The 192,818-nt window shown below is 71.5% G+C and carries 166 protein-coding genes, 3 tRNA genes and 2 pseudogenes (1 of these 171 only partly in view); 76 read left to right on the top strand and 95 right to left on the bottom strand.

Going from position 1 to position 192,818, the window contains the following annotated elements:
• On the top strand, nucleotides 1–171 hold a 171-nt coding region (locus AC068Z_RS29420), incomplete at its 5' end, for a KH domain-containing protein (protein WP_478562099.1).
• A gap of 50 nt (nucleotides 172–221) precedes the next feature.
• Here the strand turns inward: AC068Z_RS29420 and AC068Z_RS29415 are convergent.
• From AC068Z_RS29415 to AC068Z_RS29400, 4 genes are all read right to left on the bottom strand, one after another.
• Nucleotides 222–1,463, bottom strand: coding sequence for an MFS transporter (locus AC068Z_RS29415; protein ID WP_478562063.1), 1,242 nt, complete (start codon nucleotides 1,461–1,463; stop codon nucleotides 222–224).
• Nucleotides 1,460–2,776: a GH1 family beta-glucosidase gene (locus tag AC068Z_RS29410; RefSeq protein WP_478562060.1), complete on the bottom strand. Its 1,317-nt coding sequence runs from the start codon at nucleotides 2,774–2,776 to the stop codon at nucleotides 1,460–1,462. The genes AC068Z_RS29415 and AC068Z_RS29410 overlap by 4 nt, the downstream gene beginning before the upstream one ends.
• Nucleotides 2,777–2,843: 67 nt before the next feature.
• Nucleotides 2,844–3,110, bottom strand: a complete 267-nt coding sequence (locus AC068Z_RS29405; protein ID WP_478562057.1) for a protealysin inhibitor emfourin — start codon at nucleotides 3,108–3,110, stop codon at nucleotides 2,844–2,846.
• Nucleotides 3,111–3,131: 21 nt separating this feature from the next.
• Entirely contained in the window at nucleotides 3,132–4,205 is a 1,074-nt protein-coding gene (locus AC068Z_RS29400) for a M4 family metallopeptidase (RefSeq protein ID WP_478562054.1), read from the bottom strand.
• Between the two features lie 329 nt (nucleotides 4,206–4,534).
• Between AC068Z_RS29400 and leuA the strand changes: the two genes are divergently transcribed.
• From leuA to AC068Z_RS29370, 6 genes are all read left to right on the top strand, one after another.
• Nucleotides 4,535–6,256, top strand: coding sequence for a 2-isopropylmalate synthase (gene leuA, locus AC068Z_RS29395; protein WP_478562051.1), 1,722 nt, complete (start codon nucleotides 4,535–4,537; stop codon nucleotides 6,254–6,256).
• 230 nt (nucleotides 6,257–6,486) lie between these two features.
• On the top strand, nucleotides 6,487–7,182 hold the full coding sequence (locus tag AC068Z_RS29390) for a TerB family tellurite resistance protein (RefSeq protein WP_478562048.1): 696 nt from the start codon (nucleotides 6,487–6,489) through the stop codon (nucleotides 7,180–7,182).
• Between the two features lie 140 nt (nucleotides 7,183–7,322).
• Nucleotides 7,323–9,410, top strand: a complete 2,088-nt coding sequence (locus AC068Z_RS29385) for an MMPL family transporter (RefSeq protein WP_478562045.1) — start codon at nucleotides 7,323–7,325, stop codon at nucleotides 9,408–9,410.
• Between the two features lie 171 nt (nucleotides 9,411–9,581).
• A complete protein-coding gene (locus tag AC068Z_RS29380; protein ID WP_478562042.1) occupies nucleotides 9,582–10,808 on the top strand; it encodes a sensor histidine kinase in 1,227 nt (408 codons plus the stop codon).
• Nucleotides 10,805–11,467, top strand: coding sequence for a response regulator (locus AC068Z_RS29375; RefSeq protein WP_478562039.1), 663 nt, complete (start codon nucleotides 10,805–10,807; stop codon nucleotides 11,465–11,467). Before AC068Z_RS29380 ends, AC068Z_RS29375 begins: the two co-directional genes overlap by 4 nt.
• Nucleotides 11,468–11,506: 39 nt before the next feature.
• Nucleotides 11,507–12,691 (top strand): sialidase family protein, encoded by a 1,185-nt coding sequence (locus tag AC068Z_RS29370; RefSeq protein ID WP_478562036.1) that lies wholly within the window; start codon nucleotides 11,507–11,509, stop codon nucleotides 12,689–12,691.
• 10 nt (nucleotides 12,692–12,701) lie between these two features.
• Here AC068Z_RS29370 and AC068Z_RS29365 read toward each other — a convergent pair whose 3' ends face one another.
• Genes AC068Z_RS29365 through AC068Z_RS29345 form a run of 5 tightly spaced genes read right to left on the bottom strand, consistent with a single transcriptional unit; the run spans nucleotide 12,702 to nucleotide 19,230 of the window.
• Complete coding sequence (locus AC068Z_RS29365; RefSeq protein WP_478562033.1) at nucleotides 12,702–13,628, bottom strand: dihydrodipicolinate synthase family protein; 927 nt, start codon at nucleotides 13,626–13,628, stop codon at nucleotides 12,702–12,704.
• Nucleotides 13,625–14,638, bottom strand: coding sequence for an oligopeptide/dipeptide ABC transporter ATP-binding protein (locus tag AC068Z_RS29360; RefSeq protein ID WP_478562096.1), 1,014 nt, complete (start codon nucleotides 14,636–14,638; stop codon nucleotides 13,625–13,627). The genes AC068Z_RS29365 and AC068Z_RS29360 overlap by 4 nt, the downstream gene beginning before the upstream one ends.
• Nucleotides 14,639–14,661: 23 nt before the next feature.
• Nucleotides 14,662–16,635 carry a dipeptide/oligopeptide/nickel ABC transporter permease/ATP-binding protein gene (locus tag AC068Z_RS29355; RefSeq protein ID WP_478562030.1) on the bottom strand — a complete coding sequence of 658 codons (1,974 nt, stop codon included), beginning with the start codon at nucleotides 16,633–16,635 and terminating at the stop codon, nucleotides 14,662–14,664.
• A complete protein-coding gene (locus AC068Z_RS29350) occupies nucleotides 16,632–17,594 on the bottom strand; it encodes an ABC transporter permease (protein ID WP_478562027.1) in 963 nt (320 codons plus the stop codon). Before AC068Z_RS29350 ends, AC068Z_RS29355 begins: the two co-directional genes overlap by 4 nt.
• Nucleotides 17,595–17,598: 4 nt before the next feature.
• Entirely contained in the window at nucleotides 17,599–19,230 is a 1,632-nt protein-coding gene (locus tag AC068Z_RS29345; RefSeq protein ID WP_478562024.1) for an ABC transporter substrate-binding protein, read from the bottom strand.
• Nucleotides 19,231–19,473: 243 nt separating this feature from the next.
• Here AC068Z_RS29345 and AC068Z_RS29340 point away from each other — a divergent pair, with 243 nt between their 5' ends.
• Nucleotides 19,474–20,187, top strand: coding sequence for a FadR/GntR family transcriptional regulator (locus AC068Z_RS29340; RefSeq protein WP_478562093.1), 714 nt, complete (start codon nucleotides 19,474–19,476; stop codon nucleotides 20,185–20,187).
• A 112-nt stretch (nucleotides 20,188–20,299) separates the two neighbouring features.
• Here the strand turns inward: AC068Z_RS29340 and AC068Z_RS29335 are convergent, their stop codons facing one another.
• Both AC068Z_RS29335 and AC068Z_RS29330 read right to left on the bottom strand, forming a co-directional pair.
• Nucleotides 20,300–21,202, bottom strand: a complete 903-nt coding sequence (locus AC068Z_RS29335; RefSeq protein ID WP_478562021.1) for a hypothetical protein — start codon at nucleotides 21,200–21,202, stop codon at nucleotides 20,300–20,302.
• Nucleotides 21,195–21,722 (bottom strand): SigE family RNA polymerase sigma factor, encoded by a 528-nt coding sequence (locus AC068Z_RS29330; protein ID WP_478562018.1) that lies wholly within the window; start codon nucleotides 21,720–21,722, stop codon nucleotides 21,195–21,197. The genes AC068Z_RS29335 and AC068Z_RS29330 overlap by 8 nt, the downstream gene beginning before the upstream one ends.
• Before the next feature lie 81 nt (nucleotides 21,723–21,803).
• On the opposite strand from AC068Z_RS29330, the gene AC068Z_RS29325 reads away from it, so the two are divergent.
• Entirely contained in the window at nucleotides 21,804–22,277 is a 474-nt protein-coding gene (locus tag AC068Z_RS29325) for a phosphatase domain-containing protein (RefSeq protein ID WP_478562015.1), read from the top strand.
• A 3-nt stretch (nucleotides 22,278–22,280) separates the two neighbouring features.
• On the opposite strand, the gene bla is transcribed toward AC068Z_RS29325, so the two are convergent.
• From bla to AC068Z_RS29310, 3 genes are all read right to left on the bottom strand, one after another.
• Nucleotides 22,281–23,222 carry a class A beta-lactamase gene (bla, locus tag AC068Z_RS29320; protein WP_478562012.1) on the bottom strand — a complete coding sequence of 314 codons (942 nt, stop codon included), beginning with the start codon at nucleotides 23,220–23,222 and terminating at the stop codon, nucleotides 22,281–22,283.
• A gap of 101 nt (nucleotides 23,223–23,323) precedes the next feature.
• Complete coding sequence (locus AC068Z_RS29315) at nucleotides 23,324–24,844, bottom strand: alpha/beta hydrolase (protein ID WP_478562009.1); 1,521 nt, start codon at nucleotides 24,842–24,844, stop codon at nucleotides 23,324–23,326.
• A 120-nt stretch (nucleotides 24,845–24,964) separates the two neighbouring features.
• Nucleotides 24,965–25,498, bottom strand: coding sequence for a GNAT family N-acetyltransferase (locus AC068Z_RS29310; RefSeq protein WP_478562006.1), 534 nt, complete (start codon nucleotides 25,496–25,498; stop codon nucleotides 24,965–24,967).
• 260 nt (nucleotides 25,499–25,758) lie between these two features.
• Between AC068Z_RS29310 and AC068Z_RS29305 the strand changes: the two genes are divergently transcribed.
• The 11 genes from AC068Z_RS29305 (at nucleotide 25,759) to AC068Z_RS29255 (ending at nucleotide 35,564) form a co-directional block, all read left to right on the top strand.
• On the top strand, nucleotides 25,759–26,553 hold the full coding sequence (locus AC068Z_RS29305) for an SCO2525 family SAM-dependent methyltransferase (protein ID WP_478562003.1): 795 nt from the start codon (nucleotides 25,759–25,761) through the stop codon (nucleotides 26,551–26,553).
• Nucleotides 26,554–26,645: 92 nt separating this feature from the next.
• Nucleotides 26,646–28,496, top strand: a complete 1,851-nt coding sequence (locus AC068Z_RS29300; protein WP_478562001.1) for an SCO2524 family protein — start codon at nucleotides 26,646–26,648, stop codon at nucleotides 28,494–28,496.
• A gap of 4 nt (nucleotides 28,497–28,500) precedes the next feature.
• Nucleotides 28,501–29,412, top strand: a complete 912-nt coding sequence (locus AC068Z_RS29295; protein ID WP_478561998.1) for an SCO2523 family variant P-loop protein — start codon at nucleotides 28,501–28,503, stop codon at nucleotides 29,410–29,412.
• Entirely contained in the window at nucleotides 29,409–30,407 is a 999-nt protein-coding gene (locus tag AC068Z_RS29290; RefSeq protein ID WP_478561995.1) for an SCO2522 family protein, read from the top strand. The genes AC068Z_RS29295 and AC068Z_RS29290 overlap by 4 nt, the downstream gene beginning before the upstream one ends.
• A gap of 1 nt (nucleotide 30,408) precedes the next feature.
• Nucleotides 30,409–31,377: an SCO2521 family protein gene (locus AC068Z_RS29285; RefSeq protein WP_478561992.1), complete on the top strand. Its 969-nt coding sequence runs from the start codon at nucleotides 30,409–30,411 to the stop codon at nucleotides 31,375–31,377.
• A 35-nt stretch (nucleotides 31,378–31,412) separates the two neighbouring features.
• Entirely contained in the window at nucleotides 31,413–32,396 is a 984-nt protein-coding gene (locus AC068Z_RS29280; protein ID WP_478561989.1) for a DUF6879 family protein, read from the top strand.
• A 116-nt stretch (nucleotides 32,397–32,512) separates the two neighbouring features.
• The gene (locus tag AC068Z_RS29275) at nucleotides 32,513–32,728 is read left to right on the top strand and encodes a hypothetical protein (RefSeq protein ID WP_478561986.1); all 216 of its coding nucleotides are present in this window, start codon (nucleotides 32,513–32,515) and stop codon (nucleotides 32,726–32,728) included.
• Between the two features lie 24 nt (nucleotides 32,729–32,752).
• Nucleotides 32,753–33,403 carry a DUF1266 domain-containing protein gene (locus AC068Z_RS29270; protein WP_478561983.1) on the top strand — a complete coding sequence of 217 codons (651 nt, stop codon included), beginning with the start codon at nucleotides 32,753–32,755 and terminating at the stop codon, nucleotides 33,401–33,403.
• A gap of 205 nt (nucleotides 33,404–33,608) precedes the next feature.
• Nucleotides 33,609–34,355 (top strand): DNA repair protein RecO, encoded by a 747-nt coding sequence (gene recO, locus AC068Z_RS29265; protein WP_478561980.1) that lies wholly within the window; start codon nucleotides 33,609–33,611, stop codon nucleotides 34,353–34,355.
• A 25-nt stretch (nucleotides 34,356–34,380) separates the two neighbouring features.
• Entirely contained in the window at nucleotides 34,381–35,214 is an 834-nt protein-coding gene (locus tag AC068Z_RS29260; RefSeq protein WP_478561977.1) for an isoprenyl transferase, read from the top strand.
• The gene (locus AC068Z_RS29255; RefSeq protein WP_478561974.1) at nucleotides 35,211–35,564 is read left to right on the top strand and encodes a hypothetical protein; all 354 of its coding nucleotides are present in this window, start codon (nucleotides 35,211–35,213) and stop codon (nucleotides 35,562–35,564) included. Before AC068Z_RS29260 ends, AC068Z_RS29255 begins: the two co-directional genes overlap by 4 nt.
• A 7-nt stretch (nucleotides 35,565–35,571) precedes the next feature.
• On the opposite strand, the gene AC068Z_RS29250 is transcribed toward AC068Z_RS29255, so the two are convergent.
• Genes AC068Z_RS29250 through AC068Z_RS29235 form a run of 4 tightly spaced genes read right to left on the bottom strand, consistent with a single transcriptional unit; the run spans nucleotide 35,572 to nucleotide 38,694 of the window.
• Complete coding sequence (locus AC068Z_RS29250) at nucleotides 35,572–35,982, bottom strand: Fur family transcriptional regulator (protein WP_478561971.1); 411 nt, start codon at nucleotides 35,980–35,982, stop codon at nucleotides 35,572–35,574.
• 59 nt (nucleotides 35,983–36,041) lie between these two features.
• A complete protein-coding gene (locus AC068Z_RS29245; RefSeq protein ID WP_478561968.1) occupies nucleotides 36,042–36,944 on the bottom strand; it encodes a metal ABC transporter permease in 903 nt (300 codons plus the stop codon).
• Nucleotides 36,944–37,711 (bottom strand): metal ABC transporter ATP-binding protein, encoded by a 768-nt coding sequence (locus tag AC068Z_RS29240; RefSeq protein ID WP_478561965.1) that lies wholly within the window; start codon nucleotides 37,709–37,711, stop codon nucleotides 36,944–36,946. Before AC068Z_RS29240 ends, AC068Z_RS29245 begins: the two co-directional genes overlap by 1 nt.
• A 17-nt stretch (nucleotides 37,712–37,728) precedes the next feature.
• Complete coding sequence (locus tag AC068Z_RS29235; RefSeq protein WP_478561962.1) at nucleotides 37,729–38,694, bottom strand: metal ABC transporter substrate-binding protein; 966 nt, start codon at nucleotides 38,692–38,694, stop codon at nucleotides 37,729–37,731.
• A 143-nt stretch (nucleotides 38,695–38,837) separates the two neighbouring features.
• Here AC068Z_RS29235 and AC068Z_RS29230 point away from each other — a divergent pair, with 143 nt between their 5' ends.
• From AC068Z_RS29230 to AC068Z_RS29220, 3 genes are all read left to right on the top strand, one after another.
• Nucleotides 38,838–40,220, top strand: coding sequence for a glycine--tRNA ligase (locus AC068Z_RS29230; RefSeq protein ID WP_478561959.1), 1,383 nt, complete (start codon nucleotides 38,838–38,840; stop codon nucleotides 40,218–40,220).
• Between the two features lie 138 nt (nucleotides 40,221–40,358).
• Nucleotides 40,359–41,273 carry a DUF4394 domain-containing protein gene (locus AC068Z_RS29225; protein ID WP_478561956.1) on the top strand — a complete coding sequence of 305 codons (915 nt, stop codon included), beginning with the start codon at nucleotides 40,359–40,361 and terminating at the stop codon, nucleotides 41,271–41,273.
• 66 nt (nucleotides 41,274–41,339) lie between these two features.
• Nucleotides 41,340–41,951: a LysE family translocator gene (locus AC068Z_RS29220; RefSeq protein WP_478561953.1), complete on the top strand. Its 612-nt coding sequence runs from the start codon at nucleotides 41,340–41,342 to the stop codon at nucleotides 41,949–41,951.
• 91 nt (nucleotides 41,952–42,042) lie between these two features.
• Here AC068Z_RS29220 and AC068Z_RS29215 read toward each other — a convergent pair.
• Nucleotides 42,043–42,612: pseudogene (locus AC068Z_RS29215) on the bottom strand (NAD(P)-dependent oxidoreductase); the annotation flags it as partial.
• A gap of 105 nt (nucleotides 42,613–42,717) precedes the next feature.
• Nucleotides 42,718–43,584, bottom strand: a pseudogene (locus AC068Z_RS29210) (EamA family transporter); the annotation flags it as partial.
• 79 nt (nucleotides 43,585–43,663) lie between these two features.
• Here AC068Z_RS29210 and AC068Z_RS29205 point away from each other — a divergent pair.
• Entirely contained in the window at nucleotides 43,664–44,578 is a 915-nt protein-coding gene (locus AC068Z_RS29205) for a LysR family transcriptional regulator (RefSeq protein WP_478561950.1), read from the top strand.
• Here AC068Z_RS29205 and AC068Z_RS29200 read toward each other — a convergent pair.
• Nucleotides 44,556–45,602: a chitinase gene (locus tag AC068Z_RS29200; protein ID WP_478561947.1), complete on the bottom strand. Its 1,047-nt coding sequence runs from the start codon at nucleotides 45,600–45,602 to the stop codon at nucleotides 44,556–44,558. The genes AC068Z_RS29205 and AC068Z_RS29200 overlap by 23 nt on opposite strands.
• A 193-nt stretch (nucleotides 45,603–45,795) precedes the next feature.
• Here AC068Z_RS29200 and AC068Z_RS29195 point away from each other — a divergent pair, with 193 nt between their 5' ends.
• Together AC068Z_RS29195 and AC068Z_RS29190 are read left to right on the top strand one after the other, a co-directional pair.
• Complete coding sequence (locus tag AC068Z_RS29195) at nucleotides 45,796–46,803, top strand: aldo/keto reductase (RefSeq protein ID WP_478561944.1); 1,008 nt, start codon at nucleotides 45,796–45,798, stop codon at nucleotides 46,801–46,803.
• A gap of 22 nt (nucleotides 46,804–46,825) precedes the next feature.
• Complete coding sequence (locus AC068Z_RS29190; protein WP_478561941.1) at nucleotides 46,826–47,419, top strand: TetR/AcrR family transcriptional regulator; 594 nt, start codon at nucleotides 46,826–46,828, stop codon at nucleotides 47,417–47,419.
• 4 nt (nucleotides 47,420–47,423) lie between these two features.
• Here AC068Z_RS29190 and AC068Z_RS29185 read toward each other — a convergent pair whose 3' ends face one another.
• The 3 genes from AC068Z_RS29185 to AC068Z_RS29175 all read right to left on the bottom strand — a co-directional run bounded on the left by AC068Z_RS29185 (nucleotide 47,424) and on the right by AC068Z_RS29175 (nucleotide 49,828).
• Nucleotides 47,424–48,041: a GNAT family N-acetyltransferase gene (locus tag AC068Z_RS29185; RefSeq protein WP_478561938.1), complete on the bottom strand. Its 618-nt coding sequence runs from the start codon at nucleotides 48,039–48,041 to the stop codon at nucleotides 47,424–47,426.
• Between the two features lie 71 nt (nucleotides 48,042–48,112).
• Nucleotides 48,113–48,319 (bottom strand): hypothetical protein, encoded by a 207-nt coding sequence (locus tag AC068Z_RS29180; protein ID WP_451723761.1) that lies wholly within the window; start codon nucleotides 48,317–48,319, stop codon nucleotides 48,113–48,115.
• Between the two features lie 69 nt (nucleotides 48,320–48,388).
• Nucleotides 48,389–49,828 (bottom strand): MFS transporter, encoded by a 1,440-nt coding sequence (locus AC068Z_RS29175; RefSeq protein ID WP_478561934.1) that lies wholly within the window; start codon nucleotides 49,826–49,828, stop codon nucleotides 48,389–48,391.
• A 101-nt stretch (nucleotides 49,829–49,929) separates the two neighbouring features.
• Here AC068Z_RS29175 and AC068Z_RS29170 point away from each other — a divergent pair, with 101 nt between their 5' ends.
• A complete protein-coding gene (locus tag AC068Z_RS29170; protein ID WP_478561931.1) occupies nucleotides 49,930–50,808 on the top strand; it encodes an MmyB family transcriptional regulator in 879 nt (292 codons plus the stop codon).
• Here AC068Z_RS29170 and AC068Z_RS29165 read toward each other — a convergent pair.
• The gene (locus AC068Z_RS29165; protein WP_478561928.1) at nucleotides 50,798–52,240 is read right to left on the bottom strand and encodes an MFS transporter; all 1,443 of its coding nucleotides are present in this window, start codon (nucleotides 52,238–52,240) and stop codon (nucleotides 50,798–50,800) included. The two genes, AC068Z_RS29170 and AC068Z_RS29165, sit on opposite strands and share 11 nt — an antisense overlap.
• A 78-nt stretch (nucleotides 52,241–52,318) precedes the next feature.
• Here AC068Z_RS29165 and dusB point away from each other — a divergent pair, with 78 nt between their 5' ends.
• Both dusB and AC068Z_RS29155 read left to right on the top strand, forming a co-directional pair.
• Nucleotides 52,319–53,461, top strand: coding sequence for a tRNA dihydrouridine synthase DusB (gene dusB / locus AC068Z_RS29160; RefSeq protein WP_478561925.1), 1,143 nt, complete (start codon nucleotides 52,319–52,321; stop codon nucleotides 53,459–53,461).
• Nucleotides 53,461–53,988, top strand: coding sequence for a hypothetical protein (locus tag AC068Z_RS29155; protein ID WP_478561922.1), 528 nt, complete (start codon nucleotides 53,461–53,463; stop codon nucleotides 53,986–53,988). The genes dusB and AC068Z_RS29155 overlap by 1 nt, the downstream gene beginning before the upstream one ends.
• Before the next feature lie 5 nt (nucleotides 53,989–53,993).
• Here AC068Z_RS29155 and AC068Z_RS29150 read toward each other — a convergent pair whose 3' ends face one another.
• The 3 genes from AC068Z_RS29150 to AC068Z_RS29140 form a co-directional block, all read right to left on the bottom strand.
• A complete protein-coding gene (locus AC068Z_RS29150; RefSeq protein ID WP_478561919.1) occupies nucleotides 53,994–55,598 on the bottom strand; it encodes an alkaline phosphatase family protein in 1,605 nt (534 codons plus the stop codon).
• 619 nt (nucleotides 55,599–56,217) lie between these two features.
• Nucleotides 56,218–58,155: an amylo-alpha-1,6-glucosidase gene (locus AC068Z_RS29145; protein WP_478561916.1), complete on the bottom strand. Its 1,938-nt coding sequence runs from the start codon at nucleotides 58,153–58,155 to the stop codon at nucleotides 56,218–56,220.
• A gap of 49 nt (nucleotides 58,156–58,204) precedes the next feature.
• Nucleotides 58,205–59,683, bottom strand: a complete 1,479-nt coding sequence (locus AC068Z_RS29140) for an MGH1-like glycoside hydrolase domain-containing protein (RefSeq protein ID WP_478561913.1) — start codon at nucleotides 59,681–59,683, stop codon at nucleotides 58,205–58,207.
• Nucleotides 59,684–59,803: 120 nt separating this feature from the next.
• On the opposite strand from AC068Z_RS29140, the gene AC068Z_RS29135 reads away from it, so the two are divergent.
• The gene (locus AC068Z_RS29135; protein WP_478561910.1) at nucleotides 59,804–61,000 is read left to right on the top strand and encodes an ROK family protein; all 1,197 of its coding nucleotides are present in this window, start codon (nucleotides 59,804–59,806) and stop codon (nucleotides 60,998–61,000) included.
• A 397-nt stretch (nucleotides 61,001–61,397) separates the two neighbouring features.
• Nucleotides 61,398–64,112: a pyruvate, phosphate dikinase gene (ppdK, locus tag AC068Z_RS29130; RefSeq protein ID WP_478561907.1), complete on the top strand. Its 2,715-nt coding sequence runs from the start codon at nucleotides 61,398–61,400 to the stop codon at nucleotides 64,110–64,112.
• A 116-nt stretch (nucleotides 64,113–64,228) separates the two neighbouring features.
• Here the strand turns inward: ppdK and AC068Z_RS29125 are convergent, their stop codons facing one another.
• On the bottom strand, nucleotides 64,229–64,633 hold the full coding sequence (locus tag AC068Z_RS29125) for an LAETG motif-containing sortase-dependent surface protein (protein WP_478561904.1): 405 nt from the start codon (nucleotides 64,631–64,633) through the stop codon (nucleotides 64,229–64,231).
• A 143-nt stretch (nucleotides 64,634–64,776) separates the two neighbouring features.
• On the bottom strand, nucleotides 64,777–65,937 hold the full coding sequence (locus AC068Z_RS29120) for an alkaline phosphatase PhoX (RefSeq protein WP_478561901.1): 1,161 nt from the start codon (nucleotides 65,935–65,937) through the stop codon (nucleotides 64,777–64,779).
• Between the two features lie 277 nt (nucleotides 65,938–66,214).
• Between AC068Z_RS29120 and AC068Z_RS29115 the strand changes: the two genes are divergently transcribed.
• Nucleotides 66,215–67,141, top strand: a complete 927-nt coding sequence (locus AC068Z_RS29115) for an oxidoreductase (RefSeq protein ID WP_478561898.1) — start codon at nucleotides 66,215–66,217, stop codon at nucleotides 67,139–67,141.
• 3 nt (nucleotides 67,142–67,144) lie between these two features.
• Here the strand turns inward: AC068Z_RS29115 and AC068Z_RS29110 are convergent, their stop codons facing one another.
• The 6 genes from AC068Z_RS29110 to AC068Z_RS29085 form a co-directional block, all read right to left on the bottom strand.
• A complete protein-coding gene (locus AC068Z_RS29110) occupies nucleotides 67,145–67,792 on the bottom strand; it encodes a LysE family translocator (protein ID WP_478561895.1) in 648 nt (215 codons plus the stop codon).
• A gap of 87 nt (nucleotides 67,793–67,879) precedes the next feature.
• Complete coding sequence (locus AC068Z_RS29105) at nucleotides 67,880–68,647, bottom strand: SDR family NAD(P)-dependent oxidoreductase (RefSeq protein ID WP_478561892.1); 768 nt, start codon at nucleotides 68,645–68,647, stop codon at nucleotides 67,880–67,882.
• A gap of 139 nt (nucleotides 68,648–68,786) precedes the next feature.
• A complete protein-coding gene (locus tag AC068Z_RS29100) occupies nucleotides 68,787–69,371 on the bottom strand; it encodes a TetR/AcrR family transcriptional regulator (protein ID WP_478561889.1) in 585 nt (194 codons plus the stop codon).
• A 155-nt stretch (nucleotides 69,372–69,526) separates the two neighbouring features.
• Complete coding sequence (nirD, locus tag AC068Z_RS29095; protein WP_478561886.1) at nucleotides 69,527–69,877, bottom strand: nitrite reductase small subunit NirD; 351 nt, start codon at nucleotides 69,875–69,877, stop codon at nucleotides 69,527–69,529.
• Nucleotides 69,874–72,468 carry a nitrite reductase large subunit NirB gene (nirB, locus tag AC068Z_RS29090; RefSeq protein ID WP_478561883.1) on the bottom strand — a complete coding sequence of 865 codons (2,595 nt, stop codon included), beginning with the start codon at nucleotides 72,466–72,468 and terminating at the stop codon, nucleotides 69,874–69,876. The genes nirD and nirB overlap by 4 nt, the downstream gene beginning before the upstream one ends.
• Nucleotides 72,468–73,682, bottom strand: coding sequence for an NAD(P)/FAD-dependent oxidoreductase (locus AC068Z_RS29085; RefSeq protein WP_478561880.1), 1,215 nt, complete (start codon nucleotides 73,680–73,682; stop codon nucleotides 72,468–72,470). The genes nirB and AC068Z_RS29085 overlap by 1 nt, the downstream gene beginning before the upstream one ends.
• 221 nt (nucleotides 73,683–73,903) lie before the next feature.
• On the opposite strand from AC068Z_RS29085, the gene AC068Z_RS29080 reads away from it, so the two are divergent.
• A complete protein-coding gene (locus AC068Z_RS29080; RefSeq protein WP_478561877.1) occupies nucleotides 73,904–74,686 on the top strand; it encodes a sulfite exporter TauE/SafE family protein in 783 nt (260 codons plus the stop codon).
• A gap of 34 nt (nucleotides 74,687–74,720) precedes the next feature.
• Here AC068Z_RS29080 and AC068Z_RS29075 read toward each other — a convergent pair whose 3' ends face one another.
• Nucleotides 74,721–75,620 (bottom strand): NAD(P)-dependent oxidoreductase, encoded by a 900-nt coding sequence (locus AC068Z_RS29075; RefSeq protein ID WP_478561874.1) that lies wholly within the window; start codon nucleotides 75,618–75,620, stop codon nucleotides 74,721–74,723.
• A 96-nt stretch (nucleotides 75,621–75,716) separates the two neighbouring features.
• Here AC068Z_RS29075 and AC068Z_RS29070 point away from each other — a divergent pair, with 96 nt between their 5' ends.
• Nucleotides 75,717–76,103 (top strand): winged helix-turn-helix transcriptional regulator, encoded by a 387-nt coding sequence (locus AC068Z_RS29070; RefSeq protein ID WP_478561871.1) that lies wholly within the window; start codon nucleotides 75,717–75,719, stop codon nucleotides 76,101–76,103.
• Here the strand turns inward: AC068Z_RS29070 and AC068Z_RS29065 are convergent.
• Nucleotides 76,041–76,664, bottom strand: coding sequence for a class F sortase (locus tag AC068Z_RS29065; protein WP_478561868.1), 624 nt, complete (start codon nucleotides 76,662–76,664; stop codon nucleotides 76,041–76,043). The two genes, AC068Z_RS29070 and AC068Z_RS29065, sit on opposite strands and share 63 nt — an antisense overlap.
• Before the next feature lie 240 nt (nucleotides 76,665–76,904).
• Nucleotides 76,905–77,414, bottom strand: a complete 510-nt coding sequence (locus tag AC068Z_RS29060) for a hypothetical protein (protein ID WP_478561865.1) — start codon at nucleotides 77,412–77,414, stop codon at nucleotides 76,905–76,907.
• A gap of 282 nt (nucleotides 77,415–77,696) precedes the next feature.
• On the opposite strand from AC068Z_RS29060, the gene AC068Z_RS29055 reads away from it, so the two are divergent.
• Nucleotides 77,697–78,287, top strand: coding sequence for an NADPH-dependent FMN reductase (locus tag AC068Z_RS29055; RefSeq protein ID WP_478561862.1), 591 nt, complete (start codon nucleotides 77,697–77,699; stop codon nucleotides 78,285–78,287).
• A 55-nt stretch (nucleotides 78,288–78,342) separates the two neighbouring features.
• Here the strand turns inward: AC068Z_RS29055 and AC068Z_RS29050 are convergent, their stop codons facing one another.
• Nucleotides 78,343–78,750 (bottom strand): winged helix-turn-helix transcriptional regulator, encoded by a 408-nt coding sequence (locus tag AC068Z_RS29050; RefSeq protein ID WP_478561859.1) that lies wholly within the window; start codon nucleotides 78,748–78,750, stop codon nucleotides 78,343–78,345.
• 82 nt (nucleotides 78,751–78,832) lie between these two features.
• Between AC068Z_RS29050 and AC068Z_RS29045 the strand changes: the two genes are divergently transcribed.
• Entirely contained in the window at nucleotides 78,833–79,705 is an 873-nt protein-coding gene (locus AC068Z_RS29045; RefSeq protein ID WP_478561856.1) for an NmrA family NAD(P)-binding protein, read from the top strand.
• Nucleotides 79,706–79,707: 2 nt separating this feature from the next.
• On the opposite strand, the gene AC068Z_RS29040 is transcribed toward AC068Z_RS29045, so the two are convergent.
• Nucleotides 79,708–80,625, bottom strand: a complete 918-nt coding sequence (locus tag AC068Z_RS29040; RefSeq protein WP_478561853.1) for an aminoglycoside phosphotransferase family protein — start codon at nucleotides 80,623–80,625, stop codon at nucleotides 79,708–79,710.
• A gap of 103 nt (nucleotides 80,626–80,728) precedes the next feature.
• On the bottom strand, nucleotides 80,729–82,381 hold the full coding sequence (locus AC068Z_RS29035; protein WP_478561850.1) for a M4 family metallopeptidase: 1,653 nt from the start codon (nucleotides 82,379–82,381) through the stop codon (nucleotides 80,729–80,731).
• A gap of 110 nt (nucleotides 82,382–82,491) precedes the next feature.
• Here AC068Z_RS29035 and AC068Z_RS29030 point away from each other — a divergent pair, with 110 nt between their 5' ends.
• Nucleotides 82,492–82,923 carry a gamma-glutamylcyclotransferase family protein gene (locus tag AC068Z_RS29030; protein WP_478561847.1) on the top strand — a complete coding sequence of 144 codons (432 nt, stop codon included), beginning with the start codon at nucleotides 82,492–82,494 and terminating at the stop codon, nucleotides 82,921–82,923.
• A gap of 80 nt (nucleotides 82,924–83,003) precedes the next feature.
• Here the strand turns inward: AC068Z_RS29030 and AC068Z_RS29025 are convergent, their stop codons facing one another.
• Complete coding sequence (locus AC068Z_RS29025; protein WP_478561844.1) at nucleotides 83,004–85,094, bottom strand: molybdopterin oxidoreductase family protein; 2,091 nt, start codon at nucleotides 85,092–85,094, stop codon at nucleotides 83,004–83,006.
• 119 nt (nucleotides 85,095–85,213) lie between these two features.
• A complete protein-coding gene (locus tag AC068Z_RS29020; RefSeq protein WP_478561841.1) occupies nucleotides 85,214–85,891 on the bottom strand; it encodes a SanA/YdcF family protein in 678 nt (225 codons plus the stop codon).
• 174 nt (nucleotides 85,892–86,065) lie between these two features.
• Between AC068Z_RS29020 and AC068Z_RS29015 the strand changes: the two genes are divergently transcribed.
• The 5 genes from AC068Z_RS29015 (at nucleotide 86,066) to AC068Z_RS28995 (ending at nucleotide 92,933) form a co-directional block, all read left to right on the top strand.
• A complete protein-coding gene (locus AC068Z_RS29015) occupies nucleotides 86,066–86,914 on the top strand; it encodes a sirohydrochlorin chelatase (RefSeq protein WP_478561838.1) in 849 nt (282 codons plus the stop codon).
• Nucleotides 86,915–86,942: 28 nt separating this feature from the next.
• A complete protein-coding gene (locus AC068Z_RS29010) occupies nucleotides 86,943–88,223 on the top strand; it encodes a deoxyguanosinetriphosphate triphosphohydrolase (protein WP_478561835.1) in 1,281 nt (426 codons plus the stop codon).
• 135 nt (nucleotides 88,224–88,358) lie between these two features.
• Nucleotides 88,359–89,624, top strand: a complete 1,266-nt coding sequence (locus tag AC068Z_RS29005; protein ID WP_478561832.1) for an NAD(P)/FAD-dependent oxidoreductase — start codon at nucleotides 88,359–88,361, stop codon at nucleotides 89,622–89,624.
• A 38-nt stretch (nucleotides 89,625–89,662) separates the two neighbouring features.
• On the top strand, nucleotides 89,663–91,564 hold the full coding sequence (gene dnaG, locus AC068Z_RS29000; RefSeq protein ID WP_478561829.1) for a DNA primase: 1,902 nt from the start codon (nucleotides 89,663–89,665) through the stop codon (nucleotides 91,562–91,564).
• 103 nt (nucleotides 91,565–91,667) lie between these two features.
• On the top strand, nucleotides 91,668–92,933 hold the full coding sequence (locus tag AC068Z_RS28995) for an RNA polymerase sigma factor (protein ID WP_478561826.1): 1,266 nt from the start codon (nucleotides 91,668–91,670) through the stop codon (nucleotides 92,931–92,933).
• A 31-nt stretch (nucleotides 92,934–92,964) separates the two neighbouring features.
• Here AC068Z_RS28995 and AC068Z_RS28990 read toward each other — a convergent pair whose 3' ends face one another.
• From AC068Z_RS28990 to AC068Z_RS28975, 4 genes are all read right to left on the bottom strand, one after another.
• Nucleotides 92,965–94,893, bottom strand: coding sequence for an ABC transporter ATP-binding protein (locus tag AC068Z_RS28990; protein WP_478561823.1), 1,929 nt, complete (start codon nucleotides 94,891–94,893; stop codon nucleotides 92,965–92,967).
• Complete coding sequence (locus tag AC068Z_RS28985) at nucleotides 94,893–96,626, bottom strand: ABC transporter ATP-binding protein (RefSeq protein ID WP_478561820.1); 1,734 nt, start codon at nucleotides 96,624–96,626, stop codon at nucleotides 94,893–94,895. Before AC068Z_RS28985 ends, AC068Z_RS28990 begins: the two co-directional genes overlap by 1 nt.
• Before the next feature lie 104 nt (nucleotides 96,627–96,730).
• Nucleotides 96,731–98,170, bottom strand: coding sequence for an FGGY family carbohydrate kinase (locus tag AC068Z_RS28980; RefSeq protein WP_478561818.1), 1,440 nt, complete (start codon nucleotides 98,168–98,170; stop codon nucleotides 96,731–96,733).
• 36 nt (nucleotides 98,171–98,206) lie between these two features.
• A complete protein-coding gene (locus AC068Z_RS28975; protein WP_478561815.1) occupies nucleotides 98,207–98,512 on the bottom strand; it encodes a YtxH domain-containing protein in 306 nt (101 codons plus the stop codon).
• Between the two features lie 143 nt (nucleotides 98,513–98,655).
• Here AC068Z_RS28975 and AC068Z_RS28970 point away from each other — a divergent pair.
• The 3 genes from AC068Z_RS28970 (at nucleotide 98,656) to AC068Z_RS28960 (ending at nucleotide 99,062) form a co-directional block, all read left to right on the top strand.
• Nucleotides 98,656–98,728: transfer RNA gene (locus tag AC068Z_RS28970), tRNA-Asn, on the top strand.
• A gap of 5 nt (nucleotides 98,729–98,733) precedes the next feature.
• Nucleotides 98,734–98,806: transfer RNA gene (locus tag AC068Z_RS28965), tRNA-Asn, on the top strand.
• 179 nt (nucleotides 98,807–98,985) lie between these two features.
• Nucleotides 98,986–99,062, top strand: a tRNA-Ile gene (locus AC068Z_RS28960).
• Nucleotides 99,063–99,196: 134 nt separating this feature from the next.
• Here the strand turns inward: AC068Z_RS28960 and AC068Z_RS28955 are convergent.
• A complete protein-coding gene (locus AC068Z_RS28955) occupies nucleotides 99,197–99,700 on the bottom strand; it encodes a hypothetical protein (RefSeq protein ID WP_478561812.1) in 504 nt (167 codons plus the stop codon).
• Here AC068Z_RS28955 and AC068Z_RS28950 point away from each other — a divergent pair.
• From AC068Z_RS28950 to AC068Z_RS28935, 4 genes are all read left to right on the top strand, one after another.
• Nucleotides 99,693–99,833, top strand: a complete 141-nt coding sequence (locus AC068Z_RS28950; protein WP_478561809.1) for a hypothetical protein — start codon at nucleotides 99,693–99,695, stop codon at nucleotides 99,831–99,833. The two genes, AC068Z_RS28955 and AC068Z_RS28950, sit on opposite strands and share 8 nt — an antisense overlap.
• A gap of 676 nt (nucleotides 99,834–100,509) precedes the next feature.
• On the top strand, nucleotides 100,510–101,196 hold the full coding sequence (locus AC068Z_RS28945) for a response regulator transcription factor (RefSeq protein ID WP_478561806.1): 687 nt from the start codon (nucleotides 100,510–100,512) through the stop codon (nucleotides 101,194–101,196).
• The gene (locus tag AC068Z_RS28940) at nucleotides 101,177–102,505 is read left to right on the top strand and encodes a sensor histidine kinase (RefSeq protein ID WP_478561803.1); all 1,329 of its coding nucleotides are present in this window, start codon (nucleotides 101,177–101,179) and stop codon (nucleotides 102,503–102,505) included. Before AC068Z_RS28945 ends, AC068Z_RS28940 begins: the two co-directional genes overlap by 20 nt.
• A gap of 171 nt (nucleotides 102,506–102,676) precedes the next feature.
• The gene (locus AC068Z_RS28935) at nucleotides 102,677–104,014 is read left to right on the top strand and encodes a hypothetical protein (RefSeq protein WP_478561800.1); all 1,338 of its coding nucleotides are present in this window, start codon (nucleotides 102,677–102,679) and stop codon (nucleotides 104,012–104,014) included.
• 30 nt (nucleotides 104,015–104,044) lie between these two features.
• Here the strand turns inward: AC068Z_RS28935 and AC068Z_RS28930 are convergent, their stop codons facing one another.
• The 8 genes from AC068Z_RS28930 to AC068Z_RS28895 all read right to left on the bottom strand — a co-directional run bounded on the left by AC068Z_RS28930 (nucleotide 104,045) and on the right by AC068Z_RS28895 (nucleotide 117,152).
• Nucleotides 104,045–105,082 (bottom strand): rod shape-determining protein, encoded by a 1,038-nt coding sequence (locus tag AC068Z_RS28930; protein WP_478561797.1) that lies wholly within the window; start codon nucleotides 105,080–105,082, stop codon nucleotides 104,045–104,047.
• Nucleotides 105,083–105,240: 158 nt separating this feature from the next.
• Entirely contained in the window at nucleotides 105,241–109,839 is a 4,599-nt protein-coding gene (locus AC068Z_RS28925; RefSeq protein WP_478561794.1) for an SAV_2336 N-terminal domain-related protein, read from the bottom strand.
• A complete protein-coding gene (locus tag AC068Z_RS28920) occupies nucleotides 109,829–110,845 on the bottom strand; it encodes an AAA family ATPase (RefSeq protein WP_478561791.1) in 1,017 nt (338 codons plus the stop codon). The genes AC068Z_RS28925 and AC068Z_RS28920 overlap by 11 nt, the downstream gene beginning before the upstream one ends.
• Before the next feature lie 20 nt (nucleotides 110,846–110,865).
• Complete coding sequence (locus tag AC068Z_RS28915) at nucleotides 110,866–112,527, bottom strand: VMAP-C domain-containing protein (RefSeq protein ID WP_478561788.1); 1,662 nt, start codon at nucleotides 112,525–112,527, stop codon at nucleotides 110,866–110,868.
• Nucleotides 112,524–112,874, bottom strand: a complete 351-nt coding sequence (locus tag AC068Z_RS28910; protein ID WP_478561785.1) for a CU044_2847 family protein — start codon at nucleotides 112,872–112,874, stop codon at nucleotides 112,524–112,526. Before AC068Z_RS28910 ends, AC068Z_RS28915 begins: the two co-directional genes overlap by 4 nt.
• Nucleotides 112,875–112,969: 95 nt before the next feature.
• Complete coding sequence (locus AC068Z_RS28905) at nucleotides 112,970–114,598, bottom strand: carboxyl transferase domain-containing protein (RefSeq protein WP_478561782.1); 1,629 nt, start codon at nucleotides 114,596–114,598, stop codon at nucleotides 112,970–112,972.
• Entirely contained in the window at nucleotides 114,591–116,039 is a 1,449-nt protein-coding gene (locus tag AC068Z_RS28900; protein WP_478561779.1) for an acyl-CoA synthetase, read from the bottom strand. The genes AC068Z_RS28905 and AC068Z_RS28900 overlap by 8 nt, the downstream gene beginning before the upstream one ends.
• Nucleotides 116,040–116,087: 48 nt before the next feature.
• A complete protein-coding gene (locus tag AC068Z_RS28895) occupies nucleotides 116,088–117,152 on the bottom strand; it encodes a MerR family transcriptional regulator (RefSeq protein ID WP_478561776.1) in 1,065 nt (354 codons plus the stop codon).
• 128 nt (nucleotides 117,153–117,280) lie between these two features.
• Here AC068Z_RS28895 and AC068Z_RS28890 point away from each other — a divergent pair, with 128 nt between their 5' ends.
• Both AC068Z_RS28890 and AC068Z_RS28885 read left to right on the top strand, forming a co-directional pair.
• On the top strand, nucleotides 117,281–118,162 hold the full coding sequence (locus AC068Z_RS28890; protein WP_478561773.1) for an ATP-grasp domain-containing protein: 882 nt from the start codon (nucleotides 117,281–117,283) through the stop codon (nucleotides 118,160–118,162).
• A gap of 101 nt (nucleotides 118,163–118,263) precedes the next feature.
• Nucleotides 118,264–120,513, top strand: coding sequence for an ATP-binding protein (locus tag AC068Z_RS28885; RefSeq protein WP_478561770.1), 2,250 nt, complete (start codon nucleotides 118,264–118,266; stop codon nucleotides 120,511–120,513).
• Between the two features lie 302 nt (nucleotides 120,514–120,815).
• Here the strand turns inward: AC068Z_RS28885 and AC068Z_RS28880 are convergent, their stop codons facing one another.
• From AC068Z_RS28880 to pgfA, 11 genes are all read right to left on the bottom strand, one after another.
• Nucleotides 120,816–121,640 carry an MEDS domain-containing protein gene (locus tag AC068Z_RS28880; protein ID WP_478561767.1) on the bottom strand — a complete coding sequence of 275 codons (825 nt, stop codon included), beginning with the start codon at nucleotides 121,638–121,640 and terminating at the stop codon, nucleotides 120,816–120,818.
• 131 nt (nucleotides 121,641–121,771) lie between these two features.
• The gene (locus tag AC068Z_RS28875; protein WP_478561764.1) at nucleotides 121,772–122,377 is read right to left on the bottom strand and encodes a hypothetical protein; all 606 of its coding nucleotides are present in this window, start codon (nucleotides 122,375–122,377) and stop codon (nucleotides 121,772–121,774) included.
• Nucleotides 122,277–123,170: an FkbM family methyltransferase gene (locus tag AC068Z_RS28870; RefSeq protein WP_478561761.1), complete on the bottom strand. Its 894-nt coding sequence runs from the start codon at nucleotides 123,168–123,170 to the stop codon at nucleotides 122,277–122,279. The genes AC068Z_RS28875 and AC068Z_RS28870 overlap by 101 nt, the downstream gene beginning before the upstream one ends.
• Nucleotides 123,167–123,421, bottom strand: a complete 255-nt coding sequence (locus AC068Z_RS28865) for a Trm112 family protein (RefSeq protein WP_478561758.1) — start codon at nucleotides 123,419–123,421, stop codon at nucleotides 123,167–123,169. Before AC068Z_RS28865 ends, AC068Z_RS28870 begins: the two co-directional genes overlap by 4 nt.
• On the bottom strand, nucleotides 123,418–124,329 hold the full coding sequence (locus AC068Z_RS28860) for a hypothetical protein (RefSeq protein WP_478562090.1): 912 nt from the start codon (nucleotides 124,327–124,329) through the stop codon (nucleotides 123,418–123,420). Before AC068Z_RS28860 ends, AC068Z_RS28865 begins: the two co-directional genes overlap by 4 nt.
• Before the next feature lie 29 nt (nucleotides 124,330–124,358).
• Nucleotides 124,359–125,084, bottom strand: coding sequence for a class I SAM-dependent methyltransferase (locus tag AC068Z_RS28855; RefSeq protein ID WP_478561756.1), 726 nt, complete (start codon nucleotides 125,082–125,084; stop codon nucleotides 124,359–124,361).
• The gene (locus AC068Z_RS28850) at nucleotides 125,081–126,520 is read right to left on the bottom strand and encodes a condensation protein (RefSeq protein ID WP_478561753.1); all 1,440 of its coding nucleotides are present in this window, start codon (nucleotides 126,518–126,520) and stop codon (nucleotides 125,081–125,083) included. Before AC068Z_RS28850 ends, AC068Z_RS28855 begins: the two co-directional genes overlap by 4 nt.
• Nucleotides 126,495–130,646, bottom strand: coding sequence for an alpha-(1->3)-arabinofuranosyltransferase domain-containing protein (locus AC068Z_RS28845; protein ID WP_478561750.1), 4,152 nt, complete (start codon nucleotides 130,644–130,646; stop codon nucleotides 126,495–126,497). The genes AC068Z_RS28850 and AC068Z_RS28845 overlap by 26 nt, the downstream gene beginning before the upstream one ends.
• The gene (locus tag AC068Z_RS28840) at nucleotides 130,643–131,377 is read right to left on the bottom strand and encodes a class I SAM-dependent methyltransferase (RefSeq protein WP_478561747.1); all 735 of its coding nucleotides are present in this window, start codon (nucleotides 131,375–131,377) and stop codon (nucleotides 130,643–130,645) included. Before AC068Z_RS28840 ends, AC068Z_RS28845 begins: the two co-directional genes overlap by 4 nt.
• Entirely contained in the window at nucleotides 131,374–132,525 is a 1,152-nt protein-coding gene (locus AC068Z_RS28835; protein WP_478561744.1) for a glycosyltransferase family 4 protein, read from the bottom strand. The genes AC068Z_RS28840 and AC068Z_RS28835 overlap by 4 nt, the downstream gene beginning before the upstream one ends.
• 237 nt (nucleotides 132,526–132,762) lie before the next feature.
• A complete protein-coding gene (gene pgfA / locus AC068Z_RS28830) occupies nucleotides 132,763–133,740 on the bottom strand; it encodes a cell envelope lipid trafficking protein PgfA (protein WP_478561741.1) in 978 nt (325 codons plus the stop codon).
• 246 nt (nucleotides 133,741–133,986) lie between these two features.
• On the opposite strand from pgfA, the gene AC068Z_RS28825 reads away from it, so the two are divergent.
• A complete protein-coding gene (locus AC068Z_RS28825) occupies nucleotides 133,987–134,139 on the top strand; it encodes a hypothetical protein (protein WP_015660618.1) in 153 nt (50 codons plus the stop codon).
• Nucleotides 134,140–134,184: 45 nt separating this feature from the next.
• Entirely contained in the window at nucleotides 134,185–135,426 is a 1,242-nt protein-coding gene (locus tag AC068Z_RS28820) for a PucR-like N-terminal domain-containing protein (protein WP_478562087.1), read from the top strand.
• Between the two features lie 7 nt (nucleotides 135,427–135,433).
• Here AC068Z_RS28820 and AC068Z_RS28815 read toward each other — a convergent pair whose 3' ends face one another.
• Nucleotides 135,434–136,792 (bottom strand): esterase/lipase family protein, encoded by a 1,359-nt coding sequence (locus tag AC068Z_RS28815; protein WP_478561737.1) that lies wholly within the window; start codon nucleotides 136,790–136,792, stop codon nucleotides 135,434–135,436.
• Nucleotides 136,782–141,698, bottom strand: a complete 4,917-nt coding sequence (locus tag AC068Z_RS28810; RefSeq protein WP_478561734.1) for a tetratricopeptide repeat protein — start codon at nucleotides 141,696–141,698, stop codon at nucleotides 136,782–136,784. Before AC068Z_RS28810 ends, AC068Z_RS28815 begins: the two co-directional genes overlap by 11 nt.
• A 217-nt stretch (nucleotides 141,699–141,915) precedes the next feature.
• On the opposite strand from AC068Z_RS28810, the gene AC068Z_RS28805 reads away from it, so the two are divergent.
• Both AC068Z_RS28805 and AC068Z_RS28800 read left to right on the top strand, forming a co-directional pair.
• On the top strand, nucleotides 141,916–142,689 hold the full coding sequence (locus AC068Z_RS28805; RefSeq protein WP_478561731.1) for an IclR family transcriptional regulator: 774 nt from the start codon (nucleotides 141,916–141,918) through the stop codon (nucleotides 142,687–142,689).
• Nucleotides 142,686–143,528, top strand: coding sequence for an SMP-30/gluconolactonase/LRE family protein (locus tag AC068Z_RS28800; protein WP_478561728.1), 843 nt, complete (start codon nucleotides 142,686–142,688; stop codon nucleotides 143,526–143,528). Before AC068Z_RS28805 ends, AC068Z_RS28800 begins: the two co-directional genes overlap by 4 nt.
• Nucleotides 143,529–143,532: 4 nt before the next feature.
• Here the strand turns inward: AC068Z_RS28800 and AC068Z_RS28795 are convergent, their stop codons facing one another.
• Genes AC068Z_RS28795 through AC068Z_RS28785 form a run of 3 tightly spaced genes read right to left on the bottom strand, consistent with a single transcriptional unit; the run spans nucleotide 143,533 to nucleotide 146,766 of the window.
• On the bottom strand, nucleotides 143,533–144,945 hold the full coding sequence (locus AC068Z_RS28795; RefSeq protein WP_478561725.1) for an NAD(P)/FAD-dependent oxidoreductase: 1,413 nt from the start codon (nucleotides 144,943–144,945) through the stop codon (nucleotides 143,533–143,535).
• Complete coding sequence (locus tag AC068Z_RS28790) at nucleotides 144,938–146,161, bottom strand: MAB_1171c family putative transporter (RefSeq protein ID WP_478561722.1); 1,224 nt, start codon at nucleotides 146,159–146,161, stop codon at nucleotides 144,938–144,940. Before AC068Z_RS28790 ends, AC068Z_RS28795 begins: the two co-directional genes overlap by 8 nt.
• Entirely contained in the window at nucleotides 146,158–146,766 is a 609-nt protein-coding gene (locus AC068Z_RS28785) for a toxin-antitoxin system, toxin component family protein (protein WP_478561719.1), read from the bottom strand. Before AC068Z_RS28785 ends, AC068Z_RS28790 begins: the two co-directional genes overlap by 4 nt.
• Before the next feature lie 212 nt (nucleotides 146,767–146,978).
• Between AC068Z_RS28785 and AC068Z_RS28780 the strand changes: the two genes are divergently transcribed.
• The 7 genes from AC068Z_RS28780 to AC068Z_RS28750 all read left to right on the top strand — a co-directional run bounded on the left by AC068Z_RS28780 (nucleotide 146,979) and on the right by AC068Z_RS28750 (nucleotide 154,189).
• Nucleotides 146,979–148,328, top strand: coding sequence for an extracellular solute-binding protein (locus tag AC068Z_RS28780; RefSeq protein ID WP_478561716.1), 1,350 nt, complete (start codon nucleotides 146,979–146,981; stop codon nucleotides 148,326–148,328).
• On the top strand, nucleotides 148,325–149,263 hold the full coding sequence (locus AC068Z_RS28775) for a carbohydrate ABC transporter permease (protein WP_478561713.1): 939 nt from the start codon (nucleotides 148,325–148,327) through the stop codon (nucleotides 149,261–149,263). Before AC068Z_RS28780 ends, AC068Z_RS28775 begins: the two co-directional genes overlap by 4 nt.
• Entirely contained in the window at nucleotides 149,260–150,117 is an 858-nt protein-coding gene (locus tag AC068Z_RS28770) for a carbohydrate ABC transporter permease (RefSeq protein ID WP_478561711.1), read from the top strand. The genes AC068Z_RS28775 and AC068Z_RS28770 overlap by 4 nt, the downstream gene beginning before the upstream one ends.
• A gap of 41 nt (nucleotides 150,118–150,158) precedes the next feature.
• On the top strand, nucleotides 150,159–151,085 hold the full coding sequence (locus tag AC068Z_RS28765; RefSeq protein ID WP_478562084.1) for an arabinan endo-1,5-alpha-L-arabinosidase: 927 nt from the start codon (nucleotides 150,159–150,161) through the stop codon (nucleotides 151,083–151,085).
• An 80-nt stretch (nucleotides 151,086–151,165) separates the two neighbouring features.
• Entirely contained in the window at nucleotides 151,166–152,680 is a 1,515-nt protein-coding gene (gene arfA / locus AC068Z_RS28760; RefSeq protein WP_478561708.1) for an arabinosylfuranosidase ArfA, read from the top strand.
• Nucleotides 152,681–152,716: 36 nt separating this feature from the next.
• Nucleotides 152,717–153,175, top strand: coding sequence for an RrF2 family transcriptional regulator (locus AC068Z_RS28755; protein ID WP_478561706.1), 459 nt, complete (start codon nucleotides 152,717–152,719; stop codon nucleotides 153,173–153,175).
• Between the two features lie 105 nt (nucleotides 153,176–153,280).
• Complete coding sequence (locus tag AC068Z_RS28750; RefSeq protein WP_478561703.1) at nucleotides 153,281–154,189, top strand: sulfite exporter TauE/SafE family protein; 909 nt, start codon at nucleotides 153,281–153,283, stop codon at nucleotides 154,187–154,189.
• On the opposite strand, the gene AC068Z_RS28745 is transcribed toward AC068Z_RS28750, so the two are convergent.
• Entirely contained in the window at nucleotides 154,150–156,060 is a 1,911-nt protein-coding gene (locus AC068Z_RS28745; protein ID WP_478561700.1) for a caspase, EACC1-associated type, read from the bottom strand. The two genes, AC068Z_RS28750 and AC068Z_RS28745, sit on opposite strands and share 40 nt — an antisense overlap.
• Nucleotides 156,057–156,428 (bottom strand): effector-associated constant component EACC1, encoded by a 372-nt coding sequence (locus tag AC068Z_RS28740; protein ID WP_478561698.1) that lies wholly within the window; start codon nucleotides 156,426–156,428, stop codon nucleotides 156,057–156,059. The genes AC068Z_RS28745 and AC068Z_RS28740 overlap by 4 nt, the downstream gene beginning before the upstream one ends.
• Before the next feature lie 156 nt (nucleotides 156,429–156,584).
• Here AC068Z_RS28740 and AC068Z_RS28735 point away from each other — a divergent pair, with 156 nt between their 5' ends.
• Nucleotides 156,585–157,775 carry a sialidase family protein gene (locus AC068Z_RS28735; protein ID WP_478561695.1) on the top strand — a complete coding sequence of 397 codons (1,191 nt, stop codon included), beginning with the start codon at nucleotides 156,585–156,587 and terminating at the stop codon, nucleotides 157,773–157,775.
• A 141-nt stretch (nucleotides 157,776–157,916) separates the two neighbouring features.
• Nucleotides 157,917–158,570 (top strand): DUF4360 domain-containing protein, encoded by a 654-nt coding sequence (locus AC068Z_RS28730; protein ID WP_478561692.1) that lies wholly within the window; start codon nucleotides 157,917–157,919, stop codon nucleotides 158,568–158,570.
• Here the strand turns inward: AC068Z_RS28730 and AC068Z_RS28725 are convergent.
• On the bottom strand, nucleotides 158,534–158,743 hold the full coding sequence (locus tag AC068Z_RS28725) for a DUF397 domain-containing protein (RefSeq protein ID WP_478561689.1): 210 nt from the start codon (nucleotides 158,741–158,743) through the stop codon (nucleotides 158,534–158,536). The genes AC068Z_RS28730 and AC068Z_RS28725 overlap by 37 nt on opposite strands.
• Nucleotides 158,740–159,576 carry a helix-turn-helix domain-containing protein gene (locus AC068Z_RS28720; protein WP_478561686.1) on the bottom strand — a complete coding sequence of 279 codons (837 nt, stop codon included), beginning with the start codon at nucleotides 159,574–159,576 and terminating at the stop codon, nucleotides 158,740–158,742. The genes AC068Z_RS28725 and AC068Z_RS28720 overlap by 4 nt, the downstream gene beginning before the upstream one ends.
• Nucleotides 159,577–159,706: 130 nt before the next feature.
• Here AC068Z_RS28720 and AC068Z_RS28715 point away from each other — a divergent pair, with 130 nt between their 5' ends.
• The gene (locus AC068Z_RS28715) at nucleotides 159,707–160,174 is read left to right on the top strand and encodes an ATP-binding protein (protein ID WP_478561683.1); all 468 of its coding nucleotides are present in this window, start codon (nucleotides 159,707–159,709) and stop codon (nucleotides 160,172–160,174) included.
• Between the two features lie 50 nt (nucleotides 160,175–160,224).
• On the opposite strand, the gene AC068Z_RS28710 is transcribed toward AC068Z_RS28715, so the two are convergent.
• A complete protein-coding gene (locus AC068Z_RS28710) occupies nucleotides 160,225–161,190 on the bottom strand; it encodes a substrate-binding domain-containing protein (RefSeq protein WP_478561680.1) in 966 nt (321 codons plus the stop codon).
• A 219-nt stretch (nucleotides 161,191–161,409) separates the two neighbouring features.
• On the opposite strand from AC068Z_RS28710, the gene AC068Z_RS28705 reads away from it, so the two are divergent.
• Both AC068Z_RS28705 and AC068Z_RS28700 read left to right on the top strand, forming a co-directional pair.
• A complete protein-coding gene (locus tag AC068Z_RS28705) occupies nucleotides 161,410–162,378 on the top strand; it encodes an arabinan endo-1,5-alpha-L-arabinosidase (RefSeq protein ID WP_478561677.1) in 969 nt (322 codons plus the stop codon).
• Nucleotides 162,360–163,793: a family 43 glycosylhydrolase gene (locus AC068Z_RS28700; RefSeq protein ID WP_478561674.1), complete on the top strand. Its 1,434-nt coding sequence runs from the start codon at nucleotides 162,360–162,362 to the stop codon at nucleotides 163,791–163,793. Before AC068Z_RS28705 ends, AC068Z_RS28700 begins: the two co-directional genes overlap by 19 nt.
• A 90-nt stretch (nucleotides 163,794–163,883) precedes the next feature.
• Here the strand turns inward: AC068Z_RS28700 and AC068Z_RS28695 are convergent, their stop codons facing one another.
• The 8 genes from AC068Z_RS28695 to AC068Z_RS28660 form a co-directional block, all read right to left on the bottom strand.
• The gene (locus tag AC068Z_RS28695; protein WP_478561671.1) at nucleotides 163,884–165,371 is read right to left on the bottom strand and encodes a pyridoxal phosphate-dependent aminotransferase; all 1,488 of its coding nucleotides are present in this window, start codon (nucleotides 165,369–165,371) and stop codon (nucleotides 163,884–163,886) included.
• A gap of 126 nt (nucleotides 165,372–165,497) precedes the next feature.
• The gene (locus AC068Z_RS28690; RefSeq protein ID WP_478561668.1) at nucleotides 165,498–166,643 is read right to left on the bottom strand and encodes an aldose epimerase family protein; all 1,146 of its coding nucleotides are present in this window, start codon (nucleotides 166,641–166,643) and stop codon (nucleotides 165,498–165,500) included.
• Nucleotides 166,644–166,699: 56 nt separating this feature from the next.
• Nucleotides 166,700–167,944, bottom strand: coding sequence for a multiple monosaccharide ABC transporter permease (gene mmsB / locus AC068Z_RS28685; RefSeq protein WP_478561665.1), 1,245 nt, complete (start codon nucleotides 167,942–167,944; stop codon nucleotides 166,700–166,702).
• Nucleotides 167,941–169,491, bottom strand: a complete 1,551-nt coding sequence (gene mmsA, locus AC068Z_RS28680) for a multiple monosaccharide ABC transporter ATP-binding protein (RefSeq protein WP_478561662.1) — start codon at nucleotides 169,489–169,491, stop codon at nucleotides 167,941–167,943. The genes mmsB and mmsA overlap by 4 nt, the downstream gene beginning before the upstream one ends.
• Nucleotides 169,492–169,523: 32 nt before the next feature.
• The gene (chvE, locus tag AC068Z_RS28675) at nucleotides 169,524–170,636 is read right to left on the bottom strand and encodes a multiple monosaccharide ABC transporter substrate-binding protein (RefSeq protein WP_478561659.1); all 1,113 of its coding nucleotides are present in this window, start codon (nucleotides 170,634–170,636) and stop codon (nucleotides 169,524–169,526) included.
• Between the two features lie 89 nt (nucleotides 170,637–170,725).
• A complete protein-coding gene (locus AC068Z_RS28670) occupies nucleotides 170,726–171,694 on the bottom strand; it encodes a glycosyltransferase family protein (RefSeq protein WP_478561656.1) in 969 nt (322 codons plus the stop codon).
• Between the two features lie 118 nt (nucleotides 171,695–171,812).
• A complete protein-coding gene (locus AC068Z_RS28665; RefSeq protein ID WP_478561653.1) occupies nucleotides 171,813–172,817 on the bottom strand; it encodes a zinc-dependent alcohol dehydrogenase in 1,005 nt (334 codons plus the stop codon).
• The gene (locus AC068Z_RS28660; protein WP_478561650.1) at nucleotides 172,814–173,971 is read right to left on the bottom strand and encodes a mandelate racemase/muconate lactonizing enzyme family protein; all 1,158 of its coding nucleotides are present in this window, start codon (nucleotides 173,969–173,971) and stop codon (nucleotides 172,814–172,816) included. The genes AC068Z_RS28665 and AC068Z_RS28660 overlap by 4 nt, the downstream gene beginning before the upstream one ends.
• 232 nt (nucleotides 173,972–174,203) lie before the next feature.
• On the opposite strand from AC068Z_RS28660, the gene AC068Z_RS28655 reads away from it, so the two are divergent.
• Nucleotides 174,204–174,887: an SCO2400 family protein gene (locus tag AC068Z_RS28655; protein ID WP_478561647.1), complete on the top strand. Its 684-nt coding sequence runs from the start codon at nucleotides 174,204–174,206 to the stop codon at nucleotides 174,885–174,887.
• Nucleotides 174,888–174,892: 5 nt separating this feature from the next.
• On the opposite strand, the gene AC068Z_RS28650 is transcribed toward AC068Z_RS28655, so the two are convergent.
• A complete protein-coding gene (locus tag AC068Z_RS28650; RefSeq protein ID WP_478561644.1) occupies nucleotides 174,893–175,306 on the bottom strand; it encodes a MarR family winged helix-turn-helix transcriptional regulator in 414 nt (137 codons plus the stop codon).
• A gap of 89 nt (nucleotides 175,307–175,395) precedes the next feature.
• On the opposite strand from AC068Z_RS28650, the gene AC068Z_RS28645 reads away from it, so the two are divergent.
• On the top strand, nucleotides 175,396–176,418 hold the full coding sequence (locus AC068Z_RS28645; protein ID WP_478561641.1) for an NADP-dependent oxidoreductase: 1,023 nt from the start codon (nucleotides 175,396–175,398) through the stop codon (nucleotides 176,416–176,418).
• 107 nt (nucleotides 176,419–176,525) lie between these two features.
• Complete coding sequence (locus AC068Z_RS28640) at nucleotides 176,526–176,945, top strand: organic hydroperoxide resistance protein (RefSeq protein ID WP_478561638.1); 420 nt, start codon at nucleotides 176,526–176,528, stop codon at nucleotides 176,943–176,945.
• A 157-nt stretch (nucleotides 176,946–177,102) separates the two neighbouring features.
• On the opposite strand, the gene AC068Z_RS28635 is transcribed toward AC068Z_RS28640, so the two are convergent.
• Together AC068Z_RS28635 and AC068Z_RS28630 are read right to left on the bottom strand one after the other, a co-directional pair.
• Nucleotides 177,103–178,260 (bottom strand): serine hydrolase domain-containing protein, encoded by a 1,158-nt coding sequence (locus tag AC068Z_RS28635; RefSeq protein WP_478561635.1) that lies wholly within the window; start codon nucleotides 178,258–178,260, stop codon nucleotides 177,103–177,105.
• A gap of 20 nt (nucleotides 178,261–178,280) precedes the next feature.
• A complete protein-coding gene (locus AC068Z_RS28630; protein WP_478561632.1) occupies nucleotides 178,281–180,782 on the bottom strand; it encodes a M14 family zinc carboxypeptidase in 2,502 nt (833 codons plus the stop codon).
• A gap of 162 nt (nucleotides 180,783–180,944) precedes the next feature.
• Here AC068Z_RS28630 and AC068Z_RS28625 point away from each other — a divergent pair, with 162 nt between their 5' ends.
• The gene (locus AC068Z_RS28625) at nucleotides 180,945–181,808 is read left to right on the top strand and encodes a serine/threonine-protein kinase (RefSeq protein WP_478561629.1); all 864 of its coding nucleotides are present in this window, start codon (nucleotides 180,945–180,947) and stop codon (nucleotides 181,806–181,808) included.
• Between the two features lie 38 nt (nucleotides 181,809–181,846).
• Nucleotides 181,847–182,632, top strand: a complete 786-nt coding sequence (locus AC068Z_RS28620; RefSeq protein WP_478561627.1) for an EI24 domain-containing protein — start codon at nucleotides 181,847–181,849, stop codon at nucleotides 182,630–182,632.
• Here the strand turns inward: AC068Z_RS28620 and AC068Z_RS28615 are convergent.
• Together AC068Z_RS28615 and AC068Z_RS28610 are read right to left on the bottom strand one after the other, a co-directional pair.
• Nucleotides 182,622–183,842 (bottom strand): pyroglutamyl-peptidase I, encoded by a 1,221-nt coding sequence (locus tag AC068Z_RS28615; protein ID WP_478561625.1) that lies wholly within the window; start codon nucleotides 183,840–183,842, stop codon nucleotides 182,622–182,624. The genes AC068Z_RS28620 and AC068Z_RS28615 overlap by 11 nt on opposite strands.
• A gap of 92 nt (nucleotides 183,843–183,934) precedes the next feature.
• Nucleotides 183,935–184,876, bottom strand: a complete 942-nt coding sequence (locus AC068Z_RS28610; RefSeq protein WP_478561623.1) for a LysR family transcriptional regulator — start codon at nucleotides 184,874–184,876, stop codon at nucleotides 183,935–183,937.
• Between the two features lie 49 nt (nucleotides 184,877–184,925).
• On the opposite strand from AC068Z_RS28610, the gene AC068Z_RS28605 reads away from it, so the two are divergent.
• Both AC068Z_RS28605 and AC068Z_RS28600 read left to right on the top strand, forming a co-directional pair.
• Nucleotides 184,926–185,732 carry an NAD(P)-dependent oxidoreductase gene (locus tag AC068Z_RS28605; protein ID WP_478561620.1) on the top strand — a complete coding sequence of 269 codons (807 nt, stop codon included), beginning with the start codon at nucleotides 184,926–184,928 and terminating at the stop codon, nucleotides 185,730–185,732.
• Entirely contained in the window at nucleotides 185,729–186,124 is a 396-nt protein-coding gene (locus AC068Z_RS28600; protein ID WP_478561617.1) for a RidA family protein, read from the top strand. Before AC068Z_RS28605 ends, AC068Z_RS28600 begins: the two co-directional genes overlap by 4 nt.
• Here AC068Z_RS28600 and AC068Z_RS28595 read toward each other — a convergent pair.
• Entirely contained in the window at nucleotides 186,102–186,677 is a 576-nt protein-coding gene (locus AC068Z_RS28595) for a TetR/AcrR family transcriptional regulator (RefSeq protein ID WP_478561614.1), read from the bottom strand. The genes AC068Z_RS28600 and AC068Z_RS28595 overlap by 23 nt on opposite strands.
• Before the next feature lie 102 nt (nucleotides 186,678–186,779).
• On the opposite strand from AC068Z_RS28595, the gene AC068Z_RS28590 reads away from it, so the two are divergent.
• Nucleotides 186,780–189,206 (top strand): beta-glucosidase, encoded by a 2,427-nt coding sequence (locus AC068Z_RS28590; protein ID WP_478561611.1) that lies wholly within the window; start codon nucleotides 186,780–186,782, stop codon nucleotides 189,204–189,206.
• Nucleotides 189,207–189,274: 68 nt separating this feature from the next.
• Here the strand turns inward: AC068Z_RS28590 and AC068Z_RS28585 are convergent, their stop codons facing one another.
• Both AC068Z_RS28585 and AC068Z_RS28580 read right to left on the bottom strand, forming a co-directional pair.
• A complete protein-coding gene (locus tag AC068Z_RS28585; protein WP_478561608.1) occupies nucleotides 189,275–190,249 on the bottom strand; it encodes an aldose epimerase family protein in 975 nt (324 codons plus the stop codon).
• A gap of 27 nt (nucleotides 190,250–190,276) precedes the next feature.
• Nucleotides 190,277–191,170, bottom strand: coding sequence for an SGNH/GDSL hydrolase family protein (locus AC068Z_RS28580; protein ID WP_478561605.1), 894 nt, complete (start codon nucleotides 191,168–191,170; stop codon nucleotides 190,277–190,279).
• A 256-nt stretch (nucleotides 191,171–191,426) separates the two neighbouring features.
• Between AC068Z_RS28580 and AC068Z_RS28575 the strand changes: the two genes are divergently transcribed.
• Nucleotides 191,427–191,921, top strand: coding sequence for a DUF3145 domain-containing protein (locus AC068Z_RS28575; RefSeq protein WP_478561602.1), 495 nt, complete (start codon nucleotides 191,427–191,429; stop codon nucleotides 191,919–191,921).
• Between the two features lie 78 nt (nucleotides 191,922–191,999).
• Here AC068Z_RS28575 and fabF read toward each other — a convergent pair whose 3' ends face one another.
• Nucleotides 192,000–192,818: the 3' portion of a beta-ketoacyl-ACP synthase II gene (gene fabF, locus AC068Z_RS28570; RefSeq protein WP_478561599.1), read on the bottom strand. It continues 453 nt past the right edge of the window; the window shows 819 of its 1,272 coding nt (coding positions 454–1,272); the start codon falls outside the window, past its right edge; the stop codon is at nucleotides 192,000–192,002.

Below are 192,818 nucleotides of genomic sequence, written 5' to 3'. Positions count from 1 at the left end.
CAGAAGGGCATCATCATCGGCCCCAAGGGCAAGCGCCTGAAGGAAGTCGGCATCAAGAGCCGCAAGCAGATCGAGGCGCTGCTGGGCACGCCGGTCTTCCTGGACCTGCATGTGAAGGTGGCGAAGGACTGGCAGCGGGATCCGAAGCAGTTGCGGCGGCTGGGGTTCTGAGGGCTGGGGCCCTGGCGGCTCGGGTTCTGAGCAGTTCGGGGTAGGGGTGGCTAGTCGACGGACTTGATGCGGCCCACCAGCACCGCCCCGGCCACCCCGATCGCCGCCGCCAGTGCGTACAGGACGCGGTAGCCGCCCAGGTGGGTCACTATGGGGGCCGCCAGGGCGGGGGCCGCCACCTGGGGGAGGGCGTTGGCCACGTTGATCACGCCCAGGTCCTTGCCCCGGTCCAGGGCCTTCGGCAGGACGTCCGTCATCAGGGCGAAGTCGACCGACATGAAGACGCCCAGGCCCACCCCCAGCAGCGCCGCCACCACGATCGCACCCGGCCACGTCTGCCACGCCGCCAGCAGGGCCGTCGCCGCCGCGATCAGCGCGCCGGACCAGCGGACGAACGGCTTGCGCCGGCCCACCCGGTCCGACCAGACCCCGCCCACCACGACCGTGGCCAGCAGCGTCACGCTGTTCACCGCGGTCAGGATCAGCACGCCCTCGTCGGGGTCGTCGTACTTCAGGCGGTCGCGCAGGTAGTACAGCAGGTACAGGATCACCAGCGCGTTGCTCAGGTTGATCAGGAAGCGGGTCAGCCAGGCCCAGCCGAAGTCGGGATAGCGGCGCGGGCTCAGCCAGAAGCCCCGGAGGAAGGCCCAGGAGGACCAGGTCGGGCGGTCCGTCGGCGCCAGGCTCAGGTCCTTGTGGCGCAGTACGTACGGCAGCACCCCCGCCACCACGAACACCGCGCACGCCGCGTACCCCGCCCCGACCCCGCCCACCGCCGTCGCGAGCCCCGTCCCCGCGACCGCCCCGAAGATCTGCGCCGCCCCCAACCAGCCGCCCACCGAGCCGCGTTGCAGCCGCGGCACCCGGTCCGGCACCGCCGCCGTCACCGCCGCGAAGGCCGCGTTCAGGGTCAGCTGCACCAGGCACCAGCCCAGCATCATCCCCCAGAACCCGTCCGCGCCCCCGAGCAGCAGCAACGACAGCGCGCCCGCGCCCGTCCCCGCCACGATCCACGGCGTGCGGCGCCCCCAGCGGGCCGTCGTCCGGTCCGACAACGCGCCGAACAGCGGGTTCGCCAGCAACGAGACCGCCGCGCCCAACCCGGCCACCCAGGCCAGCAGCGTCTCCTTCGACATCCCCGTGCCGGGCGCGAAGTCCTCGGCCTGCTCGGGCAACAGGATCTGCAGCGGTCCGTACCAGCCCACCCAGATCGCCCAGTTGGCGAGCGAGAGTGCCGTGGTCCAGCCGGGGCCGACCCGGTCGACCGGGTCGCTGAGCGCCCCGACCGTCATCCCTGCGCCCGCAGCACGTCCCGGAACCAGCCGTACGACGCCTTCGGGGTCCGCTCCAGGGTGTCGTAGTCCACGTGGACGAGCCCGAACCGGCGCGCGTACCCCTCCGCCCACTCGAAGTTGTCCAGCAGCGACCAGACGAAGTACCCGCGCACGTCCACCCCGGCCTCCGTCGCCCGGCGCAGCGCACGGATGTGGCCGTCCAGGTAGGCGATCCGCTCCTGGTCGTCGACACCCTCGTAGGAGCAGCCGTTCTCGGTGATGACGACGGGCGGGAGCCGGTCGCCGTAGCGCTCGTGGAAGCCGGTGAGCAGTTCGGTGAGCGCCTCGGGGATCACCGGCCAGCCGAAGTCGGTGACCGGGACGTCCTCGATCTCCCGCACGGAGAAGGGGAGTTCGGCCGGCATCGCCACCCCGCCGAACTCGATCTCCGCGCCCTGCGGCGCGCCCACCTTCGTCGGGGCGTAGTAGTTGACGCCGTAGAAGTCCAGCGGCTCCCCGATCACCTTCAGGTCGGCCGCCACATCGCCCGGCATCAACTCGCCGATCCCCGCCGGGTATTCGCCCAGCAGCACCGGGTCCGCGAACAGCCGGTTGAGCAGTACGTCGTAGAAGTCCGCCGCCTCCACGTCCGCGGGCTCCTTCGACGCCGCCCACGTCGGCCCGTGCGAGTTGGCGATCCCGATGTCCGTGACCCCGGCCGCGCGCAGCGCCCGTACGGCCAGACCGTGGGCGAGAAGCTGGTGGTGGGCGGCGGGCAGCGCGTCGAACAGGAGCCGTCGGCCGGGCGCGTGGACGCCCAGCGCATGGCCCAGCAGGGTGTGCTCGGCGGGCTCGTTGAGGGTGATCCACTTGTGCACGCGGTCCCCGAGCCGCTCGGCGACCACCGACACGTGCTCGGCGAACCGTGCCGCCGTGTCCCGCTCCAGCCAGTCGAGACCGGCCGGCAGGTCCCAGTGGAAGAGGGTGGGGACCGGCCGTACGCCCGCCGCGCTCAGTTCGTCGACGAGACGGTCGTAGAAGTCCAGGCCGCCGGGGGAGTTGACCCGCGGCCACGAGATCGAGAAGCGGTACGCGCCGACCCCGAGCCCGGCCAGCAGGGCCACGTCCTCGCGGTAGCGGTGGTAGTGGTCGCACGCCACCGCCGCCGTCGAGCCGTCCTTCACCCGTCCCGGCAGTGCCGTGAAGGCGTCCCACACGGACGGCTCGCGCAGCTCGGCCGCGCCCTCGATCTGATGGGCCGAGGTCGACACGCCCCACAGGAAGTCCGCCGGGAACTGAGGTATCGCTTGCGTCGCCATGCGCCGGATCATCGGTACCCGGGGTAACGGAAGTCAACGGCCAGGCGGAAACAAGCCGTTACCCCTCTCCTTCGAGCCGTCAGGCCCCTTCCTTGAGCACCCGAGTGATCAGTTTCCGCTGTTCTTCGGTCAACCGTGGGTCCGCGCAGTACACGGTCCTGCCGTCCACGGTGATCTGGTAGCTGAAGCCGTCGGGCACCCCGACCGGGGGCGTGCCCCTGCCTTCCGCGAGCGCCCGCTCGGCCAGGGACCGCCACTCCTGGGCATCGGGCCGTCCCGAGATGTCCACCTCGGCGAACCGCTCGATGCCCGCGAAACCTCCGGTGCGCCTCACCTGAATCCGCATGGGGTCCTGTCTAGTACGGAACTACAGCGTGCGCACGCCGACCTGCTCCCAGGCCTTCATGACCGCCTGGAGCTCCTCGCTGCCGTCGCCGTACCGCGCCTTCGCGGCGGCGCCCGTCAGCGTCGCGAAGTCGACGAAGAGGGCCTGCGGCTTCAGCTCGCCGCCGGTCAGGACGTCGTACCAGATCTGCCCGGCGCGCTCCCAGGCGTGTCCGCCGAGGGCGGTCGCGGCCAGGTAGAAGGCGTGGTTGGGGATGCCGGAGTTGATGTGGACGCCGCCGTTGTCGCGGCCGGTGCGGACGTAGTCGTCCATCGTCGCGGGCTGCGGGTCCTTGCCGAGCACGTCGTCGTCGTACGCCGTACCGGGCTCCTTCATCGAGCGCAGCGCCTTGCCCGTCACCCGCGGGGCGAGCAGCCCGGCGCCGATCAGCCAGTCGGCCTCGGCGGCGGTCTGGCCGAGCGTGTACTGCTTGATGAGCGCGCCGAAGACGTCCGACATCGACTCGTTCAGGGCGCCGGGCTGGCCGAAGTAGGTGAGGTTGGCGGTGTACTGCGTGACGCCGTGGGCGAGTTCGTGCCCGATGACGTCGATGGGGATGGTGAAGTCGAGGAAGATCTCCCCGTCCCCGTCGCCGAACACCATCTGCTCGCCGTTCCAGAAGGCGTTGTTGTAGTCCTTCTCGTAGTGCACGGTCGCGTCCAGCGGCAGGCCGCCGCCGTCGATGGAGTCGCGCGCGTAGGCCTTCAGGAACAGCTCGAAGGTGGCGCCGAGGCCCGCGTAGGCGCGGTTGACGGTGGCGTCCTTGCCGGGCTCCTCGCCCTCAGCGCGGACCTTCCGGCCGGGCAGGCCCGTGCCGTGCCGGGCGTCGTAGATCGTGCGGGAGGGCTTGCCGGGCTCGGCGTCGGCGGGCGGGGCGACGGCGGGCGCGCCGAGCACGGTGGTCAGCCGGCGGTGGGTGCGCTCGTAGGCGTCGCGCTGCAGGGTCCGGCGGGCCGGTCCGGACAGCGCGGGGTCCTCGGCCTGGGCCAGTTTGTCGAGGACATGCGGCGGTACGACGGTGCAGAAGACGGGCTCGTGGCCCCCGTGGTTCGTCATGCCCGGCACCATTGCACTGCGTTATGCCGCTGTCACTAGCCGCCACCATGATTGGTGAAATGTGCCGACAAGACCCCCGCCCGCCGGTCACGGAGTGGTATGGCGCACTTTTTGTCCTATTCATCCCCATCGCCCGAGGGGATCCCGCATACTGATACGCACCGCCGCATCGCGGGCGGCTCGGCTAGCATGCTGCGCATCATGCTTTTCGGGCTGCTTCTTCTTAGCTGCCGCGGCGAGGGCCTGTAGTCCAGGTCGACTCCCTCCCCGCGGAGCTTCGCGTTGCGTCGTCGGCCGTCCTTCCGGACATCCTGAGGAGCCCCGCAATCATGGCGAACCGCCAGCAGCCCACTTCCCTGCCGATCCACAAGTACGGTCGCTACGACCAGGTCGACATCCCGGACCGCACCTGGCCGAACCAGCGCGTCACTCAGGCCCCCCGCTGGCTCTCCACCGACCTGCGCGACGGCAACCAGGCCCTGATCGACCCGATGTCGCCCGAGCGCAAGCGCCGGATGTTCGACCAGCTGGTCAAGATGGGCTACAAGGAGATCGAGGTCGGCTTCCCCGCCTCCGGCCAGACCGACTTCGACTTCGTACGGTCGATCATCGAAGAGCCCGGCGCGATCCCCGACGACGTCACGATCTCGGTGCTGACCCAGGCCCGCGAGGACCTGATCGAGCGCACGGTGGAGTCCCTGAAGGGCGCCAAGCGGGCCACCGTCCACCTGTACAACGCCACCGCGCCGGTCTTCCGCCGAGTCGTCTTCCGCGGCTCCAAGGACGACATCAAGCAGATCGCCGTGGACGGCACGCGCCTGGTCATGGAGTACGCGGAGAAGCTGCTGGACCCCGAGACGGAGTTCGGCTACCAGTACAGCCCCGAGATCTTCACCGACACCGAGCTGGACTTCGCGCTGGAGGTCTGCGAGGCGGTGATGGACGTCTACCAGCCGGGGCCGGGCCGCGAGATCATCCTCAACCTGCCCGCCACCGTGGAGCGTTCGACGCCGTCCACGCACGCGGACCGCTTCGAGTGGATGCACCGCAACCTGTCCCGCCGCGAGTACGTCGTCCTGTCGGTCCACCCGCACAACGACCGCGGTACGGCGGTGGCAGCGGCCGAGCTGGCGCTGATGGCCGGCGCCGACCGCGTCGAGGGCTGCCTGTTCGGACAGGGCGAGCGCACCGGCAACGTCGACCTGGTCACCCTGGGCATGAACCTGTTCTCGCAGGGCGTCGACCCGCAGATCGACTTCTCCGACATCGACGAGATCCGTCGTACGTGGGAGTACTGCAACCAGATGGAGGTCCACCCGCGCCACCCGTACGTGGGCGACCTGGTCTACACGTCCTTCTCCGGCTCCCACCAGGACGCCATCAAGAAGGGCTTCGACGCCATGGAGGCCGACGCGGCGGCGCGTGGGGTCACCGTGGACGACATCGAGTGGGCGGTGCCGTACCTGCCGATCGACCCGAAGGACGTCGGCCGCTCCTACGAGGCGGTCATCCGGGTCAACTCGCAGTCCGGCAAGGGCGGTATCGCGTACGTCCTGAAGAACGACCACAAGCTGGACCTGCCGCGCCGGATGCAGATCGAGTTCTCCAAGCTCATCCAGGCCAAGACGGACGCGGAGGGCGGCGAGGTCACCGGCTCCGACATCTGGTCGGTGTTCCAGGACGAGTACCTGCCGAACCCGCAGAACCCGTGGGGCCGTATCCAGGTCCGCAACGGCCAGTCGACGACGGACACGGACGGCGTGGACACGCTGAAGGTGGAGGCGACGGTCGACGGCACGGACACCGTGCTGACGGGTACCGGCAACGGTCCCATCTCGGCCTTCTTCGACGCGCTGCAGTCGATCGGGATCGACGTACGGCTGCTGGACTACCAGGAGCACACGATGAGCGAGGGCGCCTCCGCGCAGGCCGCCTCGTACATCGAGTGCGCGATCGACGGCAAGGTTCTGTGGGGCATCGGTATCGACGCGAACACGACGCGTGCCTCGCTGAAGGCGGTCGTCTCCGCCGTGAACCGGGCCGCGCGGTAGTTCTTTCGACCACTGGGTGCCTGCGGGGGCTGTGTGTCGGCCGCGCGTGCGTCGTGGCTTGTCGCGCAGTTCCCCGCGCCCCTGGGTATGTCCTGCTTGACCGGCGTATACAAGCCAATGGCTGTGCAGGTCACGGAAAGGTCTCGTCCAAGGTGCTGACTAGGCCAGGGGGATGTGGCTAACATCACGCAAGCGCGGCGACGTTGCCGCGGGTTTCGCGGAGGTGCGACGTGCTGCCAGGACGGGGACGAAACGGCCGTGCCGCGAGGCCTGCCCGCATCCTGGGCACGCGGACCGCGTGGACAGCTGTCGGGGACGGCGAGTTCTTCTGCCCCGGCTGCGGCGGTGACCGCAACTACCAGCGGCTGACCGGGCGCCGCCGGTTCACCCTGCTGGGCGTACCGGTGCTGCCGCGCGGTGAGACCGGACCCGTGGTGGAGTGCGCGGCCTGCCGTCGGCACTTCGGCACCGACGTCCTGGACCACCCCACCACCACCCGCTTCTCCGCGATGCTCCGCGACGCCGTGCACACCGTCGCCCTCGCGGTCCTGGCCGCGGGCGGCTCCTGCGCCCGTACGGCCCTGGAGGCCGCCGCCTCGGCGGTCCGCGCGGCCGGCTTCGAGGACTGCACGGAGGAACAGCTCGACGCGCTCGTCGAGGCCCTGGCGGCCGACACCGGCCGCGTCCTGGGCGAGCCCTGCGGGGCGGGCCTGGCCATAGAGCTCCACGAGGCCCTGGACCCCCTGGCCCCGCACCTCGCGGGCCCCGGTCGCGAGTCGATCCTTCTCCAGGGCGCCCGCATCGCCCTCGCGGACGGCCCCTACACCCCGGCCGAACGCGAGGTCCTCGCCACGGTGGGCGCGGCCCTGACCATCTGCGCCGACGACGTGACCCGGCTGCTGGCGGCGGCGCGTACTCCGTCGTAGTACTCCCCAGGGAGTAACGGGCCCCGTCCGCCGCCCCCGGAAGTACCGCCCAACTCGCCCTCCCGCCCGACGAACCCGCCCCCTTCCCCCGGAAGTCTGGAAGCCGAACCAGATGATCCGACCGGAGGGAGGCCCGTGTCATGGGGGCCGTAAGGACATCCGTACGACGGCGGCGGGGCGTTCCGTGGCTTGTGCTCGGGCTGTGGATCCTCGTGCTGGCGATCGCCTCGCCGTTCGCCTCGAAGCTCGCCGATGTGCAACGGGACCGGGCCGTCGACTACCTGCCGGCGAGCGCCGACTCGACTCAGGTCGCCAAGATCCAGGACCAGTTGCCCGGCGGTGAGACCACGCAGATGGTCGTGGTCTACCACCGGGACGGCGGGCTGACCGCCGAGGACGAGAGCGTCGCCGCGGAGCAGGTCGCCGAGATCGCCGGTTCCTACCGGCTGACCGGGGAGCCCGTGGGCGTGCCCTCCGAGGACGGCACCACGCTCATGTATCCCGTGGCCAGCAACGAGCCCGGCACCGACGAGGAGGCCCGGGACGCGCTCGTCAACGGCGTGCGGGACATCGCCCAGGGGAGCGGCGGGCTCGACGTCGAGGTCGGCGGCGAAGGGGCGCTCGCCACCGATGCCGCCGAGGTCTACAACTCGCTCGACGGGCCGCTGCTCTACACCACCGTCGCCGTCGTCGCGCTGCTGCTGATCATCATCTACCGCAGCCCCTTCCTCTGGCTGGTGCCGCTCGTCGTCGCCGGGGTCGCCAACTACCTGTCCATGGGCGTCGCCTACGGACTCAACCAGTGGTTCGGTACATCGGTCTCCGGTCAGAGCTCCGGGATCATGACGATCCTCGTCTTCGGCGCCGGGACCGACTACGCCCTGCTCCTCGTCTCCCGGTACCGCGAGGAACTGCGCCGCATCGAGCGGCCGTACGAGGCCATGGCCGCCGCGCTCAAGGGCTGCGGGCCCGCCGTGCTCGCCTCCTCCGGGACCGTCGCCGCCGGGCTGCTCTGCCTGCTCGCCGCCGACCTCAACTCCAGCCGGGGCATGGGGCCGCTCGGCACGGTCGGGGTGCTCTGCGCCCTGGTCGCCATGCTGACGCTGCTGCCCGCCGTGCTGGTGCTGCTCGGACGGCGGGTGTTCTGGCCGATCGTCCCCCGCCACGGCAGCACGCCCAAGGCACGCCGGTCGCTGTTCGCCGCGATGGGCAGCTCCGCCGGGCGGCGTCCGGTGGCCGTTCTCGTCGGCGGTGGCCTGCTGCTCGGGGCGCTCGCGCTCGGCACGTTCAACCTGCCCGGCAACCTCAAGCAGGAGGACTCCTTCACCAGCAAGCCCGACGCGGTCGCCGCCATGGAGACCCTCGCGGCGGCCTACCCCGAGCGCGGCACCCAGGCCATCACCGTCATCACCCCGGCCGACCGCGCCGAGTCCACCCTCGCCGAGATCCGCGGCACCGGGGGAGTCGACAGCGCCGAACAGGGACGCAGCGGAGGCGGCTGGGCCGAGATCTCCGTCATCGCCAAGAGCGCCCCCCAGTCCGCGGGGGAGACGGCGACCATCGAGGACCTGCGGGACAAGCTCGACGGCTCCTATGTCGGCGGTCCGAGCGCCGAGCAGATCGACCTGAAGGACACCAACGCCCGGGACCGGCTGATCGTCGTGCCGATCGTGCTGCTGTCGGTGCTGCTGATCCTGGTCGCCCTGCTGCGCTCGCTCGTCGCGCCCCTCATCCTGGTCGCCGCCGTGGTCGCCGTGTGGGGCGCCGCCCTCGGCATCGGCGGGCTGGTCTTCGGCCCGGTGTTCGGGTTCGACGGCACGGACCCGGGGCTCGGACTGCTCTCCTTCGTCTTCCTGGTCGCCCTCGGCGTCGACTACGGCATCTTCCTGATGCACCGGATGCGCGAGGAGTCCCTGAAGGGCGCCGAACCGGACGTCGCCGCGCTCACCGCGCTGCGCACCACGGGCGGGGTCATCGCCTCCGCCGGGCTCGTCCTCGCGGCCACCTTCGCGGTGCTCACCAGCATGCCGATGGTGCAGCTCGTCGAACTCGGCTTCGTCATCGCGGTCGGCGTGCTCCTCGACACCTTCCTGGTCCGCACCTACCTCGTGACCAGCGCGAGCGTCGCCCTGCGCCGCAAGGTGTGGTGGCCGGGCGCCCTGTCCAAGGAGCCCGAGCGCCCCGTACCGCCGAAGGACCCGGAGCGGGTCACCGCGGGAGCCCACTGACCGACCGGCGCCCCTCCCTCCTTGATGGCTCGGTCGCCTACGGGCGCTTCAGCCGGTGCCGAGAGGGCGATCGTGCTCAGCCCTTCGGGCCTCCGCGCGATCGCCCTCTCGACACCGGCGCGCCCTTCGGCTCCCTCGCTATCTCCCGGAGGGGCGCCTTCCTAGCGGAAGATGACCCCCGTGCAGCAGCAGACCAGTCCCCGCATCGGCGAGCGGATCATGGCCGCGGTCAACCGCGATCCCACGACCGCCCCGCACGGCACCCGCAACGACGTGCTGCTGGCGCTGGCGGCGGCCGCCACGGCCGTGTGCCTGGCGCTGTCCACCGACGCCGGCCGGCGGCCCGACGCCGTCGGCTGGGCGCTGCTGATCGGCGCCCATGTGCCGCTGGTGTGGCGGCGCCGCCGTCCGCTGCTCGTGTTCGCGGCCGTGGTGGCGCTCGTCCTGCCGTACCACGCCCTCGACAACAACCACCAGGCGCCGGTCCCCGCCTCGTTCATCGCGCTGTACACGGTCACCGTCACCCAACGGCCGTTCCGCACCCTCGTGGTCACCGCCACGGGCCTCGGTCTCTCGCTCGCCGCGATGCTCACCTTCGGCGGCGACAAGCAGGCCGTCGAACTGCTGCGGATCTACGGCTGGGTCCTCGCCGTCATCTTCGTCGGCATCGACGTCCGCTACTACCGCCAGTACATCGCCGCGGTCATCGAACGCGCCGAGCGCGCCGAACGCACCCGCGAGGAGGAGGCCCGCCGCCGAGTCGCCGAGGAACGCCTGCGCATCGCCCGGGACCTGCACGATCTGCTCGCCCACAGCATCACGCTCATCGGAGTGCAGACCTCGGTCGCCGCCCATGTCCTCGCGGCCGACCCCGAGAGGCTGGACCGCGAGACGGTCGCCAAGGCCCTCGACGACATCGCCGAGACCTGCCGTACAGCGCGCGGCGAACTGCGCACCACCCTGGAGGTGCTGCGCGAGGACGGCCCGGCCGACGCGCGCGGCCCGCTGCCCGGACTCGACGGCCTGCCCGACCTGGTGGCCGCCGCCCGGCTCGCGGGCGCGCGCGTGGAGCAGACGGTACGGGTGCGGCAGGCGCCCCCCGCCGTCGGCGCCGCCGCCTACCGCATCGTCCAGGAGGCGCTCACCAACGCCGTACGGCACGCGGGACCCGAACCGGGCGTCCTGGTCGACCTGCACGAGCGCGACGGCGCCCTGCATGTCGCGGTCACCGACGACGGCACCGGGCCGACGTCGGGCAGGGCACCGGGGTTCGGACTCGTCGGAATGCGCGAGCGGGCCCGCAGTGTGGGCGGCACACTCGACGCCGGGCCGTGCGAGAAGGGCGGCTTCCGGGTGACCGCCGTACTGCCGCTCCCGCCGCTGGAAGGAACCACGTGACCATCCGTGTCCTGCTCGCCGACGACCAGACCCTGGTCCGGGCCGCGTTCGCCATGCTCGTCGAGTCCGCGCCGGACATGGAGGTCGTCGGACAGGCCGGTACCGGCCGGGAGGCGCTGGAGCTGGCCCGCAGCGAGCGCGCCGACCTCGTCGTGATGGACATCCGCATGCCCGAGCTAGACGGCATCGAGGCGACCCGGCTCATCGCGGCGGACGAGGACCTGGCCGGCGTACGGGTGCTGGTGCTGACCACCTACGACACCGACGAGCACATCGTGGACGCGCTGCGGGCCGGGGCCTCCGGGTTCCTGGTGAAGGACACACGTCCGGCTGAACTCCTCGACGCCATCCGCACGATCGCCGCGGGTGAGTCGCTGCTGTCGCCGGGACCCACGGCACGGCTGATCGCGCGATTTCTGCGCAGCCCCTCGACGCCGGCGGTGGGCGGACCGGAGTGCCTGTCCGAGCGGGAGCGCGGGGTGCTCACGCTGGTCGCGCGGGGGCTCAACAACACCGAGATCGCGGACGCCTTGGGGCTCAGCCCCCTCACGGCGAAGACGCACGTCAGCCGTATCATGGGCAAGCTGGGGGCGCGCGACAGGGCGCAGCTGGTCATCGTGGCGTACGAATCGGGTCTGGTGACTCCGGGAACCATGTGACGGACAGGTCAATGTCTGACACTCCGTCAAGGGAGCTCGATGACCCTCCTGAGCCGTACTCTTCTCGTCACCGCAGTCCTCCTCACCCCGCTCACCGCGACCGGCAGGGCCTCGGCCGCCGCCGAGTGCACCTCCTCGGTCCCCTACGTGTCGGGGCAGGGCGGCTACGACACGTACCGCGTCCCCGCGACGGTCACCACCCGCCGGGGCACGCTCCTGGCCTTCGCCGAGGGCCGGCACAACAGCGCGGGCGACTCCGGCGACATCGATGTCGTCCTCAGACGCTCCACCGACGGCGGCTGCACCTGGGGCCCGCTGACCGTGGTGGCCGCGGGGGGCGGGGACACCCGGGGCAACCCGGCGCCGGTGGTGGATCCGCGGACGGGCGCGATCGTGCTGGTCACCTCCTACAACAGCGGTGCCGTGACCGAGGGGCAGATCATGCGCGGCGAGGTGACACCGGAACAGGGCCGCCGGGTCTTCGTCCAGAAGAGCTGGGACGACGGCCTGCGCTTCAGCGGACCGCGCGAGATCACCGAGCAGGTGAAGCGGCCGAACTGGCGCTGGTACGCCACCGGGCCCGGGCACGCGGTGGCGCTCCGGTTCGGCGCGCACGCCGGACGGCTCGTGGTCCCCTCGAACCACTCCGCGGCCCCGCCACCCGGCTCGGCCGACTCCGGGCAGGAGCCCAAGTACTACGGCGGCCACTCCATCTACAGCGACGACGGCGGCACCACCTGGCGCACGGGCTTCGTGGACGACGTCTACGACGGCCGGCACAACGCCAACGAGACCACCGCCGCCGAACTCCCCGACGGCAGGCTCTACTTCAACGCCCGCGACCAGCACGGCTCCGTCATCGGCAACCGCGTGGACGGCTGGTCCGCCGACGGCGGGCGCACCCTGTTCCGCCCCTACGCCGTCCAGCCCACCCTCAACGAGGTGCCGGTGGTGCAGGCGAGCGCCCTGCAACTCCCGGGATTCGGCGCCCCCTTGCTGTTCTCCGGTCCGTCCGTGCCCACTTCCCGGCAGGCCATGGCGGTGTGGCGCAGCGGCAACGGCGGAGCGACCTTCACCAAGGTGGCCACGCTGTCCCAGAAGCGCGCCGCCTACTCCGACCTGGTCCGCGTCGACCCGAACACGGTCGGGGTGCTGTACGAGACGGGAGTGAGCAGCCCGTACGAGTCGATCGAGTTCCGCCGGCTGCCGCTGAGCACGCTGTAGCGCGTCCGTGCTAGAGCAGTCCGGCCGCCGCCAGGTACTTGCCCACCCGCTCCACCTCCTCCGGTGACAGCGGCACCTGGGGTTCCGCGGTCGCCGGGCAGTCGATGATCCCGCGCAGGTGCAGGGCCGCCTTGAAGGCGCCGAGTGCGGACGAGCTGTTGCCCATCCGGGCGGGGTCGCCGACCCGTACCATGCCGAACAGGGCGCACAGCCGCTCCTGTTCGGCCCGGGCCCGGTGCCGGTCGCCGTCGCGGCTGAGGCGGTCAAGACGGACGTAGCCGTGCGGGTCGACGTTGGCCAGTCCGGGCACCGCCCCGTCCGCGCCCAGCGCCAGGGCCGCGTCGACGAACAGTTCGGAGCCGGTGAGCACGCTGAAGTCGCCGATGCCGGGGCGGGTGCGGGCGCCGGTGACGACCTCGCGGAAGCCGGCCAGATCGCCGCTGGAGTCCTTCAGCCCGGCCAGCACACCCTCGGCGGCGAGCTCCAGGACCAGCTCGGCGGGGAGCTTGGTGTGCACGGCGGCCGGGATGTCGTAGGCCAGGACGGGGACCGGGCTCTCGGCGGCGAGGAGGCGGTAGTGGCGGGCGATCTCGGCGGGGTGGGTGGCCGCGTAGAAGGGGGCCGTCGCCACCACGGCGTCCGCCCCGGCCGCCGCCACCTTCGCCACGTGGTCCAGCACCCGGGGCGTCGTCATGTCGATGACCCCGGCCAGCACCGGCAGTGGGCCGCCCACGTGCAGGGCCACCGTCTCGACCACGAGCCGCCGCTGGCGGTCCGTCAGATAAGCCGCCTCCGACGTCGAGCCGAGCACGAACAGGCCGTGCACTCCGCCCTCCACCAGATGGTCGACCAGCCGGAGCAGCGAGGGGACGTCGATCTCGCGGTCCGGTGTCAGCGGGGTGCACACGGGCGGGACGACACCGGTGAGCGGCTTCATGACGGCTCCCTTGCGGACTGTGCCAGGTCGCGGGTCGACCGGTCCTCCTCGACAGGATGGTGGCAGCGGTACCGGTGACCGGGGGTGGACGCGTCGGAGAATTCCGGCATCTCCTGCGCGCACAGTTCTGTCGCCTTCCAGCACCGGGTCCGGAAGGGACAGCCGCTCGGCGGGCGGGTCGCCGACGGGACCGGGCCGACCAGCGGAATCGGGTCGACCGGATGCAGCAGTCCGGGCGTGGCGGAGAACAGGGCGCGGGTGTACGGGTGACAGGAACCGTCGGTCACCCGGTCGGCGGGGGCCTCCTCGACGATCCGGCCGAGGTACATGGTGATCACCCGGTCGCTCATCCGCCGTACCGTCTGGATGTCGTGCGAGACGAAGACCAGGGCGAGGCCCAGGCGCTCCTTGAGGTCCAGCAACAGGTTGAGGATCTGGGCGCGGACCGAGACGTCCAGGGCGCTGGTCGGCTCGTCGGCCACCACCAGGTCCGGGTCGAGGGCGAGGGCGCGGGCGATGGCGACGCGCTGGCGCTGACCGCCGGAGAGCTGTCCCGGCAGGGCGTCGGCGAGGGCCCGGGGCAGGCCCACCAGGGCCATCAACTCCCGCACGTGGTCCTCCCGTTCGCGCCGGGTGCCCTGTTCGTGCACGTCCATCGGGTCCCGCAGGATCCGGCGGACGGGCAGGCGGCGGTTCAGGGCGGTGGCGGGGTCCTGGAAGATCATGCCGGTGCTGCGGCCCACGGTCGTGCGGCGCTCGGCCGGCGGCATGGTCCACAGGTCGCGGCCCCGGAAGGACACCGTGCCGAGGGTCGGCCGCTCCACCCCGACCAGCACCTTCGCCAGCGTCGACTTCCCGCACCCCGACTCGCCCACCACGCCGACCGTCTCGCCGGGCAGCACAATGAGGTCGGCGCCGGTCAGGGCGTGGACCCGGTCCCGGGTGAAGACGCCGCCGCTGCGGGCCTTGTGGACGACATGGGTGTCGTTCAGTTCGACGATCGGCTTCATCGTCACGGCCTTCGTCGGGGCGTTCAATTGACGACCTCCGTCTCCACCAGTTCGATCGCCGGATGGTGGCAGGCCGCCGTGTGGGTGGCGGTGCCGGCCAGGTCGGGCGGGTGGGTCCGGCACACCTCGGTCGCCTGCGGACAGCGATCGGCGAAGCGGCAGCCCGCGGGGAAGTCGGCGGGGGACGGGACGACGCCCTTGATCTGCGTCATCCGTTCGGCGGCGCCCTCCAGCGACAGCACGCTGCCGAGCAGCCCGCGCGTGTAGTGATGCGCCGGTGCCTCGACCAGATCGGCGGTCACCCCGGTCTCGACGACCTGTCCGCCGTACATCACCACCACCCGGTCGGTGACGTCGGCGACCAGGGCCAGGTCGTGCGAGACCAGGATCAGCGCGAAGCCCAGTTCCTCGCGCAGCCGCAGCAGCAGCGCCATGATCTGCGCCTGCACGGTGACGTCCAGCGCGGTGGTGGGCTCGTCGGCCACGATCAGCTTCGGGTCCCGGGACAGGGCCATCGCGATCAGCACGCGCTGGCGCTGCCCGCCGGAGAGCTCGTGCGGGTAGCTGCGCAGGGTGCGTTCGGGGTCGAGACCCACGAGAGTGAGCAGTTCCCGGGGACTCCGGCGGCCTCCGCGCCGTACGACCTGTTTGAGCTGGGCGCGGATGGTCATCGCCGGGTTCAGGGAGGACAGGGCGTCCTGGTAGACCATCGCCATCTCGTGGCCGAGCAGCTTGCGCCGTACCCGCATCGGCTCGGCCAGCAGGTCCCGCTGGTGGAAGCGGACCTGTCCGCGCACCCGGGCGCCCTTGGGCTGAAGGCCCATGAGGGTGAGCGCGGTGAGGGACTTGCCGCAGCCCGACTCGCCGACCAGGCCCAGCACCTCGCCGGGCCGCACCTCGAAGCTGATCCCGTCGACGATGTCCACGCCCCGGTGGCGGGCCTCGAAACCGATGGCGAGGTTCTCCACGGCCAGCACCGGCTGGACCCCGGCGGGCAACGGACGGGCCCTGGAGCGCAGTCGGCGGGCGGCCTCCGTCAGTCCGGGCAGCCGGGTGACCTCCCCGCTGCCGGGCCGCGGCGCCTCGATCCGGTCCGCGTCCTCGGGGACCTCCACCTCCCGCGCCGCCGGGGCCGCCCAGGCGTCCGAGACGCCCTCGGAGAGGATGTTCAGCGCGAGCACGGTGAACAGGATCACCAGGCCCGGGAAGACGGTCGCCCACCAGCCCCCGGTCAGCACCATGTTCTTGCCGTCCGCGATGACACTGCCCCACGACGGGTCCGGGGGCCGCACTCCGGCGCCGATGAAGGACAGCGACGCCTCGAAGACGATGGCCTCGGCGACCTGCACCGTGCAGAAGACCAGGACCGGAGCCGCGCAGTTGACGGCCACATGCCGCCAGACGATGTGCGGGGTGCGGGCGCCGATCACCCGTTCCGCGGTCACGTAGTCCTCGCCGTACTGGTCGAGGACGTTGGCCCGTACGACCCTCGCGACCGGCGGCGTGAACAGGAACGCGATCGCGCACATCAGGACGGTGATGCCGCCGCCGAAGACGGCGACCAGGACGGCGGCCAGCGCGATGCCGGGGAACGCCATCACCACGTCCAGACAGCGCATCAGCGTCTCGTCGACCGCCTTGCGGGACGTCGCCGCCACCGCTCCGATCAGCGCGCCCGCCACCAGGGCGAGCGCGGTGGCGCCGAGGCCGATCGCCAGCGACCAGCGGGCGCCGTACATCAGGCGGCTGAGGATGTCCCGGCCCAGGCTGTCCTGGCCCATCCAGTGCTCGGGGGAGGGGTGTCCGGTGCCGTCGACGGGCGGTAGCTGCTCCAGCGGATCGTACGGGGCGAGCAGCGGCGCGAACACGGCGACGAGGACGATCAGGGCCAGGAAGCAGACGGCCAGCTTCGACAGCAGCGGCAGTCGGCGCCGGCCGCGCAGCCGGACGCCGGGCCGGGAGAGGGCCGCGGTGAGCTCCTTGCGGTTCATGATCATGCGGCCGTGTCCCTCAGTCGCGGGTTGACCAGCAGGTAGAGGATGTCGATCACGAGGTTGACGATGACGAAACCGAAGGCCGTGGTCAGGACGACACCCTGGACGACCGCCGGATCGCCGTTCTTCACGGCGTCGATCATCAGCTTGCCCATGCCGGGCAGCGAGAAGATCGTCTCGATGACGACCGCGCCGCCCAGCAGGTAGCCGACCCGCAGACCGAGCACGGTGAGCGGATTGACGAGGGCGTTCCGCAGGACGTTGCGGCCCACGACCACCCGCGGCGGCAGACCGCTGCCGATGGCCGTACGGACGTAGTCCTTGTCCAGTTCCTCCACCACCGAGGTCCGCACGATCCGGGTGAGCTGGGCCGCCACCGGCAGCGAGAGGGCGAGCGCGGGCAGCGTCATCGTCTTCAGCCAGCCGGTGAAGGAGTCCGCCGGGTTGATGTAGCCGCCGGTCGGGAACCAGCCGAGGTCCACGGCCAGGTACTGGATCATCAGCAGCGCCAGCCAGAAGCCGGGCGCGGCCACGCCGGTCAGCGAGACCACCCGGATGATCTGGTCCGGCAGCCGGTCGCGGTAGACGGCCGCGGTGATGCCGCCGAGCAGCGCCAGCACCGTCGCGATGCCGAGGCCGAGGAAGGTGAGCTGCATGGTGAGCGGCAGCGCGGTCATCACTTGGTCGACGACCTCGCCCCGGGTCAGCGCGCTGGTGCCCAGGTCCCCGTTCAGCAGATCGCCCACGAAGGCGACGTAGCGCACGGGCAGCGGATCGAGCAGGCCGTTCTCCTCACGGAACTGGTGGAGTTGCTCGGGCGTCGGGTTCGCGCCCTGGAAGAAGGCCGACGCCGGGTCGACCTTCGAGAAGCGCATCACCAGGAACACGAACAGCACGATGCCGAGCATCAGGGGGACCAGCAGGACGACACGGCGGATCAGGATCCGTACGACGGCCGTCATGCCGCTAGGCCCACTTCGCCTGGAGCACGTTGATCCCGGGGTACGGCTGTGCCCTTATCCCGCTGAGCAGTCCGGCGTCCCAGGCCGTCATCAGCTCGTTGTGGACGACCGGGTAGAGCACGGCCTGCTCGGCGACGACGTCGACGTAGTCCTGGATCATCGTCTTCTTCCGGTCCGGGTCGGGCTCCCGCGTGGCCTGGTCCATGTCCTTGAAGAGCTGCCGTGCGACCGGGTCGTTCGCCCACCGCGTGTAACCCATCCACAGGTTGGCCGGCCCGTAGTTGTAATGCATGATCAGATCGGCGTCGAGGCCGAACTGGTTGGGGTTCGAGGCGGCGGCGACTACCTGGTAGTCCTGCTTCTGGTCCATCTTGGTGAACACGGCCGTGGTCTCCTGCGGCGACAGCGTCGTCCTCACCCCGACGGCGTCCCAGGAGGACTTGACGGTCGGCAGGCAGTCGACGATCCAGCTGACGTTCACCGCCAGGATGTCGATCTTCAACCCGCTGACCCCGGCCTCCTTCAGCAGCGCCTTCGCGCGGTCCGGGTCGTAGTCGTAGACCGTCTTGGCGCGCCGATAGCTCGGGTTGGCCTCGTTCAGGAAGGAACTCGCCGGCTTGCCGTGCCCCTTGAGGGCCACCTCGACCATCTTCTCGGTGTCGATGGCGTAGTGCAGCGCCTGCCGCACCCGCACGTCGTCGAACGGCTTGTGCTCGGTGTTGAACATCAGGAACAGGTTGTTCATCCCGGCCCCGCCCGCGACCGTGAGCCCGCCCTCGGTGAGCCGGCCGATGTTGGCGTACGGGATGTTGTCGGAGATCTGCGCCCCGGCGCTCGACCCCGAGATACGGGCCACGCGCGGGGCCGCGTCCACGATCGTCAGCCAGTTCATCCGCTTGAAGGCCGGCCTGCGCGGGCCGTTGTACGCGGCGTACGCCTCGAAGGTGGTGTTGGACTTCGGGTGGTGCGCGGTCTGCCGGTACGGGCCCGAGCCGATCGCCTTGCCCGCGATGGCGTCGTCCCAGGCGCCCGGCCGGGAGTAGACGTGCTTCGGCATGACCTTGGCGAGGGTGAGCCGGGACAGGCCGTCGGGGAAGGGGAACCTGAGGACGAGCTCGACGGTCCGCGTGTCGACCTTGCGAGCCTCCTTCAGCCAGCTCGCGAAGAAGCCCTTGGCCAGGGTCTGGGTCTTCGGGTCGAGGATCCGGTCGAAGACGAACACCACGTCGTCGGCGGTGACCGGCTCGCCGTCGTGGAAGGTCGCGCCCTCGCGCAGGGTGAACCGCCAGGTCGTGGCGTTCGGGTCGGCCGGCACCTGGGTGGCGAGCGCCGCGTACGGCTCACGCGAGATCGGGTCGGTGTCGAGCAGGCCCTCGTAGATGTGGTTGTTCGCGGCCATGCAGAACGCCGACGCCGTCTGCGTCGGGTCCCAGCTGCCGTCGTTGCCGTAGCCGATCACCGCGGTCAGGGTCCGGTTCGGGCCGCCTGCCCCGCTCCCGGTGTCGTTGGTGGACTCCGGCCCGGCCGAACAGGCCGACAGGGACGCGGAGACCGCGGCGGCGGCGCCCAGCGCGCCGGTGTGTTTCAGGAAGGTCCGGCGACCGGGCGCCGGCACGTCGGGGGTCACGTCGCGCACGGTTCCTCCAGAAGGAAGGGTGGGGCTCCAGAAGGACCAGAGGGGGGAGTGGGGGGGAGGGGAGATACGACGTCCTACGTCCTGACGGTCAGCCGTGACCATAGGAGCGGGGATGGGGGCGGTCAAGGCATCACACGCGAATGGCCTATTCCGCCACAGGTCGGACCAATGGTGGCCCGGAATGCCGTGAGTTGGACCGGGGTGTCTCCGGAGGTGGGACGTGGGACGTCCCTCGCGCGTACGATGCCGCGCATGGCCGGGGAGACCGGGAACAGTCGCATACGGCGCGCGGTGGTCCAGCTGATCCTCGACCGCCGGCTCGGCCCCGGCGCGCCGCTGCCGACCGAGTCGGAGCTGATGGCGGACCTCAAGGTGAGCCGCAACTCCGTCCGCGAGGCGCTCAAGGCGCTCCAGGCGCTGGACATCGTGGAGATCCGGCACGGCTACGGCACCTATGTCGGCCATGCCTCGATGACCCCGCTGGTCGACGGGCTGACCTTCCGCGCGCTCGCCCGGCGCGAGGACGACACCGGGGCGCTCGCCGAGATCCTCCAGGTGCGCGAGGTGCTGGAGGAGGGGCTGATCCGCCGGGTGGCGACGACGCTCACCGAGGCGGAGCTGGACCGGCTGGAGACGGTGGTGGACCGGATGGACGCGGCCGGGCGCGCGGGGCTGCCCTTCGACGAACTCGACCGGGAATTCCACGAGTTGCTCTACGCCTCACTCGGCAACGCCCTCGTGCCGCAGCTGCTCGGCGCCTTCTGGACCGTCTTCCGGCGGGTCTCCGGTGCGCTCGGCCGACCGGACCAGCCGGCCCCCGACGTCACCGTCCGCCGCCACCGCGACATCGTCGACGCGCTGCGCGCCCGGGACGTCGAGGGCGCGCAGCGCGCGATGGAGGTCCACTTCCACGGAATCGAGGCCCGGACGGCCCCTGTGGTCAGCCCTGGGCCGTGACCCGCGGCCGGCACCCGTGACGGCGATGCCCGAGGGGGGTGCCGACCCCTGTGCGGCACCCCCCTCGCAGGGCCCTTGGAGCTCGGAGGGGCCCTTGGAGCTCGCAGGGCTCTTACGGCAGCGTCTTCTCGTAGTACGTGTCCGTGTCGGAGTCGTAGACGAGCTTGCCGCCCGCGTCGTAGCCCTTGACCCGGGGGGCCGCCGTGACCTGCTGGTCGAGGACGCCGGAGGCCACGAACCAGCCGTGGTCCAGGGCCGCTTCGCTGGTCGCGTCGCCGTAGGTGACGGTGACCTTCGCGACCGACGGCTCGAAGGTGCCGATCACGCCCCAGCGGAAGGGCAGCCGCCAGCTGCCCTTGTCGAGGAAGGACTGCTGGTAGAGCTTGCCGCCGTTCATGTCCGGCATGACGGCCGGGGCGTCCGGGATGCCCGAGTCGCCGCTGCTGATGTTCAGGCCCTGCGCCTCGCCCTCGCGGATGTTGCAGATCAGCCGGGTCCCGCTCGGATCGTCCTTGTCCACCGCGACGACGAAGATGCCGTCACCGGGCGCGTTGGAGTCGCCGGTGCTGTTCATCGCCAGGATGATCCGGTACTTGTCCGCCGGGCCGAGGTCCGCGTCCCGCGGGCCGGCCGTGTGCTGCTCGTCGTAGGCGAGGCAGGCGTCCACCGCGTCCGCCGCCTGCTCGTAGGTGATCCCGTCCCGCAGCTGCCCGTCGGTGGCGGGGCGCGCCGGTCCGGACGGGGTCGGCGCCGGGGTCCGGCTCACGCTGACCGTCGGGGTGGGCGAGGCGGCCGTGGACACGCCCTTGCCGCCGTCCCCGGCGACCGCGTAGGCCCCGACGGGCAGCGCGGCCAGCGTCACCAGCACCGCCCCGGCCGCCACCACCCGGCGCCGCCGCTCGACGGCACCCCGGCGGCGGATCTGCGGATACGGCGCCGGGGACGGCCGCACGGTGGACGCGTCCCGCGCCAGCAGCTCGCGCACCTGCTCCTCGAAGTCCCGCTCGTCACTCATGTGTGGCTCTCCCCGTCGACATCTGACTGTGCGCGAGCCCTGGATACGCCCGCAGCTTCGCGAGTCCCTTGGACGCCTGGCTCTTGACCGTGCCGGGCGAGCAGCCGAGCGCGTCGGCGACCTCCGCCTCGGACAGGTCCTCCCAGTACCGCAGCACCACCACCGCCCGTTGCCGCGGCGGCAGCCCGGCCAGCGCGGGCAGCAGCGCGCTGCGCTCGTCGGCCCACGCGTACGCCTCGTCCCGGCCCGCCGACTCCGGCGGTGCCGCGGTCAGCGCCTCGGGCACCCGCCGCTTGCGGAACCGGTCGCTGTTGCAGCTGACCAGCATCCGGCGGACGTAGGCCTCCGGATTGTCGCTGCGCGCCACCCGCCGCCAGGACCGGTACGCCTTGGCCAGCGCCGTCTGCGTCAGGTCCTCGGCGTGGTGCGCGTCGCCCGTGAGCAGATAGGCGGTCCGCACGAGATGAGTCCACCGGGCTCTGACGAACTCCTGGAACCGGTCTTCTAGTTCGACCTGCATCAAGCACCCTCCCTCGCCCTCCAGACCACCACCCGACCGGATTCGGTTGCCCGCGGCCGGGGACGGGGTTCGAATACGTCCATGACGGCCGGCGAAGAGTGGGACAAACAGACTCCGTGGGACGAACAAGCTCCGTGGGACGAACAGGCTCCAGGCGTACTACGGCTCCCCTCGGGACGCCTGATCCGGGGCCGCGCCCTGCGCCGCCCCCTCGCCGCGGACACGCCACCGCCGTCGTACGGCGTCTACCTCCTGGGCCGGCGCCCGCCGGAAGTCGCCTGGGCCTCCGGCTGGATCCGCTGGCCGGACTTCCGTCTCCCGGCCGACCGCGAGGCAGCCCGCGCGGCGCTGGCCGAGGTCTGGCGCAGGGCGGCGGACGAGCGCGTCGAGGTCGCCTGCGGCGGCGGACGCGGGCGTACGGGGACGGCGCTGGCCTGTGTCGCGGTGCTGGACGGGGTGCCGCCCGGGGAGGCCGTCGCCTACGTCCGCCGCCACTACGACCCTCGCGCGGTGGAGACGCCGTGGCAGCGGCGGTACGTACGGCGGTTCGGCTGAGCGTCAGCCGAGCGTCTCGGCCAGGACGGCGGCCGTCTTCGCGACCAGGGCGTTGTCCCAGGGCGCGTTCTGTTCGGGCTTGGTGGTCAGGACGGACAGGACGATCGGGACGCCCGCCTCGGTCCAGGCGACGCCCGCGTCGTTGGCGGTGCCGTACGAGCCCGAGCCCGTCTTGTCACCGAGCGTCCAGGACGGGGGCAGGCCCGCGCGGAAGCGGGCGGTGGAGGTGGTGTTGCGCAGCAGCCACTGGGTGAGCTGCTCGCGGTCCCGGCGGTTGAGCGCGTCGCCGAGGACCAGCCGGCCGTAGGTGCGGCCGATCGCGGCGGGGCTGGTGGTGTCCGTGACCCGGCCGGGCTCGGCCGTGTTGAGGTCCGGTTCCCAGCGGTCCAGGCGGGTGACCCGGTCGCCGAAGGAGCGGGCGAAGCGGGTGACGGCGGTGGGGCCGCCGAGCTCGCGCAGCAGGAGGTTGCCCGCGGTGTTGTCGCTGCGGGTGATGGCCAGCTCCGCGAGCTCGGCGATCGTCAGCCCGTCGGCCAGGTGCTCCCTGATCGGGTCGGAGACCGGCTCCACCAGGTCGGTCTCGGTGTAGTGGACCTTGCGGGACAGCACCTCGCCGTGGCGGTCCAGGTCGCGCAGGACGGCGGCCGCCGCCAGGGTCTTGAACAGCGAGCACATCGGGAAGAGTTCGTCGGCGCGGTGGCGGACGGTGCGGCCGGTCACCGGGTTGTGCGCGTACACGCCCAGGCGGCCGCCGTGCTCCTCCTCCAGGGCGCGCAGCCGGGCGGTGACGTCCGCGTCGGCCGCGGTGGCGGCCGACGTGCCGATGGCCGTGGCGGCGAGGGTGGCGGTGGCGGTCGTGAGTAAGGCTCGGCGGTCGAGGCCCACGGGCTGCTCTCCTTCGGTCGTACGGTTTCGGTCGTACGGTCGTCGAACGATCTCTCCCATGATCGACGCGAGCCGTCGTGCCTTTGGTTGCCGAGTCACGCACTGCTGGTTGCCGTTCCGCGCACCGCGCCCTCGCCCCTGGGCGTTCGGCCGCCCCGGGGTCAGTCGCAGTAGACGTCGTGCTCCGGACGGTCCCCGGTCGCCAGGAAGCGGGAGACCAGCCGGTCGCCGCACGGGGTGCCGTTGAGGAGGTAGGCGTCATGACCCGTGGAGTCGTTGACCACCATGACCGCCCGCTCGCCGAGCGCCTCGCGCAGCTTCAGGGCACCGCTGAGCGGGGTGGCCGGATCCCGCTCGTTCTGGATCATCAGGACGTTGGATGGGCCCTGGTCGGTGACCCGTACCGGCGCCTCCTTCGGGGGGAACGGCCAGGCGGCGCACAGCATCGCGTTGCGCGGCATGCCCGCCGTGAGCGGGTACTTGGCCCGGCTCTCGGTGACGTCCTTCTGGTAGACGGCCGGGTCCGAGGGCCACGCGGCGTCGTTGCATATGGTCCCGGCGCCCATCCCGGCCATGTTCTGCAGCATCTCCTCGGGCGGCGACTGCGGCGCGGGCAGTCCTGTGCCCGTCTCGGCCGCGCGGATCAGCCTGGCCAGTGAGCGGAAGTCGTCCGGGTCGTACATGGCGTTGAGCATGGCCTGACGCAGCTCGTTGCCGCTCAGCTCGGGCGGGTTGGCGCCGGGCCAGGGCAGCGGCTCGCGGTCGAGACGGGCGGCCAGCTCCAGGAACCTCGACCGCACCTCCTGGGGCGTACGGGCCACCCGGTCCGGGTTGCCGGGCCGTGACGCCCACTTGGCGAACTCGGGGAACACGTCCTCGACGCCCTGCTCGAAGGCGGCGAGCCAGGCCCGCTCGGCGTGGACGGGGTCGGGGTGGTCGTTGCTGTCCAGCACGATCCGGTCGGTGCGGTGCGGGAACAGTTCGAGGTAGGCGGCGCCGACATAGGTGCCGTAGGAGACGCCCCACGCGGAGAGCTTTCGCTCGCCGAGCGCGGCGCGGATGCGGTCGATGTCCCGGGCCTCGTTCTTGGTGCTGATGTGCCGGATCAGCTCGCCGCCGTTCTTCGCGCAGGCCTCGGACATGCGCTGCGCGGTCACCATGTTCTCGGTGACCGAGCCGTCGGCGGCGGGCCAGGGCCGCAGTTTGGTGAGGGCGAGGTCGCTTCGCTCCAGGCCGCAGGTGACGGCCGTCGAGGGGGCGTTCCCGCGCGGGGCGAACCCGACCAGGTCGTAGGCCTCCCGCACCTTCTTCGGCATCATCTGGCCCTCGTCGGAGGGGTGGGACAGGCTGTCGCCGCCGGGGCCGCCGGGGATCATCAGCAGGACGCCCCGGCGGGCCTCGGGGTTCTCGCTGCGGATCCGGGAGATGACGATGTCTACGGTCGGGCCGTCGGGATCGGCGTAGTCCATCGGGACGGAGAGCGTGGCGCACCGCTGGCGGGGGTCGAGGCCCTCGCCCTCGCACTCGGCCCACTTCAGCGGCTCGGCGCGGGTGTCCGAGGCGTTGACGGCGCCGGCGCCGGACGGGCGGGCGCCGGCGGCGGAGGCGCCGACCGGCACGGCGAGGCCGAGGGCGACTCCGGTCGCGGTGATCAGGGCTGCGCACTTCGCGATCTGCTTCATACCCACGAGCCTCGCGGACCGGAGGCGCCCCACACATCCGGGCAACAACCCGATTCGCAGGGGGGTTTACCCCCATCTCCGGCCTCCGGGAAACCCCTGAGTCTCACAGGGCCATGACTCTCACAGCCCCAGCGTCATCACCAGCCGGTCCTCGCCGGGCCCGAAGTACTCCTTGCACACCCCTTCGTCGGAGGAGAAGCCGATCGACCGGTACAGCATGATGGCGGCGGCGTTCGCCGGCTCCACCGTCAGCCGGACCTCGCGCACGCCCTCGGCGCGCAGCCGGCGCAGCACCTCCAGCATCAGCCACCGGCCCAGGCCCCGCCCGCGCTGGTCCCGGGTCACGCCCAGGCTCATGATCCAGCCCTGGTGGCCGTCCGAGGAGACGGGGAACAGCACGTAGCCGTGCAGCCGTTCCCCGTCGTCCAGGACCAGCAGCCGGTCGCCGTGGAGGTCGTACAACTGCCGCAGCACGAAGTAGGGGTAGGGCTCCTCGGGAAACGCCTCGCGGTCCACGCGCACGAGTTCGGGCAGGTCGGCCTCGGTGACGCCTCTCATCGTCAGGGGCCGGTCGATGAACGCCCGGTCGCGGAAGAAGACAGGGCCGACGCGGCCGCTGTACGAAGGGAAACGTTCCTCTGGAAGAGCCGCCATGCCGCCCCCTGCGGGTTAGGGCCAGGTGCGCGTTGACACTCGTACGGGTGGTACGGGCGACACGCGAGGTGTCTGCCTTTCGGGTGTGTTCGGCAGAGTTCCGACCATCTTGAGCGGGACAATCCGGCCGTTCAAGGCCGGATCAGGTCGCGGGAATCCATTCGCCACCGTGCGCCCCCGGTGCGCCCCGCAGGGCCCTTTGTTTGTCACATTTGCGCGCGGGGGATCCCTCGCGCCCCCGGCGTTGGTACCGTTGAAGAATGACCTTGAGATCCTCGGGGGATGCCCAGCTGAATGCGGATGTGTCCTGGGCGGCATTCGACCCGATCGCCTACGTTGATCACAACTACCGCGACTTACAGGCGGAGGACGCGGAGATCCTTTCTGTCATCCGGGATCATTTCGGCGATCATTTTCCGAAGCGTGGTGAACGACCCGTTTCGGGTATCGACGTCGGCGCCGGCGCGAATCTCTACCCCGCGCTCGCCATGCTGCCCTGGTGCGACGAGATCACGCTCTTCGAGCGCTCCTCGGCCAACGTCCGCTACCTGCGCTCCCAGGTGGGCTCCTACGACGGCAACTGGGACCAGTTCTGGCGCGTGCTGTGCAAGAACGACGCCTACGGCGCCCTCGACATGGACCCGAGGGCCCGGTTCCGCGATGTCGTCGGGGTGGAGGAGGGCGACCTCTTCGAGCTCGTGCGGCACGAGGGCCGGTGGTCGATGGGGACCATGTTCTTCGTCGCCGAGTCGATGACCACCTCCCGCGAGGAGTTCGACCGGGGCGTGGAGTGCTTCCTGCGCGCCCTCGCTCCCGGTGCGCCGTTCGCCGCCGCCTTCATGGAGCATTCCAAGGGTTATCACGCGGGTGAGCAATTCTTCCCGGCCTGTGACGTGGGCGAGCCCGAGGTGAACGCGAGTCTGGCGCGATTCGCGGTCGACTTCACGACCGAGCGCCTGAAATCCTCGGCAGCCCTGCGGGACGGATATTCCGGAATGATCGTCGCCTGCGGCCGGCGGAATTCGGATTCTCGCATTCCGCCGCTGGGTGCCTGAGGCCTCGCCGCCCGAAACGCTTGGGTGACTGAAAACAGAAGAGGGATTTTTCCTCAATTCGATGGCAGTGCGGCCTGTGTGAGGGGCATGGGATGCAGATCAAGCCACGCCAGCATCTGCTGGACATCTGGCAGGCGCTCGGTCGCCACTCGTTCGAGGGCGGAGGGTGGAACTGGGGTGAATGGGGCGGCGAGAGCAGCGTCGCCGACGCGGAGCGGCTGCTCTGCCTGTTCTATCCGGCCACGGAGATCCCCGCGTTCCGGCTCGACGATCCGGACACCACCCAGGACGACGTCCAGCAGGTGCTGAAGAAGGCCGGCGGCAGGCTGGACATTCCGGCCAACCTCGTCACCGCCGCCGCCGAGTTCATGCGCACCCACACCGGCGAGGACAAACGGCCCACCTTCGCCGGGGGTTACTACTTCGGCGCCCGCGACCAGACCGAGGAACTCACCGAGGAGCAGCGCCAGCTCGGCGTCGTCGACTCCTACTCGATGTCCATCACGCTGTGCCTGGCCACCCTCGGCTTCCTCAAGATCTACGAGAGCAAGACCCGGCGCACCGACATCAGGGAGACCATCGCCGAGCTGCGCTCCGCCACCAGTGCCCGGCTCACCGCGGCCATGGTCAGCCTGCTGCGCTCCTTCACCGTCAACGTCTTCGACACCGACGCCTCCCAGGGCCAGACCCTGTGCGAACTCCTCGGCCAGGGACGGCTCTCGCAGCGCCAGGTGCTGAAGAAGTTCCAGGACCGCTTCCGGCCGCTGCGGGCCGCGATCGTGGAGAGCCTCCAGCTCGGTATCGACGTCCAGGAAGGCCTGAAGGACGAGAGCCAGCTCTTCGAGTGCGGCTGGGCCTGGTCCCTGGTGAAGGACGCCCCCGAGGTCGAGACCGACGAACCCATCGGACCCCAGCCCGAGGGCGTCGCCAACGCGGTGCCGTATCTGTACTTCACCGTGGTCGCCCTCGACGGCATCCAGGACCTGTTCTCCGACCGGACCCTCACGCTCGGCCTGCTCAACACCGAGCAGCAGAGGCTCGCCGAGGCGCTGCGACTGCGCTGGGAGCTGACCCAGCAGTACTGGTCCCGCATCGCCCGCTTCGACGCCGAGCGCTGGCCCCTGGAGGACATCCCCTGGCGTACGACCGGACAGAAGCTGGAGTCCGAGTACTTCTCCCTCTCCGTCGCCGCCATCCTCGTGCACGACCTGATGCGGCGACGGGCCACCGACGACGACCTCAACCGCACGGTCACCATCATGGAGCGCCTCGCCGAACGCGGCCGCATCACCAGCCGTATGACGATGGACGACCCCATGGTCCACACCCTGCACAACATCGGTGTCGCCCTGCCCCTCCAGGGCAGTGAGCGGGTCGGGCCGGCCATGACCTGGTCCATGAGCGACTTCTCGGCGCAGCTGCTCAAGCGGACCGTCCAACTGTGCACGCTCTCGCGGAACCTGGCCTCGCACGACCGGCTGCTCGGGCTCGCCGAGGCCGTCTTCGACCACATGTGGCGCCGCCGGATCCGCGAGGGCGAGGGCGCGGGCCTGTGGGACAACGTGCACGCCGCCTACCCCGAGGCCGACATCCAGAAGCGGCGCGTCCCGGTGTCCTGGAGCATCACCGAGCGCGTCACCGAGGTCATGGTCCAGGCCCACCAGATGTACCAGCAGCCGCCGATCCGCAGCATCGAACTGATCGAGCTGGCCAAGGCGTTGCTCTCCGAGGCCGCCCATCTGCTCGGCAACGAACAGATGGAACCGGCGCCCAAGGACGACGGCCGGCACGGCATGCAGCTGCGCAACATCGAGGTCAAGCTGCGCCGCGCCCGCGCCCTGGTGGACGAACAGCCCGGCACCTCCTACTCGTTGGCCCTGGACGTCCTCGGACAGCTCGACGCCCTCGGCCGGGCGCGCGAAGCCGCGGCCCAGGGAGTGTGACCTCGTGCTGATCTTCGCCGCCTCCGACAAGGGAGGCACCGGCCGCTCCGTCACCAGCGCCAACCTCGCCTACCACCGGGCGCTGGCCGGGGACGATGTCTGCTACCTGGACTTCGACTTCGGCTCGCCCACCGCCTCCGCCGTCTTTGACGTGCCCGACGCCCGCCAGGCCGCCGAGGACCGCGGACTGCACTCCTATCTCATCGGCGAGGTCGGCGAACCGGTCCGGGTCGACGTCTGGGCGGACACCGAGCACCGCGTCCTGCGCAACCGGCCGCCGGGATCGGGCCGGCTCGTGCTGATGCCGGGCGACCTCAGCGGCGGCGAGTTCGCCACCGACGACGACAACCTCCGCCGCTGCGTGGATCTGCTGCTGCGGCTCAACTCCGAGTTCGACCTGATCGTCGTCGACCTCAGCGCGGGACGCTCGTACGCCGTCGACATGGCCCTGGAGGCCACCTCGCAGCCGGAGCTGCGGAGCGTCGAGGCGCGCTGGCTGATCTTCCACCGGTGGACCCGGCAGCATGTGACGGCCGCCGCCGGACTGGTCTTCGGCAAGCGCGGGATCGTCGCCGGCGGAGTCGCCCGCGGCCATGACGAGGACACCCTGCGCGGCTCCATCCGGTTCGTCCGGGCCGCCGTACCCGACCCCAAGTCCGCGCTGTGGTCGCAGGTGTCGGCCACCCAGTCGGCGTGGATGCGCGAGTGCGACCGCGATCTGAAGCAGCTCGCCTCCTCCCACGGCATCGGCTACAGCCAGGTCCTGGGCGCCGTACCCCTCGAACCGGTGCTCCAGTGGCGGGAGCAGCTCATCACCGACGAGGACGTGCTCGACAGCCAGATCGCCAACATGGAGACCTGGAAGGCGCTCAGTGACCTGGCCGGCCGGCTCACCGAGGACTGGGAGCAGGCATGAGCGACGTCGTCTTCCAGGAGACCAGCGCCGAGCCGCGCACCCAGTCCGTGCCGCTGTCCCACCTCTCGCTGGAGCTCGGCCACCTCTACATGGAGGACTTCGAGGCCGGTCCCAAACGGCTCGGCGAGCACTTCGCCGAGGTGCGGCTCTGGGTGGAGGCCGCCCGTGCCTCCGCCGCCCGCCGGGTCGGCGCGGGCCGGCCCAGGATCAGCACCTGCTTCCTCGTCGACGACTACTTCAGCCGCTTCTCCACCCCGGCCGAACTCGTCCCGCTGATCCTCAAGGAGGCGGAGGAGGCCGGGCTCACCATCGACTACCTGGCCCGCGAGTCCGGCTGCGCGGTCGACGGCCGGATCGAGCTCGCCGAGTCCGTGATGCACCGGCTCGTCGAATCCCCGCCGCCCGGCTCCTCCGGCCACCGCCCGCCCGTCAGCCGCACCGGCTGGCTCGCCAACGGCCAGCGCAGCCCCGGCCGGGGCGCCGCCCTCTCCGAGGTCACCGCCTGGCAGCCGCCCCAGGAGACGGCGGCCCGCAACCACTCCGTCTTCATGGACGTGGAGCTGTGGTCCGACAAGGACGGCCGGCGCCAGTGGTCCTGCCCCTTCCTGGCCGCCGTATGGCAACTGGCCCGGCTCGGACTCCTGCGCCACCTCGGCGAACCCGTGCTGACCCCGAAGCCCTGGGACGGCGGCGACTTCCCGCACGACTGGGACCGGCTGCCGTCGCTGCTCCGGCTCACCCCGGACGCGGATCCGTTCAGCGCGTACCGCACCTGCACCCTGATGCCCAACCGCTTCCTCGCCGTGGAGGACGCGGTCCGGCTGATCCTGGACCAGATAGACGTGGACGCCAAGGCCCTGGAGCAGGTCGAGAAGCGCTCCCGCGGCGAGCGGGTCGAGGTGCCCGCCGCGGTCGCCCAGCGCGCCTCCTACGTCTTCTACGAGGAGCCGTCCGGCTCCGGGGAGCCCGCCGACCTCATCGCCGAAGGGACCTGAGGTGACGGCCCCCGGACAGTCGGCGCGTCCGGTCCTCGTCTGCGGCGAGGTGCGCACCTGTCTGCTGCCGTCCTTCCAGGCGCTGGACGGCCGGGCCGCCGCCCAGTTGCTCCGGCTGCGCGCCGACGAGCACGTCCGGGTCTCCGAGCGGCCCAATCTGTACGTCCGTTCGCCCGAGGTGCTGACCGGCGTGGACTGCAAGCTGCCCACCGCCAACGGTGCCCGGGTGCGGGCCGTCGGCACGGTGGCCGCCCGTGCCGCGCTCACCGAGGGCCGGGTGCTCCAGGCGACCGCGTACTTCAGTGCCCCGGCCACCGGGCCCGATCTGCGGCGGCCTTGGGGGCAGTACCTGGTCCGGCCCGGGCTGGTCGAGCCGTTCGGCAAGCTGCCCGAGCAGGCCACCGCCGAGGGCGTGCTGCGCGGCGCCGGTCGCGGTGAGCTGGACCTCGGGACGATCGCCGAGGGACTGCTCGCCCAGCTCACGCGCCATCCTCTGCTCGACCACAAGGTGCCCTTCAAGTCCCGCCGTACGCACCTGCGGTGGACCGCGCGCCGGGCCCCGGCCGGTCAGGGTCCGGCGCTGACCCGTTTCACGCTGGCCGAGGACGGGCTGCGGACCGTGGAGATGCGGCTGCCGGAGGACGTCCCGGCGGGCGCGGCGGCGGGTCTGTGCGAGGACCTCGCGCTGCACGACTGGCTGCTCACGACCGTCGTGCACATGCTGGACAACAGCCGGCTCGGCGCGGCGGACGGGCCCTCGGCGGTGCTCGCGCTGCGCCCTGCCGTCGATCACCTGCTGCATCTGTGGATGCCGCGCGCCCATGTGGACCGCACGCTGGGTCATCTCTGGGACGAGCTGGAGGAAGAACCGGGCTTCACCCGCCAGTGGCGGAGCCTCGTCCAGCGGATCCGCGACCAACTTGCCGTCCAGACCATTCCGTTGCTGCACCAGGCGCTGAGCACGCGCTGAGGGGCGGGCGGACGACATCACCCGACGGGGGAATTATGAACGGAGCGACGACAGGAGACGTAAGGACGGCACCACCGCCTCAGGACGAACGCGGCTCGAAGCTGTTCCGCAAGACGCTGGTCACGGTCTTAGTGGCGACAGGAACGTTCTTCCTGACCAATGTCCTCACCCCGGACGCGAGCGAGCAATGGCAGTGGACGATGCCCGTGGTGGTGGGCAGCGCCGTGCTGATCATGCAGTATCTGGTCGATTTCGGTGAACGCCTGGAGGCCGTGGAGGAGGCCCAGAAGCGCCGGATCCGCGGGATGCGGGACAGTCTCGCCGAGCATCACCGCGAGATGCGGTCGGCGGTCGACGAGAGCTTCGCGAAGATCAACGCGGCGACCGAACTGTTCAGCCAGGTGGACCGTTCCGTGCTGCGCTCCGACGGGGTGACCAGGCTCGCCCGTAAGTACACGCAGGTCGGCGAGCACGGTTCGGAGATCGTGAAGCGGTTCGCGCAGGAGGAGATCGCCAGCCTCGCCCGGCTCATGGAGAGCCTCAGCAACGGCACGGCGGACTGTCCCGGCGAGAACAACGAGTGGCTGATCGACCTGACCGCGTGCACGAAGAAGACGCTCTACGCCATCAGTACCTCCGTCGACCGGGACTTCTGGTCCAGTGGCCCCGGCAAGCGGTACCTGGTCGCGCAGGACGACGCGATCAGGAAGCGGGGCGTGGAGATACGGCGGCTCTTCCTCGTCGACAGCCCGGAGGAGATCACCGAGAACCTGCGCAAGCTGTGCGAGAGACAGCGCAGGTACGGCATCGACGCACGAATCGTCGACCAGTCCGAGCTGGACATCGCGCCGGTGGCGTCGGTGAGCGACTTCATCATCTTCGACGGCGAGCTGTGCTACGAGATCGAGCCCGATGTGCGGGCGGCGCCCACCAAGACCACGCTGAAGATGACGCCGGACCATGTCTCGGAACGCATCGAGCGCTTCGACGCCCTCTGGGAGGCCAGCAGTTCCGAGTGATCTTCCCGAGTGTAGGCGCGGAGCGTCGTCAGGGGGATGCGAAGAGTGAAACAGGGGAGGCCGGGGGAACCAACGGGACGGAAAGCAGTGTGAGCAGCGGGGAAGGAATGACTGCGGTGAAGCCACCCGTCGGTTCGTACGTCGTCGACACCCGGTCCGGCAGGATCGGCATCGTCATGGGCCACGAGGGCCCGTACGTCCAGCTCAGACCGTACGGCGGCGGCTGCGAGTGGGACGCGGCGCCGGATTCCGTACGCCATGCCACCCCCGCCGAGCGGGCCGGCGCGACCACCGCCAGCCCCGGGCCACGCAGCCGCGGTGAGGTTCCTTGACGCGGGGCGTTAGGGTGCGGCGGCATGGGTTTGTGGAGTTGGCGGAAGAGGGGCCCCAAGACGGTCCGCCGGTATCCCGTGCCGCTCACCGCGCACCAGTTGTGGATGGTGTCCCTGAGCGCGCCGGTCAGCCGGGACGGGAACGCCTCGCGGACCACGCTGTACCCGTTCACGCGCATCGACGACGACAGCGCGCGGCGCTGGCTGGCCGAGCAGTGGGGGATCACCTCGCGCGCGGAGCTGGTCGACCGCCTCGACGACCTGTCCCGCACCGGGTACCGGGCACGGGCGCACCGGCTCACCGGGGTCTCGCCGCTCGCCTGGGACGCCGCCCTGTACGTCGACATCTCGCGCCGCGGGTTCGGCTGCGGGCTGCTCCACGAGGGCGACGCGTGGACCGCGCTGAAGAACATCGTGCCGTCGGTGGTGGGGACGTACGGATCCTGGCGCGAGTACGCCGACCACTACCTGCTCGGCCGCAAGGTCTGGCAGGACGGCCTGCGCGGCACCCCTGACGCGGGCTTTCCCGCCCCACAAGCGACGGCCGACGCCCACCTGCGCTCCCTCCTGGACCCGGCGAACCGCTCCAGCCCCTGGAACCAGGCCCCCTGGACCACCATCAACCACCCAGACCGCCCCCGCCGACCCGACAGCCCTCTCGACGGCGCCCGCTGATCCGTCAGTCCTCTCGACGGCCGCCCGCTGATCCGTGAGCGCTCTCGACGGCGCCCGCTGATCTATCAGCCACCCCGACCGCCCCGCTGATCCGGCAGCCCCCTCGACGGCGCCCGCTGATTCGTCAGCCCTCCGACCGCCCCCGCTGACCCGTCAGCCACCCCGACCGCCCCCGCTGCTTCCTGGCGTACGCGAGAATGGCCCCATGAGTCTGTTCCGCGACGACGGCATCGTCCTGCGCACCCAGAAGCTGGGTGAGGCGGACCGGATCATCACGTTGCTCACTCGTGGGCACGGGCGGGTGCGGGCCGTGGCTCGCGGAGTGCGGCGGACGAAGTCGAAGTTCGGGGCGCGGCTCGAGCCGTTCTCCCATGTCGACGTGCAGTTCTTCGCGCGGGGGAGCGAGCTGATCGGGCGCGGGCTGCCGCTGTGCACGCAGAGCGAGACCATCGCGCCGTACGGCGGGGGGATCGTGAGCGACTACGCCCGTTACACCGCCGGCACGGCGATGCTGGAGACCGCCGAGCGGTTCACCGACCACGAGGGCGAGCCGGCCGTGCAGCAGTACCTGCTGCTCGTCGGGGCGCTGCGGACGCTGGCCCGCGGGGAGCACGCGCCGCACCTTGTTCTCGACGCCTTCCTGCTGCGGTCGCTCGCCGTCAACGGCTACGCCCCGAGCTTCGGAGACTGTGCGAAGTGCGGTATGCCAGGACCGAACCGTTTCTTCTCGGTGGGCTCCGGGGGCTCGGTCTGCGTCGACTGCCGGGTGCCCGGTAGCGTCGTACCCTCACCGCAGACCCTGGAACTGCTCGGTGCGCTGCTTACGGGAGACTGGACGACCGCCGACGCCTGTGAGCCGCGGTACGTCCGGGAGGGCAGCGGGCTGGTCTCCGCCTACCTGCACTGGCATCTGGAGCGCGGGCTGCGGTCGCTGCGGTACGTGGAAAAGTAAGGCAATCAAGGGAGTCGAGGGGCACATGGTCGTACGCGGGATCCTGGGGCGGCAGCGCCGGGACTACAAGGCGCCGGAACCGCATCCGTCCGGGGCCCGTGCGCCGAAGCTCCCGGGCGAGCTGATCCCGAAGCATGTGGCGATCGTCATGGACGGGAACGGCCGCTGGGCCAAGGAGCGCGGGCTGCCGCGGACCGAGGGGCACAAGGTCGGCGCCGAGCGGGTGCTGGACGTGCTCCAGGGCGCGATCGAGATGGGCGTCGGCTCGATCTCGCTGTACGCCTTCTCGACGGAGAACTGGAAGCGCTCGCCGGACGAGGTGCGCTTCCTGATGAACTTCAACCGCGACTTCATCCGCAAGACCCGGGACACGCTCGACGGGCTGGGCGTGCGGGTGCGGTGGGTCGGGCGGATGCCCAAGCTGTGGAAGTCGGTCGCCAAGGAGCTCCAGATCGCGCAGGAGCAGACGAAGGACAACGACAGGCTGACGCTGTACTTCTGCATGAACTACGGCGGCCGGGCGGAGATCGCGGACGCGGCGCAGGCGATGGCCGAGGACGTGCGCGCCGGGCGGCTCGACCCGTCGAAGGTCAGCGAGAAGACCTTCGCGAAGTACCTGTACTACCCGGACATGCCGGACGTGGACCTGTTCCTGCGGCCCAGCGGCGAGCAGCGGACGTCCAACTACCTGCTCTGGCAGAGCGCCTACGCCGAGATGGTCTTCCAGGACGTCCTGTGGCCGGACTTCGACCGGCGCGACCTGTGGCGGGCGTGCGTGGAGTTCGCGTCCCGGGACCGGCGGTTCGGCGGGGCGATCCCGAACGAGGAACTGCTGGCCATGGAGGGCAAGCAGAGTTGAGGCTCGTACGGGGGTGCGCGGCGGGCCTGGTGTTCGGGTTCGCCGCGCTCGTCGTGCTGTTCTCCTTCGGCGGCACCATCGAGATGGAGACCTTCCCCGGGCTGCGGGAGAACATGGCCCCGCTGGTCGTCCACATGCTCGTGTTCGCCGCGCTGGTGTCCGTCGGAGCGCTTGCGCTGGCCGGCCGGCGGTCCCGGGCGGGATGGATCGCCGTCTGCTGCCTGGCCGCTCTCATGGGGCTGCGGATGTGGACGCTGACGCCGATGCTGCACTGCTGGTCCTACGACAGCGTGGGCCGCCTGGACGACGGCTCCTACTACTGCGTGAACCGGGGGAACTCCGGCGCCTGAGGCCCGCTCACGCCGCGGCGCACAGCGCGCAGGTGCCGAAGATCTCCACCGTGTGGGCCACGTTCACGTACCCGTGCTCGGCCGCGATCGACTCGGCCCACTTCTCCACCGCGGGGCCCTCCACCTCGACGGCCTTGCCGCAGACGCGGCAGACCAGGTGGTGGTGGTGTTCGCCGGAGGAGCAGCGGCGGTAGACGGACTCGCCGTCGGAGGTGCGCAGGACGTCGACCTCGCCGGCCTCGGCGAGGGACTGGAGCGTGCGGTAGACCGTCGTCAGCCCGACCGAGTCGCCCTTGTGCTTGAGCATGTCGTGCAGTTCCTGCGCGCTGCGGAACTCGTCGACCTCGTCCAGGGCCGCCGCAACGGCGGCCCGCTGCCGGGTGGAACGGCCCTTCACGGGCGGTCCAGCGGTCGTCACGGGGTGCCTCCTCAGGTCTGCCTGCCGGGCCATTGTGCCAGCCCGGGCTGTCGGCGCGGTCAGGCGCCGACCTTTCCGCCGCTGCCCCGACCGGCCGGAATCACACACTCCGCCGGGTCACCGGCGCCCTGTGCGGCGGCCAGGGCCCGCGCGCGTCGCCGGGCCAGCGGCGCGGCCAGCGCGGTCAGCAGGATGAAGGCCCCGATGGTCAGCAGCACGATCGTCGCGCCGGGCGGCACGTCCTGGTAGTACGAGGTGACCGTGCCGCTGATCGTCACGGTGACGCCGATGGCCACCGCGATGGCGAAGGTCGCGGCGAAGCTGCGGCTCAGCTGCTGGGCGGCGGCCACCGGGACGACCATCAGCGCGGAGACCAGCAGCAGGCCGACCACGCGCATCGCGACCGTGACGGTCACCGCCGCCGTGACCGCCGTCAGCAGGTTCAGGGCCCGCACCGGCAGGCCGGTGACCCGCGCGAACTCCTCGTCCTGGCTCACCGCGAACAGTTGGCGGCGCAGACCGAGGGTGACCAGGACCACGAAGGCCGCCAGCACGCAGATCGCCGTGACGTCGGACTCGCTCACCGTCGACAGGGAGCCGAAGAGGTACGAGGTCAGGTTGGCGTTGGAGCCCGTGGGCGCGAGGTTGATGAACATCACGCCGCCGGCCATACCGCCGTAGAAGAGCATCGCGAGGGCGATGTCGCCGCGGGTCTTGCCGTACCAGCGGATCAGTTCCATGAGGACCGCGCCGACGACGGAGACCAGGGTCGCCATCCACACGGGGGACCAGGAGAGCAGGAAGCCGAGGCCGACGCCGGTCATCGCGACGTGGCCGATGCCGTCGCCCATCAGGGCCTGGCGGCGCTGGACCAGGTAGATGCCGACCGCGGGGGCGGTGATGCCGACCAGGACGGCGGCGAGCAGAGCCCGCTGCATGAAGGCGTAGTCGAGGATTTCCATCAGCTCAGCAGTCCCGTGCGGATCGGTTCGGCGCCCGCGGGTGCGTGCGGGTGGACGTGGTCGTGGCCGGGCAGCGCGTGCTGGCCGACGGCCTTCGGCGGGGGCCCGTCGTGCAGCACGCAGCCGTCGCGCAGCACCACCGCGCGGTCGATCAGCGGCTCCAGGGGGCCCAGTTCGTGCAGGACGAGCAGGACGGTCGTACCGGCCGCGACCTGTTTGCGCAGGGTCTCGGCCAGCACTTCCTGGCTGGCCAGGTCGACGCCCGCCATCGGCTCGTCCATGATCAGCAGTTCGGGTTCGGCGGCGAGCGCGCGGGCTATGAGCACGCGCTGGTGCTGGCCGCCGGAGAGCGCGTCCACGGAGTCCTTCGCGCGGTCCGCCATGCCGACCAGCTCCAGCGCCCGGCGCACGGCCTCGCGGTCCGCCTTGCGCAGCAGGCCGAAGCGGGCGCGCGAGAGGCGCCCCGAGGAGACGACCTCGGTCACCGTGGCCGGGACGCCGCCCGCGGCGGTGGTGCGCTGGGGGACGTAGCCGATCCGGTGCCAGTCGCGGAAACGGCGGTGCGGGGTGCCGAACAGCTCGATCTCGCCGGCGTTCGTCTGCACCTGGCCGATGACGCTGCGCACGGCGGTCGACTTGCCGGAGCCGTTGGCGCCGAGCAGCGCGACGACCTCACCGCGCGAGACGGTGAGGTCGATACCGCGCAGGACGGGCCGCGAGCCGAGGTCGGCGCGGACACCGCGCAGGGATATGACGGACTCGCTCACGAGGGCCTCCGGGTTGGTCACTTGGCGCCGAGGGCGGTCTGGAGCGCCTTGAGGTTGGCGTCCATGACCTGGATGTAGTCGTCGCCCGCGGACTCGTCGGTGATGCCCTCGATCGGGTCGAGGACGGCCGTCTCGAGGTTCGCGTCGGAGGCGAGGGTCTTCGCGGTCTTGTCGCTGACGAGCGTCTCGTAGAACACGGTGGTGACGCCGTCGGCCTTGGCCATCTTCTCGAGTTCCTTCACCCGGGCCGCGCTCGGCTCGGACTCCGGGTCGAGGCCGCTGATGGCCTCCTCGGTCAGGCCGTAGCGCTCGGCGAGGTAGCCGAAGGCGGCGTGCGTGGTGATGAAGACCTTGGAGTCGGTGTTCCTCAGCCCGTCCTCGAACCGGGTGTCGAGGTCGTTGAGCTTCTTCACCAGGGCCGCGGTGTTCTTCTTGTAGTCGGCGGCGTGGTCCGGGTCGGCCTTCTCGAAGGCCTTGCCGACGCCCTCGGCGACCTCGGCGTACTTCACCGGGTCGAGCCAGATGTGCGGGTCCTTCCCGCCCTCTTCGTGGTCGTGGCCGTGCTCTTCTTCCTCGTGCTCCTCCGCGTGGCCGCCGACCTCGGTGCCGTGCTCCTCCAGGGAGGTCAGCGTGGTGGCGTCGATCTTCGTGGCGACCTCGGACTGGGAGATCGCCTCGTCGACGGAGGGCTGCAGGCCCTTGAGGTAGAGGGCCGCGTCGGACTCCTGGAGCTGCGCGGTCTGCTTGGCGCTGATCTCCAGGTCGTGCGGTTCCTGGCCGGGCTCGGTGAGGCTGGTGACGTTGACGTGGTCACCGCCGATCTGCTCGGCGAGGTAGGCCATCGGGTAGAACGACGCGACGACGTCGAACTTCTCCGTGTTGCCCGCGGCCGCGCTGTCGGAGCAGGCGGAGAGAGTGCCGAGACCGAGAGCGGTGGCCGCCGCGATCGCGATCCCGGATATGTGGTGTCGTCGTACGTTCATGACTCTCATTTTCAGCAAAGATGGAAATGATTGTCAACAACCGTGATGGGCGGTCCACAGAGCGCTACCGATTTGGTCGAGGGGGAGTGCCCGCCGGTACGCTGAGGCATTCGCTGCCGTCCATTCGTCATGAAGAGAGCACCGTGGCCGCCGACAAGATCGACACCATCGTCAGCCTGAGCAAGCGCCGTGGCTTCGTTTTCCCTTGCAGTGAGATCTACGGCGGTCAGCGCGCCGCCTGGGACTACGGACCGCTGGGTGTCGAGCTCAAGGAGAACCTCAAGCGTCAGTGGTGGCGCTACATGGTGACGTCGCGCGAGGACGTGGTCGGTCTCGACTCGTCCGTGATCCTGGCCCCCGAGGTCTGGGTGGCCTCCGGTCACGTCGCCACCTTCACGGACCCGCTGACCGAGTGCACCTCCTGTCACAAGCGGTTCCGCGCCGACCACCTGGAGGAGGCCTACGAGGCCAAGCACAACCGCCTCCCGGAGAACGGCCTCGCGGACGTCAACTGCCCCAACTGCGGCAACAAGGGCCAGTTCACCGAGCCCAAGCAGTTCTCGGGTCTGCTCTCCACCCACCTCGGCCCGACCCAGGACAGCGGCTCGGTCGCCTACCTGCGCCCGGAGACGGCCCAGGGCATCTTCACCAACTTCGCACAGGTGCAGGTCGCTTCGCGCAAGAAGCCGCCGTTCGGCATCGCGCAGATGGGCAAGTCCTTCCGCAACGAGATCACGCCCGGCAACTTCATCTTCCGCACCCGCGAGTTCGAGCAGATGGAGATGGAGTTCTTCGTCAAGCCGGGCGAGGACGAGAAGTGGCAGGAGTACTGGATGGAGCAGCGCTGGAACTGGTACACCGGCCTGGGCCTGCGCGAGGAGAACATGCGGTGGTACGAGCACCCGAAGGAGAAGCTCTCCCACTACTCCAAGCGCACCGCTGACATCGAGTACCGCTTCCAGTTCGGCGGCAACGAGTGGGGCGAGCTGGAGGGTGTCGCCAACCGCACCGACTACGACCTCGGCGCGCACTCCAAGGCCTCCGGCCAGGACCTCGCCTACTACGACCAGGAGGCCCAGGAGCGCTGGACGCCGTACGTCATCGAGCCGGCGGCCGGTGTCGGCCGGGCGATGCTGGCGTTCCTGCTCGACGCCTACGTCGAGGACGAGGCGCCGAACGCCAAGGGCAAGATGGAGAAGCGCACGGTGCTGCGCCTGGACCACCGCCTCGCCCCGGTGAAGGTCGCGGTGCTCCCGCTGTCCCGCAACGCCGACCTGTCCCCGAAGGCCAAGGGCCTGGCCCAGGCGCTGCGCCAGCACTGGAACATCGAGTTCGACGACGCCGGCGCCATCGGCCGCCGCTACCGCCGCCAGGACGAGATCGGCACGCCGTACTGCGTGACGGTCGACTTCGACACCCTGGACGACAACGCGGTCACCGTCCGCGAGCGCGACTCGATGAAGCAGGAGCGCGTGTCCCTGGACCAGATCGAGGGCTACCTGGCCTCCCGCCTGATCGGCTGCTAGTCACCGAAGGTCGATGAAAACCCCGGTTCCGTCACGGATGTAACGGAACCGGGGTTTCGCCCATCCTGGGCGCATTCGGCTCCGAAGTGCAGGACGTGCGGGGCCCACCGGGGGCCGCGCGTCCTTTACGGGGGCATCATGCGCAAGCAAGCAGTCATCGGGGCGGCCGTCCTGGCCCTGGCCGTCGGTTCCGTCGGCTATGTCGCGGCGAGCGACGGCGGCGGGCGGGACGGGTCGTCGGTCTCCACCCAGACCGGTTCCGGGGCCGGGTTCGCGGGCGCCGCGGGCGACCGGCTCCGCGCGGTCGGCCTGACCGCAGACCAGCGGCTCGTCAGCTTCCGCGTCGACCGTCCCGGCACCGTCCTGCCGCTGGGCAGGGTCAGCGGCCTCAAGGGCGACACCAAGCTCGTCGGCATCGACTACCGGGTGCAGAACAACAAGCTGTACGGCGTCGGCGACCGGGGCGGGATCTACACGGTCCGCGAGATCGGCGCCAAGGCGACCAAGGTCTCCCAGCTCAGCACCGCTCTGCAGGGCAGTTCCTTCGGCGTCGACTTCAACCCGGCCGCCAACCGGCTCCGGGTGATCAGCGACACCGGCCAGAACCTCCGGCACAACATCGACGACCCCGCCGGCGCGCCCGCCGCGGGCAGCACCGCCGTCGACGGCACCCTCACCAACCCGCCGGTCCCGCCCGCGACGACCGGTACGACCGCGACCGGCGTGACGGGGGCGGCGTACACCAACAACGACCTCAGCGCCGCCACCGCCACCACCCTCTTCGACCTCGACACCGCCCAGGACCGGATCTCCGTGCAGTCCCCGGCGAACGCCGGCAGCCTCGCTCCCACCGGCGGGCTCGGCACGGACGCCCCGTCCGACTCCGGCTTCGACATCCACAGTTCGCCGAGCCGGGGCACCAACACCGGCTACGCGGTGACCGGTTCGCGCCTCTTCCGCGTCGACGTCCTCACGGGGGCGGCCACCTCCACCGGGTCCTTCCCGCCGGGGCGGCAGGTCGTGGACCTCGCGCTACCGCTCCGGCAGGGCTGAGTGGTCCGCCAACCGCGGGCCCGATTGGCCCTGTAAGCGCGCCGGTGACGGGACCAGGGTGGCCGTATGAGCATCGCGTTCCTGCTGACCACCCTGGTCGTCGTCGCCACGCCCGGTACCGGCGTCGTCTACACCCTCGCCGCCGGGCTCTCCTACGGGCGGCGGGCCAGTGTCGTCGCCGCCTTCGCCTGCGCCCTCGGGATCCTGCCGCACATGGTGGCCACGATCACCGGGGTCGCCGCCCTGCTGCACGCCAGCGCCACGGCCTTCCAGATCCTCAAGTACGCCGGGGTCGCCTACCTCCTGTACATGGCCTGGGCCACCCTGCGGGACAAGGAGGCGATCACCGTGCGGCAGGCCTCGGCGCCGGTGTCCGCGGGGCGGATGATCGTCCGGGGTGTGCTGATCAATCTGCTCAACCCCAAGCTGACCATGTTCTTCTTCGCCTTCCTGCCCCAGTTCGTGGACCCGGACGGACCGCGTGCCGTGCCGCGGATGCTGGCGCTCAGCGGGGTGTTCATGCTGGCGACCTTCGTCGTCTTCGCGGTCTACGGCGTGCTCGCCGCCACCGTCCGCAGCAAGGTCGTCTCACGGCCCGGGGTGATGACCTGGCTGCGCCGCAGTTTCGCGGGGTCCTTCGTGGCGCTGGGAGCGAAGCTGGCCTTCACCGCTCGGTAGGCGTGTGGGCGAAGCCGGCTCTCACCGCTCGGTGGGTGTGTGGGCGAAGTCGGCTCTCACCGCTCGGTGGGTGCGTGGGCGAAGCCGGCTCTCACCGCTCGGTAGGCGCGTGGGCGACGGTGAACAGCCGGTCGGTGCCCGGGCTTTCGAGTTCGTCCAGCACCGCGCCGGCCAGATCCTCGGCGCTGATCCAGGAGCGGCCGTCGGCGGAGGTGAGCAGGGTGTCGGTGCCGCGCCGGTGGCGGCCGGTCCGCTCACCCGGCTCCAGCAGGGCGGGCGGCGCGAGATAGACCCAGTCGCGGTGGGCGTGCGCCTCGCAGGCCCGCAGTTGGGCGACCCCGGCGGCGGCGACCGGCCGCACCTCGGCGGGCACGTAGGCGGAGTTGTCGGCGACCAGCAGCGCGGGGTCCCCGGGGCTGCGCAGCACCCCGGCGCCGCCGACCACGAGGGTGCGTATGCCGGTGTCCAGCACCGCACGGGTCGTACCGACGAGGAAGTCCTGGTCGGCCGGCTCGGTCCGTACGGCGACCACCACGGCGTCGGCGCCCGCGAGGGCCTCGCGCAGGGCGTCCGGGTCGCTCGCGTCGACCGCGTACGGCGTCACGTTCGGGTCGTCCGCCGCGGGCTTGCGGGACAGCGCGCGCACCCGGTGTCCGCGGGCGGCGGCCTCGGTGACGACCCGGCTGCCGACCATGCCGGTGGCGCCGAGCACGGCGATGGTCAGGTGCTTGGTCATCGAATCCGCTCTCCTTGTGAACAGGCGTGTCAGATCAGGGGTGTTGAACTGCGCGGCGAGCAGCGCGGCGAGGGCGAGGACGAAGCCGGTGACCTGGAGCGCGCCCAGCGTCTCGCCGAGTGCGAGGCCCACCAGGGTCGCGACCAGCGGGGACAGCAGCACCAACGGGGCGGACGCGCCGACCGGGAGCCGGCCGAGCCCGCGGAACCAGAGCGTGAACGAGATCAGCCCGCCCATGCCGCCGAGCCAGAGGTAGCCGAGGGCGGCCTCGGCGCCGATCGCGGGCGGCGCGCCTTCGAGGACGGCGGTGAGCGGAAGCAACACCAGCCCGCCGACCGTCAGTTGCCAGCCCGCGAGGGTCATCGGACCGACCCCGGCGGGCCGCCCCCACCGCTTGGTCAGGACGACTCCGGCCGCCATGCCCGCCGTACCGCCGAGACCCGCGAGCACGCCCGCCGCGTCCAGCCGGGCCTCCGGACCGAGCACCACGAGCCCCACGCCGAGGACGCCGAGCACGCCCCAGCTCCACGCCCAGGCCGTGGCCCGCTGGTGGAGCAGGGGGATGGCCAGCCCGGCGACCAGCAGCGGCTGGACCGCGCCGAGAGTGCCGGCCACGCCTCCGGGCAGGCGTTCCGCCGCCACGAACAGCAGCGGGAACAGAGCGCCGATGTTCAGGGTGCCGAGCACCGCGGCCTTCCACCACCAGTCGCCGCGCGGCAGGACCCGGGTGAACGCCAGCGCCAGCAGCCCGGCGGGCAGGGCCCGCAGCACGGCGGCGAACAACGGGTGCCCGGGCGGCAGCAGCTCCGTGGTCACGGCGTAGGTGGTGCCCCATGACGCGGGGGCGAGCGCGGTCAGTGCGACGGTCGAGGCGTGCCGGGCGGAGGAGTTCTGCATGTCCCGCAGTCTCGGCTTCCCACAGTCATGACTCCAAAGCATGGTTGCGATCGCAGCGATGAATGAGAAAGATGCATGAATGGATCTCCAGCAAATGCGGTACGTCGTCGCCGTCGCCGAGACCCGCAACTTCACGCGCGCCGCCGAGCGCTGTGCCGTGGTGCAGTCGTCCCTGAGCCACCGGATCGCCGGTCTGGAACGGGAGTTGGGGGTGAGGCTGTTCGCCCGGACCAGTCGGCGCGTGGAACTGACCAGCGCCGGGGAGGCGTTCCTGGCCGGCGCGCGGGAGTGCCTGGCCGCCGCCGACCGGGCGGCCGCGGACGCCGCCGCGGCGGCCGGGATCGTACGGGGACGGCTCGCCGTCGGTGTCATCGTGACGGCCGCCGCCGTCGACGTGCCGGAGCTGGTGCAGCGCTATCGCGGTCTGCACCCCGAGGTCCGGGTGGTGCTGCGCTCCGGGCGCAGCGACGATCTGGTGGCGGCGATCCGGGACGGGGACCTGGACATCGCCTTCCTCGGACTGCCCGAGGACCAGCGGCCCACCGAGGTGGAGACGCTGATCCTCGATCACGACGAGCATGTGCTGGTGGTGCCGGCCGGGCACCGGCTCGCGGGGGCCCGGCGGGTCGGGCTGGAGGACATCGCCGGTGAGACGTTCGTGGACTTCATGCACGGCACGCCCGCCCGCGCCCAGTCCGATCAGGCGTTCACCGCCGCCGGGCTGGTGCGGGACGTGGCGTACGAGGTCGGCGTCGTCGAGATGATCACCCGGCTGACCGAGCGGGGGCTCGGGGTCGCGCTGCTGCCCTCGGCCTTCGTCCGGCCGCTGGCCGGCCGGAACCCCGGGCTGGCGCTGGTCCCGCTGGTGGACGGGCCGCGCCGCATCGAGGTGCTCGCGTGGAGCCGGTTCAATCCGAGTCCGGCGACGCGGGCGATGCTTGAGGTGCTCGGGGTTCCGGGCGTGCGCCCGGTCAACGGCCCTGGAGCGCCTTGACGTTGTCGCCGAAGGTCCAGTTCTTCGAGCCGTCCCAGTTGATCGACCAGGTCATCAGGCCCTTCAGGGAGGTGCCGTAGTGGCGCCAGGCCTGGGCGACCAGCGACGGTGACATGTAGCCGCCGCCCGCGCCGGACTGGGCGGGCAGGCCCGGGACCTGCTTGTCGTACGGCACCCTGATCGTCGTACCTTGGATCACCAGGCCCCTGTTGAGGCAGTCGGTCTGGGCCACGAAGCCCTGGACGGTGCCGGCCGAGTAGGAGTCGCCGGAGCAGCCGTACATGCTGCCGTTGTAGTACTGCATGTTCAGCCACCACAGGCGGCCGTTGTCGGCGTACTTCTTGATGATCGGCAGGTAGGCGCCCCAGATCGAGCCGTAGACGACGCTGCCGCCGGTGACGTAGGCCGTCTCCGGGGCCATCGTCAGGCCGAAGTTGGCCGGCATGCGGGCCAGGACGCCGTCGATGATGCGGATCAGGTTGGCCTGGGACGTGGACAGTTGGCTGATGTTGCCGCTGCCGATCAGGCCGGTCTCGATGTCGATGTCGATGCCGTCGAAGTTGTACTTCTGCAGGATCGGCACGATGGTCGCGACGAAACGGTCCGCCACGGCGGTGGAGTTGAGGTCGATGCCGGCCGTCGCGCCGCCGATGGAGAGCAGGATCGTCCGGCCCGCCGCCTTCGCCGCGCACATCTCGGCCGGTGTCGCCACCTTCACGCCCGTGTCCATGCCGTCCTCCCACAGCGCCGTGCCGTCGGAGCGGATGACCGGGAAGGCCGCGTTGATCACGTTGTAGCCGTGCGCGCCGATCCGGGAGTCGGTGATCGGGGTCCAGCCGAAGGGCGGATGGACGCCGTTGGCGGCGCCGTCCCAGTTCTCCCAGTAGCCCTGGAGGACCTTTCCGGCGGGCTTGGACTTCACGGCGCAGGTGTCGGCGGCGGTGGCGGGGGGTGCGGCGGGGAGCTGGGTCAGACAGACGGTCGCCACTGCTGCGATGAGCAGGCTGAGGGCGCGGCGGATCATGCGAGGCCTCCCGGTGGGGGTGCGGTGAGGTGTCGTAGGCATGACAGAGCTGTTCGGAATGACTGTGCTCGCGGTCCAGACCTTGCGTCAATAGGTCTGGACCAATTGGGTGCGGGGAGCGGCCTGGCTCGTGAATGACAAATGACAGCTGACAGATATTGAAATCTGTCAGCTGTCATGTCAGGCTGGTTCCATGACCACACAGACACGCACCCTCGGAACCACCGGCCCCAAGGTCTCCGCCCTCGGTCTCGGCTGCATGGGCATGTCCGCGGTGTACGGCGACACGGACCGGGCCGAGTCGATCGCGACGATCCACGCCGCCCTGGAAGCCGGAGTCACCCTGCTCGACACCGGCGACTTCTACGGCATGGGGCACAACGAACTGCTGGTCGGCGAGGCCCTGCGCGCCGCACCCGCCGAGCGCCGCGAACAGGCGCTGATCAGCGTGAAGTTCGGGGCGCTCAGGGACCCGGACGGCGGCTGGAGCGGCTTCGACGGACGGCCCGCGGCCGTGCGCAACTTCGCCGCCCACTCCCTCCAGCGCCTCGGCGTCGACCACATCGACGTCTACCGCATCGCCCGGCTCGACCCGGACGTGCCGATCGAGGAGACCGTCGGCGCCATCGCCGAACTCGTCGAGAAGGGGTACGTCCGGCACATCGGCCTGAGCGAGGTCGGCGCCGACACCATCCGCCGCGCCGCCGCCACCGCCCCGATCTGCGATCTCCAGATCGAGTACTCACTGATCTCCCGCGGCATCGAGGAGGAGGTCCTGCCCACCACCCGCGAGCTGGGCATCGGCATCACCGCCTACGGCGTCCTGTCCCGCGGGCTGATCTCCGGCCACTTCAGCCGCGACCGGCAGCTCGCCGCCGACGACTACCGTTCCGTCTCGCCCCGCTTCCAGGGGGAGAACCTCCGGCACAACCTGAACCTGGTCGAGGCACTGCGCAAGATCGCCGAGCAGAAGGGCGTGACCGTCGCGCAGACCGCCATCGCCTGGGTGCTGTCCCGGGGCGAGGACATCGTGCCGCTCGTCGGCGCCCGGACCCGGCAGCGGCTGGCCGAGTCGCTGGGCGCCCTCGACGTCACCCTGGACGCGGCCGACCTCGCCGCGATCGAGAAGGCGGTGCCGGCGGACGCCGCCGCGGGCGACCGCTACCCGGCGGCGCAGATGGCCCACCTCGGCAGCAGATGAGACCCGAAGGTACGGTCTCTCCATGGCACCGACCTCCGAAGCCCTGACCGCCGAGCGCATCCTCGAGGCCACCGAGGAAGTGCTGCGCCGCCACGGCCCCGCCAAGGCCACCGTGGTGGACGTGGCCCGCGCGCTCGGCGTCAGCCACGGCAGCGTCTACCGGCACTTCCGGACCAAGGCGGCGCTGCGCGAGGCGGTGACCAAGCGCTGGCTGGACCGTACGTCCGAGGTGCTGTCCGGGATCGTCGCCGAGACCGGGCGCGAGCCGGCGTCCCGGCTGGAGGCCTGGCTATTGGCCCTGTTCGAGGCCAAGCGGCACAAGGCCGGGGACGACCCCGAGCTGTTCGCCACGTACACCGTGCTGACCACGGAGAACAGTGACGCGGTCGACGAGCACGTCGACGACCTCACCGGCCAGCTCGCCGAGATCGTCCGCTCGGGGGTGGAGTCGGGCTCTTTCTCCTCCGCCGACCCGCTCACCACGGCCCGCGCCGTCTTCCAGGCCACGGCCCGCTTCCACGACCCCGGCTATCACCGGGAGTGGGAACGGCCGGACGCCCAGAGCGAGTTCGAGGCCGTGGTGGATCTGCTGGTCCGGGGGCTGCGGGCGGGCTGAGGGCTCAGTGGTCCCGGGTCGTCCGGCCCAGGCACGTGGACTGGCCCAGGCCCGGCACCTCGATCTCGTGGAAGCCCATCCGGTCGTAGAAGGCGCGGGCGCGGGTGTTGGCCGTCGCCATGACCAGGTGCACGGCGGGGACCCCGCGGTGGTCCAGGGCCTGGAGGAACGTCCGCATCAGGGACCGGCCGTGGCCCTTGCCCTGCCATTCGGGGAGCAGGTCGATGTGCAGATGGGCCGGGTAGGCGATCAGCTCGGGCAGGACCATCCGCTCCGGGCGGTGGAGCAGGTCGGCGATCGTCTCGTCGGGGGTCGTGGGCGGGCCCTTGGGCGCCGGGTGGCGGAAGGCGACCATCGGCAGCCACTTCGTACGGAAGTCGGCGGCGAAACGAGGGGTGTCGGCGGTGCCGAGGATGTAGCCGACGGCCTGTCCCTGTCCGTCGTCCAGCACGAACGCGAGCTCGGGCTCCAGATGGACGTAGGGGGTGGCGAAGGTGGCGGGGAAGACGGCAGGGTCCGCGTAATGGGGGCGGCTGTCGCCGCCTTGATGCGCGGTGCGGACGCAGATGTCCTCCAGGGCGGTCTGGTCCTCGGGGCGATAGGGGCGCACGGCATGGGTCATCCCTGCATCGTGCCGTGCCTGGGAGCGCTCCCACAAGGGCTCCCACAAGGGCTCCCGCAAGGGTGGGGCCGTCAGGCGACGGTCGGATCCACCGTCGCCTGGTGGGCCTCCGCCAGATGCTCCTCCGCCTTCAGCCAGGGCAGGAACTGGGCCGAGATGCGCCACCCGCAGGTGTCGCATCTGACCGTCCGCTGCACTCCCGTGCGCCGTACCTGGACGACGTGTTCGCGGCCGTGCTGGTCCCAGCGGGTGACCTTGCTCGTGTTGATCTGCGGCATGGCGCCTCCAGGGGTCCTGAGAAAGTCAAGGAGGAGTGTGCAGCAAGACCAACATCAAGAGGGGATCCTTCACGCCGAGTTGGCCAAGCTGTGCCCTGGCAGGCGCAGGCTGAGCAGCGCGGTCAGGACCACGGTCGCCAACTGCACGAGCAGCGTGATGACCAGGGCGTCGCGCATGCCCAGGCCCGGGACCAGGGAGAGGAAGAGCGTGCCCAGGGTGGCCACGCCCAGCGCCAGCGCCGACTGCTGGGCGGTGATCATCACGCCGCTGCCCACGCCGGCCCGGGCGGGCGGCACCTCGGAGAGCACGATCCGGAACAGCACCGGGAGTTGCAGGGCCTGGCCCGCTCCCGCGACCGCCGCTCCGGGGAGCAGCGTGAGCAGGCCGAGGTCCGGCCAGGAGCGCCAGGCGGTCAGGGCCAGCAGACCGAGGCCCACGCCCTGGAGGACGGCGCCGGCGGTGACCACGCGGACGCCGTACCGGGCGACCAGGCGGGGTCCGGCGAGCGAGACGGCGAAGAAGGAGGCCGCCATCGGCAGCAGCGCGAGGCCCGCCGGGACCGGGCCGAGGCCCGCGCCCTCCTGGAGCGCCACCGCGATGACGAACATGAAGCCGCTGAAGCCGATCGAGAACGGCAGGATCATCACCAGACCGCGCCGCAGCGAGGTCAGCGCGAACAGGCTCGGCGGCACCAGCGGGGTCCGGCCGCGCCGGTCGGCGCCGCGCTCCACCGCGTAGAACGCCGCCGCCGCGAACGGGAACGCGGCCAGCGACAGCCAGGTCCACAGCGGCCAGCCCGCCGCCCGGCCCTCGGTGAGCGGGACCAGCAGGGTCAGCAGGGCCGTGGCGAGCAGGACCGTGCCGGGTCCGTCGATCGGTTCGGGGCGGGCGGAGCGGGTCTCGGGGACGGCGCGGGCCGCGAGGACCAGGGCGAGGAGGACGACGGGCACGTTCACCAGGAACACCGAGCGCCAGCCGGTCCCGGCGAGGTCGGCGGCGACCAGGATCCCGCCGAGGATCTGCCCGGCGACCATGGACAGGCCCGCGGTGGCGCCGTACAGGCCCATCGCCTTGGCGCGACGGGGACCCGCGGTGGCCGACTGGATGGTGGCGAGGACCTGCGGGAGCATCGCGGCGGACGCGGCGCCCTGCGCGACCCGGGCCACGACGAGCGTCCACGCGGTCGGCGCGAGCCCGCACGCCAGCGAGGTGATGCCGAAGGCCGCCATGCCGCCGAGGAAGAGCCGCCGGCGGCCGAAGAGGTCGCCGAGCCGGCCGCCGAGGACGAGCAGGACGGCGTAGGCGACGCCGTAGCCCGCCACGACCAGTTCCAGGACGGACTCGCTCGCGGCGAGGTCGTGGCCGATGGTGGGCAGGGCCACGTTGACGATGAAGAAGTCGATGAGCGGAAGTGCCGCGCCCAGCAGCACGGTGAACAGGCCGAGTCCGCCGAGCGTGGGGGGCGCGGCGGTGGCTCGGGCCTGCTGGGAGGTCATGGTTTCGGTCACGATGTCGAGCCTGCGCCCGCCCGGAGACTGGTACCAGAGTGTCCTTATCCTGGTAGAAGGACTACCTGGCAACAGGGTCGGTACGGCGGCAGGCTGGGGGCATGACGACCATGGCGCAGGAAGAGACGGCGAGCCCGCGCACCCGCGAGGCGGACGTGCGGCGGCATGAACTCGCCGCGTTCCTGCGGCACCGGCGCGAGCACATCGCCCCCGAGCAGGTGGGGCTGCCCCGGGGGCGCCGGCGCCGTACGCCGGGACTGCGCCGTGAGGAGGTCGCTCAGCTCTCCGCTGTCGGCGTCACCTGGTACACCTGGCTCGAGCAGGCGCGGGACATCCAGGTCTCGGTGCAGGTGCTGGACGCGCTGGCCCGGGCGCTGCTCCTCGACGCGGGCGAACGCGCCCACCTCTTCCAGCTCGCCGGAGCGGTGGACCCGACCCCGGCGACGAGCTGCCCCTCGGTCACCCCGGCGCTGCGGGCGATCCTCACCGGCCTGGAGCCGATGCCGGCCTGTGTGCAGAACAGCCGGTACGACATCCTGGCCTACAACAGCACGTACGGGCTGCTGCTCTGCGACCTGGACGCGGTGCCGCCGGAGGACCGCAACTGCATGATCCTTTCGTACACGAACGACGAGTGGCGCTCGTCGATCGTGCACCTGGAGGAGACCCAGCGCCTGATGGCGGCCCGCTTCCGCGCCACGATGGCCGGCCATCTCGCGGAACCCGCCTGGAAGATGCTCCTGAAGCGCCTGCGCACGGAGTCGGCCGAGTTCCGCGCGGCCTGGGACCGCCACGAGGTGGTGGCCCACCGCACGAAGCGCAAGGAATTCCTCAACCGCCACGTCGGCCGCGTGGTGGTCGACCACACGGACTTCTGGCTCGGCCCGGAGGTGGGCCCCCGGGTGGTGACGTACGCCCCGGCGGACGAGGAGTCGCGGCTGCGGCTGGAGAAACTGCACGCGATAGCGGCTAGGCGCTGATCCTCGACACCTCGCGTACCTCCGGCGACTCCAGGCGGTCGGCCGTGCGTTCCGCGGTGCGGCGGGCCCAGGGGCCGCTGGTGAGGAGACCGAGGAGGAGTACGGCGAGGCCGCAGGCCGTGAGGATCCACCAGCCGGGGACCGCCGCCGTGACGAAGGCGTCCTTGTACGAGGACGCGCCCACGCCCGCCGCGAGCACGGCGCCGACCACCGCGGCCCCGAGGGTCTGGCCGAGCTGGCGGCTGGTCGAGGCGACGGCGGCCGCGACACCCGCCTGGGCCCGGGGCATGCCGGAGACCGCCGTGTTGGTGATGGGGGCGTTGACGAAGCCGAAGCCGATGCCGAAGAGGGCGTAGCCGAGGAACAGGGTCGGGTCGGAGGTCTCCGCGTCGAACACGGCGAAGAGCAGGGCGCTCGCCGTCATGGCCACGCCCGCGACGAGCAGGGGGAGGCGCGGTCCGCGGTTGCCCACCAGGCGGCCGGACAGGGGTGCGCACAGGAAGGTGGGTATCGCCATCGGGAGCATCCACAGGCCCGCCTCCAGGGCGGTCAGGCCGCGGACGTTCTGGAGGTACAGCGTCGACAGGAACAGGAAGCCGCCCAGCGCGGCGAACGCGCTGATCGCGATCACCGTGGCGCCGCTGAAGGGTGCCGAGCGGAAGAAGCGCAGGTCGATGAGGGGTTCGGCGCGCCGGGGCTCGTACCGGAGCAGGGCCAGCAGGGCGAGCAGTGCCACGGCCGCGAGCGGGAGGCTCGCCGTCAGGGAGTTCGGCGCCTCGATGATCGCGTACGTCAGGGAGCCGAACAGGGCGATCACCAGGAGCTGGCCGACCGGGTCCACCCGGCGGGGCTTGGGGGCCCTGGACTCCGGGACGTAGCGGAGGGTCAGGAGGAGGGCCGCGAGGCCGACCGGGAGGTTGACCCAGAAGATCGAGCGCCAGCCGACCGTGTCCACCAGCAGGCCGCCCACGAGCGGTCCCGCCGCCATCGAGAGGCCGACCACCGCGCCCCAGACCCCGATCGCCCGGGCCCGCTCGCGCGGATCCGTGAAGGTGTTGGTGATGATCGACATGGCGACCGGGTTGAGCATCGAGCCGCCCACCGCCTGCACCATGCGGAAGGCGACCAGCGCCTCCAGGCTGGGGGCCATCGAGCACAGGGCCGAGCCGATGGTGAAGACGATCAGGCCCGCCATGAAGACGCGCTTGCGGCCGATGCGGTCGGCGGTGGAGCCCGCGAGCATCAGCAGCGAGGCGAGGACCAGCGTGTACGCGTCGATCGTCCACTGCAGGCCCGCCGTGCTCGCGTGCAGATCCTGCTGCAGCGAGGGCAGGGCCACATTGAGGACGGTGTTGTCGAGGCTCACGATCAGCAGGCTCATACAGCAGATCGCGAGCACCAGCAGGCGTCGGCGGTGGCTGAGCTCGGGCATGGGCTCCATCGTACGCCGATTTCGATAGTGCGTCTAACTAACGAATTTTACGAACTCATTGCACGGCACAATGGGGGAATGCCCACGACCGTCACGCCCCTGCAGATCGGGCCGCACACCGTTCAGCCGCCCGTCGTCCTGGCCCCCATGGCCGGGATCACCAACGCACCCTTCCGCACCCTGTGCAGGGAGTTCAGCGGCGGCAAGGGGCTGTTCGTCAGCGAGATGATCACCACTCGGGCGCTGGTCGAGCGCAACGAGAAGACCATGCAGCTGGTCCACTTCGACGAGAGCGAGAAGCCCCGGTCGATCCAGCTGTACGGCGTGGACCCGGCGACCGTCGGCAAGGCCGTCCGCATGATCGCGGAGGAAGGGCTCGCCGATCACATCGACCTGAACTTCGGCTGCCCGGTGCCCAAGGTGACCCGCAAGGGCGGCGGCTCGGCGCTGCCGTACAAGCGGAACCTGCTGCGGGCGATCCTGCGCGAGGCGGTCAGCGGGGCGGGCGACCTGCCGGTCACGATGAAGATGCGCAAGGGCATCGACGACGACCACATCACCTTCCTCGACGCCGGCCGGATCGCCGTCGAGGAAGGGGTCACGGCCATCGCGCTGCACGGTCGTACGGCCGCACAGCACTACGGCGGCACGGCCGACTGGGACGCCATCGCGCGGCTCAAGGAGCATGTCCCCGAGATCCCGGTGCTCGGCAACGGCGACATCTGGTCCGCCGAGGACGCGGTGCGGATGGTGCGGGAGACCGGCTGCGACGGGGTCGTGGTCGGGCGCGGGTGCCTGGGGCGGCCGTGGCTGTTCTCGGACCTGGTCGCCGCCTTCGAGGGGCGGGACCAGGACATCGCCCGCCCGGCGCTGCGCGAGGTCGCCGACGTCATGGTGCGGCACGCCACCCTGCTCGGCGAGTGGATCGGCGACGAGGCGCGCGGTGTCATCGACTTCCGCAAGCACGTCGCCTGGTATCTGAAGGGCTTCGCGGTCGGCTCCGAGATGCGCAAGCGGCTGGCCATCACGTCGTCGCTGGCGGAACTCCGTTCGTGCCTCGACGAGTTGGACCTCGACCAGGCCTGGCCGGCCGGCGCGGACGGTCCTCGGGGCCGTACGTCCGGCAACAACCGGGTCGTCCTTCCCGACGGCTGGCTGAAGGACCCGTACGATTGCGCGGGCGTGAGCGAGGACGCGGAGCTGGACACGTCGGGGGGCTGATGGGGGACGGCGCGGTGTGGGTCGCGGCTCTCACCGGCGGTACGGCGGTGCTGGCGAGCTGGGTGACCAACCTCGGGAACATACGCGCCGCCAGGGCCCAGGCCGAGGCGTCCGCGGCGGCCCAGGAACGCGGGCGGGTCCGGGAGTCACGGCGGGCCGCCTACCTCGATCTCATGGAACAGGCCCATGTGACCGGGGAGTTGTACTGGCGTGCGGTGTTCGCCTTCGCGCAACTCGACGACGCGGACGAGCTGCGGACCCGGGTCCAGGAACTGCGGGGTGAACTGCGGGACGCCTACGACCCGCTCATGCGCGGTGTGCGGGTCGTCACGCTGGAGGGGCCGGCCGGTGCCGCCGAGGCTGCCGACGCCGTGCTGGAGGCGGCGGCGGAGACGAACCGGACGCTGTGGCACTTCGTGCTCGGGGAGTCGGGGGCGCGGGAGCGGTTCGAGCTGTGCCATGAGGAGTTCAAGCGGTTGCTGGCTGTCTTCGTCGCCGTGGCCCGGGAGGGGATGGGCGCGCCGTGAGGGTCTCAGTCCTTCGTGGGGTGGGGTGTTGAGCCGTAGGCCGTCAGGAAGCGGTCCCGGAAGGTGTCCATCTTCCAGACGGGGGCGTCCGGGGCGGGCTGGAGGCCTTCGGTCCAGTTCCAGGTGCTGATGTTGTCCAGGACCTCCGGGTCCTTGGCCACGATCGAGATCGGGACGTCCCGGCTGGCCTTGTCGCCGCTGACGCGGGCGATCGGCTGGTGGTCGCCGAGGAAGACCAGGACCGTGTCCTCGGTGCCGTAGCGTTCCAGCCACTGGGTCAGGGACGTCACCGAGTACTCGATGGACTTGCCGTACTCCGCACGGGACTTGGTGGTGTCCGTGATGATGTCCTGCGGCTTCTCGCCCTCCTTCTCGATGGCCTCGAAGAGCGAGCCGTCGCCCAGGTCGTCCCAGTCGACCAGCTTCGGGATCGGGGCCCAGGGCTGGTGGCTGGAGGTCAGGATGATCTCCGACATCAGGGGCCTGTCCCGTTTCTTGCCGTGGACCTGGCGCTGGAAGGCCTCCAGCGTGTACTGGTCCGGCATCGTCGACCAGCTGAACTTCGGTCCCCGGTAGCCGAGGTGGAAGGCGTCGTAGACCTTGTCCAGGCCGTAGAAGTCCGCCTCCGGCCAGCCCTTCTGGATGCCCGGCATGATCCCCACCGTGTCCCAGGCGCCGGTCTTCTGGAACGCCTTGGTGAGCGTGAGGTGGTCGCCGGAGGTGACGGTGCGGTAGCGCTGCTGGTTGTCGACCCACAGGCCGGAGAGGAAGGTCGAGTGGCCCAGCCAGCTGCTGCCGCCGTAGGTCGCGGAGGTGAGCCAGCCGCTCTTCGCCCGGTATCCCGCTGCCTTGAGGGAGTCGGTGCTCGCTTCCAGGGTGCTGGTGACTCCCGGGGACATGATGTCGTCCTCGATGGCGCTGCGGCCGTAGCTCTCGATGAAGGTGAAGATCACGTCCTTGCCGCGCAGGTCGGGGAGGAGCTGGCCGGCCGGGGTCGCGCCGAAGGTGTCCGCCTTCGCCTCGCGGGCGAACGCCGCCTCGTCCCGCAGGGTGTCCTGGACCCGCTTCACCTGGATCGCCAGGGCGGAGGCCGCGCGGTCGGAGGCGATCGGCAGTCCGGCGAGCTGGAGGCCGAGGGTGGAGCAGGTGATCCATACCGTGCCGGCGATGAGGGTGGCCTTCGTGGCCTGTTGCCGGTGGCCGGACAGGGCGGTCGCGACTCTGACCGTGGCCAGCGCGGTGAGTACGAGGAGGAGTACGGCGAGGAGCACGGCGGCGAGGGTGGCGGTGAGGGTGGTGGCCTCGCCCATCGAGTCCTTCATGTACGCCTGGGCGTCGTCGAGGAGGGACCAGTCGAGGACGAGGTTGAAGCCTCGGCCCAGGTATTCGCGGAAGCCCATGTCGAGGACGTTGAGGATGGTGAGGGCGCCCAGGGCGGTGCCGGTGAGGGCCGCGACGACCGTTCTCGGGCGGTGGGGGAGGGCGAGGAGGAGCGCGGCGCCGACGATCGCTTCCGCGGGGAGGCGGGTGAAGCGGTTGGGGCGTAGGGCGGCGAGGCTGTTGGGGAGGAGGAGGGTGGCGAGGACGAGGGCGGCGGCGAGGGCGGTCACGGGCCAGCGGCGGGGGTTGTCGGGCGGGGCCTCGGCTGCGCCTTCGGCCTCCTTTGTGTTCCCACCCGCACCACCCGTGTCACTTTCGTCGTCGGGTGCGGGTGGCCCTTGTGGGGGTTCCTCGCCGTCGGCGGCTGCCGGTTCGGGGGTGGGGGCTGCTTGTCCGCCTTCGGGTGCGGGGGGTGCCTCTTCGGCCTCGGGTGTGGGGGGTGCTTCTTCGGCCTCGGGTGTGGGTGGCGGCTGAGGGGGCTCGCCTTCGGCGGCTGCCGGTTCAGGCGTGCCCGGCGGCCCCTCCGGGGGCTCCGCTGCCGACGTGGGTTCGGGGTTCGTCGGGTCCGTCGAGGGGTCGTGTTTCGGTTGGGCCGGGGCGGTTTGTTCGGCCACTCGTGTGCCTGGGAGCTGGCGTAGGCGCGTGAAGACGGGCACCCGGTGGGTCCTTCCGTGCGGTCCCTCGTGGTGGGGCAGGGAGGCAGGGGCCGCCCCCTGATTCGTACGGGGCCGCGGGCGGCCTTGTTCAGGCAGGTCGGGCCAGCGCTCGGCAAACTCCCGGCAAACCTGCGGCCAAGCCCGGCGTCACGCCCCTCCCGAACCCGGCGTCACGCCCTTCCCGAGCCCGGCGTCACGCTCCTCCCACCGCTGTCAGCAGGGCCAGCGGGGCCGTTGCCGAGCGGGACTCGCGGACGCAGGCGTGGGGGTACGGGACCGGTTCCGGGTGGGTGTCCCGGCCGTACCCCGCCAGGACCTCGGGGAGGCGGTGGCCGGTTGTCGTCGCCGCGTCCACCAGGGCGTGGGCCACGGTCCGGGCCTCGTCGTGGAGGCCGTAGCGGGAGAGGCCCAGGCAGATCAGGGCGTTGTCGTGCGGCCAGACCGAACCGCGGTGGTACGAGAGGGGGTGGTACGCCGCCTGGTCCGCGGCCAGCGTGCGCACCCCCCAGCCCGAGAAGAAGTCCCCCTCCAGCAGGCGCCGCCCCACCAGCTCGCCGTACTCCTTGTCCAGCAGGCCGGACCAGAGCAGATGACCGGCGTCCGAGGCCAGCGCGTCCACCTGACGGCCCTCGCCGTCCAGGGCCAGCGCCGGGAAGGCGCGCTCCGGCATCCAGAAGTCCCGTTGGAAACGGTCCCGCAGATCGCCCGCCGCCTGTTCCAGCAGCGCCGCGTACTTCTCGTCCGCCCACACCGTCCGCGCCAGCCAGGCCGTGCGGCGCAACGCGTCGTACGCGTACCCCTGCGCCCCCGCCGCCATCACCGGCCCGCTCGCCCTCGTGCCGTCGGACCAGCAGATCGCGCCGGGGGAGTCCTTCCAGTTCTGGTTCGCCAGGCCGCCCTGGTCCGCCCGGTAGACCAGATAGCCCCGCGAGGTCAGGCCGCCGTGGTCCAGCATCCAGGCGACCGCCGCCCGCGCGTGCCGCTCCAGGCGGCGGGGCAGGTCGAGATCGCCGGTCTGTTCCACGTAGGCGCCCAGGAGGACGAGGAAGAGCGGTGTCGCGTCCACCGAGCCGTAGTAACGGCCGTACGGCACCTGGCCGAAGTGCGCCAGCTCGCCGTGCCTGACCTCGTGGACGATCTTGCCGGGCTGGGCCACCGAGACCGCGCCGGTCTCCGTCGCCTGCGTCGCCGCCAGCGCGGGGAGGGTCGCCGCGGCCAGGGCGGGGCGGTAAGGGAGGGCGAAGAGCGATGTCAGGAGGGCGTCCCGGCCCAGGAGGGTCAGGAACCACGGGGCTCCGGCCGCGGGGACGCGAACCTCCTCTCCGTCCAGGCCTGTTGCCGGGATCTGGAGTGACGCCAGGTCCGCCAGGCCCCGGGCGCAGGCCGCCGCCAGTTCCGGCCAGCCCGTGGGGAAGGAGACGCCCGCCACGAACTCGCCCTCCAGGGACAGCAATTGCTCGTTCAGGGCGGCCGGTGAGCGCGGGACGCGCAGGGCGCGCTTGTCGCCGTGCGGACGGGCCATCACCCGCAGCGCCAGCTCCGCCGTGCCGTGCGGCTCCAGCTCCAGCGTCCAGACCAGGCGCCTCGCGCCGGTGCCGGTCTCCTCCACCGCGTCCGGGGCAGGCTCGGCCGTCACCGTCGTGCAGGAACGCCATTCGCCTCGCTGGTACCTGAACTCCACGCCATGGTCCAGGACTTGCCGGGAGCGGACGGCGCCGGTCTTGGCGTAGGTACGGTGGTCGGAGCGGAGTTCGAACTGGTCCGTGAAGTCGGCGTCGGCGGTGATCGCCAGACGGACCGTGGTGGGGGTCGGGAGGTTGCTCGTCACGCGCAGGCACTCCACGAACGAGCCTTCCCCCACCGCCTGTTCACGGAAGAGCGTGTACGCCGGCGGCTCCTGGCGCCCACCCCGGGGGACCAGGACACAGCGGGCCGTGTCCGCGTCGGCCACGGGGGCCAGGGCCTCCGGCACCGCGCCGTCCAGCGTCAGTTGCCAGCGGCTGAGATGGCGGGCGTCCCTGACGAACATGCCGTTCGGGGCGCCGCCGCCGCGTACGCCGCTGATGTCGCCGCCGTCTCCCACCGCGGCGAACGTCTCCCCGTGCACGAGCAGATGATGCCGTTCCGTCATCCCCGGTCCCCTCCCCTGGCTTTCCTGGGCTTGCCTGGGCTTTCCTGGCTTACTTGATGCCTTTGACGTCGATGCCGCCGACGTCGTCGATGCCGTCGGTGACGCCTTCGGCGCCCTCGGCGTCCTTCGTGACGCACGCATCCGATGCGGGCTCGTCGTGCAGCAGGTCGAGCGCGAGCGCCGCCGTCCAGCTGAAGTCGGCGGTGCCGCAGGCCGCGCCGGTGTACGGGTCGACGTACTCGGCGAACCCGGAGCCGTCGGCCAGCTCCAGCACCGATCTCCGCAGCCCGTCGGCCAGGTGCCGTTCGCCGTGGGTGCGCAGGCCGCGCTCCAGCAGCCAGGCGGTGTTGAACCAGGCCGGGCCCCGCCAGTAGCGGTGCGGGTCGAAGGCCTCGCCGAGCAGGTCGTAGCTCGGGACCAGGCGGGTGGTGTCGCCGAGCGAGAAGTGCGGTCCGCGGGCGGTGCGGACCAGGGCGTCCGTGATCTCCCTCGGCAGCGTGGGGAGCAGGAGCGGGATCAGACCGGAGACCGACCGTTCCGGGAGCAGGGCGCCGCGCACGTCCCGGCAGGAGAACATCCCGCGCTCCGGGTCCCAGAGCCGGTCCAGCAGGGCCGTCGTCAGGCGCTCGGCGCGGGCGTGCCGGGCGGTGCCGGTCGCCCCCAGCTCACAGGCGATCCGGGCGAGGGCGTGCTCGGAGGCGATGAGCAGGGCGTTGAACGCGGGGTCCTCCACGGCGAAGGCGGCGCCCGAGCTGTCGTCGTAACCCCGGTGCGGGCTGTCGTGGTACCCCCGGTCCCGGTACTCCGCCGCCAGCCGCACATACCGCCCGTAGTCCAGATCCGTCGGCCGGTCCTCCGCGGCACCGTGGTCCAGGTCCGCGCGCCGGTAGGAGCGGGCCGGGGCGGGGGCGATGCGGGCCAGCGGGGCGTCCCAGCAGGGGCTGTTGTCCATGCCCTGCTCCCACGGGTGCACGACCGACACCAGACCGCCGCCGCCCAGGTCCCGCCGGTGCAGCAGATAGCGGTGCCAGGCCGCCAGCCTCGGGTAGACCCGGGCCAGGAAGCCGCGCCCGCGGGAGAGCCCGGGGTCCGCGCGGTGCACCAGCCAGGCGGCCAGCGCGTGCACCGGTGGCTGCACGATGCCGGACGTCTGTACGGTGCGCGGGGCGCCCGCAGCGCGCCCCGCGGTCGAGGAGCGCCAGAAGTCGGGGCTCGGGAAGTAGGCGTCGAGCGGGACGGAGGGGTTGAAGACGATGTGCGGAACACGGCCGTCGCCCCACTGGGCGTTCAGCAGTGTCTCCAGCTCCGTCTGGGCCCGTAACGGCGACAGGTGCCGCAGCCCGATCGCGATGAACGCCGAGTCCCAGGACCACTGGTGCGGATACAGGCCGCGCGAGGGGACCGTGGAGGCGCCCGTCCAGTTGGCCTCCAGTACCCGAGCAGCTCTGACGTGCAGGGGGCGCGCGGCCGGGTCGTATACAGAAGGCCGCTCCACGGGGCGGGCGACCAACGCGGCGGTGCGATCCACTCGGGACTCCCCTGGAGACGACTCGGTGATCGGTTCGGCAAGAGCTACCGTAGGGTTACGTCTATTTAACACGCAAAACTCAATATGTAATGCAAGCTTGAGAAACACAAGGGGGTGCGCATGACGGGTCGGGGACAGGTCAGCGCCGGCGATCTGCTCGAACTGGTCCGCAGTGGCCGGGCCACGACGCGCGGTGCCCTCCAGCAGGTCACCGGCCTGTCCCGGGCCACCGTCGGCCAGCGCCTCGACCGGCTCTTCCGGGCGGGCTGGCTGCGCGAGGGCGCGGGCGGCCCGGTCGGCTCCCCGCTCGGCGGACGCCCCTCGATCACGCTGGAGTTCGACGACGCGCACGCCGTCGTCCTCGCCGCCGACCTCGACACCCGGCACGCCCGCGCCGCCGTGCTCACCCTGACCGGCGAGATCCTCGCCGAGCACGGGGGCACGCTGGTCGTGGAGGACGGGCCGGAGAGGGTGTTGGAAGAGCTCGGCCGCTGGTTCGCGGAGCTGCTGGAGAAGGCCGGCCGACGGGCCGACCAGGTCTGCGGGATCGGGCTCGCGGTGCCGGGTCCGGTCGACAGCGAGACCGGCCGGGTCGTCCAGCCGCCGATGATGCCGGGCTGGGACGGCTACGACATAAGAGGCCGCCTGGCCAGATCCTTCACCGAGCACACCGGAGCGCCCCGGGTCCCGGTCCTCGTCGACAATGACGCCAACCTCATGGCGTACGGCGAACAGCGCACCGGACACCCGGACTGCTCGGCGTTCGTCCTGGTGAAGGTCTCCACCGGCATCGGTGCGGGCGTCGTCGTGGACGGCTCCCTGTTCCGGGGCATCGACGGCGGCGCCGGGGACATCGGGCACATCCGGGTGGGCACCGAGGCGCTGTGCCGTTGCGGGTCCTACGGCTGTCTCGCCGCCGTCGCGAGCGGCGGTGCCGTGGCCCGGCGGCTGGCCGAGGCCGGGGTGACGGCGGCCTCGGGCTCGGATGTGCGGGAGCTGCTGGCGGCCGGGCATCCGGAGGCGGTGGGTCTCGCCCGGGAGGCGGGCCGGCAGGTCGGGGACGTCCTCGCGACGGTGGTGACCCTGCTCAACCCCGGGGTGCTGATGATCGCGGGCGATTTGGCCGGAACACCGTTCCTGACCGGTGTTCGAGAGCTGCTCTACCAGCGGGCGCTACCGCGTTCCACCGCTCATCTGGAGGTCGTCACCTCGCGGCTGGGGGAGCGGGCGGGCCTGGTCGGGGCCGGTGCGCTGGTCGTGGAGCATCTGTACGCGCCCGAGCGGGCGGAGGAGCGGCTCACCGCACTCGGCGTATGACGGGCGCGTTTCCGTCCCAAGGCACGTCCGCATGGTGAAATCCCGTCGCCTGTGGCAGCGTGATTCTCGCCACCCTTGATAAGGGTTCCGCTCAGATGAGCGATTCTGGGGCTACTGCACTTCTCCAAGGGGTGGCACTGGGTGCCACCCCTTGATCGTTCATCGATCGAAATCAGATGTGCCTTACTGGCGCTCATCTGAGCGAAATCGAGGGTCCAGAGGGGTGGATACGTTCAAGAAGTGAACACATGGCGGCGCGCTTCCTTGCCAAGCTTTGACTTTCGATCCCGTGGCGGACGACCGGTTACAGGCGCATGACGCACAAGTGGACGTACCCAGGCGCCTTCGATCTGGGTATGTTCCTCGCCGTCAGGGCAGCCACCGAGTCCTCGAGGAGTTGGGACCCGTGTCGGAAAACAATAAGTTCGTTTACGACTTCACCGAGGGCAACAAGGAGCTCAAGGACCTTCTGGGCGGTAAGGGTGCGAACCTCGCCGAGATGACCAACCTGGGTCTTCCCGTACCTCCCGGCTTCACCATCACCACCGAGGCCTGCAAGGTCTACCTCGACAGCGGCGAGGAGCCGGCGGCACTGCGTGACGAGGTGAGTGCGCACCTCGACGCGCTGGAGCAGCGCATGGGCAAGAAGCTGGGCCAGGCCGACAACCCTCTCCTGGTCTCGGTCCGCTCGGGCGCCAAGTTCTCCATGCCCGGCATGATGGACACGGTCCTGAACATCGGCCTCTCCGACAAGTCGGTGAAGGGCCTCGCCGAGCAGGCGGGCGACGAGCGGTTCGCCTGGGACTCGTACCGCCGCCTGATCCAGATGTTCGGCAAGACCGTCCTCGGCGTCGACGGCGAGCTGTTCGAGGAGGCGCTGGACGCGGCGAAGACGGCCAAGAAGGTCACCGTCGACACCGAGCTGGAGGCGGCCGACCTCAAGAAGCTCGTCACCAAGTTCAAGAAGATCGTCAAGACCGAGGCCGGCCGGGACTTCCCGCAGGACCCGCGCGAGCAGATGGACCTCGCCATCGAGGCGGTCTTCAACTCCTGGAACACCGACCGCGCCAAGCTCTACCGCCGCCAGGAGCGCATCCCCGGCGACCTGGGCACCGCGGTCAACATCTGCTCGATGGTCTTCGGCAACCTCGGCCCGGACTCCGGCACGGGTGTGGCGTTCACGCGTGACCCCGCCAGCGGCCACCAGGGCGTGTACGGCGACTACCTGCAGAACGCCCAGGGCGAGGACGTGGTGGCGGGTATCCGCAACACCGTCCCGCTGGCGGAGCTGGAGTCGATCGACAAGAAGTCGTACGACCAGCTGATGCAGATCATGGAGACGCTGGAGAACCACTACAAGGATCTCTGCGACATCGAGTTCACCATCGAGCGCGGCCAGCTGTGGATGCTCCAGACCCGCGTCGGCAAGCGCACGGCGGGCGCGGCCTTCCGGATCGCCACCCAGCTCGTGGACCAGGGCCTCATCGACGAGGCTGAGGCGCTCCAGCGCGTCAACGGCGCCCAGCTGGCGCAGCTGATGTTCCCGAAGTTCGACGAGGACGCGAAGGTCGCGCAGGTCGGCCGGGGCATCGCGGCCTCACCGGGCGCGGCGGTCGGCAAGGCGGTCTTCGACTCGTACACCGCGGTGAAGTGGTCGCGTTCGGGCGAGAAGGTCATTCTCGTACGGCGTGAGACCAACCCCGACGACCTCGACGGCATGATCGCGGCCGAGGGCATCCTGACCTCGCGCGGCGGCAAGACCTCGCACGCGGCCGTGGTCGCCCGCGGCATGGGCAAGACCTGTGTCTGCGGCGCCGAGGAGCTCGAGGTCGACACCAAGCGGCGCCGGATGACGGTCCCGGGCGGGCACGTCGTCGAGGAAGGCGACCTGATCTCCATCGACGGGTCGTCCGGCAAGGTCTACCTGGGCGAGGTCCCGGTCGTGCCGTCCCCGGTCGTGGAGTACTTCGAGGGCCGGATGCACGCGGGCGCCAACGACGCCGACGAGCTGGTCGAGGCCGTGCACCGGATCATGGCGTTCGCCGACCGCAAGCGCCGGCTGCGGGTGCGCGCCAACGCGGACAACGCCGAGGACGCGCTGCGCGCCCGTCGCTTCGGGGCGCAGGGCATCGGCCTGTGCCGTACGGAGCACATGTTCCTCGGCGAGCGCCGCGAGATGGTCGAGAAGCTGATCCTCGCCGACACCGAGGTGGAGCGGGAGGCGGCCCTCTCGGAGCTGCTGCCGCTGCAGAAGAAGGACTTCGTCGAGCTGTTCTCGGCGATGGACGGCCTGCCCGTGACGGTCCGCCTGCTCGACCCGCCGCTGCACGAGTTCCTGCCCGACATCACCGAGCTGTCGGTCCGTGTGGCCCTCGCCGAGTCCCGGCAGGAGCCGCACGAGAACGAGCTGCGGCTGCTCCAGGCCGTGCACCGGCTGCACGAGCAGAACCCGATGCTGGGTCTGCGCGGCGTACGCCTGGGCCTGGTCATCCCCGGCCTGTTCACGATGCAGGTACGGGCGATCGCCGAGGCCGCGGCCGAGCGGAAGAACGCCAAGGGCGACCCGCGGGCCGAGATCATGATCCCGCTCGTCGGCACGGTCCAGGAGCTGGAGATCGTCCGCGAGGAGGCCGACCAGGTCATCGCGGAGGTCGAGGCGGCGACCGGCACCAAGCTCAAGCTGTCGATCGGCACGATGATCGAGCTGCCGCGCGCCGCCCTCACGGCCGGTCAGATCGCCGAGGCGGCGGAGTTCTTCTCCTTCGGCACGAACGACCTCACGCAGACGGTGTGGGGCTTCAGCCGGGACGACGTGGAGGCCTCGTTCTTCACGGCCTACCTGGAGAAGGGCATCTTCGGTGTCAGCCCGTTCGAGACGATCGACAAGGACGGCGTGGGCTCGCTGGTGAAGTCGGCGGTGCAGGCGGGCCGCGAGACCCGTCCCGACCTCAAGCTCGGCGTCTGCGGCGAGCACGGCGGTGACCCGGAGTCGGTCCACTTCTTCCACGAGGTGGGTCTGGACTACGTCTCCTGCTCCCCGTTCCGTATCCCGGTCGCCCGCCTCGAAGCGGGGCGTGCGGCCACCCAGTCCGAGGGCAGCGACCACCGCTGACCTCACCGACTCCGGAGCCGCTGTGGGTCCCCGACCCTCAGTACCGATCCACGGCGGCTCCGGATCGCCAGAAAGGGGCGGCAACCCGTGCGGGGGTTGCCGCCCCTCGGCGTTGCCTACTCGGCGGCCGTACGCCGCTTGCGGACCGCCAGCAGCACACCGCCACCGGCGAGCACCACGACCGCGCCGCCGCCCGCGAGGTACGGGGTGGCGCTGTTGCCGCCGGTCGCGGCGAGGTCTTGGTCCTGCTCCTCGGCGGGGCCGGCCTCCCCGTCCTCCTCGGCCTCCTCGCGCGGGACGAAGCCCGCGGGCGGCTGGTCGCAGCCGATGCCGTCGCCGTCGCGGTCCAAGTGGCTGCCGTAGTGCTCGTCGCCCTCTTGGATGTTGGAGTACCCGTTGTCGTAGGCCTCGGAGCAGTTCTCGAACGGGTGTGTGCCCTCGTGGGCCTGGGCGGTGCCGGGCGCCATGAGCAGCGCGAACGCGGTGACGGCTAAGGCGGCGGGCATGCGGAACAGGTTCATGGAACCCCCCTTGGTCCGGAATTGAGGTGTTGACCGTATTGAGGGGCGCATGGGGACGCGGCGGTTCGACGGACCTGTGATGCAAGCGTGACGTGACCGGACGGTAGCTCTCCGCTACCGCCCGGTCCCTGGGACTACGCCCGCTACGCCCGGAACGGGCCCGTCACCTCGTACGTGATGCCGCCCGCGGAGCTGCCGCTGGTGCCGCGCTGGCTGGAGAAGTACAGGCGGCGGCCGTCGGGGGAGAAGGCCGGGCCCGTGATCTCCGAGCCGGACTGGCCGTCGATGCGGAGGAAGGGGGCGATGACGTCGTTCGGGGTGATGACGCAGATCTCCATGTTGCCGCCGTCCTCGGCCACGAAGAGGTCGCCGGAGGAGGACCCGGTGATGTTGTCGACGCCCGTCAGGGGGGCCGTGCCCGATGTCACCAGGGAGTCGTCGTACGCCAGCTCGTAGGTGTTGTTGGTCAGGTTGAGCTGCCAGACCCGGTTGTCGCCCTTCGTGGTGAACCACACCGTGTCGTTGGCGTAGTAGCAGCCCTCGCCGCCGTTGAAGGACTTCGAGCCGGAGACCTGGGTGCGGGTGGAGGTCGGGGAGCCGTCCGGGTCGGGGACGTTGGCCCAGGTGAAGGAGCCGGAGGTGGCGGATCCGGCGACCATGACCTGGAGGGTGCCGGAGGAGAGGTTGCCCCACGTGTTCGGCACGAAGCGGTAGAAGCGGCCGTTCGTCTCGTCCTCGGTCAGGTAGACGACCTTGCGCACCGGGTCGGCGGCGGCCGCCTCGTGCTTGAAGCGGCCCATCGCGTCCCGGCGCACCGCCGCGTTCACACCCCACGGGTCCGTCTCGTAGACGTACCCGAGGGACACCTCCTCGCAGGACAGCCAGGTGTTCCACGGCGTCTTGCCGCCCGCGCAGTTCGTGCGGGTGTTGGACAGGATGCGGTACGCCCCCGTGATCGCGCCGGTGGAGGAGAACTTCACCGCGCCGACCCCGCCACCCGGGTTGATCTCCGAGTTGGAGACATAGATCCAGCCGGTGCCGTCCGCGTAACAGGCGCCGCCGTCAGGGGCGTTGTGCCAGGTGTACGACGTTCCGGGGACCGTCTGCCCGGACCGGGCGATGACCCGGCTGGTGAAACCGCTGGGCAGCCGGATGCCGTTGGCGTCGGGCGAACCGAGCGCCCCGTACGGGCCCGTGCCGGGCTGTGCGGGCGCGGCGTACGCGGCGCCGCGCCACAGGGTTCCGCCGAAGACGGCGGAGGACCCGCCGAGGACGGCCGCACGCAGGACAGTACGACGTTCCACTCTCGCTCCAAGGGTGGAGAGGCCCCGCCGCCGGTCGGCGAACGGGGTCGTGCGGAGAGGGACGCTAGGGCGGCGGAGTTACCGCCTCCAGGGACAGTGGGTAGACAGGTCATGGACAGGCTGTGACAGGCGTGAGAGGTCCACGCCGGAAGCCCCGAGGCCTTCCCGGCGCGGCGCCGGATGATTCCACCCGGACACGCGGCCCCTCCCGGACGAGTACGCGGAGCACATCCCGCTCGTAGGCTGAGCCGGAGCGCACAGCGGAGGGAGAGCGCCCATGGCCGGCTGGAACACCGGGGACATCCCCGACCAGAGCGGACGCGTCGCCGTGGTCACCGGTGCCAACAGTGGCATCGGGTACGTCACCGCGCGCGAACTGGCCCGCAAGGGCGCCAGGGTGGTGCTCGCCTGCCGCAGTGAGCGGCGCGGTCACGAGGCCGGGGACCGGATGGTGACCGAAGCGCCCGGCGCGGACGTGGAGTTCGCCCGGCTCGACCTCGCCGACCTGGGGTCCGTGCGGGAGTTCGCCGAGTCCTTCCCGTACGACCGGCTCGACCTGCTCGTCAACAACGCCGGGGTGATGGCCCTGCCGTACGGCACGACCGTGGACGGCTTCGAGCGGCAGTTCGGCGTCAACCACCTGGGGCACTTCGCCCTCACGGGACGGCTGCTGCCGGTGCTGCTGCGCTCGCCGGGGGCACGGGTGGTGACCGTCTCCAGCTTCATGCACGTCGTGTCCAACATCGATCCGGCCGACCTCAACAGCGAGCGCCGCTACCGGCGTTGGGTCGCCTACAGCCGCTCCAAGACCGCCAACCTGCTCTTCACCCACGAGCTGGCGCGCAGGCTGGCGGCGCACGGCGCGGACGTGGTGGCCGCCGCGGCCCACCCCGGGTACGCGGCCACCAACCTCCAGGCCGAGGGGCCGCGCATGGCCGGCCGTCGGCTCGCGGAGCGTGTGATGGGGATCGGCAACCGGGTCGTCGCCCAGAGCGCCGAGGCCGGCGCCCTCCCCACGCTGTACGCGGCCACCGCGCCCGACGTCCGGCCCGACTCGTTCACGGGTCCGGCCCTCGCGGGGTGGCGCGGCGCGCCGGCACGGTCCTGGCGGGCTCCCTGGACGGCCGACGACGCGATGGGTCGGCGTCTCTGGGAGGCCTCCGAGCAACTGACAGGGGTGTCGTACGACGGGCTGAAGGCCTGACCCTCAGTCCTTGCGGCCCGTCACCGCGACCGTGACACCGAGCCCGATCATGGTGATCCCGCCGACCCCGCCCACCGCCGAGAGGCGGCGCGGGGAGCGGGCGAACCAGCCCCGGGCGGTCGCCGCGGCCAGGCCCCAGACGCTGTCCGAGGCGAGCGCGATGACGTTGAAGACCATGCCGAGCAGCAGCATCTGGGCCGCCGTGTGCCCCGCGCCCGGGTCCACGAACTGGGGCAGCACCGCGGCGAAGAACACGATGGTCTTGGGGTTGCTCACGCCGACCGCGAACCCTTCCCAGAAGGTCCGCAGTCCGCCCTGCGCCGCCGCCTGCGACACATCGTCGGCGAAGGCCTCCCGCAGCGCCCCGCGCCCCCGCCACGCCTTGATCCCGAGGTGTACGAGGTAGGCGGCACCGGCGAGCTTCAGCGCCGTGAACACCAGCACCGAGCGCTCCACGACCGAGCCGACCCCGAACGCCACGGCCAGGACCAGCACGTAGGCGCCGACGGTGTTCCCCGCCACCGTCATCAGAGCGGCCCGGCGGCCCTGGGCGAGCGCCCGCCCGACGACGAACAGCACGCTGGGCCCGGGGACCACGATCAGCAGGAACGACATGGCCGCGAAGGCGAGAAGACGGTCGGTGGACACCATGCCGCAATGGAAGCAGCCGCCGCCCCCGCCCCGCGAGCGAATTCCGCCCGGCGGGCAGTCACGTCCCCCGCCCCGCGAGCCGTCCGGTCAGGCGGTGGCGCCGCTGTCCACCACCAGGTCCGTGCCGACCACCGAGGCCGCCGCGTCCGAGGCCAGGTAGAGCACGGCCGCGGCGATCTCCTCGGTCTCCGAGACCCGGCCGAGCGGCACCGCCGCCCGCATGCGCTCCGCCCGCTGCGCCTCCGTCTCGCCCGGGTTCAGGGACATCGTGGTGGCTACGGCACCGGGGCTCACCGCGTTGATCCGGACGCCGTCGCCGATGTGGTCCAGGGCGGCGCCCCGGGTGAGCACGGAGACGGCGGCCTTCGTGGCCGCGTACGCGGCGGCGCCGGGGTGCCGGGTGTGCGCGCCGAAGGTGGATGCGATGTTCACGATCGCCCCGCCGGACGCCTGGGTGCGCATCTGGCGGATCTCCGCCTGGAGGGCGAGGAACACACCGGTGAGGTTGATGCCGAGCTGGGTGTGCCAGTCCTCCTCGGACAGTTCGGCCAGCGGGGCCCCGCCGCGGAAGACACCGGCGTTGTTGACCGCCACGTCGAGCGAGCCGAAGTGGTCGACGGCGGCCTCGACGACCGCGCGGATGTCGGCGGCGTCGGAGACATCGGCGGTGACCGCGAGCGCCTTGCCGCCCACCGCCTCGATCAGGGCCACCGTCTCGTCGAGCGGCTCCCTCCGGCGTCCCGCGACGACGAGCCGGGCGCCCTCCGCGGCGAAGGCGAGGGCGACGGCCCTTCCGATGCCGGAACCGGCGCCGGTGACGAGGACGGTCCGGTCGGTGAAGCGACTGCTGGTCATGGTCTCCCCTGTTTCACGATGCGTGTTGTCGCGTGCGTGTGCTTGTGCGTGTGCTTGTGCTCGCAGGCGTGTTCCCGCCCGCTTTTCTTGACCGATCGGTTCAATATGACGCCATGGGAAACGGCGCCGGCGATCCGGCTCAGTCGAGCAGCGCCAGCGCCTGTTCCGCCGCGTCCCGCACCCGCGCCGGGTCCGAGGACGCCTTGCCGACCACCCGGAAGCCCTGCATGAGGACGAGCAGCATCCGGGCGAGGGCGAGCGGATCGCGCGCCTCGGACAGCTCGCCCTGGGCCTGGGCGCGGACCAGCGCGGAATGCAGCGCCGTCTCCAGTCCGTCCCAGTTGCGCTCCACCCGCCGCGCGGCCGTCGTGTCGTGCGGGGCCAGCTCCGCCGCCGTGTTGGTGATGAAGCAGCCGTGCAGCCGCAGTTCCGCGTCCCCGGACTCGGCCGCGAAACGCCGTACCAGTGAGCGTACGGCGGGCAGGGCGGGACCCGGCTGGTTCAGCTCGCGCACGAAGTCCGGCCGCCGGGCGTCCGCGTAGCGCTCCAGCGCCTTCAGGTACAGCTCGTGCTTGCTGCCGAAGGTCGCGTACAGGCTCGCCCGTCCGATGCCGAGGTGCTCGACGAGGTCGGACATCGACGTCGCCTCGTAGCCGCGCCGCCAGAACAGCTCCAGGGCTGCCTGCAGCGCGGCGTCCGGATCGAACTCCTTGGTTCTCGCCACGAGATGCAGCTTAGGTATTTCTGGAACGACCGGTCAAGTAACGGGCCGTCCTGACCTCGCCGCCGACGGTGAAGCTCTGGCCGTGCAGGTCGATGTGCTCGGGGGGAACGGCGAAGGGCCCGGCCGGAGTGTTCCGGCCGGGCCCGGTGCCGTACTCAGGCCGTGCGGACCGCGTACGTCGCCACCCGCACCGACTCGTCGTCCAGGCACTGCCCGGAGGTGAGGTCGAACCGCTGCTTCAGCAGCGGCGAGGCCACGAACGGGCGGCCCTGGTGGGTGCCGGTCAGCCCCCGGGAGAGGACCCCGGCGCCGCTGAACGGGTCCCGGTTGTCGATGGCGTACAGCGTGCCGGCGCGGTCGCGGAACAGGGCCACCTGGCCGCCGTCCGGGAGCAGGGCCGCCACTCCGCGCCCGGGGAGCAGCTGCTTCAGGTCGCAGACGGTGAACCAGTCGTCGGCGAGCCGCAGTTGGACCTTCAGGTCGGTGGTCTCGGGCGCCAGGGTCATCGCTGGGTGCTCCCTTCCAGGGGACGGTGGCCGATGGTCAGCAGCGGCAGGTCGGGCTTGATCTGGTCGCGCTCGGGGACGAAGCCGACAACCGGGTCGGGGGTGTCGGGGGCGTTCACGAAGGACACGAACCGGGCGAGCTTCTCGGGGTCGTTGATGGTCTCGGCCCACTCGTCGCGGTAGTGGTCGACATGGGCGGCCATCAGGGACTCCAGCTCCTCGCAGATGCCGAGGGAGTCCTCCACCACCACGTCCCGCACATGGTCCAGGCCGCCGGGGATCCGCTCCAGCCAGGTCGAGGTGCGCTCCAGGCGGTCGGCGGTGCGGATGTAGAACATCAGGAACCGGTCGATCAGCCTGATCAGTTCGGCGTCCGTGAGGTCCTGGGCGAGCAGGTCCGCGTGGCGCGGGGTGGCGCCGCCGTTGCCGCCGACGTAGAGGTTCCAGCCGTTGGCGGTGGCGATCACGCCGAAGTCCTTGGACTGGGCCTCGGCGCACTCGCGCTGGCAGCCGGAGACCGCCGACTTCAGCTTGTGCGGCGAGCGCAGCCCCCGGTAGCGCAGCTCCAGGTCGATCGCCATCCGGACGGAGTCCTGGACGCCGTAGCGGCACCAGGTCTGGCCGACGCAGGACTTCACCGTGCGCAGCGATTTCCCGTACGCGTGGCCGGACTCGAAGCCGGCGTCCACCAGCCGGGCCCAGATCAGCGGGAGTTGCTCGACCCGGGCGCCGAACATGTCGATCCGCTGGCCGCCGGTGATCTTCGTGTAGAGGCCGAAGTCGCGGGCGATCTCGCCGATCACGATCAGGCCCTCGGGCGTGACCTCACCACCGGGGATGCGCGGTACGACCGAGTAGGAGCCGTTCTTCTGGAGGTTGGCGAGGAAGTGGTCGTTGCTGTCCTGCAGCGCCGCCTGCTCGCCGTCCAGGACGTAGCCGCTCGCGCCGATGGTCGGGGCGAGGGAGGCGATGATCGAACCCACCGCGGGCTTGCAGATCTCGCAGCCGTCGCCGCCCCGGGCGCCGTCGCGGCCGTACCGGTCGAGCAGGTCCTGGTAGCTGTTGATGCGCAGGGCGAGGACGATCTCGTACAGCTCCTCGCGGGTCTGCCCGAAGCAGCCGCACAGGCCCTTGTCGACCTCGACGCCGCTCGCCTCCAGCTCGGCGTTGACCAGCTGGCCGAGGACCTTGACGCAACTGCCGCAGCCGGTACCGGCCTTGGTGCACTTCTTGACCTCGGGGACGGTGGTGCACTTGTGGTCGGTGACCGCCCCGCGGATCGTGCCCTTGGTGACGTTGTGGCAGGAGCAGATCACCGCCTCGTCGGGCAGCGCGGACGGGCCGAGCTGGGCCGGGGCGCCGGCGCCCGCGGGCAGCACCAGGGACTCGGGGGAGACCGGCGGGACCGAGCCGGTGAAGGCGCGCAGGGTGCCGTACGCCTCCGCGTCGCCGACCAGGATGCCGCCGAGCAGCGTGCCGTCCCGGCCGATGACGAGCTTCTTGTACAGGCCCGCGCGGGAGTCGGAGTAGACGACGTCCAGGCAGTCCTCGGTGGTGCCGTGGGCGTCGCCGAAGGAGGCCACGTCCACACCGAGCAGCTTGAGCTTGGTCGACAGGTCGGCGCCGGTGAAGGCGGCCTCGTCGGCGGCGATGGTCGCGGCGGCCGTCTCGGCCTGCTCGTAACCGGGCGCCACCAGGCCGTACACCCGGCCGTCGGCGGCCAGCGCGCACTCGCCGATCGCGAAGACATGCGGGTCGTTGACGACACGGCACTGCTCGTCGACGGCGATGCCGCCGCGCTCGCCGACCTTCAGGCCGCAGTCCCGGGCCAGTTGGTCCCTCGGCCGGACACCGGCGCTGAACACGACCAGGTCCGTGGCCAGTTCGGAGCCGTCGGAGAGCTTCATGCCGGTGACGGCACCCTCCTCGTCGACGACGATCTCCTGGGTGCCGACGCCCGTGTGGACGGACAGGCCCATCTCCTCGATGGTCCGCAGCAGCGCCGCGCCGCCGCCCTCGTCGACCTGCACGGGCATCAGCCGGGGCGCGAACTCCACGATGTGGGAGGTCAGTCCGAGGCCCTTGAGGGCGCCGGCCGCCTCGAGGCCGAGCAGACCGCCGCCGACCACCGCGCCGGTCGTCGCCGTCTTCGCGTACTCCTCGATCGCCAGCAGGTCCTCGATCGTGCGGTACACGAAGCAGCCGGTGGCGTCCTTGTTCGGGACCGGCGGCACGAAGGGGAAGGAGCCGGTGGCGAGGACGAGGACGTCGTAGTCGAAGACCTGTCCGGAACGGGCCGTGACCTTCTTCGCCTCGCGGTCGACGCCGACGGCCGGGTCGCCGATGTACAGCTCGATGGCGTGCTTCTCGATGAACTCCATGTCCGTCATGGACAGGTCGTCGGGCGTCTTGCCCGAGAAGTACGAGGTGAGCGCGACGCGGTCGTAGGCGGGACGCGGCTCCTCGCACAGCACGACCACGCGGTGGGTCGCGGTCAGGCCGCGCTCGGCGAGCGCCTCGAGGAAGCGCTGGCCGACCATGCCGTGGCCGACGAGCACGATCGTGGGGGTGGCCCCCGGGGTGGCGGTCATCAGGAGCCTCCGTCGTTGGTGAGCAGGTGGAGCAGGGGGGCGCCGTCCGCGGGGAGCGGCTCTGCTCCCTCCCAGGCGCGGGCGAGCGCGCCGACGGTGCCGAGTTCGCCGACGAGCACCCCGCCGACCACGCGGTCGTCGCGGACGACGACCTTGCGGTAGGTGCCGCGGGTGGCGTCGGTGAGCTGGACGACGTCGTCGCCCGGGAGCGCCTCGGTCTCGCCGAACGCGGCGAGATCGAAGGCCGTGTTGCCGTGCAGCGTCAGCCGGGTCAGCGTCCGGGTGCCGGTGTAGCGGGCGGCCGGGTCCCCGGCGAGCGACTCGGCGAGCGCGTCGGCCTGTTCGAGCGCCGGGGTGGCGAGGCCGTAGAGCGTGCCGTCGTGCTGGGCGCAGTCGCCGATGGCCCGGATGTGCGGGTCGGAGGTGCGCAGCTCGTCGTCGACCAGGACGCCCTTGTGCACGGCGAGCCCGGCCTCCTTGGCGAGCCCGACGCGCGGGTGCACCCCGCAGGCCAGCACCACCAGGTCGGCGTCGAGGGCGTAGCCGTCGGCCATCTCCACCGAGCGGACCGCGCCGCCGACGCAGCGCACGTCGCGCACCCGGCACTCGGTGTGCACCTCGACACCGAGGTCCTTCAGGTGCCGCAGCACGAGCTTCGAGGCGCCCGGGTCGAGCTGGCGCTCCATGAGCCGCTCGGACTGCTGGGCGAGCACGACCTGCGCTCCCCGGACGGCCAGCGCGCGGGCGGCGGACACGCCGAGCAGCCCGCCGCCGATGACGACCGCGCGCACGCCCGGCCGTACCGCCTTGGACAGGCCCAGGCAGTCGTCCATGGTGCGGAACGCGTGCACGCCCTCGGGCAGGACGTGGTCGGGTGTGAACAGACCGCGCAGCGGCGGCAGCACGGGGTTGGAGCCGGTGGCCAGGACCAGCGTGTCGTATGCGATCTTCGAGCCGTCGGCGCACTCGACGACGCGGCTCTCCCGGTCGATGCCGGTGGCCCGGGTCCGCAGCAGCCCGTCCGGGGAGGGCAGCGCGATCACCTCGGGGGCGTACCGCCCGGCCAGCACTTCGGCGAGCAGGACCCGGTTGTACGGCCGGTGCTCCTCCTCGCCGATCAGCAGCGCGGGCGTGCCGAGCTCACCGAGCCGCCGGGCGAGCCGTACGCCCGCGAGGCCGGCGCCGATCACCACCACACGCGTATTCGAGGTCATGCCACTGAGCGTGCGGTGCGGGTGTTACCCGACCGCATCGCATCTGTTTCACGCGGGGAACTCTGCCCTCAGCGGGACCCGGTGTGTGGTGTGAGGGTTCCCCGGGGGCGGCCGGGCCGGGCTGTGAGAACGGGGGGAGGTGCCGGGGGAGCTGGGAGGGAACCTCAGAAACCCCTCAGGTAGATGGACGCGGCATGTATCCCGTCCCTAAGGTCGCGATCATGCCCGACATATCGCTGACCATGATCGTCGTCCTGTGCGTCGCGGCCCTCGCGGCCGGCTGGATCGACGCCGTGGTCGGCGGCGGCGGGCTCCTGCTCCTCCCGGCGCTGCTGCTGGGCCTCCCGTCGGACACCCCCGCCGCCTACGCCCTGGGCACCAACAAGGCGGTGGCGATCGTCGGCACCTCGGGCGCCGCCGTGACCTACGCCCGCAAGGCGCCCGTCGACGTCCGCACAGCCGTCCGCATCGGCCTGGCCGCGCTGGCCGGATCGTCCGGCGGGGCCTTCCTGGCGGCCGGGATGAGCACCGAGGTCCTCAAACCGGTGATCATGGTGGTGCTGCTCGCGGTCGCCGCTTTCGTCATCCTGCGCCCCGCCTTCGGCACCGCCCCGGCGCCGGGCCCGGCCACCCGCCGCCAGATCCTCACCGCGATCGCCCTCGCGGGCCTCGGCATCGGCTTCTACGACGGACTGATCGGCCCCGGCACCGGCACCTTCCTCGTCCTCACCCTCACCGCGGTCCTCCATCTCGACCTGGTCAGCGCCTCGGCCACCGCCAAGATCGTCAACTGCTGCACCAACGCCGGCGCGCTGGCCACCTTCGCCTGGCAGGGCACGGTCCTGTGGCAGCTGGCCGCCCTCATGGCGGTCTTCAACCTGGCGGGCGGCACCCTCGGCGCCCACACCGCCCTGAAGAAGGGCAGCGGCTTCGTCCGGGCCGTGCTGCTGACGGTGGTGTTCGCGCTGGTGGCGAACATGGCGTATGAGCAGTGGCCGGCCTGAACGCGTTCGCCGGAGCATCCCGGCGCCGGCCGGCCTAGCGGTCGTCGCGGCGCAGCAGGTCGACCAGGCCCGTGGCGTCCTCCTCGCCCCGGCCCTGGGCGAGCGCCCGGTCCATCAGGGCCACGTACGGCGTCAGCAGTTCCGTGCTCACCCCCTGCTCCTCGGCGGTGCGCAGCAGGGTGGCGTTGCCCGCCGCCTGCATGGCGAGGTTGGAGACGACGCCCTTCGTGAAGTCCTCGCTCTCCAACTGGTCGGCCGCGGTGTGGACGGCGTGCGCCATCGCCGTGAGCCAGCCCTGGAGCAGGGAGGCGAACTCCTTCGGCGCGATGTCCTCCCGGCGCACCAGCGCGAAGGCGTGGTAGACCCCGGCGAACATGCCGGTCATCGCGCTGAGCAGCGCCACGTCGTGCAGCGCGGCGAAACCCGGGTCGGCGCCGACCCAGCTGGCCCCGGCCGGGACGGCCAGGGTCTCCCGGTGCTCCTCGAAGAGCTCCGGCGAACCGCTGTAGAAGACGTACGCCCCGCTGTCCGGGCTGCCGATCATCGGCGGTACGGCCATGATCCCGGCGTCCACGAAGCGCGCGCCGCGCGCCTCGGCCCAGGCGGCGCGGGCGCGGCCCTGGGCGGGGGTGCCGGTGGTCAGGTTCACCAGGTCCCGGCCGGCGAGATCGGCGTCGGTGAGCGCCTCGCCGAGAGAGTCGTCGTCGAGGAGACAGGCGATGACCAGCCGGTTGGCGGCGACGGCCGCGGCGGCGCTGCTCGCGACCGTGGCCCCTTCGGCGGCCAGCGCCTCGGCTCGGGCGGGGGTGCGGTTCCAGACGGTCACCGGGTGTCCGGCGGCGAGCCAGGCGCGGGCCAGGGCGGTGCCCATGGCGCCGGTGCCGAGGAGGGTGAGAGCGGTGGGCGCGGTCGGGGAAGAGGCGTTGTCAGTCATGGCGTTTAGCCTCGTGGAGGGTGAACGGGCTGCTCAAGTACGTACTTCGGAGTGGGTGCTTACCGCCGGGAAAGCATCGAGGTGGAAGGGGTTGGCATGACCACGGGGCGACGGCCGGGCTCGTACAGCTGCGGGGTCGACGCGGCGATGGACGTGATCGGCGGCAAGTGGAAGGTGCTGATCCTCTGGGCGCTGTCGGTGCGTCCGCACCGGTTCGGGGAACTGCGCCGCGAGCTGGACGGGGTGACGGAGAAGGTGCTCGCCGCCCAGCTGCGCGAGCTGGAGGCGGACGGGATCGTGCATCGGGAGGAGTACGCCGAGGTGCCGCCGAGGGTGGAGTACTCGCTCACGGCGAAGGGCGTCGCGCTCAACACGGCCCTGGAACCGCTCGGCGCGTGGGGGAAGCGGAACGTCCTGGGGTCACCGGCTGCCGGTGAGGTGGGCGAAGACGACGACGTTGCCCTGATATCCGGTGGTGCGTGAGTAGCCGCCGCCGCAGGTGATGACCCGGAGTTCGGGGCGGCGGGCCGCGCCGTAGACCTTCTCGTCGGGGAAGTTCCGGGCGTCGTACACCTCGACGGAGTCGACCGTGAAGACGGCCGTGCCGCCGTCGCGCCGGTCCACCTCCACCGTGCTGCCCTTCTTCAGGGCGCCGAGCCGGTAGAACACGGCGGGGCCCTCGGCGTTGTCGACATGGCCCGCGACGATCGCGGTGCCCGTCTCGCCGGGCGTGGTGCCGGACTCGTACCAGCCGGCGAGGTTCTCCCGCTCGGCGGGCGGGACGTCGAGGCTGCCGGCCGGGGTGAGGCCGAGGCCCGTCAGGGGGGCGCTGACCCGGATCGACGGGATGCGGATGCGGTCGGGCGGGGAGGGCGGCAGCGCGGGCGCCGCGGACGGCTGCCGCTCGGCAGGCTCGGCGTGCGCCTGGGCGGCGGTCGGCTGCGGCGGGGCGTGCGAGGCGGCGCCACTGCCCAGCAGCCACGCGCCGGAACAGAGGGCCACCAGGGTGACGGCCGCTATCGCGGCGTTGCCGTACGTACGCACACGACCCTCCTGTCCTGCCGATCCTGCTGCCGTACGGGCCGGGGCTTGCTGTCCGACGGACCCGAGCCCTCTCTCACGTCCTGTCCTGCGCACCAGCCCCCTGGGACCCGCGCGCAAGCCGTGGCTGTGCCTTCGGGCCACGCGGTGGGGCCCTGTTCCCCCTCCGGGCCGCGAGGGGCGTCGGACCCGGAGGGGGAGGGGACATGCGGTACCGGCGGGACGGACAGCGGAGGGTGTCCGTCAGATCCCGTCGCCTCTCGCCCGGCGATGCAGGAGCCAGGTACCGCCCGCGGCGGCGACGGCGAGAGCCGCCACGCCGGCCGCGGTCTGCACGGGGTCGGGGCCGAGTGCGCCGCCGACCCCCGTCTTCACACTGCCTCGCGGATGCACCTGTTGCCGCTGCGAGGTCAGCGTCACCACCAGGTCGCCGGTCACCTTCCGCCCGCCTCCGGCACAGGTCGCGGTGATCTCGTACGTCCCCGGCTGCGCGCTCGGCGGCACCCGGAACTGCCCGACGGCGTTCTCCTCATGGGTGCTCGGCGCCAGCGTGAACGATCCGGCGCCCACCGCGCTGGCGTCGCCCGCCGCCGTACCGCTGTCCGCGCAGGCCGTCGTGTTCACCGTCACCCGCTCGCCCGGCACGGCCGAGGAGGGGTACACCTCCAGACGGTCGGCACCGGCCGCGTAAGCGGGGGCGGCGACCGCGACGGCGAGCACACTCCCGGTCAGCAGGAGGGCGGTACGGCGCATCGGTGCTCCTTCGAGCTCAGCGGTGGGTGCCTGCCCTTCCGAGGTAAGTGGCAGCGGGCCGGAGCCGCTTCCTGAGGGAACGTCAGAATTGGGGTGAATGGGTGTCAGGACAGCGCGCGCGACCCGTCGGTCCGATGCCGTTTCAGCAGGTCAAGGCGGCCGTACGGGCGGGCTGGGGAAAAGTGCCCGAAGGAGCGGGGGCGCGCGTGTGAACGGGTGACCCGAAGCTCCGGGGAAACGGGGCTTGACCTCAACAAAGCTTGAGGTATCACGCTGTTCCCCATGCAGACCAACGCCTCCACCGCGCCCCTCGACGTCGCCGTCGTCATCGGCAGCAACCGCCACGGCCGCTTCGGCCCCGTCGTCGCCGAGTGGCTCCTCGACCATGTCCGGCGGCGCGAGGACCTCACCCCGCACGTCGTCGACGTCGCCGGGATCGAGCTGCCCACGTCCTTCGCCCGCACCCCCGAGGCCGCCGAGGTCCTCACCGACGTCACCCCGAAGCTGGACCGCGCCGACGCCTTCCTCGTCCTCACCCCCGAGTACAACCACTCCTTCCCGGCCGGCCTGAAGAACCTCATCGACTGGCACTACGGCGAGTGGCGCGCCAAGCCCGTCGGCCTCGTCTCCTACGGCGGTCTCGCGGGCGGCCTGCGCGCGGCGGAGCACCTGCGCCAGGTCTTCGCCGAACTCCACGCCGTGACGGTCCGCGACACCGTCTCCTTCCACAACGCCGGGGCCTCCTTCGACGACGAGGGCCGCCTGAAGGACCCGACGGGTCCGGACGCGGCGGCCAAGACGATGCTGGACCAGCTGGTGTGGTGGGGCACGGCCCTGCGGGAGGCCAAGGAGCGCAGGCCGTACGGCGGCTGACGTCACCGATCGGCGGTGGGGACAAGGCTTCAGGTCGATACGACTCGCGCGCCCGTCAGGCGTGCTCCGCGTCCCACTCCTCCCGGGCCGCCGTGATGGCCGGCTTGTGGTCGCGGGACCAGTCGGCCAGGGCCGAGATCATGGTGGCGAAGCTGCCGCCCATCGCGGTCAGCCGGTACTCGACCTGGGGCGGGAGGGTCGGATGGACGATCCGCTCGACCAGCCCGTCCCGGCAGAGCCGTTTCGTCGTCAGGGACAGCATGCGCTGCGAGATGCCCGGGATCGCGCGCTCCAACTCGCCGTAGCGGCGGCTGCCCTTGGCGAGTTCCACGACCACCAGCACGGTCCACCGGTCCCCGAGCCGGTCCAGCACATCGCGGATCCCGCAGTCGTCATCGCCACACGGGCCCTCGGGAACAACCGTGCCGACCTGGGAACTTACCGCCGTGTTCGGGGCTGACACGAAAGTGCCTCCTTATGTGGACCGCCCAAGTCGGCGGATGCTCGGTGCTGTTCGCAAAGGCATCAACGCTAGGACTGCTCTGATGATTCTCGTGACCGGCGTTTCCGGAGGACTTGGCCGACTGGTGTTCCAGGGCCTGTCCGCGCTCGACGGAACCGATGTGGTCGCCGGCACCCGCGGCGGCGACGGCTCCACCGCGCGCCGGATCGACTTCGACGACCCGGCGAGCCTGGCGGAGGGATTCGCCGGGGTCGACGTACTGGTGATGATCTCGGCCGGGTACGCCGAGGACGACGTGGTGCTGGCCCGCCATGGCGCGGTGGCCGACGCGGCGGCCGAGGCGGGCGTCCGCCACGTCGTCTACACCAGCCTGGCGGCCTCCGGCGAGCGTACGACCCTCGCCCTGCCGCACCGCTGGACCGAGAACCGGCTGGCGCAGGGCCCGTACGACACCACGATCCTGCGCAACGGCCTGTACGCCGAACTCCTGGGCGGCCTGTCGTCGGCGGCGGCCCAACAGGCGGGGAATACCGGCGTGTTCGCGGCCCCCTACAGCTCGGGCCGGATGTCGGTCGTGGCCCGGGAGGACCTCGCGGACGTCACCGTGCGGGTGGCGGCGGAGGCCGACCGGGACCTCGCGGCGGGGGAGCGCGGTCGGCACGCGGGACGAACGTACGAGCTGGCGGGCGTGACGGCGATGGGCGGCGACGACCTCGCGGACCTGCTCGCCAAGGAGTACGGCAGGCCGGTCGTCTACCGTCCCGTCTCCCTCGCCGAGGCGCGCGCCGCACTCGGGGGTCACGGTCTGGAGGACTACCGGATCACCCACACCCTGTCGCTGTTCTCCAACATGGCCGCGGGCTTCCTCCAGGCCCGGGCCTCCGACCTGCCCGAGCTGCTGGGGGCGGCGCCGCGGCCGGTGCACGACCTGGTCACGAGGGCGGCCGTGGGCTGAGCTCACCCGCACTCCGCCAGCACTTGTGCCACCGCACGCCGCCCCACGGCCGCCAGCACCGGGTTCATGCCGTTGCCGAAGGCGTCGCCGTAGTAGTGCTCGGCCGTCAGGCCGAAGTACAGGGCCCAGCCCCGTCCCCGTTCCCAGGTCGCGTCGTCCACGTCGGCGGCGGCGCGGAACGCCTCGCGCGTGTCGGCGCCGAACACCGTCCACGCGGCCATCAGGTCCGCCGCCGGATCCCCGACGCCGGAGCAGCCGAAGTCGATGACGGCGGTCAGCTCGCCGTCCACGGTGAGCAGGTTGCCGGGCAGCAGGTCGCCGTGCAGCCAGACGGGCGCGCGGTCCCAGCCGGGCAGCCGCAGCGTCCTTTCCCAGACCTCCGTCGCGAGCGCCGCGTCGATCGTGCCGTCCGAGCCGAGGTCGCGGATGGCGGCCCGGAAGTCCGCGTCGTCACGGCCGTGGGCCGCGCCCCGGTAGGACGAGGGCGCGTCGGCGGTGTCGGCCCGCCGAAGGGCGGCGACGAACCGGCCCAACCGGTCCGCGGCGCCGGCGGGTTGGGACAGGGGCGTGTCGTAGGCGTTGGAGCCGTCCAGCCACCGGTACACCCCCCACGGCAACGGGAAGCCCGCCCCCGGCGGGCCCACCGCCACCGGCACCGGCACCGCGAGCGGCAGCCGCGGGGCCAGCCGGGGCAGCCACAGGTGCTCCCGCTCGATCTGCCCCTCCCCGCCGGGCAGCCGGGGCAGCCGTACGACGAGCTCGTCGCCGAGCCGGTACATGGCGTTGTCGGTACCGGCCGACCGGACCGGCCGCACCTCCAGCGCGGCCCACTCGGGAAACCGCTCGGCGACCAGCCGCCGCACCAGCCCGGTGTCGATGTCGAGTTCGTCGGGGCGCATCTTGGGCGGTGAGGTCGGCATACGGCTCCAAGGGCTGCGAAGGCGTGGGCGGCAGGGGAGCGTATCCGCGCCCCCGCCGACCGGGCCACCGCATTTCCGCGCGCTCAGCCCACGGCGACCACGCTCACGCCACGCCCACCGCGCTCCAGGCCGCCGCCACCGCCGCGTACTCCGAACTCCCGGCGCCGTACAGGTCCTTGGCCGCGCTCAGGGTCGCCGTGCGGGCGCCCGAGTAGTTCGTGGAGGACGTCATGTAGACGGTCAGGGCCCGGTACCAGATCGCGCCCAGCTTGGCGCGGCCGATTCCGGTGACCGAAGTGCCGTCGCAGGTGGGGGAGTTGTGGGCGACCCCGCTGATGGTCCTGGCCCCGCTGCCCTCGGCCAGGAGGTAGGCGAAGTGGTTGCCGACGCCGGAGGAGTAGTGGACGTCCAGCTTCGCGGTCGCCGAGCTCCAGCAGTCCACCGAACTGCCGTCCTTGGAGGGCTTGTCCATGTACCGCAGGGCGTCGCGGCCGAACCCGGAGCGGACGATCTTCTCGCCGATCAGATAGTCCCCGGGGTCCGACGCGTTGCCCGCGTGGAACTCCACCAGCGTGCCGAAGATGTCCGAGGTCGCCTCGTTCAGGCCGCCGGACTCGCCCGAGTACGTCAGCGCCGCCGTCTTGGACGTCACGCCGTGAGACATCTCGTGCCCGGCCACGTCGAGCGAGACCAGCGGGCCGAGGTTCGTCCCGTCACCGTCGCCGTACGTCATGCAGAAGCAACTGTCGTCCCAGAAGGCGTTGTTGTACCGCGTCCCGTAGTGCACCCGGTTGTACGAGCCCTTGCCGTCGCCCGCGATGCCGTCGCGGCCGTGCACGCCCTTGAAGTAGTCCCAGGTCATGTCGGTGCCGTACTGCGCGTCCACCGCCGCCGAGGCGCGGTCGGTGGTGGCGCCGCTGCCCCAGTGGTTGTCGGTGTCGGTGAACACCGTCGAAGGGGCCCGGCTGACGCAGATCGTGCCGAGCAGGCACAGATCGGTCTTGTTCGCCGCGTCGCCGGTGTAAGTCCCGCCGCGCGAGGCGTCCTTGAGCTGGTACGTCGATCCCGAGAGCGTCGTCTCCAGCGGTACCGTTCCGCTGTACAGCGACTTCCCGTCGCCGGACACCGACTCCAGGGTGTCCCACGCGTCGATCTGCGCGCCGGTGCGGGCGTCGGTCAGCACGGTCCGCCCGACCGGGTTGCCGAGCGAGTCCCGGGCCACGACATCCGTCTGCCAGGCCAGCCTGGGCGCGCCGTGCAGGGCGTCCACGACCAGTCGGGGCTTGGCGGTGAGCTGCCGCAGGGCCTCGCCGAGGTTGGCGGCGCGCAGGGCGTTGACGGCGAGGTCGGTGGCGCGGGTCGCGGAGAGCAGGGGGGTGACGCCGGCGGCGGAGGCGACGGAACCCCGCACGGCCCGGGAGGCACTCCGGTACGTCCCGTCCTTGGCGAGATGGACGACGAAGTCACCGCCCAGCACCGGGAGTCGGCGATACGTCCGGTCGTAGCGCACGTGCTGGGTGCCGTCGGTGTCCACGATCACGTCCCTGACCTTCGTCCCCTGCGCGGAGGTCAGGCCCAGCGCGGTGGCGTGGTCGGCGAGAGCGGCGGCCGCGTTCTCGACGGCGGTGGCGCGGGTGGGCCGGTCGGTGGCGCCGGCGGTGGGGGTGAGCGCGGAGGCCAGCAGGCCTGCGGCGGTGACGGCCACACCGGCGGTGGCGAGACGGGAACCTCGGACGTGCGGCCGTATCCGGCTCATGGATCTCCTCGGGAGGGCACGGGTGATCTTGTCCTGCGATTTAAGGGGCCATGACAGGTCAGGGGCCAGGCCCGTCCCGTGGAGGTGTGTGAGGAGACAGAATCGTTTCTGTGAGCCTGCCGAACCTTCCGCGCATACCGTTCTTCGTCTACGGAACCCTCCGCCCCGGCGAGCCCAACCACGACGTCCTCCTGCGCGGCCGCACGCAGGAGGAGGAACCGGCGACCCTCACCGGGGCGTTGCTGTACGACGGCCCGGGATATCCGTACGTCGTGGAGGAACCGGGGTCAGAGGTCCGCGGCGAGCTGATCACCGCCCGCGCCGAGGAGTACGACGAGCTGCTGGGCGTACTGGACCGGCTGGAGGAGTACGTGCCGGGTGACCCGCGCAGCCTCTACGAGCGCGTCGAGCGTGAGGTGAGCAGGGACGCCGACGGAGTTGCCGTACGGGCCTGGGTGTACGTCGCCGCCCCCGCGGTGGCCGCCCGCCTCCGGGCGAACGGCAAACTCATCGAGAGCGGGGACTGGATGATGCGCGGCTAGGAGACCCCCGAGATCGGTCGACGGCCGACTGGCTCGCCGTCGTGGCTGGTCGCGCAGTTCCCCGCGCCCCTGAGTACGCCTCAGCTCGCCACCGTTTCCAAACGCACCGCGCAGCTCTTGAACTCCGGCATTCGGGACGTCGGATCCAGCGCCGGGTTGGTCAGGGTGTTCGCGCGGCCCTCTCCCGGCCAGTGGAAGGGCATGAAGACCGTGTCCGGGCGGATCGTCGTCGTGATCCTCGCCGGGGCCACCGCCCGCCCGCGCCGGGAGATCACCGCCACCGGGTCGCCCTCGGACGCGCCGAGCCGGGCCGCCAGGCGGGGGTGGAGCTCCACGAAGGGGCCGGGCGCGGCGGCGTTCAGCTCGTCGACCCGGCGGGTCTGGGCGCCCGACTGGTACTGGGACACCACCCGTCCCGTCGTCAGCAGCACCGGGTACTCGTCGTCCGGCTCCTCCGCCGTCGCCCGGTGCGCGACCGGGACGAAGCGGGCCCTGCCGTCCGGTGTGGCGAACCGGTCGTGGAAGAGGCGGGGCGTGCCGGGGTGGGCGGCCTCCGGGGCCTCGTCGTCCGCCGGGCACGGCCAGAAGACGCCGTTCTCCTCCGCGAGCCTGCGGTAGGTGATCCCGGAGTAGTCGGCGGGGCCGCCCGCGCTGGCCCGGCGCAGCTCCTCGAAGACCTCCTCGGGGTCGGTCGGGAAGCCCTTCTCCACGCCGAGCCGGTCGGCCAGCTCGTGCATGACCTCCAGGTCGCTGCGGACCCCGGAGGGCGGGGTGATCGCCTGCTTGCGCAGCAGCACCCGGCCCTCCAGGTTCGTCGTCGTGCCCGTCTCCTCCGCCCACTGCGTCACCGGCAGCACCACGTCCGCCAGCGCCGCCGTCTCCGACAGCACCACGTCACAGACGGCGAGGAAGTCCAGCGACTTGAGGCGTTCCTCGATGTGGGCGGCGCGCGGCGCCGAGACGACCGGGTTGGAGCCCATCAGCAGCAGCGACCTGATGTCCGTGCCCAGGGCTTCGAGGAGTTCGTACGCGCTGCGTCCGGGACCGGGCAGCGAGTCGGGGTCCACGCCCCACACCTCGGCGACATGGCGCCGGGCCGCCGGGTCGTCCAGCTTGCGGTAGCCGGGCAACTGGTCCGCCTTCTGGCCGTGTTCGCGCCCGCCCTGGCCGTTGCCCTGGCCGGTGAGACAGCCGTAACCGGAGAACGGGCGGCCCGCGCGGCCGGTGGCCAGGCACAGGTTGATCCAGGCGCCCACGGTGTCGGTGCCCTTGGACTGCTGTTCCGGGCCGCGCGCGGTGAGCACCATCGCCGACTCCGGCTCGCAGAACATCCGTACCGCTTCCCGCAGTTCGGGCACCGACACGCCGGTGATCCGCTCCACGTACTCCGGCCAGTGCGCCAGCGCCTCGGCCCGGGCCTCCTCCCAGCCGGTCGTCCGCTCGGCGATGTACTCCTCGTCCGTGCGCCCCTCGGCGACGACCAGGTGCAGCAGGCCCAGCGCGAGCGCCAGGTCCGTCCCCGGCCGGGGCGCGAGGTGCAGGTCCGCCTGCTCGGCCGTCTTCGTACGGCGCGGGTCGACGACGATCAGGGTGCCGCCGTTCTCGCGCAGCTCGTGGAAGAACCGCAGCGACGGCGGCATCGTCTCCGCGAGATTGGAGCCGACGAGGATCACACAGCCCGACTTCGGGATGTCCTCCAGCGGGAACGGCAGCCCGCGGTCGAGGCCGAACGCCTTGATCCCGGCGGCCGCGGCGGAGGACATGCAGAAGCGGCCGTTGTAGTCGATCTGCGAGGTGCCGAGCGCCACGCGCGCGAACTTGCCGAGCGTGTACGCCTTCTCGTTGGTCAGCCCGCCGCCGCCGAACACCCCGACCCCGTCCGGGCCGTGCTCGGTCCGCGTGCGGAGCAGCGCCTCGGCGATCCGGTCGAGTGCCTCCTCCCAGGAGGCGGGCACCAGCGTGCCCTCGGAGCGCACCAACGGGGAGGTCAGCCGCACGCGGGAGGAGAGCACCGCCGGCGCCGTACGGCCCTTGCCGCACAGCGCGCCCCGGTTCACCGGGAAGTCCGCCCGCTCGCTCACCTCGACCGTCCCGTCGGGGGCGGGCGTCAGATTCATCCCGCACTGCAGGGCGCAGTACGGACAGTGCGTGGGCGTGGCGGTGTTCTGCATGCCATCCAGCGTGCTTCGGCCGTGTTACGTGCCGTGACGGCGGATTGTTACGCCGAGGGGACCTCGACCTCCCCGCCCCCGCCCCACCGGCGTGAGGCGTCCCGGCGCGCGGCGCCGCGTCACCGGCCGCTCGCCAGCGCCTCCCGCACGCCCGCCTCCTCGGGACCGAGGAACGTGGGGTCCGGCCGGAACACGGCGTCCAGCGCCGCCTTGCCCGCCGCGAGGATCTCCCGGGTGCCGCCGTAGTGCCAGGTGGCGTCGTGCACCTCGTCCACGCCGACGCCGTAGGAGGTGACCCCCGCCGCCTCGCACAGGGCGACGGCCCGCCGGATGTGGAAGCCCTGGCTGATCAGCACGGCCTCGTCCACGCCGAAGATCTTCTTCGCGCGCACGCAGGAGTCCCAGGTGTCGAAGCCGGCGTAGTCGCTGACGATCCGGGAGTCCGGCACGCCGTGCCGGGTCAGGTAGGCGCGCATCGCGTCCGGCTCGTCGTAGTCCTCGCGGCTGTTGTCACCGGTGACAAGGACGACCTTCACGGTCCCGGCGCGGTACAGCTCGGCCGCCGCGTCCAGCCGGTGGGCGAGATACGGCGACGGCTCCCCCTGCCACAGTCCCGCGCCGAAAACGACGGCCACGTCGGTGCGGGGCGCGTCGGCGACGGTGCGCAGCCGGTCGCCGGTGGAGACGTACATCCAGGTCGCCGGGAGCAGCGCCAGCACACACGCCGCCATCAGCGCCTGCACCAGCCGCCGCTGTCCGGTACGGGTGCGCGGCAGGCGCGGTCGGCGGATCCTCATGCACCCTAGGACGTAGCGGGTAGGGGCGCCGGTTGCGTGACCAGGCTCACGTCGGGAGGTGAAACCCCAGGTCATACGGCCTCACACTCCCGGGGTCCCGGATCGTGAACCCGTGGAAAAAACCCGTGACGCCCGCGCAACGGCGTGGCAACCTCCGGCCACCACCATCGGTTCATGACGGCGTCGCAACCCCTTCACGACGAGTCCACGTCCCTCGACAGTACGGCGCATCTCATGAATCGGATCAGCAGCCAGCTCGCCAGCCAGCTCAGCCTCGTCGCGCTCGACGGCCGGCGCCGCCCCACCGCGCCCGCGCTGGTGGTCGTGGCCCACGGCAGCCGTGACCCGCGGGCCCTGAGCACCGTCCGCACCCTCCTGGACCGGGTCCGCGAACTGCGCCCCGGCCTCCCGGTGCGCCTCGGCCACATCGAACTGAACGAGCCCCTGCTCCCCGACACGCTCGCCGCCCTGGACACGGACGCGGCGATCCTGGTCCCGCTGCTGCTGAGCCGCGGCTACCACGTGAAGCGGGACATCCCGGAGATGGCCGCGCAGTCCGGCGTACGCGCGACGGTGGCCAAGGCCCTCGGCCCGCACCCGCTCCTGGTGGAGGCCCTGTACGACCGGCTGATGGAGGCGGGCTGGGAGTCGGGGCCCGGAACGGCGGTGGTCCTGGCGGCCGCGGGCTCCCGGGACCCGGAGTCCAAGGTCGACGCGGGCCGCACGGCGGCGGCCCTCGCCGAGCGCCTGGGAGCGCCGGTGGTCCCGGCCTACGCCACGACCGCGGCCCCCAGGGTCCCGGACGCGATCCGGGCCCTGACGGCGAGGGGCCACCACCGCATCGCGGTGGCGTCGTACTTCACGGCCCCGGGCCGCTTCGCGACGGAATGCGCGGCGCAGGCCCCGTGGATCGCCTCGGCCCCCCTGGGCCCGCACCCGGCGATGGCCCGCCTCGTACTGCACCGCTACGACCAGGCCCTGCGGACGTCCGTGGGCAAGGAAGCAGTGCTGACGTCGGCATGAGAGACGATCGTGCGCTTACTGTCGTCGCATGGCGCACGAGAACCACATCCCTCCGCCCGGCTATGACCCGACGTCGGTCGAACGCTGGTCCAAAGAACCCGACAAGCGCCCCGGCCGGACAGCCTTCCAGCGCGACCGAGCCCGAGTACTGCACTCCGCCGCCCTCAGAAGACTCGCCGGCAAGACCCAGGTGGTCACCCCGGGAACCCGCAGCCCCGCCTGGGACGCCAGCCCCCGCACCCGCCTCACCCACTCCCTCGAATGCGCCCAGGTCGGCCGGGAGCTGGGCGCCGCCCTGGGCTGCGACCCGGACCTCGTGGAGGCCGCCTGTCTCTCGCACGACCTCGGCCACCCCCCGTTCGGCCACAACGGCGAACAGGCCCTGAACGAGTTCGCCGAGGACTGCGGGGGATTCGAGGGCAACGCCCAGTCCCTGCGGCTCCTCACCCGCATCGAGCCCAAGCGGTTCACCCCGGAGGGCTCCGTCGGCCTCAACCTCACCCGCGCCACCCTCGACGCCGCCACCAAGTACCCCTGGCCCCGCGGCGCCCACCCCACCGACCCCAAGTCCCCCAAGTTCGGCGTCTACGAGGACGACCGGCCCGTCTTCGACTGGGTCCGCGAGGGCGCCCCCGGCACCCGCGCCACCTTCGAGGCCCAGGTGATGGACTGGTCCGACGATGTCGCGTACTCGGTGCACGACGTGGAGGACGGTCTGCACGCGGGCCACATCGACCCCAACTGCCTGCACGCCGAGCCGGAACGCCGGGCGGTCTTCGAGGTGGCCGTCGGACGGTACGTCCCCGAGGACACCGACCCCGCCGAACTCGCCGCCGCCCTCGACCGGCTCCAGGACCAGGAGTGGTGGCCGCACGGCTACGACGGCACCGCCGTCGCCCAGGCCCGCCTGAAGGACGCCACCAGCCAGCTCATCGGCCGCTTCTGCCTCGCCGCCGAGGCCGCCACCCGCGCCGCCCACGGCACCGGCCGGCTCACGCGCTACGGCGCCGAACTCGTCGTACCGCACGAGACGCGGCTGGAGTGCGCCGTACTGAAGGCGGTCGCCGACCGGTACGTCATGCAGCGGGCCGAGCAGGAGCGGCTGCGGGCGGATCAGCGGATCGTCGTCGCCGAACTGGCCGAGGCGCTCACCGCGCGGGCGCCGGAAGGGCTCGAGCCGCAGTTCCGGGCGCTGTTCGACGCGGCGCCGGACGACCGGGCGCGCAAGCGGGTGATCGTGGACCAGATCGCGTCCCTCACCGATGCCTCGGCCCGTTCGCTTCACGAACGTCTGACGGGGCACCCGTGAGCCCGGGGAGGCACGAGTGAAGTGAAACGCGCCCGAAGGTGACCCTCCGTGGCCTGATCGGGCCACTCCCTCTTCCCCCATCACGCTCCGTGCGGGACGCTCCCATGTGGCGGCACCCTTACGAGGAGGCATCAAGTGGTCGACGCGGATCAGACATTCGTCATCGTCGGAGGCGGACTCGCCGGCGCGAAGGCGGCCGAAACGCTGCGGGCGGAGGGCTTCACGGGGCGCGTGATACTGATCAGCGACGAGCGGGACCACCCCTACGAGCGTCCGCCGCTCTCCAAGGGCTTTCTGCTCGGCAAGGAGGAGCGCGACAGCGTCTTCGTGCACGAGCCCGCCTGGTACGCGCGGAACGACATCGAACTGCACCTCGGCCAGACCGTCGACGCCATCGACCGTACGGCGAAGACGGTCCGCTTCGGCGAGGACGGCACCGTCGTCCACTACGACAAGCTGCTGCTCACGACCGGCGCCGAGCCCCGCCGGCTGGACATCCCGGGCACCGACCTGGCGGGCGTGCACCATCTGCGCCGGCTCGCGCACGCCGAGCGGCTCAAGGGCGTGCTGAGCGCCCTCGGCCGGGACAACGGCCACATCGTGATCGCCGGGGCCGGCTGGATCGGCCTGGAGGTCGCGGCGGCCGCGCGGGAGTACGGCGCCGAGGTCACCGTCGTCGAACCGGAGCCGACCCCGCTGCACGGCGTGCTCGGCCCCGAGCTGGGCGGGCTCTTCGCCGAGCTGCACCGCGAGCACGGGGTGCGCTTCCACTTCGGGGCGCGGCTCACCGAGATCACCGGGCAGGACGGAGTGGTACTGGCCGCGCGGACGAACGACGGCGAGGAACATCCGGCGCACGCCGTGCTGGCCGCGATCGGCGCCGCGCCGCGGATCGGGCTCGCCGAGGCGGCGGGTCTGGAGATCGCCGACCGCTCGCGCGGCGGGGGCGTGGTCGTGGACGGGCGGCTGCGCACCTCCGACCCCGACGTCTACGCCGCCGGGGACGTGGCCTCCTTCCCGCACGAGCTCTTCGACACCCGGATCCGGGTGGAGCACTGGGCCAACGCCCTCAACGGCGGCCCGGTGGCGGCCCGCGCGATGCTCGGCCGGGACGTCGTCTACGACCGGGTGCCGTACTTCTTCTCCGACCAGTACGACCTGGGGATGGAGTACTCCGGCTGGGCGCCCCCCGGCTCCTACGACGAAGTGGTGATCCGAGGGGACGCCGGCAAGCGGGAGTTCATCGCGTTCTGGATGAAGGCCGGCCGGGTGCTGGCCGGGATGAACGTGAATGTGTGGGACGTCACAGACCCGATCCAACGGCTGATCCGGTCCAGGGCACAGGTGAACGCGGAGGCCCTGGCGGACCCGCACGCACCCCTGGAAAGCCTCGTCTCCTAGTCGTCAGGAGTGTCAGCCGTGCCCCGTAGAATCTCCACGTGGCAGGACGGATCAACGACGAGGACGTGAAGGCGGTACGGGACGCGGTCCCGATCGACGCCGTGGTGTCCGAGTACCTCCAGCTGCGCAACGCGGGCGGCGGGAACCTCAAGGGGCTGTGCCCCTTCCACGACGAGAAGTCGCCGTCCTTCCAGGTCAGCCCGAGCAAGGGGCTCTTCCACTGCTTCGGCTGCCAGGAGGGCGGCGACACCATCACGTTCGTGATGAAGGTCGACCACCTCTCCTTCTCCGAGGCGGTCGAGCGGCTCGCCGCCCAGGCCGGCATCACCCTGCGCTACGAGGAGGGCGGTTACAACCCCGCCCACCAGCGCGGTGAGCGGATCCGGCTGGTCGAGGCCCACAAGATCGCCGCCGAGTGGTACGCCGAGCAGCTCGCCGTCAGCCCCGAGGCCGAGACCGGCCGGGTCTTCCTCGCCGAGCGCGGCTTCGACCAGGCCGCCGCCGTCCACTTCGGCGTCGGCTACAGCCCGCAAGGCTGGGACCACCTCACCCGCTTCCTGCGCGGCAAGGGCTTCACCGACAAGGAACTGATCCTGTCGGGCCTGTCCCAGGAGGGCCGCCGGGGTCCCATCGACCGCTTCCGGGGCCGTCTGATGTGGCCGATCCGCGACATCGGCGGCGAGGTCGTCGGCTTCGGCGCCCGCAAGCTGTACGAGGCGGACAACGGCCCCAAGTACCTCAACACCCCCGACACGGCGATCTACAAGAAGAGTCAGGTCCTCTACGGCATCGACCTGGCGAAGAAGGACATCGCCAAGGCCTCCCGCGCGGTCGTCGTCGAGGGCTACACCGACGTCATGGCCTGCCATCTCGCCGGGGTGACGACGGCCATCGCGACCTGCGGCACCGCCTTCGGCGGCGACCACATCAAGATCCTGCGCCGGCTGCTGATGGACAACGGCTCGGCCCGGGTGATCTTCACCTTCGACGGTGACGCGGCCGGCCAGAAGGCGGCCCTGCGCGCCTTCGAGGACGACCAGAAGTTCGCCGCCGAGACCTACATCGCCATCGCCCCCGACGGCATGGACCCCTGCGAGCTGCGCCTGGCCAAGGGCGACGAGGCGGTCGCCGACCTGGTCGAACCCCGCACCCCGCTCTTCGAGTTCGCGCTCCGCCAGATCGTCGTGCGCTACGACCTGGACACCCCGGGAGGGCGGGCCGCGGCGCTGGACGAGGCCGCCCCGATCGTCGCCCGCATCAAGAACAGCGGCGCCCAGCACGAGGTGGCCGTCCAGCTCGCCGGGATGCTCGGCATCCTCGACACCCAGTTCGTCGTCAAGCGGGTGGCCCAGCTGGCCCGTTGGGCCCGCGACCGCGGCGGCAAGGGCCCGGCCCCGGCGCGCGGCCCGCAGCAGCCGTACGACGCCGCCCCCCGGCCGATGTCCTCCGGCCCGGCGCTCAACCTCCGCAACCCCGTCTACGCCACCGAGCGCGAACTGCTCAAGCTCGCCCTGCAGCGCCCGGAACTGGTCTCCCCGGCCTTCGACGCGTACGGCGTCGACGAGTTCACCGCCGCCCCCTACGCCGCCGTGCGCCAGGCCGTCATGGAGGCGGGCGGCGCCCTGTACGGCGTGCAGGACGCGCAGGACTATCTGGTCCGGGTCCGCGACGCCGCCCCCGACGACGCGGTCCGCGCGATGGTCACCGAGCTGGCGGTCGAGGCGATCATGCGGCGCACGGTCGATGAGAACTACGCCGGCGAACAGCTCGTCACCGTCCGGCGCCGGGCCGTCGAACGCCGCATCCGGGACATCCAGTCCCAGATGACCCGACTCTCCGCGGGCGGAGATCCGGCCCAACTCGCCGCCACACAGAACGAACTGTGGGTGCTCCAGCAGTACGACCAGGCCCTGCGGGAGCACGGAGCCGCAGCTCTGTAGCCTGCCGGGCCCGAAGCGGTAACCGCGCGGTCACGGACCGGACGCAAAAAGTCACCGCACGCCCCTCGTGGCGGCGATGTGTCGTACTCCACACTGGGTTCCGGTGCCTGAGTCCTCGGAGCGCGGCCGGCCCGTCCGTCACGGGTCCCCTACCCCCGCGATTCCGCTCATCGCGTACGGGACGGACAGCGGCGAGGCCGCCGACTCCGCCCTCGAAGCCGCGCTGCCGCACACTTCAGCAGCGATCATCCTGGAGGTCGCCCCCGTGCAGACCCAGACCCTCACCCAGACCGACAGCACTACGGACGACGAGTCCGACGTCCTCGTCGCGGTGCCCCCGCAGAACCGCGTCGCGCACCACCCCGAGGCGGAGCCGGAGAGCCCGCCCGCGGAGGCGCTGGAGCCCGTCGAGGCCCCGGAGCCGGTCGAACCGCCCCGCCCCCGCGTCGACACCGGCGGCCCGTCCTCGGACCTGTTCCGCCAGTACCTGCGGGAGATCGGCCGCATCCCCCTGCTCACGGCGGCGGAGGAGGTCGAGCTCGCCCGCCGCGTCGAGGCCGGCCTGTTCGCCGAGGAGAAGCTGAGCAACACCCCTGACCTGGACAGCCAGTTGGCGCTGGACCTGGACCGCCTGGTGGTCATGGGCCGGATGGCCAAGCGCCGGCTGATCGAGGCCAACCTCCGGCTCGTCGTCTCGGTGGCCAAGCGGTACGTCGGCCGCGGACTGACCATGCTGGACCTGGTCCAGGAGGGAAACCTGGGCCTGATCCGGGCGGTGGAGAAGTTCGACTACGCCCGCGGCTACAAGTTCTCCACCTACGCCACCTGGTGGATCCGACAGGCCATGTCCCGGGCCCTGGCCGACCAGGCCCGCACGATCCGCGTCCCGGTACACGTGGTCGAGCTGATCAACCGGGTGGTCCGGGTACAGCGCCGGATGCTCCAGGAGCGCGGCTACGAGCCGACCCCGGAGGAGGTGGCCGCCCATCTGGACCTGCCGCCCGAGCGGGTCAGCGAGGTCCTGCGCCTGGCCCAGGAACCGGTCTCCCTGCACGCCCCGGTGGGCGAGGAGGACGACGTGGCGCTCGGCGACCTCATCGAGGACGGCGACGCGGCGAGCCCGGTGGAATCGGCGGCGTTCCTGCTGCTCAGGGAGCACCTGGAGGCGGTCCTGTCCACGCTCGGCGAGCGCGAGCGCAAGGTGGTCCAGCTCCGCTACGGCCTGGCCGACGGCCGCCCCCGCACGCTGGAGGAGATAGGCCGCATCTTCGGCGTGACCAGGGAACGCATCCGCCAGATCGAGTCGAAGACCCTCAACAAACTGAGGGACCACGCCTTCGCGGACCAGCTGAGGGGATACCTCGACTGAGAAGGGGCCGCTGGGCAGCGGCCCCTCCCGGCTAGTCCAGCTCCGCGACCGCCTCCGCGAACTGCGCCTTGTACAGCCGCGCGTACGCCCCGTCCGCCGCCAGCAGCTCGCCGTGCGCGCCCTGTTCGACGATCGAGCCGTTCTCCATCACCAGGATGGTGTCCGCGTCCCGGATGGTGGAGAGCCGGTGCGCGATCACGAACGACGTCCGCCCGTGCGCCAGTTTCGCCATCGCCTTCTGGATCAGCACCTCCGTACGGGTGTCGACCGACGACGTCGCCTCGTCCAGCACCAGGATCACCGGATCCGACAGGAACGCCCGGGCGATGGTGATCAGCTGCTTCTCACCCGCGCTGACCCCGGACCCCTCGTCGTCGATCACGGTGTCGTAGCCCTCGGGCAGCGTACGGATGAACCGGTCCGCGTGCGCCGCGCGCGCCGCTTCCTCGATCTCCCCCCGGGTCACCTCGCGGGCCGCGCCGTACGCGATGTTCTCCGCGATCGTCCCGCCGAACAGCCAGGTGTCCTGCAGCACCATGCCGATCCCGGCCCGCAGTTCGTCCCGGGACATCGTCGCGATGTCCACCCCGTCCAGCGTGATCCGCCCGCCGGAGACGTCGTAGAACCGCATGAGGAGGTTGACCAGCGTGGTCTTGCCGGCGCCGGTCGGGCCCACGATCGCGACCGTCTGCCCGGGCTCCACCTTCAGCGACAGATTCTCGATGAGCGGCTTGTCGGGGTCGTACCGGAAGGACACGCCCTCCAGCGCCACCCGCCCCCGCAGCTCCTCGGGCCGCATCCCGGGCGCCGGGTCCGTCGACTGCTCCTCGGCGTCGAGGAGTTCGAAGACCCGCTCGGCGGAGGCGACCCCGGACTGCACCAGGTTCGCCATCGACGCGACCTGCGTCAGCGGCATGGAGAACTGCCGCGAGTACTGGATGAAGGCCTGCACGTCACCGATGGACAGGGCGCCCGACGCGACCCGGAGTCCGCCGACCACGGCCACCAGCACGTAGTTGATGTTCGAGACGAACATCATCAGCGGCTGCATGATCCCGCTGTTGAACTGGGCCTTGAACCCGGCCTCGTACAGCGCCTCGTTCTGCTCGGCGAACTGCTTCGCCGACTCCTCCTGCCGCCCGAACACCTTCACCAGGGTGTGCCCGGTGTACATCTCCTCCACATGGGCGTTGAGCTGCCCGGTGGAGCGCCACTGCTGCACGAAGTGCGGCTGCGACCGCTTGCCGACCCGGGTCGCCACCACGAACGACACCGGCACGGTCACCAGCGCTACCAGCGCGAGGATCCAGGAGACGTAGAACATCATCGCCAGCACACCGATGATCGTCAGCACCGAGTTGATGAGCTGGCCCATCGACTGCTGGAGCGTCTGCCCGATGTTGTCGATGTCGTTCGTCGCGCGGGAGAGCACCTCACCGCGCTGCCGCTTGTCGAAGTACGACAGCGGCAGCCGCGACAGCTTCCCCTGCACGTCCTCGCGCAGCCGGAACATCGTCCGGTTCACCGCCCGGTTCACCAGCCGCGTCGCCACCGCCATCAGCAGTCCGGCCACGCTGAACACGGCCAGCGCGATCAGCAGCACATGTCCCACGGCGGTGAAGTCGATGCCCTCGCCGGGCGTGAAGTCGGTGCTGCGGAGCATGTCGGCCACGTCCCCGTCGCCGCGCTCCCGCATGCCCTCAAGGACCTGCTCCTTCGTCGCCCCGGGCGCCATCTCCCGTCCGACGATGCCCGCGAAGACCAGGTCGGTGGCCTTGCCGAGGATCTTCGGTCCGACGACCGACAGACCCACGCTGACCACGACACAGAGCAGCAGCAGATAGATGGTGAGCCGCTCCGGCTTGAACTGGGCGACCAGCCGCCTGCCCGACACCTTGAAGTCCAGCGAGCGGTGGTCGGGCCCGGTGCCGGCCATCATCCGCCCCATCGGCCCGGCCATCAGGCGGCCTCCGCTTCCGTCAGCTGGGAGAGCACGATCTCCCGGTAGGTCTCGTTGTCCGCCATGAGTTCGTGGTGGGTGCCGGTGCCGACGACCAGTCCCTCGTCCAGTACGACGATCCGGTCGGCGTCCCGGATGGTCGCCACCCGCTGGGCGACGATCACCACGGTCGCCTCGGCGGTCTCCTGGGCCAGCGCGGCGCGCAGGGCGGCGTCGGTGGCGTAGTCGAGGGCGGAGAAGGAGTCGTCGAAGAGGTAGATCTCCGGGCGCTGCACCAGCGTGCGGGCGATGGCGAGCCGCTGCCGCTGGCCACCGGAGACATTGGTCCCGCCCTGTGCGACGGGGGAGTCCAGCCCGTTCTCCAGCCGCTCCACGAACTCCTTGGCCTGCGCCACCTCCAGCGCGTGCCACAGCTCCTCGTCGGTGGCGTCCGGATTGCCGTAGCGAAGGTTCGTCGCCACGGTCCCGGCGAACAGATACGGCTTCTGCGGCACCAGCCCGACCGTCCTGGCCAGCACCTTCGGGTCGATGCCCGCCACGTCCTCGCCGTCCACGAGCACCTGCCCGTCGGTCGCGTCGAACAGCCGGGGGACCAGACCCAGCAGGGTGGACTTGCCGCTGCCGGTCGAGCCGATGACGGCGGTGGTCTCACCCGGCCGCGCCACCAGGTCGATGCCCTTGAGCACGGGTTCCTCGGCACCCGGGTAGCGGAAGCCGGCCCGGCGGATCTCCAGATGCCCGTGCCGGCGCAGCTCGGTGACCGGCGCCACCGGGGGCACCACGCTCGACGAGGTGTCCAGCACCTCCTGGATCCGCTCGGCGCAGACCTCCGCGCGCGGCACCATCATGAACATGAAGGTGGCCATCATCACGGACATCACGATCTGCATCAGATAGGCCAGGAACGCCGTCAGGTCACCGATCTGCATCCCGCCGCTGTCGATGCGGTGCGCGCCGAACCACACCACCGCGATGGACGACAGGTTCACCACCGTCATCACGATCGGGAACATCAGCGCGAGCAGATTGCCGGTGCCCAGCGCCATGTCGGTGAGATCGGTGTTGGCCTTCCGGAAGCGCTGCTGCTCGTAGCCGTCGCGGACGAAGGCCCGGATCACCCGGTTGCCGGTGATCTGCTCGCGCAGCACCCGGTTCACCGTGTCCAGCCGCTCCTGCATGGCCCGGAACAGCGGGCGCAGCCGCCGCACGATCAAGGTCACGCAGACGCCCAGCACCGGCACGACGGCCACCAGCACGGTCGACAGCGGCACGTCCAGGCCGAGGGCCAGCACGATCCCGCCGACGCACATGATCGGCGCCGAGACCATCAGCGTGAACGTCATCAGGGCCAGCATCTGGATCTGCTGGACGTCGTTGGTGGTCCGGGTGATCAGCGAGGGCGCGCCGAAGTGACCCACCTCACGCGCGGAGAAGGACTGCACCCGGTCGAAGACTCCGGCGCGCATGTCCCGGCCGAGCGCCGCGGCGGTCCGGGCGCCGTAGTACACGGCCCCGATGTTGCACACGACCTGCGCCAGCGAGATGCCGATCATCAGGGCGCCGAAGGACAGGATGTAGCCGGTGTCGCCGTTGACGACACCGTTGTCGATGATGTCCGCGTTGAGGGTGGGCAGGTAGAGCGTGGCGCAGGTCTGCAGGAACTGGAGCAGCACCAGCAGTGCGATGGGTTTTCGGTAGGGCCTGAGGTAGGTCCGCAGGAGTCGTATGAGCACGCTGTGTCTCTCGGAGTCGGCGGCGGGGCGGTTGGTTGCCCCTGGCCCCTATCGTCGGACACTCCGCCCGCGTTACCTCAACTGATTAACCCAACGAGGGTGCGCTACGAGCGAAAGGCCCCCGGATGGGTCTGCTCCCGCACCGACACGAACTGCTGCCGGACCGCCTGTCCGACCGCCAGTTCGTCCCCGGGCTCCAGCACCTGGGCCGCGGCTCCCCGCCAGGCCGGCGGGGTGCGCGCGTCGAGCGTGCCCTGGGTGGCGCCGAGCGCCCAGGCCGCCTGGCGGGCGGCGCCGATCGCCGCGTAGTCCGCGGGCTGCGGCACGACGACCTGCGCGCCGAACAGCGCGGGCGCCGAGGCCTGCACCGCGGCCAGCTCGGCGGCGGCGCCCAGCAGGAAGACCCGGCGCACCTCGACGCCCCGGCCGCGCAGCACGTCGAGGGCGTCGGCGAGTCCGCACAGCATGCCCTCGAACGCGGCCCGCGCCAGGTGCTCGGGCCGCATGGCCTCGCGCCGCAGCCCGGCGAGCGTGCCGGCGGTGTGCGGCAGGTTCGGGGTGCGCTCGCCCTCCAGGTAGGGGAGCAGGACCAGCCCGTGCGCGCCCGGCGTCGACTTCATCGCCAGGTCGGACAGGCTCTCCAGATCGGGCAGGCCGAGCAGCTCGGCGGTGCCGCGCAGGGTGCGTACGGCGTTGAGGGTGGTGACGACGGGCAGGTGCATGCCGGTCGCGTCGGCCAGCGCGGTGATCATCCCGGTGGGGTCGTGCAGCGCCTCGGGGTGGACGGCCATCACGGAGCCGGAGGCGCCGAGCGAGACGACCGCGTCGCCGAGGCCGATGCCGAGCCCGAAGGCGGCGGCCATCGTCTCGCCGGTCCCGGCGGAGATCAGCAGCCCCTCCGGCGTCGTACCGGCCGCTTCGGCGGGGCCGATCACCTCGGGCAGCATCGCCTGGTGTCCGAGGGCCAGCTCGACCAGATCGGCGCGGTAGGTGCCGCCGGCGGCGGACCAGTAGCCGGTGCCGGAGGCGCCGCCGCGGTCGGTGGTGCGGCGCACCGGGCGGCCGAGCAGCTGCCACACCAGCCAGTCGTGGGCCTGCAGCAGGACGGCGGTGCGGGCGGCGGCGTCGGGCTCGTGCTTGCTGAGCCAGCGCAGCTTCGTCACCGGCTGCGCGGCCTGCGGCACACAGCCCACGGCCTGCGCCCACGCCTCGCGCCCGCCGAGCGCGTCGATGAGATCGGCCGCGGCGACCTGGGCCCGCTTGTCGCCGCCGACCATCGCGGGCCGGGTGGTGTTGCCCTGGGAGTCGAGCGGTACGACCGCGTTCTGCTGCGAGGAGACGCCGATGGCCTGCACTCCCTCGAGCAGGCCGCCACCGGCGGCCTCCCCGAGCGAGAGCAGCCAGGCCTGAGGATCGACGTCGGACGGCCGCCCCTCGACCGGGTGCGGCGCGTACCCCTGCCTGAGCACGGCTCCGCTGTCCGCGTCACAGACGACGATTCGAGTGAACTCGGGCGAACTGTCGAGCCCGGCGACTATCCCCATGGCGAAAATTCTATGGGTCCCGCGCCGTGCCCACGCCTACGTGTTGCTGGTGCCCCAGTCGTCCTGTTCCGCCCTGCTGCCGTTGTGGTCGCGCAGGCTGCGTACCCGCTGGGCCACGGACTCGGGAACGCGGTCGCCGACCTTGTCGCTGACCGCGTGGTAGGCCTTGCCCGCGTAGACCTTGCCCTGCTGTGCGGCGGTCTCGGCGGTGTTGCGCACCGCCGGGTTCTGCGCGACCTGGCGTGCCGATTTCTTCAGCTGCTCGTAGCGTTCGCGTCCGGCACGGGTGCCGAGGACGTAACCCAGAGCCAGTCCGACGACGAATGTGAGCTTGTAGCGCATGGAGGCCACCCTTCCCTCGCGTAGGTCGGTGCCGGGGGAACCGATTGGCGGAGCACCCCCCTGCTTGCGCTAATGTATGTGTCGCAGCGAGCGCCCGCCCCCTGGCGAATACCCAGGTAGGTGCGTTCGATGCAACGAGGCATTCCTCCGTAGCTCAATTGGCAGAGCAGCCGGCTGTTAACCGGCAGGTTACTGGTTCGAGTCCAGTCGGGGGAGCTCGGTCCTCCGTAGCTCAATTGGCAGAGCAGCCGGCTGTTAACCGGCAGGTTACTGGTTCGAGTCCAGTCGGGGGAGCAGGTTGAACGAGGACCCCTCAGGGGTCCTTTTTCATGTCCTGTTCGGGGCCCCGGGAACCGCGCGGGGCACGCTGAAGTCCTTCAGGGCATGCGTAGTCGACCATCCGAAGCAGGAGATCGTATGAGCGGCTATGCTGCGGCAGACGGCGCGTACAAATGTGCGCGACACGCCGCTATGGGGCGGTAGCTCAGCCGGTTAGAGCAGCGGACTCATAATCCGTCGGCCGTGGGTTCGAGTCCCACCCGCCCCACCACGCACCCTCCGTGCAGAAACGATGCGACCTGCGGTCGGGAGGCAGGGGGCCAGGGGACGGGGTCCCGCCCGGGACCTCCTACGCGGTCTCCGCCCACGGCAACTCCCTCAACTCATTGCCCTCAGCCTCTTCTCCTACGAGGTCACCGGCACCGCCTTCGGCATCGGCGCCGTGCCGGCGCTGCGGCCGCCGGCGGGCGTGGTCGCCGGGGCGGTCACCGGACGGCTCGGGCGCCGGACCGTGATGATCGGGGCCGACACCACGCAGCCCATCGCCATGACCGCGCTCGCGCCGCGCGGTTCGCGGAGGCCGCTGTCCCTTTGCTGCTCGGGCTCGCCGTCCTGGTTCTCGGCGCCGGGAACACCTGCTTCGGCGTCGCCCTGCGCGGCGGCCCCGGCCATGGTCGGGCAGGAGGGCCGCCCCCGCGCCAACGGCCTGCTGGTCACGGCACGCTCGGCTTCGCCTCCGCCGCCCCCGTCCGCTCCTACGGCGGCTACGGCCTCGCCTTCGCCCTCACCGCCGCCGGCTTCGTGGTGTCCGGCCCGGCCCTGCTGATGCTGCGCGCCCGCACCGAGGAGGAGGGCGGCGAGGCTTCGACGGTCCCGTCCGGCCCTCGGCGGTGTCCAGCCCGTGGCCATCGCCGACCCGCCCGCCCCGGGCTCGCCCGCGCGCGAACGCCTGCCGCACGCCCGCGCGTTGCCGCGCGACCCGCTCGCCCTCACCTCGGGCGCCTTCGACCCCGACCCGCGCCTGACGGACGTACGCGACTGAACCAGGGCGGGCAACTGCCACCCGTGAGCGGCCGGTTCACCGACTTCGGCCGGGCCGAGGATGCCCTCGCGGACGTGCGCAGGGTCGAGCTGGAGCGCCACTGGCGGGCCGAACGTTCGTCGGCGCGCCGCTGCGGTTGGCGCTGCCGTACGACCACCCCCGCCCTCCCGTCCTCTCCGGCCGGGGCGCCTCGCACGTGTGCACGGTCGGCGGGGAGACGCCGAGCCGGATCGGCCGCCGTCACGCGCCTCGGTGTGACGCCGTACACCGTGCCGGCCGCCTCCAGCGCCGACCGCCCCCAGCGGGAGCGGGCGCAGACGGTCGGGCTTAGCGGGGATGCCGTGCTGGTGCGGGCGCGGCTGTCCGAGGCCGGGAGTCTTGGGGAGCTGGTGGAGGAGGTGGCCGAGAGCCTGTTCGCGGTTCTGGGTCAGGAGGATCTGGTGCTGATGGGCGCGGTGGAGGTGGTGGTGCCGGGCTGTTCCCGTTCGTGTTGTTCACCGTCGTCACGGCTCCGCCGCCGACCCTGGAGCTGCCGTCGTCGCGGACGCGGGTGGCGTCGGGTGCCCTGCGAGCTGTGCGTGGTGCTGGAAGCGGGGGAGGTGGTGATCAAGGTGACCGTCGAGGGGGGCCAAGAGCCTCACCGCGCTGCTCGGCGAGCTGCCGGTAGCGTGAGAGTGTGCGCGTGCTGGTCGTCGAGGACGAGGAGCGGTTCGCGGCGGGGCTCAGGGACGGCCTCGAGGCCGAGGGCTTCGCCGTCGACGTGGCCCTGGACGGCGTCGACGGTCTGTGGATGGCCCGCGAGAACGCCTACGACGCCATCGTCCTCGACATCATGCTGCCCCGCCTCAACGGCTACCGGGTCTGCCGCGAGCTGCGCGGCACCGGGGACTGGACGCCCATCCTCATGCTCACCGCCAAGGAGGGCGAGTGGGACGAGGTCGAGGGCCTGGACACCGGCGCCGACGACTATCTGACCAAGCCGGTCTCCTACGCCGTACTCCTGGCCCGGCTGCGGGCCCTGCTCCGGCGTGAGGCGCATCAGCGGCCCGCCGTGCTCACCGCCGGTGACCTGCGGCTCGACCCCGCCACCAGGACCGTCGCCCGGGCCGGGCGGGAGATCGAGGTGACCGCGCGGGAGCTGGCCGTGCTGGAGTTCCTGCTGCGGCGGGCGGGCGAGGCCGTGTCCAAGCGGACCATCCTCGACCAGGTGTGGGGCGACGACTTCGAGGGCGATCCGAACATCGTCGAGGTGTACGTCCGGCGGCTGCGCAACAAGGTGGACCGGCCCTTCGGGCGGCGGTCGCTGCTGACGGTGCGGGGGCACGGCTACCGGCTGGTGCGGGATGACCCCGGGGACCGGTGAGCAGGCCCGGCGGCAGCTGCGGGCCGTGCGGGTGCGGGCCACGGTCATCGCCGTGCTGGCGGTGGCGCTCGCGCTGATCGCCGGGGGCGTGGCGCTGGTGCTCGGGATGCGGACGGAACTGAGCAACGACGTCCGGGACGCGGCCCGGGAGCGGGCCGGCGAGGTGGCCCGGGTGATCGAGGCGGGCCGGGGGGTGCCGACGCTGGCGGTGCACGCGGAGGACGAGGAGTTCCTCCAGGTCGTGGCGGCGGACGGGACGGTCGTCGCGGCCAGCGAGAACGTCGAGGGCCGCCCGGCTCTGGCCCGGCTCGCGCCCGGCGGCGGTACGACCGTGGAGACCGGCCTCGACGAGGACGCCTTCCTGGTGGTCGCCGTCGGCGCGACGGACGGCGACCGGGAGCTGACCGTCCTGGACGGCCGGGCCCCGTCCGGGGTGGCCGAGGCGACCTGGACGGTCACCCGGCTGCTGCTGATCGGCGTCCCCGTGCTGCTGGTGCTCGCCGCCGCCGCGACCTGGGCCGCCGTCGGCAGGACGCTCGGGCGGGTGGCCCGAGCCGAGGCCGCCCAGCGCCGGTTCGTCTCCGACGCCTCCCACGAACTGCGCTCACCCGTCGCCGCCGTACGCCAGCACGCCGAGGTGGCCCTCGCGCACCCCGAACGGGCGGACACCGAGGCGCTGGCCGGGACCGTGCGGGAGGAGGCCGTACGGATGCAGCGCCTGGTCGACGACCTGCTGCTGCTCGCCCGCGCCGACGAGAGCGCGCTGAACGCGGTGCGGCGGCCGGTGGACCTGGACGACCTGGTCCTGGAGGAGGTACGGCGGCTGCGCCCGGCCCCGGAACCGCGGATCGACTCCTCGGGGGTCGGGGCGCGCCCGGTGACCGGCGAAGGGGCGCTGGGGCGGTTGCGCACGGCCCCGGAGCTGCGGATCGACTCCTCCGGTGTCGGCGCGGCCCGGGTGACCGGAGACGAGGAGGCGCTGCGGCGGCTGGTCCGCAACCTCGGTGAGAACGCGGCCCGGCATGCCCGCGCGCGGGTGGCGTTCGCGCTGACGGACACCGGGGACGGGCGGGTGCGCCTGTCGGTGGACGACGACGGCCCCGGCGTTCCGCCGGACGACCGCGGACGGGTCTTCGACCGCTTCGTCCGGCTGGACGAGTCCCGCGCGCGGGAGGAGGGCGGGGCGGGTCTCGGCCTGGCGATCGTCGCGGAGGTGGCGGCGGCCCATCGGGGGCGGGCGGAGGTGGCGGAGTCGGCGGCCCTCGGCGGGGCGCGCTTCGTGGTCACACTGCCGTCGGCGGGGGAGTGACGGCCTTTCAGTGGGCGTACCCGTCGTCTTCTAGGTGGTTCGACCCTCTGCTGCTTCTCCTCGCCTCGGGTTTCTGACCGTGCGTTCAGGGGCGTTCAGCGGGTGTTCAGGGGCGGGGAGGGATGCTCGGCACAGTGCATTCGTGGGTGGTACGTCGGTGAGGAGGCCGCCATGAACACGCGGCGGAGGTTGCTGTGGCCGGGGGCCGTCGTAGGGGCCGTGGTGTTGATGGCCGGGGCCTGTGCCGGGGACGCCGGCGGGTCGGAGGGGGCGGGGACGGAGGACTGTGTCCGGGTCGTCGACGAGGAGACGGGCGAGACGGGCGAGGAGTGCCTGCCCCTCGCGCCGGAAAGCGACCGGGTGGACCTGGAGAAGCCGGTCTTCTCCCACCCCACGCGGATCACGAACCCCCTGCACCCCACCAGCGAGGTGGACCAGGTGATCATGGGCGGCCGGACGGACGGCGAGGTCTTCAGGACCGAGGTGAGCCTGCTGCCCGGTACGAAGACCATCACCTGGGACGGCACCACGGTCCCGGCCCTGACCTCGCAGTACGTCGCCTACTCCGACGGGCGGATCCACGAGGTCGCCCTCGACTGGTACGCCCAGGCAGACGACGGGTCGGTCTGGTACCTCGGGGAGGACGTCTTCAACTACGAGGACGGGGTCGTCGCGGACACGGAGGGCACGTGGCAGGCGGGCCGGGACGACGCGCCCGCCGCGATGATCATGCCCGCGGCTCCGGAGAAGGGGGACGTGTACCGGCCGGAGAACCAGCCCGGGGTCGTGTTCGAGGAGGTCACGGTGAAGACCGTGGACCAGACGGTGGACGGTCCCTACGGGAAGGTCGGCGGCGCGATCACCGTGACCGAGGTGCACATGGACGGCTCCACCGAGGAGAAGGTCTTCGCGCCCGGGTACGGGGAGTTCTCGACCGGTACGGAAGGGGGCGACCTGGAGGCGGTGTCCCTGGCGGTCCCGACGGACGCGGGGCAGGGGGCCGCGCCGGCGGAGCTGGACTCGCTGGGGCGTTCGGCTCGGGCGGCGCAGGACGGTGAGGTGATGGGGGCGGACGCGCGGGCGGTGCGGGACGCCTGGGCCGCTTATCTGTCCGCCGACACCGTTCCTTCCCTGCTGGAGCGGCAGATGACGCGGGATGTGGAGGCGCTGACGGGGGAGGAAGCCGGTGAGGCGGCGCTCCGGGTGGCGCAGAACGCGACCGATCTGCGGCTGCGGTACGAGTCCGTGCGAGCGGTGGATCTGGAACGGTTCGGGATGTGGGCCCGGCAGTTGGGGATCGACGCGCGGGCGGCTGACGCGGGGGCCGTCGCCGGGGATGTGACCAGCCTTGAACTGGCCTGGGCGAGGTTGAAGGACGACTCGGGCGCGGCGGAGAGGGTCACCGCGGAACTGGAGGCGGCGAGGGAGGCCGCGGACCGGGAGGACACGGAGGCGGCGGAGCGGGCGTCCGCGTCGCTTTCGGCGGCCATCGCGCGGGTGGGTGGGTGAGTCGTCGCTCGCCCCTGCCGCGCCCAGGCGTCAGGTCGCCAGTGGGTCCAGCTCCAGCGGCGTGATCTTGCCCTCCAGCATCGTGCCGAGGCCCTGCACCGCGCAGACGTCCGGCCGTTCGGCGATGTGCACCGGCATCCCGGTCGCCTGCCGCAGCATCTGGTCGAAGCCGGGCAGCAGCGCGCTGCCGCCGACCATCATGATCCCCCGGTCCGCGAGGTCGGCGACCAGATCGGGCGGGCAGTCCCGCAGCACCTTGCCGATACCGTCCAGCACCGCCGTCAACGGGGTCTGGATGGCGTCGCGTACGGCGGCGGTGTCGACCTGCACCGAGCGGGCGAGGCCGGTGGCGACGTCCCGTCCGTGGATCTCCGTCGAGGCGGGGCCGTGCGGGGTCAGCCCGTTGCCGGACAGGGCGAGCTGCAGCGGCCGTACGGACTGGCTCGGCAGCATCAGCTCGTGCTGGTGGCGCAGGTGCTGCACGATCGCGTGGTCGACCGCCTCGCCGCCCACCGGGATCCGCACGGCCGTCACGATCGAGCCGAGGGAGAGGACGGCCACCTGCGTCGCGGCGGCCCCGCACACCATGATCATGCTGGCCTCGGGGCGCTCCACGGGCAGCCCGCAGCCCACCGCCGCGGCGATGAGCGTGTCCACCAGCTCCACCCGGCGCGCCCCGAGGCCGACCAGCGTCTCGATGGCCGCCCGCTGGGCCAGCGGATCGGCGTCGTGCGGGGTGCAGGCGGCGGCGCGCAGCCGGGGCTTGCGGCGCAGCGTGCGGCGGACCTTGTCGCCGAGCAGGTGCCGCAGCATGCGCTGGGCCATCTCGATGTCGACCACCGTGCCGCCGGAGACGGGCCGGACCACGCGGATGTAGTCGGGCGTACGGCCCGTCATCTTCTCCGCGAACTCGCCGACCGCGATCAGTGCGCCGGTGCGGGTGTTCACGGCGGCGGCGGAGGGCTGGTCGACGACGAGCCCGGCGCCCTTCACGTACACCCGCGTCCTCGCCGCGCCCAGGTCGACGGCGAAGTGGCAGCGACGCAGCTGCTCCAGACTGGCGGTCATGGCAGGTCCTCCCGAGAGCACAGACCGTGGGCCGCCGGGTGGTGGCCTCATTGGCATCGTGCGGGGGCGGGGGAGGGGGCGCGTGTTGTGGTGGGCCGGGCGGGGGGCGGCTGAATGGGGGTTATGTGGCTTTTGTCCGTTGTAAAGGTGATGTTAGGTCAGCGCGTGCGGGCGGCGGCGAGGAGGGGGCGGAGGCTGGAGGCGATCAGCACATGAGGGTCCTTTCCGCGCAGGCGCCGCCGGGCCGCCTCGTTCGGGGCGTAGCCGATGAAGGGGAGGCTGATCGTCCGCGCGGCGATCAGCTCGGCGGTGGTGGAGGCGACGAGGACACACGCGGAGACCGGCACCTGTACGTGGTCCAGCGCCTCCAGCAGGACGTGCGGATGGGGCATGAGCCGGTTGAGGTCGAGGGGGCGGCCGTAGACCCCTCCCACCACGTGGTCGGTCAGTCCTGTCCGGTCCAGGTAGCCCGTCACCGCGCGGGTGGCGCGGTCGCTCACCACGGCGGGAGACGCCTTTCGCGCGAGCAGGGCCCGGATCAACTCGGCGGCGAGCGGGGTGGGCTGTGCGGTGTGCGACGCGCGGAGGTCGTGCGAGTCCACCAGCGCCCGCACCTGACGCTCCGACTCGTGTCCCGCGATCGCCCGGAGCAGGTCCAGTGAGCCGGCGTGATCCTCGATGGAGCCGACCGGGCCGCCGGCCGGCAGCACGGGCCGCCCGGACAGGGCGTCCTCAGGGTGCCGTTCCTCCACCAGCAGCCGGGCGACCTCCCGGAGCACCTTCCGCTCGCTGCCCTCGGGGTAGAGCTGTGCCAGCACCTCGTCGAACCCGAACAGCACACAGTCCGCGGTCCGGATCAGCTCCTCCGCCGAGCGGCGGGACGCGGAGCGCGCGCGTGTCGCCGGCGGGCTCCAGCGCATCGCGTACCCGGCCACGCGCCACTGGGCGAGAGCGTCGGCCAGTTCGTCCCGGCTGCTGCGGCGGATACGGGCGATGACCTCCTTCAGCATCTCCGGTACGTCGAGGGAGGGGTTGGCCGCGGCTTTCAGCGGATCGTCGACGCGCCAGGCCACGGTGGCGCCGGGTACGTCGGTGAGGGAGAGGTGGCGTTCTCGCAGGTCGACCTCGAAGTAGCGCCACTGGGCCAGGACATGGGCGGGGAGCTGTTGGACGGACGGCGCGTCCGGCAGGACGAGTTCTCCGTTGCCGGACAGGACGATGACATGGTCCGGGTGACCGGGCTGGGGCATCCGGCCGTCGTACGGCATGGGGAAGGGACCGCGCACCGGCCCGCCCTTGGCGGTGGTCCGGTCGAGCAGGCGGTACCACCCGACGGTGCCGTGGAGGGGCTGGAAGTCGTACGGCGCGGCGACTCCACCGACCCTGACCTCCCTCTGGTACCAGAAGGCCGACAGAGCGACGACCGCCTGCGCCTTGGAGGCACGCACCACGGACCTGATCCTGCCGAAGTCCGGTGGGTCGCTGTGGGGCGAGTGCCAGAAGGTGACGCCGAGCCGCAGGCCGCCGAGGGCGGACAGATGCGCGGGCAGCCCGTCCATCGTCGCCCGGAACAGCGGGGACCCGTCGACGTCGGGCTCCAGGTGCGCCGCAAAGCCCCAGTCGGTCCGCACCAGTTGAAAATCCTCCGGCGCCAGCCCGCCGGCCCGCACCAGCTCCTCGACCACATGGCGCAGGGCGGCCAGGGCTTCCATGCTGGGCCGTCCCTCCAGGAACTCGTAGCGCGCGAAGCCCCGGTGCTCGACTGCTCGTTCGTCCTCGCCCTCTTCGGCCATCAGCTCTTCCGGCCTCGGCTGCGGGGCCTCGGCCAGGATGTCGCGGAGTTCGTGGCCCAGGGCCAGCAGTTCGGGGTTGTCGCCGCCGGAGACCTCGTACTCCTCGAACACGTCGACCGCCTCCTCCGTACGGCCCTGGCGTTGGAGGGCGATCAGGTACAGGCGGCGGAAGTCCTCGCGGGAGGGGTGGGCTTGGACGAGGTCGGCGAGGTCGGTGGAGGCTCGCTCGAACTCGCGGAGCTCCAGGTCGAGTTCGGCGCGGGTGGCGCACAGGGAGAGGCGGAGCTGGTGGAAGCGGGTCCGGGCGGAGGCGGCGGCGGGGCCCGGGACCCCGGGCAGGGCGACCTCCCCCGCCCAGAGGTCGAGCGCGCTCTGCACGGTCGCGCGGGCGGCCCCGGGGTTGCCCTCCGAGTGTTCCGTCTCCGCCTGGTCCACCAGGCGCTGGCAGTGGATGACGTCCACGTAGTCCGCGCTGGTGTGCAGTGCGTACCCGCCGGGCAGGGTGGCCAGCACGCCGGGTCCCAGGGCGTTGCGCAGCCGGGAGGCGTAGGTCCCGAGCAGGGCCTCGGAGCGGGAGGGAGGCTTGCGGCCCCAGATGCCATCGGTGAGCCGCGCGTGGGTCACCTCGCGACCGTGGTGGAGCAGCAGCATGGCCAGCATGGCCTGTTCCTGCGGGGAGCCGGGGACCTGGAGTGGGCCGAGGATGCGGTAGCGGCGGGGCTCGTATGCCGACCGAGCCGACGCGTCGAGCATGTGCTGCTGGAGCAGGCGCAGCCCCTCCTGCTGCACTCGCGGCCGGTCGTCCAGCAGGGCGTGGCAGGCCCTCCCGAACGCGGTGCGCAACCCCTCCGGCAGGACGGCCAGTTGCTCGTCGTCGACACGGGTGCCCGCGATGGGCCTGCCCGCGGACAGGTGGAAGACCAGCTCGCCGAATGCTCGCAGATCCGCCGAGTGCGCGGACCGTCGTCCCGCTCCGAGCTGGAAGAGCGTGAGCTTCGCCGTGCCGTCCGGCAGGAGCATCACCCGGGTCATGCCCAGCCCGCCGTGCGCGACGCCGGCCTCATGGACCGCCGTGAGGGCGTCGGCGAGTTGGCGCACGAGTGACACGAGGAGCGGCGCCGGAAGCCGGTATCCACCCGGCGACGCCAGGGCGTTCAGCGCGATGCCGTCCAGGTGCTCCATGACGACGTACGGTTTGCCGGGCTCGGTCACCCCGTAGTCGAGGAGGGCCACCACGTTCGGGTGGGTCACGGACTTCAGGATCCAGGCGTCCCGGAAGAACGCCTCGATCCGGGCCGGGTCGCTCGGCGCCGAGTGCACCCGCACCAGAACCGGCCGCCCCAGTACGGTGTCCTCGGCCTGCCACAGGGAGCCCGGACCGAGCCGTCTCAGGAGCCGGTAGCGCGTACCGAGCCGCGACCGCAGCTCCTCCCGCGCCCCCACCAGCCGGTCCCGCGTCTCCTCCGTCACCGTCGCGATCGGCTCGCTCCGTGTCGCCGTGACCGTCCCGGAGGTCATGGGTGTCGTCGCGTGGATCTCGCCCGCCGTCACCCCGGCGCGCTCGTCGATCAGCGCGCCGAGGCGGGAGAGGAGATCCGTCGTGCGGCGCCGGGCCGTGCGCGACAGGCTGCGGAGCAGCAACTCCCGTACACCGGAGCGGAAGGCGTAGCTGCCGGGCGGCCCCGCCACCCCCGTGAGCATGCCGCTGAGGATCACCTCCGCGAGGTGCTGCGGCCGTGGCCGCGGTTCCAGCGCGGCCTGCACCAGCCGCATCACCGGCAGGTCCGGACGCCCCAGCGCGAGATGCCCGGCCAGCCGGAAGGCCTCCGGGGAGGCGGCGGCACGGAACCGCAGCACCAGTTCCTCGGCGGACAGTTCGCCGATGTCGGTACGGTCCTCGGTGTCCGCCGGCCCGCCCAGCCACCCCACCGCGCCCGGGAACCGCTGATCCCCCGGCGCCGCGACCAGCCCCGCCCAGTTCGCCAGCCACCGGGGACCCGGTTCCAGCACCGGCAGCGGTACGGCCGTACCGTCCACCACGTCGTCGTACGGGGTGAAGGACAGCGCGGAGTTGGGGGCCGCCGGATGCGGCGCGGACACGAGGCCCGCGGTGGTGGGCAGCGCCGTGTCCCGCCACAGGTGCTCCGGGAGCGCTTGTACGACGGCCAGCGGCATCCGACGGGACCAGCGGCGCAGGCTGTTGTACCACCTCGTCCCGGCCGGGCCCTCGCGCCACTGCTGGCCCATGCAGTCGCTGATCAGGAGGGCCACCGTGCGGCCGTCGGCCGGGTCGGGGGTGCGCACCCTGCCGTCGGCGCCCGCGCCGTGGATCGTGACCGTGCGGAAGATGCCCGACTGGGCCAGCGCGGTGTGCAGTTCGCGGACCAGAGGGCGCCAGACCGGCATCGTGGGGCCCGTGTCGTGGATCAGGGTCAGGCTCAGCCAGCGCTCCTGCGCGGGCCGCAGCACCGGAAGCCACCACTCGGGCTCCGCGCCGAGTCGGGCGATGCGGTCGGCGGTGGCGCGTTCGTCGAGTTCCAGGCGGTCGGGGGCGGCCGTACGGCGTTTGAGCGGGCGCAGGGAGCGTTGCAGGGCGAGCGGGTGGTGGAGCATCGGGGGCGCGGGGGCCAGGAGCGCGGCGTGCGGTTCGGGGGTCGGTGCCGGTGCCGGTGCCGGGGTGGGGAGGTGGAGCGGGGCGCGGGGCGGCTCCGGGGGCGGTGGCGGGGTGAGGGCCGGGGGATCCTCCGGCGGCTCCACCGCGGGCGGCTCCTGCGGTCGTACGTCCTCGGCCGCCGAGGCCGGATCCGGAGCCGCCGTGCGACCGGTCTCCTCCGGCTCCTCCATCTGCCGTGCCAGCCAGAGCAGTTCCGCCAGTTCCAGCGCGGTCGGGCGTACGCCGCCGGCCGCCTCGGCCAGTACGTCGGCCAGGCGGACCAGGGGTGGGCGGCGCCGCTCAGAAGGCATCGGTGCTCTGGGCCTCCCCCAGGTACGGCATCAGTTGCTCGGCGAGTTCGTCGAGGGACTCGGCGGTCAGGTCGGAGGAGCGGGCCAGGTAGATGGCGTTCAGGAGCTGGTCGGTGGCCAGGTCGCCGCCGCCGATCCGGGCGAGGAAGCGGGTGATCAGGCGCTGGGCGTAGGCGTCGGGCTCCTCGTCGAAGTGGGCGCGGACGATGTCGGCAAGCCGGGAGTCGTCCGGCTGGCGCAGTCGCAGGGTGACGCAGCGGCGCAGGAAGGCGGGCGGGAACTCGCGCTCGCCGTTGCTGGTGAGCACGACGAACGGGAAGGCCCGGCAGCGCACGCGGCCGCGCTCCACCGCGACCCGCTGGTCGGTGCCGTCGATCATCACCTCGGCGACGGGCGTGTCCCGGGCGCCGCGGATCAGCTCGGGGATCTCGTACTGGCCTTCCTCCAGGACGTTGAGGAGGTCGTTCGGCAGGTCCAGGTCGCTCTTGTCGATCTCGTCGATGAGCAGGGCGCGGGGGCGGGCGTAGGGGAGCAGGGCGGTGCCGAGGGGGCCGAGGCGCAGGTGGTCCTCGATGCCCTCGCCGCCGGGTCCTTCGGGCACGGTGGTGTGCCGGGCCGCGTAGAGACGGGAGAGCGGGTCGTACTGGTAGAGGCCGTCGTGGAGGGTGCTGCGGCTGGTGATGTTCCAGCGCAGGACCGGGCCGAGGCGCAGTTCCCGGGCGACGGCGTAGACGAGGGAGGACTTGCCGGTGCCGGGCGGGCCCGTGACGAGCAGCGGGCGGCGCAAGTAGAGGGCGGCGTTGACGAGTTGCACCGTCTGCTCGGTGGCCTGGTAGGTCGCCGCGCGGTGGGTGCGGTCGGGGGAGACCGCGGCGGCGTCGGCCGTCTCGTGCGGCGCGTCGAGCGGCGGGCCGCCGTCGAAGGCCCGCCAGGGCGGGGGCGGCGGCAGCTCGGTGATGCCGTCGTGCGGCTCGTTGCTGCCGGTGTAGACGGGCCACAGAGGCATGGTGTCTTCTCTCCTGCTGGTCAGAGCACCGGGGAGTGCAGGCTGGCGGCGGGCTGGGGGAAGCAGCGCGGGTCGTCCCACAGCAGTTGTACGTCCTTGGCCCAGTGCCGGTCGGGCTCCTCGTCGGCGTCGGCGGTCTCCCGCAACTCCATCACCCGGCGCGGGAGTTCGGTCGGCGGCACACCGGTGACCGAGGCGGCCAGCTCGTCGAGGAACGCGGTGCCGGTACATGGCCCTTCGTGGCCGGGCTTCGGGCAGCCGGTGCGCGGCCACAGCAGGACCGGGACCGGGGTGTTGAGGCCCGCCTCGAAGTGCGGGCGGGCGGCGAAGGGCGGGTAGGAGTAGCCGGCCAGGTCGGCGTCGCCGTCGCGCAGCCGCTTGCGCAGGCTCGGTGGCCGCTCCCGGGCGCTACAGCCGACGCGGTGCAGCCGGGCCGCCGTACGGTCATCCAATGTCTGCCATTTCTTGGCCAGTTGATGACGCAGGCGTCCGCTGCGGTAGCGGGAGCGGTCCACCACGACCAGCGGGTGCGCGCAGCCCAGCGGGGTGGAGTCCTCGGGGCCGCACTCCCAGTGCGCCACCGGCTCGTTCAGCCACTCGCGCGGCAGGACGAACGTCACCAGCGCCTCGGCGCCCGGGGCGAGCTGGCCGAAGGCCTCGTCCACGCGCCGCTGCACATGCTCCTTCACGTCGGTGCGCGCCAGCCGCCGGGAGTCCACGCGCCGCCGCTGCCCGTCGCGGTAGGCGGACACCTCCACGGTGACCTGGTCGGCGCCGGCGCCGCTGTGCTCGATCTCGACGAGGATCGGCGACCAGGCGGGCGAGGCGGTCGCCCGGGGCCGTACCGGAGTGTCGAGCAGCTCGCGCAGCCGCTCCGCGAACCGGGTCACCGCCTCCGCCTCCTGGACCTCCCACTGCACATACCCGGCCGCCGCGCCCAGCGAGGCGAAGCCGCCCTCCGGCAGCGGTGGCCCGAAGGGGCCCACGGCGTCCAAGTAGAGCCCGTCCGGGGAACACTCGACGCCTTCCGCGAGCGCCCGCCGCACCAGCGCGTACAGCCCGCGCACCGCCTTCGGGTCGTGGTCGGAGGCGGGGATCAGCTCGCACAGCTCGGGCCAGTAACGGACCAGTACCTGGGTCGGCAGCATCCGGCCGACCCGCACGTCCCGGCCGCCCGCGACGGTCGACACCATGCCGACCACCCTGCCGTCCGCCAGTGTCGCCGCCGCGCCGCTGAACCCCGGTGCCAGCGGCTGCCCGTGCGCGGTCACCGCCTCCAACTGCGCCCACTCGTCGGAGATCAGCGGCCCGGGCAGCGCCCGGTAGGAGGCAAGCATGCCCTCGTCGTACCCCTTGGGGAAGCCGTAGGCGATCAGCTCGACGTGGTCCTGCTCGGCGCCGGGGGCGGCGAACTCGGCCGGGTCGAGGGGTACTTCACGGTCCAGTTCGAGTACGGCGAGGTCGCCCGGGTCGGTGGGGCCGCCCTGCCAGCCGCCGTGCACGGACACGGTCGCCGGTATCCCGGTCAGTTCACGGCGGCCCGGGAAGCTGACGACGACCGGGGACAGCCCGCTCCTGCGCACCACATGGGCGCAGGTGAGCACATGACGGCCGGAGACCAGGAAGCCCGCGCCCACCTCGGGGCCGCACTCGACGCGGGCGTGCCAAGCCGCGCCGCTCATGACCGCTCGGCGGCCTCCGGGGCGGCCTCGGAGTGGCCCGGTGACCAGCTGAGCTTGACCACCAGGTGCCCTTCCGCTGTCCCCTTGGCGATGACCGCGCCGGCCTCCGCGGTGAGCTTTACGCCGAACTCCAGCTCCACGGAGTCGGGCCGGAGCGAGCCGTCCCGGAAGACTCGCAGCGCGGACTCGGCCGCCGCGCGGACGCCGTCCAGCGCGCCCTCGAAGGTGCGGGCCGCCCGGGCCGGGCCGTCGTCGCGGGCGACCAGGCGGGCGCCCGACTCGTCCTCGACGCCCTCGACGGCCACCAGGGCGCCGTCCTCGGTCTTGAACTCCATCAGCCCGTCCATGGCGCCGCTCGCTCCCCCGTGAAGTGTGACCTTGCCGAACCCCATTGTTACGGACGGTGCTCGGATTGTCGCCGTTCCCCGGAAACGGCTCCGGCTCACGCGCCCGCGATGCCCCGGACCACCCCCAGGTCCACCAAGTCCTGCGGCCGGATGCGCAGTTGGTCCGCCGTTGCCTCGATTTCCTCCGGCGGGCGTTTCAGGATCGCCGCCGCGAGCTCCGGGGCGATCACCGAGAAGTAGCTGTCCGGTGTGGCCCAGGTGTTGCCGGGTGCCGCGAGCGCGAGTGCGCCGCCGGAGCCGCCCTCGCCGATCACCAGGGTGGTGACGGGCGTACGGGCCGAGGCGACCGCCGAGAACACCTCCGCGATGGCGCCGCCCGCGCCCTGCCGCTCCGCCTCCGCGTCATTGGCGGCGCCCGGGGTGTCCACCAGCGTCAGCACCGGAATGCCGAGCCGGTCCGCGAGCCGGATCAGCCGGGCGGCCGTGCGGTAACCGGCGGGCCGGGTCGCCGCCCCGGTCTGGGCCGCGTAGGCGATGGTACGGCCGTCGTGCTCGCCGAACCCGCACAGCATGCCGTCGGGGTCGGCGCCGCCCGCGCGGTCACCGCTGATGGCGAGGCGATGGGTGAAGTAGGCGTCCAGGTAGCGGTCCGCACGCGGACGTCCGGCAGCCCGTGCCCGCCGCACGGCGTCCCACCCCGTGGCGGGGAGCGCGGGGGAGCCGAGGGGAGTCGGTGCCGGCCGTACCGGGAGCTCCGAGGTTCCCTGGGGCTGCGGGCCCGGCGCGGGGGTGTCGTGATCCCGTGCTGGCGGCTCCGGGGTTCCCTGGGGCTGCGGGCCCGGCGCGAGGGTGTCGTGGTCCCGTGCTGGATTCTCCGAGGTTCCCTGGGCCTGCGGTTCCGGAGCGGGGGTGTCGTGGTCCCGTGCTGGCGGCTCCGGGGTTCCCTGGGCCTGCCTTTCCTGGGCCTGCGGTTCCGGAGCGGGGGCGTCGTGATCCCGTGCGGGAAGGTCCGGGAAGCCCAGTGCCCTCGGTACCGGTGCCGGGGTGGTCGAGGTTGTCGTCAGGAGGCGTAGCCAGTGGGCCAGTGTTGGGCGGAGTTGGTCGGGTGGGACCAGGGCGTCGGCCGCTCCGGCCGCCACCTGTGCCTCCGCCGTGTACGCCGTCGGGTCCGCGTCCGGTGGACGGACCCGGGAGCCGGCGAAGCCGATCTGTGCGCCCGGGAGGGCGAGCACCACGTCCGCGCCCGCGCCGAGCGTGGCCCAGCCGCCGCCTGTCGTCGGGTCGCGCAGCACGGCGATCTGGGCGAGCCCCGCCTCCCGGGTCAGCGCCGACTGTCGGGCCACCCGCTGGAGTTGGGTCAGCGCGAGCATGCCCTCCTGCATCCGGCTGCCGCCGGTGGCGATCAGCGGCACGACCGGCAGCCGGTGGCGGCGGGCGTGCGCGTAGGCCGCCTCCAGGCGGTCGCCGGTGCGCTCCCCGAGTGAGCCGCCGAGGAAGCCGAACTCGAACGCGATCAGCACGGCCCGCACGCCCTCGACGAGCGCGGTGCCGCAGACCACGGACTCCTCCTCGCCGGTGCGTTCGGCGGCCCGCAGCCGGGAGCCGTCGTAGCCCCGCCAGCCGAGCGGGCCGTCGGGCGCGGAGTCCCTTTCGGGGTGCGGGAGTTCGACGAAGTCGTCGCCGACGAGCGCGAGGAACTCCCGGGCGCCGAGCCGGTCAGCCACGGCCCAGCGCCCGCTTCATGATCTTCCCCATGTCGTTGCGGGGCAGGGCGTCCAGGTGGTGCACGACCCGGGGCCGCTTGTGCGGGGCCAGCCGCCGGGCCACGTGATCGGCCAACTCGTCGAGCGGGGGCGGCGTTTCCGGGTCGGCCGGGACCACCCACGCCACGATCCGCTCGCCCAGATCGGCGTCCGGCTCCCCGGTCACCGCGGCCTCCCGTACCCCCGGATGCTCCAGCAGCGCGTTCTCGATCTCTCCGGCGCCGATCTTGTACCCGCCGCTCTTGATGAGGTCGGTGGCCTTGCGCCCCACGATCCGCACATAGCCGTCGGCCTCGCGCACCGCCATGTCGCCGGTACGGAACCAGCCGTCCGCCGTGAACGCCTCCGCCGTCGCGTCGGGCCGGTTGAGGTACTCGGTGAACAGGTTCGGCCCGCGCACCTGGATCTCGCCGACGGTCTCACCGTCGTACGCCTCGATGGGCGTGCCGTCCTCCTCCACCAGCCGCAGCTCCACGCCCGGCAGCGGCACGCCGACGGTGCCGGGGCGGGCCTCGCCGTCGGCGCGGATGCTGGTGTTCATGAGCGTCTCGGTCATGCCGTACCGCTCGATCACCCGCCGCCCGGTCGCCGTCGCGATCCGCTCGTGGTCGTGCACGGGCAGCGCGGCCGAGCCGGAGACGAGCAGCCGTGCCCCGCCGAGCGCCCTGGCCAGCTCCGGGTCCTCGGGGAGCGCCTGGGCGAGGCGGTGGTACATCGTCGGCACGCCGAAGAGCATGGTCGCGCCGCCGGTCAGCTCGCGCGTGACGCCCTCCGGGCCGAATCCGCCGAGGTGGCGGACGGAGCCGCCGCGCCGCAGCGGGCCGAGGACGCCGAGCACCAGGCCGTGCACATGGAACAGGGGCAGGCCGTGGACCAGGACGTCGTCGCCGGTCCACTGCCAGGCGTCGGCGAGCGCGTCCAGGGTGCGGGCGACGGCCCGGCGGGGGAGGACGGCGCCCTTGGGCGGTCCGGTGGTGCCGGAGGTGTAGACGATCAGGGCGGGGTCCTCCTCGTCCGCCGCCTCGGCCGGGCGGGCGGCGCCGGTGGCCGTCACGTCGACGTCGACGCGCTCCAACTCCTTGAGCGCGAGCGGCAGTTCGTCGTCGGGTGCCGCGAGGACGAGGCTCGGTGCGCTGTCGGACAGGATGTGCCCGAGCTCCTTCTCCCCGGACTTCGGGTTGAGCGGCACGGCGGCGATCCCGGCCTCCAGCGCCGCGACCACCGCCACGGCCGTCTCCAGCGCCGGTGTCGCCCACACGGCCACCCGGCCCTGGCCCGCGATCCGGTCCGCGAGGGCGCCGGTCGCGGCGGCCAGTTCCGCGTACGTCAGGGACCGGTCCCCGAACCGCAGGGCGACCTGCCCCGCCGGTCCGGCCGTCAGGGCCGGGAAGAGGGAGGACACACCGCACTCCTTAGCTGTCGCTGTCTGCCGCCAGGAGTCGATCCTGCCCTACCCGGCCCGGCTTGAGGCCGTGCGCTGCGCCACGTCCGCCACCACACAACTGACGTTGTCCGGACCGCCCGCCGCGTTCGCCGCGTCGATCAGGGACCGGGCCGCGGAGTCCGGGTCGGCGGCCGCGGTGAGGAGCTCACGGATCCGGGCGTCGGGGACCACCGAGGAGAGGCCGTCGGAGCAGAGCAGGTAGCGGTCGCCCGCGAGGGCGTCCTGCAGGCGCAGGTCCGGCAGCTCAGCGGACGCCGGGGACAGGGCCCGCAGCAGCAGGGCGCGCTGGGGGTGTGCGGTGGCCTCCTCCGGCGTCAGCCGGCCCTCGTCGATCAGCGACTGGACCACGGTGTGGTCGTGGGTGACCCGGAACAGGGCGCCCTCCCGGAGCAGGTACGCGCGCGTGTCGCCGATGTGCACCAAAGCCAGCCGGGAGCCCGTCCACAGCAGGGCCGTCAGGGTCGTGCCGGTCTCCTCCTCGGTCAGGCCGCGCGCCGCCTCCTCGACCGCCTCCGCCAGCAGGTTGAGCACATTCCCGGCCGACAGGTCCGCCGCCTCCAGACGGCGCAGTGCCGCCACGGCCGCGCTGCTCGCCGGGCCGCCGCCGGGGCCGTAGCCGTCGGCCACCGCCAGCAGCCGGGTGCTCGCGTACGCCGTGTCCTGGTTGGCCGGTCGGACCCGGCCGCGGTCGGAGCGGGCCGAGTGACGCAGTTCCAGCATCGTGGTGTCCCTTCGAGCAGCGGGGGTCAGTTCGTCGACCAGGAACGCGGCCAGGTCCCGTCGTACGGCCGTCTCCGCCTCCACGCCCGCCCAGTAGGCCCGGATCTCCCGCGCCGCCGCCTCCGGGGCCAGCGCGCTCACCTCACGGATCCGGGCCAGCGGCATGCCGAGCCGGCGCAGCCACGCCACCAGGCGGGCCCGGTCCAACTGGTCGGGCGCGTAGTAGCGGTAGCCGGTGTGCGGGTCCACGCGCGCGGGGCGCAGCAGGCCGAGGTCGTCGTACAGCCGCAGGGCCTTGGGCGACAGACGGCAGGCCCGTGCGAAGGCGCCGATCGTCAGCAGGTCCGCCATGGGTGCCTCCCGTGTTCCGTCCTTTCGATGCTGGGGCCTGCCCGAGGGGGAAGGTCAATTCGGTTGAAGCGGTCGCCCCGGGTGTGATTAGCCTGCGTGCGGTCCGTCCCCCGACTCTGGAGCCCGCCGTGCCCCGAATAGCCCTGGTCACCTACGATCCCCGGCCCGAGCCCAGCCACGACCGCGATCTGCCCGTGCTGCGGGAGGCGCTCGCCGGCGCCGGGGCCGAGGCGGAGATCGTGCACTGGGACGACGAAGGTGTCGACTGGGGCGCCTACGACCTCGCGCTGATCCGGTCGACCTGGGACTACAGCTGGCGTACCGCCGAGTTCGTGGCCTGGGCCGAGCGGTGCGGCAAGGCGACCCGGCTGGCCAATCCGGCCGCGGTCGTGCGGTGGAACACGGACAAGCGGTATCTCGGGGACCTTGCCGAGGCGGGCGTGCCGGTCGTGCCCACGACGTACCTCGCGCCCGGTGCCGCCGCTGACTTCCCCGACGATCACGAGTACGTCGTCAAGCCCACCTCCGGCGCGGGCGCCCGGTACGCCGCCCGCTACACCCCCGACCAGCGCGAGAGCGCCGTACGACATCTCGCGCGGATGCACGAGGAGGGGTTCACGGCGATGGTGCAGCCCTATGTGCGCAGTATCGACACCGCGGGCGAGCGGGCGCTGCAGTTCTTCGGCGGGCGGCTGCTGCACGCCAGCCGCAAGCAGGCCGTGCTCGCGCCCGATACGGCCTTCGACGCTGCCAAGGTCGCCCACCCCGGCCTGGAGCCGTGGACGCCGACCGAGGCCGAACTCGCCGTCGCCGAGCGCGCCCTGGCCGCCGTACCGGACGCGCCGGAGGTGCTGTACGCGCGCGTGGACCTCGTCGACGGGGACGACGGACGGCCGCGGGTGATGGAACTGGAGCTGGTCGAGCCGAATCTCTTCCTGTTCCTGCATCCCGCGTCCACCGCGCGCGTGGTGGAGGCCGTGCTCGCCGAGGCAAGCCGCACTCACCCGTAGAGGCGGGAAATCCGGGAAGCCGCCCTTGCCGTGGGGATCTTCTGCCTACCCTGCGGGAAAGACCACGCGTGCGTGACCACTGCAGAGGGCGTGACCGGATCGTGGGCGGATCCCATGCGCGGCGCACCTCCGGCTTCCCGGCGGAGCTGACCAGCTTCGTGGGGCGACGGGACGAGTCGGCGGACGTCAGGCGGCTGTTGGCCGAGGGTCGGCTGGTGACGCTGACCGGGCCCGGAGGGGTGGGCAAGACCCGGCTTGCCTCACACGTGGCCAAGCAGACCGCACGGACCTTCCCGGACGGGGTGTGGCTGGTGCCGCTCGCCGCGCTGGGCGACGAGGCGTTCGTGCCGCACGCCGTCGCCGACGCGCTGGAGGTGCGCAACGAGACCGGACGGCCGGCGCTCGACGTCCTCGTGGAACACCTGCGCGGACGCGGCCTGCTGCTCGTCCTCGACAACTGCGAGCATGTCGTCGGCAGTTGCGCGCTGGTCGCGCAGACCCTGCTGGCCGCCACCGAGGACGTACGGATCCTGGCGACCAGCCGGCACCGGCTCGGGCTCGCGGGCGAGCAGCTCTACGAGGTGCCGACACTCGCCGCCCCGGGCCCCGAGGAGGTCGGCACCGCCGAGAACTTCCCCGCGCTGCGGCTGTTCGCGGACCGGGCGGCCGCCGTGGTCCCCGGCTTCACGGTCGGCGAGGGCAACCAGCGCGCGGTGGCCCGGCTGTGCCGACGTCTCGACGGGCTGCCGCTCGCCATCGAACTGGCGGCGGTGCGGGTGCGCGCGCTCGGCGTGGACCAGCTCGTCGAACGGCTCGACGACCGCTACCGGCTGCTCACCGGGGGCAGTCCCGCCTCGGCGCCCCGGCATCGCACGCTGCGCTCGGCCGTCGACTGGAGCCATGAACTGTGCACGCCCCAGGAGCAGTTGGTGTGGGCGTGGCTCTCGGTGTTCGTCGGCGGCTTCGACCTGGCCGCAGCCGAGGCGGTGTGCGGCGGCGAGGGCCTGGGCGCCACCGATGTGCTGGACGCCGTCGCCGGGCTCGTCGACAAGTCGGTGCTGATCCGGGAGGAGCGCGGCGGCCTCGTCCGCTACCGGCTGCTGGTCTCCCTGCGCGACTACGGCCTGGAGCGCCTGGAGGACATCGGCGAGGTGACCGTCACCCGGCGCCGGCACCGCGACTACTTCGCCCGGCTCGCCGCCGAGTACGAACAGGCGTGGTTCGGGCCCGACCAGGTCGCCGTCACCGACCGGATACGGCTGGACCAGGACGACTTCCGGGCCGCGCTGGACTTCTGCCTCACCACCCCGGGCGAGGCGCAGGCCGGGCTCAGACTGGCCGCCACCCTGTGGTTCCACTGGGTCGCGGGCGGCGCCTGGGGCGAGGGCCGGCACTGGCTCGACCGCGCGCTCCGGGCCGGGGCCCGCCCCGACCCGGCCCTGACCCGCGCCATGTGGGCGGGCGCTCTGATGTCACTGGTGCACACCCGCTCCGCCGCCGTCCTCGCGGGCACCGACCCGCCCCACCACGCCCCGCCCGCCGACGCGGAGCTGCCCGTGCCGGACCCGCCGCCGATGGCCGCGGAGGCCCTGGAGACCGGCACGACCGTCGGCTTCGTCGTCCTCACCCGCGTCGAGCTCGCCTGCACCCTGGTCAGCCGGGGCCGGGCGCGCGAGGCCGTACCCCTGTGCGTCGAGGCCGTGGCCGTGTGCGAGGCGCACGGCGAGCAGTGGGCCCGCGCCTGGGCGCTGCGCACGCTCGGCCTCGCGCACTGGTCGCTGGGCGAGTACGAGCGGGCCGCCGAGCAGGCGCGCGCGTGTCTGCGGCTGCCGTACACCGGACGGCAGCGGCAGAGTCTCGCCCGCACCCTCGACCTCCTCGCGGCGGCGGAGGCCCTCGCCGGGCGGGCCGAGCGGGCGGCCGTGCTGCGCGGGGCGGTGGACCGGATCTGGCACGACATCGGGGGCGATCCGACCCAGGCCGGCGGGGCGGGGCGACCGTGCGCGGCGGAACGGCACACCCGGCGCGTGCTCGGCGACCACGGCCATGAACGGGCCCACCGCAAGGGCGGCGCACTGCACACCAACGACGTCATCGCCTACGCGCTGGGCGAGCTGCGGCGCCCGACGACCGGCTCGGCCGCCGAGCCGGACACCCGGCCGCTGACCCGCCGGGAGGCCGAGGTGGCGGCCCTGGTCGCGCAGGGCCTGACCAACCGCCAGATCGCCGAGGCCCTGGTCATCGCCCAGCGGACGGCGGAGGGCCACGTCGAGCGGATCCTGGTGAAACTGGGCTTCAGCAAACGAGCCCAACTGGCAGCGTGGTTCACGGCACGGGCGGGGGAGGTTTGAGCGGGGGCCGGTGGTGTGGTCGCGGGGGCAGGGGTGGCGTGAGGGGCGGCTGGGGTGGTGTGTGAGTGAGCCGGGGAGGCGCGAGGGGGAGCCGGGGCGGCGTGAGGGGGAGCCAAGGTGGCGTGAGAGTGAGCCGGGCAGACGCGAGGGGGAGCCGGGGGCGTGAGAGTTAGCCCGGGCAGGCGCGAGAGTGAGCCAGGGAAGTGCGCGAGGCAGCCCGGGAGGCGTGCGGGGCAGCCGGGGCGGCGTGCGGGGTGGCACGCGGTCGGGGAGGTGTCTCCGCCGTGTCGCCGGGGGCGCGTTCAAGGAGCCGGCTCCATTACGTCCAGCGACAGTTGCGGGGCGCCGTCCGCCCCGAGTTGGCGTAGTACCAGTGCCAGCAGTTCCCCGCAGCGCACGGTGACCTGGCTCCCGGGTGGCAGTGAACCGGCGAGGCTGATGAGCTGCCAGGCGCAGTGGGCCTCCATGAAGCACACGTCGCGCAGGTCGAGGGTGACCCGGGTGGGGCCGGAGGTGTCCTGACGGGCCAGGGACCGGCGCAGGGACTCGACGAAGTCGGCGTCCGAGCCGAGGGGTTCGGCCACCTGGAAGGGATGCACCTGGGCCATGCCGTCCAGCAGACCCCGGCCGAAGCGCTGCCGGTCGTACCAGCAGATCGCGGTGAACAGCGGGTCCGCGAAGAGCGGGGCCACCGAGGCCTCGTAGTCCAGCAGGGAGGCCTCGTCGAGGCCCGCCCGCGGGGCCCAGTTCATGTCCGCCGCGATCCTGAGCCCGGCCCAGCCCTCCTCCTGGGCGCGTTCGACCTCGGCGCGGTAGGCCTCGATCGTGCGCTCCTTGTGGAAGCGGCCGTCCGGCAGGTACATCTGCGGGGTGCGCTTCAGCGACAGCTGCCCGCTCGCCCGGGCCGCGGAGGCCCCGGCTCCGCCCCGGTCCAGCAGGGCGACCACCTCGTCGTCCTGGAGGTTGTCCGGGTCCAGTACCAGCAGCACCTTCTCCTGACGGGCCAGGCTGGTGCGGGTGTAGGCGGTGAACACCGCCCAGGACGACTCGCCGTCGCCCCCCTCCAGGCAGGCGTGGTCGCCCAGGCGCAGCCGCTCGACGGGGACAGTCCGCTCGGGAAGCTCCATGCGGCGACATTAGGCACAGAGGGAGCAAGTCCTCCCGGATGACCGGCGATGATCGGTCCGTGGGCCGATTCCGGGGTGAAGCGCGGATGAGTCTGATCGGTTACGGCCATCTCCACGCCCACCGTGATCAGTCACCTGTCCTCATTGCTCCCCTCCACCACCCCTTTCACCGCCACCCGCTGCAGCAGCCCCCACGAGAACTCGGCCGCGCACGCGTGCCGAGCGCCGCTCGCGTCCGGGGCCGTGAAGGCCAGCCCCCAGCGGGTGGGCGCCGAGCCCTCCAGCGGGCGGGCGGGAGCGAAGGCGCGGGCCGCCTCGTCGACCGTGCAGGACCAGGGCGTCAGATCGTCCAGGGTGCGCAGCGGCGGGGCCTCGGCGCCCGGGGCGCGGACCAGCCACTCGTTCCAGACGGCGCCGGTCGGGCCGAGCAGCACCTCGAAGCGCAGGGTGGGCCAGAGCGGGACCGGGAACAGCCAGGCCTCGCACTCCAGGTCGCCGACCTTCCGCGTCAGCACCGACTCGGGCGCGCCGAGGACCGAGCGGTACCGGGAGGCGGCGGCGCGGGCGCGCGGGGAGCGGACCATCGCCTGCCACTTCTTGTTGGCCTCCCGCATCTCGGCCACCGAGACGCCCAGTTCATGACGGGCGCGCTCGACCAGGTCCGGGTTGTGGTCGGCCATCCGGCGCAGCAGGACGAGCTGGAAGTGAAGCGGGCCGAAGGGGCTGGCGGGAGGCATGCGTCCCATGGTCGCGCACCGGCCCGCCGGGGCGGCGGCCGTCCGGCAGGAACAGCACCGAGTTGACGTAACGCGGACCGCCGCCGGGCAGCACCCGGCGCAGCAGACCCCGGGTGACGACGTGCTCGGCGCGCGCCTGGTGGTCCGCGAGCGGGAAACCGGCCAGTGGGACCCAGCTGTCGCCGGGCAGCACCCAGCCGTCGTAGCGCAGCAGGGACAGATAGGTGACCACCGGGGCGACCGGCTGGATACGGGACTCCAGTTCGACGAAGAGGGCCGGGCGGTCGCGGGCCAGGATGCCGGTCGCGCCGCGCAGGACCGCCAGTTCGCTGCCGTCCACGTCGATCTTGATGAAGCCGACGTCCCGCAGCCCGAGTTCGTCGAGCGTGACACAGCCGACGTCCAGGGCGCGCCCGTGGATGTCCCGGCGGACCAGCGAGGACACCCCTCGGTCGCCCGCGTCGCCGGACGGCAGCCAGAGGCGGGCCGTGCCGGGCCGGTCGGAGGCGGCGGCCTGGACGACCCGGACGTTCGGCGGGGCGCCGGAGGCGAGCAGTCTGGCCAGCCGGGGCACCGGCTCCACGGTCACCACCTGCCGGGCGCGGCGCGACAGTCGGCGCGTCCAGGGGCCGTACCAGCCGCCGACGTCCACCGCCGTGCCGCAGGGCGCCGGGCACAGTTCGGGGAGGCGGGCCAGCTCGGGCTCGAAGCGCGGGTACACGGCCCGGGCGGCGGCGGCCACCAGCCGTACGGGCAGGAAGGGGGCCACACGGGCCGCCAGGGTCGTGGTCATGGCACCATCCGTTTGAGGAGCGCCTCGTGCTCGTCGTCGCTGACCTGCACGCCGGAGGACGGCAGCAGTTGCGGGATGCCGTCGACGATCGGGTAGCGGCGGCGCAGTCTGGGGTTGTAGAGCGCCTCACCCGCCTCACCCGCGTCGGCGGACTCGCCGGGACCGGCCGGGCCGTCCGGCGGGAGCAGGTGCAGCGGGCCCTTGTCGAGCGGGCACGCGAGGATCTGGAGCAGCGGGTCGTCGGGGTTCACGGTGGCGTCAGCTCCTTGGCACCGATCGGGGGTTGAGTGCGCGCCGGCTGGTCGTGCCGGGGCATGGACAGCAGGACGGCGACGGCGAGCGCGATGCCCGCGACACGCAGCGCGAGCCGCACCGGGTCCTCCGGCAGCGCCTCGCCGAACGAGAGCGTGCCGAGCACCGCCGTGTAGAGGCAGGTCACGGTCGTGCACACCGGCACGATCAGCGAGGCCCGGCAGCGCTGGAGCGCCGCCTGCGACATCACCAGGCCGAACGCGCCGGTGAACAGCAGCAGATACGGGTACGGCGACCGCAGCAGACCGAGCAGCGCGCCGCCCCAGCCGTCGGCCGTGAGATGGCTCGACACGCCCTTGATGGCCAGCGAGCTGACCCCGTACAGCAGGCCCACCGCCACGCCGTACTCCACACCCGTGGTCGGCAGCCGGTGCCGGTGCCGGGTGCGCCGCTCGGCGGAGTTGTACAGCCACACCCCGCCGGCCAGCGAGGGCACGCACACGAGCAGGATCAGCGGATACGGCGCGTCCTGGCTGACCGAGTCCGAACCCTCGCGCAGCGACAGGACCACCATCAGCAGCGCGGCGAGGATCGCGGCGAGCGCGTACCGCTCCCGGCCGGAGGTCTCCTCGCCCAGCAGCCGGGCGGAGAGCAGCACGAGCAGGACGAGCCCGGAGACGAACAGGCCCTGCGCGGCGGCGATCGGCAGTGTGCGGTAGACGGCGAGCTGGGCGGCGAACCCGGCGGCGAGCGCGAGGGACCCGCCGATCCAGAGCGGGCTGCCGAGCACTAGCCGCAACAGACGGGCAGGTTGACGGATCGTCACCTCGGGCAGGGCGGCCAGCGCCCGTTTCTCCAGGACGAATCCGGTGCTGTACAGGACGTTCGCCAACAGGGCCGCGGCCACTCCCCACCACATGGTCTGCGCCCCTCTCTCTAGGTCTTGCGCGCGTGCAGGAGCAGGATCGAGGCGAGTGGGGGTCTGGAGCAGGCGAGCCGGTCGAGCGGCCGTAGCGGACGCGGTACGCCGTGGAAGGGCGCGCCCGCGAGGCGTACGACCTCGAATCCGGAGGCGGCGACGAACTCCCGCAGCGCGCGGGCGGTGTAGAGCCGCAGATGCCCTACGACCTCCTTGCCCGGGCGGCCGTGGATGGCACGCAGGCTGACCTCGGAGAAGACGGGTTGCACGCCCGCGAGCAGCAGCCCGCGGTTGTACCAGGCGGCGAGGTTCGGGGTGGACAGCATGAGATGCCCGCCGGGCCGCAGCACCCGGCGGATCTCGTCGAGCGCGGAGTCGGGGTCCACCAAGTGTTCGATCACCTCGCTGAACAGGACGGCGTCGGCGGACTCCGACCTGAACGGCAGCCCGCCGTCGGTGAGTTCGCCGCGGACAGGGTGCTGGAGGTGGGCGCGGGCCCGGCGCAGGGCGTCCTGGGACCAGTCGACGCCGATGATCCGGTGGCGGCGGAGCAGAGGTGCCGCCACGGCTGCCGCCGAGCCATCGCCGCAGCCGATGTCGAGGACGGTCCGGGCGGTCGTGGTGCCGAGGGCCTCGGCGAGCATGCGGGCCTGGCGGAGGCTGCGGGGGGCGCCGGAGGCGACGGGGACGGCCGGGTCCTCGTAGAAGTCGCGCAGCTGCCTCGGGGGTGCGGTGGTGGTCACTCGGGGACCTCCGTGGTGTGCAGGTAGTGCTCGAACAGGTCCCGCAGATGGGCGCCGTCGCCGTGGCTGAGGAGGGTTCTCGACCAGCGCAGGGCGAGGTGGAGGCGGCCCGCGGTGGAGGCGGTGGTGACGGTGAGGCCGCGGGGCATCCTGGCCGGGGCCGAGAACCAGACGGCGTGCGCCCGGCCCGCCTCCTCGCCGAAGTCCAGGGCGTACGGGATGCGGCCGATGTTGCTCAGGAGCGTGGTCGACGTCCAGGGAGCGGCGGCCCTGCGCAGGCCCCGGGTGAGGGCGGCGCGCCAGGCGACCGGGGTGACGGGGGCGGTGAGTAGGGCGGCGCCTCTTCCGAGCTGGGGGCGGGGCAGGGACTTGAGGGCGCGGGTCCTGGTGGCGGTACGGCGGAGCAGCCCGGCCATGTCGTCGATGGTCAACTCGTCCGGGCTGAAAGGGACTTCGACCAGGCGCGTGCCGTTGCCTATGGGCATCGTGGTGTCTCTCGGGCGGTCGTCCACGGGCATGGTGATGCGCAGGGGGCGGGGTGGGGCGCCGTGTTCGCGGTTCCAGTGGGCGATCGTGAGGGCCGTGGTGACCATGAGCTGGTCATTGACGGTGTAGGGGGAGCCTTTGGGGCGGTGGGGAAGGCGGAGCTCGGTCACGAGCATGCCGTTGCCGGGGGAGGGTTCGGGGGTGCCGGGGGCGACGCGGGCGGGTCTTGACCAGTTGGAGGGGGTGTCGGTGGGGGGTGCGGTGGTCTCCGGGGGCCGGGTCGGGGGCGAGGCCGGGGAGTTGTCGACTCCGCCGTAGAGCTCCGCGGCGGTGGCGAGGACGCGGAGGCAGGCGGGGCCGTCGAGGGCGGTGTGGTTGATGGTGAGGAACAGGACCGTGTGGTTCTCACGCGGCTGCGGGCCGGTGCCGGCGGGGGATGGTGCCCGCCCGCGCTCGCGGGGTGCCGCCTCCTTGGTTGCGGGGGCCGCCCCAGCGGCACGACTGCCCGCAGCCAGGTCGGCGGATACCGCGTCCGTCGCCTCGCTTCCCTCGACCGGTCCCGCTCCCTCCACCACCTCCACTCGGATCGGCGGCGATGCCGACAGCGGGGGTACCGCCGTCAGCGCCCGGGTCCGGGCGTCCCGTAGCGCATCCCGCCCCGGGCCGGGGAAGCTCACCACCTCCACGTCCGGCTCCCCCGTCAGTTCCCACTCGTAGCGGCGCCGGTACCAGTGGCCCGGGGCCTCGCGCATCAGGATGCGGGGGTGGCGGCGCAGGGCCTCCGTGAAGGCCGTGCGCAGGCGGGCCGGGTCGAGGCGCCCCGGAAGGTGCACCTCGATGTGCACCGTCTCCGGCTCCTCCTCCTGGAGACAGTGCCGGGCCACCTCGTCCACCACCGGGAACGGAATGCGCGAAGGCTTCCGGTCAGGCCTTTGCTGCAGCGCTGTCACGCCGATCACCTTCTTCCGGCTCCCCCGGTTCCGCGGGTTCCCGCACGCTCACGAGTGCCGCGAACAGCCCGATCAACGCCAGCAGTTGGGCCGTATGCCCGAAGGCGCCCGACGCCTCCCGCACCGGCTCACCGGCCCCGATCGCCGTCACCACCCCCGCCGCCGCCAGCGCCAACAGGGCGAGCGGGACGAGGAGTTCGTGCCGTCGGCGGGCCAGCAGTGCCAGCGCCGGGACGAGCAGCGCCCACCAGCCCGCGATCACGGCCGCGACCAGCGTCAGCGCCACCGTGCCCAGCCACAGCCCCGGCAGCGGCGGCACCGGCTGCGGATCGTCCGGGTTCGGTTCGCGGCGGCGCCACAGCGCGAGGCCCACCAGGGCCGCCAGCCCCACTCCGCTGCCGATCAGCCCGGCCTCGTAGGTCACCGCGGGCTCGTAGGAGAGCTCCACCGTGCCGCCCTCGCCGGCCGGGATCCGCCAGCCCTGCTGCCAGCCGTCGAGCCGGACCGGCGTCAGTTCCTTGCCGTCCAGCTCGGCGCGCCAGCCGTCGTTGAAGTTCTCGTACGTCGTCAGGTAGGCCGCCGCACCCGAGCCGACGGTCACCTCGCGGCGGTCGCCCAGCCAGTCCCGTACGCCCAGCTCCCGCCCCGCGGCGGGCGACTCGGCGATCGTGCCCCGGGTCAGGGTCACCGCGGTCACGGTGAGGGGACCCGCGTCCCCGGCCTCCACCCGGTGCGAGCCGGACGGCAGCTCCAGTTCGGACGCCGGGCACAGGGTCACGTCCACGGGACGGCGTTCCATGAGATCCCGTACGGTGCCCTTCGCGCTCGTCTCGTACAGCTCGCCGTCCACCGCCAGCACCGGTCCCTTGCCGCAGGGGAGGGAGAAGGCCCGGTCGGCCTCCGGCTTCGGCGTGCGGTAGCTGTCCAGCGCCGGGACGTACGCCTCGGTCAGGCCCACCGGAAGCTGCATGTCCTCGTCGACGAACGGGTTGTACAGGGTCAGCGGCGCCGTCTCGGTGATGGTGATGTCCAGCCGGTCCGTGGTGATCGGCGGGAAGCGGACGTTGCCGTTCTCGTCGACGCCCGCGATGACCGCGCCGTCCGGGGAGGCGATGTGCACCTCGGTCGGGCGGGAGGAAAGTCCGCCCGCAGGGGGGAGGACGATCTCGCCGACCGGCTGCTTGCCCTCCCAGCTCAGGTGGATGGTCGGGCGGTCGCCCGCGATCCACGCCGTGGTCAGGTCGCCGTCGGTCAGGTTGCGGGCGGACAGGCCCGCGCCCAGCCGCGCCGTCGAGTCCGCGGTCGCCACGATCCGGCCCTGCTGCTCCGGCGCCACCTCGTACAGCAGCCGGTCCAGCGCCTCACCCGGCACCGGCACCGCGCTCGCCTCGATCTCGTACGTCCCCGCCGCGCCCGTGGTGAAGGTCCGGTGCAGCCCCGCCTCGGTGCCCGTCGCGGACAGGCCCGTCGGGTCGGCCGGGCGGGACAGGGAGATCAGCTCGGCGTCGGCGGAGGAGTCCTCGGCGTCCGTGGGCAGCCGCAGCAGCCGGGTCACCTGGACGTCCGGAAGGGCGATCTCGGTGAAGCCCGCGCCGGTCAGGCCCGTGCGGCGCTCCGCCGAGTCGACGATCGTCAGCCTCATCCAGTCCGTCGCCCCGGCCGGCGCCCGGATGCTCTGCGTCCGGCCGTTGGGCTCCAGGTAGCTGGTCCTGGTGCCCTTCTCGGTCTCCACCCGCACCCGCGTCGGCGCCGGCCGCACGCCCTCCTGGGGCAGCGGGGCCACCTTGAAGGAGCCCGGCATGTCGTACTCCTCGGTGAAGGAGATGCGCAGCCACTCCCCGTCCGGTGAACTCTGGGAGCCCTCCGCCCAGGCGGTGTCGGGGTTGCCGTCGAAGGCGTTCACCGGGTCGTACTGCGGCAGATGGAACAGCCAGCTGCCGTAGGAGGAGGCGGTCACCGAGCGGGCGCCGCGCAGTTCGGCCACCGTCTGGTGGGCCAGGCCGTCCGTCGGCAGGATCTGGTGCGGTTTCTCGCCCGCGTCCTGGGTGGCGTCCGGCGCGTTGCGCTCGTCGCGGGTGTACGTGTACGAGGTGTTCGCGTTGACCAGCCCGAACCGGGTGTCCGCGCGCCGCAGCCCGTCCCCGACCACCTGCACCGGCGGTGAGCCGAGCCCCGGGTGGTTGTCACCGGTCAGTACGCTTCCCCGGCCGCGCAGCGCGCCGGCGACCGGCAGCAGCGACTCGGGCCCGCCGGAGACCACGGCGGTGTCGGCGACCGGGCTCAGCCCTGCCTGCCTGGGCCGCGGCACGTCCTGCGGCGGCTGGTAGATCTCCACCGCCCGCTGCCTGGGGTACAGGCCCTCGACCTGGAGCGGGGTGTCGGGGGCGATGACTCCGCCGGTCTCGACGGGCCCGTAGCCCTTCACCCGCTCGTAGCCGGACTGCTCCAGCGTCCGCTTGACGATCGTGGTCGGCACGTTGCCGATCTGGTCGGGGTCGAGGTCGTTGCGGACGACGACGTAGTGGATCCCGGCCCGGCTCAAGAAGTCGGCGAGGCCCGGGACTTCGGCGCCGCTGGTCAGGGCCTGCTGTACGGCGTCCATGGCGCGCCGGTTGCCCGCGGTGCCGAAGGGGACGTAATCGCGTTGCGCCCAGCGGGAGTCGGCGACGACGTCGAGGGGCTGGTCGATGGTGGAGCCCCAGGTGTAGATGCCGTGCGCGGTCGCGGGGACGACGAGGACGCGGGCGTCGGGGGAGTACTTCTCCATCCAGTCCGCCGTCGCCGACCAGTAGTCGGGGATCTTGTTGAACGAACCCGGGTTCAGGATGGAGCCGTTGAGGTACGGCCACATCAGCCCCGGCAGCACGAGTACGGCCGCGATCAGCGTGGCGAACCGCCGGCCCGGCAGCGGACGGGCGCCGCGCGCCTCGGCGGCCACCCCGACCAGATGGGCCAGGCCCAGGACGAGGGCGAGGGCGAGCCCGGTCTGGAACTTGTAGATGTTGCGGAAGGGGACGAGACCGCCGTCCAGCCAGTCCTGCACCACCCCGTGGAAGGGGGCGCCGAACGCGCCGCCGTACCCGGCGAGCAGGACCAGCGCCACCGTCAGCACGGTCAGCACGAGCCACCGCCGCTCGGGCATGTCCCGTCTCGCGAGGCCGGCCAGCCCCAGACCGGCGGCGAGCGCCGAGCAGACGATGACGACGACCGAGGACGCCACCGCCCATCCGGCGGGCAGCCAGGCGTCACCGAAGTGCAGATAGGCCACCCAGTTCCCGCCGCCGCGCAGCGCCTCGGTCGCCGCCATGGTCTCGGTCGTGGTCTGAGAACTCTCCACGTACGGCAGGAAGTTCTCGCCGTAGACACCGAGCAGCAGCAGCGGGATCCACCACCAGGCGGTCGCCAGGATCACCCCGGGGACCCACCACGCGATCAGTTTGCGCTGCCGTGGACCGGGCGGGCGGGACAGCAGATACAGCCCGACCGGGAGGAGGGAGGCGAGGGTCGAGGCCGCGTTGACCCCGCCCATGAACGGGATGATCAGCGCCGAGCGCGTCGCGGCGACCCGCGCGCTGTACCGCTCATCGACCAGCGGCAGCAGCACCCAGGGCAGGAAGGCGCCGGGCAGCGCGGCGGCCGAGGTGGAGCCGACGACGATGGTGAACACCGGCCACAGCGCGTACACCACGGCGGCGAGCAGCCGGGAGGTCCCGCTGCCGATCCGCAGCCGCTCGGCGAGCCGCAGCGCGCCCCAGAAGGCGACGGACACGATCAGCGACATCCACAGGCGTTCCGCCAGCCACACGGGCAGTTGTACGAGGTCGGCCAGCCAGTAGAACGGCAGCATCGGCCAGAGATAGCCGGCGTACTGGTCGGAGATGCCGCCGAAGCTTCCCTGGTCCTGCCAGAGCTGGCCCAGGTCGGACAGGAACCGTCCCGGGTCGTTCGTCACCCCGAGCTTGGTGTCGAAGGTCTGGCGGCCCGGGTGCACGGCGAGGAGGAGCACGAACACCACGGCCCAGAACCCCAGCAGCCAGCGCCGAGACCGCGGACCCTCCGGAGGGCCCGCCATGATCGCGGTGGAGGGGACGGCTGCCGGGGGAGGAGCCTGGACCGTGCTCGTCATGGGGGACACCGCCGGAGGATGAGGAGGAGATTCCAGGTGGCGACCTCGCGGATGCCCGGCGCCTTGACGACGGTCTCCGCGAGGAAGGGCCAGTAGCGGGAGCGCGCCGAGACGACGGTCACGTCGTCTCTGGCACGGACCTGCCGCAGGGTGGGCCCGATGTGCACGGCGAAGAGGTTCTCGCCGAGGGTGTGCTTGGCGGGCCTGCCGGTACGGCGCCGGTAGCGGGCGCGGGCCCGCTCGGCACCGAGGTAGTGCCACGGGGCCCATTCGTGCCCGCCCCACGGCGACAGCCAGTTGGTGAACGACACATAGATCAGCCCGCCGGGCCTGGTCACCCGGACGAGCTCGCTGAGGAAGGTCTGCGGGTCGGCCACGTGCTCCAGCACATTGGAGGAGAAGGTGACGTCGGCGACCCCGTCGTACAGCGGCAGCAGATACCCGTCGGCGACCACGGCGCCCTCGGGCGGCTTCTCCCCGAGCTCGCTCACATCCGGCTCGAAGAGATACGCCTGCGCGCCGCGCCGCCGGAACTCCTCGGTGAAGTACCCGCCACCGCCACCGACGTCGACGACGGTACGGCCGGCGACGGGACGGTCGTAGGCCTCGACCTGATCGACGGCGTCACGGGCGAGGAGGGAGTAGCAGGCCTCGGGATCCTGCTGCTCGCGCAGGAAGGCACGGAAGAGGGCGAGGGAGCGACGAAAGGAGGGGTCTTTCACCGGAGTCATGTCGGCCAACTTCGCACCGCCTCCGCCGCGACCGCCCGGAACTGCCGGACCGTCCGGTCCCAGCGATACCCCGCCGCGTGATCCCGCGCCGCCTTCCCCATCAGCTCACGCCGATGCCCGGAGAGGGCCAGGGTGCACCACGCGGCGGCGAAGGAGGACTCGCCGGAGGCGAGCAGCCCGGTCTCCCCGTCGACGACGGAGTCCCGCAGGCCGGGTACGTCGAAGGCGATGGTCGGGGTCTCCCGCGCGGCCGCCTCCGTCACCACGAGCCCCCACCCCTCCACGGCGGAGGGGTGCAGCAGCAGCCAGGCCGCACAGAGCAGCCGGTGTTTCTCGGCCTCGGTGACGTGTCCGGTGAACTCGACGCCGGGACCGGCGAGTTGTTCGAGACGCCCCCGCTCGGGTCCGTCCCCGACGATCACGAGCCGGCCTCCGGTCACCGGCCGTACCCGCTCCCACAACCGCAGGAGCAGATCGATCCGCTTGTACTCGACCAGCCGGCCGACCGCGACGAACAGCGGCTCGGGCGAGCGGTCCGCCCGCGGACCCGGTTCCTCCACACCGTTGTGGACGACCCGTATCCGCTCCCGCTCGACCCCGATGGCCCGCAGCGCGTGCGCGGTGGACGGCGAGACGGCGACCATCAGACCTCGCCCCTGCGCCCCCGTGAGGGCCCAGTGCTCCAGTCTTCGCCCGAGCCGCGCGGCCGGGGCCAGGGCTCCGCCGAACCGCATCCGCCACAGATCGGTGTGGACGTGGTTGACCAGGCACAGCGTGGGACCGCGGTGCCACAGGGGCGCCAGATACGGCACCCCGTTGCAGACCTCGACCAGCAGATCGGTCTCGCCGACCTGACGGGCGAAGGCGGAACGGGCGCGCAGATAGTGCCCGTAGGCACCGCCCGCGGAGACGACCCGGTAGTCGCGGTAGGCCGCGGGGCCACCGCACAGCAGGGTCACCTGGTGGCCGAGGCGGGTCAGGCCGTCGGCCAGGCGGTCCACGAGCAGCTCGGAACCGCCGGCGGCCCGGTTTCCCAGGTCGCGATGGGCTAGGAAAACGATTCGGCGCGGCTGTGGGGGGAGCGCCGGAGGGTGCTGCGGCTGCGTGGGGAACGCGGCGCGCAGCGGGGACGGCACGTGCTGGGGCATCGGTGCTCCAACATGTCTCGGGGTGCGGAAACTCAGCGTGGGGGTAGAAACCGCCGATTGGTTACGGCTGTGGTGGGGTGGGCGTTTCCGTGGGGGAACCGGGGGCTTTCTGTTCACGCACTGGGTGCGGACTGTGGACGGGTTGTGCCTGGGTGGGGTGGACAGTTTTCGCCCCGCCGTTCGCCACGGCTACTCACCGAGGTGACAATTTCGGGCTTTATTAGAACTGACGTAATGTCACATCGTGAGCGGGGGCTGGGGCGATTCGGACGAACCGGGATGCCGCCTCCCTCGTACCACCAAAACGCCCCCGATCACGGCCAGGACAAAGCCCGCCACACCCGCCCCGATGGGCACCGTGGTTCCCACCAGCTCCAGCATCCCGCTGTCCTCCTCGGCCTGCTCGACCGCCTCCTTCTGGGTCTCGGTGGTGAACGCGATCTTCTTGCTGTCCAGCAGCACCGCCGCGTCCTTCTCGCCGCCGGGCGCCCGCAGGGTGCGCCGCGGCCCGGTCTGTGCGTACAGCACCCGGCCCGTGGCCTGGTCGACTATCAGCTCGAGCCCGTGGTTGGCGTACCACTCCTCGGCCAGCACCTGCGGCCGGTCCGGCAGGTCGACGAGCCGCCCGGGCACCAGCCGGGTCCCGGTCTTCGTCGCCGGCACCGACGCGGTGAACCGGTAACCGGTGTACCCCTGAACCTTCTTGGTACCCCGGTAACTCATCGTGACCGTCCCGCCGAGGGTGTTGTCCCACCAGCGGTAGTCCCGCTTCTGCACGTCGAACGGGAACTTCAGATACGCCTCGCCCTCGATGTGCGGCTTCTCCTCGCAGCAATGCACAGGCCGGGTGGTCTGCCGGTCCATCACCCAGCGGTGCGGCACGTAGTCCAGCGCGTCGTGCGGGTCCTCGGCGGGCAGTGACTTGTCGGTGTCGACGGTCGTGATGACGTCCCAGACCGCGTTCCCGCTCTCCTCACTCTCCGCGACATTGCCGCGCACCCGCTGGGTGACGGTGATCGTCCGGTTCGGCACGGTCTCGATCCGCTCGGTGTCGAAAACGCTGCCCGTGCCCTTGTAGACGGCGGTGGTGTCGATGTCGATCGGGTTCACGGCCGCCCGTGGTTCCACGTACCAGGCGAGCATGGGTGCCAGTACCAGCAGAAATGTGCCGAGACCCAGCAGGACCAGCGAGAAAGGTGAAGCTGTACGGCGCATCCGGGCACTCCTGGGGCTCGGGACGACGCGACGTGGGGGGCGGCCGCGCCGAGGGGAAAGGTGCGCGTGCGAGAGGGGGTGCGGCACGGTTCGGTGCGGGCACCCGTCTGGGCCGGGAACCGTAGGCGCCCCTTGACGCGGTGTCAATGTCTTGTCGACACTGGGCCGGACAGGCAGGGACGGAAAGCCCGGGTGGGGCGACCGAACAGCGGTTGTACAGAGTTGTACAGAGAGGCTGACCCTGCGATGTCCAGACTGCTCGCCGCCGCGCTGACCGTCGCGCTCGCCGCCGCCCTGGCGGTCGGAGCCGCGCTCGGCGTGGTCGCCCTGCTGGAGGCCACCCCCGACCAGCCGAACAACCCCCTGATCACCTACGAACAAGCCGGCCAGGGGAGTTGACCGGTGTCGCCCACTGCCCGCACCGACGCCACCCGGACCGACGCCGTGCGCGCCGATTCCGCCGCGTCCCGCTCGGCCTGGCACGACGTCCCGCGCCTCCAGGTGCGCCGCTTCGCGGCCATCGCCATGGCGGAGGCGCCGGGCCTGGCCGAGGAGATCATGACGGAGATCCGTCGTGAATACCCCCATCTCCCGTTCGTGCACGACGAGTCGGGCGAACCGATCGCGCTGATCGGCATCCGCCGCGCGATCGAGGTCTTCGTCCAGCACCTGGAGACGGCCGAGGGCCGCCCGACCGTCCCCCCGAACCTGTTCCAGCAGTTCGGCAGGGGAGAGGGCCTGGGCGGCCGAAGCCTGGACTCCCTCCAGGCCATCTACCGCATGGGAGTACGTCTGGCCTGGCGCCGTTTCGCCGACATAGGCCAGCGAGTCGAGATCCCGCCACCGGCGATGTACGAGCTGGTGGACGCGGGCTACGAGTACCTGGACGGCCTGGTGGACCAGTCGGTACGGGGTTACGCCGAAGCGGCGGCGCGGCAGGCCGGAGAGCGCCTGAGGCTGCAACGCCGCCTGATGGAACTGCTCCTGGTGGAGAACCACCGGGGCGACCCGTCCGAGGCCCTCACCGAACGCGCCGCCCGCATCGGCTGGCCGCTGCCCGGAAAGGTCGCGGTGGGCGTCCTGCTGCGCCCGGCCCGGGAGGCGGTGCCGCCGGCGGTCGGGGAGGGCGTCCTCCTGGACATGGAGTACGAACAGCCCCGCATGGTCGTCCCCGAGCCGGACGCGGCGGGCCGCTCGGAGCTGCTCCACCGCGCGCTGACGGGCTGGTCGGGCGCGATCGGCCCCCCGGTCCCCCTGCCGGACGCGGCGAAGTCGCTGCGCTGGGCGGAGGCGGCGGTACGGCTGATGGAGCGGGGCCTGTTACCGGCGGGCGAGATGCTCTACTGCACGGAGCACACGGAGGCCCTGGTCCTGCTCCAGCCCGAGGAACTGATAGACGACCTGGCCCTGCGCTGCCTGGCCCCCCTGGCCCACTGCGGCCCGACCCACGGCCGCCGCCTCGCCGAGACGCTGCTGGCGTGGCTGGAGACGCGGGGCGGGGCACCGGAGGTGGCGGCACGCCTGGGCGTCCACCCCCAGACGGTCCGCTACCGCCTGCGCCAGATCCGCGAACTGTGGGGCGACGAGATAGACAACCCTGATCGCCGCTTCGAGCTGGAACTGGTGTTGCGGGCGCAGCGGTTGAGGGGGCAACTGGGGGAGGCGCGGCGGGGCCAGGAGCGGTGAGATCCCGTCATCCCCAGACGAGGGTGTCGGCACTCACGGGGGCGGCCGGTGAGCCGGGACGGGTGCCGGTGGCGTCGACGGTGTAGGCGCCGGGCGCCAGATCGTCGAAGAGGGCTTCGATGGGCTCGGGTCCGGCGAGGACGACGCGGGCGTCTTCGAGGTTGCCGTGTTCGTCGGTGAGGGTGAGACGGACGGCGATCTTCTCACCGTGGGCGGAGCTGACTCGGACGGTGAGGTTGTCGCTGGCGGCGATGACTTCGGGCACGTCGAGGCGGAGGTGGATCTCTCCCGGGGCCCTGACGACGATGTCGGTGGCGGTGAGGATGCCTTCGACTTCGTCGAGGGCGGCGGGGTTGCGCTGGAGGTTGCCGTGGTGGTCGGGGACCCGGCGGAGGGTGTTGCTGTCCATGGGGACGTCGGCGCGACAGGCGGCGATGAGGGGGACGGTGCCGTCGCCGTAAAGGGCCTTACCCGTGTAGTCGGGGAGGAGTCCGAGCGCGCCGGTTGTGGTGAGGCGGGCGGTGGTGGGGGTGTGCTGCTGGATGCCGACGATGGCGTGGGTGGTGGCGAGGGAGGCGGGGCGGGCGGCTTCGGCTGCGCGGAGGTCGGTGTGGAAGCGCATGGCGTCTGTGAGCTGGTGGCGGTCCAGCTCCGGGACGGTGGCTTCGGTGGTCTTGAGGAGCTCTTGCGTTCCGTCCTGGATACAGGCGTATTCGGGGAGGAGTTGGTGGAGGGAAGGGAGGGTGCGGGCGAAGGTGGTGAGGTCGAAGGAGAGGGGGCCGAGGCGTTGGTGGGCGCCGTTGACGAGCTGGTCGAGGGCCTTGGCCGCGCCGCGGTACGGGGTGCCGAGGGTGATGAGCTTGTGGGTGTGGCCGGCGCCGCCCTCCTTCTCGATGTACCAGCGGGCGATGAGACCGCCCATGGAGTGGCAGACGAAGGTGAGTTGGGCGGTGGGTTGCTTGCTCTTGGTCCGCCAGCGTTCGAGGGCCGGCTCGACGATGCGGGTGAGGCGGCGGGCGTTGTAGCGGTTGCTCAGGCGCCAGTCGTAGGGGACGGGGAGGAGGTTGCCGGTCTGTTCCGTGTAGCCGAGGGAGCGGAGGCGGGCGAGGAGGTCGTCGTAGCCCTTTACCGGGGTCCAGATGCCGGGGATGACGTGGAGGTCGGTCATCAGGGCTACTGGTTCGACTCCGTCGCCTGGGTGGTCGTCGCCGATGCCTTTGGGGAGGCGTAGGGCGTTGATCGAGCCGCCGAAGGTTTTGATTGCCTTGAGGATGGCGCCGGGGGTGGGGGACCAGACGAGGCCTTTCTTGGTGCGGAGGGTGGTGCCTGTGATGCCGGGGAGGACTACTACGAGGTCAGTGGTCATTGGGGTGTCCGGCTTCTGGCTTCTGGAGGCGGGCGGTTAGGTGGGGGATGAGGGTTAGGGCGGCGGGGTGGTGGGGGGCGATTTCTGCCAGGGATGCGATCCAGGTGGGGATTTGGGTGGGGGTTTGGTTGCAGGCTTCGGTCAGGAAGTTGGTGGCCGCGTCTGTGTCGTTGGCGTTCACGGCGGCGATGGCGAGGTGGAACGTGGCTTCGGCCATGTCGGGTTCGTCGGTGACGGTCGTGACTGCGAGGAGGGCGGTTGCCTCGAGGAAGGCTGGGTCGGGCTGGCGTGCTGCGTTGTGGAGTAGGGAGAGGAAGAGGGAGGGGTCGTCAAGAGCGTCAAACGCATCTGCCTCAACATTCAGTTGTGCGAGCTTGAGCAGGGAGGCCGCGCGAACGGACAGGCGGTCCTCTCCATGGGACAGTGCGGTTAGAACAAGGTCGTCGAGCAGATCTTCGCGACGATGCTCCAACATGGATCGCTGGTCCGCTGGATCGGCGGTGGCGAACTCGTAGGCGAGCACGGAGTTCAGAAGCGGGCGATATGCGGCATCGACGCCGTTGCTCTGGGCTTCTCGGCGCAGGTCGCGGTACTGCGTGGCGGCTTCTTCCACGATTCCGAGTAGTGCCTCATCGACGCAGATGTCCGCCTCCGGCGAGAGTAGCGCCGGGTGCTCCACAAGGTAGTCCCGCTCAGCCTCGTAACTCTCGGTGGCAATCCAGGCTTGTGCCTGTTCCAGCAGCGCTGGGTCGAGGGCGAGCCAGTCGGGTAGTGGCCCCGCTGTGAGCCGGTGCCACTCGCGGTCGAATGCCTCCGTATCGGCGGTGCGGTGTCTGCGGCCTTCCCGGTGAAGACTCCAAAGGACACCGATGTCGTCGGCCACAGCCACTGACTTCATGATGGTGACGAGCCATCCCAACGCCCTATGGTCTCCGGCTTGTGCTTGGGAAGAGCGATAGAGCAGGAGGCGAACGGCACTGGTGGGTGGGTACGTGCCGAGGATCGATGCCCACGTGTCATCTGCTGACATTCCGAGGGAGTCGGAACAGATGTCCAGGTTGTTGAGGGCGCCGGCGAGGTCGGGTAGGTGGGCGGGGTTGGTGTCGGCCAGGGTGCGGTAGAGGTCGACCGCTTCTTGGGTGGGTGGGAGTGCTTCGGCTGGTCTGTCGAGTTCGTGGTAGCAGATGCCAAGGCTGTTGAGGGCGTTGGCGAGGCTGGGTAGGTGGGCGGGGTTGGTGTCGGCCAGGGTGCGGTAGAGGTCGACCGCTTCTTGGGTGGGTGGGAGGGCTTCGGCTGGTCTGTCGAGTTCGCTGTAGCGGATGCCGAGGTTGTTGAGGGCGCCGGCGAGGTCGGGTAGGTGGGCGGGGTTGGTGTCGGCCAGGACGCGTCGGATGCGGATGGCTTCTTGGGTGGGTGGGAGTGCTTCGGCTGGTTTGCCGAGGTTGCTGTAGCGGACGCCGAGGTTGTTGAGGGCGCTGGCGAGGTTGGCTAGGTGGGCGGGGTTGGTGTCGGCCAGGGTGTGGTAGAGGTCGACCGCTTCTTGGGTGGGTGGGAGGGCTTCGGCTGGTCTGTCTTGCTTGCTGTAGCAGATGCCGAGGTTGTTGAGGGCGCCGGCGAGGTCGGGTAGGTGGGCGGGGTTGGTGTCGGCCAGGGTGCGGTAGAGGTCGACAGCTTCTTGGGCGGGTGGGAGTGCTTCGGCTGGTCTGCCAAGTTCGCTGTAGCGGACGCCGAGGTTGTTGAGGGCACTGGCGAGGCTGGGTAGGTGGGCGGGGTTGGTGTCGGCCAGGGTGTGGTAGAGGTCGACAGCTTCTTGGGTGGGTGGGAGTGCTTCGGCTGGTCTGCCGAGGTTGCTGTAGCAGACGCCGAGGTTGTTGAGGGCGCTGGCGAGGTGGGGCAGGTGGGCGGGGTTGGTGTCGGCCAGGGCGCGTCGGATGCGGATGGCTTCTTGGGTGGGTTGAAGGGCCTCGGCTGGTCTGCCGAGTTCGCTGTAGCGGACGCCGAGGTTGTTGAGGGCGCTGGCGAGGTCGGGTAGGTGGGCGGGGTTGGTGTCGGCCAGGACGCGTCGGATGCGGATGGCTTCTTGGGTGGGCGGGAGAGCTTCGGCTGGTCTGCCTAGGTCGTTGAAGCGGATTCCGAGACTGTTGAGGGCGCTGGCGAGGTTGGGTAGGTGGGCGGGGTTGGTGTCGGCCAGGGTGCGGTAGAGGTCGACAGCTTCTTGGGTGGGTGGGAGTGCTTCGGCTGGTCTGCCGAGGTTGTTGAAGCGGATTCCCAGGTTGGTGAGAGAGCCGGCGAGGTCGGGTAGGTGGGCGGGGTTGGTGTCGGCCAGGACGCGTCGGATGCGGATGGCTTCTTGGGTGGGTGGGAGTGCTTCGGCTGGTTTGCCGAGTTCGCGGTAGTGGACGCCGAGGTTGTTGAGGGCGCTGGCGAGGTTGGGTAGGTGGGCGGGGTTGGTGTCGGCCACGGTGCGGTAGAGGTCCGCGGCATCCTGGGTGGCTGGGAGTGCTTCGGCTGGTCTGCCGAGGTTGCTGTAGCAGACGCCGAGGTTGTTGAGGGCGCTGGCGAGGTCGGGTAGATAGGCGGGATTGCCTTCGACCAGCGAGCCGTAGAGTGAGACGGCTTCCTCGCAAGAGCTCAGCGCTTCAGTGTGACGGCCGAGTTCGCTGTAGCGCGTGCCGAGGTTGTCGACGGCGCTGGCAAGGTCGGGAAGGTGTTCAGGGGCTTCTTCGGCCATAGTGCGGAAGAGGTCGGTGGCTTCCTCGGCTGGAGGCAGTGCCTCGATCACGCGCCCCCAGTGCTGCAGTTGGCTACTCACAAGCATCGCGGCCATACCGACGTCTCGCCGCAGACCCGCGCTCCCCTCCGCCAGCGAACGCAGCAGAGCAAGCCCTTCCGGCCCGGCCACCGCAGCGTGATGCCACGCGTAGTTCCACAAGTAGTAAGGCGCTTCAGCCGGAGTTCCTGCTGTAAGGCGCATCTGATAGACCTCAAGGAGTGCCTGAGTCACACCTAACGCTTGCGGGTTGAACGGCTGCTCTGCCGAATCCCGAAACACCGGCCGCAAATGATCCGCAAGACTCTGATGCGCCATCCGATAGACAGCGACGCCACCCTCCCCGTCCTGCACGACATGCCGCCCAAGCTGCTCAAGAACCCAGCTGATGTCGTCTCGGCCGACCTCCACACCCTCTGGCGTCTCGACGTTCGCGACGCTCAGCCACTCATCCTCGGGGAATCCCGCCCCGTACGCCCAAGTCAGCGCACGCAAAAGCGCCTTGGCCAGCTCGACCGACCCCTCCGGCACCGCCGCCAGATCCGCATCCAGCGCTTCCTCCACGGAGTGACTGACCTCCCCCTCCCACCCCTCGACCGACGTATCGACCGGAGAAGCAGACAGCTGGTCCGCCACCAACCGAGCCAACAGGAACGTGTGTTGGACCTCCTCCACGTCCTCCCCGAACAGATGCCGCGCCACCACCCCCGCATCCATCCGCTGATCCACACCACTCAACCGCAGCCGCACATACTCACGAAGGTCTTCCAAGCCCTGCCGCTGCACCTCAGGCTCATCAAGATCGAGCCCCACCCCCTCCGGCGCCAGAGTCGCGACCAGCCCAGGCCGCCCCTCCTCCCCTCGCTGCATATCCCGCGTAGACACCACAACGACCGCGTAAGGAGCCAACCGGACCAACAGCTCATCCGCGATCTTGAAGGCCTCCCCCCGAGCCTCATCCAGCCCATCCATCACCAGCACCGGCGGCGAGGCCCCGTCCTCTACGGCCCGCTGCACCTCCCCCACCAGCTCACTGGCATTGCGCCGAGCCTCCCTAGCCGGCAAATAGTCAGCCCGCACCAGGTGCACGGCCAGTTGGTCCGCCGCCAAGTCCGCCGTAAGCCCCCGCGCATGCACATGAGCGGAGACCGACTGCTCCTCCGGCAGTGCATGACGCCACTCGCGGCCCTCGCGCAGTAGCCGATCCCGTTCATCCGGGTTGGACAGGCTCACCACGCGCCCCAAAATCGCCGACTTGCCCGTGCCCGCCGAACCGGTCACCACATGCAGCCCCGGCCGGCCCTCCCGCACCCACTCCACCACCCGGTTCACCTGCGCGGTGCGCCCCGTGAACCAGGACGGTTCCTCTGAGCGGTCGCTGCTGCGTGCCGCGTGCAACAGGTGCGCGACCACGGCCTCGGGAGCGCCTTCGTCGTGCAGCGGGTTGGGGAACATCCACTCGGCGCTCCCCCTGTACCGGAAGTCCGGCGTCTGCGCCCCGCTGCCCCACTCCTTCAGCACCGCGTCGCACACGTCGTCACCGCGTACGTACTTGTTGTGCACCGACCACCGCATCCGCAGCACCTGCGAGTCGGGACCGTCGGTCAGTGCCTTCCGGAACCGTTGGCCGAACAAGCCGTCCCGCGCCTTCTCCGGCGACAGGCACGAGGTGATGACGCCGACCCACACCCGGCCCGCGGCCTCCGTCTCCCGCATGATCAGCGTCGCCAGATCGTCCGCCGAGATCCCGTCGCCCGAGAAACAGGTGTCGAAGATGAACAGGAGCTGATTGGCCCCGGACTCCGCGCAGGGGAGTACGACATCAACGAGAGGGACGCCGTCGCTCGCGTACGGGCCACTGTCCGAGCCCAGCAGCCGCAGCCCACCCGCCGCCGGCAGACTCCCATGCCCACTCCACGCCACCACGAGCGCGCTGTCCGGAGCCAGCGTCCCCCGCAGCGACCTCAAATAGTCCCGCGCCTCCCCCTCCGAAGGATTCCGCAGCGGCTCCCCCTCAAAGGAAGAACCCAGCACCGCCGCCAGCCCCTCCACATCCCCCACCGCATGATCAAGCCGTTTGTGCGCGGAAGACGTGTACTCCCCGACCCCGATCCCGGCCAGACGCCCCTTGAACACCCTCGTGAACAAACCCGTACCCCCCGAGCGGCCCTACGCAGGGCGCCAGTATCACGCCGCCCCTCACCCGGCACACCGGAAACCACCGAGTTTCAGCACGGTGTACGCCGGGCCATTGCCCGGGCAAACTCACCTTGAGTAACCTGTGTTCGTCATTCCGATCGGCTGTTGAAATTTCGAACACAGCCCTGTAGACAATCAAGGGAGGGGGCCGCACGTGGGACGCCTCGTACCTGCCGTGACCCGGGCTCTCGACATCCTCGAGCTCTTCCTCGACGGGGACGGCACACTCTCCGCCCCCGACATCGTGCGCAAGCTCCAGCTCCCGCGCACCACCGTGCACGAGCTCGTCACCACGCTCGCCGCCCGGTCCTACATCGTCCCGGTGCCGGGGCAGCCGGGCCGTTATCGGCTGGGCGTCCGGCCGTACCAGCTGGGCAGCCGGTACGCCGAACAGCTCGACCTCGCCGCCGAGGGCCAGCAGGTGGCCCGGTCGGTCGCCGAGACCTGCGACGAGACCGTCCACGTGGCCATCCTCGAGGGCACCGACGTCATCTACATCGCCAAGGTCGACTCCACCCACGCCGTGCGCATGGTGTCGGCGGCCGGCCGCCGCCTGCCCGCCCACTGCACCTCCGTCGGCAAGATGCTGCTGGCGTCCCTGCCGGAGCAGGAGCTCACCTCGCGCATCCCGGACGGCGCCGAGCTGGTCGCGATGACCCCCAACAGCATCACCGACCCGGCCGTTCTGCGCGAGGCCCTCGCCGATATTCGCGACACCGGCATCGCCGTGGAGAGCCGTGAGTCCAATCCGGACGTCTCCTGCGTCGCCGCTCCCGTGCGCGACCGCACCGGGCGCGTCGTCGCCGCGCTCTCCATCTCCGTCCCCATGATCCGCTGGAGCGACGAGCGCAGGGCCGAGCTGGAGCAGCTCGCCGCCAAGGGCGCCGCCGAACTCTCCGAGCGCCTCGGCCACCGGAGCGTCGTATGACGTACGAGGTCGCGGTACGGGCCGAGGCCACCCTCGGCGAGGGGCCCACCTGGGATCCCGTCCACGAAAGACTCCTGTGGATCGACATTCTCGGGGGCCGGATCCACTCCTACGATCCGGTGAGCGGCCGCCGTGCCCTCCGCACCACCGACCAGCACGTCGGTGCCGTCAAGCCCCGCGCGGGCGGCGGGCTCGTGCTCAACCTCCGCGACGGAGTCGCCGTCCTCGACCCTGACGACAGCTTCCGCTGGCTCCACCACGAGCCCGTCCCCGGCCGCCGCGCCAACGACGCCGCCGTCGCCCCCGACGGGTCCCTCTGGGCCGGCACCATGCGCTACGACGAGGCCCCGGGCGGTGGGACCCTGTCCCGGATCTCCGCGGACGGGTCCGCCACCGTCGTCCTCGACGACGTCGCCGTCAGCAACGGCACGGGGTGGTCTCCCGACGGGCGGCTCATGTACTACATCGACTCGCCCACCCGGCGCATCGACGTCTTCGACCACGACGGCGGCCATGTTTCCCACCGCAGGCCCTTCGCCGTCATCGAGGACGGCGCCGGGTTCCCCGACGGTCTCACCGTCGACGCCGAGGGCTGTGTGTGGGTGGCCCTCTGGGACGGTTCCGCCGTACGGCGCTACACCCCCGGCGGTGAGCTGGACCGGGTGATCCACCTCCCCACCCCTCGCATCACCGCCTGCGCCTTCGGCGGTCCCGGCCTCACCGACCTGTACATCACCACCGCACGGGTCGGCCTCGACGCCCCCCACCCCGTCGCCGGTTCGCTGCTCGTCGTACCCGGCGCCGGCAAGGGCCTGCCCCAGCCGCCCTTCGCCGGATAGCCGCCTACTGCAAACCCGCCCGCTTCAACTCGTCCCCCGTCAGCGGCGGTCCGCTCAGCGCCGGCTTGAGCGGGCCGATCGCCGCCGCCAGCAGGACGCGCGGGGTCAGCAGTACCGTCGCCGCCTTCTCCAGGGACGTCACGTCGGTGACCGCCCGTGCCACCCGGCCGTTTCCCGTGGCCGTGTGCATGAGGCGGTTGACGTATGCCGCGAGGACCCGGTCCCGTCGGGTCGGGCCGGTCTCCGTGGCGCCCGGGTAGAAGACGTCCTGGCCGGTCGCCAGATCCCACGCCGCCCCTACCGGTCGGGCCACCGCCTTCTGGATACGGCGGGACAGGCCGGGGGAGCCCCAGCCGTGACGTCGTGTCATGTTCCGTAGAATCAGGGCGCTTTGGGCGCCGACCGCCAGGCCGTGGCCGTAGACCGGGTTGTAGGCGGCGAGCGCGTCGCCGAGGACCGTGAAGTTCTCGGGCCAGGACCGCATCTTCTCGTAGAACCAGCGGCGGTTGACCGTGGTCCGGGTGAACGCCACCTCCGACAGCGGCTCGGCCCGCTCCAGCAGTTCGCCGATCAGGGGGTGGCGGAGTTCCTCGCGGGCGAAGCGGACGAAGTCGTCGCCGGAGGCGTTGGCGGGGGTGGGTTCGCCGCCCCGGGTGCCGTTGAGGGTGACGATCCAGCGGCCGTTCTCGATGGGCAGCAGGAAGCCCGCCCGGCCGGGGCCGCTCGCGTGCGGGTCGGACTGCACGTTGACCACCGGGAAGCCGTCCCTGGCGGATTCCGGGGCCAGGTAGAGGCGACTGGCGTACGCCAGACCGGAGTCGACCTCGCGCCGCTCCGGTGCGGGCAGGCCGAGCGCCGTCAGCCACTGGGGTGCCGCGGAGCCCCGGCCGGTCGCGTCGACGACCAGGCCGGCGTCGATCGTACGGTCGCGGCCGTCGCGCTCGCGGACCCGGACCCCCGTGACCGCCGCCGGGCTGCCCTCCAGGCCCAGCACCGCCGTGCCGTCGAGCAGTTCGATCCGCTCGTCCGCGAGGACCCGGGCCCGGATCGTCGCGTCGAACAGGTCCCGGCCGGCCAGGATCACATGGTGGGACTCCGCCCAGCGGCGGAACCAGCCGTGCGCCGAGAGGACGACCATGTCCGTGGTGACCGGCGCCCTGCGGGCCCCGGCCTCCCGGAGGGCCCGGGTGGCGCCCGGCAGCAGCGCGTCCACCGCCTGGACACCCCCCGACCAGAGCATGTGGGCGTGCCTGGCCTGCGGCAGGCCCTTGCGGGGTGCGGGTCCGGTGGGCAGTTCGTCGCGTTCCACGACGACGACGCGGTCGGCGAGACCGGCCAGGGCACGGGCGGCGAGCATGCCGGTGTGGGATCCCCCCAGGACGACGGCGACTCTGGCGGGGGAGGGGCGCTCATTCATGCGTGGACATGCTCTCTGCCGGGACGGCCGCGCGGGCGCGTACCGCCTTGATCTCCTCGGGGTTGCGCAGGGCCTCGGACACGGCCTGGATCTCCTGCAGCAGGTACGTGGTGTCGGTGGTGGAGGTTCCCTCGCCGTCCGAGGTGTGCCGCTCGGCCTCGATGGCGTCGAGGATCGTCACGGCGGCGGCCAGTGCCTGGGCCCGGCCCCGTTCGATGCCGAGGGCGAGGGCGGCGTCGTAGGACCGTAGGCGCAGGTCCTCGTCGAGGTGCCGGGAGAGCTGGAGGAGGGCGTCGCGGATGAAGGTCTCGCGGCGGATCAGGCGCATCTCGGGGGTGGCGCGCAGGGCGAAGGGCTCGCGGCCGCCCGAGACCGTGCGGACCAGCCGGGACAGGGGCTTGAGACTGCGGTGGCGGTGGCGGACCAGCCAGCGCTCCTGGAGGTACTGGCCGGCGTGCGGCACTATGAAGCCGACCGCGACGAAGGTGGCGGCGACGCAGGCCGCCGACGGCGCGATGTTGGTGTTCAGCCAGTCCAGGTCGTGGCCGGTCCAACGGGCCACGACGGCCGTCAGTTTGGCGGCGGAGAACACCAGGTTCGTGGCGTAGCCGATGCCGAGGAAGCGCAGCCCCCAGCGCAGCCAGGCGTCGAGGCCGTCGGTGCGGATCCAGTTCCACACCAGCCGGGCCGTGACCGAGCAGGCCACGGTGTGCGCGATCAGGTAGAGCAGGATCATCTCGCGCATGTACGGCGTGTTGGCGTAGTACGTGTCCAGGTCCCGGATCTGCTCCACGGGCGCGTCGGCGAGCGCGAACAGCACCCACAGCACGGCGACCACAGCCGCGTACACGCACACCACCCAGCGGGTCGCGCGCCGGGTCTGCGCACGGCGGTCGGTACGGCCGTTGCGCCAGTGCACGACCAGCAGCAGCCAGGACGCGGAGAGCGCGGAGAGCAGGGAGTACACCCAGGGCGCCGCGATGTTGGGGACGCCGGTGACGCGGTTGGTCCAGGCGATGGTGCTGGGGGCCGCGAAGACGAACACCGCGCACGCGAACAGCAGCAGTCCGCCGACGGCGCGCAGCAGCGGGTCCCGCCACAGCTTGAGGATGCTGGGCAGCTTGATCGCCAGGGCGGTGGTGAGGACGAGGGTCGGCAGCCAGAAGGAGATGTAGACCCCGCTGAGGAAGTTGCCCGCCGCGAGGCTCTCGCTCACCGGTCCGTGCCCCTGCGTCCGCGGTACCCCATGGACCGCTCCAGCGGATCGAGGTGCGGACGGCTGTCACGGCCCGTCAGGTACGGCCGGAACTGCGCCGCCAGCCGGTGGCCGAAGTCGTCCGCCTCGGCCTCGTCCCGTTCCCGGGAGCCGTTGCGGGCCGCGATGCCGAGGGCGACGTCCCGCCAGTCGGAGCGCTCGGAGAAGGCGTCCACGGCCGCGGTGCCGGCGCTGTGCGGGTGCCGGTGACCGGCGTGCAGGTGCCACAACTCGTGTCCGAGGATGACCAGTTGCTGCATCGCCTCGGCCCGCTCCTCGACGATGACCAGGTCGAAGTCCTGGAACTCCACGCACAGGCCGGTGACTTCGATCTCGTCCGGGAAGCGCTCGAAGCGCAGTTCCACGGGGCGTCCGCCCCGGCGGGCGCTCATCTCGGCGCACAGGGCCGCGCACAGCTCCCGCACATCGGCCGGGCGGCGGCCGTCGGAGCGTACGGCGGTGGCGAGTTCGGCCGCCAGTCCACGCATCGCGGGGCCGCCGCGTGGGCGCCGCCGCAGTGCCGCCGCGACCCGGGCCGCCCTCCCGCGCGCGCCCGCGATGTCCATCCGTCCCCCTTCGTTCTCGCCGCCGTACGGCAGGCCGTTCGAGAGTACGCGGACGGCCCCTTCCGCGGCCACCGTTGTTCAAAGGGGAACGACTCGGCCTCAAAGGTGAAGACCCAACCCTGCGCAACCCATTGACGCGCAAGCGCTTCGACTTTACGGTCCCGTTCGAAGTTACGGGCAACATTCGGGATATCGAACAGTAAGGGCAGGGCATGGGACGACCTGGCCTGAGTCGCAGGCAACTCCTCGCCGGAATAGGCGGGTTGACGGTCGCCGGAAGCTTCGGCTTCGCGGCGCTCGGCACCGGGGCGGACGCACTCGCCTCCGGCGCCGACACCCGGGTGCGCTACTGGAACCTCTTCAGTGGCGGCGACGGCTACAACATGATCGCGATGCTGGACGCCTTCCGCGAGGCGAACCCCGCCATCGACGTGAAGGACTCCACCCTCCAGTGGGGCAACCCCTTCTACACCAAGCTCGCCATGGCGGCCGCGGGCAACCGCGCCCCCGACCTCGGCGTCATGCACATGGGCCGGGTCACCGGCTTCTCACCCGGCCGCCTCCTGGACCCCTGGAACGTCGACCGGCTCGCCGAGTACGGCATCAAGGAAGCCGACTTCAACCCCGCCCTGTGGCAGCGCGGCGTCATCGACGGCAAGCTCTACGCCCTGCCCCTCGACATCCACGTCCAGCTCTGCTTCTACCGCAGGGACGTACTGAAGCCGGCCGGGCTGATCGGCGACGACGGCCGGCTCGTGCCCGTCACCTCCACCACCGAGTGGTTCGACGTGCTCAAGGAGGCCAAGAAGGCCACCAAGAAGGGCCTCCAGACCGTCGGGCTGTGGACCAACGACCAGAACTTCCAGTGGTGGTTCTTCGTCGCCTTCTACACCCAGCTCGGCGGCACCTGGTTCAACGACGCCAACACCGAGGTCACCTTCGACCCCGACAAGGCCACCCAGGTCCTGGAGTTCCTGCGGCAGCACGTCACCGACGGCTACACCATCCCCGGCGCCCCGACCGGCGAGCAGTTCATCAACGGCGCCCCCTTCACCTGGGAGGGCAACTGGTCGGTGCCGGTCTTCTCCGGCGCGAAACTCGACTACGGCGCCACCCCGTTGCCGCCCGTCTTCGGCAAGGAGGCGACCCACGCCGAGTCGCACGCCTTCGTCCTGCCCCACCAGTCCGGACGCGGCGGCGCCTCCAACGACGGCGCCCACCGGCTCGCCGCCTACATCGTGCGGAACGCCCAGGCCTGGGCCGGCGGCGGCCACATCCCCGCCTACACCCCGACGCTGTCCACGCCCGAGTACCAGAAGCTCGTACCGCAGAACGAGTACGTCGGCGCCATGGACCACCAGGCCACCGAGCCGAAGGTGTGGTTCGCGGGCTCCACCGGTGTCCTCGCCCAGGACCTCGGCCCGGTCGTCGTCTCCTCGACGATGGGCTCCGCCAAGCCGGACGCCGTCGCCGCGCGGATGAGGTCCCGGCTCACCGCGCTCCTCGCCTCGAAGAACCCGATGGACGGCAGGACCGCCGCGCAGGGAGGTGCGGTCGCATGACCACCAGTGCTCAGACCGTCGTCGCACCGGCGAGGGCGCGCACCGCCACCGCCGTCGCGACCGTCCGCCGCAGGCAGGGCTTCCAGCACGGGGGCTGGTTCGTCGCCCCCTTCCTGGCGCTCTTCGTGCTCTTCGTCGTCTGGCCGCTGCTGCGCGGTGTCTACCTCAGCTTCACCGACGCCAACATCTCCGGCGACGGCGCGAGCTTCATCGGCTTCGACAACTACCGCGAGGCCTTCCAGGACCAGATGATGTGGGACGCGCTCGGCCACAGCGCGTACTTCACCCTGCTGGTCGTCCCCTGCATCACGGTCCTCGCCTTCCTGCTCGCGATGCTCGCGCACCACATCGAGCGCGGTAAGTGGCTGTGGCGGCTGTGCTTCTTCGCGCCCTTCCTGCTGCCCTCGACCGTCGCGGCCAACATGTGGCAGTGGCTGTTCACCCAGGGCATCGGCCTGTTCAACCACACCCTGGGCATCGACACGCCCTGGCTGACGGACAAGTCGTACGCGATGCTCGCCATCGTCATCCAGACCCTGTGGTGGACCGTCGGCTTCAGCTTCCTGCTCTACCTCGCGGCCCTCCAGGGCATCCCGGCGCACCTGTACGAGGCCGCCAAGCTCGACGGCGCCAACGCCTGGCACCGCATGGTCCACATCACCCTGCCGCTGCTGCGCCACATCACCGGGCTCGTCATCGCCCTGCAGATCCTGGCCTCGCTCCAGCTCTTCGACCAGGCGGTCGTGATGATGGACTTCGGCCCCGGACCCGAGCTGAGCACCCGCTCCTTCGTCCAGTACACCCTCGAACAGGGCTTCACCAGCTACCGCGTGGGCTACGCCTCCGCGATGTCCATCATCTTCTTCGTGATCATCGCAGTCGTCGCCCTGGCGCGGATGTGGCTGCTGCGCACCCGTGAGGAGGGCACCCGATGAGCAGCATCCAGACCAGGCTCAAGTCCCGCCGTTCCTGGACACCCAGCCAGATCGTCCTCACCGCCCTCGGCGCCGCCGTCTCCGCCGTCTTCGTGGCGCCGATCGCCGCGGCCCTGTTCACCTCGTTCAAGGCCGAGGCCGAGGCCGCCGAGATCCCGCCGCACTGGCTGCCCGAGGTCTGGACGGGCCAGGCCTGGAAGGCCCTCTTCGAGACCGGCAACATCACCAACTGGTTCGTGAACTCCCTGGTGGTGTCGGTCTGCGTCACCGCCGTCGTGCTGGTGGTCAGCGCCCTCGCCGGATACGGCTTCGCCCGCACCGAGTTCCGCGGCAAGAACGTCCTGCTCGGCGTCACCATGGCGGGCCTGATGATCTCCCCGGCCGTCCTCGGCGTCCCGCTCTTCACGACGGTCCAGCAGATGGGGATGGTCGACACCTACTGGGGCATGATCCTGCCCCAGTGCGCGCCCGCCGCGATGGTCTACATCCTCTACAAGTTCTTCCAGGGCATCCCCCGCGAACTGGAGGAGGCCGCCTTCATCGACGGCGCGGGCCGCTGGCGGGTCTTCTTCACCATCGTGGTCCCGCTCGCCCGCCCCTCCCTCGCGGCGGTCGGCATCTTCACCTTCATCGCGAGCTGGAACAACTTCCTGTGGCCCTACATGGTCACCAACAACCCCGACCTGATGACCATGCCGAACGGCATCGCGACCGTCATGAACTCCTACGGCATCCAGTGGGCCCAGCTCATGGCCGGCGGCCTGATGGCGGGCCTGCCCCTCATCGTCGTCTTCGTCTTCTTCCAGCGGCAGATCGTGGCGGGCGTCGCCCACACGGGATTGGCGGGACAGTGACCCTGAGCAGAACCCTCACGGCGGTGGCCACGGCCGCCGTCATGGCCCTCCTGCCGAACGCGGCCCAGGCGGCCGAGGCCTACCCCGACCCGCGCCCCATCACCGGCCAGCAGATCATCCACGACCCGACCGTCATCCGCCTCAAGTCCGGCCAGTACGTGGCCTACTCGACCGGAGGCGTCATCGGCGCCCGCCTCTCCCGCGACGGACGCCAGTGGGACGACGCGGGCAACGCCTACGCCGAGCCGCCGAGTTGGTGGTACGAGTACAACAGCACCGGCGACCCGTGGGCCCCGGACATCTCCTACCGGGCGGGCAGGTACTGGCTGTACTACGCCGTCTCCTCCTGGGGCACGAACCACTCCGCGATCGGCGTGGCGACCTCGCCCTCCGGCCTCCCCGGCACCTGGACCGACCACGGCAAGGTCTTCAGCTCCGAGACCACCGACCACTGGAACGCCATCGACCCCGCCCTGATCAGGGCGGACGGCAAGCTGTGGATGTCGTTCGGCTCGTACTGGACGGGCATCCGCATGGTGGAGCTCGACGAGCGCACCGGCAAGGCGGTACCGGGAGCCACGGTCCACCACCTGGCCACCCGCCCGGACGTGCCGTACGCCGTGGAAGGCCCGTACATCGTCAAACACGGCCGCCACTACTACCTCTTCGCCTCCTACGACGCCTGCTGCTCCGGCGTGAACTCCACCTACAAGATCAAGGTGGGCCGCTCGACGGACATCAAGGGCCCCTACGTCGACAGCACCGGCAAGCCCCTCCTGGAAGGCGGCGGCGACCTCCTCCTGGAGGGCCACGGCCGCTTCATCGGCACCGGCGGCCAGTCGGTCTTCCAGGACAAGGGCAAGGACTGGCTGGCGTACCACTACTACGACGCCGAGGGCGAGGGCACGCCGAAGCTCGGCATCAACAGGCTGAGCTGGAAAACGAACGGCTGGCCAATCGTCCGTTAGGGGCGCGGGGAACTGCGCGACCAGCCACAACGAACCTGCAGACGCCAACGACCCAGAACCACCCCCTTCGAAAGGCGACCATGCACACCGCCCGCTTCACCCTCGACCCCGCCTTCACCGTCGGTGAGGTCAACCCCCGGCTCTTCGGCAGCTTCGTCGAACACCTCGGCCGCTGCGTCTACACCGGCATCTTCGAACCCGACCACCCCACCGCGGACCCCGAAGGCCTCCGCCAGGACGTCCTCGACCTCGTCCGCGAACTCGGCGTCACCGCCATCCGCTACCCCGGCGGCAACTTCGTCTCGGGCTACAAGTGGGAGGACTCGGTGGGCCCGCGGGAGGACCGCCCCCGCCGCCTCGACCTCGCCTGGCACTCGACGGAGTCGAACCGCTTCGGCCTCTCCGAGTACATCGACTTCCTCCGCAAGGTCGGCCCCCAGGCCGAACCCATGATGGCCGTGAACCTCGGCACCCGCGGTGTCCAGGAGGCCCTGGAGCTCCAGGAGTACGCCAACCACCCCTCCGGCACCCGCCTCTCCGACCTGCGCCGCGACCACGGCGACAAGGACCCCTTCGGCATCCGGCTCTGGTGCCTGGGCAACGAGATGGACGGCCCCTGGCAGACCGGCCACAAGACGGCCGAGGAGTACGGCCGTATCGCCGCCGAGACCGCACGGGCCATGCGCCAGCTGGACCCGGCCGTCGAACTCGTCGCGTGCGGCAGCTCGGGCCAGTCCATGGAGACCTTCGCCGAGTGGGAGGCGACGGTCCTGAAGGAGACGTACGACCTCGTCGACTACATCTCCCTGCACGCCTACTACGAGCCGGTGGACGGAGACGTCGACTCCTTCCTCGCCTCCGCCGTCGACATGGAGTCCTTCATCGAGAACGTGGTCGCCACCTGCGACCACATCGGCGCCCGGCTGAAGTCGAAGAAGAAGATCAACCTTTCCTTCGACGAGTGGAACGTCTGGTACCTCTCCCGCTGGCAGGAGCAGGCGACGACGTTCGCGCAGGACGACTGGCCGGAGGCCCCCCGGCTGCTGGAGGACAACTACAGCGTCACCGACGCCGTCGTCTTCGGCTCGCTCCTGATCGCCCTGCTCCGGCACGCCGACCGCGTCACCGTCGCCTGTCTCGCGCAGCTGGTCAACGTCATCGCGCCGATCATGACCGAGCCCGGCGGCCCGGCCTGGCGGCAGACGACGTTCTTCCCGTTCGCCCAGGCCGCGCGGTACGGCCGGGGCCAGGTCCTCGACGTACGGGTGGACTCGCCGACGTACGAGACGCGGAAGTACGGCGAGGCCGATCTGCTGCACGCCACCGCGGTGCGCGCCGAGGACGGCACGGTGACCGTGTTCGCGGTGAACCGCGGCCGTACCGAGGCGCTGCCGCTCGAAGTCGCGCTGAACGGGCTGGACTTGACGCGGGTCGTCGAGCACAGCGTGCTGGCCGACGCCGACCCGGACGCCCGGAACACGGCCGGCGAGCCCGAGCGGGTCACCCCGCACGCGGGCGAGGGCGCGGAGCTCACGGACGGCCGCCTGACCGCCGTACTGGAACCGCTGTCCTGGAACGTGATCCGGCTGGGCTGACGCCGGGCACCCGCGACAGCGGGGACAATGGGTCGTATGAGGATCTCGGCACGGGCGGACTACGCGGTACGGGCTGCACTGGAGCTCGCCGTACGCCAGGACGACGGACCGGTGAAGGCGGAGTCCATCGCCACCGTGCAGGACATTCCGCACAAGTTCCTGGAGGGCATCCTCGGCGACCTCCGCCGCGCCGGTCTGGTCGACAGCCGGCGCGGCGGCAACGGCGGCTACCGGCTGGCCCGGGAGGCGTCGGAGATCACGGTCGCCGATGTCATCCGGGCGGTCGACGGCCCCATCGTCTCCGTGCGCGGGGTCCGGCCGACCGGCCTCTCCTACGGCGGGTCCGCCGAGCCGCTGCTGCCGCTGTGGATCGCGCTGCGGGCCAACGTCCGGCGGATCCTGGAGGGCGTCACCATCGCCGACATCGCGGCCGACGCGCTGCCGGAGTCGGTGAAGTCGCTGGCCGCGGAGCCGGCCGCCTGGGAGAACCCTTAACCCCGTTCTCAGCTCGCGCTCAGTTTGATCCCTTAGCGTCCCGTCCCGTCGTCATTCCTACTCAGCAGGTAGGAAAACCAGCGACGGGACAGGGATGGGAACTGCATGCGCACGCTGATACTGCTCGCTCTCGCGGGCCTGGGCGCCCAGCTCGTGGACGGCAGCCTCGGCATGGCCTACGGCGTCACCTCGACCACGCTGCTGCTGGCCATGGGCACGAACCCGGCCGCCGCCTCGGCCACCGTCCATCTCGCCGAGATCGGTACGACCCTGATGTCGGGCGCCGCGCACTGGCGGTTCGGGAACGTGGACTGGAAGGTCGTCGCGAAGATCGGCGTGCCCGGGGCGGTGGGCTCCTTCCTCGGCGCGACGGTCCTGTCCAGGCTCTCGACCGGGCTCGCCGAACCGCTGATGTCACTGATCCTGCTGGGCCTCGGGCTGTACGTGATGACCCGCTTCACCTTCCGGGGCCTGCCGAAGGACCGTCTGGGCCAACCGCTGCGCAGGCGGTTCCTGGCGCCGCTCGGGCTGGTCGCCGGGTTCCTCGACGCGACCGGGGGCGGCGGCTGGGGTCCGGTCGGTACGCCCGCGCTGCTGGCCAGCGGCCGGATGGAGCCGCGCAAGGTGATCGGCTCGATCGACACGAGCGAGTTCCTGGTGGCCGTCGCCGCCAGCCTCGGCTTCCTGCTCTCGCTCGGCTCGCAGGGCGTCGACTTCGTATGGGTGGCGGCCTTCCTCATCGGCGGCCTGATCGCCGCCCCGATCGCCGCCTGGCTGGTCCGCCTGCTCCCGCCCCGGGTCCTCGGCTCGGCGGTCGGCGGCGTCATCATCGTCACCAACGTCCGCACACTGCTGAACAGCGACTGGCTAGCGACCCCGCCGGTCGTCTCGACCCTCGTCTACGTCCTCCTGTACGCAGCCTGGGCCACCGCCCTGACCTGGTCGATCCGCGCCCACCGCGCCGAGCGAACGACTCAGGAGACGCCCTTGGAGACGTCCACGGCCAGTGTGTAGAGGCGGGTGATCTGTTGGGGGTTGTCGTTGTCGTCCGTGATCAGGTGCAGGGGCCGGCGGCCCTGGTGCGGGCCCTTCGTCAGGGGGTGGCCGAGTGCCATGCCCTCGGCGTTGTCCAGGAGGGGGTTGACCTGTGGCTGTCTTGCCGGGGCGCCGGAGGAGGGGCAGTCGCCGAGGTCGACCAGTTCGTGCTTCGCCGCGAAGGCGGTGGGGGGTGCCTTTTCCAGGGACGGCATCTCGGTGACGTCCGCCAGGCCGGTCAGTGACACCTCGTAGACGCGGATGCTGTTGCCCTGGCCCTCGGTGTAGCCGCGTTCCAGCGCCAGGAAGCGGTCGCCGTCGCCGGTCGGGGTGAGGTCGGCGAGGCGCAGGCCGGAGTCGGTCTCGTAGGCGATCTGGCCGTCCACCCGGTACGCGCCGCCCGGCTCGCCCGTGTAGCGCAGGATGCGGATGCGGTTGCCGCCGCGCCAGGTGCCGTCGCGGCCGAGGGGGTCCTCCAGACCGACGTAGAGCCGTCTGCCGTCGGGGGACAGGGCGAGGGACTCGAAGATCGCGCCGCGCTGGGCGTCGCCTCCCGGTGCGCTGGCCCGGAAGGCCTGCGGGACCGGGAGTTCGTCCAGCAGCTTTCCGGTGGTCAGGCTGTAGCGGCCGATCGAGGGGGCGTACTCGGAGGCCACCAGGACGGTCTCGCCGCCCTCCTCCACGGCCAGCGCCTCTCCGTCGAAGCCCTGCGTGCCGTACGGGCTGCCGTCCCGGCGCAGCAACTGCGTCAGGCCCGTGAGCCGGGGCTCGGGGGGCTCGCCGGGGTCGCCCAGCGTCATTCGGAACAGCACGGGTGAGGAGTTGTCGGCGAGGGAGAGGGCGGTGCCGCCGTCCTGTGACACCGAGAGGGAGGAGAGGCCGACGACGCGCCGGCCCTGGAACGTGATCTTGTCCAGGCGGTCGGAGAAGCCGATCAGGGAGGCCTGGGGGGAGCAGATGTCGGAGGGGAGGTTTCCGGCGTCGGCGGCGAGCAGGCCGACGGGGACGACGGCGGCCAGGGCGAAGGCCGTACGGCGCTTCCAGCGCGGGCGCGGGGGAGGGGGCAGGAACCGGTCCGGCGGGAGCGGATGGGCGAGGTTGCGGACGAAGGGCAGCTGGCCGACCTGGTTGTTGTCCTGCTGGCGGGGGGTGGGCCGGCCGCGGTGGTCGAGGGAGCCGCGGACCTCGCGGTAGATCGCGTCCAGCGTCAGGTACGGCCGGATCGGCTGCCCCTCGCGGCCCGGTATCCCCTCGCGCAGGACCCGTACGAACTCACCCGTGAACGCCGTGCACTCCTCACCGCGCGGGGCCAGCGCCCGGACGTTGGAGGCGGCGGAGGTCAGCAGATAGCTGCCCGCCATGCCCTGGACGTCCGCGACCGTGCGGAGCGGGGTTCGGGTCTGGGCGTCCATGTCGCCGAGGGCGCGTCCGCTGTAGCAGCAGTCCAGGATGATGACCCGGCGCCGGGCCCGGTTGTGCTGGCGCAGCGCCTCGCGGACCTCGCTGTACAGCACGGCCTTGTGCGGGAGTTCCTCCGCCGAGCCGGTCATCGTGAGCCGCAGGGCGCCGAGCGGATCGACGAAGCCGTGCCCGGCGTAGTAGACGATCAGCGTGTCGCGGGCGGACTTCGCGGCCTGGACGACGGGATCGATCAGGTCGTCGGAGGACTTGGGGTCGAGGACGACGACGCACTTGTCGGCGGGCAGTCCCCAGATCGCCCGGTCGGTGAGCGCCTCCTTCATCCGGGTCAGGTTGCGCGCCACCGTGGGCAGTTTCGGCATGCTCCGGTAGGCGGCGACGCCGATCAGTACGGCGGCGGAGGCGCCGGGGTCGGGCAGCGCCTCGGTCACGCCGTGCCGTCCGGCGGGCCGTCCATGTCCCGCAGCTCACGCAGGAACTCCTCGACCTCCTCGGGGCTCGCGTCGGGCCGCAGGGTGGCGCGCCGCCCGTCCCGCTCGACGACGACATGCGACCGGGGCCGCCGGGCCCGCCGGAACTCCACGATGATGAAGCCCAGGGAGGCCACCTGGAACACCGTCTCCACGACCAGCTGGATGAGGTCGAAGGCGTCGCCCATGTCGGAATCGCTCGGCGGGAGTCGGTTCCGCAGACTGATCTCGGCATCGAGCCCCGACTGCCGCTCCGCGAGCAACCAGTCGTAGAGCTGCTTGAGTTCGCCACCGTCGGGATCGTCGGGCAGCCTGAGCTGGACGTCCATCGCCCTTCCTTCGCCCCCTGCCGGGTCGGGCCAACTCCCCTGACCCTCAAGAGAGTTTGAGATCAGAACAAGCATACGGTGACTCCAGGACCGGCTGTCCCCTCTGACTGGAGAGCAATGAGACGTTCCCTGCCGAGCCTTCGCGCGGGTGGGCTCGTGACCGGTGTGGTCGGCGTCGCCGTCGTGGTGGGCCTCGCGCTGCCCTGGGGAGACCGTGCCGACAGTGCCGATGACGCGGCGGGGCGAGGATGTGGCTCCTCCGTGCCGTACACCTCGGGGGCGGGGGGTTACGGGAGTTACCGCATACCGGCCGTCGTGCGGGCCCGGGACGGGGCTCTGCTGGCCTTCGCCGAGGGCCGGGTCGGGGGGAAGGAGGACCACGGGGACATCGACGTGGTGCTCAGGAGGTCGGAGGACGGCGGGTGCACTTGGGGGCCGCTGCGGGTCGTCGCGGAGGGGGACGGGGACACCCGGGGCAATCCCGCGCCGGTCGTCGATCCCCGGACCGGGAACGTCGTGCTCGTCACCTCGTACCACCGCGGTGGCATCACCGAGGCTCAGATCCTGCGCGGTGAGGCCGCGGCGGAGCAGGGGCGGCGGGTCTTCGTGCAGACGAGTGAGGACGGCGGGCGCTCCTTCTCCGAGCCGCGGGAGATCACGTCGGCGGTGAAGCGGCCGGACTGGCGCTGGTACGCCACCGGGCCGGGCCACGCCGTCGCGCTGACGCGCGGGGAACACGCGGGGCGGCTCGTCGTCCCGGCCAACCATTCCGCCGCGCCGCCACCCGGGTCGTCGGACACCGGCCAGGAACCCAAGTATTACGGGGCGCACACGATCTACAGCGACGACGGGGGCCGCTCCTGGCAGCTCGGCTTCGTCGACGACTCCTACGAGGGCACGCACAACGCCAACGAGTCGACCGCCGCCCAACTGCCCGACGGACGGCTGTACTTCAACGCCCGGAACCAGAAGGGCACCGCCCCGGGCAACCGGCTCGACACCTACTCCAGTGACGGAGGCGCCGGCCTCGACCGGGGGTATGCCGAGCAGGGCTCGCTCAACGACGTTCCCCTGGTGGAGGGCAGTGTGCTGCAACTGGCCGGGGAGAGAGGCGATCTGCTGTTCTCCGGGCCCTCCGTGCCCACCGATCGTGCCGCCATGGCCCTGTGGAGCAGCTCGGACGGCGGGCGGTCCTTCGGCAAGGCGCTGACCCTGTCCTCGCGGAAGGCCGGGTACTCGGACCTCGTGCAGGTCGACGGCGAGAGCGTGGGGCTCCTGTACGAGACCGGAGTCCGGACGGCCTACGAGACCATCGAGTTCCGGCTGGTTCCGCTGAGCGCTCTGTGAATGGCCAAAGTTCGACCTGCCCATGTCAAGTCAGGCTTCCTACGATGCGGAACGCCTCCTGCCTTCACAGAAACACCACAGGTTCTTCAAAGGTGAACCAAGGGTCGGAGGCGCAGCCACCCCCCAACCCAAGGAGAAGCCATGGCGCGTGGACTTCTGCTGAGCGGCGCCGCGCTCGCCGCTCTCGTCGCCGCCGCACTACCGGCGGAGGCGTCGGACCCGTTCGACGACCCGCCCCCGGACAAGATCATCATCAAGGTCGCCACGGTCAACGGCTCCGGCTGCCCCCAGGGCACCACCGCCATCGCCGTGTCCGAGGACAACACCGCCTTCACCGTGACCTACAGCGACTACCTGGCCCAGGTCGGCGGCAACTCCGACCCGACGGCCTTCCGCAAGAACTGTCAGCTCAACCTGGTCGTGCACGTGCCGCAGGGCTTCACCTACGCCGTCGCCAGCGCCGACTACCGGGGCTTCGCGTCACTCCAGCCCGGCGCGAGCGCCATGCAGAGAGCCTCGTACTACTTCCAGGGCTCACCGCAGACGGCGTACCGCAACCACCCCTTCACCGGCCCTCTCACCGACAACTGGCAGGCCACGGACAGCACGGAGTGGGCGCAACTCGTGTGGGCTCCCTGTGGAGTTCAGCGCAACTTCAACATCAACACCGAGCTGCGGGTGAACGCCGGCACGTCCTCGCCGGCCAAGGTCAGCTTCATGACCATGGACTCGACCGACGGTGACATCAGCACCGTCTATCACCTGGCGTGGAAGGAGTGCCCCGAGACCGACTGACCGCCGGCGAGGAATGCGGTCCAGGCGGCCGGGGAGACGGTGAGCCGCGGCCCCTGACGGTCCTTCGAGTCGCGGATGTGGATGGCAGCGGCGGTGACGGCGACTTCTACGCAGTCGCCGGAACCGCTGCTGCTATAGCTCGACTTGAACCATGCCGGCTCGCTGGTGCTCATAGGTCTCCTCGCAACCGCCGCAACAGGCTCACGGAGTCCTCGGGTGAGAGAGCCTGCGCACGCATCCTGGCATACCGCCTCTGGAGGACGCCCACCACCTTTGAGTCCGGGATGAGCTGGCCGCATTCCGGACCCTCGATGTAAGCGAACCACCTGTTCTCGGCTGTCTCCAGGAGCTGCATGGGGCCGTGCAGCCCGGCATGCGATTCCCGCATCACCGGCATCATCTGGATCTCGACGTTCCGTAGGGCGCTGATCTCCAGGACGTGATCGATGAGTTCTCGCGTGACGCCGACCCCGCCCGTGTGCCGCAGGAACAGGTGCTCTTCGAGGATGAAGCTGAACTCGGTGTTCGGCCGCTCCCGCAGCAGTCGCTGGCGCTCTGCCCGCGCTTCCCACTGTGCCTCGATCTGCTCGTCGGTCAGCGGCGGCAACTGGTCGTCGAACAGTTGGCGAGCGTACGCCTCCGTCTGCAACAGCCCTGGGATCAACCGGCACTCATAGGTGCACAGCGTGATCGCGGTCGCCTCCAACCGAGCCCACCGCCGAAACCAAGCCGCCAACCCCGGCTGCCGAGCCAGGTGCTGTGCCGCCTTGCGTAAGGCGCCCGTGTTCCCCAGTGCCGGCTCCGCCCGGTCCGCGAACGTCGGGTCCGGCATCCTCCGGCCCAGCTCCAGCGAGGCCACCATGTGCTTCGACAGCCCCACCTCCTCCGCGAACTCCTCCCGGCTCAACCCGGCATGCTCCCGCAGCGCCTGCACGACCGCCCCGAACGTCCGCAGGCTGTCCGACGTCTCCGGCTCGCCACCCGTACCCACCGCGCCATCGACCACTGCCGATCACCTCCCCTCGGCATGGTCACGGTCAGTCATGCGTACTGTCCACCCCGTCACCGCGTACGCTCGCGCAGCGTACGCGCCGCCGACCTGGTGAAGAGCCCCGTTCGGCCGCCAGATTGGGGGCATGCTCGTACCGCGCACCCCCCGACCGCCGGTTACCGTACGTGTGTTCACCCAGCGCCTCACCGCCACTCCGCGCGGCGCCCGCCTCGCCCGTCACCTCACCCAGAGCCAGCTGCATGTGTGGGGCATCCCGCACGGCACCGAGGTGTCGGACGCCGTGGCGACGATCGTCGCCGAACTGGCCGCCAACGCCGTGACCCACGGCCGCGTGCCCGGCCGGGACTTCGAGTTGCGGCTGTCGCTCGTCACCGGGAGCGTCCGGGTGGAGGTCAGCGACACCTGCGCCGATCGGCGTCCGCCCGCGCCGGTGGACGTACGACCCCCGTGTCCGCTCGACGAGTACGGCCGTGGACTCGTCCTCGTCCAGGCGCTCGCCGACCGCTGGGAGGTGCTGGAACGGGAGCCGCCCGGCAAGACCGTCCGCGCGGAGGTCGACGTACCGAAGTGGCTGGCCGTGTTCGGGCACTGAACAGCACGTATCCCGCCCGCCCCGCGAGGGGACGGACGGGATCAGGGCTGTCAGTTCGGCCGGCACAACAGCGGCCTGTCCAGCTCCGCGCAGGGGCGGTGGCCGTGGTGGCGCAGGAAGCCCGCGGCCACCGAGTCCGCCGGCGGCTCGCCGTAGGTGTAGTCGAACTCGGTCTGCCAGTACGGGTACGCGCCCTCGTCGGCGCCCTCCAGGGTCGCCGGCGAGCCGTCGATCCGTACCCGCACGAGGTCGTCGCGTGCCTGTGCCGCGCCCACCTCGCAGCGGCCCGGCCGGTCCGCCGGCATGCCCGCGCAGCCGGGCGACGTGACCGCGGGGAGGGTCCGGCCGGCGAGGACCTGGCGTTCCAGGGTCGTCCTCGTGCCCGAGCCGAGGTTACGGCTGACCAGGTGGATCGGCACGTCCTTGCCCTTCACCTCGCTCCAGTTGGTGATGGTCCCGGCGTAGATGTCCCGGACCTGCCGCAGGGAGAGGTCCCGTACCCCCGCGTCCTTGTCGACGACCAGGGTGAACAGGGACAGCGCCACCGGGCGCGGGAGCAGTTGCGGGCGGCCGTCGCTCTTGGGGCCGTCGCTGAACGCCAGCCGGTCGCCGAGGCCGGCGACGCTGCCCTTGAAGGTGTCGGCCGTGACGGGGATCCGGGCCTCGGTGCAGACCTTGGTGTACTGCTTCGCCGCCTCCTCGAGCACCGGCGCGAACGCCGTCGAGCCGGACAGGTACAGCGTCCCCTCGGCGCAGTCCAGCGGCATGGCCTCGGCGTCGTCGCGGGTGAAGGTGAGGATCGACTGGGCGGCGGTCACCAGGATCAGCACGGCGAGCAGCGCCCGCACCGGCCGGTTGGCGAACGGGTGGTACTCGGTGTGCTTGATCCCGCCGCCTCGCACCCCGCCCACGATCCCCGCCACCACCTCCGGGTCCGGGAATTCCTCGTCGGTGAAGCCGGGCGCGCGCTGGAGGACCGCGAGCACCTTGTAGTGGGCCCCGCGGTTGAGCTTCACCTTTCGGTGACCACCATGCCGACCACCTCGCGGCCCGGCCGGCCCGAGCAGATGGGAGGCCATGGTGGCCACGGCGGTCCGCCGGGGCCGGAGCGTTCCTGGTTCCTCCCGCGGGTTTCCGGTAGTTGCTGCGCGGACCATTGACGCGCAAGGTGTTCGATTCTACGGTCCCGTCCGAAGTTGCGATCGTTGTTCGACATACAGAACAGGAGCGTTCGCGTGAGCCGCACCAGAACCGCTCTCCTCGCCCTTCCCGCCGCCGTCCTGCTGGCCCTCGTTCCGTCCAGCGTCTCGGCCTACCCCAACCCCGGCACGGTCACGGGCTCCACGGTCGTCCACGACCCCACGATGATCCGCACCTCGTCCGGGCAGTACCTGCTCTACGCCACCGGCGGAGGCCTCGCCAACAAGACCTCCGCCAACCGCATCGCCTTCAGCGCCGGCGCCGACGCCTTCTCCACCCGGCCCGGCTGGTGGTCGACGTACTCCTCCGTCCCGGAGGCCTGGGCGCCGGACATCTCGTACCGCGGTGGCAAGTACCTGATGTACTACTCCGTCTCGAAGTTCGGCTCGAACACCTCGGCCATCGGACTGGCGGGCTCCACGACCGGTCTGCCGGGCAGTTGGACGGACTACGGCACGGTCTACACGTCCGGCTCGTCCAGCGACTACAACGCCATCGACCCGAATCTCTTCGTCGACGACGACGGCAAGTGGTGGCTGTCGTTCGGCAGTTGGTGGACCGGGATCAAGATGATCCAGATCAACCCGGCCACCGGCAAACAGCTCTCCACCAACACCACCCGGTACTCGCTGGCCTCCCGCCCGACCGGCACCAAGGCGGTGGAGGCGCCGTACATCGTGAAGCGGAACGGCTACTACTACCTCTTCGCCTCGTACGACACCTGCTGCGCCGGCACCAGTTCGACGTACAAGGTCAAGGTCGGCCGGGCCACGAGCGTCACCGGGCCGTACTACGACAAGAACGGCGTGGCCATGATGAACAACGGCGGGACCCCGGTGCTGGAGTCCCACGGCCGCTACATCGGGCCCGGCGGGCAGTCGATCATGAACGACGTCGACGGCGACCTGATCGTCTACCACTACTACGACGGCCAGGACAACGGCACTCCGAAGCTCGGCATCAACCTCCTGAACTGGAGCAGCGGATGGCCCGTCGCGTACTGACCCTGCTGGCCGCGCTGGTCTTCGTGCTCGCCCTGGGGCAGACCCCGGCCAGTGCGGCCTCGTTCAGCAATCCCGTGAAGTCGGTCAAGGGCGCCGACCCCTGGATCTCGTACCACAACGGCAACTACTACCTGGTGACGACGAGCTGGACGGACCGGATCACCATCCGCAAGTCCACCACGCTCGCCGGCCTCGCCACCGCGCCCAGCGTGCAGGTCTGGCAGGGCGACGCGGCCTCGCGCTGCTGCAACATCTGGGCGCCGGAGCTGCACTATCTCAACGGCCGCTGGTACCTGTACTACGTCGCCGGGCAGAACGTCAGCGACTACGTCCCGACCCAGCGCACCCATGTCCTGGAGAGCGCGGGCTCCGACCCCCTGGGCCCGTACACCTACCGCAACCAGCTGAACTCGGCCTGGATGCTGGACCCGACCGTCGGCACGATCAACGGTCAGCTGTACCTGTTCGGCAGCGCCGGCGGAGGCACGCAGAACCTGGTCGCCGCGCGGATGTCGAACCCGTACACCCTGGCCACGGGCTTCTCCACGATCTCGACGCCGACATACGACTGGGAGCGCTCGGGCGGCACGGTCAACGAGGGGCCGGAACTGCTCCAGCGGGGCGGCCAGACCTATCTGATCTACTCCGCGAGCGGCTGCTGGACCCCGGACTACAAACTGGGCCAGCTGAGACTGACGGGCAGCGACCCCTTGTCCGCGTCTTCCTGGACGAAGAAGTCCACGCCGGTCTTCCAGCGCAACGACTCGGCCGGCGTCTACGGCCCCGGCCACAACGGCTTCTTCACCTCGCCCGACGGCACGGAGAACTGGATCGTCTACCACGCCAACGACTCGGCGTCGGAGGGCTGCGACAACGGCCGTACGACCAGGGCGCAGAAGTTCACCTGGAACTCCGACGGCTCCCCGAACCTCGGCACTCCGGTGGCCCTGGGCGCGAGCCTGGCGGGCCCGTCGGGAGAACCGTCGTCGGCGTCGACGACGTACACCCTGACCAACCGCAACAGCGGCAAGTGCCTTGACGTGGCGGGCGGTTCGACGGCGGACGGGGCCAACGTCCAGCAGTGGACGTGCACCGGCGGCACGAACCAGCGCTGGCGCCTGGAGGACCTGGGCGACGACACCCATCGCCTGGTGAACGTGGCGACGGGCAAGGTCCTGGACACGGCCGACTGCTCCGCGGCCGACGGCGCGGACCTGCGCCAGTGGAGCTGGCTCAACAACACCTGCCAGCGCTTCCGCTTCGTGGCCACGACGGACGGCTACGTACGGGTGGTGAACCAGGCGACGGGCAAGGTGGCGGACGTGACGGACTGCGGAACAGCGGACGGCACGGACGTACGCCAGTGGACGTGGCTGAACAACAACTGCCAGCAGTGGCGTCTGAATCCTGTCTGACGACGTAGCTGCGGGCAGTCGTGCCGCTGGGGCGGCACGGGTGGGCGCAGCGGCACCCCGCAAGCGCGGGCAAGCGCACCCACCCCACGGTCACCCCATCCCGGCCGCGTTGGGCCACCCCCCAGCATTCGGCCACCCGGTAGCCGGGGCAGGCGCGAGCCCCGGCCCGGTCGTCCCACGGACCTGCGCCGCCGTAAGCCCTCCACGGGCCGGAACACCAGGCGGCGTAGGCCCGACAGCCGCAGCGGCAGGCATCGGCATCGGCATAGGCGCCGCGGGCATGGGCGCTACAGGCATCGGCGCCGCAGGCACAGGCATCGGCTCCGGCACAGGCGCCGCAGGCATCGGCTGCGGCATAGGGATACCCGCCCCGTTCGTGGAGCCGACCAACCGATCCACGGCCGCCGTACCCGAGCTGTAACTGGTCCCTGTAGCCAGCTCGGGCACGGCGGCCGCTCCCCTCCTGGTCCCGTAGAGCACCTGTTCCAGACCGGACACCAGGCGACGCACGTCCGTCTGGGGGCGCACCACGAGTCTCAGGAAGCGGCTGGACGAGCCGATCTTGTTGCCGCACTCACGGACCAGGATCCGGTGCTCGGTCAGCAACCGGTCCCGGACCACCGTGCCTTCGGCACCCACCGGGAGTCGTACGAACAGGAAGTTGCCCTGCGAGGGGTACACCGTCAGGCCGGGCAGCGCCGCCAGCTGGCTCGCCATGTCCAGCCGGTCCCGGCGCACCTGGTGCAGGCTCTCCGCGTACTCCTGACCGTGGTTCTTCAGCATGAAGACGACATGCTCGGCGAAGGCGTTGAGGTTCCACTTGGGGAGCATGGAACGGACCCGCCCCGCCAGGGCGGGGTTGGCGACGAGATAGCCGAACCGTATGCCGTGCAGCCCGAAGTTCTTGCCGAGGCTGCGCAGCACGATGACGTTGGGCCGCAGCATCGCCTCCTGCACGACGGACGGCTCCGCCTCCGCGTCGGCGAACTCCAGGAAGCTCTCGTCGATGACGACCAGGTCCAGATCCGCCATCGCGTCCATGAACTGCGTGATCGCGTGCCGGTGGAGGAAACCGCCGTCGGGGTTGTTGGGGTTGCAGATGACCGCGACACGGGTGCCGCGGGCCCGGATGAACTCGGCGTACTGCGCGAGGTCGAGGGCGAAGCCGCTGGACTCCTGGAGCGGGAACATGTCGACCCGCTTGCCGGTCTCCATGGGCTGGTCGGTCCAGCGGCCGAAGGTGGGGACGGGGATGGCGAGGGACTCCCGGACGAGCAGATGGTCGATCCAGGTGATCAGCTCGGTCGAGCCGTTGCCCATCGCCACCGCCTGCGGCGGCAGTTGCAGGAGGTTGCACAGCTCGGCCGTGATGGTGTCCGCGCTGCTGGGGTAGTACGTGATGATGTCGCGCAGCCGGCCCGCCATGTCGTCGAACATGGCGGGCGTGGGGAAGTACGGGTTGCACGGGATGCAGAAGTCGATCGGCCCGACCCCGTCACCGCCTTCACGGGTCAGCGAAGCCATCGAAGGGCTGTGCGCCGCCGTGCTGCGGAACAGCGAGGTGACGTTCTCAGCCAAGGCAACCTCCGTGTCTGGGTGGCCCGTGCGGGGGAGCACGGGCCACCCTTGGATACGGATGCCTGTGTGGTGCTGTTCAACCTCTGTGGATTTGTTGGGAAGTTGTGAACACGCTGTGACGCAGGGTCACGCGCCGAACGAGTGCACCGTCGTCGTCCGGTACGTCTGCCCGGGGCGCAGCACCGTCGACGGGAACGACGGGTGGTTCGGCGAGTCCGGGAAGTGCTGCGTCTCCAGGCACAGGGCGTCGCCCTGCCGGTAGGTCCGGCCGGAGGGGCCGGTCAGGGTGCCGTCGAGGAAGTTGCCGGAGTAGAACTGCAGGCCCGGCTCGTTCGTGGCGATCTTCAGGGTGCGGCCGGAGGCGGGGTCCCGCAGGGTGGCTATGTGCTCGGGGCGGGCGGTGCTGCCCTTGTCCAGCACCCAGTTGTGGTCGAAGCCCTTGGCGGTGACCAGCTGCGGGTGCGAGACCCGGATGTCCCGGCCGATCGGCTTGGCCTTGCGGAAGTCGAAGGGGGTGCCGGCCACCTTGGCCAGCTCACCGGTGGGGATCAGGCCCGAGTCGGTGGGCGTGTAGCGGGAGGCGGCGATCGTCAGCTCGTGGTCCTCGATCGTGCCGCTGCCCTCGCCGGCCAGGTTCCAGTAGACGTGGCTGGTGAGGTTGACGACGGTGGCCTTGTCGGTGGTGGCCTCGTAGTCGACGCGCCAGTCGCCGGAGCGGGTCAGGGTGTAGGTGACCTTGGTCTTCAGCGTGCCGGGGTAGCCCATCTCGCCGTCGACGCTGGTGTAGTACAGGTACAGGCCGACGTCGGAGCCCTTGGTGAACGGCTCCACGTCCCATACGCGCTTGTCGAAGCCCTGGGTGCCGCCGTGCAGGCTGTTCGCGCCGTCGTTGACGGAGAGCTGGTAGCTCTTGCCGTCGAGGCTGAACTGCCCCTTGCCGATGCGGTTGCCGTAGCGGCCGATCAGCGCGCCGAAGTACGGGCTCTTGGCGACGTAGTCCTCGAGGTTGTCGAAGCCCGCCGAGACGTTGGTGTAGCGCCCGCGCCGGTCCGGTATCTCCAGGGACTGGACGATGCCGCCGTAGGAGAGGACCTTCAGGCGGGTGCCGCCGTTCTCCAGCGACCAGCTGTGGACCTTGGTGCCGTCGGCGAGCTTGCCGAAGAGCGTCTTCACCGGCCTGTGCCCTCCCGTGGCATGTGCGGTGCCGCTCACGGCGGCGGTGACACCGGCGGCTGCCGCCCCGGCGATGAGGGTGCGTCTGTTCAGTTCCATGCAGCGGCTCCTGCGATGTGAAGCGGGCCCCGCCTTCCGGCGGGGCCCGAGCTGACTTACGAACCGACCTTGCGCTTGTTCCACACGTCGAACCCGACCGCCGCCAGCAGCACAAGTCCCTTGATGACCTGCTGCCAGTCGGTGCCGATGCCGACGAGGTTCATACCGTTGTTCAGCACGCCCAGGACCAGACCGCCGATGATCGCGCCGAGCACGGTGCCGACACCGCCGCTCATCGACGCGCCGCCGATGAACGCGGCCGCGATGGCCTCCAGCTCGAAGTTGAGGCCGGCCTTGGGCGAGGCCGCGTTGAAGCGGGCGGCGAAGACCAGACCCGCCAGGGCCGCGAGCATGCCCATGTTCAGGAAGACCAGGAAGGTGACCTTCTTGTCCTTCACACCCGACAGCTTGGCCGCCGGGAGGTTGCCGCCGATGGCGTAGATGTGGCGGCCGATGATCGCGTTGCGCATGACGTAGCCGAAGCCGACCAGCAGCACCCCGAGCACCAGCAGGACGTACGGCGCGCCCTTGTAGCTGGCGAGCAGCATCGTGAGGGTGAGGATGGCGGCGCCGATCGCGACCAGCTTCAGCAGGAAGAGGTTGAACGGCGGGACGTCCAGCGCGAACTCCTGCTGGCGGCGCCGGTCGCGGAACTCCTGGAAGATCACGAACGCGATCATCGCGAGACCGAGCAGCAGGGTGAGGTTGTGATAGTTGGTGTCCGGGCCGACCTCGGGCATGAAGCCGTTGGAGACCTTCTGCAGCCCCTCGGGGAACGGTCCGAGGGTCTGGCCCTCCAGGAAGATCTCGGTCAGTCCGCGGAAGATCAGCATGCCCGCGAGGGTGACGATGAACGAGGGTATGCCGCCGTAGGCGATGAAGAACCCTTGTACCGCGCCCGCGAGCGCGCCCATGGCCAGACAGAGGAGGACGGCGACCGGCCAGGGCAGATCGTTCTTGACCATGAACACGGCGGCCATCGAGCCGATGAACGCCGTCAGTGAGCCCACCGACAGGTCGATGTGGCCCGCGATGATGACCAGCATCATGCCGATCGCGAGGATCAGGATGTAGCTGTTCTGGAGCACCAGGTTGGAGACGTTGCGCGGCAGCAGCAGGTCGCCGTCGGTCCACACGGCGAACAGCACCACGATCAGGCCGAGCGCGAACAGCATGCCGTACTGCCGCATGTTGCGGCGCATGCCGTCCAGCACCAGTTGGAGCAGGCCGTCTCCGGTGGCCGAACCGCCCTTGCCGGGCGGCGCCGGGGCCGGCGTCTTGGCGGTCACATCCGTGCTCATCGGGATACCTCTTTGTCCTTGGTCATCTGGCGCATCAGCGATTCCTGCGAGGCCTCGGCCCGCGTGAACTCGCCGGTCAGCCGCCCCGCGGCCATCGTGTAGATGCGGTCACACATGCCGAGCAGCTCCGGCAGCTCGGAGGAGATGAAGACGACCGCCTTGCCCTGGGCGGCCAACTGGTCGATGACGGTGTAGATCTCGTACTTGGCGCCGACGTCGATCCCGCGCGTCGGCTCGTCCAGGATCAGCACGTCGGGACCGGCGAAGATCCACTTGCTGAGGACGACCTTCTGCTGGTTGCCGCCGGACAGCTTGCCCACCGGTTCGAAGACCGTGGGCGCCTTGATGTTCATGGACTTGCGGAAGCCCTCGGCGACCTGCCGCTCCCCGTGCTCGTCGACCACGCCCCGCTTGGCGACCTTGCCCAGCGCGCTGAGCGAGATGTTGCGGTTGATGGTGTCGATGAGGTTCAGGCCGTAGTGCTTGCGGTCCTCGGTGACGTACGCGATGCCGTTCTTCACCGCCTCGGGGACGGTCTTCGTACGGATCTCCTTGCCGTCCTTCAGGACCGTGCCGCCGTGGTAGCGGCCGTAGGTCCGTCCGAAGACGCTCATCGCCAGCTCGGTGCGGCCCGCGCCCATCAGCCCCGCGATCCCGACGATCTCCCCGCGGCGCACGGCCAGGGACACATCGTCGACGACCTTGCGCTGCTGGTCGATCGGGTGGTGCACGGTCCAGTTGCGGATCTCCAGGGCCGGGGCGGCGCCCTCCTCCGCCTCGTGCGGGGTGCGCTCGGGGAAGCGGTGCTCCAGGTCCCGGCCGACCATCCCGCTGATGATCCGGTCCTCGGTGGTCTCCTCGGCCTTCACGTCGAGGGTCTCGATGGTCCGGCCGTCGCGCAGGATCGTCACCGAGTCGGCGACCTTGCGGATCTCGTTGAGCTTGTGGCTGATGATGATCGAGGTGATGCCCTGGTTCTTCAGCTCCAGGATCAGATCGAGCAGCTTGCCGCTGTCCTCGTCGTTCAGGGCCGCGGTCGGCTCGTCCAGGATGAGCAGCTTCACCTTCTTCGACAGCGCCTTCGCGATCTCGACCAGCTGCTGCTTGCCGACACCGATGTCAGCGACGCGTGTGTCGGGGTGGTCGCCGAGCCCGACCCGGCGCAGCAGCTCGGTGGCGTGCCGCAGGGTCTCGGTCCAGCTGATGATCCCGCGCGTGGCGTGCTCGTTGCCGAGGAAGATGTTCTCCGCGATGGAGAGGTAGGGGATCAGCGCCAGTTCCTGGTGGATGATCACGATGCCGTGATGCTCACTGGCCCTGATGTCCTTGAACTCGCAAGGCTGTCCCTCGAAGAGGATCTCGCCCTCGTACGTGCCGTGCGGGTGGACGCCGGAGAGGACCTTCATCAGGGTCGACTTGCCGGCGCCGTTCTCCCCGCAGATGGCGTGGACCTCGCCCTGCTGGACGGTCAGAGTGACGTCCGACAGCGCCTTGACGCCGGGAAAGGTCTTGACGATCGAGCGCATTTCCAGGACGGGTCCCGCCATGGTCGTGCCTTCCAATCAGTGGGTGACGGCGGTTAGTTGAGGTCGCTTTCCTTGATGTAGCCGGAGTCGACGACCGTCGCCTTGTAGTTGCCCTTGTCGACGCTGACCGGGTCCAGCAGGTAGGCCGGGACGACCTTGGAGCCGTTGTCGTAGGTCTTGTCGTCGTTGACCTCGGGCTTCTTGCCGTTGAGGACGGCGTCGACCATGTTGGAGGCGACCTTGGCGAGTTCGCGGGTGTCCTTGTAGACGGTCATCGACTGCTCGTCGGCGATGATCGACTTCACCGAGGCGACCTCGGCGTCCTGGCCGGTGACGATCGGCAGCGGCTTGGACTTGGAGCCGTAGTCGTCCGACTTCAGCGCCGACAGGATGCCGATGGAGATGCCGTCGTACGGCGAGAGCACCGCGTCGACCCGCTCGCTCTTGTACGCCGAGGTCAGGATGTCGTCCATGCGCTTCTGGGCGGTGCCGCCGTCCCAGCGCAGGGTGGTGACCTGGGTGAGGTTGGTCTGGCCGGAGCGGACGACGAGCTGCTTCTTGTCGATGTAGGGCTGCAGGACGTTCATCGCGCCCTGGAAGAAGTAGCGGGTGTTGTTGTCGTCGTTGGAGCCGGCGAACAGCTCGATGTTGAAGGGGCCCTTCTTCGAGCCGTCCTTCAGGCCGAGCTTCTCGACGATGTAGGTGCCCTGCAGCTCGCCGACCTTCTCGTTGTCGAAGGAGGCGTAGTAGTCGACGTTCTCGGTGCCGAGGATCAGGCGGTCGTAGGAGATCACCGGGATGTCGGCGTCCTTGGCCTGCTGGAGCACGTTGTTCATCGACTTGTTGTCGATGGCCGCGACGATCAGGGCCTTCACGCCCTGCGTGATGAGGTTCTCGATCTGGGAGACCTGCTGATCGGGGTCGTCCTCGCCGTAGACCAGCTTGGTCTTGTAGCCCATGTCCTTGAGGTGCTTCTCGACGTTGTTGCCGTCGGCGATCCAGCGCTCGGAGGACTTGGTCGGCATCGCGATACCGATGGTGGCGCCTTCGGTGCTCCCCTTGCCCTCCTCACTGCCGCCCTCGGAGTCCTGGCCGCAGGCGGTCAGGGTGAGGGCGAGGGAGGCGGCGGTGGCTATGGCGGCGAGTGCGGCTCGGCGATTGCGCATGGTCATCTTCCTTGATGTCTCAGCACGACTGGGTGTGTGGGATTCTGTTTGGCTGCGTCGGCTTCTGTGAAGAGGTGGCGTCGAAACCTTTATGAAGATGTTTCGAAACGTCGCAGATTGCCGGGCAGCCGGGAGCCCAGGGGGGCCATGTCCCCGTCGGCGCCGTGCCGGGCGAGGAGGTCCAGGGCCAGTCGGCCCCGGCGCACCCGCTCCTTGGCGGTCGACAGGGTCAGCTCGCGCAGGTGATGGCCGTAGGGGTAGATCCCGGGGGCCTTCGACAGGCCGAACTTCAGATAGAGCGGTGCGCCGCGCCGGATCAGCTCGGCGACCTCGTACATGCGCACATAGCCGCCGAGATCGTCGGGGGCCTCGATGTACATGTCCATGGGGGCGGCGGACACCCGCCGGATCTCGGTGAGGTGATCGAGCGTCAGATCGCTGGGCACGTTGACGGAGTCGGCACCGAGCCGCTCGTACACGGCGTACGCGGCCGGGTTGACCGGACCGATGAGCGCGCTCACCTTGAGCGTCGTGTCCGCCGGGATGATCCCGGCGGTCCGCGCCCGGTGCAGGGTCCACAGCACGCCCTCGTCGGCGACGAGCAGGCACTTCACACCCAGCTCCGTGGCGCGTACGGCGTCCTCGACGCACCCGGCGACGGCGTCGTGTCCCCGGGCGCGCAGTCCGGCCCCCCGCGAGTCGGTGCGCGTGGAGCCGCCGATGTCCCAGGTGCCGCGCGGCCCGGTGAACAGGCAGAGCTCGATGTCGCGTTCGGCGGTGGCCTCGACCATCTCGGTGATCTCCGAGTCGGTGAGCATCCACACCCCGCTGCCCTGGCTGATCCGGTGGATCGGCACATCGAGCCGCGAGGCCTCCTTCAGGACCACGGCCAGCGCTTCGGGACCCTCGCAGGAGGGAATCTCGGTGCGCCAGCGGCCGCCGCCCGGGAAGGCGTGGGGCGAGGCGTCGTCGGGGGAGAGCTCGGGCGCGCCCAGGCCGAGGGCGGCGAGCGCCTGCTCACCGGGTCGACGGGCTGCCGTGGCGGAAGCGTCGGTCACAAGCTGTCCTTCTTGTTCGATATACCGGACGAAGTTCGCGGCTTTGGGTAGGGGAAGACGGAGTGGTGGGTGTACGCCGGTGCGGGGGCCGTCAGGTAACCCCCGCACCGGCGTACGGTCAGGGGCGCAGGAGGACCTTGCCGACCTTCGGATCGCCCGACCCCACCAGCTCGATGGCGCGCGCGAACCCGTCCAGCGGCAGCTCGTGCGTGACCAGCGGCAGCGGATCGAGCAGCCCCGCCGCGAACACCCGCGCCGTGTGCGCCCAGGCCTCCGGCGGCGCCCCGAACACGGTGTGCACCTCCAGCTGCCGTACGACGAGATCGGTGGGGTCCAGACCGAGCGCGCCCGGCGCCGGGATCCCGGTCAGGACCAGGCGCCCGCCGCGCCGGAGCAGCCCGGCCGAGACCCGGGCGGCGTCGGCGGAGCCGGCGGTCTCGACGACCACGTCGAAGTCGTCCGGCAGGTCCTGGTCCTTGGTGCGGAAGTCGGTGGCCCCGAACTCCCGCGACAGCACCTCCCGGTCCCGCCGGGTGCCCACCACCAGCAGCTCGCCCGGCGAGCCGGCGCGCAGGAACTGCACGGCGAACATGCCGAGCGTCCCGGTGCCGACCACCGCGACCCGCTCGCCCGGGCGGGCGTTCGCCTTGATCGCCGCGGCGGCGATACAGGCGGCCGGCTCCAGCAGTGCGGCGGCCGTCAGATCGCAGTCGTCCGGCAGGACGTGCAGCAGCCGCGCCGGCAGGGTCAGCGTGCTCGCCATGGCACCGGGCTGGGTGAACCCGGTCTCCTCGTACCCGGCGGTGCACAGCGTGGTCTCACCGGCGTGGCAGCGGTCGCAGACCTGGCAGTTGCGGAAACCTTCCCCGACGACCTTGCGGCCGACCAGCTCCGCGGGGACTCCGGCGCCGACCGCCTCGACGGTACCCGACCACTCATGACCGGGGGTGAGCGGGTAACGGACGTACCCCTCGGGCCGGTTGCCCTGGTAGACCTCGCGGTCGCTGCCGCAGATGCCGACCGCGTGGACGCGGACCAGCGCCTCGCCGGCCTCGGGCCGCCGCGGTTCGTGCGAGGTCAGCCGGTGCTCGCCGGGCGCCTCGACGACGACGGCGGAGCTCACTGCGTGCCCTTCGGCTTGCGCTGCTCCCAGCCCTCGGCCCACAGGTCGAACCGGGCCTGCTGCTGCGGGAACTCGGCGGCGGCGTCGGCGTCGAACTCGACCCCGAGACCGGGGGCGTCGGAGAGGTGGAAGTACCCGTCGACGACCTGCGGGGCGCCCTTGACGACCTTCTTGATGTCGGCGTCAGCGAAGTCGTTGAAGTGCTCCAGGATCTTGAAGTTGGGCGAGGTGAACCCGACCTGGAGGGAGGCGGCGGTCAGCACGGACCCGCCGACGTTGTGCGGGGCGACCAGCATGTAGTGGGTCTCCGCGGTGGCGGCCAGCTTCCGCGTCTCCCAGATGCCGCCGATGTGGCCGACGTCGGGCTGGATGATGTCGACGGCCTGGCTCTCGAAGAGCTCGCGGAACTCGATCCGGTCGTGGATCCGCTCACCGGTGGCGACCGGCATGTCGACCTTGGCGGCGACCTTCTCCAGCGCCTTGAGGTTCTCCGGCGGGCAGGGCTCCTCCAGCCAGGCGGGCTTGAAGGGGGCAAGCTCGTTGGCGAGCCGGACCGCGGTCGAGGGGGAGAAGCGGCCGTGCATCTCCAGCATCAGCTCGGCCTCGGGGCCGATGGCGTCCCGCACGGCCTCGATCAGGGAGACGGCGTACAGGGTCTCCTGGTGGTCGAGCTCGAAGTGCCCGGTGCCGAAGGGGTCGATCTTGAGCGCCTTGTACCCGCGCTCCATCACGCCCTGGGCCGCCTTGTGGTACGCCTCCGGGGTGCGCTCGGTGGTGTACCAGCCGTTGGCGTACGCCTTGACCTTGTCGGTGACCTTGCCGCCGAGCAGCTGCCAGACCGGCACGCCCAGCGCCTTGCCCTTGATGTCCCAGCAGGCCATCTCGATGACGGCGATACCGGACATCACGATTTCACCCGCGCGGCCGTAGTCGCCGTACTTCATCCGCTTGACGAGGTCTTCCACTGCGAACGGGTCGGAACCGAGAATGTGGTTGGCCTCGGCCTCCCGCAGGTATCCGATCAGCGCGTCGGTGTGGCCCAGCATCCGGGTCTCGCCGACTCCCGAGATCCCCTCGTCGGTGTGCACCTGTACGTAGGTCAGGTTGCGCCACGGCGTTCCGACCACGTGTGTGCTGATTCCGGTGATGCGCACGGCAGTTGTCCCTTGCTGCGTCGTCGGCTCGTTGCGTGTGTTCGAGATTTCGACACACGTTCGAAATGCTGACGTGACAGTAGGGAGCGGGCGGCGGGGGTGTCAATGGGTCGAACGCATAACGGTTTCGGGCTTTTCGAAACCTCGGCGCACCGGAGAGGATCATTCCGCACACAACTTTCACAGGCGGCCCTATGAACGTTGTCTGTGCGGAACTTAGTCTTCCCGCGTCATGGACTACTGCCACCCGTGCCGACGGCACCTGAATGGCGCCCTCGCCTGCCCGGGCTGCGGCGCGCCGGTCGAAGAACTCCGCGCGTACGCGAGCGAAGAGGCGTCGCGCGCGCCGGAGGACCCCTACGAGCCCGAGGCCGAGGTGGAGGAGGAGTCCCGCCCGGAAGCGGGTGCCGGCACGAGCCGACGGGACCGCAAGGCGGCGGCACACCGGCGCCGGCGCCGCCGCACCCTGCTGATCGCCGCGGGCTTCCTGCTGGCCGCGGGCGGCCTGAGCCTCGCCGAGCTGGGCATGGACGCCCCCGGCTCCTCACCGGCCCCGGCCGCGGCGGGCGACGCTTCGGTGGACGGCGGCGCGAAGGAGGAGGCGACCGATCCGGCGGAGCCCATCAGCAACTCCGAGGACGAGGTGTGGGGCTCGGCGTCCCCGAGCACCTCGGCGTCCCCGTCACCGTCCAAGTCCGGCGAGGAGTCCGAGAAGCCGGAGGACAAGCCGACGAAGGAGCCCCAGTCGTCGACGACGGAGGGTGGCGTCCAGCCGGGCACTACGGCGGCCCCCGAACCGACGCAGGCGGATCCGACGCCGGCTCCGACGGCGGAACCGACGACACAGGAACCGGATCCGGAACCGGAGCCGGAACCGTCGGAGACGTGCACCCGGTTTCTCTGGTGGTGCAGCTGACGGTGCTACGACTCCAGCATCCGTCGCAGTAGACCCCGCAGAGCCAGCCGCTCGTCATCGGACAACCCGGCGAGCGGCTCGCGCGCGAACCGGAGGGACTCACGCAGGCTACGAGCCACCCGCCGCCCCTCGGCCGTAGCGGCGGCCACCTTCACCCGCCGGTCCGCGGGATCGGGCCGCCGCTCCACGAGCCCGCGTGACTCCAGCCGGTCGACGATCCCGGTCACATTCGACGGCTCGCACTTCAACCGCTGCGCCAGCTTCCGCATCGGCAGCGGCTCCAGGGACAGCAACCCCAGCAACCGAGCCTGCGCCCCGGTCAGCGCATGCTCAGCGGCAGCTTCCTCGTACTCCTCGTGGTACCGCGCCACGACCGACCCGATCAGGTCGACGACCTCCAAGGTCAGCTCATCAGCCATGTCGTCCAGCCTAACCCGATGCTTGACATCCTGAAATATTCAGGCGCATGGTTGTTTCAGGTACTGAAGTATTCAGGAAGGTCACCCCCATGTCCGAGACCCCCGCCCTCCCCGCCGTCAGCCGTGAGTGGCACCTGCTCAGCCGCCCGGTCGGCTGGCCGAAGCCCGAGGACTTCGCCCTGGTCGAGGCGGAGATCCGGCAGCCAGGGCCGGACGAGGTGCTGGTGCGGAACGCGTACCTCTCGGTCGACCCGTACATGCGCGGCCGGATGAGCGCCGCCAAGTCCTACGTCGCCCCCTTCGAGCTCGGCAAGGCCATGCAGGGCGGCGCCGTCGGCGAGGTCGTCGCCTCGAACATCGACGGCATCGCCCCCGGCGACCACGTCCTGCACTTCGGCGGCTGGCGCGAGTACGCCACCGTCGGCGCCGCCCAGACCGTCAAGGTCGACGCGAGCGCCGCGCCCCTGTCGACGTACCTCGGCGTGCTCGGCATGACCGGCCTCACCGCCTACGCGGGCCTGCTGCGCACCGCCTCCTTCAAGGAGGGCGACTCCGTCTTCGTCTCCGGCGCCGCGGGTGCCGTGGGCAGCCAGGTCGGCCAGATCGCCAAGCTCAAGGGCGCCTCCCGGGTCATCGGCTCGGCCGGCTCCGACGAGAAGGTCAAGCTGCTGGTCGAGGAGTACGGCTTCGACGCGGCCTTCAACTACAAGAACGGCAAGGTCAGCGACCAGCTGCGGGAGGCCGCCCCGGACGGTGTCGACGTCTACTTCGACAACGTCGGCGGTGACCACCTGGAGGCCGCCATCGGGCAGCTCAACCGGGACGGCAGGATCGCGGTCTGCGGCATGATCTCGGTCTACAACAACACCGAGCCCGCCCCCGGCCCGCGCAACCTCGCCCGGCTGATCCAGACCCGCGGCCGGATCGAGGGCTTCCTGGTCGGCGACCACTACGACCTCCAGCCGCAGTTCGTCCAGGAGGTCGGCCCCTGGGTCGCCTCGGGCGCGCTGAAGTACCGCGAGACGGTCGTCGAGGGCATCGAGAACAACCTGGAGGCGTTCCTCGGGGTTCTGCGCGGCGACAACACCGGAAAGATGATCGTCAAGCTGTAGGGCCCGCCGGGGTCTGTGCTGGATTTCCGGCATGCGGTAACTTCTTTCCGAAACCGCCGTCGATCGTGGGCGCGAGTCGCGGCGGACCGAGGAGGAGAAGACACCACATGTCCATCCAGCAGACCGACGTCCTGTACACCGCCGTCGCCACCGCCGAGAACGGTCGCGACGGCCGGGTCGCCACCGACGACGGCAAGCTCGACGTCGTAGTGAACCCGCCGAAGGAGATGGGCGGCAGCGGCGCCGGCACCAACCCGGAGCAGCTGTTCGCCGCCGGCTACAGCGCCTGCTTCCAGGGTGCCCTGGGCGTCGTCGCCCGCCAGGAGAAGGCCGACATCTCGGGCTCGACCGTCACCGCGAAGGTCGGCATCGGCAAGAACGACGAGGGCTTCGGCCTCATCGTGGAGATCTCCGCGTCCATCCCGAACGTGGACGCGGAGACGGCCCAGAGCCTGCTGAAGAAGGCCCACGAGGTGTGCCCGTACTCGAAGGCGACGCGGGGCAACATCACGGTGACGCTGGCCTGACGCCGGGTTGTCACCTACGGCGAAGGCCGCCCCCTTGAACCAGGGTGCGGCCTTCGCCCTGAAGGGGCGCGGGGCTATGTCGATTTGCGGCTCCGCCGCGTGGGCGCGACCAGCCCCCACCGGGCCGCACCCGCCACACGACCCAGCGCTCGAATAGCTAGGCGAATTCCGCCAATGCCGCCCTGTGAACGGCCCTCACCAACCGCACATTCTCCGGCGCCGCACCCCCCGGAAACGCACACCGACGCCGGGTGTACCCATACGCCAGCCCGCTCCGCGGATCGGCGAAAGCCTGGGACCCACCCGCCCCGCTGTGGCCGAAGGCACCCGCGCCCAGGAACGGGTACCAGACGTCCGCCGTCGCCTGGAAGCCAAGCCCAAACGCCTTGTGCGCACGGGCGACCAGGTCGTACCCCACGGAGTGGATCTGCCCCACCTCGGCCACCGTGTCCGGCTTCAGCAGCGGCGGACGCCCGTCCACCTCGCTGATCGCCGCCGCGTACATCCCCGCGAGGCCGCGCGCGGCGGCGATCCCGCCCGCCGACGCCGGTCCCTTGGCGCGCACGGTACGGGAGTTGGCGTGGTCCACCAGCTCACCGGGCTCGGGCACATGCGTGTTGAAGGCGATCGAGGAGAGCGTGTGCGGACCGGTGAGCGCCGAGTCCAGCAGGGCCTGCTGCTCGGGCGTGGGCGCCATCGGCTGCACCGGACGGAAGCGGGGTTCGAGGGCGGCGGGCAGACCCAGATAGAAGTCCAGCCCGTACGGCGACCGCACCCGCTCCTCGTAGACCTCCTGGAGCGAACGGCCCGTGGCGCGCCGTACGACCTCGCCGGTCAGCGCGCCGATGACCAGGGCGTGGTAGCCGAACGCGGTCCCGGGGCGCCAGAACGGCCGCTGGTCGGCGAGCCGTTCCGCGATGACCCGGTCGTCGGCCAGCTCCTCCTCGGAGAACCCGGCGTCCAGGCCGACCAGACCGGCCCGGTGCGCCAGCAGATCGCGCAGGGTCAGCGCGCCCTTGCCCTCCGCCCCGAACTCCGGCCAGTAGTACGTCACCTTGCGGTCCAGTTCGAGGGTGCCGTCCTGCACCAGGAGGGCGACCACCAGATGGGCGGCACCCTTGGTCGAGGAGAACACGCCGTACAGCGACTCCCCGTCCACGCCGTCCCCGGTCCACAGGTCGACGACCCTGCGGCCGTGCACATACGCGCACAACTGCCCTTCGTAGTCGGGCCGTTCCGTCGCCACGAAGGCCGCGAACTCCTCGCGCACCGCCTCGAATCCGTCCGCGACGGTGCCGTGGATCTCCCTCGTCATCCGCACTCCTCCGTTGTCGACTAGCCGCTGTGCGCGTGTGCCATGGTGAACAGTGCCCTTCCCAACTGGGCGAACTCCCCCTTGGGATGATCCCTGAAAAGCGGCTCGGTGCCGAACAGCACCGCGCGCGGACCGCTGACCACCGCCGCCTGTCCCGCCGCGGCCGCCGGACCGCCGGAGCCGTCCGCGTCCGCCCGCCAGTGCCCGGACAGGAGCGGATTCCCGGTCGCGTACGACTGCTCCACCCGCACCCCCGGCCCGAGGTCGGTGAACCACACCGGCGCGTACACGAACCCATCGTCGGCCGTGCCGTCCGGATTCACCAGCCGCACCACGCCGTTGGCGTCCCCGTTGCCCTCCACCGGCCGCGCCGCCAGCAGCCCGGCCGCCGAGTTGAGCGCCGCGCCCACCGCACCCCGCCCGACGAGCCCGTGCCCGGCGAGGAAGGCGTCCAGGGAGGCGCGGGCGGTCTGTGTGAGGGCCTCCCGGTCCAGCCCCGCCGACACGAACAGCACATCCACCCCGGACCAGTCGAAGCCCGCGTCGAGCACCGCCGTGGAGACCGGGGTGACGTCGAAGTTCATCTCCCGCAGCGCGAACAGCTCGCCCGGAGTGACGGCGGCGGCCACCCGCACCCGGCGCAGCTCGCTGCCGCCGCCGATCCGCGTCGCCTCGAACACGACGTCGTACGTCCGTGCCGCCACGGCCGCCCGGGCGCGCGCCGTGCCGGGTACGACCGCACTGCCGTCCGGAGCCTGCCGTACCGAAACGCCCTGCTCCAGCAGGTAGTTGAGGGCGGCCAGTTCGCTCGGGTCGGTCAGGCGCAGCCGCAGGTCGCCGCGCGGGGCGACGTGACCGACGCCGGCCGCGGCCTCGACGGGCCGCAGCAAAAGCCCGCTCAGGCTCCCCTCGCGCACCGGTTCCACCTCGGCGCCCCACAGCCGTCCCAGGCTCCAGCCCGAGATGTCGTACATCGCCGAGACCCTGTCGCTGATGTCCCGCCCGTCGGCCAGCAGCACGTTCGCCATCCCACGCCGGGGCTGGCGCAGGTCGACGACGTAGGAGCCCTTCGGGTACGTCCGCCCGGCGAGCCGGAAGGAATGGGCGGCGCGGGTGACGCGGACGTCGTTGGCGATCAGGTGGTCGACCAGGCGGGCGGCCGCGGTGGTGCCCCCGGGGATCACGTACGCGCGGGGGAAGGTGGTCGTGTAGACGTCCTCCGGGCCGATGCCGGGAACGCCGGGAACGGTCTCCGCCGAGACCGGTACCTGGGGCGCCCCGCTCGCCCCGCGCCGGAACACCTCGATCTGGTCGGCGACGAGCGAGGTGCCGCGCTCCTGGACGAAGTCGAGGGTGGCCTGGAGCGCGGCGCCCGCCACGTCGGTGTTGATGGCCGAGCGGCGGCGCAACTCCTCGACCGGCAGGGTGTCGTACGACTGGTTGTTCACCCGCAGCGGGATCTCCACCGTGTGCGCGGCGACCGTGCCGTGGAAGGCCGCGTACTGCGGGGTGAAGATCGGCGGCCAGTCGTCCCAGCCCTCCTCCTGGTCGCGGAAGGGGATCTGCGCGGGCTGTACGCCGTCCTTCTGCGGGGTGTGGCCGAGGCCGTTGACGGCGGCCTCCATCCCCAGGGCGTTGGCGTAGGTGTTCTTCAGGAACAGGTCGTACTCGTAGTTCTCGCCGTGCGGGGGAGTGGTGGGCTCGATGAGGGTGCCGTTGACGTACCCGTGCAGATCGAGCATGACCGCCGGCTGCTTGTCGATCACGATCTGCCGCATCGCGCGGGTCTCCGGCTGCGAGGCGGTCACGAAGTCCCGGTTCAGATCGAAGCCGTTGGCGTTGGCGCGGGTGCCGGCGATCCGGCCGTCCGGGTTGGCGGTGATGTTGAAGTAGAGGCGGGAATGGGCGAGGAGATCCTTGGTCCCGCTGTCATCGGCAGCGGCCAGCCGCCGGATCAGCCTCAGGGAGGCGTCGGTGCCCTCCCACTCGTTGCCGTGGATGTTGTTGTTGAGGAAGACGGGAGTCTTGTAACTCTTCCTGATCTCGGGGGACTTGGCGGCCGTGGCGGGCGCGTTCTCGATGAGTTCCCGCATCCGCTCCTGCGCACGGGCCTGGCGGGCGGTCTCCGGGGCGGTGACGGTGACGAGATAGAGCCGGTGGCCGCCGGCCGAGCGGCCCGCGATCTCCACGCTCACCCGGTCGCCGAGGCGCTGCAGGGCGTTCAGCTCGGGCGCGATGGCGTGGTACGGGGTGAGGCCCAGCTTCAGGGACTTGTCGCCGGGGTTCTCGGGGTCGGGGGAGAGGACCTGCTCGCGGGGATAGCCCCGTACGTGACGGGCGAGCGGGGTGTCCTCGGCGAGGGCCCGCAGCGCGGCGCTCTCCGGGGCGCGGGCCGCCCGGTCGTCGGGGGCGGCGGACTCACGGGTGGGCGCGGGACGGTCGGCGACGGCGCTGTGCGGGGTGAGGAACAGGGATCCGGCGGTCACAAGGGCGAGGACGGGGACGGTTCTTGTGGTGCGCACGCGTACCTCCTCCGGGTCTTCCTGAGATCGGTACGGCGAGGTGTACCTGTTCGACTCAACTCCAACAAGAGGGAGTTGGTGTCACCGATGCCCCGGATGGCCCACCCGGCGGCGGGGGAGCGGGCATCCTGAGGGCGACGGTGCCCGAGCCGAGGAGAGCACATGGCGACGATCCCCACGCTGCCCAGCAGGGACGACGTACTGCGCATGGCACGCAACACCACCGACATCACCGGCCAGCTCCTGGACACGGCCGGGAACCTCACCAGGATCGCCGTGAACACCCTGGACCCGAGGGACGGTTCGGGCCAGGAGATGCTCCGGGTGCTGCGCCGGACCACCGCCGAACTGGCCGAGGCGAGCGCGTCCCCGCAGGCGCAGGAGGCCTTCTACCGCACGGTCGAGACCCTCACCCGCCTGGGCGCCACGGGCGCCCCGCTGGCCGTCCACCCGGTCAGCGAACCGGCCCAGGCCCTCCTCGCCGCACTGGGCGACAGCCTGCTGCCGGTGCTGGACGCGGTGGAACCGGCGGTGGAGGAGTTCGCGACGGCACTGGGTGACCTGGTGGAGGCGGCCTCGCCCCTGCTCCCGGCTGCCGCCGGCCTGGTGGCGGGCATCCTGCTGGCCCTGACCCCCGTGTTGCGGGAGGCAACGGAAGTCCTGACCGAAGCGACCCCGGAACTGCGCCGCATCACGGACGCGCTGACGGCGGCGGTGGCCCCTCTGATCCCGCTCCAGGTGTCCCTGGCCGAACGAGCGGCGACGGCGGGCGCCAACGCCGTACGCGCCACCCTCCCCCCACTGGCCGACCTGACGGAAGCGGCGGCGGCCACCACGAAGGCGGCCCGCCCGGTCCTCCTCGCCGGCGAGGAACTCCTCATGGCAGGCCTGGAACAACTCCAGCCCCTGTTGCTCTCCAGCGCCTCCCGCGCAGGCCGCGTCGCCCGCTCGGCGGCGGTACGCGTATCGGCGGCGGTGTCCCCGGCAGCGGAACGGGGAGTGGTGGTGACGGTGGCGGCGGGCTGACCGGCAGGGGGTGCGGGGCCGACCGATAGAGTTCGGGCATGCGCGATCTTGGGGTGGGTTTCCGGTATCTGCTGGAGGGGCAGCGGTGGGTGGCCCGGCACGGTAAGCAGTACGGGTTCGGGTTGATCCCGGGGCTGATCACCTTCGTTCTGTATGTGGCGGCGCTCGTCGGGCTCGTGCTCTGGGGTGACGACTTCGTAGGCTGGTCCACGCCGTTCGCCGACGACTGGTCGAGCCCCTGGCTCGGGCTGTTCCGCGGGTTCCTGACCGGTCTGCTGTTCGCCCTCGCCCTGCTCCTCGTCGCCGTCACCTTCACCGCGGTCACCCTGCTGATCGGCCAGCCCTTCTACGAGAACCTCTCGGAGAAGGTCGACCGGGACGTCTCCCCGGACGGCACCGCCCCCGAGTCGGGGCTGCCGCTCTGGCGCGAGCTGTGGATCTCGGCCCGCGACAGCCTCCGGATCGTCGTACGGGCCGCGCTGTGGGGCATCCTGCTCTTCGCGCTGGGCTTCGTCCCGGTCGTCGGCCAGACGGTCGTCCCGGTGATCGGGTTCATGGTCACCGGTTTCTTCCTCACTGAGGAGCTCACCGCGGTCGCCATGCAGCGCCGCGGTGTCGAAGTCCGTGACCGGCTCCGCCTCCTGCGCTCCCGCAGGACCCTGGTGTGGGGCTTCGGCACCCCGCTCGGCGTGGCCTTCGTCGTGCCGTTCGTCGCGATCTTCCTGATGCCGGGCGCGGTGGCCGGAGCCACCCTCATGGCCCGCGACCTCCTCGGCGAGGAGACGGCCGACGGCGAGCCGGAGAGCCAGGACGTCAGCGCGTGAGCGCGATCGTGATGATCGCCCGCACCTGCGCGATGATGTCCAGACGGTTGCGCACGAACTCCGGATCGGTCACCTCGGAGGTGTTGCCGGTCCCGAACTGCAGCACCGGCGTGTGCACATGCCCGGCCGGCAGCGAGTCGTGCAGGCCCAGGCGGTCCCTCAGCAGCGTCGCACGGTAGGCGACCTCGTTGGAGAGGTAGTCGCCGCCGCCTCCGGCCCGCGCGGTCGAACCCGGCGTCGGCCCCTCCGGCCGCACCACGGGCTGTGTGCCGCCCGCCGGGATCTCCGTCACGCTCGTGTTGTCGTACACCGGGAACCGGCCCGTCGTGGCCGCCACGATCCTCTCGTACGGCAGGGTCGTCGTCGTCCACTGCGGCTGCGAGGCCGGATCAGTGACCGGCACGGTCTCGGTGCGGCCGATGTTGTCGTTGTCCGGGAAGCCGCCCCGCCAGGCCCCGTTGGTCCGTTCGACGTCGAACCGCTTGACCCGGCCCTGGCTGACCGTGGTGAGCAGGTCGACGCCCTTCAGATACGGCCGTAGCGTCCGCTCCACCGTCCCGTCCGTGAAGTCCTGCCAGCGCACGGGGAACACCACCGTCTCGATCCGCGCGGGACCCTCCGCGGTCTCCACCACTGTGCCGTCCAGCGCGAGAGCGGTCGCCCCGGAGGGGTTGGAGATCCGGATGTCCCGGTCCAGGGTGAACGGGTCGAACCCGGTGACCAGGATCCGCTTCAGCCCCTTGCCGTGCGGATAGCGGATCGCGGTCTGCCCGCGCGAGCTTCGCTCCAACTGCCCGAGCAGCGCGGCCCGCTGATCGTCGGAGAGTCCGAACTCCGGCTCCCAGGACCGCACTTCCCGCGTCATCCCCAGCCGCGCCCAGTACAGCGGCCGGTCGTCGTCCCGGCTCAGATCCCCGGCCGACGGCCCCCGCCCCTGCGCCCGCTCCACGGCCCTCCGCCACAGCGCGCTTCCCTCGCGTACGACGACCGCGCGGGCCTCGGCGTAGGACCGCGCCCCCGACAACGCCCGCGCGAACTCCGGTGCCACGGTGTCGAATCCGGACCGGCTCAGGATCTCCTGGGGCACCGCCCGGCCGAGCCGCTGCTCCTCGACCGTGGGGCCTGTGGCGGCGGTCGCGGTCGTGGGCGCCGCGAGGCTGGTGGCCAGCGCCAGACCCAGCGCGCAGATCCCAACACGTATGAGATTCAAGGGAAATCCGGTCCTTCCGTTGCGGAGGAGGAGCGTGATGACAGCTCGCTTCCCCGCTTCGGGGCGCCGGAACCTTCAGGGTGCTGGAACCTTCAGGGCGCCGGAACCCCCGCCGCCGCCTCCCGCAGTGCCGCCAGGAACGCCTCCCCGCCCGGGGTGAGCGAACGCCCGCGTGCCGTCGCCGCGTACACCGCCCGCGCGGGCGCCGCTTCGTCGAGCACCGGCACCAGCGCGATGTCGGGGCGTACGGAAGCCGCCGCCAGCGCCGGGACCAGCGTCACGCCGAGGCCCGCGGCGACGTAGCCCTGCTTGGCGGTCCACTCGCCGACGACGTGGGCCACGCGTGGCCGGAAGCCCTGGCGCAGGGCCGCGTCCAGCAGGGTGCCCTCGGGGCGCGGGCCGCCGGAGATCCAGTCGGCGTCGGCGAGTGCGCAGAGGCGGACCGGGCCCGTTCCGGCCAGCTCATGGCCGGCGGGGACCGCCACGTACAGCGACTCGTCGAGGAGGTGGTGGAGCTCGTACGCCTCCAGCGGAGCGCCCCCCGTCGTGGAGACCACCGCCAGGTCGAGATGGCCCGTCGTCAGGCGGTCCAGCAAGGCCGGGGTCAGGCCCTCCTCGCGCGAGACGTGCACGCGCGGATGGCGGGACCGGAACGCGGCCAGCGCCTGGGGCACCAGCGCCGCGTCGGCGGTGGCGAAGGCACCAAAGCGCAGCCGTCCGCCCGCCGCCTCCCGCAGGTCCGCCAGCTCCCGCCCGGCCCCGTGCAGCGCCTCGGCCACGGTCTCCGCGTACGGGACGAGGATCCGGCCCGCCTCGGTCAGCCGTACGCCCCGGGGCAGCCGGTCGAAGAGCGGGGCGCCGCCGAGCGCGCCCTCCAGGGAGGAGATCTGCCGGGACACCGCGGACTGGGTCCAGCCCAGGGTCCGGGCGGCGACGGTGAAGGAGCCGTGCCGGGCGACTTCCAGGAAGGCCCGGAGCCAGACGGTGGAGAGGTCGGGGTCCGGGGCGGGATGCTGATTCGGCATGGCTGCCATGCTAGACATTCGCTTGTCGCATCAATCAGGCGGGCCTAGCGTCTACCGCATGCAGAAGATCGCCTTTCTGGGCCTGGGGCACATGGGCGCTCCGATGGCCCGTCGACTCCTGGGCGCCGGGCATCCGTTGACCGTGTGGAACCGTACGGCGGCCAAGGCCGGGCCGCTCGCCGCCGAGGGCGCGGCCGTGGCCGGCGGTCCGGCCGAGGCGGTGCGGGACGCGGACGTCGTCGTCACGATGCTCGCGGGCCCCGACGCCCTCGCCTCGGTCGCCGAGGCCGCCGTACCCGCCCTGCGTCCCGGCACCCACTGGATCGACATGTCGACCGTCGGCCCCGAGGCGGTACGGGATCTCGCCGCGCGGCTCGGTGCCACGGTGGCCGTCGTCGACGCGCCCGTGCTGGGCAGCACCGACAAGGTGGCCGCCGGTGAGCTGCGGATTCTCGCGGGCGGTGCGGTGGAGGGTGTCGCCGGCGTACTCGGTGTGCTCGGCGCGGTCACCCGCACCGGGCCGCTCGGCACCGGGGCCGCGCTGAAGCTCGTCGTGAACTCGGCCGTGCTCGGCGGGGTCGCGCTGGTCGCCGAGTGCCTGCGGCTCGCGGACGCCCTCGGTGTGGACGACACCGTCGCCCGAGGCGCCCTCGAAGCGACCCCGATCAGCGGTGCGGTCGCCCGTGCCTTCGCCGACGGTGTGCACTTCGGCACCGAACTTGCCGTGAAGGACCTCGGCCTGGCCGCCTCCGTGGCACAACTTCCCGCCCTGGACGCCGTACTGGAGCACTACCGCAAGGCCGGTGTCCCCGACGCCGACATCTCCTCCGCCGCCGCCCGCATCCGTACCGGGAGCACCGTATGAAGGTCACGCTCGACAACCCCGCCGCCGCGCCCCAGCCCTACAGCCCCGCCTATTCGCAGGTCGCCCGGGTCGAACACGGCGACGGGGGCGTGCTGTTGTTCGTCTCGGGCCAGATCGCCGAGGGCGAGACGCTTCGGGAGCAGAGCCGGGGTGTGTTCGCGATCCTGGAGGCCCTGCTCGCCGCACACGGCGCGACCCTCGCCGACATCATCAACATCCGCACCTACCTGACGGACATCTCCCAGCTCGCCGAATACGCCGCCGTGCGACGGGAGTTGATCACCGGGACGCCGCCCACCAGCATGACCTTCGAGGTGCCGAAGCTGTTCCGGCCCGAGGCGCTGATCGAGATCGAGGTGGTGGCCGCGGTCACTCCTCGCCCAGCAGCCTGAGGAAGTCCCGGAAGGCGCCCGGCATGTCCACCGACTCCGGGTCCAGCAGCCACTGGTACTGCAGGCCGTCCATGACCGCGACGAGCAGGGGTGCGGTGCGTTCCGGGGTCAGGCCGTTGGGCAGCCGGTCGCCGTACTCGGCGCGCAGCACCTCCGCCATGCTGGAGCGGACGCGGCTGTAGCGCTCGGTGAAGTACTCGCGGGCCGGATGCCCCTCGGTGACGCTCTCGCCGAGCAGCGCGGAGAAGGTCTGGATGATGCCGGGCCGCATCGCGTTGTACTCCACCAGCGAGGCGAGCAGATCGACCCGCCACTTGGTGTCCGGCACCGCGTCCCACTGGTCGCGCTCCTTCAGCACGGCGACCAGCAGCGCGTCCTTGGTCGGGAAGTAGTGCAGCAGCCCCTGCTGGGTGAGTCCGACCCGCTCCGCGACCGCGGCGAGGCTGGCGCCCCGGTAGCCGCGCTCGGCGATCACCTCGAGGGCCGCGCGCACGATCTCGGCGCGGCGCTCCTCGCTCCTGACCCTGGCGTTCATGGCGTCACCGTACGGCATCCTCCCACGCCCCATATTACAGCAAGATAACGAAACCTACCGGTCTACAGGGAACCGATGCAGGATGGAGGCACAGTACGGACTCACCGAGGAGGCACCGCCATGGCGGGAACCCGCACCCAGGCCGACGAAGCACGCGAGGCGCCCGTCGAGACCGCCCTCGCCCGGCTCACCCTCGACGCGAAGGCGCGACTGCTCGCCGGCCAGGACATGTGGACCCTGCCCGCGCTGCCGGAGATCGGCCTGAAGTCCCTCGTCATGTCCGACGGCCCGATCGGCGTCCGGGGCGTGCGCTGGACCGCCGACGACCCCTCCGTCGCGCTGCCCTCCCCGACCGCCCTCGCCGCCACCTGGGACCCGGAACTCGCCCGCCGCGCCGGGGTGCTGCTCGCCCAGGAGGCCCGCCGCAAGGGCGTGCACGTCCTGCTCGCGCCCACCGTCAACCTGCACCGCTCCCCGCTCGGCGGCAGGCACTTCGAGGCCTACAGCGAGGACCCGTACCTCACCGGTCTGATCGGCGCGGGTTATGTGTCCGGCGTCCAGTCCGGCGGCGTCGGCACCACCGTCAAGCACTTCGTCGCCAACGACGCCGAGACCGACCGCTTCACGGTGAACAACACCGTCGGCGAACGCGCCCTGCGCGAGCTGTACCTGGCCCCCTTCGAGACCATCGTGGAGAACGCCCACCCCTGGGGCATCATGACCGCGTACAACTCGGTCAACGGCACCACGATGACCGAGCACCGCCATCTCGTGAACGAGATCCTGCGCGGCGAGTGGGGCTTCGACGGCTTCAACGTCTCCGACTGGATGGCCGCCCGCTCGACCACCGGCGCCATCGAGGGCGGCCTCGACGTCGCCATGCCCGGCCCGGACACGGTGTACGGCCCGGCCCTCGCGGCGGCCGTGCGCGCGGGGGAGGTCGAGGAGTCCCTCGTCGACGACGCCGTACGCAACGTGCTGCGCCTGGCCGCCCGGGTCGGTGCCCTGGAAGGCGCCGAGCCCGCGGTGTCCGAGCCGCCCGCCGAGGTCGACGGGGAGGCACTGGCCCGCGAGATCGCCCGCCGCTCCTTCGTGCTGGTCCGCAACGAGGGCGCCCTTCCGCTCAAGCCGGGCCGGGTCGCCCTGATCGGCGCCGCCGCCCGTGACGCCCGGGTCCTCGGCGGCGGCTCCGCCACCGTCTTCCCGTCCCGGATCGTCTCCCCGCTGGACGGCCTCACCGCCGTACTGCCGGACGTCACCTATGCCGTGGGCGCCGACCCGAACACCGAACTCGCCGTCGCCGACCAGGGATTCGCCCTGCGGGCCGTCTGCCGCGACGCCGACGGCAACGTCATCGGCAGCCTCCCCGTCCCCAACGGCCAGATCCAGTGGATGGGTTCGGACCTCCCCGACGGCGTCACCCACGACTCCCTGCACACCGTGGAGCTGACCGGCACCTTCACCCCGCGCGAGTCCGGCCCGCACACCCTCGGCATCAAGGGACTCGGCGCCTTCACCCTCACCGTCGCCGGCACGACGTACTTCGACGGCGTCCAGGGCGCGGACAGCGACGACCCCTTCATCAGCTTCTTCGGCGCCTCCGAACCCCGCGCCGAGGCCGCGCTCACGGCCGGGGAGCCCGTCGAGGTCTCCCTCACCCATGTCATCGCCCTCCCCGAGGACGCCCCGATCAAGGCCATCGGCTTCACGCTCGCCCACCAGGGCCCGCAGCGCGACGCGGACGAGCTGATCGCCGAGGCCGTCGAGGCCGCGCGGGCCGCCGACACCGCCGTGGTCGTCGTCGCCACCACCGACCGCGTGGAGTCCGAGGGCTTCGACCGCACCGACCTCAACCTCCCCGGCCGCCAGGACGACCTGGTGCGCGCCGTCGCCGCCGCCAACCCCAACACCGTCGTGGTCGTCAACTCCGGCTCCCCGGTGGAACTGCCGTGGCGCGAGCAGGTCGCCGCCGTCCTGCTCAGCTGGTTCCCCGGCCAGGAAGGCGGCGCGGCCCTCGCGGACGTGCTGACCGGCGCCGAGGAGCCCGGCGGCCGGCTGCCCACCACCTGGGGCTCGCTGGCCGACGCCCCGGTCACCCGGGTCGTCCCCGAGGACGGTGAACTGCCCTACGACGAGGGCGTCTTCATCGGCTACCGCGCCTGGGACAAGCAGGGCCGCACCCCCTCGTACCCCTTCGGACACGGCCTCGGCTACACCGAGTGGGCCTACCAGTCGCTGGAGATCGAGGGAACGACCGCGCGGATCCGGCTGCGCAACACCGGCGAGCGGGCCGGGCGCGAGGTCGTGCAGCTCTATCTGGCCCCGGCCGAGCCCGACGCGGAACGCCCGGCGCGGGCGCTGGCCGGGTTCGCGCAGGTGGCGGCGGAGCCGGGGGAGACGGTCGAGGCCGTCGTGCGGATTCCGCGCCGTGCCTTCGAGATCTGGGACGAGAAGACCAACTCATGGTCATTTGTGAAGGGTTCGTACGAGATCCACGCGAGCCGCTCGATCACCGACCGCAGGCTCACCGCGGCGATTAACGTCTGACGCGGGACACCTTCCCCATGGACAGCCCCGGTCCGGGACCTGACGCCCGGGCCGGGGCTCGTGTCGTCTCAGCGCACCGAGAACGCGTACACCGTCGCCGACCGGTACAGCTCGCCCGGCCGCAGTACCGTGCTCGGGAAGTCCGGCCGGTTGGGGGAGTCGGGGAAGTGCTGCGTCTCCAGGGCGATGCCGTCGCCGGGCGCGAAGGGCTCGGCGAGATGGTCGCCGGTGTACAGCTGGACGCCGGGCTCGGTCGTCGACACCGCCAGCACCCGCCCGGACCCCGGGTCGTGCAGCTCGGCGACCTCGAAGGGGACCTCGGTGACGCCCTTGTCGAGCACGAAGTTGTGGTCGTAGCCGGCGCCCACCTCGCGCGGTGCGCGGAAGTCGAACCGGGTCCCGAGGACCGGCTCCACCCCCGTCGGGATCAGATCCTCGTCCACCGGTGTGTAACGGGAGGCGGCGAGGCGCAGTTCATGCCCGCCCGCGTTCCCCGAACCCGCCCCGGCCAGGTTGAAGTAGCTGTGGTTCGTCAGATTCACCACCGTCGGCGCGTCCGTCACCGCCTCGTACGCGATCCGCAGCGCCCCGGACGCCTCCAGGGAGTACGTCGCCGACACCTCCAGACGCCCCGGGAAGCCCTCCTCGCCGCGCGCGGCGAACCGGCTCAGCCGTACCCCGTGCTCGACCGGCTCCGCCTCCCACACCCGCTGGTCGAAGCCGCGCTCACCGCCATGCAGACAGTTCCGGCCGCTGTTGACCGGCAGCGCGTACGTCAGCCCGTCCAGGGTGAAGCGGCCGCCCGCGATCCGGTTGGCGTACCGCCCCACCAGAGCGCCGAAGTACGGCCCCGGATGAGCCGGGTAGTCGCTCAGCTCCGCGAACCCCAGCACCACGTTGTCGGCGACCCCGTCCCGGTCCGGGACCTCCAACGACTGCACGATCCCGCCGTACGTCAGCACCCGCACCCGCACACCGGCCCGCTCCAGGGTCCAGCGGTGCACCGCCGTGCCGTCGGAAAGTGTTCCGAAGAGTTCGTTCATGTGCGAAACCATGAGCCGAACACTAAGTCACCCCGACTTCGCCGTGACGGTGCGGTACGCGATCTCCGCCAGCCGCGCCTGGCCGTTCACACTCGGGTGGAACCAGTCCCAGCGGCTCAGCTGGTCCGTGCCGAAGCGGTACGCGTACACCGCGCCCCCGTCGAAGCGGCACCGCCGGTCCTTGGCACACACCTCCTTGAGCACCCTGTTGTAGTCCTCCACCCGCTTCCGCACGGTCTCCCGGCGCAGCGTCGCCGCCGAGTCCAGCGCGTCCGCGTCGCCGAGCATCGAGGGGCAGATGCCGAGCTTCCACACCTGCTTGCCCAGTGGATTGGTCCGCCCCTGGGACCAGAGCCGCTTCAGATCCGGCACGCTCGCCACGTACACCTGCGCCTTCGGCAGCGCCCCGCGCAGCGTCCGCATCGCCTCCTCGAACTGGGAGCGGAAGTCGGCGACCGAGGTCATCGCGTCGGTGGTGTCCCGGCAGGCGTCGTTGGCCCCGGCCATCACCGTCACCAGCTCGGGTCTACGGGTCGCCGCCTGCGCCATCTGCCCGGGCAGGTCCGCCATCCGGGCCCCGGTCACCGCGTAGTTCCAGCTCCGCTCGGCGGCCTTGGTCTCGCCCAGCAGCCGTACCGCGAGACTGTCCACGTCCGCGCTGCTGCCGGTCGCCCACGACACCTCCGGGCAGTCCGAGAGCACCGAGCAGGCGTCGAAGCCGCGGGTGATGGAGTCGCCGACGGCCGCGAGCGACTCTGGGCTGCGGTCCCACACCGGCGTCGGCTTCGGTTTCACCCGCTCCACGTCCGTCCGCGACGGCCCCGGTGAGTTCCCCCCGACGGCGTCACAGCCGGCCAGGCCCAGGACGGCCGCGGACAGCACGGCGAGCACGGCTCGCTTGCGGTGACCGGTCTTCCGCATCCGCTGCTGATCCCCTCGGTCGTCGGCTACTGCTCCCCTCCCCATACAACGCGTGGGAGTTCCCGAGCGCGCGCGATGCAACGGATGGACCCCGTACAGGCGTCCTGCCGGGTGAATGGCGGGCGTTTCACGGCATCGGGACCGACGGTACGTCACACTCCTTGCGCCGCCGCACGGTAGCCTCGCCATCAACGTGGCCGCCCGGCCACGGCCGTCCGCCAGTTCGCAAGATGTCCCGCTCTGCCCGGAGGTCCCGGTGACGACACGTGGAGTTCTGTACGTGCACTCCGCGCCGCGCGCGCTGTGCCCGCATGTCGAGTGGGCCGTCGCCGGGGTGCTCGGCACGCGCGTCAACCTCGACTGGATCCGGCAGCCCGCCGCGCCCGGCACCTGGCGCTCGGAGTTCTCCTGGAAGGGCGAGGTCGGCACCGCCTCCAAGCTGGCCTCGGCGCTGCGCGGCTGGCACCTGCTGCGCTTCGAGGTGACCGCGGAACCCTGCCCCACGGCGGAGGGCGAGCGCTACAGCTGCACCCCCGACCTCGGCATCTTCCACGCGGTGACCGGCATCCACGGCGACATCCTGATCCCCGAGGACCGGCTGCGCGCCGCGCTGACCCGCTCCCAGCACGGTGAGACGGACCTGGAGGCCGAGATCGCCAAGCTCCTCGGCAAGCCGTGGGACGACGAGCTGGAGCCGTTCCGGTACGCGGGAGAGGGAGCGCCGGTGCGCTGGCTGCACCAGGTCGTCTGACGACATGTGATCCGACGTACATGCTGAAGGGCCCCCACCTCACGAGGTGGGGGCCCTTCAGCTGCGCAGGGAAGCCGCTCAGACGGTCCTGAACGCCAGCACCACGTTGTGCCCGCCGAAGCCGAACGAGTCGTTCAGCGCGGCGATACGGCCCTCGACCGGCAGCTTGCGGGCCTCGCCGCGGACCACGTCCGCGTTGGCCTCGGCCTCGGGGTCGAGGTTCTCGACGTTGATGGTCGGCGGAGCCACCCGGTGGTACAGGGCGAGCACGGTCGCGACCGTCTCGACACCACCGGCGCCACCGAGCAGGTGCCCGGTCATCGACTTGGTCGCCGACACCGCGATGTGGTCGGTGTCGTCGCCGAACACCTTCCGCAGCGCCTTCAGTTCGGCGATGTCACCGGCCGGCGTCGAGGTGGCGTGCGCGTTGACGTGCACGATCTCCGACGGCTGCAGGTCGGTGCGGTCCAGCAGGTTCTGCAGGGCGTGCGCGATGCCGCGGCCCTCCGGCTCCGGCTGCACGATGTCGTGGCTGTCGGCGGAGATCCCCTGGCCGACCGCCTCGGCGTACACCCGCGCACCGCGCTTGGCGGCGTGCTCGGCGGACTCCAGGACGACCACACCGGCGCCCTCGCCGAGGACGAAGCCGTCCCGGGCGACGTCGTAGGGGCGCGAGGCGCCCTCGGGGTCGTCGTTGTTCTTGGACATCGCCATCATGTTGCCGAACGCGGCGATGGGCAGCGGGTGGATCGCCGCCTCGGTGCCGCCGGCGACGACCACGTCGGCCCGGCCGGAACGGATCATCTCGATGGCGTAGCCGATGGCCTCGGCGCCCGAGGCGCAGGCGGAGACCGGCGTGTGCACGCCCGCGCGGGCGCCCACGGCCAGACCCACGTT

This window comes from Streptomyces sp. NPDC043726 (genome assembly GCF_056436565.1).
The sequence above is the reverse complement of the archived record's forward strand: the minus strand, read 5'-3'. Positions and strand labels throughout refer to the sequence as shown.

Coding starts and splice junctions, on each gene's coding strand:
- AC068Z_RS29415 (WP_478562063.1), bottom strand. CDS start 1,463: ATGACGGTCGGGGCGCTCAGCGACCCGGTCGACCGGGTCGGCCCCGGC.
- AC068Z_RS29410 (WP_478562060.1), bottom strand. CDS start 2,776: ATGATCCGGCGCATGGCGACGCAAGCGATACCTCAGTTCCCGGCGGAC.
- AC068Z_RS29405 (WP_478562057.1), bottom strand. CDS start 3,110: ATGCGGATTCAGGTGAGGCGCACCGGAGGTTTCGCGGGCATCGAGCGG.
- AC068Z_RS29400 (WP_478562054.1), bottom strand. CDS start 4,205: ATGACGAACCACGGGGGCCACGAGCCCGTCTTCTGCACCGTCGTACCG.
- leuA (WP_478562051.1), top strand. CDS start 4,535: ATGGCGAACCGCCAGCAGCCCACTTCCCTGCCGATCCACAAGTACGGT.
- AC068Z_RS29385 (WP_478562045.1), top strand. CDS start 7,323: ATGGGGGCCGTAAGGACATCCGTACGACGGCGGCGGGGCGTTCCGTGG.
- AC068Z_RS29380 (WP_478562042.1), top strand. CDS start 9,582: ATGACCCCCGTGCAGCAGCAGACCAGTCCCCGCATCGGCGAGCGGATC.
- AC068Z_RS29370 (WP_478562036.1), top strand. CDS start 11,507: ATGACCCTCCTGAGCCGTACTCTTCTCGTCACCGCAGTCCTCCTCACC.
- AC068Z_RS29365 (WP_478562033.1), bottom strand. CDS start 13,628: ATGAAGCCGCTCACCGGTGTCGTCCCGCCCGTGTGCACCCCGCTGACA.
- AC068Z_RS29360 (WP_478562096.1), bottom strand. CDS start 14,638: ATGAAGCCGATCGTCGAACTGAACGACACCCATGTCGTCCACAAGGCC.
- AC068Z_RS29355 (WP_478562030.1), bottom strand. CDS start 16,635: ATGATCATGAACCGCAAGGAGCTCACCGCGGCCCTCTCCCGGCCCGGC.
- AC068Z_RS29350 (WP_478562027.1), bottom strand. CDS start 17,594: ATGACGGCCGTCGTACGGATCCTGATCCGCCGTGTCGTCCTGCTGGTC.
- AC068Z_RS29340 (WP_478562093.1), top strand. CDS start 19,474: ATGCCGCGCATGGCCGGGGAGACCGGGAACAGTCGCATACGGCGCGCG.
- AC068Z_RS29335 (WP_478562021.1), bottom strand. CDS start 21,202: ATGAGTGACGAGCGGGACTTCGAGGAGCAGGTGCGCGAGCTGCTGGCG.
- AC068Z_RS29330 (WP_478562018.1), bottom strand. CDS start 21,722: ATGCAGGTCGAACTAGAAGACCGGTTCCAGGAGTTCGTCAGAGCCCGG.
- AC068Z_RS29325 (WP_478562015.1), top strand. CDS start 21,804: ATGACGGCCGGCGAAGAGTGGGACAAACAGACTCCGTGGGACGAACAA.
- bla (WP_478562012.1), bottom strand. CDS start 23,222: ATGGGAGAGATCGTTCGACGACCGTACGACCGAAACCGTACGACCGAA.
- AC068Z_RS29315 (WP_478562009.1), bottom strand. CDS start 24,844: ATGAAGCAGATCGCGAAGTGCGCAGCCCTGATCACCGCGACCGGAGTC.
- AC068Z_RS29310 (WP_478562006.1), bottom strand. CDS start 25,498: ATGGCGGCTCTTCCAGAGGAACGTTTCCCTTCGTACAGCGGCCGCGTC.
- AC068Z_RS29305 (WP_478562003.1), top strand. CDS start 25,759: ATGACCTTGAGATCCTCGGGGGATGCCCAGCTGAATGCGGATGTGTCC.
- AC068Z_RS29300 (WP_478562001.1), top strand. CDS start 26,646: ATGCAGATCAAGCCACGCCAGCATCTGCTGGACATCTGGCAGGCGCTC.
- AC068Z_RS29290 (WP_478561995.1), top strand. CDS start 29,409: ATGAGCGACGTCGTCTTCCAGGAGACCAGCGCCGAGCCGCGCACCCAG.
- AC068Z_RS29280 (WP_478561989.1), top strand. CDS start 31,413: ATGAACGGAGCGACGACAGGAGACGTAAGGACGGCACCACCGCCTCAG.
- AC068Z_RS29270 (WP_478561983.1), top strand. CDS start 32,753: ATGGGTTTGTGGAGTTGGCGGAAGAGGGGCCCCAAGACGGTCCGCCGG.
- recO (WP_478561980.1), top strand. CDS start 33,609: ATGAGTCTGTTCCGCGACGACGGCATCGTCCTGCGCACCCAGAAGCTG.
- AC068Z_RS29260 (WP_478561977.1), top strand. CDS start 34,381: ATGGTCGTACGCGGGATCCTGGGGCGGCAGCGCCGGGACTACAAGGCG.
- AC068Z_RS29245 (WP_478561968.1), bottom strand. CDS start 36,944: ATGGAAATCCTCGACTACGCCTTCATGCAGCGGGCTCTGCTCGCCGCC.
- AC068Z_RS29235 (WP_478561962.1), bottom strand. CDS start 38,694: ATGAACGTACGACGACACCACATATCCGGGATCGCGATCGCGGCGGCC.
- AC068Z_RS29225 (WP_478561956.1), top strand. CDS start 40,359: ATGCGCAAGCAAGCAGTCATCGGGGCGGCCGTCCTGGCCCTGGCCGTC.
- AC068Z_RS29220 (WP_478561953.1), top strand. CDS start 41,340: ATGAGCATCGCGTTCCTGCTGACCACCCTGGTCGTCGTCGCCACGCCC.
- AC068Z_RS29205 (WP_478561950.1), top strand. CDS start 43,664: ATGGATCTCCAGCAAATGCGGTACGTCGTCGCCGTCGCCGAGACCCGC.
- AC068Z_RS29200 (WP_478561947.1), bottom strand. CDS start 45,602: ATGATCCGCCGCGCCCTCAGCCTGCTCATCGCAGCAGTGGCGACCGTC.
- AC068Z_RS29195 (WP_478561944.1), top strand. CDS start 45,796: ATGACCACACAGACACGCACCCTCGGAACCACCGGCCCCAAGGTCTCC.
- AC068Z_RS29190 (WP_478561941.1), top strand. CDS start 46,826: ATGGCACCGACCTCCGAAGCCCTGACCGCCGAGCGCATCCTCGAGGCC.
- AC068Z_RS29185 (WP_478561938.1), bottom strand. CDS start 48,041: ATGACCCATGCCGTGCGCCCCTATCGCCCCGAGGACCAGACCGCCCTG.
- AC068Z_RS29180 (WP_451723761.1), bottom strand. CDS start 48,319: ATGCCGCAGATCAACACGAGCAAGGTCACCCGCTGGGACCAGCACGGC.
- AC068Z_RS29170 (WP_478561931.1), top strand. CDS start 49,930: ATGACGACCATGGCGCAGGAAGAGACGGCGAGCCCGCGCACCCGCGAG.
- AC068Z_RS29165 (WP_478561928.1), bottom strand. CDS start 52,240: ATGCCCGAGCTCAGCCACCGCCGACGCCTGCTGGTGCTCGCGATCTGC.
- dusB (WP_478561925.1), top strand. CDS start 52,319: ATGCCCACGACCGTCACGCCCCTGCAGATCGGGCCGCACACCGTTCAG.
- AC068Z_RS29155 (WP_478561922.1), top strand. CDS start 53,461: ATGGGGGACGGCGCGGTGTGGGTCGCGGCTCTCACCGGCGGTACGGCG.
- AC068Z_RS29145 (WP_478561916.1), bottom strand. CDS start 58,155: ATGACGGAACGGCATCATCTGCTCGTGCACGGGGAGACGTTCGCCGCG.
- AC068Z_RS29135 (WP_478561910.1), top strand. CDS start 59,804: ATGACGGGTCGGGGACAGGTCAGCGCCGGCGATCTGCTCGAACTGGTC.
- AC068Z_RS29125 (WP_478561904.1), bottom strand. CDS start 64,633: ATGAACCTGTTCCGCATGCCCGCCGCCTTAGCCGTCACCGCGTTCGCG.
- AC068Z_RS29115 (WP_478561898.1), top strand. CDS start 66,215: ATGGCCGGCTGGAACACCGGGGACATCCCCGACCAGAGCGGACGCGTC.
- AC068Z_RS29110 (WP_478561895.1), bottom strand. CDS start 67,792: ATGGTGTCCACCGACCGTCTTCTCGCCTTCGCGGCCATGTCGTTCCTG.
- AC068Z_RS29105 (WP_478561892.1), bottom strand. CDS start 68,647: ATGACCAGCAGTCGCTTCACCGACCGGACCGTCCTCGTCACCGGCGCC.
- nirD (WP_478561886.1), bottom strand. CDS start 69,877: ATGACCCTGGCGCCCGAGACCACCGACCTGAAGGTCCAACTGCGGCTC.
- nirB (WP_478561883.1), bottom strand. CDS start 72,468: ATGACCGCCACCCCGGGGGCCACCCCCACGATCGTGCTCGTCGGCCAC.
- AC068Z_RS29085 (WP_478561880.1), bottom strand. CDS start 73,682: ATGACCTCGAATACGCGTGTGGTGGTGATCGGCGCCGGCCTCGCGGGC.
- AC068Z_RS29080 (WP_478561877.1), top strand. CDS start 73,904: ATGCCCGACATATCGCTGACCATGATCGTCGTCCTGTGCGTCGCGGCC.
- AC068Z_RS29075 (WP_478561874.1), bottom strand. CDS start 75,620: ATGACTGACAACGCCTCTTCCCCGACCGCGCCCACCGCTCTCACCCTC.
- AC068Z_RS29070 (WP_478561871.1), top strand. CDS start 75,717: ATGACCACGGGGCGACGGCCGGGCTCGTACAGCTGCGGGGTCGACGCG.
- AC068Z_RS29060 (WP_478561865.1), bottom strand. CDS start 77,414: ATGCGCCGTACCGCCCTCCTGCTGACCGGGAGTGTGCTCGCCGTCGCG.
- AC068Z_RS29055 (WP_478561862.1), top strand. CDS start 77,697: ATGCAGACCAACGCCTCCACCGCGCCCCTCGACGTCGCCGTCGTCATC.
- AC068Z_RS29045 (WP_478561856.1), top strand. CDS start 78,833: ATGATTCTCGTGACCGGCGTTTCCGGAGGACTTGGCCGACTGGTGTTC.
- AC068Z_RS29040 (WP_478561853.1), bottom strand. CDS start 80,625: ATGCCGACCTCACCGCCCAAGATGCGCCCCGACGAACTCGACATCGAC.
- AC068Z_RS29035 (WP_478561850.1), bottom strand. CDS start 82,381: ATGAGCCGGATACGGCCGCACGTCCGAGGTTCCCGTCTCGCCACCGCC.
- AC068Z_RS29025 (WP_478561844.1), bottom strand. CDS start 85,094: ATGCAGAACACCGCCACGCCCACGCACTGTCCGTACTGCGCCCTGCAG.
- AC068Z_RS29020 (WP_478561841.1), bottom strand. CDS start 85,891: ATGAGGATCCGCCGACCGCGCCTGCCGCGCACCCGTACCGGACAGCGG.
- AC068Z_RS29015 (WP_478561838.1), top strand. CDS start 86,066: ATGACGGCGTCGCAACCCCTTCACGACGAGTCCACGTCCCTCGACAGT.
- AC068Z_RS29010 (WP_478561835.1), top strand. CDS start 86,943: ATGGCGCACGAGAACCACATCCCTCCGCCCGGCTATGACCCGACGTCG.
- AC068Z_RS28990 (WP_478561823.1), bottom strand. CDS start 94,893: ATGGCCGGGCCGATGGGGCGGATGATGGCCGGCACCGGGCCCGACCAC.
- AC068Z_RS28980 (WP_478561818.1), bottom strand. CDS start 98,170: ATGGGGATAGTCGCCGGGCTCGACAGTTCGCCCGAGTTCACTCGAATC.
- AC068Z_RS28975 (WP_478561815.1), bottom strand. CDS start 98,512: ATGCGCTACAAGCTCACATTCGTCGTCGGACTGGCTCTGGGTTACGTC.
- AC068Z_RS28955 (WP_478561812.1), bottom strand. CDS start 99,700: ATGGCCACGGGCTGGACACCGCCGAGGGCCGGACGGGACCGTCGAAGC.
- AC068Z_RS28940 (WP_478561803.1), top strand. CDS start 101,177: ATGACCCCGGGGACCGGTGAGCAGGCCCGGCGGCAGCTGCGGGCCGTG.
- AC068Z_RS28935 (WP_478561800.1), top strand. CDS start 102,677: ATGAACACGCGGCGGAGGTTGCTGTGGCCGGGGGCCGTCGTAGGGGCC.
- AC068Z_RS28930 (WP_478561797.1), bottom strand. CDS start 105,082: ATGACCGCCAGTCTGGAGCAGCTGCGTCGCTGCCACTTCGCCGTCGAC.
- AC068Z_RS28925 (WP_478561794.1), bottom strand. CDS start 109,839: ATGCCTTCTGAGCGGCGCCGCCCACCCCTGGTCCGCCTGGCCGACGTA.
- AC068Z_RS28920 (WP_478561791.1), bottom strand. CDS start 110,845: ATGCCTCTGTGGCCCGTCTACACCGGCAGCAACGAGCCGCACGACGGC.
- AC068Z_RS28915 (WP_478561788.1), bottom strand. CDS start 112,527: ATGAGCGGCGCGGCTTGGCACGCCCGCGTCGAGTGCGGCCCCGAGGTG.
- AC068Z_RS28910 (WP_478561785.1), bottom strand. CDS start 112,874: ATGGACGGGCTGATGGAGTTCAAGACCGAGGACGGCGCCCTGGTGGCC.
- AC068Z_RS28895 (WP_478561776.1), bottom strand. CDS start 117,152: ATGGCGGACCTGCTGACGATCGGCGCCTTCGCACGGGCCTGCCGTCTG.
- AC068Z_RS28880 (WP_478561767.1), bottom strand. CDS start 121,640: ATGGAGCTTCCCGAGCGGACTGTCCCCGTCGAGCGGCTGCGCCTGGGC.
- AC068Z_RS28875 (WP_478561764.1), bottom strand. CDS start 122,377: ATGCCTCCCGCCAGCCCCTTCGGCCCGCTTCACTTCCAGCTCGTCCTG.
- AC068Z_RS28870 (WP_478561761.1), bottom strand. CDS start 123,170: ATGACCACGACCCTGGCGGCCCGTGTGGCCCCCTTCCTGCCCGTACGG.
- AC068Z_RS28845 (WP_478561750.1), bottom strand. CDS start 130,646: ATGACGAGCACGGTCCAGGCTCCTCCCCCGGCAGCCGTCCCCTCCACC.
- AC068Z_RS28840 (WP_478561747.1), bottom strand. CDS start 131,377: ATGACTCCGGTGAAAGACCCCTCCTTTCGTCGCTCCCTCGCCCTCTTC.
- AC068Z_RS28835 (WP_478561744.1), bottom strand. CDS start 132,525: ATGCCCCAGCACGTGCCGTCCCCGCTGCGCGCCGCGTTCCCCACGCAG.
- pgfA (WP_478561741.1), bottom strand. CDS start 133,740: ATGCGCCGTACAGCTTCACCTTTCTCGCTGGTCCTGCTGGGTCTCGGC.
- AC068Z_RS28825 (WP_015660618.1), top strand. CDS start 133,987: ATGTCCAGACTGCTCGCCGCCGCGCTGACCGTCGCGCTCGCCGCCGCC.
- AC068Z_RS28815 (WP_478561737.1), bottom strand. CDS start 136,792: ATGACCACTGACCTCGTAGTAGTCCTCCCCGGCATCACAGGCACCACC.
- AC068Z_RS28800 (WP_478561728.1), top strand. CDS start 142,686: ATGACGTACGAGGTCGCGGTACGGGCCGAGGCCACCCTCGGCGAGGGG.
- AC068Z_RS28795 (WP_478561725.1), bottom strand. CDS start 144,945: ATGAATGAGCGCCCCTCCCCCGCCAGAGTCGCCGTCGTCCTGGGGGGA.
- AC068Z_RS28785 (WP_478561719.1), bottom strand. CDS start 146,766: ATGGACATCGCGGGCGCGCGCGGGAGGGCGGCCCGGGTCGCGGCGGCA.
- AC068Z_RS28780 (WP_478561716.1), top strand. CDS start 146,979: ATGGGACGACCTGGCCTGAGTCGCAGGCAACTCCTCGCCGGAATAGGC.
- AC068Z_RS28775 (WP_478561713.1), top strand. CDS start 148,325: ATGACCACCAGTGCTCAGACCGTCGTCGCACCGGCGAGGGCGCGCACC.
- AC068Z_RS28770 (WP_478561711.1), top strand. CDS start 149,260: ATGAGCAGCATCCAGACCAGGCTCAAGTCCCGCCGTTCCTGGACACCC.
- AC068Z_RS28765 (WP_478562084.1), top strand. CDS start 150,159: ATGGCCCTCCTGCCGAACGCGGCCCAGGCGGCCGAGGCCTACCCCGAC.
- arfA (WP_478561708.1), top strand. CDS start 151,166: ATGCACACCGCCCGCTTCACCCTCGACCCCGCCTTCACCGTCGGTGAG.
- AC068Z_RS28755 (WP_478561706.1), top strand. CDS start 152,717: ATGAGGATCTCGGCACGGGCGGACTACGCGGTACGGGCTGCACTGGAG.
- AC068Z_RS28750 (WP_478561703.1), top strand. CDS start 153,281: ATGCGCACGCTGATACTGCTCGCTCTCGCGGGCCTGGGCGCCCAGCTC.
- AC068Z_RS28740 (WP_478561698.1), bottom strand. CDS start 156,428: ATGGACGTCCAGCTCAGGCTGCCCGACGATCCCGACGGTGGCGAACTC.
- AC068Z_RS28730 (WP_478561692.1), top strand. CDS start 157,917: ATGGCGCGTGGACTTCTGCTGAGCGGCGCCGCGCTCGCCGCTCTCGTC.
- AC068Z_RS28725 (WP_478561689.1), bottom strand. CDS start 158,743: ATGAGCACCAGCGAGCCGGCATGGTTCAAGTCGAGCTATAGCAGCAGC.
- AC068Z_RS28715 (WP_478561683.1), top strand. CDS start 159,707: ATGCTCGTACCGCGCACCCCCCGACCGCCGGTTACCGTACGTGTGTTC.
- AC068Z_RS28700 (WP_478561674.1), top strand. CDS start 162,360: ATGGCCCGTCGCGTACTGACCCTGCTGGCCGCGCTGGTCTTCGTGCTC.
- AC068Z_RS28690 (WP_478561668.1), bottom strand. CDS start 166,643: ATGGAACTGAACAGACGCACCCTCATCGCCGGGGCGGCAGCCGCCGGT.
- mmsB (WP_478561665.1), bottom strand. CDS start 167,944: ATGAGCACGGATGTGACCGCCAAGACGCCGGCCCCGGCGCCGCCCGGC.
- mmsA (WP_478561662.1), bottom strand. CDS start 169,491: ATGGCGGGACCCGTCCTGGAAATGCGCTCGATCGTCAAGACCTTTCCC.
- chvE (WP_478561659.1), bottom strand. CDS start 170,636: ATGCGCAATCGCCGAGCCGCACTCGCCGCCATAGCCACCGCCGCCTCC.
- AC068Z_RS28655 (WP_478561647.1), top strand. CDS start 174,204: ATGGACTACTGCCACCCGTGCCGACGGCACCTGAATGGCGCCCTCGCC.
- AC068Z_RS28650 (WP_478561644.1), bottom strand. CDS start 175,306: ATGGCTGATGAGCTGACCTTGGAGGTCGTCGACCTGATCGGGTCGGTC.
- AC068Z_RS28645 (WP_478561641.1), top strand. CDS start 175,396: ATGTCCGAGACCCCCGCCCTCCCCGCCGTCAGCCGTGAGTGGCACCTG.
- AC068Z_RS28640 (WP_478561638.1), top strand. CDS start 176,526: ATGTCCATCCAGCAGACCGACGTCCTGTACACCGCCGTCGCCACCGCC.
- AC068Z_RS28635 (WP_478561635.1), bottom strand. CDS start 178,260: ATGACGAGGGAGATCCACGGCACCGTCGCGGACGGATTCGAGGCGGTG.
- AC068Z_RS28625 (WP_478561629.1), top strand. CDS start 180,945: ATGGCGACGATCCCCACGCTGCCCAGCAGGGACGACGTACTGCGCATG.
- AC068Z_RS28620 (WP_478561627.1), top strand. CDS start 181,847: ATGCGCGATCTTGGGGTGGGTTTCCGGTATCTGCTGGAGGGGCAGCGG.
- AC068Z_RS28610 (WP_478561623.1), bottom strand. CDS start 184,876: ATGGCAGCCATGCCGAATCAGCATCCCGCCCCGGACCCCGACCTCTCC.
- AC068Z_RS28605 (WP_478561620.1), top strand. CDS start 184,926: ATGCAGAAGATCGCCTTTCTGGGCCTGGGGCACATGGGCGCTCCGATG.
- AC068Z_RS28600 (WP_478561617.1), top strand. CDS start 185,729: ATGAAGGTCACGCTCGACAACCCCGCCGCCGCGCCCCAGCCCTACAGC.
- AC068Z_RS28595 (WP_478561614.1), bottom strand. CDS start 186,677: ATGCCGTACGGTGACGCCATGAACGCCAGGGTCAGGAGCGAGGAGCGC.
- AC068Z_RS28590 (WP_478561611.1), top strand. CDS start 186,780: ATGGCGGGAACCCGCACCCAGGCCGACGAAGCACGCGAGGCGCCCGTC.
- AC068Z_RS28585 (WP_478561608.1), bottom strand. CDS start 190,249: ATGAACGAACTCTTCGGAACACTTTCCGACGGCACGGCGGTGCACCGC.
- AC068Z_RS28580 (WP_478561605.1), bottom strand. CDS start 191,170: ATGCGGAAGACCGGTCACCGCAAGCGAGCCGTGCTCGCCGTGCTGTCC.